General features: G+C 73.2%; 165 protein-coding genes, 5 pseudogenes and 1 riboswitch. Of the genes and pseudogenes, 87 read left to right on the top strand and 83 right to left on the bottom strand.

The features are described 5' to 3' along the window. Positions 1 to 315: 315 nt before the first annotated feature. The gene (locus ACFYT4_RS14275; RefSeq protein WP_389268065.1) at positions 316 to 765 is read right to left on the bottom strand and encodes a nitroreductase family deazaflavin-dependent oxidoreductase; all 450 of its coding nucleotides are present in this window, start codon (positions 763 to 765) and stop codon (positions 316 to 318) included. A gap of 302 nt (positions 766 to 1,067) precedes the next feature. Between ACFYT4_RS14275 and ACFYT4_RS14280 the strand changes: the two genes are divergently transcribed. From ACFYT4_RS14280 to ACFYT4_RS14290, 3 genes are all read left to right on the top strand, one after another. After that, positions 1,068 to 1,766, top strand: coding sequence for a TetR/AcrR family transcriptional regulator (locus ACFYT4_RS14280; protein ID WP_389268067.1), 699 nt, complete (start codon positions 1,068 to 1,070; stop codon positions 1,764 to 1,766). 106 nt (positions 1,767 to 1,872) lie between these two features. Next, positions 1,873 to 3,105 carry a sensor histidine kinase gene (locus ACFYT4_RS14285; protein WP_389268069.1) on the top strand — a complete coding sequence of 411 codons (1,233 nt, stop codon included), beginning with the start codon at positions 1,873 to 1,875 and terminating at the stop codon, positions 3,103 to 3,105. A 188-nt stretch (positions 3,106 to 3,293) separates the two neighbouring features. Then, positions 3,294 to 3,959: a response regulator gene (locus ACFYT4_RS14290; RefSeq protein WP_389268071.1), complete on the top strand. Its 666-nt coding sequence runs from the start codon at positions 3,294 to 3,296 to the stop codon at positions 3,957 to 3,959. On the opposite strand, the gene ACFYT4_RS14295 is transcribed toward ACFYT4_RS14290, so the two are convergent. Continuing rightward, positions 3,920 to 4,213 (bottom strand): DUF6332 family protein, encoded by a 294-nt coding sequence (locus ACFYT4_RS14295; RefSeq protein ID WP_389268073.1) that lies wholly within the window; start codon positions 4,211 to 4,213, stop codon positions 3,920 to 3,922. The two genes, ACFYT4_RS14290 and ACFYT4_RS14295, sit on opposite strands and share 40 nt — an antisense overlap. Positions 4,214 to 4,385: 172 nt before the next feature. Beyond that, positions 4,386 to 5,756 carry an MFS transporter gene (locus ACFYT4_RS14300; protein WP_389268075.1) on the bottom strand — a complete coding sequence of 457 codons (1,371 nt, stop codon included), beginning with the start codon at positions 5,754 to 5,756 and terminating at the stop codon, positions 4,386 to 4,388. A 120-nt stretch (positions 5,757 to 5,876) separates the two neighbouring features. Between ACFYT4_RS14300 and ACFYT4_RS14305 the strand changes: the two genes are divergently transcribed. The 5 genes from ACFYT4_RS14305 to ACFYT4_RS14325 all read left to right on the top strand — a co-directional run bounded on the left by ACFYT4_RS14305 (position 5,877) and on the right by ACFYT4_RS14325 (position 11,947). Then, the gene (locus ACFYT4_RS14305) at positions 5,877 to 7,091 is read left to right on the top strand and encodes an ROK family protein (RefSeq protein ID WP_389268077.1); all 1,215 of its coding nucleotides are present in this window, start codon (positions 5,877 to 5,879) and stop codon (positions 7,089 to 7,091) included. An 80-nt stretch (positions 7,092 to 7,171) separates the two neighbouring features. Beyond that, positions 7,172 to 8,047: a YhjD/YihY/BrkB family envelope integrity protein gene (locus ACFYT4_RS14310; RefSeq protein ID WP_389268079.1), complete on the top strand. Its 876-nt coding sequence runs from the start codon at positions 7,172 to 7,174 to the stop codon at positions 8,045 to 8,047. Positions 8,048 to 8,181: 134 nt separating this feature from the next. Beyond that, the gene (locus tag ACFYT4_RS14315; protein ID WP_389268081.1) at positions 8,182 to 8,490 is read left to right on the top strand and encodes an SHOCT domain-containing protein; all 309 of its coding nucleotides are present in this window, start codon (positions 8,182 to 8,184) and stop codon (positions 8,488 to 8,490) included. Beyond that, positions 8,487 to 9,386: an ABC transporter ATP-binding protein gene (locus ACFYT4_RS14320; protein ID WP_389268083.1), complete on the top strand. Its 900-nt coding sequence runs from the start codon at positions 8,487 to 8,489 to the stop codon at positions 9,384 to 9,386. Before ACFYT4_RS14315 ends, ACFYT4_RS14320 begins: the two co-directional genes overlap by 4 nt. Beyond that, positions 9,383 to 11,947, top strand: a complete 2,565-nt coding sequence (locus ACFYT4_RS14325; RefSeq protein ID WP_389268085.1) for an ABC transporter permease — start codon at positions 9,383 to 9,385, stop codon at positions 11,945 to 11,947. The genes ACFYT4_RS14320 and ACFYT4_RS14325 overlap by 4 nt, the downstream gene beginning before the upstream one ends. Before the next feature lie 123 nt (positions 11,948 to 12,070). On the opposite strand, the gene ACFYT4_RS14330 is transcribed toward ACFYT4_RS14325, so the two are convergent. Continuing rightward, entirely contained in the window at positions 12,071 to 12,634 is a 564-nt protein-coding gene (locus ACFYT4_RS14330) for an ATP-binding protein (RefSeq protein WP_389268087.1), read from the bottom strand. A gap of 238 nt (positions 12,635 to 12,872) precedes the next feature. Beyond that, the gene (locus tag ACFYT4_RS14335) at positions 12,873 to 13,196 is read right to left on the bottom strand and encodes a hypothetical protein (RefSeq protein WP_389268089.1); all 324 of its coding nucleotides are present in this window, start codon (positions 13,194 to 13,196) and stop codon (positions 12,873 to 12,875) included. Positions 13,197 to 13,396: 200 nt separating this feature from the next. On the opposite strand from ACFYT4_RS14335, the gene ACFYT4_RS14340 reads away from it, so the two are divergent. Beyond that, complete coding sequence (locus ACFYT4_RS14340) at positions 13,397 to 14,530, top strand: PLP-dependent cysteine synthase family protein (protein WP_389268091.1); 1,134 nt, start codon at positions 13,397 to 13,399, stop codon at positions 14,528 to 14,530. Positions 14,531 to 14,608: 78 nt separating this feature from the next. On the opposite strand, the gene ACFYT4_RS14345 is transcribed toward ACFYT4_RS14340, so the two are convergent. After that, the gene (locus tag ACFYT4_RS14345; RefSeq protein WP_389268093.1) at positions 14,609 to 15,094 is read right to left on the bottom strand and encodes an SRPBCC family protein; all 486 of its coding nucleotides are present in this window, start codon (positions 15,092 to 15,094) and stop codon (positions 14,609 to 14,611) included. 435 nt (positions 15,095 to 15,529) lie between these two features. On the opposite strand from ACFYT4_RS14345, the pseudogene ACFYT4_RS14350 reads away from it, so the two are divergent. Both ACFYT4_RS14350 and ACFYT4_RS14355 read left to right on the top strand, forming a co-directional pair. Then, positions 15,530 to 16,213, top strand: a pseudogene (locus ACFYT4_RS14350) (NAD-dependent epimerase/dehydratase family protein); the annotation flags it as partial. A gap of 252 nt (positions 16,214 to 16,465) precedes the next feature. Beyond that, complete coding sequence (locus tag ACFYT4_RS14355; RefSeq protein WP_389268095.1) at positions 16,466 to 17,221, top strand: class I SAM-dependent methyltransferase; 756 nt, start codon at positions 16,466 to 16,468, stop codon at positions 17,219 to 17,221. A gap of 439 nt (positions 17,222 to 17,660) precedes the next feature. On the opposite strand, the gene ACFYT4_RS14360 is transcribed toward ACFYT4_RS14355, so the two are convergent. Beyond that, on the bottom strand, positions 17,661 to 17,795 hold the full coding sequence (locus tag ACFYT4_RS14360) for a hypothetical protein (protein ID WP_389268097.1): 135 nt from the start codon (positions 17,793 to 17,795) through the stop codon (positions 17,661 to 17,663). After that, positions 17,792 to 18,637 (bottom strand): DeoR/GlpR family DNA-binding transcription regulator, encoded by an 846-nt coding sequence (locus tag ACFYT4_RS14365; protein ID WP_389268381.1) that lies wholly within the window; start codon positions 18,635 to 18,637, stop codon positions 17,792 to 17,794. The genes ACFYT4_RS14360 and ACFYT4_RS14365 overlap by 4 nt, the downstream gene beginning before the upstream one ends. A gap of 196 nt (positions 18,638 to 18,833) precedes the next feature. Here ACFYT4_RS14365 and ACFYT4_RS14370 point away from each other — a divergent pair, with 196 nt between their 5' ends. After that, complete coding sequence (locus ACFYT4_RS14370; RefSeq protein ID WP_389268099.1) at positions 18,834 to 21,278, top strand: hypothetical protein; 2,445 nt, start codon at positions 18,834 to 18,836, stop codon at positions 21,276 to 21,278. Here ACFYT4_RS14370 and ACFYT4_RS14375 read toward each other — a convergent pair. The 3 genes from ACFYT4_RS14375 to ACFYT4_RS14385 all read right to left on the bottom strand — a co-directional run bounded on the left by ACFYT4_RS14375 (position 21,248) and on the right by ACFYT4_RS14385 (position 25,216). Beyond that, the gene (locus ACFYT4_RS14375; RefSeq protein WP_389268101.1) at positions 21,248 to 23,662 is read right to left on the bottom strand and encodes a right-handed parallel beta-helix repeat-containing protein; all 2,415 of its coding nucleotides are present in this window, start codon (positions 23,660 to 23,662) and stop codon (positions 21,248 to 21,250) included. The genes ACFYT4_RS14370 and ACFYT4_RS14375 overlap by 31 nt on opposite strands. A 231-nt stretch (positions 23,663 to 23,893) precedes the next feature. Further along, a complete protein-coding gene (locus tag ACFYT4_RS14380) occupies positions 23,894 to 24,499 on the bottom strand; it encodes a hypothetical protein (protein WP_389268103.1) in 606 nt (201 codons plus the stop codon). A 246-nt stretch (positions 24,500 to 24,745) separates the two neighbouring features. Then, positions 24,746 to 25,216, bottom strand: a complete 471-nt coding sequence (locus ACFYT4_RS14385) for a DUF6643 family protein (protein ID WP_389268105.1) — start codon at positions 25,214 to 25,216, stop codon at positions 24,746 to 24,748. 252 nt (positions 25,217 to 25,468) lie between these two features. Here ACFYT4_RS14385 and ACFYT4_RS14390 point away from each other — a divergent pair, with 252 nt between their 5' ends. Then, a complete protein-coding gene (locus tag ACFYT4_RS14390; protein WP_389268107.1) occupies positions 25,469 to 26,773 on the top strand; it encodes a TerD family protein in 1,305 nt (434 codons plus the stop codon). Positions 26,774 to 26,869: 96 nt separating this feature from the next. Here the strand turns inward: ACFYT4_RS14390 and ACFYT4_RS14395 are convergent, their stop codons facing one another. Continuing rightward, a complete protein-coding gene (locus ACFYT4_RS14395; RefSeq protein ID WP_389268109.1) occupies positions 26,870 to 28,057 on the bottom strand; it encodes a glycosyltransferase in 1,188 nt (395 codons plus the stop codon). Between ACFYT4_RS14395 and ACFYT4_RS14400 the strand changes: the two genes are divergently transcribed. Both ACFYT4_RS14400 and ACFYT4_RS14405 read left to right on the top strand, forming a co-directional pair. Next, positions 28,056 to 28,889: a glutamate racemase gene (locus tag ACFYT4_RS14400; protein WP_389268111.1), complete on the top strand. Its 834-nt coding sequence runs from the start codon at positions 28,056 to 28,058 to the stop codon at positions 28,887 to 28,889. The genes ACFYT4_RS14395 and ACFYT4_RS14400 overlap by 2 nt on opposite strands. 113 nt (positions 28,890 to 29,002) lie before the next feature. Further along, complete coding sequence (locus ACFYT4_RS14405; protein ID WP_389268113.1) at positions 29,003 to 29,566, top strand: hypothetical protein; 564 nt, start codon at positions 29,003 to 29,005, stop codon at positions 29,564 to 29,566. A gap of 44 nt (positions 29,567 to 29,610) precedes the next feature. On the opposite strand, the gene ACFYT4_RS14410 is transcribed toward ACFYT4_RS14405, so the two are convergent. After that, positions 29,611 to 30,684 (bottom strand): O-antigen ligase family protein, encoded by a 1,074-nt coding sequence (locus tag ACFYT4_RS14410; protein ID WP_389268115.1) that lies wholly within the window; start codon positions 30,682 to 30,684, stop codon positions 29,611 to 29,613. A 450-nt stretch (positions 30,685 to 31,134) separates the two neighbouring features. Between ACFYT4_RS14410 and lnt the strand changes: the two genes are divergently transcribed. Together lnt and ACFYT4_RS14420 are read left to right on the top strand one after the other, a co-directional pair. Next, on the top strand, positions 31,135 to 32,763 hold the full coding sequence (lnt, locus tag ACFYT4_RS14415) for an apolipoprotein N-acyltransferase (protein ID WP_389268117.1): 1,629 nt from the start codon (positions 31,135 to 31,137) through the stop codon (positions 32,761 to 32,763). Between the two features lie 52 nt (positions 32,764 to 32,815). Next, a complete protein-coding gene (locus tag ACFYT4_RS14420) occupies positions 32,816 to 33,298 on the top strand; it encodes an NUDIX domain-containing protein (protein ID WP_389268119.1) in 483 nt (160 codons plus the stop codon). Positions 33,299 to 34,023: 725 nt separating this feature from the next. Here the strand turns inward: ACFYT4_RS14420 and ACFYT4_RS14425 are convergent. The 3 genes from ACFYT4_RS14425 to ACFYT4_RS14435 form a co-directional block, all read right to left on the bottom strand. After that, positions 34,024 to 34,623, bottom strand: coding sequence for a dihydrofolate reductase family protein (locus tag ACFYT4_RS14425; protein ID WP_389268121.1), 600 nt, complete (start codon positions 34,621 to 34,623; stop codon positions 34,024 to 34,026). Next, entirely contained in the window at positions 34,620 to 35,495 is an 876-nt protein-coding gene (locus ACFYT4_RS14430) for a metalloregulator ArsR/SmtB family transcription factor (RefSeq protein ID WP_389268123.1), read from the bottom strand. Before ACFYT4_RS14430 ends, ACFYT4_RS14425 begins: the two co-directional genes overlap by 4 nt. 437 nt (positions 35,496 to 35,932) lie before the next feature. After that, entirely contained in the window at positions 35,933 to 36,547 is a 615-nt protein-coding gene (locus ACFYT4_RS14435) for a TetR/AcrR family transcriptional regulator (protein WP_389268125.1), read from the bottom strand. Between the two features lie 106 nt (positions 36,548 to 36,653). Here ACFYT4_RS14435 and ACFYT4_RS14440 point away from each other — a divergent pair, with 106 nt between their 5' ends. The 3 genes from ACFYT4_RS14440 to ACFYT4_RS14450 all read left to right on the top strand — a co-directional run bounded on the left by ACFYT4_RS14440 (position 36,654) and on the right by ACFYT4_RS14450 (position 39,586). Next, positions 36,654 to 37,226: a peroxiredoxin-like family protein gene (locus tag ACFYT4_RS14440; protein ID WP_389268127.1), complete on the top strand. Its 573-nt coding sequence runs from the start codon at positions 36,654 to 36,656 to the stop codon at positions 37,224 to 37,226. An 11-nt stretch (positions 37,227 to 37,237) separates the two neighbouring features. Beyond that, positions 37,238 to 38,044: a class I SAM-dependent methyltransferase gene (locus ACFYT4_RS14445; RefSeq protein WP_389268129.1), complete on the top strand. Its 807-nt coding sequence runs from the start codon at positions 37,238 to 37,240 to the stop codon at positions 38,042 to 38,044. A gap of 420 nt (positions 38,045 to 38,464) precedes the next feature. Then, entirely contained in the window at positions 38,465 to 39,586 is a 1,122-nt protein-coding gene (locus ACFYT4_RS14450) for a cation diffusion facilitator family transporter (RefSeq protein WP_389268131.1), read from the top strand. A gap of 210 nt (positions 39,587 to 39,796) precedes the next feature. On the opposite strand, the gene ACFYT4_RS14455 is transcribed toward ACFYT4_RS14450, so the two are convergent. After that, positions 39,797 to 40,600 carry a hypothetical protein gene (locus ACFYT4_RS14455; RefSeq protein ID WP_389268133.1) on the bottom strand — a complete coding sequence of 268 codons (804 nt, stop codon included), beginning with the start codon at positions 40,598 to 40,600 and terminating at the stop codon, positions 39,797 to 39,799. 309 nt (positions 40,601 to 40,909) lie between these two features. Between ACFYT4_RS14455 and ACFYT4_RS14460 the strand changes: the two genes are divergently transcribed. Together ACFYT4_RS14460 and ACFYT4_RS14465 are read left to right on the top strand one after the other, a co-directional pair. Beyond that, complete coding sequence (locus ACFYT4_RS14460) at positions 40,910 to 41,212, top strand: hypothetical protein (protein ID WP_389268135.1); 303 nt, start codon at positions 40,910 to 40,912, stop codon at positions 41,210 to 41,212. Positions 41,213 to 41,562: 350 nt separating this feature from the next. After that, positions 41,563 to 41,811: pseudogene (locus ACFYT4_RS14465) on the top strand (hypothetical protein); the annotation flags it as partial. Between the two features lie 364 nt (positions 41,812 to 42,175). Here the strand turns inward: ACFYT4_RS14465 and ACFYT4_RS14470 are convergent. The 3 genes and pseudogenes from ACFYT4_RS14470 to ACFYT4_RS14480 all read right to left on the bottom strand — a co-directional run. Further along, positions 42,176 to 43,039 carry a DUF3592 domain-containing protein gene (locus tag ACFYT4_RS14470; RefSeq protein WP_389268137.1) on the bottom strand — a complete coding sequence of 288 codons (864 nt, stop codon included), beginning with the start codon at positions 43,037 to 43,039 and terminating at the stop codon, positions 42,176 to 42,178. Between the two features lie 78 nt (positions 43,040 to 43,117). Continuing rightward, on the bottom strand, positions 43,118 to 44,212 hold the full coding sequence (locus ACFYT4_RS14475; protein WP_389268139.1) for a hypothetical protein: 1,095 nt from the start codon (positions 44,210 to 44,212) through the stop codon (positions 43,118 to 43,120). A gap of 277 nt (positions 44,213 to 44,489) precedes the next feature. Further along, positions 44,490 to 44,975 (bottom strand): annotated as a pseudogene (locus ACFYT4_RS14480) (site-specific integrase); the annotation flags it as partial. 71 nt (positions 44,976 to 45,046) lie between these two features. On the opposite strand from ACFYT4_RS14480, the gene ACFYT4_RS14485 reads away from it, so the two are divergent. Further along, positions 45,047 to 45,790, top strand: a complete 744-nt coding sequence (locus tag ACFYT4_RS14485; protein ID WP_389268141.1) for a Clp protease N-terminal domain-containing protein — start codon at positions 45,047 to 45,049, stop codon at positions 45,788 to 45,790. A gap of 141 nt (positions 45,791 to 45,931) precedes the next feature. On the opposite strand, the gene ACFYT4_RS14490 is transcribed toward ACFYT4_RS14485, so the two are convergent. Both ACFYT4_RS14490 and ACFYT4_RS14495 read right to left on the bottom strand, forming a co-directional pair. Continuing rightward, positions 45,932 to 46,327, bottom strand: a complete 396-nt coding sequence (locus tag ACFYT4_RS14490) for a hypothetical protein (protein ID WP_389268143.1) — start codon at positions 46,325 to 46,327, stop codon at positions 45,932 to 45,934. A gap of 485 nt (positions 46,328 to 46,812) precedes the next feature. Continuing rightward, positions 46,813 to 47,736 carry a MurR/RpiR family transcriptional regulator gene (locus tag ACFYT4_RS14495; RefSeq protein WP_389268145.1) on the bottom strand — a complete coding sequence of 308 codons (924 nt, stop codon included), beginning with the start codon at positions 47,734 to 47,736 and terminating at the stop codon, positions 46,813 to 46,815. Positions 47,737 to 48,063: 327 nt separating this feature from the next. Between ACFYT4_RS14495 and ACFYT4_RS14500 the strand changes: the two genes are divergently transcribed. From ACFYT4_RS14500 to ACFYT4_RS14515, 4 genes are all read left to right on the top strand, one after another. Further along, positions 48,064 to 50,589 carry a SpoIIE family protein phosphatase gene (locus ACFYT4_RS14500; protein ID WP_389268147.1) on the top strand — a complete coding sequence of 842 codons (2,526 nt, stop codon included), beginning with the start codon at positions 48,064 to 48,066 and terminating at the stop codon, positions 50,587 to 50,589. A gap of 647 nt (positions 50,590 to 51,236) precedes the next feature. Then, positions 51,237 to 52,190 carry a hypothetical protein gene (locus ACFYT4_RS14505; RefSeq protein ID WP_389268149.1) on the top strand — a complete coding sequence of 318 codons (954 nt, stop codon included), beginning with the start codon at positions 51,237 to 51,239 and terminating at the stop codon, positions 52,188 to 52,190. Between the two features lie 234 nt (positions 52,191 to 52,424). After that, positions 52,425 to 53,882, top strand: coding sequence for an amino acid permease (locus tag ACFYT4_RS14510; RefSeq protein WP_389268383.1), 1,458 nt, complete (start codon positions 52,425 to 52,427; stop codon positions 53,880 to 53,882). 29 nt (positions 53,883 to 53,911) lie between these two features. Further along, positions 53,912 to 54,784, top strand: coding sequence for a GNAT family N-acetyltransferase (locus ACFYT4_RS14515; RefSeq protein WP_389268150.1), 873 nt, complete (start codon positions 53,912 to 53,914; stop codon positions 54,782 to 54,784). Positions 54,785 to 54,880: 96 nt separating this feature from the next. On the opposite strand, the gene ACFYT4_RS14520 is transcribed toward ACFYT4_RS14515, so the two are convergent. From ACFYT4_RS14520 to ACFYT4_RS14545, 6 genes are all read right to left on the bottom strand, one after another. Beyond that, positions 54,881 to 56,224, bottom strand: a complete 1,344-nt coding sequence (locus ACFYT4_RS14520; protein ID WP_389268152.1) for a 6-phospho-beta-glucosidase — start codon at positions 56,222 to 56,224, stop codon at positions 54,881 to 54,883. Between the two features lie 41 nt (positions 56,225 to 56,265). Further along, positions 56,266 to 56,862 carry a putative glycolipid-binding domain-containing protein gene (locus ACFYT4_RS14525; protein WP_389268154.1) on the bottom strand — a complete coding sequence of 199 codons (597 nt, stop codon included), beginning with the start codon at positions 56,860 to 56,862 and terminating at the stop codon, positions 56,266 to 56,268. A gap of 105 nt (positions 56,863 to 56,967) precedes the next feature. Next, positions 56,968 to 57,957 (bottom strand): methylmalonyl Co-A mutase-associated GTPase MeaB, encoded by a 990-nt coding sequence (gene meaB / locus ACFYT4_RS14530; protein WP_389268156.1) that lies wholly within the window; start codon positions 57,955 to 57,957, stop codon positions 56,968 to 56,970. 13 nt (positions 57,958 to 57,970) lie between these two features. After that, on the bottom strand, positions 57,971 to 60,169 hold the full coding sequence (gene scpA / locus ACFYT4_RS14535) for a methylmalonyl-CoA mutase (RefSeq protein WP_389268157.1): 2,199 nt from the start codon (positions 60,167 to 60,169) through the stop codon (positions 57,971 to 57,973). Next, on the bottom strand, positions 60,169 to 62,043 hold the full coding sequence (locus ACFYT4_RS14540) for a methylmalonyl-CoA mutase family protein (RefSeq protein WP_389268159.1): 1,875 nt from the start codon (positions 62,041 to 62,043) through the stop codon (positions 60,169 to 60,171). Before ACFYT4_RS14540 ends, scpA begins: the two co-directional genes overlap by 1 nt. A gap of 158 nt (positions 62,044 to 62,201) precedes the next feature. Then, the gene (locus ACFYT4_RS14545) at positions 62,202 to 62,603 is read right to left on the bottom strand and encodes a hypothetical protein (RefSeq protein ID WP_389268161.1); all 402 of its coding nucleotides are present in this window, start codon (positions 62,601 to 62,603) and stop codon (positions 62,202 to 62,204) included. Positions 62,604 to 62,794: 191 nt separating this feature from the next. Between ACFYT4_RS14545 and ACFYT4_RS14550 the strand changes: the two genes are divergently transcribed. The 4 genes from ACFYT4_RS14550 (at position 62,795) to ACFYT4_RS14565 (ending at position 65,298) form a co-directional block, all read left to right on the top strand. Further along, positions 62,795 to 63,199: a MerR family transcriptional regulator gene (locus ACFYT4_RS14550; RefSeq protein ID WP_389268163.1), complete on the top strand. Its 405-nt coding sequence runs from the start codon at positions 62,795 to 62,797 to the stop codon at positions 63,197 to 63,199. A 74-nt stretch (positions 63,200 to 63,273) separates the two neighbouring features. Then, positions 63,274 to 63,639: a VOC family protein gene (locus ACFYT4_RS14555; RefSeq protein WP_389268165.1), complete on the top strand. Its 366-nt coding sequence runs from the start codon at positions 63,274 to 63,276 to the stop codon at positions 63,637 to 63,639. A 201-nt stretch (positions 63,640 to 63,840) separates the two neighbouring features. Next, a complete protein-coding gene (locus ACFYT4_RS14560) occupies positions 63,841 to 64,641 on the top strand; it encodes a carbon-nitrogen hydrolase family protein (protein WP_389268167.1) in 801 nt (266 codons plus the stop codon). Positions 64,642 to 64,662: 21 nt separating this feature from the next. Beyond that, on the top strand, positions 64,663 to 65,298 hold the full coding sequence (locus ACFYT4_RS14565) for a DUF6629 family protein (protein WP_389268169.1): 636 nt from the start codon (positions 64,663 to 64,665) through the stop codon (positions 65,296 to 65,298). Here the strand turns inward: ACFYT4_RS14565 and ACFYT4_RS14570 are convergent. Next, positions 65,265 to 66,887, bottom strand: coding sequence for an MFS transporter (locus tag ACFYT4_RS14570; protein WP_389268171.1), 1,623 nt, complete (start codon positions 66,885 to 66,887; stop codon positions 65,265 to 65,267). The two genes, ACFYT4_RS14565 and ACFYT4_RS14570, sit on opposite strands and share 34 nt — an antisense overlap. Positions 66,888 to 67,671: 784 nt before the next feature. Between ACFYT4_RS14570 and ACFYT4_RS14575 the strand changes: the two genes are divergently transcribed. The 3 genes from ACFYT4_RS14575 to ACFYT4_RS14585 all read left to right on the top strand — a co-directional run bounded on the left by ACFYT4_RS14575 (position 67,672) and on the right by ACFYT4_RS14585 (position 72,341). Then, a complete protein-coding gene (locus tag ACFYT4_RS14575; protein WP_389268173.1) occupies positions 67,672 to 68,067 on the top strand; it encodes a hypothetical protein in 396 nt (131 codons plus the stop codon). A gap of 436 nt (positions 68,068 to 68,503) precedes the next feature. After that, positions 68,504 to 69,919, top strand: coding sequence for an NADP-dependent succinic semialdehyde dehydrogenase (locus tag ACFYT4_RS14580; protein WP_389268175.1), 1,416 nt, complete (start codon positions 68,504 to 68,506; stop codon positions 69,917 to 69,919). Positions 69,920 to 69,947: 28 nt separating this feature from the next. Next, the gene (locus ACFYT4_RS14585; RefSeq protein WP_389268177.1) at positions 69,948 to 72,341 is read left to right on the top strand and encodes a phosphoketolase; all 2,394 of its coding nucleotides are present in this window, start codon (positions 69,948 to 69,950) and stop codon (positions 72,339 to 72,341) included. A gap of 44 nt (positions 72,342 to 72,385) precedes the next feature. Here ACFYT4_RS14585 and ssuE read toward each other — a convergent pair whose 3' ends face one another. Then, the gene (gene ssuE / locus ACFYT4_RS14590) at positions 72,386 to 72,958 is read right to left on the bottom strand and encodes an NADPH-dependent FMN reductase (protein WP_389268179.1); all 573 of its coding nucleotides are present in this window, start codon (positions 72,956 to 72,958) and stop codon (positions 72,386 to 72,388) included. 164 nt (positions 72,959 to 73,122) lie between these two features. Next, positions 73,123 to 73,212 carry a putative leader peptide gene (locus ACFYT4_RS14595; protein WP_389268181.1) on the bottom strand — a complete coding sequence of 30 codons (90 nt, stop codon included), beginning with the start codon at positions 73,210 to 73,212 and terminating at the stop codon, positions 73,123 to 73,125. Positions 73,213 to 73,984: 772 nt separating this feature from the next. Here ACFYT4_RS14595 and ACFYT4_RS14600 point away from each other — a divergent pair. Further along, complete coding sequence (locus ACFYT4_RS14600) at positions 73,985 to 75,085, top strand: XdhC family protein (protein WP_389268183.1); 1,101 nt, start codon at positions 73,985 to 73,987, stop codon at positions 75,083 to 75,085. A gap of 245 nt (positions 75,086 to 75,330) precedes the next feature. On the opposite strand, the gene ACFYT4_RS14605 is transcribed toward ACFYT4_RS14600, so the two are convergent. From ACFYT4_RS14605 to ACFYT4_RS14615, 3 genes are all read right to left on the bottom strand, one after another. Continuing rightward, on the bottom strand, positions 75,331 to 76,689 hold the full coding sequence (locus ACFYT4_RS14605) for a globin domain-containing protein (protein WP_389268185.1): 1,359 nt from the start codon (positions 76,687 to 76,689) through the stop codon (positions 75,331 to 75,333). Positions 76,690 to 76,888: 199 nt separating this feature from the next. After that, positions 76,889 to 77,671, bottom strand: coding sequence for a glucosamine-6-phosphate deaminase (gene nagB / locus ACFYT4_RS14610; protein WP_389268187.1), 783 nt, complete (start codon positions 77,669 to 77,671; stop codon positions 76,889 to 76,891). 295 nt (positions 77,672 to 77,966) lie between these two features. Beyond that, positions 77,967 to 78,470, bottom strand: a complete 504-nt coding sequence (locus ACFYT4_RS14615) for an SRPBCC family protein (RefSeq protein ID WP_389268189.1) — start codon at positions 78,468 to 78,470, stop codon at positions 77,967 to 77,969. 433 nt (positions 78,471 to 78,903) lie between these two features. Between ACFYT4_RS14615 and ACFYT4_RS14620 the strand changes: the two genes are divergently transcribed. Next, positions 78,904 to 80,127, top strand: coding sequence for an acyltransferase family protein (locus ACFYT4_RS14620; protein ID WP_389268191.1), 1,224 nt, complete (start codon positions 78,904 to 78,906; stop codon positions 80,125 to 80,127). 42 nt (positions 80,128 to 80,169) lie between these two features. Here ACFYT4_RS14620 and ACFYT4_RS14625 read toward each other — a convergent pair whose 3' ends face one another. From ACFYT4_RS14625 to dhaK, 7 genes are all read right to left on the bottom strand, one after another. Next, positions 80,170 to 80,934: an SDR family NAD(P)-dependent oxidoreductase gene (locus ACFYT4_RS14625; RefSeq protein WP_389268193.1), complete on the bottom strand. Its 765-nt coding sequence runs from the start codon at positions 80,932 to 80,934 to the stop codon at positions 80,170 to 80,172. Positions 80,935 to 81,019: 85 nt separating this feature from the next. Beyond that, positions 81,020 to 81,598, bottom strand: a complete 579-nt coding sequence (locus ACFYT4_RS14630) for a TetR/AcrR family transcriptional regulator (protein ID WP_389268195.1) — start codon at positions 81,596 to 81,598, stop codon at positions 81,020 to 81,022. 347 nt (positions 81,599 to 81,945) lie between these two features. Beyond that, positions 81,946 to 82,572, bottom strand: coding sequence for a class F sortase (locus ACFYT4_RS14635; protein ID WP_389268197.1), 627 nt, complete (start codon positions 82,570 to 82,572; stop codon positions 81,946 to 81,948). Between the two features lie 19 nt (positions 82,573 to 82,591). Next, positions 82,592 to 83,383, bottom strand: coding sequence for a hypothetical protein (locus tag ACFYT4_RS14640; protein ID WP_389268199.1), 792 nt, complete (start codon positions 83,381 to 83,383; stop codon positions 82,592 to 82,594). 304 nt (positions 83,384 to 83,687) lie between these two features. After that, positions 83,688 to 84,098, bottom strand: coding sequence for a PTS-dependent dihydroxyacetone kinase phosphotransferase subunit DhaM (locus tag ACFYT4_RS14645; RefSeq protein WP_389268201.1), 411 nt, complete (start codon positions 84,096 to 84,098; stop codon positions 83,688 to 83,690). Further along, entirely contained in the window at positions 84,095 to 84,703 is a 609-nt protein-coding gene (gene dhaL, locus ACFYT4_RS14650; protein ID WP_389268203.1) for a dihydroxyacetone kinase subunit DhaL, read from the bottom strand. The genes ACFYT4_RS14645 and dhaL overlap by 4 nt, the downstream gene beginning before the upstream one ends. Before the next feature lie 35 nt (positions 84,704 to 84,738). Further along, complete coding sequence (dhaK, locus tag ACFYT4_RS14655; protein ID WP_389268205.1) at positions 84,739 to 85,731, bottom strand: dihydroxyacetone kinase subunit DhaK; 993 nt, start codon at positions 85,729 to 85,731, stop codon at positions 84,739 to 84,741. Between the two features lie 743 nt (positions 85,732 to 86,474). Here dhaK and ACFYT4_RS14660 point away from each other — a divergent pair. Together ACFYT4_RS14660 and ACFYT4_RS14665 are read left to right on the top strand one after the other, a co-directional pair. Further along, entirely contained in the window at positions 86,475 to 86,858 is a 384-nt protein-coding gene (locus tag ACFYT4_RS14660; protein ID WP_389268206.1) for a hypothetical protein, read from the top strand. 404 nt (positions 86,859 to 87,262) lie between these two features. Beyond that, complete coding sequence (locus ACFYT4_RS14665) at positions 87,263 to 88,993, top strand: hypothetical protein (protein WP_389268208.1); 1,731 nt, start codon at positions 87,263 to 87,265, stop codon at positions 88,991 to 88,993. A 104-nt stretch (positions 88,994 to 89,097) separates the two neighbouring features. Here the strand turns inward: ACFYT4_RS14665 and ACFYT4_RS14670 are convergent, their stop codons facing one another. Together ACFYT4_RS14670 and ACFYT4_RS14675 are read right to left on the bottom strand one after the other, a co-directional pair. Continuing rightward, on the bottom strand, positions 89,098 to 89,652 hold the full coding sequence (locus ACFYT4_RS14670) for an SUKH-4 family immunity protein (RefSeq protein ID WP_389268210.1): 555 nt from the start codon (positions 89,650 to 89,652) through the stop codon (positions 89,098 to 89,100). 10 nt (positions 89,653 to 89,662) lie between these two features. Next, positions 89,663 to 91,210, bottom strand: a complete 1,548-nt coding sequence (locus tag ACFYT4_RS14675; protein WP_389268212.1) for a nucleic acid/nucleotide deaminase domain-containing protein — start codon at positions 91,208 to 91,210, stop codon at positions 89,663 to 89,665. A 453-nt stretch (positions 91,211 to 91,663) separates the two neighbouring features. Between ACFYT4_RS14675 and ACFYT4_RS14680 the strand changes: the two genes are divergently transcribed. The 3 genes from ACFYT4_RS14680 to ACFYT4_RS14690 all read left to right on the top strand — a co-directional run bounded on the left by ACFYT4_RS14680 (position 91,664) and on the right by ACFYT4_RS14690 (position 94,325). Continuing rightward, positions 91,664 to 92,554, top strand: coding sequence for an SUKH-4 family immunity protein (locus ACFYT4_RS14680; protein ID WP_389268214.1), 891 nt, complete (start codon positions 91,664 to 91,666; stop codon positions 92,552 to 92,554). A gap of 357 nt (positions 92,555 to 92,911) precedes the next feature. Then, a complete protein-coding gene (locus tag ACFYT4_RS14685; protein ID WP_389268216.1) occupies positions 92,912 to 93,709 on the top strand; it encodes a matrixin family metalloprotease in 798 nt (265 codons plus the stop codon). A gap of 136 nt (positions 93,710 to 93,845) precedes the next feature. Further along, positions 93,846 to 94,325 (top strand): MarR family transcriptional regulator, encoded by a 480-nt coding sequence (locus tag ACFYT4_RS14690; RefSeq protein WP_389268218.1) that lies wholly within the window; start codon positions 93,846 to 93,848, stop codon positions 94,323 to 94,325. Between the two features lie 154 nt (positions 94,326 to 94,479). On the opposite strand, the gene ACFYT4_RS14695 is transcribed toward ACFYT4_RS14690, so the two are convergent. Further along, positions 94,480 to 96,069 (bottom strand): N,N-dimethylformamidase beta subunit family domain-containing protein, encoded by a 1,590-nt coding sequence (locus ACFYT4_RS14695; protein WP_389268220.1) that lies wholly within the window; start codon positions 96,067 to 96,069, stop codon positions 94,480 to 94,482. 490 nt (positions 96,070 to 96,559) lie between these two features. Next, a complete protein-coding gene (locus ACFYT4_RS14700; RefSeq protein WP_389268222.1) occupies positions 96,560 to 97,747 on the bottom strand; it encodes a cytochrome P450 in 1,188 nt (395 codons plus the stop codon). 498 nt (positions 97,748 to 98,245) lie between these two features. Between ACFYT4_RS14700 and ACFYT4_RS14705 the strand changes: the two genes are divergently transcribed. The 3 genes from ACFYT4_RS14705 (at position 98,246) to ACFYT4_RS14715 (ending at position 99,732) form a co-directional block, all read left to right on the top strand. Further along, a complete protein-coding gene (locus ACFYT4_RS14705; protein ID WP_389268224.1) occupies positions 98,246 to 98,728 on the top strand; it encodes a VOC family protein in 483 nt (160 codons plus the stop codon). Between the two features lie 243 nt (positions 98,729 to 98,971). Continuing rightward, a riboswitch (guanidine-III (ykkC-III) riboswitch) is annotated at positions 98,972 to 99,035 on the top strand. Between the two features lie 17 nt (positions 99,036 to 99,052). After that, positions 99,053 to 99,367 (top strand): DMT family transporter, encoded by a 315-nt coding sequence (locus tag ACFYT4_RS14710; RefSeq protein ID WP_389268226.1) that lies wholly within the window; start codon positions 99,053 to 99,055, stop codon positions 99,365 to 99,367. Then, positions 99,367 to 99,732, top strand: coding sequence for a DMT family transporter (locus ACFYT4_RS14715; RefSeq protein WP_389268228.1), 366 nt, complete (start codon positions 99,367 to 99,369; stop codon positions 99,730 to 99,732). The genes ACFYT4_RS14710 and ACFYT4_RS14715 overlap by 1 nt, the downstream gene beginning before the upstream one ends. 148 nt (positions 99,733 to 99,880) lie before the next feature. On the opposite strand, the gene ACFYT4_RS14720 is transcribed toward ACFYT4_RS14715, so the two are convergent. The 12 genes from ACFYT4_RS14720 to ACFYT4_RS14775 all read right to left on the bottom strand — a co-directional run bounded on the left by ACFYT4_RS14720 (position 99,881) and on the right by ACFYT4_RS14775 (position 110,762). After that, on the bottom strand, positions 99,881 to 100,417 hold the full coding sequence (locus ACFYT4_RS14720; RefSeq protein ID WP_389268230.1) for a flavin reductase family protein: 537 nt from the start codon (positions 100,415 to 100,417) through the stop codon (positions 99,881 to 99,883). 207 nt (positions 100,418 to 100,624) lie between these two features. Then, the gene (locus tag ACFYT4_RS14725; RefSeq protein ID WP_389268232.1) at positions 100,625 to 101,641 is read right to left on the bottom strand and encodes an NAD-dependent epimerase/dehydratase family protein; all 1,017 of its coding nucleotides are present in this window, start codon (positions 101,639 to 101,641) and stop codon (positions 100,625 to 100,627) included. Next, positions 101,638 to 102,078, bottom strand: coding sequence for a type II toxin-antitoxin system RatA family toxin (locus ACFYT4_RS14730; protein WP_389268234.1), 441 nt, complete (start codon positions 102,076 to 102,078; stop codon positions 101,638 to 101,640). The genes ACFYT4_RS14725 and ACFYT4_RS14730 overlap by 4 nt, the downstream gene beginning before the upstream one ends. 56 nt (positions 102,079 to 102,134) lie before the next feature. After that, positions 102,135 to 103,313, bottom strand: a complete 1,179-nt coding sequence (locus ACFYT4_RS14735; RefSeq protein WP_389268236.1) for an acyl-CoA dehydrogenase family protein — start codon at positions 103,311 to 103,313, stop codon at positions 102,135 to 102,137. Next, positions 103,310 to 104,008 (bottom strand): hypothetical protein, encoded by a 699-nt coding sequence (locus tag ACFYT4_RS14740; protein ID WP_389268238.1) that lies wholly within the window; start codon positions 104,006 to 104,008, stop codon positions 103,310 to 103,312. Before ACFYT4_RS14740 ends, ACFYT4_RS14735 begins: the two co-directional genes overlap by 4 nt. Continuing rightward, complete coding sequence (locus ACFYT4_RS14745) at positions 104,005 to 105,129, bottom strand: aminotransferase class I/II-fold pyridoxal phosphate-dependent enzyme (RefSeq protein WP_389268240.1); 1,125 nt, start codon at positions 105,127 to 105,129, stop codon at positions 104,005 to 104,007. Before ACFYT4_RS14745 ends, ACFYT4_RS14740 begins: the two co-directional genes overlap by 4 nt. Next, positions 105,126 to 106,454, bottom strand: coding sequence for a B12-binding domain-containing radical SAM protein (locus tag ACFYT4_RS14750; RefSeq protein ID WP_389268242.1), 1,329 nt, complete (start codon positions 106,452 to 106,454; stop codon positions 105,126 to 105,128). The genes ACFYT4_RS14745 and ACFYT4_RS14750 overlap by 4 nt, the downstream gene beginning before the upstream one ends. Positions 106,455 to 106,622: 168 nt before the next feature. Continuing rightward, positions 106,623 to 107,375, bottom strand: coding sequence for an HAD family hydrolase (locus ACFYT4_RS14755; RefSeq protein WP_389268244.1), 753 nt, complete (start codon positions 107,373 to 107,375; stop codon positions 106,623 to 106,625). After that, on the bottom strand, positions 107,375 to 108,157 hold the full coding sequence (locus ACFYT4_RS14760) for an ABC transporter permease (protein ID WP_389268246.1): 783 nt from the start codon (positions 108,155 to 108,157) through the stop codon (positions 107,375 to 107,377). Before ACFYT4_RS14760 ends, ACFYT4_RS14755 begins: the two co-directional genes overlap by 1 nt. Continuing rightward, a complete protein-coding gene (locus tag ACFYT4_RS14765) occupies positions 108,150 to 109,190 on the bottom strand; it encodes an ATP-binding cassette domain-containing protein (RefSeq protein ID WP_389268248.1) in 1,041 nt (346 codons plus the stop codon). Before ACFYT4_RS14765 ends, ACFYT4_RS14760 begins: the two co-directional genes overlap by 8 nt. Continuing rightward, positions 109,180 to 109,725: a hypothetical protein gene (locus ACFYT4_RS14770; RefSeq protein ID WP_389268249.1), complete on the bottom strand. Its 546-nt coding sequence runs from the start codon at positions 109,723 to 109,725 to the stop codon at positions 109,180 to 109,182. Before ACFYT4_RS14770 ends, ACFYT4_RS14765 begins: the two co-directional genes overlap by 11 nt. Beyond that, a complete protein-coding gene (locus ACFYT4_RS14775; RefSeq protein WP_389268250.1) occupies positions 109,722 to 110,762 on the bottom strand; it encodes a hypothetical protein in 1,041 nt (346 codons plus the stop codon). Before ACFYT4_RS14775 ends, ACFYT4_RS14770 begins: the two co-directional genes overlap by 4 nt. A gap of 519 nt (positions 110,763 to 111,281) precedes the next feature. Between ACFYT4_RS14775 and truD the strand changes: the two genes are divergently transcribed. From truD to ACFYT4_RS14845, 14 genes are all read left to right on the top strand, one after another. Next, complete coding sequence (gene truD, locus ACFYT4_RS14780; protein ID WP_389268252.1) at positions 111,282 to 112,442, top strand: tRNA pseudouridine(13) synthase TruD; 1,161 nt, start codon at positions 111,282 to 111,284, stop codon at positions 112,440 to 112,442. Further along, complete coding sequence (locus ACFYT4_RS14785) at positions 112,439 to 113,809, top strand: aspartate aminotransferase family protein (protein WP_389268254.1); 1,371 nt, start codon at positions 112,439 to 112,441, stop codon at positions 113,807 to 113,809. Before truD ends, ACFYT4_RS14785 begins: the two co-directional genes overlap by 4 nt. An 83-nt stretch (positions 113,810 to 113,892) precedes the next feature. Then, a complete protein-coding gene (locus ACFYT4_RS14790; RefSeq protein ID WP_389268256.1) occupies positions 113,893 to 114,636 on the top strand; it encodes a class I SAM-dependent methyltransferase in 744 nt (247 codons plus the stop codon). Between the two features lie 39 nt (positions 114,637 to 114,675). Further along, positions 114,676 to 116,181 (top strand): hypothetical protein, encoded by a 1,506-nt coding sequence (locus ACFYT4_RS14795; RefSeq protein ID WP_389268258.1) that lies wholly within the window; start codon positions 114,676 to 114,678, stop codon positions 116,179 to 116,181. Continuing rightward, a complete protein-coding gene (locus tag ACFYT4_RS14800; RefSeq protein ID WP_389268260.1) occupies positions 116,178 to 116,843 on the top strand; it encodes a 2OG-Fe(II) oxygenase in 666 nt (221 codons plus the stop codon). Before ACFYT4_RS14795 ends, ACFYT4_RS14800 begins: the two co-directional genes overlap by 4 nt. Further along, positions 116,837 to 117,754 (top strand): class I SAM-dependent methyltransferase, encoded by a 918-nt coding sequence (locus ACFYT4_RS14805; protein ID WP_389268262.1) that lies wholly within the window; start codon positions 116,837 to 116,839, stop codon positions 117,752 to 117,754. The genes ACFYT4_RS14800 and ACFYT4_RS14805 overlap by 7 nt, the downstream gene beginning before the upstream one ends. Before the next feature lies 1 nt (position 117,755). Continuing rightward, positions 117,756 to 119,138, top strand: a complete 1,383-nt coding sequence (locus ACFYT4_RS14810) for a hypothetical protein (protein ID WP_389268264.1) — start codon at positions 117,756 to 117,758, stop codon at positions 119,136 to 119,138. Next, a complete protein-coding gene (locus ACFYT4_RS14815; RefSeq protein ID WP_389268266.1) occupies positions 119,135 to 120,457 on the top strand; it encodes a hypothetical protein in 1,323 nt (440 codons plus the stop codon). Before ACFYT4_RS14810 ends, ACFYT4_RS14815 begins: the two co-directional genes overlap by 4 nt. Beyond that, positions 120,454 to 121,161 carry a hypothetical protein gene (locus ACFYT4_RS14820; RefSeq protein WP_389268268.1) on the top strand — a complete coding sequence of 236 codons (708 nt, stop codon included), beginning with the start codon at positions 120,454 to 120,456 and terminating at the stop codon, positions 121,159 to 121,161. The genes ACFYT4_RS14815 and ACFYT4_RS14820 overlap by 4 nt, the downstream gene beginning before the upstream one ends. 322 nt (positions 121,162 to 121,483) lie before the next feature. After that, positions 121,484 to 122,686 carry a hypothetical protein gene (locus tag ACFYT4_RS14825; RefSeq protein WP_389268270.1) on the top strand — a complete coding sequence of 401 codons (1,203 nt, stop codon included), beginning with the start codon at positions 121,484 to 121,486 and terminating at the stop codon, positions 122,684 to 122,686. A 35-nt stretch (positions 122,687 to 122,721) separates the two neighbouring features. Beyond that, positions 122,722 to 123,585 carry a tyrosine-protein phosphatase gene (locus tag ACFYT4_RS14830; RefSeq protein WP_389268272.1) on the top strand — a complete coding sequence of 288 codons (864 nt, stop codon included), beginning with the start codon at positions 122,722 to 122,724 and terminating at the stop codon, positions 123,583 to 123,585. After that, on the top strand, positions 123,582 to 124,634 hold the full coding sequence (locus tag ACFYT4_RS14835) for a GNAT family N-acetyltransferase (protein ID WP_389268274.1): 1,053 nt from the start codon (positions 123,582 to 123,584) through the stop codon (positions 124,632 to 124,634). Before ACFYT4_RS14830 ends, ACFYT4_RS14835 begins: the two co-directional genes overlap by 4 nt. Beyond that, positions 124,631 to 125,122, top strand: coding sequence for a hypothetical protein (locus ACFYT4_RS14840; protein WP_389268276.1), 492 nt, complete (start codon positions 124,631 to 124,633; stop codon positions 125,120 to 125,122). The genes ACFYT4_RS14835 and ACFYT4_RS14840 overlap by 4 nt, the downstream gene beginning before the upstream one ends. After that, the gene (locus ACFYT4_RS14845) at positions 125,119 to 125,760 is read left to right on the top strand and encodes a 2OG-Fe(II) oxygenase family protein (protein WP_389268278.1); all 642 of its coding nucleotides are present in this window, start codon (positions 125,119 to 125,121) and stop codon (positions 125,758 to 125,760) included. Before ACFYT4_RS14840 ends, ACFYT4_RS14845 begins: the two co-directional genes overlap by 4 nt. Positions 125,761 to 125,972: 212 nt before the next feature. On the opposite strand, the gene ACFYT4_RS14850 is transcribed toward ACFYT4_RS14845, so the two are convergent. Both ACFYT4_RS14850 and ACFYT4_RS14855 read right to left on the bottom strand, forming a co-directional pair. Beyond that, positions 125,973 to 126,455 (bottom strand): nucleoside-diphosphate kinase, encoded by a 483-nt coding sequence (locus ACFYT4_RS14850; protein WP_389268280.1) that lies wholly within the window; start codon positions 126,453 to 126,455, stop codon positions 125,973 to 125,975. After that, complete coding sequence (locus ACFYT4_RS14855; RefSeq protein WP_389268282.1) at positions 126,452 to 127,207, bottom strand: IclR family transcriptional regulator; 756 nt, start codon at positions 127,205 to 127,207, stop codon at positions 126,452 to 126,454. Before ACFYT4_RS14855 ends, ACFYT4_RS14850 begins: the two co-directional genes overlap by 4 nt. Before the next feature lie 659 nt (positions 127,208 to 127,866). Between ACFYT4_RS14855 and ACFYT4_RS14860 the strand changes: the two genes are divergently transcribed. Next, complete coding sequence (locus tag ACFYT4_RS14860) at positions 127,867 to 128,655, top strand: IclR family transcriptional regulator (protein WP_389268284.1); 789 nt, start codon at positions 127,867 to 127,869, stop codon at positions 128,653 to 128,655. 123 nt (positions 128,656 to 128,778) lie between these two features. On the opposite strand, the gene ACFYT4_RS14865 is transcribed toward ACFYT4_RS14860, so the two are convergent. Together ACFYT4_RS14865 and ACFYT4_RS14870 are read right to left on the bottom strand one after the other, a co-directional pair. Then, positions 128,779 to 129,324: a GrpB family protein gene (locus tag ACFYT4_RS14865; protein ID WP_389268286.1), complete on the bottom strand. Its 546-nt coding sequence runs from the start codon at positions 129,322 to 129,324 to the stop codon at positions 128,779 to 128,781. A 175-nt stretch (positions 129,325 to 129,499) separates the two neighbouring features. After that, a complete protein-coding gene (locus ACFYT4_RS14870) occupies positions 129,500 to 130,939 on the bottom strand; it encodes an aminobutyraldehyde dehydrogenase (protein WP_389268288.1) in 1,440 nt (479 codons plus the stop codon). A 579-nt stretch (positions 130,940 to 131,518) separates the two neighbouring features. Here ACFYT4_RS14870 and ACFYT4_RS14875 point away from each other — a divergent pair. The 4 genes from ACFYT4_RS14875 (at position 131,519) to ACFYT4_RS14890 (ending at position 136,060) form a co-directional block, all read left to right on the top strand. Beyond that, a complete protein-coding gene (locus tag ACFYT4_RS14875; RefSeq protein WP_389268290.1) occupies positions 131,519 to 132,943 on the top strand; it encodes a hypothetical protein in 1,425 nt (474 codons plus the stop codon). Between the two features lie 107 nt (positions 132,944 to 133,050). Beyond that, a complete protein-coding gene (locus ACFYT4_RS14880) occupies positions 133,051 to 134,208 on the top strand; it encodes a cysteine desulfurase-like protein (RefSeq protein WP_389268292.1) in 1,158 nt (385 codons plus the stop codon). Between the two features lie 81 nt (positions 134,209 to 134,289). Next, positions 134,290 to 135,330, top strand: coding sequence for a guanitoxin biosynthesis L-enduracididine beta-hydroxylase GntD (gene gntD, locus ACFYT4_RS14885; RefSeq protein WP_389268385.1), 1,041 nt, complete (start codon positions 134,290 to 134,292; stop codon positions 135,328 to 135,330). A 226-nt stretch (positions 135,331 to 135,556) separates the two neighbouring features. Beyond that, entirely contained in the window at positions 135,557 to 136,060 is a 504-nt protein-coding gene (locus ACFYT4_RS14890; protein ID WP_389268294.1) for a helix-turn-helix domain-containing protein, read from the top strand. Between the two features lie 49 nt (positions 136,061 to 136,109). On the opposite strand, the gene ACFYT4_RS14895 is transcribed toward ACFYT4_RS14890, so the two are convergent. From ACFYT4_RS14895 to ACFYT4_RS14910, 4 genes are all read right to left on the bottom strand, one after another. Beyond that, on the bottom strand, positions 136,110 to 136,706 hold the full coding sequence (locus ACFYT4_RS14895) for a ClpP family protease (protein WP_389268295.1): 597 nt from the start codon (positions 136,704 to 136,706) through the stop codon (positions 136,110 to 136,112). Between the two features lies 1 nt (position 136,707). Next, complete coding sequence (locus ACFYT4_RS14900; RefSeq protein WP_389268297.1) at positions 136,708 to 137,394, bottom strand: ClpP family protease; 687 nt, start codon at positions 137,392 to 137,394, stop codon at positions 136,708 to 136,710. Positions 137,395 to 138,058: 664 nt separating this feature from the next. Next, the gene (locus ACFYT4_RS14905) at positions 138,059 to 138,322 is read right to left on the bottom strand and encodes a UBP-type zinc finger domain-containing protein (protein ID WP_389268299.1); all 264 of its coding nucleotides are present in this window, start codon (positions 138,320 to 138,322) and stop codon (positions 138,059 to 138,061) included. After that, positions 138,319 to 138,549, bottom strand: a complete 231-nt coding sequence (locus ACFYT4_RS14910) for a hypothetical protein (protein WP_389268301.1) — start codon at positions 138,547 to 138,549, stop codon at positions 138,319 to 138,321. The genes ACFYT4_RS14905 and ACFYT4_RS14910 overlap by 4 nt, the downstream gene beginning before the upstream one ends. Positions 138,550 to 139,022: 473 nt before the next feature. Between ACFYT4_RS14910 and ACFYT4_RS14915 the strand changes: the two genes are divergently transcribed. Both ACFYT4_RS14915 and ACFYT4_RS14920 read left to right on the top strand, forming a co-directional pair. Next, positions 139,023 to 139,226 (top strand): helix-turn-helix domain-containing protein, encoded by a 204-nt coding sequence (locus ACFYT4_RS14915; protein WP_389268303.1) that lies wholly within the window; start codon positions 139,023 to 139,025, stop codon positions 139,224 to 139,226. 949 nt (positions 139,227 to 140,175) lie between these two features. Then, complete coding sequence (locus tag ACFYT4_RS14920) at positions 140,176 to 142,986, top strand: hypothetical protein (protein ID WP_389268305.1); 2,811 nt, start codon at positions 140,176 to 140,178, stop codon at positions 142,984 to 142,986. A 346-nt stretch (positions 142,987 to 143,332) separates the two neighbouring features. Here ACFYT4_RS14920 and ACFYT4_RS14925 read toward each other — a convergent pair whose 3' ends face one another. The 3 genes from ACFYT4_RS14925 to ACFYT4_RS14935 all read right to left on the bottom strand — a co-directional run bounded on the left by ACFYT4_RS14925 (position 143,333) and on the right by ACFYT4_RS14935 (position 146,392). Beyond that, positions 143,333 to 144,466 carry a class II histone deacetylase gene (locus ACFYT4_RS14925; RefSeq protein ID WP_389268307.1) on the bottom strand — a complete coding sequence of 378 codons (1,134 nt, stop codon included), beginning with the start codon at positions 144,464 to 144,466 and terminating at the stop codon, positions 143,333 to 143,335. Positions 144,467 to 144,575: 109 nt separating this feature from the next. Continuing rightward, entirely contained in the window at positions 144,576 to 146,111 is a 1,536-nt protein-coding gene (locus ACFYT4_RS14930) for a sodium:solute symporter (protein WP_389268387.1), read from the bottom strand. Positions 146,112 to 146,113: 2 nt separating this feature from the next. After that, positions 146,114 to 146,392, bottom strand: coding sequence for a hypothetical protein (locus ACFYT4_RS14935; RefSeq protein WP_389268309.1), 279 nt, complete (start codon positions 146,390 to 146,392; stop codon positions 146,114 to 146,116). A 504-nt stretch (positions 146,393 to 146,896) separates the two neighbouring features. Here ACFYT4_RS14935 and ACFYT4_RS14940 point away from each other — a divergent pair. Next, complete coding sequence (locus ACFYT4_RS14940) at positions 146,897 to 147,892, top strand: LacI family DNA-binding transcriptional regulator (protein WP_389268311.1); 996 nt, start codon at positions 146,897 to 146,899, stop codon at positions 147,890 to 147,892. Between the two features lie 540 nt (positions 147,893 to 148,432). Here the strand turns inward: ACFYT4_RS14940 and ACFYT4_RS14945 are convergent. Further along, complete coding sequence (locus ACFYT4_RS14945; protein ID WP_389268313.1) at positions 148,433 to 149,194, bottom strand: FadR/GntR family transcriptional regulator; 762 nt, start codon at positions 149,192 to 149,194, stop codon at positions 148,433 to 148,435. Between the two features lie 369 nt (positions 149,195 to 149,563). On the opposite strand from ACFYT4_RS14945, the gene ACFYT4_RS14950 reads away from it, so the two are divergent. Then, positions 149,564 to 150,448: a carbon-nitrogen hydrolase family protein gene (locus tag ACFYT4_RS14950; protein WP_389268315.1), complete on the top strand. Its 885-nt coding sequence runs from the start codon at positions 149,564 to 149,566 to the stop codon at positions 150,446 to 150,448. A gap of 93 nt (positions 150,449 to 150,541) precedes the next feature. Then, on the top strand, positions 150,542 to 151,003 hold the full coding sequence (locus ACFYT4_RS14955; protein WP_389268317.1) for an SMI1/KNR4 family protein: 462 nt from the start codon (positions 150,542 to 150,544) through the stop codon (positions 151,001 to 151,003). A gap of 304 nt (positions 151,004 to 151,307) precedes the next feature. Here the strand turns inward: ACFYT4_RS14955 and ACFYT4_RS14960 are convergent, their stop codons facing one another. Both ACFYT4_RS14960 and ACFYT4_RS14965 read right to left on the bottom strand, forming a co-directional pair. Beyond that, positions 151,308 to 153,599, bottom strand: a complete 2,292-nt coding sequence (locus ACFYT4_RS14960; RefSeq protein ID WP_389268319.1) for a hypothetical protein — start codon at positions 153,597 to 153,599, stop codon at positions 151,308 to 151,310. Between the two features lie 422 nt (positions 153,600 to 154,021). Continuing rightward, entirely contained in the window at positions 154,022 to 154,984 is a 963-nt protein-coding gene (locus ACFYT4_RS14965; protein ID WP_389268321.1) for an N-acetyltransferase, read from the bottom strand. Between the two features lie 177 nt (positions 154,985 to 155,161). On the opposite strand from ACFYT4_RS14965, the gene ACFYT4_RS14970 reads away from it, so the two are divergent. Further along, entirely contained in the window at positions 155,162 to 155,611 is a 450-nt protein-coding gene (locus ACFYT4_RS14970) for a TIGR03618 family F420-dependent PPOX class oxidoreductase (protein ID WP_389268323.1), read from the top strand. 466 nt (positions 155,612 to 156,077) lie between these two features. Here ACFYT4_RS14970 and ACFYT4_RS14975 read toward each other — a convergent pair. After that, positions 156,078 to 156,321: pseudogene (locus tag ACFYT4_RS14975) on the bottom strand (DUF4158 domain-containing protein); the annotation flags it as partial. 410 nt (positions 156,322 to 156,731) lie between these two features. Between ACFYT4_RS14975 and ACFYT4_RS14980 the strand changes: the two are divergent. The 8 genes from ACFYT4_RS14980 (at position 156,732) to ACFYT4_RS15015 (ending at position 166,072) form a co-directional block, all read left to right on the top strand. Continuing rightward, a complete protein-coding gene (locus ACFYT4_RS14980) occupies positions 156,732 to 157,631 on the top strand; it encodes a helix-turn-helix domain-containing protein (protein ID WP_389268325.1) in 900 nt (299 codons plus the stop codon). A 259-nt stretch (positions 157,632 to 157,890) separates the two neighbouring features. Beyond that, complete coding sequence (locus ACFYT4_RS14985; protein ID WP_389268327.1) at positions 157,891 to 158,265, top strand: hypothetical protein; 375 nt, start codon at positions 157,891 to 157,893, stop codon at positions 158,263 to 158,265. A 444-nt stretch (positions 158,266 to 158,709) separates the two neighbouring features. After that, entirely contained in the window at positions 158,710 to 158,961 is a 252-nt protein-coding gene (locus tag ACFYT4_RS14990) for a DUF397 domain-containing protein (RefSeq protein WP_389268329.1), read from the top strand. A 555-nt stretch (positions 158,962 to 159,516) separates the two neighbouring features. Next, positions 159,517 to 160,290 carry a DeoR/GlpR family DNA-binding transcription regulator gene (locus ACFYT4_RS14995; protein ID WP_389268331.1) on the top strand — a complete coding sequence of 258 codons (774 nt, stop codon included), beginning with the start codon at positions 159,517 to 159,519 and terminating at the stop codon, positions 160,288 to 160,290. An 82-nt stretch (positions 160,291 to 160,372) separates the two neighbouring features. After that, positions 160,373 to 161,935 carry an APC family permease gene (locus ACFYT4_RS15000; RefSeq protein WP_389268333.1) on the top strand — a complete coding sequence of 521 codons (1,563 nt, stop codon included), beginning with the start codon at positions 160,373 to 160,375 and terminating at the stop codon, positions 161,933 to 161,935. Further along, positions 161,932 to 163,365, top strand: a complete 1,434-nt coding sequence (locus ACFYT4_RS15005) for an FGGY family carbohydrate kinase (protein WP_389268335.1) — start codon at positions 161,932 to 161,934, stop codon at positions 163,363 to 163,365. The genes ACFYT4_RS15000 and ACFYT4_RS15005 overlap by 4 nt, the downstream gene beginning before the upstream one ends. Beyond that, the gene (locus ACFYT4_RS15010; RefSeq protein ID WP_389268337.1) at positions 163,362 to 164,807 is read left to right on the top strand and encodes an NAD(P)/FAD-dependent oxidoreductase; all 1,446 of its coding nucleotides are present in this window, start codon (positions 163,362 to 163,364) and stop codon (positions 164,805 to 164,807) included. The genes ACFYT4_RS15005 and ACFYT4_RS15010 overlap by 4 nt, the downstream gene beginning before the upstream one ends. Then, a complete protein-coding gene (locus ACFYT4_RS15015) occupies positions 164,804 to 166,072 on the top strand; it encodes an NAD(P)/FAD-dependent oxidoreductase (RefSeq protein WP_389268339.1) in 1,269 nt (422 codons plus the stop codon). The genes ACFYT4_RS15010 and ACFYT4_RS15015 overlap by 4 nt, the downstream gene beginning before the upstream one ends. 147 nt (positions 166,073 to 166,219) lie before the next feature. Here ACFYT4_RS15015 and ACFYT4_RS15020 read toward each other — a convergent pair whose 3' ends face one another. From ACFYT4_RS15020 to ACFYT4_RS15050, 7 genes are all read right to left on the bottom strand, one after another. Continuing rightward, the gene (locus ACFYT4_RS15020; protein WP_389268341.1) at positions 166,220 to 166,873 is read right to left on the bottom strand and encodes a pentapeptide repeat-containing protein; all 654 of its coding nucleotides are present in this window, start codon (positions 166,871 to 166,873) and stop codon (positions 166,220 to 166,222) included. A 358-nt stretch (positions 166,874 to 167,231) separates the two neighbouring features. Beyond that, positions 167,232 to 167,906 (bottom strand): type 1 glutamine amidotransferase domain-containing protein, encoded by a 675-nt coding sequence (locus tag ACFYT4_RS15025; RefSeq protein ID WP_389268343.1) that lies wholly within the window; start codon positions 167,904 to 167,906, stop codon positions 167,232 to 167,234. A gap of 139 nt (positions 167,907 to 168,045) precedes the next feature. Next, positions 168,046 to 169,635 (bottom strand): GMC family oxidoreductase, encoded by a 1,590-nt coding sequence (locus tag ACFYT4_RS15030; protein ID WP_389268345.1) that lies wholly within the window; start codon positions 169,633 to 169,635, stop codon positions 168,046 to 168,048. Continuing rightward, entirely contained in the window at positions 169,632 to 170,609 is a 978-nt protein-coding gene (locus tag ACFYT4_RS15035; protein ID WP_389268347.1) for a carbohydrate ABC transporter permease, read from the bottom strand. The genes ACFYT4_RS15030 and ACFYT4_RS15035 overlap by 4 nt, the downstream gene beginning before the upstream one ends. A 45-nt stretch (positions 170,610 to 170,654) precedes the next feature. Then, positions 170,655 to 171,680 (bottom strand): carbohydrate ABC transporter permease, encoded by a 1,026-nt coding sequence (locus ACFYT4_RS15040; protein ID WP_389268349.1) that lies wholly within the window; start codon positions 171,678 to 171,680, stop codon positions 170,655 to 170,657. After that, a complete protein-coding gene (locus ACFYT4_RS15045) occupies positions 171,658 to 172,953 on the bottom strand; it encodes an ABC transporter substrate-binding protein (protein ID WP_389268351.1) in 1,296 nt (431 codons plus the stop codon). Before ACFYT4_RS15045 ends, ACFYT4_RS15040 begins: the two co-directional genes overlap by 23 nt. 148 nt (positions 172,954 to 173,101) lie before the next feature. Further along, positions 173,102 to 174,373, bottom strand: a complete 1,272-nt coding sequence (locus ACFYT4_RS15050) for a 6-phospho-beta-glucosidase (protein ID WP_389268353.1) — start codon at positions 174,371 to 174,373, stop codon at positions 173,102 to 173,104. 66 nt (positions 174,374 to 174,439) lie between these two features. Here ACFYT4_RS15050 and ACFYT4_RS15055 point away from each other — a divergent pair, with 66 nt between their 5' ends. After that, on the top strand, positions 174,440 to 175,639 hold the full coding sequence (locus ACFYT4_RS15055; RefSeq protein WP_389268355.1) for an N-acetylglucosamine kinase: 1,200 nt from the start codon (positions 174,440 to 174,442) through the stop codon (positions 175,637 to 175,639). A 718-nt stretch (positions 175,640 to 176,357) separates the two neighbouring features. Here the strand turns inward: ACFYT4_RS15055 and ACFYT4_RS15060 are convergent. After that, positions 176,358 to 177,587, bottom strand: a complete 1,230-nt coding sequence (locus ACFYT4_RS15060; protein WP_389268357.1) for an ROK family transcriptional regulator — start codon at positions 177,585 to 177,587, stop codon at positions 176,358 to 176,360. A gap of 66 nt (positions 177,588 to 177,653) precedes the next feature. On the opposite strand from ACFYT4_RS15060, the gene ACFYT4_RS15065 reads away from it, so the two are divergent. The 4 genes from ACFYT4_RS15065 to ACFYT4_RS15080 all read left to right on the top strand — a co-directional run bounded on the left by ACFYT4_RS15065 (position 177,654) and on the right by ACFYT4_RS15080 (position 182,156). Next, positions 177,654 to 178,352 (top strand): flavin reductase family protein, encoded by a 699-nt coding sequence (locus tag ACFYT4_RS15065; RefSeq protein ID WP_389268359.1) that lies wholly within the window; start codon positions 177,654 to 177,656, stop codon positions 178,350 to 178,352. Further along, positions 178,352 to 179,401, top strand: coding sequence for an ROK family protein (locus ACFYT4_RS15070; RefSeq protein ID WP_389268361.1), 1,050 nt, complete (start codon positions 178,352 to 178,354; stop codon positions 179,399 to 179,401). The genes ACFYT4_RS15065 and ACFYT4_RS15070 overlap by 1 nt, the downstream gene beginning before the upstream one ends. A gap of 142 nt (positions 179,402 to 179,543) precedes the next feature. Then, positions 179,544 to 181,007 (top strand): aldehyde dehydrogenase family protein, encoded by a 1,464-nt coding sequence (locus ACFYT4_RS15075; RefSeq protein WP_389268363.1) that lies wholly within the window; start codon positions 179,544 to 179,546, stop codon positions 181,005 to 181,007. Between the two features lie 273 nt (positions 181,008 to 181,280). Continuing rightward, complete coding sequence (locus tag ACFYT4_RS15080; RefSeq protein ID WP_389268365.1) at positions 181,281 to 182,156, top strand: universal stress protein; 876 nt, start codon at positions 181,281 to 181,283, stop codon at positions 182,154 to 182,156. Positions 182,157 to 182,259: 103 nt separating this feature from the next. Here ACFYT4_RS15080 and ppk2 read toward each other — a convergent pair whose 3' ends face one another. Beyond that, positions 182,260 to 183,078: a polyphosphate kinase 2 gene (gene ppk2, locus ACFYT4_RS15085; protein ID WP_389268367.1), complete on the bottom strand. Its 819-nt coding sequence runs from the start codon at positions 183,076 to 183,078 to the stop codon at positions 182,260 to 182,262. 186 nt (positions 183,079 to 183,264) lie between these two features. Here ppk2 and ACFYT4_RS15090 point away from each other — a divergent pair, with 186 nt between their 5' ends. After that, positions 183,265 to 183,984 carry a class E sortase gene (locus ACFYT4_RS15090; protein ID WP_389268369.1) on the top strand — a complete coding sequence of 240 codons (720 nt, stop codon included), beginning with the start codon at positions 183,265 to 183,267 and terminating at the stop codon, positions 183,982 to 183,984. Positions 183,985 to 184,264: 280 nt separating this feature from the next. Here the strand turns inward: ACFYT4_RS15090 and ACFYT4_RS15095 are convergent, their stop codons facing one another. Further along, positions 184,265 to 185,323: a PHP domain-containing protein gene (locus ACFYT4_RS15095; protein ID WP_389268371.1), complete on the bottom strand. Its 1,059-nt coding sequence runs from the start codon at positions 185,321 to 185,323 to the stop codon at positions 184,265 to 184,267. A gap of 384 nt (positions 185,324 to 185,707) precedes the next feature. Here ACFYT4_RS15095 and ACFYT4_RS15100 point away from each other — a divergent pair, with 384 nt between their 5' ends. Continuing rightward, positions 185,708 to 186,946 (top strand): aromatic acid exporter family protein, encoded by a 1,239-nt coding sequence (locus ACFYT4_RS15100; protein WP_389268373.1) that lies wholly within the window; start codon positions 185,708 to 185,710, stop codon positions 186,944 to 186,946. Between the two features lie 370 nt (positions 186,947 to 187,316). Here ACFYT4_RS15100 and ACFYT4_RS15105 read toward each other — a convergent pair whose 3' ends face one another. Next, entirely contained in the window at positions 187,317 to 188,126 is an 810-nt protein-coding gene (locus tag ACFYT4_RS15105; RefSeq protein ID WP_389268375.1) for a VOC family protein, read from the bottom strand. A gap of 296 nt (positions 188,127 to 188,422) precedes the next feature. On the opposite strand from ACFYT4_RS15105, the gene ACFYT4_RS15110 reads away from it, so the two are divergent. The 3 genes and pseudogenes from ACFYT4_RS15110 to ACFYT4_RS15120 all read left to right on the top strand — a co-directional run bounded on the left by ACFYT4_RS15110 (position 188,423) and on the right by ACFYT4_RS15120 (position 191,330). Next, the gene (locus tag ACFYT4_RS15110) at positions 188,423 to 188,674 is read left to right on the top strand and encodes a DUF6158 family protein (RefSeq protein ID WP_389268377.1); all 252 of its coding nucleotides are present in this window, start codon (positions 188,423 to 188,425) and stop codon (positions 188,672 to 188,674) included. Positions 188,675 to 188,923: 249 nt separating this feature from the next. After that, positions 188,924 to 189,152: pseudogene (locus tag ACFYT4_RS15115) on the top strand (DUF6458 family protein). Between the two features lie 333 nt (positions 189,153 to 189,485). After that, on the top strand, positions 189,486 to 191,330 hold the full coding sequence (locus ACFYT4_RS15120) for a transketolase (protein ID WP_389268379.1): 1,845 nt from the start codon (positions 189,486 to 189,488) through the stop codon (positions 191,328 to 191,330). Positions 191,331 to 191,620 lie beyond the last annotated feature (290 nt).

A 191,620-nucleotide genomic window follows, 5' to 3' on the forward strand; every position in this document is an offset into this window, starting at 1 on the left:
CCGCCCGCTGGGCATCAGTGACCGACAACGGCGGAATCTTCGGACCCGGACGACTCATGCCCAACTAACGATGAATCTCCGACTCAGGTCACTAGGGGTATCCGGGCGGACCGGAGAGGTGGGCGGCCGGGACCGTGGGGTCCGGCGTGCGGGTCAGGGCGGGCCGGGTCCGCGCGTGGTCCGGTCCGCTCGGGGGGCCGGGGGCGGCGGGCGCGCCGCCCGCGCCCGGAGTACGCACGGCACCCGCCCCGCGCCGAGGCCGCCTGTCTGCTCCCGCGTCCGGCGGGGTCCGCGGACCTGTGGCGGGCCCGGGGCTCACCGGGAGACCGTGATCCGGAAGACGGGGTGCCTGTGGGCGGCGGCGAGCAGCTCCTCGTCGGTGGACTTGGCGTTCACGTCGCCGAAGAACCGGCCGACCTCCCAGCCCCACCGCTCCAGATAGGTGCGCAGCAGCGCGGGCTTCTCCTCGTCCCGCAGCTCGACCGCGGTGAACTCCTGTGTCCTGCGCCCGAGCTTCAGCCGTCCGCCACCGGCGGCGCGCAGATTGCGGACCCACTGGGAGTGGCCGCGTGCGGAGACGAGGTACGGGCCGCCCTCGTAGGGGAGCGGGTTGACCGGGATGCTCCGCCACTCACCGCTGGTACGGCCGCGGACGGAGAGCTCGGCGGTACCCATGAGGCTGACGCCGCGCCGGGCGAGCCAGCCGACCGCGCCGTTGAAGACGCTGTCGAACCGGCCGGGCTTGATGTAGTGGGTCTGGGACATGAGGACTCCTGGGCCTTCCGGTGCGGGTGTGGTGCGCGGTGGCGTGGTGGTCGGTGTGTGAGTGTGCGTTGGTGATGCGACTAGTGCGGTGATCTATTTCGAGAGCACTGCTCTCGCTTGAGATCAGTGTGCACGAATCGGTGCTCCGAAGCAAGAGCACTGCTCTCGAAACGGTGCGATGCTCCTGTTTCAGTTCGTCGATCACCTTCCGGATCGCCGCCCCCGCTCCATATCGCCGATCCGTCCACAGAGCGGTGCTCTCGAAATTGATCAGTGCTCCGAAGCGTGGAACACTGGCGCGTATGACCACGATCCGTGGGGCCAGGGACCGGGCCCGTATCGAAGTCACCGCCGCCATCAAGGACGAGGCCCGCAAGCAGCTCGCGGCCGAGGGCGCGGTGAAGCTGTCCCTCCGCGCGGTCGCCCGTGAGCTGGGCATGGTCTCCTCCGCCCTCTACCGTTACTTTCCCAGCCGCGACGACCTCCTCACCGCCCTCATCGTCGACGCCTACGACGCGGTCGGCAACACCGCCGAATCCGCCCTCGCCGCCGCCCCCGACCCCCGGAACCACCCCGCCCGCTGGGCCGCCGTCTGCACCGCCGTCCGCGCGTGGGCCCTCGCCCACCCCCACGAGTACGCGCTGATCTACGGCTCACCCGTGCCCGGCTACACCGCACCCATGGACACCGTGGGCCCGGCCGCGCGCGTCGGCGGCGCCCTGATCTCCGTCGTCCGTGACGCCTACGCCTCCCAGGGCCTCGCGCTCCCCCCGCTCGACGAGGAACTGCGCCCCGAGGCGCACCGGCTCGCGGCGAACGTCGCCCCCGGTCTGCCGCCCGCCGTCGTCGTCGCGATGGTGGCCGCCTGGGCGCAGCTCTTCGGGCTGATCTCCTTCGAGCTGTTCGGCCAGTTCAACCGGGTCGTCGAGGAGCGCGACGTCTTCTTCGCCCAGGCCGTCTCCCGGCTCGCCCAGGAGATCGGCATCCGCCCCGCCCTGTAGCGGCGCACCACCGCGCGGCGTCCGCCCCCGTGTACTGCCCGGGGAGTACGGCCGATCGCCACGCGGGGCGGACGCCCGGGCGTCCGCCCCGGTCTAGCGTGACCGTATGGAAGAGCCGCGCACCCGCACCTGCGGTGGTCCCCCCTGGGTACGGCCCGGGGGACCGCCGCTGCGCCTGTGGGAGGAGCGGCGGGCCGCCGCCCGGGTGCCCTGGCCGTCGACCCTGCTGGTGGCGGTGTTCGTCCTGGTGGGAACCGGTTTCGCGGCCCGGGGCCAGGCAGGGGCCCGTGAATCGCTCGACACCCTCGGGCGGGTGCTGCTGCTCCTGGGTCCCGCCCTGCTCCTGCTGCGCAACCGGTGGCCCGGTGCCGTCGTCGTCGGCACCGCCGTCTCCACGACGGTCTACCTCGCCGCCGGGTATCCCTACGGCCCGGTCTTCCTCGTCCTCGTCGTCGCGACGTTCTCCGCCGTCGCCGCCGGGCACCGGCGGGCGGCCTGGTGGGCCGTCGGCGGATTCTGGGCGGCGCACGTGCTGGTCGCGCACTGGTTGTACGCCCGTCTCCCGCCGAAGGGCGACGCCGCCGCCCCCTGGGGGCAGGACCTGGCCGCCGCGGCCTGCTTCGTGGCCGTGCTCGCCCTCGCCGAACTGGCGCGCGTACGCCGCCAGGAGTGGGCCAGGGCCCAGGCCGAACGGGCCGCCGCCGCCGAGCGCCGCGCCGCCGAGGAGCGTCTGCGCATCGCCCGCGAACTGCACGATGTGCTGGCGCACTCCATCTCCGTCATCAACGTCCAGGCCGGCGTCGGCCTCGCGCTCCTCGACGACGACCCCGAGCAGGCCCGCACCGCGCTCACCACCATCAAGGCGGCCAGCAAGGAGGCCCTCGGCGAGGTGCGCCAGGTCCTGGCCGGCCTCCGGGCACCCGGTGACGCCCCCCGCGCCCCCGCCCCCGGGCTCGACCGGGTGCCGGACCTGGTCGAGCAGGCCGCGAGCGCCGGACTGGACGTCACCGTCACGACGGCGGGCACCCCCTTCGCGCTGCCGCCGGGCACGGATCTCGCGGCGTTCCGGATCGTGCAGGAGGCCCTGACCAACGTCGTACGCCACTCGGGTTCGCGCACCGCGCGGGTACGGATCTCCTACGCGCCCGGCCGGCTCGCCCTGCGGATCGACGACGACGGGTCGGCCACCGGCTCCGAGGCGGGAGGCAGCGGCAACGGGCTGGCCGGGATGCGGGAGCGGGCGGCCGCGCTGGGCGGAACGATCGAGGCCGGCCCCCTGGAGGGCGGCGGCTTCGCGGTCCGCGCCGATCTCCCCGTACAGCCGAGAGAAACACCGTGACCGAGAGAAACACCGTGGCCGGGGGAAACCGCATGGCCGGGGGAGGCGCCGCGCCGCCCGGGGGAGACCACGGGCAGGGGGGAGGCGTCACTTCGGGGAGCACCGTACCCGGGGGAGGCCCCGCCCCTCGGTCGGCGTCCGTGACCGCCGGCAGCACCACACGACGACACGCCACCGAAGGAGACGCCGTGATCCGCGTACTGCTCGCCGACGACCAGCTGCTGGTGAGGGCGGGCTTCCGGGCCCTGCTGGACGCCCAGCGGGACATCGAGGTCACGGGCGAGGCCGCCGACGGCGACGAAGCGGTGCGGCTGGTGCGCGAACTGCGCCCGGACGTCGTGCTGATGGACATCCGGATGCCGGTGCTGGACGGGCTCGCCGCCACCCGCGCGATCACCGGGGACGAGCGCCTCGCCGGGGTGAAGGTCGTCATGCTGACGACGTTCGAACTCGACGAGTACGTCTTCGAGGCGATCCGCTCCGGCGCCTCCGGGTTCCTGGTGAAGGACACCGAGCCCGATGAACTCCTGCGCGCGGTGCGGGCGGTGGTGGGCGGGGACGCGCTGCTGTCGCCGGGGGTGACGCGCCGGCTGATCGCGGAGTTCGCGGCCCGTTCCAAGGCGCCCACGGAGGCCGGCGTTCTCGCGGACCTCACCGAACGGGAGCGTGAGGTGATGGCGCTCGTCGGTATCGGGCTGTCGAACGAGGAGATCGCCCGCAGACTCGTCGTGAGCCCGCTGACGGCCAAGACCCATGTGAGCCGCACCATGGTGAAGCTCGGCGCCCGCGACCGGGCCCAACTCGTCGTCCTGGCCTACGAGTCGGGGCTCGTCCGCCCCGGCTGGCTCGGCTGAGGGGGCTCCCCGCCTGGGCGGTTGCCGCGGGAGAACCGGCACAGCACGGTCACCACCCGCACCGTGAAGACCAGCACGGCGGCCGTACAGCCCGCGAGCAGCAGCCCGCGCTCCACGGCGTACGGCATGGCGAACATCAGCTTCGGCCCGGCGATCACCCCGAAGGCGACCGCGGCGACGAAGACGGCGCTCACCAGCGCGTAGCCGATCTCGACGGTCACCGCGTCCCGGTCCGCCTGCGTACGCCGCCCCATGGCCCGCCTCCCGCGCCCAGTGTCCCAGGGGCCGCGGACGGCCGACAAGGGGTCACGGCTCCCGTCGGGCGCCCGCCCCTTGCGCCCGGCGGCCCCGTCTCCGGCTCCCGCCCCACCCCTCGCGCCTGCCGCCGTGCCCGGACAGCGGGGGTCCGCCGTCGCGCGTACGGGCTCAGACGGCCGGGCGCCGTTCTCCGGGCGAGGCGTTCCGGGACGCGTACCCGATGAGCGCCGCGCCCGCCGCGAGCGCGGCGACCGTGGTCAGGGCGACGGGCAGCGAGAACCAGTCGGCGAGGAAGCCGATGGCGGGTGGGCCGAGGAGCATTCCGCCGTAGCCGAGGGTCGAGGTGGCGGCGACTCCGCCGGGGCCCGCGATCTCGCCCGCCCTCGCGACGGCCAGCGGGAAGATGTTCGCGAGCCCGAGGCCCGCCACCGCGAAGCCGAGCAGCGTGGGCCAGACCGACGGCGCGAGGGCGCCCAGCAGCATGCCGGCGGCGGCCGTCGTGCCGCCCGCGACCAGGGTACGGGTGTGGCCGAGCCGCTCCACCAGGAACGTTCCCGAGAGCCTGCCCGCGGTCATGGCGAGCGCGAAGACCGAGTAGCCGAGCGCGGCGACCCCGGGGCCGGTGTGGAGGTCCTGCTCCAGATGGAGCGCGCCCCAGTCGGCCATCGCGCCCTCCCCGTACGCCGTACAGAGCGCGATCACACCGCACAGGAGGACGAAGACGCGGATGCGGCCGTCCGGGGAGAGCCCGCTCCGCCCGCCGGCCGCTCGCCCGGCGCGCGGCTCGGCCCCCTCCACGGCCTCGGCGCGCGGACCGGCCCCGGCGCCCGGCCCGGCTCCCTCCACGGCCCCGGCCCGCCGCTCGGCTCCGTCGGCGGTTGCGGCGCCCGGTTCGCCGCCGTCCGCGCGCCCCGGGATCGCCGCGCGGTGGCGCAGCAGGGCACGCCCGGTGATCGCCGTGGCCAGCAGCCCCAGGGCGGTGAGCCACAGCAGATGCGCGGTGGCGGAGAGCCCGCCCGCCACCAGTGCGCCGAGTCCCGCGCCGAGCATTCCGCCGAGGCTGTACACGGCGTGGAAGGCGGGCATCAGGGGCCTGCCCAGGACGGCGATCAGCTCGACCGCGGCGCTGTTGAGGGAGACGCTCATCGCGCCGAACGCCGCTCCGAAGACGAGCAGCACCAGCCCCAGGGCGAGGGCGTCCCGGGTCAGCGGCGGCAGCGCGATGCTCAGTGACATCAGGGCGGCGGACCCGACGGTCACCGGGAGGCTGCCGAAGCGCCGGCAGAGGCGGCCGGTGAGCATCATCGTGACCACTCCGCCCGCCGAGACGCCCAGCAGCGCGAGTCCGAGGGCACTCGCCGAGGCGCCGGTCTGCTCCTTGACGGCGGGGATACGGACGACCCATCCCGCGAACAGGAAGCCGTCCAGGGCGAAGAAGAGGGTGAGGGCGATCCGGAGGCGGGAGACGGAGGGCGGCGGCGCGGCGCCGCGGCCGGGGCCCCGTGATCGGGGAGGGCGTATTTTGTTCAGTTTCGGCACAAAGTGAGGATAGGGGCGGGGCCGGGATCTGGACAAGACGGCCGGATATCCCCGCCGGGCGCCCTCGCCTTCCGCGCCGACACGGCCTCACGGCGTCCGGATCATGGGAGACTCGCCTCCATGAACGGCAAGGGGACGAGCACCAGATCGAGGCTGGACAGGGGCCGCAGCGCGCTCGGGCCCGCCCTGGAACTGGTCCACACGGGCCGGGCGCCCACCCGGGCCGTCCTCACCGCCGAACTGGGCGTCACCCGCGCCACCGCCGGCGCCGTCGCCGCCGAACTGGAAGCCCTCGGCCTGATCCGCGTCGACTCCAGGCCCGCCGCGGGCACCGGCTCCCAGGGCAGGCCCTCCCACCGGCTCTCCGTCGACGACGCCGGCCCCGTCGTCCTCGCCGCCCAGGTCCACGCCGACGGCTTCCGCGCCGCCCTCGTCGGCCTCGGCGGGCGGACTCTCGCCACCACACCCGGCTCCCTCACGGTCTCCGCCGACCCGGGCCAGGTCATCGGCGCGGTCGTCGACGCCGGAGCGGCCTTGCTGCGCGAGAGCGGACGCCGGTGCGCCGGCGCCGGCCTCGCCGTGCCGTCCGCCGTCGCCGAACCCGACGGCACCGCCCTCAACCCGCTCCATCTGGCCTGGCCGGCCGGGTCGCCCGTACGCGACATCTTCGCCGGGCGCGTCCGGGCCGCCGGGATCACCGGCCCCGCCTTCACCGGCAACGACGTCAATCTCGCCGCGCTCGCCGAGCACCGGCACGGCGCGGGGCGCGGAGCGCAGCACCTGCTCTGCGTCGCCACCGGACACCGGGGCGTCGGCGGCGCGCTCGTCGTGGACGGCCGCCTCCACACCGGGAGTTCCGGACTCGCCCTGGAAGTCGGCCATGTCACGGTCAACCCCGAGGGCCGCCCCTGCCACTGCGGAAGCCGCGGCTGCCTCGACGTCGAGACCGACCCGCTGGCCTTCCTCACCGCCGCCGGGCGCGACCCGGGACCCGAGGTCTCCCTGCTCCAGCAGTCCAGGGACCTCCTGCGCACGGAGTACGACGACCCCGCCGTCCGGGCCGCGGGCCGGGAACTCGTCGACCGCCTCGGCCTCGGGCTCGCCGGACTGGTGAACATCCTCAACCCCGACCGCATCATCCTCGGCGGGCTCCACCGCGAACTCCTCGCCGCCGACCCCGAACGGCTGCGCGCCGTGGTCGCCGACCGCAGCCTGTGGGGGAGGAGCGGCGGCGTCCCCATCCTCGCCTGCACGCTCGACCACAACAGCCTGGTGGGCGCGGCCGAGCTGGCGTGGCAGCCCGTACTCGACGATCCGCTGAGCGCCCTCGGCTGAGACTCCCGTCGCCGGGCCGACCCACCCGAGTGGGGGCACCCCGGACACCTCGCCGCCCCCGAGCGGGTAGACGACGAGCTATGACCCACGAGCGCCCCGGCGCCCCGCATCGCGCGCACCGGTTCCAGCGGTGGTACCTCCGGTTCGTCTCCTCGCCCGTCGGCCTGGGCTGGAACCGCGCCCGTGAGATGGAACTGATGCACCGGGCCATGGGCTTCGCCGCGCTCGGCTTTCTCACCCTCGTGCCGCTGCTGGTGGTCGTCGCCGCGGCCGACCCGGCCAGCAGCCAGGGCTTCGCCCGCTGGCTGGGCCAGGCCCTCGGCGTCTCCCAGGTGTCCCAGGACCAGGTCGGTCAGCTCTTCGCCCCGCCGGGCACGGCGCTCCAGCGCACCACCGCCTTCGGTCTCGCCGCGCTCGCCGTCTTCGGACTGACCTTCGGCTCCGCCGTGCAGACCGGATACGAGAAGGTGTGGGACCTGCCCACCGCCCGCTGGCACACCATGTGGCGCCATGTCGTCTTTCTCGCCCTGCTCGTCTTCTCCCTGCTGGTCTTCGTCAACACGCCGGTACCGTCCGGATCCGCCCTCGGCGCGGCCGGCGGGGCGCTGGCGGATCTGATCGGCACGTTCCTGTTCTTCTGGATCTCCCAGCGACTGCTGCTCGGCGGCCGGGTCCGCTGGCGCGCCCTCGTGCCCGGGGCGGTGGCGACCGCGCTCTTCATGCTCGGTCTGCGGGTCTTCTCCCAGCTGGTGTTCTCCCCGCTGATCGCGTCGAACGCGGTCACCTACGGCCCGTTCGGAACCGTCCTCGTCATCCAGTCCTGGCTCGTCGGCGTCGGTGTGGTCGTCTATGGCGGCGCGCTGGTGGGACGGCTCGTGCACGAGGAGCGCGTACGCAGCCGACTGGAGCGCGAGTTCGGGGCCCGGCCCCCGGGCGGGCGGCGGAAGCAGCGGTGACGCCCCCGGGTACTCCCCGGGCCGTACGCACGGTGCCGCCGGCCGTACGACGACACGGGCCGCCCGCGGCGGGAGCCTCGGAAGCGACCAGGCAGGCACATCGTGCACGGCCACCACCGAGGAGCTGAACCGAGATGAACACCCTGGCGTTCGCCGGCGGGCACGGGCCCGGCCCGTGGATCCTGTTGTTTCCGTTGATCTGGGCGGCCGTCGCCATCGGCGCCGTCACCGTCCTGCGCCGCACCGGGGTGTGGCGCGGACACCGTGGTCCGCGGCCGTCGCACACCGGCCACACCCCGCCCGCCGTTCATGGCGAGAACTCGCCCATCGCCCTGCTGGGCCGCCGGTTCGCGGCGGGTGAGATCGACGAGGACGAGTACTGGCGCAGGCTCTCCGTCCTGGACGAGCAGTTCGGCCGCGCGGGCGGGGAGGGCCGGGCATGACCCGCGACCAAGGCCCCGCACCCCGCCACGGCGGGCCGGCCGGCTCCCCCCGGGCCGCCGCCCCCGCCGGGCCCACGGGAGCCGCCGGGCCCACGGGCCCGGGGACCGTCACCGCCCGCGGAGCGGACGGTGGTTCCGGCTCCGGGCCGGCCGCCGCCCGGGTCGTCGACGCCGTGAAGGTCTACGGCCGCGGCGACACCGAGGTGCGCGCCCTGGACGGGGTGAGCCTCGGCTTCCCGGCCGGCCGCTTCACCGCGATCATGGGCCCCTCCGGCTCCGGCAAGTCCACCCTGATGCAGTGCGCCGCCGGACTCGACACCCTGACCTCGGGCTCCGCGCTCATCGGCGACACCGATCTCGGCGGGCTCGACGACCGCGGACTCACCGTGCTGCGGCGCGAGCGCATCGGATTCGTCTTCCAGAGCTTCCATCTGATTCCCACGCTCACCGTCGCCGAGAACATCACCCTCCCCGTGGACCTCGCCGGACGACGGCCCGACCCCGCGTGGCTGGACACGCTGATCGACACCGTCGGGCTGCGCGACCGGCTGCACCACCGGCCGGGCGAGCTGTCGGGCGGCCAGCAGCAGCGCGTCGCCGTGGCCCGGGCGTTCGCCTCACTGCCCGACGTCGTCTTCGCCGACGAACCCACCGGGAACCTCGACTCCCGCGCGGGCGGCGAGGTGCTGCGCCTGCTGGGCCGTACGGTCCGCAGCACCGGGCGTACGGTCGTCATGGTCACCCATGACCCGGTGGCCGCCTCCCACGCCGACGAGGTCGTCTTCCTCGCCGACGGACGGCTCGTCGACCGGATGCCCGCCCCCACCGCCGAGCGCGTACTCGACCGGCTGAAGGCGTTCGACGTCCGCGCGGGCGCCGCGGAGGCGGCGGGATGAGCGGCGCCCGTACCTCCCTGCGGATCAGCCTCAGCTCCCTGCGGGCCCGCCGACGGCGCTTCGCGGGGACCTTCACCGCCGTACTCCTCGGTGTGGCCTTCCTGGCGGGCACCCTCGTCATGGGCGACACCCTGCGCGGCAGCTTCGACTCCCTGTTCGCCACCGCCAACCGGGGCACCGACGCCGTCGTCCGCGGCACCGGGGTGACGACCGTCTCCGGCGCGGTCGTCCGCAGGCCGGTGGCCACGGACCTCGCCGGCCGTATCGAGAAGGTCCCCGGGGTCGCCGCGGCCGCGCCCAGCGTCCAGGGCCCGGGCGTGCTCGTCGGCGCCGACGGCGAACCGATCGGCGGCCAGGGTCCGCCGACACTCGCCGGGAACTGGATCGAGGACCCCCGGCTCAATCCGTACGAGCTCGCCGAGGGCCGCGCCCCCGCCGCGAGCGGCGAGGTCGTCGTCAACCGGGGCGCCGCGAGCGCGGGCGGGCTGGAGATCGGCGACACCACCGTCCTGCGCACCCCCGAACCCGTGCAGGTCACCGTCGTCGGACTGGCCACGTTCGGCGGTGAGGACGGCATGGCCCGGACGACCTTCACCGGTATGACCCTCGCCGACGCCGGGAAGCACCTCACGGCGAAGCCCGGTGAGGCGGCCTCCGTCCAGGTGCGGGCCGGACCCGGAACGAGCCCGCGCGAACTGGTACGGGCCCTGGCTCCCGTACTCCCCGGCGGCGTCGAGGCCATCACCGGCCAGGAGGCCACCGAGGAGAACCGGGACGAGATCTCCGGCCAGTTCCTGGACCTGTTCACCACACTGCTGCTCGTGTTCTCCGGCATCGTCCTGCTGGTCGCGACGTTCTCCATCCACAACACCTTCGCGATCGTCATCGCCCAGCGCACCCGTGAGAACGCCCTGCTGCGGGCCCTCGGCGCCTCCCGCCGCCAGATCGTCGGAGCGACCCTCGCGGAGGCCGCCGTCGTCGCGGTGGCCGCGTCCGCCGCCGGGCTGCTCGGCGGCATCGGGATCGCGCTCGGCCTCCGGGCCCTCTTCCCGGCGCTCGGCTTCCCCTTCCCCGGCGGCGGACTCGTCGTGAGCGCCCCCTCGATGCTGCTGCCCCTGGCCGTCGGCGTGATCGTCTGCCTCGGCTCGGCGCTGCTGCCCGCAGTCCGCGCCGGGCGGACCGCACCGCTGGCCGCGCTGCGCGAGACGGCCGTGGACCGGTCGGCGGCCTCCCGTACCCGGGCGTACGCGGGAGGGGCCGTCGCCCTGGCCGGAACCGGCACCGTGCTGCTGGGCACGGTCGTCACACCCTCCGTCACCCTGGCCGCGACCGGCGCGGTACTCGCCCTGGCCGCCTTCGTGGTCCTCGGCCCGGTGGTGTCCTCCGCGGTCGTCGGAGTCCTCGCCGCTCCGCTCGATCGGCTGCGCGGCGCCCCCGGCCGCCTGGCCGGGCGCAATGCCCTGCGCAACCCCAAGCGCACCGCCGCCACCGCCACCGCGCTGATGACCGGGGTCGCGGTCGTGTCCCTCTTCACGGTCTTCGCGGCCTCACTGAAGGCGACCATGGACCGGACGGTCTCGCGTTCCTTCGCGGGCGATGTCGCCGTGAGCGCCCCGGCGTTCGGCGCCGGCGGCAGCGGGCTCAGCCCCCGGCTCGCCCCGGCACTCGCCCGGCAGCCCGAGGTGGCGACCGCCGTCGGACTGGGCACGGGAGTCGCCGAGGTGGACGGCGCGGGACGGCAGTTGACCGTCGCCGACCCCGAAGCGCTCGCCGCCTCGTTCGACCTCGGGACCGTACGCGGATCGCTCCGCGGACTCGGCACCGACGGCCTGGCCGTGGCCGGGACGGAGGCCGCCGAACACGGCTGGCGGCCCGGCTCCACCGTCGAACTCTCCTTCACCGACGGAGCGAAGCGGACGTTCACCGTCCGTGCGGTGTACGGGCAGTCGCAGCTCGTCGGCGACTATGTGATCACCCGCGACGCCTGGGCACCGCACCGCGGCCGGGACTCCGACACACTGATCGCCGTCACCTTCGAGGACGGTGTGTCCACCGCCGACGGCACGGCGGCCGTGGAGAAGACCGCGCGGGCGTACGGCAACCCCGAGGTCCAGACCCGTGACGCGTACGCGCGGTCGGCCGCGGAAGGCATCGACATGATGCTCAGCCTGGTCTACGCCCTGCTGGCGCTCGCCGTGGTGATCGCTCTGCTGGGCATCGCCAACACTCTCAGCCTCGCCGTCCACGAGCGCACCAGGGAGCTCGGCCTGCTGCGCGCCGTGGGCCAGACCAGGAGTCAGCTGCGCGCGATGGTGCGTTACGAGTCGCTCCTGGTGGCCGCGTTCGGCACGGCCGGCGGGCTGGCGCTCGGCGCGCTGCTCGGCTGGGTCCTCGTCAGGGCGTCGGCGAACGCCGGTGACACGGCGTTCGCCTTCGCCGTACCGCCCCTGCGGCTGGCACTGGTCGCGCTGGTCGGGCTGACCGCCGGAGCGGTCGCGGCCCGGGGGCCCGCGCGCCGGGCCGCACGGCTGGACGTCCTGCGCGCCATCGCCGTGGAGTGACGCGCCCGCACCCGCTGCCCGTGCCCGGGCCGGACGTGCGGTGGTCCGCGGCCTCCCGCCCGAGGCCCGCGGCCCACGGGCGGGGTACGAGCACACGCCGGAGGCGTACGAGTGCCCGCCCGGTCAGCTCCCAACGGCCGACCGGGCGCCCGCGTGCTCGCGCACCGCGTCCAGCGCGTGGGCGTCCAGCACGTGTGTGTCGAGCGTGTGCGGGCGCAGGGCGCGGGCGTGCGGCCCGTCCCCCGCCCCGGCGTACGCGGTCGAACGCGACGGAGGCGCCGCCGCGGGCGGGGCCGCGGCGAGCGAGAACCAGACGACCTTTCCCGTGTCGCCCTGGGGCCGCACACCCCAGTTCTCGCTGACGGCCGCAATCAGGGCGAGCCCCCGGCCGGAGGTGGCGAAGAGATCGCCGCCGTCGCGGAGCGTCGGCAGTCGTGGGTCGTGGTCCTGGACGGAGACCGTGAGCCGGTCGAGCAGCAGCTCGATGTCCACGGTGCACACCTTGTCGGGTTCCGCGTGTTGATGAACATTGGTCAGCAACTCGGTGACGCCGAGCGCGGCCTGGTCGATCAGAGGATCGAGGTGCCAGTAGCGCAGCTGCGCCGAGACGATTCTGCGGACCTGTCCGATGCGCGACGGCAGGGCTTGGAGCTCCACCGTGCAGTGCCTGCTTGGCTGGCTGATCACGGCTGCGACTCCCCGAAGTAGGTCCGGAAGAAGGCGGAGGATCGGATCCAGCAGGTGGCTGTCTGCTGATCGTTCCGGCGGAGGCTGGATCACAGCGTTACCGCCGGCGCACCCTGGGTGATGGTGTGAGACAAGCGTGAACCCGCGGAAGCGGTCCCGCAACTCAGACGCCCCGGGGTGCTCCGGCACCCGGGCTCCCGGGCCCGCCGGTGACCCCTGCCCGGTGCCGCGCGGCGGCTCAGTCCTCGGCGGCGCCCGCGCCGTGCACGGCCTTGAGGAATCGCCCGGCCAGGGTCTCGGCGTCGGAGTCGCGGTCGCGTTGACCCATGGTCAGCCGATACCGCTTGCCGTTGACCTTCAGGGCGGCGCTCGCCTCGTCCGTGAAGCGTGCCCGGCCCGCCCTGACCGCCCGGACGGGCGCGCTGTCGATCACCCGGCCGTAGCTGGTGAGCAGCTGGAGCCGGCCGTCCTTGATGAGGACCTGTCCGGCTTTGGTGAGCGAGCGCGGCCACCGCTCGATCCGTACGCCTGTGGCCCGGAATTCGGGCTCCGCCATGGCCATCGGCCCCTCCTCCCCTTCGTCGCGACATCTGCTGGCAGTCTGCACAACTCCGGGGCTGTGCACCAGTGGATGCGGACCGTGCTGTGTGAATCCTGCCCACAAGTGTCCCTCATGGATCCTCAAAGCGAGGGTTTTCGCAGGTGAGGGCCGTACTGTGACACTCGGGAAACGGAGTCGAGAGCGGCACAGGGACGGCGGGCATGGGCACCAGCGAGAAGCGGGCGACGGGCGGGGCGACGGCGACGGGCGATGTCGACCGCACCGATCCGGACTACCGGGCATGGCTGAAGGACGCCGTCCGCAAGGTGCAGGCGGACGCCAACCGCTCGGCCGACACCCATCTGCTGAGGTTCCCGCTGCCCGAGGACTGGGGCATCGACCTCTATCTGAAGGACGAGTCCACCCACCCGACCGGCAGCCTCAAGCACCGGCTGGCCCGCTCCCTCTTCCTCTACGGCCTCTGCAACGGCTGGATCCGCCCCGGAAAGCCCGTCATCGAGGCGTCCAGCGGCTCGACCGCCGTCTCGGAGGCGTACTTCGCCAAACTGATCGGCGTCCCCTTCGTGGCGGTCATGCCCCTCACCACCAGCGCCGAGAAGATCCGGCTGATCGAATTCCACGGCGGGCAGTGCCACTTCGTGGACGACTCGCGCAGGATGTACGAGGAGTCCTCGGCGCTCGCGGAGCGGACCGGCGGCCACTACATGGACCAGTTCACGTACGCGGAGCGGGCCACCGACTGGCGCGGCAACAACAACATCGCCGAGTCCATTTACCAGCAGCTGCGGCTGGAGCGCTATCCCGAGCCCGCGTGGATCGTCGCGACGGCCGGGACCGGTGGCACCTCGGCGACCATCGCGCGCTATGTGCACTACATGCAGTACGACACGCTGATCTGTGTGCCGGACCCGGACAACTCCTGCTTCTTCGACGGCTGGACCCGGGGCGACCCCGGGGCCACCAGCGACCGCGGCTCCCGTATCGAGGGCATCGGACGCCCCCGTATGGAGCCCAGTTTTGTACCCGGCGCCATCGACCGGATGATGAAGGTCCCCGACGCGGCGAGCGTCGCCGCCGTACGGGCGCTGGACACCGTCGTCGGACGCAAGGCGGGCGGCTCCACCGGCACGGGCCTGTGGAGCGCGCTGAAGATCGTCGGGGAGATGCTCGCCGAGGGACGGCGGGGGAGCGTGGTCACTCTGCTGTGCGACCCCGGCGACCGCTATCTCGACAAGTACTACTCCGACGCGTGGCTCGCCGAACAGGGCCTGGACATCGCGCCGTACACCGCGGCGATCGAGCGGTTCCTCGCCACGGGGGAGTGGACCGGCTGACCCCGGGCCCGGTGCCGCCGCCGTCCCGCCCGGTGACCGGGGCCCGCGCGCACGGGCCGGGGCCGGGGCGCCGCGCGGTCAGCGGGCGGCGGAATCACCGATCCTGCGGTCCAGTTCGCGCATCGCGCCCCGGAAGGACACCCCGAGCCCCGGCCCGGCGAACCGGACCACGGCCCGGGTCACCGGGGAGCCGTCCGCCGCGAAGGTCCACCGCACCCGGCTGCCGCCGTCCGGCGCCGGGGTGATCCGCCAGTCCTCCAACAGCGCCCGCAGACCGGGCACATTGGTGGTGTCGACGCGATAGGCGTACCGCTCGCCGGGGTCCGTCGCCAGGATCGTCTCCGAGAAGAAGGCACCGATCCGGAGCCTGATGTCCCGTCCGGCGCCGCCGCGGGTGGGTACCGCCGTCGAGACGGCGTCGAACCACTCGGTCCAGCCCGGCACATCCTCGGCCAGCGCCCGGTACACCACCGCCGGGGCGGCCGAGAGCCCGGCCGAGTGCACCAGCCGGACGGGCGCGGTGTCGATGAAGCCGAGTTCCACGTGCCGAAGCCGACGAGCCATGGACCGTACCTCCCGGGCAGGGTGACAGGGCTCGAACACGATAGCCGCCGCGCTGCCGGCCGCCCCCACCCGGTCCCGGTGGCGGCGGAGTCCTGCCCGGGGCGGTCCGGGCTCCTGTCGCCCCGGCACGCCCGCCGGGCGGAACGGCCGCGCCCAACAGCCGGGTCACAAGGCGCCGGTGAGGGCCCGTCAGATGGTTTCGGTCGCGGGTACGGAGCCGCGGCCCCCGGACCCGTACGGGAGCGGCCCCGCCCCCCTCGCTCCGGTCCGGCCGCGGTGGCGCGCCCGGACCGCCGGACCGCCCGGCGCCCGGACGAAGGCGGTCCGCACCGAACCCGCCCGGTGCGGGCGGTGCGTCCGGCCGGTGCCGCGGGTACCGGCCTCCGGGCTGCGGACACCCGGCACGGAGCAACCCCTTCGCGCTAGTGTGCGTACGTGAACCCTCATGTCGTTGTGGGATTCGGACCCGCCGGCGCGGCCACCGCCCGGCTGCTGGCCGAGAAGGGGCACTCGGTCCGCGTCGTCACCAGGTCGGGCGGGAGCCCGGAGCCCGGCATCGAGCACGTCGCGGCGGACGCGGCGGACGGCAGGCGGCTGACCGAGGTGTCGCGGGGCGCGGCCGCGATCCACAGCTGTGCCGCGCCGCCCTACCACCGCTGGGCGAGTGAATGGCCCCCGCTGGCCTCGTCGGTCTGCGCGGCGGCCGAGGCGACCGGGGCCGTCCTGGTGATGCTCGGCAATCTCTACGGCTACGGTCCGGTGGACGGCCCCCTGACCGAGCGGCTGCCGCTCGCGGCGACCGGCCCCAAGGGCAGGGTGCGCGCAGCCGTGTGGGAGCAGGCGCGGAAGCTGCACGAGCAGGGCCGTATCAAGGCGGTCGAGGTGCGGGCATCGGACTTCTTCGGGCCCGGAGTGACCGATGGCGGACACCTGGCCGCGCGGGTCGTGCCGCGGGTGCTGCGGGGCAGGCCGGTCTCCGTGCTCGGGGATCCGGACGCACCGCACAGCTGGAGCTATCTCCCCGATGTGGCCAGGGCCCTGCACGAGGTCGCGGGCGAGGAACGGGCCTGGGGACGGGCCTGGCACGTCCCGACGCGGCCCGCGCTGTCCACCCGGGAGAGGGAGTGTCTAATCAACGGCTCTGTCGCAGATTCGGTGGTGACGGAAAGTCATGGACAGAGTGCCTGATTGAGCCGTGCGGATGTCCACCCGGAACTCCCGCCCTACTTGGTGGCGGTCCCAGAACCCAGGTGTCGTATGGCAGCCTGAGCTGGGCGAATCACTGCATGTAACGATCGTCACCGTTCGTTACCATCGAATGTGAGACAGGGCCGTTAAATTGACACACCCGCCGCGACGGAGGTAGTGGTTGTGACAGGTTATGACGTGCTTGCCGAGGTGTACGAATGGCTCATCTCGGATGCAAAGTTGCCTCCAGCCGAGTTCGCTGCGTCGTTCGACGACATCCTCAATCTCCTGCCGTCGAATGCTCACGTCCTCGACTGTTCGTGCGGAACCGGACAGTTGGCGGTTGGCCTCGCCGGTCGTGGCATGCAGGTTGTCGCAACTGACGCCAGCGAGGCGATGGTTCGTCGGACTGCAGAGTTGTCTGAGGAGTTCGGGGCATCCGTCCGGGCCGTACGGGCGAACTGGGAAGAGTTGCCCGACCATTTCCAGGACAACACATTCGACATGGTGTTCTGCGTTGGCAACTCGCTTCACCATGCCACGGGCGCGACAGGCAGGGGTGCTGCTCTGGAGTCGATGTCACGGCTTCTGCGCCCCGGCGGGCGCTTGGTACTCACATCCCGCACTTGGGAACTCGTGAGGGCCAGAGGTTCCCGGCTGGAGATCAGTGACCGACTCGTCCGCCGGAACGGTCGCGATGCCGTCGTGGTCTACCGCTGGGAGATTGCGCCGCATTGGGAGGAGGAGCACCACATCGAGATTGCGATCGCGCAAGTTGATGCGACCGGGTTGGTTCTTGTCCGCTCGGAACTGCTGTCCTGCTGGCCCTACCGGTACGAGGAACTCGAAGTCGATCTGCACCGAGTCGGACTCCAGACGGAACTGAGCACGTTCGATCTTGAGGCCGAGAACTACATGGTGGTCGCGAGCAAGGTATAAACACCGGACTCTCAAGGCGACGTGATCCGGCACACGGGGATCTTCGCCCCGCTACGGGCCTTGGACCTGCCCGTCGGCCACGTCGTCACGGTCGGCAGCGCCGACCGGGCGCGTCCGGCTGGAGGACCGTGTCCCGGTCGGCGAGATCCTGAACCGATACCGGGAAGGCGAACTCGCCCCCGGCCTGGCGGCCGAGTAAGGGGTAAACGAGCGGTTCGTCTACCGGATGCTCGCCAAGCACGGAGTGCCCCGACACCGCGACGCGAGGAAGGTGAACCGGTGATCCCCGGACCGCACCGGCACAAGGGTGGCGCCACCCAGCTCGGCGCCGCACCCGGGACCTCCGGCCCCTTCGGCACCTGCACAGATCAAGACGACCCTGAGCCGCAGGAAACCGACGACCCCGGCGGCGAGCCGCACTTTGCGGCTGGTGTCTGAGCTAGGACTCCGGGGCCGTCACCGAGGTGAGCGCGGTGCACGGCACCTGAGCCGCGTGCGCGCCCCAGTCGGTGACCCGCCGCCACGCCTCCCCGGCGGGCAGCGCCACCTCCCGCGTCAGCCGGAAGGCGGTCATTCGTCGGGGACGGTCTCGCCCGCCACCACCAGACCGCCCGGCAGATACTCCTCGATCTCCTCGCGCGCGGCGGCGGACAGCCCCGCGTCCGTCACCAGCGCGTCCACCTCCGTCAGCCGGGCGAACGAACTCAGGCCCACCGTCCCCCACTTGGTGTGGTCCGCCACCACGACCACCCGCCTCGCCGACCGTACGAAGTGCCGGTTGGTCTCCGCCTCGGCGAGATTGGGCGTGGAGAGCCCGGCCTCCACCGAGATGCCGTGCACGCCGATGAACAGCACATCGAAGTGGAGCGTGCGGATCGCGGTGTCCGCCACCGGCCCCACCAGGGTGTCGGAGGGGGTGCGCACCCCACCGGTCAGCACCACCGTCGCCCCGCGCGGCCGGGCGGAGCCCGGAGCGGCACCGGGCGCGGGCCGGTGGGCCGTGTGCAGCACATCGGCCACCCGCACCGAGTTGGTGACCACCGTCAGATCGGTGACGTCCACCAGCTGCTGGGCCAGCGCGTACACCGTCGTGCCCCCGGCCAGCGCGATCGCCGTCCCCGGGGTGACCATGGCCGCCGCCGCCCGTGCGATGTCCTCCTTGGCCGGCAGCTCCAGACCCGACTTCGCCTCGAACCCCGGCTCGTGGGTGCTCGCCTCGGCCACCGGGACCGCACCGCCGTGGACCTTCTCGACGACACCCTGCCGGGCCAGCGCGTCCAGATCCCGGCGCACGGTCATGTCGGAGACATTGAGCCTGCGGGTCAGTTCGTTGACCCGCACGCCACCGCGCCTGCGCACCTCGTCGAGGATGAGTGAGCGCCGCTGTTCCGCGAGCAGGTTCTGGTTGTCGGTCACCGCCGTGGCCGGTCCTTCCGTCTCGTCGTACGCGATGGCACCAAGGGCGCTCATCCTCCCACGGTCGCCTCCAAGGGGGCTCGCGGAGATTCGGCGAGCGCCCTGCCGCGAACCGCCCGAATCCGGGATTCTGAGGTACGAACGCCGCACGGCCGCCCATCGGGTGGTCTGCCCACCCAGAGAGCGAGCCGCAGAAGTGTCCGCTGAAACCCCGGCCCCGCGCAGTGGAGGGCCCGCGCTCGAACTGCTGGTCCACGGCGTCGGGGGAGCCGGCCCGCAGGAGATGCTCGGCGACCCGCGTACGGTACGGATCTCCGGGGACGAGAAGGCCGCCGTGTTCCGGCGCACCGACGACGAGCACGCGGACGAGAGCCACGAACACCACGAGCCGGCCGGCCCACACGACCCCGCCGCGCCCTGGGACAGACCCGTCCCCGAGGCGTACTGCTGGTCCAACCTCACCTCCGGCAACAGCGCCCGCGCCCTGTGGCTGCTCCTCCTGCCCTTCATGGTCGTCAACCTCGCGCACTGGATGCGCCCCCGGGCCGGCGGCCTCGCCCGCACGACCCGGCTGTACGGAGCACTGGTGCGGCTGGTGGCGCTGAGCCTCACCGTGCTGCTGACGGCCGCCGCCTGCGAGGTGGCGCTCGATCTGCTGGCGTGGCAGTGCGCCGCGCTCGCGGAGTGCGCGGACGGGAGGTCGTGGCTCGGCTTCCTCTCCGCCGCCCGCGGCGGCTGGTGGTCGCAGCCCGGCCGACGGCTCGCGCTCGCCTCGCTCGTCCCGGCGGCCCTGGTGGGACTGCTCTGGTACCTCTCCCACCGCACCTGGAGCGCGTACGAGTCCCAGCGTCCGCCGACGGGCGAGGGGGTGGGCGAGGGCGGACGGGGACCCGCCCCCGACCCCGCGGCCGAGGACGGCACGGCGGCCGGGCGGCCCGCTCTGGGCCGCCCCGGATTCTGGTACGGCAGGCGGCTCGTCGCCCGGCTGCGCGCCGCCCACACGGCCGCCGGACTCCTCACGGTCTCCGCCGCCGTCGCCGGGGCCGCCGCCCGCCACGACCGGTCCGGTGAACACACCCTTCTGACGGTCTGCGGGGTACTGCTGGAGGCCGTTCTCGTGCTGGGCATGGCCGCCGTGGTGCTGGTCGTCTTCCGCAGGGGGCGCAGCGAGCGGCGGTTCGACGCCCGCGCCGACCGCGCGGCCGTCCGGATCCTGCCCGCCGGATCGCTCACGGTGTTCGCGCTGTCCCTGCTGTACGCCTCCTGGTCCCGGCCGCTGTGGCAGTCCCGGGGCACCCTGCCGGGAGACACGACGTTCCGGGTCATCGTCCTCGTGCAGGGCGCCCTGGTCGTCGCGCTCGCGGTCACCGCGCTCGTCCTGCACCGCCGCGCGCGCCACCCGCGTACCGTGCTGGCCGGACTGGGCGGGCCGGCCGTCGCCATGCTCGCCTGCGCGCTCGGCGGGGTGATGACCGGAGGGGTCGCCCAGCGGGTCGCCGACTGGCTGGACGGGCCCGGCACGCCCGGCATGGACGGCGACGGCTCGATCCCCGGCCCGCCCGTACTGCTCAGCTGGCAGGCATCCGTCATCCCCGTTCTGCTGGTCCTGCTGCTGATCCCGGCCGTCGCCCTCGGCGGGCGGACCTGGCTGGCGGCCCGCCGGCTGCGGGAGACCGTCGAGCGGGACTACGCGAGAACGGTGCCCGCGCCCGGCCGGTGGCGGCCCGACCCGGCCAGGACCCGCCGGATCGCCCGCGCCAGGGCCCGGGCCTCGGTCACCGACGGCACACCCCGGATCGTCGGCGTCGTCGCGGGCTCCGCCCTGTTCCTGGGCGCCGGCGCCGTCATCGGGGCCTGGATCAGCGACGAGGTCCCCGGCAAGGCGTTCGGCGACGGCGGCGGCCTCGCCGAGGCCGCCGCCGAGACCGCGCAGTCGCTGGGCTCCTGGCTGGTCGGCCTCGGCTTCATACTGTTCGTCACCTGGGGCCGCCGCGCCTACCGCGACGCCTCCGCCCGGCGCACCATCGGCATCCTCTGGGACGTCGGCACCTTCTGGCCGCGCGCCGCGCACCCGTTCGCACCGCCGTGCTACGCGGAGCGCGCCGTCCCCGATCTCACCTGGCGCATGTGCACCTGGACCGAGCGGACCGGCGGACGGCTCGTGATCTCCGGTCACTCCCAGGGCAGTGTGCTGGCCGCGTCGGCGGTCTGGCAGCTGCCCGCCGCCACCCGGGGCCGGGTCGCCCTGCTGACGTACGGCTCACCCCTGGAACGGCTGTACGGCCGCTGGTTCCCCGCCTACTTCGGGCCCGACGCCCTGGCCGACCTCCGTGACGAGGTGCACTGCTGGAGCAATCTGTGGCGGCACACCGACCCGATCGGCGGGCCCGTCCTCGTACCGGCCGCACGGAAGCCGGCACCCGACCGGGAGGTCCTCCTGGACCCGGTGGCGTACGGCCGGTCACGCCGGCACCCGCTGCCCGAACCGATCCTCGGGCACTCCCAGTACCAGGCCGACCCGGTCTTCGACACGGCCCGCGCTGAACTGCTCGGGCTGCTGCCCGGCGTCCCCCGCCAGCCGGGGCGACCGGCCGGCGCGGACCGGCGGGCTCAGGGCAGTTCGGGCAGATCGTCGGGGTAGAGCAGGGTCAGGGCGTCCGTGTCGGTCTCGGCCAGCTCGGCGACCCGGCCCGCGTGCCGCTCGACCATCGACTCGAAGGTCTGGCGCGCGGTACGGCCGTTGCCGAACGCGGGCCCCTTGGGCAGCTCGGCGAAGTACTTCAGCAGTGCCTCGCCGGTGCCGTCGGCCAGGCGGTACTCGTGCTCGTCGGCCTGCTGTTCCACGATCCTCAGCAGCTCACCGGCCCCGTAGTCCTGGAAGGTGATGGTCCGGGAGAAACGGGAGGCCACACCGGGGTTGACCGAGAGGAACCGCTCCATCTCCGCGGTGTACCCGGCGACGATCACCACGACCGCGTCCCGGTGGTCCTCCATCAGCTTCACCAGGGTGTCGATGGCCTCCTTGCCGAAGTCCCGCCCGGAGTCCTCGGGGGAGAGGGCGTACGCCTCGTCGATGAACAGCACCCCACCGCGCGCCCGGTCGAACGCCTCCTGGGTGCGGATCGCGGTGGAGCCGATGTGCTCACCGACGAGATCGACCCGGGAGACCTCGACCAGATGCCCGCGCTCCAGCACCCCGAGCGACGCCAGGATCTCGCCGTACAGCCGCGCGACCGTCGTCTTGCCGGTGCCGGGGGAGCCGGTGAACACCAGATGCCGCCGCACGGACGCGGCTTTGAGCCCCGCCTCCTGGCGGCGCCTGCCCACCTCGATCATGTTCGTGAGGGAGCGGACCTCGCGCTTGACGCTCTCCAGGCCCACCAGCGCGTCCAGTTCACCGAGAACGGCGTCCGAGCCGCGCGCCGGCTTTTCCGGGGCGGACTCGGCGGCCGGGGCGGACTGCGCGGTGGCCGCCGCGGGACCGGGGGTCCGCACCGAGGTCAGTACGGCCGTCACCGGCTCGGAGGCGCCGCCGCGGCCCGCCGGGGGCAGGACGGCGGACTCGTCGCTGGTGCAGTCCTCGACCAGCGGCAGCCCGGGCTCCGCGAACTCATAACCCCCGCGGGCGCACCGCTCGGTGCGGCACTTGTGCAGGGCCGTGCGGCAGCCGTCCATCACATGGAAGCCGTAACCACCGCTGCCCGTCACCCGGCAGCCGCGGAAGGTGCCGCGGCCCTCCGCCGACACATAGAAGCCCGCCTCGGCGGGCGAGGTGACCGTACAGCGCTCGATCACCGGGTCCGCGCCCTTGGTGACGATCACCCCGGTCTGCGCCGCGTCGACGGTGCAACCGCTGAGCGTGCCCCCGCTGCCGTGGTCGCGGAACCACGCTCCCGTGGACGCCTCCCTGATCCGGCAGTCGTCGAGCTGCGCGGTGGCGCCGTCGCTCACCGACACCGCCGTATTGCGGATCTGGGACAGATCGCTGTCGACGACATCGACCCGCGACCCGCGGTCCAGCACGAACAGCGCGTCCGGGACGTCGTGGACGCGGCAGGAGTCGAGGACGGCGGTCGCGCCGTCGCTGATCCAGACGGCGGGGTAGTCGCCCGTGCTGTCGTGTATCTCGCACTGGTTGGCGTCCACCCGGGTGCCCGGGTCCCAGACCGACAGGCCGTTGCGCCCGAAGCGGCGCACCGTGGAGCGGGTGAGCGTCAGCACCGACCGGGAGCGCAGGTCGATCGCGTTCTCCGGGATGTCGTGGATGTCGCAGTCGGAGAGCGTGAGCACGGCGTCGGTGTCGAGGGTGACGCCGTCGGCCGACGTGCGGTGCACACGGGAGTCGGTGAGGTGCGCCGAGGCGCGTGAGGCGATCTGCACGCCGGCGCCCTTGATCTCGTACACCTCGCAGCCGATGGCCTCCAGCCCGCTGCCCTCCCCGGTCACCGTCAGGCCCGCGCCCGAGGCGTGGTGCACCCGGCAGCGCTCCAGCCGGGGATGGCCGCCGTCGCGCACCGAGACCCCGGACTGGCCCGCCGCGACGACCTCGCACTCCTCGAACACCCCGCCCGCGCCCTCCAGCACGGCGATGCCGACACCGGCCGGATTGTCGACGACGACCCGACGCACGGTGGGCCGCGCCGCGCCGCGCACCTCCAGACCGGCGGCCGAGCGGGTGGAGATCCGCAGATCGACCAGCTCGGGGGTGCCGTCCTCCACCAGCAGCGCGGGCGCCGTCGTGTCCTGCCCCTCCACATGGAGGTCCTGGACGGTGGCCGAGGCGCGCACGGTCAGCGGCACTCCGTCGGCGGGCGCGATCCGCACCGAACCGACCGCGCCCTCGGGTCCGCGCAGGGTGACCGCCCGCTGCACCACGAGGTTCTCGCGGTACGTCCCCGGCGCGACGGTGAGGACGTCGCCGTCCCCGGCGGCCTCCAGGGCGGCCGCGAGCGAGGCGTACTCACCTGTGCGGCGCCGCCACCGCGATGTGCCGGTGTGGGTCACCTGAACCGTGCCCTGTGCCATCGTGCTGCTCTGCCCCCACCTCGGGAATGTCGCTCCGCCGCGCCCCGTTGCGGGGACGCCCTTGGTGATCTGTCTCCCGGCCGGTGTCCGGTCGGTGCCGGCCGGCCGACGCCGTGTCCGTCCGACACCGCGGCCGACTCCGCCGTGCACGGGGAGAAGATCCCGATCCCCGCGAGCGGGGGTCGCTCCACCGTAGCGTGAGTGACGGGCGGGAGTTGACGAATCGGGAGGTCAGCTGCCCGCGCCCGCCCGTCCCCAGTCGGGGCCCGCCGCCGCCCAGGCCCGGTCGAGACGTGCGTGTCTGCGGCGCACCAGCTGCCGCACGAGCAGTCTTCTGGCGCCTTCGGTCAGCCCCGCCGAGGCCAGGGCCGCGCCCACGCCCGCCAGGACGCCCTGCGTCCTGACCGATGACGCGTCCAGGGGCCGGCCGGTGATCCGGCCCGAGCGGTCGGCCCAGACGGTGAAGGTGTCGCCCGCGCGCGGACGCGCCAGTGGGGAGGCGAGTCTGCCGGTGTGTCTGCTGCCGTCCGCGGCCGTCCACGCGGCGATCACGGAGCGCCGCTCCTGGGAGGCCGGCACGCCGGGGAGATACATCCGGGTCGACGACTCGGGGGCCGGTCCGAGGACCGTGGCGGTGATCTGGAGGCGCTGCTGCCGCTGTGCGCGCGCCTGCTGGCGCATGGACTCCTCGGTGAGGCCGCCGGTGATCCAGCCGATGACCGGGGCGGCACTGACGATCAGTAACGCGGCGACGAGCGCCACCCATGCCTCGACGAGATCGGTCGCGCGGCGTACCGGATTGCCGCGCCAGCGCCAGAGTCCCGCTGCTGCCCGCACTGCCGCACCTCCTTCCCTCCGTGATAGCCCGGCACGGCACGGCGCACGGACGAGTCGCGGGAAAGAGAGAGGTACGTCACCCCTCGCCTTCACCCTGCCGTAGGCCCAACGTCCGCGGTACGGCGCGGGGTTCCCACAGACCTCTTCGGGTGCGAACCCCGCGGCCCTCGCGGGCGGGCGGTTTCAGGGTGACGGTGATACGGATCCTGTCCGGGGCCCGGGCCGCCGGAACGTGCCGGCCCCCGGTCAGTACCCCTGGCCCGGATGCGGGCGGGTGTACTGGCTGTTGTACGCGGTGGGCCCCTGCGCGGGCGGCGGAGCGGGCCGGGCGGCGGCCGGGCGCATCGCCTCGTAGCCGCCGGCCGCCGGGCGCTGGGGCTGCTGCTGGCCCTGGGGGCCCGGGTATCCGCGCTGCGGTGACGGCTGCTGCGGAATGTAGGGCGCGGCGGCCTGCTGCAGCGGCACGGGCTGCGGCATCTGCTGCGGATAGCCGTACGGGGGCGTCGGCTGGTGCATCGAGGGAGCGGCCGGCAGGGCCGGCAGAGCCGCGGGGAGTGCCGGCAGGTAGCTGTTGCCGGTGTCGTACGCGGAGGGCACTCGGATCGGGGCGATCTGAGGCGTGCCCCGCTCTGCGACCAGGGAGTCGTAGATCGGGGTGTCGGCGAACGACGGAGCGGAGTAGTAGCCGCCGCCGTAGGTGACGCGGGGGGAGGTCATGGCACATAAGTTAAGCCCTGAGTTGTGGGTTAGGGGAGTCCGATAAGAAGGTTGTTTCGGGAGAGGCGAGTGACCGTCGATCCCCAATGTGAGCGAATCTGGGAAAAACGGTCGCCGATTCGAGCAAGAATCGTGTAAAGAGCGAGCTGAGCGCCGGTTACTCGTGCGTCGGCACGGGCGCTCGGGGGGCCCGGGGGAATAGGTTGGCGCCCAGCGAATTGTCCGGACACTCCGACTCGCGAGGGGGCGAGCATGTCTATGCTTAAGGGAGCCAACACTCCGGTGGCGGCGCAGCGGGTGCGTGTCGAACTGGGCTGGCGGCAGGGCCCGTCGGTACCGGATGTCGACGCGTCCGCGCTGCTCGTCGACGCAGGCTCCGGCAAGGTCCGGTCGGACGCGGACTTCATCTTCTACAACCAGCCGGCGCACGCCTCCGGGGCCGTGCGCCACGAGGGGAAGCAGAACGCGGCGGGCGGTGTCACCGACGTCATCGGCGTCGACCTCACCGGTGTGGAGCCCTCGATCGGGAAGATCGTCCTCGCCGCGTCCGCCGACGGCGGCTCCTTCGGACAGGTGCCGGGGCTCTACATCAGGGTCGTCGACGCGGTGTCCGGAGCCGAGGTCGCCCGCTACGAAAGCCAGGACGCGAGCGTCGAGACGGCGTTCGTCCTCGGCGAGCTCTACCGGCGCCAGGGCGCCTGGAAGTTCCGCGCGGTGGGCCAGGGGTACAGCACCGGCCTGGCCGGTCTGGCCACGGACTTCGGCATCACGGTCGACGAACCGCAGCAGCCCGCCCCGCAGCCTGCTCCCGCCCCGGCGCCGCGGGTCAGCGCCCCGCCCGTGGCGCCCCCGCCGGTCGCGCGGCCCCCCGCCCCGCCCGCCCCCGCGCCCGTGGCACCGGCCCCCGCGCCCACGGCTCCCGTACGCCTGAGCAAGGTGACGCTGACGAAGGAGACCCCCACCGTCTCCCTCACCAAGCAGGGCGGCACCTCCGGGACCATGCGCGTCAATCTCAACTGGCAGGTCCGCAAGCAGTTCAAGGGCTGGGGCGCCAAACTCGGCCGGGCCATCGCCGTGCACGGCGACCTGGACCTCGACCTGTGCGCCCTCTACGAACTCGTCGACGGCAGCAAGGGCGTGGTCCAGGCGCTCGGCAACGCCTTCGGCGCCCTCCACCAGCCCCCTTTCATCCACCTCGACGGCGACGACCGCACCGGCGGCACGTCCGGCGAGAACCTCACCATCAACCTCGACCACCAGCAGTACTTCCGGCGGATCGTCATCTTCGTCACCATCTACGAGGGCGCGCGCAGCTTCGCCGATCTCGACGCCCACGTCACCCTCCAGCCGCAGCACGGAGCGCCCATCGAGTTCTCGCTGGGCGAGTGCACCGTGCCCTCCACGGTCTGCTCCCTCGCACTGATCACGAACACCGGCTCGGACCTCGTCGTCCAGCGCGAGGCGCGCTTCCTGGTCCCGGAGCGCGGAGTCAGCCCGCAGCGCACCGTCGACTACACCTACGGCTGGGGAATGAACTGGACACCCGGCCGCAAGTGAGCCGCGGGCGGGGCGAGTCGCGCCGCGGGTGACCCCGCGGCGCGGCCGTCGCCGGCCGTCGGGGCGCCCGCTCGCCGACGTCCTCCGCCCGCCCGGTCAGGTCTCCTCGGGCGCGACCCCGGGACGGGCGTACGTACGCCCCTTCCAGGCCGCGCCACGGCCCCGGTAGTGCTGCACCGCCGAGTCGACCGTCATCAGCAGATAGAGCAGGGCGGTGAACGGCAGCACCAGGGCGAGGAGCGGCGACCGCCGGTAGTAGCGCAGCATCGGCAGATACGTCGCCGCCATCACCGCCTGCGCCACCCCTCCGGCCCACGCGGCGGGCGCGTCGCCCCCGATGACGCCCACGGCCAGCGCGACCGGCGGCACGAGATACACCAGCGTCAGCCCCATCACGGTCCCCACCAGCAGCAGGGGGCTGTACAACAGTTGGGCGTACGCGCTGCGCGACACCATCCCCCACAGATCCGCCAGCCGCGGATACGGCCGTACGCTGTCCACCCGCTCCGCGAGCCCCAGCCAGATCCGGCCGCCGGACCGCTTCACCGCCCGCGCCAGCGACACGTCGTCGATCACCGCCTGGCGGATCGAGTCCGGGAGCCCCGCGCGGTCGGCCGCCTCCATACTCAGCAGCACACAGCCGCCCGCCGCCGCGGCCGTGCGGGCCCCGGGCCGGTTCACCCACCGGAACGGGTAGAGCTGGGAGAAGAAGTAGACGAACGCGGGCACCACCAGGCGCTCCCAGCCGCCGGCGACCCGCAGCCGCGCCATCTGCGACACCAGGTCGAGCCGGTGGTCGCGGGCCGCGGCGACCAGGGTGCGCAGACTGTCCGGGTCATGGGCGATATCGGCGTCCGTCAGCAGCAGATACGCGGGGCCGCGCGACCTGGCCAGCGCCATGCCGTGCCGCAGCGCCCACAGTTTGCCCGTCCAGCCCGGCCCGGGCTCGCCGGGGGAGACCACCGTCAGCGGCAGCCCTCCGTACCGCTCGGACAGCGCGCGGGCCACGTCCGCCGTCCCGTCCGTACTGCCGTCGTCGACGAGCACGATCCCGGCGTGCCCGGGGTAGTCCTGGGCCAGCAGCGAGGGCAGGCTGTCCGGCAGGACGGCGGCCTCGTCCCGCGCGGGCACCACCACGACGACATCCGGCCACGAGTCCGGCGCGCCGGGAGCCGTGACACGGGGCGGCAGCCGCTGGTCCGTGCGCCAGAAGAAGCCCTGACCCAGCAGCAGCCACCCCCAGGCGAGCAGCGATCCGACGGCGGTCCAGGCAAGGGGGCTCATGCGCCGCAGTCTGCCGCACCGCACCGGTTCCACGAGGCCGGTCGACTATGGTGACCGGGTGAAGATCGCGCTCATGGACTCCGGAATCGGCCTCCTCGCGGCGGCCGCCGCGGTACGCAGGCTGAGGCCGGACGCGGATCTCGTGCTCTCCTCCGACCCCGACGGGATGCCCTGGGGTCCGCGTACGCCCCGGGACGTCACCGAACGGGCCATCGCCGTCGCCCGCGCCGCCGCCGCCCACGCGCCCGACGCCCTGATCGTCGCCTGCAACACCGCCTCCGTGCACGCGCTGCCCGCGCTCCGCGCCGAACTGGAGCCCGCGATCCCGGTGATCGGCACGGTGCCCGCGATCAAACCGGCGTCGGCGGGGGGTCGTCCCTTCGCGATCTGGGCGACGCCGGCCACCACCGGCAGCCCCTACCAGAGCGCCCTCATCCGGGACTTCGCCGGGCCCGCCGCCGTGACCGAGGTGCCCTGTCCGGGTCTCGCCGACGGCGTCCAGCTCGCCGACGAGGCCGGCATCGAACGCGCGATCGCCGCCGCCGCCGCGCTGACCCCCGAGGACGTCGGCGACGTCGTCCTCGGGTGCACCCACTACGAACTGGTCGCCGCACGCATCCGCGCCGCCATCGGGCGCCCCGTCGTCCTGCACGGCTCGGCCGACGCGGTCGCCGCCCAGGCGCTGCGCCGGATCGGCGCCCCGGCCGCCGACCGGCCGGGGCCGCCCGGCGGGCTCACCGTGATCCTCAGCGGCCGGGAGTCCGTCCTGTCCGACCAGGCGCTGGGATACGCCGAGGCGCGGCTGCTCCGGGCGGTGACGTCCGCGCGCTGAAGGTGACGGTCCCCGGGCCACCGGTGCGCCCGTCCCCCGTGGCCTCCCGTGCCGGATGTGATCCTCATGACGGACCCCATGCCGGTGCGCCGGAAGCTGGGTACTCTGCTCGCATGAGGGAGCCTTCCCACGACTCGACGCCCCCCGCGCCCGCCGAGCCCGTCCCCGCGATCTGGACCGGCCGTGCGACCAACCGCGTGCAGTGGCTGCTGGCCGTCGCCGGCGCCGCCTGCATCGCGCTCGGCATCGAGCTGGCGGTCGTGTCCAACTGGACCTCGGGCGTCGCCCCGCTGGTGATGTCCGTGGTCGGCTGTGTCGCGGCCGGTCTGCTGATGCTCTACGGAACCCTCGCCTTCGTCCATGTGGCGGTCAAGGTGGACAGCGACGCCGTCGAGGTGCGCTGCGGCCATATGGGTCTGCCGCGCCGCCGGATCCCGCTCTCCCACGTGGTCGGCGCGGAGTTCGAGCCCAAGGTCACCCCGAGGCACTGGGGCGGCTGGGGCTACCGCTGGCGCCCGGAGCGCGGTACGGCGGTCGTCGTACGCCGTGGTGAAGGTGTGGTCGTCACCCTGGGTGACGGCAGGACCTTCACGGTCACGGTGGACGACGCGGAATCCGCGGTCCGGGCCATCCGCGACCGGCTCGGCGCGGGGCCCGGCAAGCCTGCGCAGATCTGAGCGTCCCCGCCACCACCCCGCGACCCCCGGCCGGGCCTTGCCCCTCAGCGGGCACCCTCGGCCGCCGGAGGCGTACGGCCGGCCGGGCCGGACACGCCCCCGCCCGCCCCACGCGCCGTCGCGAGGCCCGCGAGCAGTCCCGCACCCGCCGTGACCGGGGCAAAACTCAGCGCGTTCCCCAGATTCGCGAGCACCGCGAGCGCCGTCAGGGCCGCGCCCGCGCTCAGCACCACCGGAGTGGACCGGGGCGAGCGCCACAGCGCGAACAGCATCCACCCGAATGCCGTAGCGAGCAGCACCACACCCACCAGTCCCTGCTCCGCGGCCTGCTGGAACAGGGCCGAGTGCGGTTTTCCGTCCGAGCCCGCCGACTGCAGGGCGGTGGCGCTCAGCTTGCCGAAACGGCCGGGCCCGACGCCCCGTACCGGATCGTCCTCGGCGAGCGCGACCGCGTCCTGCCACAGGGCCATCCTGTTGGGGGTCAGCTGGCCTTCCAGGGACACCTTGAGCCCGCTCGGCAGCGCGTTCTCCGCCACGCCCCACGCGATCACCACGGCCAGCCCCGTCACCGCGGCGAGACCGGTGAGCGCGGCCGTACGCCGCCGCATCCGGGCGGTGGCCACCGAACAGAGCAGGACCCCCGCACAGGCGGCGAAACCGGCGACCGATCCGACGGCCAGGCCGGTCACGACGGCCGCGAGCGCGATCAGCCGCAGCGCGAGACGCAGCGCCGGCGGGCGGGCGGCGGAGGCGGCGCAGCAGGCGGCGCCCGCGCTCAGCACCAGCAGCGCCGCCGCGGCGCCGGTGTGACCCGGCTGGACCGGGGCGCCCGCGTTCGCGCCCGGGACGCCCTCCGGTGAGGTGAGCGCGAGGCCGAGCGCGGCGAGCGACAGGGCCGTGGCACTGGTGACCGGGAGCAGCGTGCCGGAGATCCGGCCGCAGGCGTACCCCGCGGCGACGGCGGACACGGCGAGCAGCACGCCCTCGGGTCTGGCCTCGCGTCCCGCGGCGCTGACCAGTGACCACACCGCGCACACACCGAGGACGACCGCCCCGGCGATATCGGTGGCACTCCCGCGTTCGCGCGCCGCTGCCCGGCTATCCGGCGCAGCCATCATCCTGCCGACCCCCCGACATACACCCGTCCCCGTGCGCCGACGCGACCGCCGACCTGACCGGCTCCGCGAAGGCTGCGCTTACGGTAACGGCCGGGACACGCGTTTGTGGATGGGTGGGCGGAGGCGGCTGCGTCGGCTGGGTGCGGATGCCCGGTGTGCGCGCCCCTCGCGGGTACGGGGGACGTGCGGGGCGCCGCCCCTCGCGCCGGTCCTCGAACGCCGGACGGGCCGGGGATTCCCGCGGGTTCCGGCGCCGGGCGCCGGGTGGTCCGGGCCGACGGGCGGCGGACCGGCGTTCGGCGGGCCTGTGTTCCCCGGGTCCCGGGGCGGGCCGGATCGGACGGGCCGGTCCCGGCGCGGGGCCGCCCGGGGTCGGCCCGATACCGGCGCGGGGCCGCCCGGTTACGGCTGGATGCGGGGGAGATACCCCCCTCCCGTAGACTCCGGCAGGTGAGCGCCACCATGACCTCCGTCGACGCCCCCTCACCCGCCCCGGCCGGCCGCAGGCCGTGGGGGCGGCGGCTGGTGCGGCCGGGTGCCGCGGCGCTCTCGGGGGTGCTGCTGTTCCTGAGCTTTCCGCCCCGGCCCCTGTGGTGGCTGGCCGTACCGGCGTTCGCGCTGCTCGGCTGGACGCTGTACGGGCTCAGGCTGCGCGCGGGCCTGGGGCTCGGCTATCTCGCGGGGCTCGGGTTTCTGCTGCCGCTGCTGATCTGGACCGGTGAGGACGTCGGGCCTGTTCCCTGGCTCGCGCTGGCCGCCGCGGAGGCGCTGTTCGTCGCGTGCGCGTGCATGGGCATCGCCGCCGTCTCCCGGCTTCCGGTCTGGCCGCTGTGGGGCGCGGCGGTCTGGATCCTCGGTGAGGCGGCCCGCGCCAGGGTGCCGTTCGGCGGCTTCCCCTGGGGCAAGATCGCCTTCGGCCAGGCGGACGGCGTCTTTCTGCCCCTGGCCGCGCTGGGCGGGACTCCGGTCCTCGGCTTCGCCGTCGTGCTGTGCGGCTTCGGGCTGTACGAGACCGTGCGGCGCCTCGTCGAGTACCGCCGTGCCGGGACCCTGCCCCGCGGTCCGATGGCCGTCGCCCTGCTCGCGGTGTTCGTCCCGGTCACCGCGGCGTTCGCCGCGCTGCCGCTCGTCGACGACTCCGCCGAGGACGGCACCGCGACCGTGGCCGCGATCCAGGGGAACGTGCCGCGGCTCGGGCTCGACTTCAACTCCCAGCGCCGCGCGGTCCTCGACAACCACGCGCGCCGTACGGAGGAGCTGGCGGCGGAGGTGAAGGCCGGCAAGGTGCCGCGGCCCGACTTCGTGCTGTGGCCGGAGAACTCCTCCGACATCGACCCGTACGCCAACGCCGACGCGAGGTTCGTCATCGACCGGGCCGTGAAGGCGATCGGCGTTCCCACCGTCGTCGGCGCGGTCATCACGCCCGACACGGGCAAGCTCCGCAACACGCTCATCGAGTGGGACCCGGCGCGCGGCCCGGTCGACACCTACGACAAGCGCCATGTGCAGCCGTTCGGCGAGTACATCCCGATGCGTTCGTTCGTACGGCTCTTCAGCTCGGACGTGGACCGGGTGCGCCGTGACTTCGGGCCCGGCGACGAGGTCGGCGTCTTCGATCTGGCGGGCACCGAGGTCGGCCTGGTCACCTGTTACGAGGCCGCCTTCGACGACATGGTGCGTGACACCGTCACCCACGGCGCCCAGCTCATCTCCGTGCCCAGCAACAACGCGACCTTCGGACGCAGCGAGATGACGTACCAGCAGCTGGCGATGTCGCGGGTGCGGGCGGTGGAGCACGGACGGTCGGTGGTCGTCCCCGTGACCAGCGGAGTCAGCGCGGTGATCATGCCGGACGGGGACGTCGTACGGAAGTCGGAGATGTTCACCCCCGACGCCCTGGTCGCCGAGGTGCCGCTGCGCTCCTCGCTGACCCCGGCCACCCGGCTCGGCGCCTGGCCTGAGGCCGTGCTCGTCCTGGTCGCGGTGGGCGGTCTGGGCTGGGTGGCCGCCGGAGCCGTACGGGCCGGGCGCGGGCGGCGGGCCCAGGACGGCACCGGGGGCACGACCGCGGCGGAGTAGCCCGCGGTGGGAACCCCGGGGCCACCGGGGCGGGAGAGGTTAGGGTCGGGCCATGGGGACCCCCGACTTCATCCGTGAGATCCGGGCCAAGGCCGGCCATCAGCTGCTTCTGCTGCCGGGCATCAGCGCGGTCGTCTTCGACGACGGCGGCCGGGTGCTGCTCGGCAGACGGGCCGACAACGGCCGCTGGTCGACGGTCGGCGGCATCCCCGAGCCTGGTGAGGAACCGGCCGAGACCGCCGTGCGCGAGGTGTACGAGGAGACCGGGGTGCACTGTGCGGCCGAGCGGGTCGTCATCGTCCAGGCCCTGCCGGAGCCGGTGACGTATCCCAACGGTGACCGGTGCCACTTCCTCGACATCACCTTCCGCTGCCGTGCGACCGGCGGTGAGGCGCGGGTCAACGACGACGAGTCGCTGGAGGTGGGGTGGTTCGCCCTGGACGCGCTCCCGGAGCTGAGCGAGTTCGCCCTCTTCCGGATCAAGCAGGCGCTGGTCGACGGGCCAGCGTGGTTCCGGCCCACCGCTGAGGGCTGAAAACGGAACGCCACCGCGTGTGTCCGCCGACCTCGGTTTGAACCGAACGCGTTGCCGTACGGTTCCGGCGGCGCACCGGGTGCCCGCGTTCGGCACCCCGCCGTGGAGGGCGTACGGACGGCGCGACCCCGCTCGAACGGCGGGGCGTCCGCCGGTTCCGGGTCCGAACGGCTGATGGTCCGTCGCTCGGCGCGCGGGCCGGCCGCCCGCAGGACAGGCCGTCGCGGCGCGCCCCGCTCATCGGTGCCCCGGGGGCGGTGTCCGCAGACTCTCGATCGGATCACCGAGCCATGAGTGGCCGGGCAGCGGCCGGTCGGTCGGTGTCGGAGACGTCATACGGCGATCGTGGCAGCGATCGCGACGGGGGTGAACCGAGTTTCGCCCGCGCGGGCGCACCCGAACCCACCGGCAACGCGGGCGGCCGTACACGCTGACATTCCGCCCGCGTGGACGCATCCGAACCCCGGCACTCGGGGCGTTCAGCCGCGAGTGAGTCCGGCGGTCGTTCGACGAGAGCGCGCGGGCGAACGACGGATCGGTGCCCGGCCGCGTCCGTCCGGGGTCCCTTGGGCGCCCGTCTCAGGGTCTGGGGGGCCCCGCCCGCCGGGGGGGGGGGGGGGGGGGGGGGGGGGGGGGGGGGGCGGCCGCCGGGGGGGGGGGGCGGCGCGCCCCGCCCCCCCCCCCCCCGCGCGGCCGCCCCCCCCCCCCCCCCCCCCCCGGCCGGTTCAGCGCACCCGGTCGTAGACCAGGGCGATCTCGCCCAGGTCGCCGGTCTCCTGGTGTGCGAGCTTCCACGTCGAGCCGGGCAGGCCGTCGTCGAACAGCCGCTGTCCGCCCCCGGCGATCTCGGGGAAGATCATGAGGTACAGCCGGTCGATCAGGTCTGCCGAGAGGAGCGCCTTGATGACGCTGGGGCTGCTGTTGACGAGGATGTCGCCCTCGCCGGTGGTCTTGAGGTCGGCGACGACGTCGGCGGCGGGGGCGTTCACCACCCGGGTGCGTTCCCACGGTGCCTCGGTCAAGGTGGCGGAGAAGACCACCTTTTCCGTGTCGACCAGCCACTTCGCGTAGCCGCGATCACGCGGATCGGCGCTCTCGTCCGTGGCGACCGACGGCCAGTACCCCAGGAATCCCTCGGCGTTGATCCGGCCGAGCAGCGCCGTCGTCGCGCCCTCCCAGATGCGGGTGAGGTGGTCTCGCGCGACCTCGGTGGTCACATACGGGGCGAACATCCCGAAGTCGCTGGGTCCGCCGGGACCGTGGTAACGCCCGTCGAGGCTGAGGCTCAGGTTCGCGGTCACCCTGCGGCCGGTCGAGTCGGTCATGGTGCGCTCCTCGTGTCGGTGCTGTCGGTGCTGTCGGTGGTGTTGCCGGTCCCGTGCGGGTCCGCGGCAAGGGTCGCCGCGAGCTTGTCGAGGCTCTGGCCGAAGCCGATCTCGATGCCTGCGATGAAGTCCGCGGAGTCGACGGTGCTGTCGGTGATCCGCCAGTGGGCGTCGAGGTCGGTGCCGGTCCCGGTGGGTCTCAGGCCCAGGTCGACATGGGCGGTGAAGGCGAGGCTGCCGTCGGGAAGCAGCGGGGAGAGCCGGTAGGCGAGGCGCTCTCCGGGGCGTACGGCGACAATGGCTCCCTCGGCGCGCCCGGCGGTCGGGTCGGAGCCGTCGGCATCCTCGGTGTCTCGGTACTCCAGGACGATCCGCCCGCCCGGGCGCGCCTCGAAGACGAGCTCGGAGACGCGGAGGTCGTCGGGCGTCCACCAGCGCGTGAGCAGGGAGACGTCCGTCAGGTGGCGCCAGACCGAGTCGGGGCTGCCCGCCAGCGACCTGCGGAAGGTGAACGAGCGGCCGTCGGCCCACCCCGACTCCTCCGCGGCGAGCCGCTCCGTGTGGAGGCTCAGCCCGTAGCGGTCGTAGGTCTCGCGGGGGCCGCCGTCCTGTTCCGCGGTGTCGGCGAGCCGGCTGAGCGCGGCCGCCAGGTCCCGCAGGGGACCGGACCGGAGCGCGTAGATGCGGCGCTGTCCGGTGCGCTGGGACGTGACGACGCCGGCGCGCTCAAGGGTCTGCAGATGCTTGGTCGTCTGCGGCTGGCGCGCCCCGGCGAGCCGGGCGAGGACGCCGACCGGGCGGGGCCGCTCGGCCAGCAGATTCACGAGCCGCCAGCGGGCCGGGTCGGCCAGTGCGGTGAGGAGTGCGTCCATGGAGGCTAGTATTCTCCGTGGAGAATATTCGTGTCAAGGAATGCTTTCTGCGGTCCGCGTCGGGATGGGTCAGGACGGGCCGGGGTCAATGAGGTGCCGAGCCGGGCGGTAGGAAACACCCGGGGCCGAGCGCGGTGACCGACGGGGATGGGACGCGGTGGCACCGGCGATGAAGGAACCGGCGGCCAGCCTGCCGGTCGGCGGTGCCCGTATCCCCTGGTCGGCGGCCCGTGGGAGACCGAGATCGTCACCATCAAGATCCAGTTTCGATACACGCCCTGGCCCTTCGCAGTCCAGCGGCCGTCGGGCCGCGGCGAGTGACCGGCGGTCTCACCGCGTCCGGGTGTACGGTCCCGGATCGTGCGTCGTGACCCCGTGCGTCGTGGCCCCCTGCGTCGTGACCCCGTAGGGCCGCGGTCCGTTCGCTGGCCCGCGCATCATGCGCCCAGGCCGCGCAGGAGTACGGCGAGCCCGCCGAGGAACTCCTCGTCGGCACTCACGTCCCGGGCGTCCCGCGCGGTCTCGGTCAGGTACGGGAAGTCCGCCGGCGGCAGGGCGGTGATGGCGGCCGTGCCCCGGCCCGACAGGGGGCCGAGGTGTTCGAGCTGGACGGCCCCGATCACATAAGAGAGGAGGCTGCGCAGCGCGACGACCCGCCGGCGGTCCTCGATACCCGCCCGGGTGAGGATGCCGAGCACCGTCTCCGACCAGCGCAGCACACCGGGGGACCGGTGCCGGTGGACGAGTGTGAGCGGGACGGTCGCGGGATGGGCGGCGACGGTGTCCCGGAGGCGCCGCACCATGGTTTCGATCCGCTCGCCCCATGGCGCGTCCGCGGGGGGCGGTTCGGTGTCGACGGCTTCGAGCACGTGGTCGACGACGAGCCGTTCGAGCTCCTCGCGGTCCTTCACGTACCGGTAGAGCCCCATGGTGCTCATCCCGAGCTCCGTGGCGACCGCGCGCATCGACAGCCCGGCGAGTCCGTCGCGGTCGATGACGGCGAGGGCGGCCGAGGCCGGCTGATCGTGTGTGAGCGAACGGGGGCGAGGCATGGCGATTGACAGCGTACGGCATACGCCTATCCTCGTAAGCGTATCTCGTACGCCTACGAAGGGGACGTCCATGCGTATGTCCGGAAGGCCCCGGTCCCGAGGACCGGTGGAGCCGGGAACCATCGTCAGCGCCCGCGACCTGCTGTCCGTCTCCGGTTCCCCGGTCGGTGTCCCGGCACCCGACCGGCTGGTCCATCTGCAGTTCCGGCGCTTCGCGGGCTGCCCCGTCTGCAATCTGCATCTGCGGTCGGTGGTCCTGCGGCACGAGGAGATCGAGGCGGCCGGGGTGCGCGAGGTCGTGGTGTTCCACTCGCCCGCCGAGGAGCTGCTGAAGCACACGGCCGACCTCCCGTTCGCCGTCGTCGCCGATCCCGCCAAGCGGCTGTACGCGGAGTTCGGCGTGGAGTCGGCACCCAGGGCGCTGCTGAGTCCCCGCGCCTGGTGGCCGATCGTCCGGTCGGTCCTGCGCAGCACCGGGGCGATCCTCCGCGGGCGGGAACGCCCGCCGGCGGGCCGGCCGCACGGCGGCAGGCTCGGCCTGCCCGCCGACTTCCTGATCGCCGCCGACGGCCGTGTCGTCGCCGTCAAGTACGGCGAGCACATCTACGACCAGTGGTCGGTCGACGAACTGCTGGAACTGGCGGGCCGCGCACCCCGGCCGGTTCCCCCGAACCGATGAGTGAGGCTTCGATGGATTCCCCCGCGATCGACCGTACGACGGACGCCGAACGCTACGAGGTGATCAGCTCCGGCTTCGACCCGGAACTGTTCGCCGCCGCCGCGATCGGCACACACGACCGGGTGCTCGACATCGGGTGCGGCTACGGCGCCACGACACGGTCGGCCGCCCGCCGGGCTCCCGACGGGCATGTCGGCGGGAACGACGTGGTGGAACCGATGCTGGAGCGGGCACGGGAGTTCGCCGACTCCGAGGGCATCGCCAACGTGACGTTCGAGGCGGGCGACGCACAGGTGCATCCGTTCCCGGCGGGTGGCTTCGACGTCGCGATCAGCCGGTTCGGGGTCATGTTCTTCGCCGGTCCCCTCGCCGCGTTCGCCAACATCGGCCGCGCCCTGCGGCCGGGCGGACGCCTCGTCTTCACCACCGTCGGGCCTCCGGAGCACAACGACCTGCCCACGGTGCTCGCCGCCGCGCCGAAGAAGCCGGTACACAACCGGCCCGCCGCGCCTGCCGCGTCCGCCGTGCATTCGCTCGCCGACCCCGAGCACATCGGCGACGTGCTCACCCGGGCCGGCTTCCGTGAGGTCACCGCGACCTCGGTGGAGACGACGATCGCCCTGGGGCAGGACGCGGCCGCCGCAGCCGCGTTCGTCCTCGCGTGGGGAGCCTTTCGCGGCATCGTCGACCACACCGACCCGGACGCCGTGGCCACCGCGCGCGCCGCGCTCACATCGGCGGCCCGGCGCTTCGAGACCCCCGGAGGCGTCCGCCTGCGCAGTACCGCCTGGCTGGTGCACGCGGTGCGCCCGGCATAGGGGCGCGGGATCGCGTCCACCCGCAGGCGGGCCCGGTCGGTGGTGTTCCGCGTGGCCGGGAGCGCCTGCGCCGGTCCCGTCTTCCCCGGGGCCGGTGCGGGCCAGTCGTCGGAGCCCGGTCGGGGCACCCGCGCGCGGGGAAGCGGGTGCCCGGACAGCGGCTCGGCCCGTCGGAGCCCGCACGGACCGGAAGGCCCGGGCCCGTCGGCCACGTGCGCCGGCGTACGCGCGTCCGGACGAGCCGCGCCACCTGATCCGTACGCCCTCCGACGGGCATACCGCCGTACGCGTGCGACAGCGGGCCGGTTTCCCCCCGGTGTACCCGGTTGCCCACCGGGCGCAGCTGCGAGTGCATCGCACCTGGTCACAGGGTGTATGACGGTGGTGGCTGCAGGGGAATCCCTGTGCCACCGTGGGGGCATGGACGCGCAACGGCACGACCGTACGCACGACCACCACCACGATCCGGGCCTCGGGCACGGCGTCCCGGAGCACGGGCACGGCGAGTCCCGCCGGGCCGCTCCGCGCCACTGGCCCGCACACCTGGCCACGCCGCACGCCCATCACAGCGGTGACAAGGTCGACACGGCGATGGAGACCTCCCGCGAGGGGATGCGGACCCTGTGGATCTCCCTGGCGGTCCTGGGGACGACCACCGTGGTGCAGGCGGTGATCGCCGCCCTGTCGGGGTCGGTGGCGCTGCTCGGCGACACGATTCACAATGCCGCCGACGCCCTCACCGCCGTCCCCCTGGGGATCGCGTTCCTGCTGGGACGGCGGGCGGCGAACCGCCGCTACACCTACGGCTACGGCCGCGCCGAGGACCTGGCCGGCATCGTCGTCGTGGCGACGATCGCCGCCTCCGCGGTCCTGGCCGCCTTCGTCGCCGTCGACCGGCTGCTCCACCCCCGTGAACTCACGCATCTGTGGGCGCTCTCCGCGGCGGCACTGGCCGGATTCGCCGGCAACGAGTGGGTCGCCCGCTACCGGATCCGCACGGGGCGGCGGATCGGCTCCGCCGCCCTGGTCGCCGACGGCCTCCACGCCCGTACCGACGGCTTCACCTCCCTGGCCGTCCTGCTGGGCGCCGCCGGGTCCGCGCTCGGTCTGCGCGCGGCCGACCCCGTCGTCGGCCTGCTGATCACGGTCGCCATCCTGTACGTCCTCAAGGACGCCGCCCGCGAGGTCTGCCGGCGGCTGATGGACTCGGTCGATCCGGCCCTCGTCGACACCGCCCGGGCCGCGCTGCGGGAGGTGGAGGGAGTACGGGACACCGGGCAGCTGCGGATGCGGTGGATCGGCCACACCCTGCGCGCCGAGGCCGACATCGTCGTCGACCCCCGCCTGACCGTGGTCCAGGCGCACGAGCTGGCCGTGGCCGCCGAGCACGCCCTCATCCACGCCGTACCCCGGCTGACCGCCGCGACCGTCCACACCGACCACCCGCCCACGGACGGTGACCCGCACCGGGCCCTCGCCCACCACCGCGGCGGGACCGTCCCCGCGGACCCGGCGTCCGGGGGCATGGTCGGTGCCGGCTGAGATGATCACCGGATGACGGACTCCGCCGCCGTCACGGCGTACGGGGAGGCAGCCGCCGCGCACTTCGACGACGAGCCGGACCACGGCCCGCGGGCCGCGCGGACCCGCGACGCGTAGCCGGACCTCCTCGCCTCCTGGTACCTCCGGCCTCCGGACCGACCACGGCTTCCGGACGTACCCCGGCCTTCCCGGACGGCGCGGCTCCCGCCGCTACTGCACGCCGGGTGTCAGTTCGACGCGCATGCCGTCGTTCTCCCGCAGGACGTAGACGGAATCCGTCGTCGCGTTCCAGCCGATGGGTACGGCGTAGTAGCGCCCGTCGCGTTCCGCGATGAGCCGCAGGCCGGTGTACCGGTAGCGGAGGTGGACACCCGCGCCGAGGTCCTCGAAGTGGAGGTCCGGCGACCGGGAGGTCAGGCCGAGCCGTTCGGCGCTGAAGACGACGAGCCCGGTGCGCTGGACCACGTCGTGTGCGGCGTTCCTGGCGTGCCGCTCCCCGAGCTGCGCGGCGGCCAGGGTGACGGTCCAGAACAGGAACACACCGGCGGCGAAGACCGGTAAGGCCGTGTCCCGCAAACCCCTCGGAGCGTCGTCCCGGTCGATCCGGCGCGCCTCTCCCAGCAGCAGGCCGAGGCCGATGAGGAGAGGACCGAGCCAGCGGTACGGGAGAAACAGCTGCCACACCCACCACAGGACGATCAGGATCAGACCGGCCGCCACGAGGACCGGGTAGCAGCGTGCCAGAGCCGGCATGCCGGACGACGCGGAGCGCACCACGCCGGCGGGCAGCGCCTGCCGGGGCCGCCGTCCGCCGACGGTAACGGCGACGACCAGCACGACGGCACCGACGAAGACCGGGAAGGTCATCAGACTGAGGCTCTGCAGGACGAATTCGGCGAAGCCGAAGCCGAGGGAGAAGGGAGAGAGATGGAAGTAGCCGTAGTAGGCGCTTGTATAGATCACGCCCAGATAGAACATCAGCGCGGCGATCAGAGACGCCTGTGCGGCCACCATCCTGATCAGGGCCGTGGGGGACGGATCGTCCGGGCCTGCCGACCGGGCCCGCCCTGCCGCGCGCGGCTCCGGTTCGCTCACGTTTCGCCCGGCGCCGGGGGCGTTCCGGGGGGCGGCGGGCAGCCGGGTGAGCCGGGGCAGGCGGGTGCGAAGGATTCCGAAGGTGTGACGCCGGGCCCCTTCTTCTTCGACGGCCCGGTGTTCGTCGGAGGCGGCGGAGGGGGAGGCACCGACTCACCGCCGTAGGAAGGGGAACGGCCGCCGGCCGAGGGACGTGCCGACGGCGAGGGCGGCGTGGAGCCCGGAGCCGTGGAGGCCGGTGACATCGAACCGGAGGACGCCGAACCGGAGGACGCCGAACCGGAGGACGCCGAACCGGGCGAGGTCGAGCCGGGGGACCGGTCGCCCTTGTCCGGGTCCCCGTTCGATCCACACGCGGCGATCACGCCGACGCAGGCCACGGCCAGGGCGGCCGAGGCCGCGAACACGCCGGTGCGGGCCACCCGGCCGGGGCCGTTGCTCATGCGTGTTCTCCAGATCTTCCGCGTATGTGGGGCGTTTCAGGTACTTCGGGTATTTCCCGATATCGGGGTAGGTCAGCGGGGAGCGTAGCGCCGTCCTCGCCGGTCGCACGAGGAACCGGCGGGGGCCCGGGCCCGTACCGCTCCATCGGAGCAGCCTGATGCGGGCGTCGGTTCCCACACGGAGGTACGAACGGTGCGGCGACGCTCCGACGGCGTTCGGTACGGGGCAGGCGCCCGACCCGTCCCGCCGAGGAACACCGCCACCGTGTTTCTCGGCCCGCCGGTGTCCGCGGCCCGCCGTCGTGGCCGTCCGGGAGGCGGCACCTTCCGGCCGCCGGGGGCGGCCTCCGCCCCCTCCAGTCGCACCCGGACGGTCCGCCGGCCCCGCGGGTCGGGGGAGGAGGGCCCGGCCCGGGCGGTGGCGCACCCCACGGAGGCCGAACGGTCCGTCACCCGGCGCGGCGGGACACCACCTTCCCGGTCGTGTTCGACGCCACCGGCGAGCAGGTCGACACCGACACCGGGGAGATCAGCCCGCCGGAGGTGGTGACCCTGACGGCGATGGGGGAGCGGATCGAGGAGGCGGTGCCGCGCGCGGAGTCGGCCGCCGCGATCGCCGCGCTGTTCGAGCCGGCGCTGCCGCTGGGCGCGGACGCGGCATGGCGGGCGATGCCGGTCACCCGCTTCCCGCCACCGGATCCCTGTCGGACCACCCTCCGGTCGGCGAGCGCGGCCACCTCGGTGAAGGACGCGCGGAACAACGGCTCGTCACCGGACGGCACCCGGAACACGGGTGAGGTGGTGTACCGCGGGCCGGTCGGTCCTGTAGATCGCGGCGTTCGGACCGCGTACGACACCGAAGAACAACTCGCCTGGTTGTCGGGCTTCTTGTCGTGCACCAGCGCCCCGAGCCACCGCAGCGGCACCCGGAAGGTGCTCTCGGGACTGCCCGGGCCGAACAGTTCGAACGCGCCCCGGTCCACCCGTAGACGCAGGTCCTCGTAGTCGAACGCGAGGGGATCCACGGCGGGAAGACAGCCCGGCTCCCGTGTCACAGCGCGACCACCCCCACCACGGCCGCCGCCGCCACGACCAGAAGGCCCACGACGTTGACGACCATGTCCCGCTTCCAGGACCGGCGTTCGGCCTCGACGTCCAGGACGAAGACGGCCGGGTCGTCGGGGGCGTAGTGGATCGTGACGTCCAGGCCCCGCGATCCGGCGGGGTCCCGCAGCCCCGACTCGCAGTAGGCCGTGACGGCCCTGCCGTCGAGGGTGGTGAAGGTGATGACCGGCACCAGGCGGGTGGAGGTGTGGCCGTCGTCGGCGTCGACGCTGACGTTCTTGAGCACGGCGACGACACGGCCGGGTACGGCGGCCATGGCGGCCAGCTCGTCGAGACGGCGTTTCCTGTCGCGTACGTTCCCAGGCAGGTGGTACACGCCGGAGAGGGCCCATGGCCCGCAGAAGCCGAGCAGAGCCCACGGCCAGCCCCAGTCGATCGCGGCGGCGACGACCAGACCGGCGTAGACGAGGAAGACCGCGAAGGCCGGCCAGCCGAGACCGCGCCCGCCTTCGGAGAGGTCGCTGGTGAACCGGAAGGCGTGGGGTCTTCCGCGCGGGTAGTGGACGCCGATCTCCCGGCCCGTCCAGGCCACGCTGATCCTCTCGCCCCGCTCACCGTCGTTGGTGACGGTGAACTCCTGCCCGGTGGAAGGGTCCTGGAAGGAGACGACCACGGCTATCCCGTCGTTCGGGGAGCTTCCGTGCCGGGGCTCCCCCACCCGCTCGATCCGCCCCTTCGCCCGGACCGTCCGCTGCGCCCGGGTCACCCCGGCCAGCGACCTCCCGTACCCGACCAGCGCGAGCGCGCCGAACACGACACACCACAGCACCAGATATCCGTGCCGGCCCATCCGTCTTCCCTCCTGCCACTTCGGGGACGGCCACCGAGCACACCCGGGCCGTCCGGAACAGTGCGGTCCCAGGGCACCTCACCGTGCGGGCGCGCGCCGCACCACCTTGCCCTGTCCGTTCGCCTCCAGTGACGCCGTGCCTTCGGGCCCGGTGACGGCGACCCTGATGACGAGGGGGCCGGTGAGACGGTCAGCGGTGATCTGCCAGGTCCGTGGGGAGGGGACGCCGAGGGTGGTCGTGGCCTCCTCGACCAGGGCGGGGAAACGGTCGTAGGGCAGCGCACGGGGGTCGAACCCCGGGGTCTGCGTGCCGGTCGGCGAGAACACGACCGACAGCAGGCGCTCCTGCACGACGACGGTGAGCGCCTGGCGTGTGCCCCCGCCCTTGGTGAGCGAGCCGAGGGCCCGGTCCAGCTCGCCCTTGTCGAGAATCGACTGGCCCGGGCCCAGGGCGACCGTTCCGGTCGCCGACGACACCACCGTGGTCGACGACGTGGAGGAGACGGACGGCCGCGCGTCCGAAGGCGGCTTCGCGGTGTCGTCCCGGTCGAAGAGGTCCGCACGGAAAGGCAGGACCACGACGACCGCACCGAGCAGCAGGCCGAGGAGCACGACGAAGCCGGAGGCACAGCCTTCCGGGGACTCGGCCACCCTGGCCGTCCCAGGCACCGAGTCGAGGCGGGCCGAGGCCGCCCGGTCCTCCCACTCCGGTGTCGGCCGCTTGACGATGCGCACCCGCCACGGCCGGTCCGGCGGGTACTGGACCACCAGGACGCCGCGCGGCCGGTAGTCGGGCAGCTCCACGAGGTTGATGTCCTGCGTGATGTCCACCCGGTACGCCGGCCCGTCGTCCGGTACGACGGAGAGCTCGAACCGCACCGGTACGTCGCTCGACTCGCCCCCGACGGCCTCCAGGCTCTCGATCATCGCGAGCGCCGTGCGGGGCACGACCGCCGCCTCCCGGGCACGCCGCGGCCTACCGGCGAGGAAGAACAGCAGTCCGCAGACCGCGGGCAGAACCAACCCCGTGGCGAACAGCGGCACGTTCTCGACGATCCCGCCCACGACGAGCGCGGCGAGCGACGTCCCGGCCACGCCACCGGTCAGGAATCCCCGGGCGAGCGCGACGGGCGTGTTGTGCGTGGGCGGCGGCGCACCCGTGGTGATCGTCATACGGGCGATTGTGCTGGGCTCAGGTGACGGGCGGTAGACCTCAGTATGATCTCCCGGCAGGTCACGGCGGAATCACCTCGATCGCTTCTCCGAGGCGGTGGAGCACGGCGCCGAGTTCGCCCGGTGCCGGCCGGAGCGCTCGCGGACGATACGGGCCGGTGGCGAAGGCGTCCGCCCCAAGTCCCTCTTTTCGGCCCGCGCGTGGGAGTGCGGGCGGTTCATCCCCCGGGGCGGGAGGACGGATCCGCGACGGTCCCGCCCCGGTCCGCGGTCGGTGTCGGCTGTCGCCGGGCGCAAGCAGGCCGGTGACCTCGGCGATCGCCTCTGCCGAGGGAGGGAAGCAACGCCGCACGTTCCCCGGCTTCCTGGGCCGCGACTTCGCCATGGGCATCGGCAGGCTTGCCCCCGCCTCGCCGAGGTGGGTGAGCGCGGAGCGCAGGTATTCGTGCAGGTCCCCGCCTGTTCCCGGTACCCCGCCGACGGCTGTGTGCGCGTCCAGCAGGGCGCGGGCCTGCCCGTACGACAGCCGGGTCGGCCCGGTGTCGGGGCAGACGTCGCGGGATCCGAGGACCTTTCCGGGGCCGGGCCTGCGGTGGGTGACGAACACCGGGCCGCGGGTCCGCCCCTTGATCAGCCGGGGCAGCGGGCGGGCGGTGCCGGCGTCCCGGTACACGGGCTCCAGCACAGACTCCTCGCGCGGGCCGCCCCGGCGTCGGGCGCGCGGCCGGGCGCCCTTGGCCTTCACCGGGGCCCGGCATCCGGCCGGGTACTGACAGAGACCATGGCTGTCAACTATAGGTTGACAGTCGCGGGGTGGCAACCTAGGGTTGACGCATGGAGAATTCCGAACCCATCACCGCCACCGTGCGCCTCGACGATCTGATCGCGGCCATCAAGATGTCCCACACCGACGCCCTCGACCAGTTGTCCGACGCGGTCATCGCGGCGGATCACCTGGGCGATGTGGCCGACCACCTCATCGGCCACTTCGTGGACCAGGCGCGCCGCTCCGGCGCGTCCTGGACGGACATCGGCCGCAGTATGGGCGTGACGCGCCAGGCCGCTCAGAAGCGCTTCGTCTCCAAGGAGGGCGACGGAGCCCAGATGCTGGATCCCAGCCAGGGGTTCAGCCGGTTCACCCCGCGCGCCCGCAACGTCGTCATGGCCGCGCAGCGGGAGGCCCAGGCGGCCCGCAGCGCGAAGATCTCTCCCGCCCATCTGGTGCTCGGGCTGCTGGCCGAGCGCGAAGGGATCGGCGCGCGGGCGATCGTCGCGCAGGACGTGCTGCTGGACACCGTCCGGCAGGCCGCGACGGCGGTCCTGCCTCCGGGTGTCGACGAGGCCCCCGAACTGGTGCCGTACGACGCCGGCTCGCGCAAGACGCTGGAGCTGACCTTCCGGGAGGCCCTGCGCCTGGGCCACAACTACATCGGCACCGAGCACATCCTGCTCGCGCTGCTGGAGTGGGAGGACGGCGACGGCGTGCTGACCGGGGCGGGCATCGGCAAGGCGGCCGTCGAGGAGTACATCGCCGAGGCACTGGCCGCGGTCGTCGCCGAGGGGGAGGGGAAGGACTGACCCGCGCGGGTCCCGGTGCTCCGAGAGCCGGGCCCGGCCTGGTGGTAACGCGCCGTCCGGATCCGGGCGGGGCCGCGCGCGCCCTGGCGCCCCGGTCCCGCTCGGATCCGACACGAAGGGCCCAGCACCGGGGCCCGTCCCCTACACCGGCGTCCGTCCCCGGCCGCGGTGGCGGGTCTCGTCGACGAGCGCGTCCGTGATCAGCCGTACGCCACGGGCCAGCCGGTTCAGCTGCTCCAGCTCCACGGCGTACAGCCTGACGGTGTTCTCGACGACCTGGTCGGACACCCCGAGCCTCGGCAGCTCCGCGCGGCAGGTCTGGAAGGCGGTGCGCACGGCCCGTATCTCATGCTGCACCTGGAGCTGGGCGTGCCGCGCCAGGACCATGTGGTGGCGGGTGAGCGTCGAGTAGCCGGCGTACCGGGCCGGGAGCAGATCGCGCAGCCAGCGGGCGGCGGTGCGCTCCCAGTCCGGGGTTCCCGGGGACTTGACCTGGCACGGCCAGTCGGACGCGATCTCGGGGTGGAACGGGTGCATCGTCGCTCCAGGAGGGGCTCGGAAGCTGGTCCGGGTCGCAGCCGGACCGGAAGATTTTGGCGGCCCCGGCCCAGGGGTTGGCCGAGGCCGCCGAGTTGGGCATCCGCAGGGGGCGGAGCCCTGACGGAACACCTTGGTGCAGACGCGAGGAGGAGGCGTCGTTCCCCGGTGTCCGGTTCTAAACTGCCCGCGAGGGCTCGTCGTGACCGATCGCAGCGGTGCCGCCCTGCGGGGGCACCGGCTCCGGCAGCCGGCCGCGCCGTGAGTCGCCTAAGGCTGGGCGATGGGTCATGTGCATGGTCGCGGGCTGCGGCCTTCCTGAAGGGCATGGGTGACTCCGAGCACCCGTTGATCTCGGTGCCACTCCACGAAGTAAATATATATACCGTCGAGTAAGCAAGGGTATGAAAAAATTCATGCATACCCGGGTCTGAAAAGTCTTGTTCTTCCCGAGGCGGAAGGGGCGGGGTCGCGGGTGTGCGGAGTCAGTCCTCGATGAAAAAATTGTGCTGCTCAGCGGCCTGTTCGTAGTCTTCGAGCCGGGCCTGGGTACGCTGCGGGTCGGCGTCCGCCATGGCCTGCAGGAGCGCCGCGGAAAGCACCCCGGGCGCCGCGTACGAATCGAAGACGAGCCGCGATCCGGTGGAGGCCAGCAGCACCTCGTCGGCCTCTTCCACGAGCCGGCCGAGCGCGAGCTCGGTGATCAGCGCGACTCTCAGACCCGCTCTTCTGGCCGCCCGGATGGCCGCCAGGGTCTCGTGCGCGTGGCGCGGCATCGCGAACGCCAGGACCCAGGTCCCGCCCGCCGCCCGCGACTGGAGCAGGGTGTCGTACGCGACGCTGCCCCCGCGTGTCACCGTGCGCACATCCGGGTGGATCCGGCGCGCGGCGTAGGCGAAGTACTCCGCGAGGGAGACGGAGATCCGCAGGCCGAGGATGGTCAGCGGGACCGAGCGGGCCAGCTCGCGGCCGACGTCGAGCACCTGGTTGGTGTCGGCGAGTACGCGGCGCAGGTTCTCCAGGTTCTCGATCTCGGCGTCGACGGCCGCCTGGAGCTCATTGCGCCGGATCTCCTCCCGGGTGTCGGGCAGGCCCGCGACCGCGCTCAGCGCGATCGGCTGGAGAGCCTCCCTGAGCGCGGGATAGCCGCTGAAGCCCAGCGACGCGGCGAACCGGGTCACCGACGGCTGGCTGACCCCGACCCGCTCGGCGAGATCGGTGATCGACAGGAACGCGGCCTCGGTGAGGTGGTCGGTGATGTACTGCGCGATGCGCCGCTGACCGGGCGAGAGCCGGTGGCCGCCGAACAGGGCGAGCACCCGGTCCGTGGGGGCGGGTGCGGCGGCGGGCTCCAGTCTTCCCGGCGTGATCGCAGACGCCTGAGCGCGTGACTGCTGATCTGATGGCACCGGTGTCACTCCTTCTCGTCCCACTCCCGCTCAACATAGCCCAGTCGCCGCGGCGCTCCGAGGGCGCAGTCTTCCCCCGCGGCCCTGCGTCTCGTATACCGGACGGCCCGCGGACGGGTGATCCCCGGCTGAACTCCTCTGAGAACAACCGGGGTTGGGATATCGCGCTCCGATCGGCGGGAGTGTACGACAGCAGGGAGAACGATCGTTCTCCACGCCGTGGTAACCCGGGGAACATCTCTGTGAAGGCTTCCGGAGGCGCCCCTCGGGCCCCCCGGCGGCGCCCTCCCGGACCGAGGGATTCCGCGTCCCGGGCGGACGAAGGAGATGCGCACCGGCGCGGCCGGGGAGCATGCTGACTGTGTGACCTGGTACGGCGCGACCGGGAGCACCCCGCCGAGGCAGCCGGGGGTGACGCCCGGAACACCGAAGGGCGGCAGAGTGCCGGACGAACTGGAGCTGCGGCTCGCCCAGGCGGTCGTGGGTGCCGTGGAGGCGGTCGGCGGTTATGCCGGCGGGGTCTATCTGCGCTCGGAGACACAGGGGCTGCTGCGGCTGGCCGTGCTCGCCGGAATGCCCGGCGAGCTGTTCCGCCCGTGGTGGCGGATGCATGTGAACCGCCCCTTCCCCGTGGCCGAGGTCCACCGCTCGGGGTGCGCGATCCATCTCGCGGACGCCGAGGAGGCCATGCGCCGCTTTCCGCAGCTCATGGCGGGCCTCCCGTTCCCCTTCGGCTCGATGTACGCACCGGTGGCCGGCGGCGGTGAGAAGTTCGGGGTCCTGGTGGTGCTGCGGCGGGCCACGCCCGGACACCCGGTCGGCACCGGCGACCGGCACCGGATGCACAACGCCGCACGGCGGCTCGGGGTCTCGCTGGGGGTACTCAGCGGGGGCGGCTCGCCCGTCGTGTGGGACGGAGAACCCGTCCCGGTCCAGCTGCCCGCCCTCGGCGCACCGCTCGTGCGGGCCGGCCGCTTCACCTGGGACACCGGCACCGGTGCCGTGGCGGCCGACGACGAGACGTGCGCCATTCTCGGCACCGAGCCCGCACTCTTCGAGGGGACCATCGACGCGCTCACCGAGCGGCTGCCGCCCCAGGACACGTTCGGGCTGTGGACGATCGCCCGCCAGGCCGCCGGGTCGGGGCGCCCGGCGTCCCGCACGATCAGGCTGCACGGACCGGACGGCCGGGCCCATCTGCTGGAACTCACCGGCGGCCCGGCCCCTGCGCCGGGCGGCGGCCCGGGGAGCGTACTGACCGGGCTGCTGGTGGACCTCGGCGGTGCGCCGGTCGTTGACGAGGCGGCCGACCGGCTTCCGCACGGGGTGCTCTCGCTCGACCGCCTCGGGCGGATCACCTACCTCAACCGGAGCGCGGAGACCCTGCTCGGCCGGGGGAAGCCGGAGCTGACGGGCCGCGTCCTGTGGGACGAACTGCCCCGGCTCGCCGATCCGTCGTACGGGGACCACTTCCGGGCCGCCCTGATGTCCCAGACACCGGTCCACTTCGTGGCCCGCCTCACCGGGGACGCATGGCTGGAGGTCTCGCTCTACCCGGGCCACGACGGGCTGACCGTCACGATCGCGGCGGCCGACCGGCCCTCCCGCAGACCGAGGACGCCGGCGCCCCCCGGCACGGTGCCCGCCCGTTCGCCGGACCTCTACCGCCCGGTCGCCCTCGCCATCGCCCTGACCGAGGCCGTCACGGCCCGCCAGGTGTCGGCGGTGGTCACCGACGAACTGCTGCCCGCGTTCGGCGGCCGGCAGCTGGCGATCTATCTGCTGCAGGAGCGGCATCTCTTCCTCGCCTGGGAGACCGGCTTCCCGCAGGGCTTCCTCGACCGGTTCGACGGTGTCGGGCTCGACGCCCGGCTGCCCGGCGTCGAGACCCTCACCTCGGGCCGCCCGATCTTCTTCGAGTCGATGGAGCACCTGGCGGCGGCCTACCCGGGAATTCCCCTGGACGCCCATGTCGGCGCCCGGGCCTTTCTGCCGCTGATCGCCTCGGGCCGCCCGGTGGGCTCCTGCATCCTCGGCTTCGACCGGCCCCGGGACTTCCTCCCCGAGGAGCGTACGGTTCTCACCGCGCTCGCCGGACTGATCGCCCAGGCGCTCGAACGGGCCCGGCGCTACGACACCGAGGCGGCCCTCGCCCGGGGACTCCAGGACGCCCTGCTGCCGCACCGGCTGCCCGTCCTGGAGAACGCCACCACCGTCGGCCGCTATCTTCCCGGCACCCAGGGCATGGAGGTGGGCGGCGACTGGTACGACGTCGTCGAGGCGGGCGACCGGATGATCGCCCTCGTCATCGGCGACGTCCAGGGCCACGGGGTGTCGGCGGCGGCCACGATGGGCCAGCTCCGCAGCGCCGTACGCGCCTTCGCGCTCAGCGGGCACGATCCCCGGGAGGTGATGAGCGGTACGAACCGGCTGCTCATCGATCTCGACCCGGGGCAGTTCGCCAGCTGCTGCTACATCGTCGTCGATCCGGCGACCGGCCGGACCCAGGCGGCGCGGGCCGGACATCCGCAGCCGCTCCTGCGGCATCCCGGCGGCCGGACGGAGGTCCTGGATCTCGCGGGCGGGGTCGTCCTCGGAGTCGACCCCGCCGCGGTCTATCCCGTCACCGAACTGCGTCTGGACGCCGGGGCGGTGCTCGCCCTCTACACCGACGGGCTGGTGGAACAGCCGGGGACCGACATCGACTCCGGCGTCGAACTGCTGCGCGGAACCCTCGCCGACTGCGGGGACGGCCCCCTCGCCGAGACGGCCGACCGCCTGATGCGGGAGGCCGGACAGGCGGCCGACCGCCCCGACGACATCGCCCTGCTGCTGGCGTCCCGCTGGGACTGACCGCCCTCAGGGCGCTTCTGATGGGTCTTGCTGGGCTCGCGTGCCCTGGTGCCGCGCTCCCCCTGGGCCTGGCGGCCCGGGAGGTACCCCCACGCCGCGTTGTCGTCGGTCGCCCATGGCCCCCTGTGCCCTGCGGGCACGGGGGTACCCCCACCGCAGTGGCTCTCCCCCGGAGCTTCGCCCGGGAGGTACCCCCATCCTCCGCCTTGCGATCCACGCCACCAGACCCCGCTCCCTGACCCAGCCTGACCCATCAGAAACGCCCTCAGCCGCGGCGCAGGGTCACCTCACCCACCCCGGGGCCGATCGGGTGAACGGGCGGTCGCCCCGGGAACCGGGATCGGGGCCGCATACCGTCCGGCGATCTCTTTCGGGTGAGGAAGCACCGGAAGGCGGCGGGAATCGTCGTCGATCCGTGGTAGAGGGAGTGTCTGGAGCAAATGCCGGTTACCCGTGAGTTCATCGCACCCTGTGCGGTGAACTCATCCGATACCCGGATGAGTGTTTTCTCCTTCACTTGATGATGAGTAGGGTGTGATCCCACCACCGCTGATCCGGGGGGAACCGGCCGCATTCGGCCGGGCCGGAATGCGGGGCCGGTACATCGCGGGGAACCGCTGTCGTCCGGGGGAACGGGGGAGGGGTACGTGCCGACTGGCTCATTCGACGGGCAGTACGTCTGGCATCCGGCGGCTGACGACCATCAGCTCGCCCGTGCGTGCATCGATGTGAAGGCGGGCCGCTATCTCAGTTCCCAGCAGATCCTGGGCGAGGTGCGCCACGATTTCGGCATCAGGGCCCACCGCTCACTGGTGCTGGCGTCCGAGGCGGCCGACTCCGATCTCGCCGAACGCTGGCTCGGGGAGGAACCGGGGCCCGACGCCGCGCTGCTGTGGGCCCGGGTGGCGATGCTGCGCACCCTGCGCGCCGCCGACGCGGGGGACCCGCACACCGGCACCCTCCTGGGCATCGCCAACGCCGCCTGCGAGCGGGCCGCGCGGATGCTGCCCGACGACCCGACACCCTGGGTGGCCCAGCTCGCGCTCGCGCACGTGCGGCGCACCGGCGACCCCGCTCCGTACGGTCTGGTGACCGCACCTCCCGGGCCCTGGCAGCTCTTCGCCCGCATCCTCAGGCTCGACCCCTGGAACCGGGAGGCCCACCACCGGTTCCTCGCCTTCTTCTTCACCCGCAACGGCGGCACCGCGAGCGCCCGCTGGGACGTCGCCGCCTTCCTCGGACACCGCGCCCCCGCGTCGTCCCCGCTGCGGCTGCTGCCGCTCGTGGTCCTCGCCGAGGAGTACGACCCCGGCTCGCTGCTGGCGTCGCGCGCCTGGCGGCAGCCGCAATGGGTCGCCACGGCGATGGGCGGCTACAAGAGCTGGTTCCCCGAGGCGTCGGGCCACCGCTTCACCCCGGTCCTCGATCTGTCCTATCTGGCCCACGCCCTCTATATGGGCAGAAGGGAATTCGAGGCACGCGAAGTCCTGGTCGCCATGGGGCCGTACGCGTCGCGAATGCCATGGAGTGTCTTCGGCGATCCCGCCGAGCAATTGACCAAGGCGAGGCGCGCCTGTGGACTTCCCGTCCCCGCGCGCTGAACGGCACGGTCCGTGGCCCACCCACGGTCCGTGTCACCCACATGATGAGCCATTCATCGACCGAAGAGAACACGTACTGAATCGTCCATGGGCCGAACCCCCCACCGCCCCGGCTGTCCAGTCATTCATGGAAGGGACACACTCGTGTCCGAACGCACAGCTTCCTCCGGTGCGCGGAACCGGGAACGGGACGACGGAGCCGTCACCCTCGACGACGACGCCACCCTGCACACCATGGGGTATCCGCGACGGCTCACCCGGCGTTTCGGGGCCTTCGACAACTTCGCGATCTCCTTCACCGTCATCAACGTCATCGCCGGGATCTTCTCGGCGTTCGGTTACGGAATGGCCGCCGGCGGGCCGTCGGTGCTGGTCCTTGGCTGGATCCTGGTGTCGGTGATGGCGCTGTTCGTCGGGGCGGCGATGGGGGAGATCGCGTCCGCCTACCCGACGAGCGGGGCCCTGTACTTCGCCTCCGGCAAGCTCGCGAAGCGACACCCGGGCGCCTGGTCCTGGTACACGGGCTGGCTGAACTTCGTCGGACAGGTGGGCCGCACGGCCGCCACCGGCTATGCCGCGGCCACCTTCATCCAGGCGTACATCACGATGCACTGGCCGCAGCACTACGAGGTGACCGGGCGGCGCACGGTGATCATTACCGCGGCGATTCTGCTGATACAGGCGCTGGCCAATACCTACACCGTGCGACTGGTCGCGATCTTCAACAGGATCTCGGTGTGGTGGCTGCTGATCGGTGCGACAGTGATCGTCGGATCTCTCACCCTGATCCCGGCACACCATCAGAAACCCTCGTTCGCGACCCATTTCGTGAACGGCACCGGCTTCACCAGCGGGGTGTACGCGGCCATGCTCGGGCTGCTGGTGGCCAGTTGGACGTTCACCGGCTTCGACGGCGGTTTCCACATGTCGGAGGAGACCGTGAAGCCGACGGTCAACACACCGAAGGGCATCATGCGAGCCATTGCCTGCTCGGCTGTCGTCGGACTGGTGCTGATCCTCGCTCTCGTGTACGCCATCCGTGATTATCCGGCCACCGCCGGTGCCTCCGCGCCACCGGTACGGATTCTCGTCGACGCGCTCGGCACGGGCATCGCCCAACTGCTCCTGCTGATCGTGATCGGAGCCATGCTGTTCTGCGGTCTCGCCAGTATGACCAGCAACACCCGCCAGATCTTCGCCTTCTCGCGCGACGGCGCGATGCCGGGCTCCCGGCTGTGGCACTCGGTCTCCCCGCGCACCCGCACCCCGGTCAAGGCGGTCTGGCTGGCCGCGGCCTGCTCCCTCGCCCTCATCACACCCGCGTGGTGGTCCCACACCGCCTTCGCCGCGGTCGTCAGCGTCAACGTCGTCGGGCTCTACCTCGCGTACGGCATGCCCATCTTCCTGCGGCTGCGCCTCGGTGACGGGTTCGAGCCCGGCCCCTGGAACCTCGGGCGCTGGGGTGTGCCCGTCGCCCGCACGGCCGTCGCCTGGATCGCGTTCACCAGTGTGCTGTTCGTACTGCCGCACGTCTCCCCGATCACCGCCACCACGTTCAACTACGCGCCGATCGCGCTGGGTGTGGTTCTTCTGATAGCCACGGTGTGGTGGTTCGCCACCGCCCGCAGACGCTTCCAGGGGCCGGTCAGCTACGGCAGCCCCGACGAAGTGGCCGCGATGGACCTGATCTGACCGTCATCCGAGGGAAACGGACAACCCCCATGACCCGACCCGTCCCCCGCACCGGGGATGCGCCCGGACTCACCGTCGCCGGCGCCTCCCTGGAGGACTGGCACCTGATCGCCGAGTGGGCCGCCGCCGAGGGCTGGAACCCGGGCCGCGGCGACGCCGCCTGCTTCCACCCCACCGACCCCGCGGGGTTCTTCATCGGCCGCGTCGACGGCAGCCCGGTATCCGCTCTGTCGATCGTCACCTACTCGCCGCGGTACGCCTTCCTCGGCCACTACCTGGTCCGCCCCGACCTCCGCGGCCGGGGCATCGGGCTCGCGACCTGGCGGGCCGCCTTCCCGCACGCCGGAGACCGGCTGGTCGGCCTCGACGCCGTCCCGGCGCAGCAGGACAACTACCGGCGCTCCGGATTCCGCCCCGCCCACGGCACCGTCCGCTGGGGCGGCCGCCCCGCGCGGACCGGCACCGCCGGCGGGGCTCGTCCCGTCACCCCCGAGCTGCTCCCCGCGATCGGCGCGTACGACCGGGAGTGCTTCCCGGCCGACCGCGCCGCCTTCGTCACCCGCTGGCTCACCGCCCCGGGGCACACGGCCCGCGTCCGGCTGGTCGACGGCCGCGTCAGCGGCTACGGCGTGATCCGGCCCGGCCACGACGGACACCGCGTCGGACCCCTGTTCGCCGACACCGCCGGGGACGCGGCGGCGCTCCTCGACAGCCTCACCGCCCACCTCGGCCCCGAGGACGAGGTGGCGGTCGACATGCCCGAGACCCAGGGCGAGGCCGCGGCGCTCGCCCGGGACCTGGGGCTGACGCCGCGGTTCCCGACCCTGCGCATGTACACCGGGCCCGCCCCCGAGATCCGCGCGGAACGGGTCTTCGGCACCACCACCCTCGAACTGGGCTGAGGCGGCCTGCCTCCTGACCGGCACCGGGGCCGGCCCCGGTGCCGGGGAAGCCGGAAGGCGTCCCCGCGCACCGGCCGGGCCCGTCCCCGGCGCCGGTCAGGGCCGCAGATACGCGAGGCCGGGATGGGCCGCGGTGTACGCGTCGACCAGACGGCGGGCGACGGTCACCGAGTCGACCAGCGGATGCAGGGCGAACGCCTTCACGGCCCGGGCGCGCGAACCGGACTCGGCCGCCGCCAGCACCTCCCGTTCGACGGCCTTCACCGCGCACACCAGAGCGGTCGCGTGGTCCGGCAGCGGGGCCACCGGGACGGGGTGCGCGCCGTTCGCGTCGACGAGGCACGGGACCTCCACGACCGCGTCCGCGTCCAGCGCGGAGAGCGCGCCGCGGTTGCGCACATCGAGGATCAGGGTGGTGCGCCGGTGCCGGGCGATGGCCCGCATCAGGGCGAGGGCGACCTTCTCGTAGCCCCCGGACTCCAGATCGGCGGCGTCGCGCCCGCCCGCCCCGGCCGCCTCCCGGTTGTGGGCCATATAGGTGGCCTCACGCTCCGCTCGGGTGGCGTCCCAGGTCTTCAGCGCCGGGGTGCCGGGCCGCTCCATCGCCGCGTAGAAACGGGCCTGCTGCTCGTACAGGAAGGCGCCCCGGGTCTGGCGGGCCTCGCGGTAGGCGCGGACGGTCTCACGGTTGAAGTAGTAGTAGTGCAGATACTCGTTGGGGATCGCGCCCAGCGACCGGATCCACTCCGGGCCGAAGAGCCTGCCCTCCTCGAAGGAGCCCAGCAGCTCCCGGTCGGCCAGCAGCCGGGGAAGCTCGTCGTGCCCCTTGACGCGCAGACCGCGCAGCCAGCCGAGATGGTTGAGGCCCGCGTAGTCGAACCAGGCGGTGTCGGGGTCGGCGCCCAGCACGCGGGCCACCCGCCGCCCGAGGCCGACCGGGGAGTCGCAGATCCCGATGACCCGGTCGCCCAGGTGACGGGCCATCGCCTCGGTCACCAGACCGGCCGGGTTGGTGAAGTTGATCACCCAGGCGCCGGGCGCGAGCCGGGCGACCCGGCGCGCGATGTCGACGGCCACGGGCACGGTACGCAGCCCGTACGCGATCCCGCCCGCGCCCACGGTCTCCTGCCCGAGCACGCCCTCCGCCAGCGCGATGCGCTCGTCGGCGGCCCGCCCTTCGAGTCCGCCGACCCGGATCGCGGAGAAGACGAAGTCGGCGCCGCGCAGCGCCTCGTCGAGATCGGTCGTCACCACGACCTCCGGGGCGTCCGGCACCCCGGCGGCCTGGTCGGCGAGGACCCGGGCGACGGCGGTCAGCCGCCCGGCGTCGAGATCGTGCAGGACCAGCCGCGTGACACGCCCCTCGGCGCGATCGGAGAGCAGGGCGCCGTGGACGAGCGGCAGCCGGAACCCGCCGCCGCCGAGGACCGTGAGCCTCATGACACTGAACCACCTTCACTTCCGCCACCTGGGGACAGAACCTACCCGTGGTCCCGGGCGGGGGATTCGCCGCGGCCGACGAGACGGGCCAGCCCCGGGTAGTCGACGACGAACCCGTCCGCGTCGAACTCCACCTCGCGGCGGAAGTCGCCGGAGACGAACCGGATGAGCGCGCCGCCGTCCCCGGTCCCCTCCAGACGCGTGTACGTCTGCGTCGACGCGTACACGGTGAGATCGGGCACCGAGACCCACGCCATGCGGAACTCCCGCTCGCCGCCGGACCGGTGGAGCCCGTGCCGGAGCACCGGCATGGTGTTGGTGAGCGGGCACAGTCCGAGATCGCAGTCGAGCGCGCCGTCGAGGTCGGGGCGCGGTTCGCCGCCGACGGTCCACCGCCCGGTGCCGTCGTGCCGCAGCACCAGCTCCCGTACCCCGTCCGCGGACTCGGCCGTCACCCGCAGCTCACGCGTCACAAAGCCGTCACCGGTCCGCAGGGAGTACGAGATCCAGTACGGCTCCGGGGTCATCCCGACCGCGCGGCCCCGGGCGTGAAGGCTGGTCTCCGTACGCCGGGCCCAGGCGGTCTCGTACCCTCGGTTCTCCAGGATCTCCCAGGTCAGAACAGGCGAGGTGGTCATGGGACCAGACTAGCCAGTGCCCCGCCGCCGGGCCCGCCACGGGGCGGCGCGGCTCCCGGACCGGGCCGCGACGACCGGCGCCGTCCCGGACCGGCCCGCGACAGGTCAGCGCGGCTCCCCGAAGGCGCCCAGGATCCGCTCCGCCGCCAGGGTCGCGGTCAGCTCCCCGTCCCGGACCCGCCGCTCCAGGCCGGGAACCAGGGCCCGTACCGACGGATGGGCGCGCAGCCGCTCCCGCAGTTCCTCGTGGACCATCGACCAGGCCCAGTCGATCTGCTGGTCACGGCGTTTGCCGTCGAGCCGTCCCGTCGACTCCAGGAGCGCCCGGTGCCGCTCGACCCGCTCCCACACGGCGTCGAGCCCCGTGGACTCGCGAGCGCTGCACGACAGCACCGGGGGAGTCCACGCCGCGTCGGCCGGATGCATCAGCCGCAGCGCGCCCGCGAGTTCGCGCGCCGCGCCCCGGGCGTCCCGCTCGTGGGGACCGTCGGCCTTGTTCACCGCGATCACGTCGGCGAGTTCGAGCACGCCCTTCTTGATGCCCTGGAGCTGGTCCCCGGTCCGCGCGAGGGTCAGCAGCAGAAAGGTGTCGACCATCTGGGCGACCGTGGTCTCCGACTGGCCCACGCCGACCGTCTCCACGAGCACCACGTCGTACCCCGCGGCCTCCATCACGATGACCGTCTCGCGGGTCGCCTTCGCCACCCCGCCGAGCGTGCCCGCCGTCGGAGAGGGCCGTACGAACGCGGCGGGGTCCGTCGCGAGCCGCTCCATCCGGGTCTTGTCGCCGAGGATGGAACCCCCCGTGCGGCTGGACGACGGATCGACCGCGAGCACCGCGACCCGGTGGCCCCGGCCCGTGAGCAGGGTCCCGAGCGCGTCGATGAACGTCGACTTCCCGACGCCCGGGACCCCGCTGATCCCCACCCGCCGGGCCGCGCCCGCGTACGGGAGCAGCTCGGTCAGCAACTCCTGCGCGAGCGCCCGGTGATCGGCGCGGGTGGACTCGACGAGGGTCACGGCGCGGGCGATGTGCGCCCGCGACCCCTCCCTGACACCCTTGACGTAGGCGGCGACGTCGATCGTGCGTGGCATGGAGGGCACGGTCTCACAACTCGTGGCCGAGCGAGCCGGCCAGGGTCTGCACCAGGTCGTGCGCCGCGTCCGGGATCACCGTGCCGGGCGGGAACACCGCCGCCGCCCCCTCGCCCAGCAGGGTCTCCACGTCCTGCGGCGGAATCACCCCGCCCACCACGATCATGATGTCCTCCCGGCCCTCGGCCGCCAGCTCCCGGCGCAGCGCGGGCACCAGCGTGAGATGTCCGGCCGCGAGCGAGGAGACGCCGACGATGTGCACATCGGCCTCCACCGCCTGCCGGGCCACCTCGGCCGGGGTCTGGAACAGCGGGCCGACGTCCACGTCGAAGCCGAGGTCGGCGAAGGCGGTGGCGATCACCTTCTGCCCGCGGTCGTGTCCGTCCTGGCCCATCTTGGCCACCAGGATGCGCGGCCGGCGGCCCTCGGCCTCGCCGAACGCGTCGACCAGCGCCCGGGTGCGTTCCACGGAAGGGGACCCGCCTGCTTCGTTCCGGTACACACCGGAGATCGTACGGATCTGGCCCGAGTGGCGCCCGTACACCGCCTCCAGGGCGTCCGAGATCTCTCCGACGGTCGCCATCGCGCGCGCCGCGTCCACGGCGAGCGCCAGCAGATTGCCGTCGGGGCCGGGACCCGGACCCCGCTCGGCGGCCCGGGTCAGCGCCCGCAGCGCGTCCCGGCACACCGTCTCGTCGCGCTCCTCGCGCAGCCTGCGCAGCTTGGCGATCTGCTGTGCGCGCACGGAGGAGTTGTCGACCTTCAGCACATCGATCTGCTCGTCCGTCTCGACGCGGTACTTGTTGACGCCGATGACGGGCTGCCGTCCGGAGTCGATACGCGCCTGCGTGCGCGCCGCGGCCTCCTCCACGCGCAGCTTCGGGATGCCCGCGTCGATCGCCCGCGCCATGCCCCCGGCCGCCTCGACCTCCTCGATGTGCTGCCAGGCCCGGCGCGCGAGATCGTGCGTGAGCTTCTCGACGTACGCGCTGCCGCCCCACGGGTCGATGACCCGGCAGGTACCCGACTCCTGCTGGAGCAGCAGCTGGGTGTTGCGGGCGATCCGCGCGGAGAAGTCCGTCGGCAGGGCCAGCGCCTCGTCCAGCGCGTTGGTGTGCAGCGACTGGGTGTGCCCCTGGGTCGCCGCCATCGCCTCCACGCAGGTGCGGGTCACATTGTTGAAGACGTCCTGCGCGGTCAGTGACCAGCCCGAGGTCTGCGAATGGGTGCGCAGCGACAGCGACTTGGCGTTCTTCGGCTCGAACGTGCGCACCAGCTTCGCCCACAGCAGGCGGGCGGCCCGCAGCTTGGCGATCTCCATGAAGAAGTTCATGCCGATCGCCCAGAAGAACGACAGCCGGGGCGCGAACGCGTCCACGTCGAGCCCCGCGCCGATGCCCGCCCGCAGATACTCCATGCCGTCGGCGAGGGTGTACGCCAGCTCCAGATCGGCCGTGGCCCCGGCCTCCTGGATGTGATAGCCCGAGATCGAGATGGAGTTGTAGCGGGGCATCCGCTGCGAGGTGTACGCGAAGATGTCCGAGATGATCCGCATCGAGGGCACCGGCGGATAGATGTAGGTGTTGCGGACCATGAACTCCTTGAGGATGTCGTTCTGAATGGTCCCGGCCAGCTTCTCGGGCGGCACGCCCTGCTCCTCGGCGGCCACGATGTAGAGCGCGAGAACGGGCAGGACCGCGCCGTTCATCGTCATCGACACGCTCATCCGGTCCAGCGGGATCCCGTCGAAGAGCTGCCGCATGTCGTAGATCGAGTCGATCGCGACACCCGCCATGCCGACATCGCCCGTCACCCGCGGATGGTCGCTGTCGTAACCGCGGTGGGTCGGCAGATCGAAGGCGACCGACAGACCCTTCTGGCCGGCGGCCAGATTGCGCCGGTAGAAGGCGTTGGACTCCTCGGCGGTGGAGAACCCGGCGTACTGGCGGATCGTCCACGGCTGGTTGACGTACATCGTCGGGTAGGGGCCGCGCAGGAACGGCGCGACGCCGGGGAAGGTGTGGAGGAAGTCCAGCCCGGCCAGGTCCTCGGCCGTATAGAGGGGCTTGACCGCGATGCCCTCCGGTGTCTCCCACACCAGATCGCCGGCGCCCGTGCCCGTGGACTCCTTGACGGCCGTACGCCACTGGTCCGGTGAGCCGGCGGGCGCGCCGGTCCCGAGCGCGATCTCCGTGAAGTCGGGGATACCCATCACGCCACTCCGATCCGGTCGAGTGCCAGGGTGAGAACGGCGACCGCGTCGCCGCCCGCGAAGACGAACTCGTCCACCCCGGCCCGTTCACAGCTCTCGCGCCACTCGCCCGGGCGCCCCGCGAGGTACACGCGGCGCGCGCCCGCGGCCTTCAGCGCCTCGGCCACCGGGGCCGCCTGCTCGGCGTACAGGGCGTCGCTGGAGCAGATGCACGCGATCTCGGCCCCACTGGCGGTGAACGCCCGCGCGGCCGAGGACGCGTCGACGGTGACCGGGTCGTGGACCGGCTCGATGCCGCCCGCCTGGAAGAGGTTGGCGGTGAACGACGCCCGCGCGGTGTGCGCGGACGGCGGGCCGAGGGCCGCGACGAAGACCCGCGGCCGGGCTCCGGTCGCCGCCAGATGTGCGTCCGAACGGCTCCGCAGCGCCTCGAACGCCTCGTCGCGGCGGACCCGCGGCAGCCCCCCGGACGGCCCGGCGGGCGCGGGGTCGCGCTCCACGGGCGCCTGGGAGAGCAGCGGGAACTCGCTGACTCCGGTGACCGGCTCGCGCCGGCGGGCCAGAGCGGTTCCGCGGGCCTGCCAGGCGGCCGCGATCCGCTCGGACACCAGGCCCGCGCGCAGCGCGGCGAGCTGGCCGCCCGCGCGCTCGATCTCCTGGAACCACTCCCAGGCCGCGTGGGCCAGTTCGTCCGTCAGCCGCTCCACGTACCAGGAGCCGCCGGCCGGATCGACGACACGGCCGACATGCGACTCCTCCACGAGGATCGTCGAGGTGTTGCGGGCGATCCTGCGGGCGAAGGCGTCCGGCAGGCCGAGCGCGTGGTCGAACGGGAGGACGGTCACGGCGTCCGCCCCGCCGACGCCGGCGGCGAGGGAGGCGACGGTGGTGCGCAGCATGTTCACCCAGGGATCGCGCCGGGTCATCATCACCGACGAGGTCACCGCGTGCTGGCGCTGGGCGCCCGCGGCGGGCGCGCCGCTCGCCTCGGCGACCCTGGCCCACACCCGCCGCGCGGCCCGGAACTTGGCGATCGTCAGAAACTGGTCGGCGGTGGCCGCGTAGCGGAACTCCAGCTGGGCGCAGGCGTCCTCGACCGAGAACCCGGCCTCGGTGAGACCGCGCAGCAGCGCGACACCGGTGGCGAGGGAGCAGCCCAGTTCCTGCGCGGGGGAGGCCCCCGCCTCGTGGTAGGGCAGCGCGTCCACGGTCAGCGTCCGCAGTCCCGGGTGGCTGTCCCGCACGCGCCGGGCGAGCGCGACGGCCTCGGCGGTGCGCTCCGGTACGGAGCCGTACGCACCCGTGCGCGCGGCGTGTCCCAGCGGGTCCGCGCCCAGGTTGCCGGACGCGGCCTCGACGCCGCGCTTCTCGTACAGCCGCAGCAACCGGTCCGCGGCGGCCCCGAACGCGTCACCCGCGTCCAGGACGACGGGCGCCAGGTCGAGCAGGACGCCGTCGAGGGCCGTGGCGATCTCCGGGACGGGGACACCGGACTCGCCGACGGAGAGCCACAGGGAGGTGACCCCGTTCTCCAGGTCCGCGAGCACGGCCTCGTTGGTACGTACCGGGTCGGGGCGGTCGTGCCGCTGGCGCACGTCCCAGCCGGAGACCACGCCGCCCTCGGGCCTGCCGCCCCGGGTGAAGGGGGCGAAGCCCGGATAGCCCGCACCGGCCGCGCCGTTGTCCGATGTGTACAGGGGACGGGCGGTGAGCCCGTCCTCCAGGGCCGTGGAGAGCGCCTCCTCGGCCGCCGCGTCCGGAACGTCCCTGCCCGACTTGCGCAGTACGCCGGCGACAAGGCGCTGCCACTGCTCATGGGAGGTGTCCGGGAAGTCCGCGGCCAGGGAGAACCCGTCGTCGGGAAGGACCGTCATGCTCGGATGCTAGGTCATGCACACAATCGTTCAGGAGGGGCACACGCTGTGACCTTGCACTCGCCCCGATGGTCGTGATTCTTCGCTGTGAGTGGGCTATCCACCGATTTGCCCGCGGGGTGTCCGGAGCGCGCCCGCCGCGTGGTGTGCCCGGTGGTTCACCCGGTCGGGCGGCGGCCGGGAAAGGCGCGCCGGGCCACGGCCACCACCGCCAGCGCCCCGGCGGCCGTCGGCAGCGCGGCGAACGGCAGGAGACCGGCGCCCGCGGACTCCAGGACGATGCCGCCCGTGAGGGAACCCGCCGCGATCCCCGCGTTGTAGACGGTCGCCTGCAGGGACGTCGCCACATCCGCGTTCCGCGGGCCCGAAGCGTCGACCAGCGCGGTCTGCAACAGCGTCGGCGCCCCGCCGAACGCCACGCCCCACCCGGCCACCGCGGCCACTACGACGGCGGGCCGCCCGCCCGCGAGCCCCAGGGCGCTGAGCAGGGTCGCCCGCGGATGCCGGTCGACCAGCACTCCCACGAGCCAGATCCCGGCGACCGTCGCGGTACCGAACACGAAGAGCACCAGCCCGGTCCGGCCGAACCGCCGTGAACAGGGCGGTCAGCCCCCACCACGGCAGCCGGGAATCACCGGGGACGGGCAGGGGAGGGCGGCACTCCCTCGATGTGCTGGACATGCGACCATGGTGAAACCTTCACATCAATGTGAAGGCAAGTGAGGCAGGTCCGGCCGCCGTGAGGAGAGTCGTGAAGATCGGCGAACTGTCCCGGCGCACCGGCGTACCCACCAGGATGCTGCGCTACTACGAGGAACAGGATCTGCTCCACCCCGGGCGCTCCGACAACGGCTACCGCTGGTACGAGCCCTCCGCCGTCCACCTGGTCCAGCAGATCCGGGGGCTGCTCGACTCCGGCCTGACCACGGAGATCATCCGCAGAATCCTGCCGTTCCCGACCGACCCGGACGTGATCCATGTCCATCCGCGGTGCCTCACCGAGGAGACGGCGGGGCTGCTGCACGCAGAGGCCGAGCGCATCCGGCAGCGGATCGACTGCCTGGCCCGCAACCGGGATGCGATCCTCGCCTATCTCGCGGCGGTCCGGTCCGGTGACGGGGGTTCCGGTGACGGGGGTCCGCCCGGGCGGCCGTGACCGGACGGGTGCGGACCCCGGGGGTGCAACCGTACGGTGGAACCACGGGAACCTCAGGGAAGGCGGGCTCCGCCATGGCCGGTGAGATCTCCTTCTTCGAACTCGGCGTGGGCGACGCCGAACGGGCCCGTGCCTTCTACGGCTCACTGTTCGACTGGTCCTTCGGCCAGGGCGTGTCCGAGGGCGGCGGCTACGAGATCCGCACGCCCGGTGCCCCCGGCGGGGTGCACGGCAGCGACCCCGGCGCCGGTCCGTATCTCTTCTTCCGGGTCGACGACCTGAAGGCCGCGATCGACCGGGTCGTCGAACTCGGCGGCACGGTCGACGACTTCGCCCTCGGGGAGGACGACGAGACGGTCGCACGCTACGGCCGCTTCACGTTCTGCCACGACGACCAGGGCTCGCCCTTCGGACTGCACGAACCGCCGAAGGGCGGCTGACGGGAAGGGCACCGGCGTTCACTAATCCGGCGTCCATGGATCCGTGAACGCCGGATCCGGCGCCCTCTGGTGCGGGGACGGCACCCCGGCCGGGGCATCCCTGCGGCAGGCCCCGGAACGGGTGGCGCGCGGGGCGATGACGCATTCTGTGGGTGACACCCGGTCCACCCCGGACCGTTTCCTCCACCCCTGGGGACATCCATGCGCATCGCCCTGAGCCAGATCACCACCGGCCCCGATCCCGCGCGGAACCTCACCCTCGTACGGGAGCAGGCGCGGCGCGCGGCCGGTTCCGGCGCGCGGGTCATCGCCTTCCCCGAGGCCACCATGGCCTGCTTCGGCACCCGGCTCCCCCCCCTCGCCGAACCCCTGGACGGTCCCTGGGCCACCGAGGTGCGGCAGATCGCGAAGGAGGCCGGTCTGGTCGTGGTCGCCGGGATGTTCACCCCGGCGGCGGACGGCAAGGTGACCAACACCCTGCTCGCCACCGGCCCCGGCGTCGAGGCCGCCTACGACAAGATCCATCTCTACGACGCCTTCGGCTTCACCGAGTCCGCCACCGTCGCCGCCGGCTCCGATGTCGTCACCGTCGATGTCGACGGTGTCCGGATCGGCCTCGCGACCTGCTACGACGTCCGTTTCCCCGAGCTCTTCCGGGCCCACGCCGACGCCGGGGCCGTCCTCACCCTGCTGCCCGCCTCGTGGGGCGACGGCCCCGGCAAGCGCGACCAGTGGGAACTGCTCGTCCGCGCCCGCGCGCTCGACGCCACCCTCTGGGTCGCCGCAGTGGACCAGGCCGACCCGGCCGCCTCGGGGCGGCCCGCCGTCACCAAGGCCCCGGCCGGCATCGGGTACAGCGCGGTCGTCGGACCCGACGGGACCGTACGGTCACGGCTGGAGGCGGCCCCCGGGCTGCTGGTCGCCGAGGTGGACCCCGCCGAGGTGGAGTCCGTACGGCGCGCCGTACCGGTGCTGGCGAACCGCCGGCTGGGACACGGCTGACGGCGCGGCCGGACCACCCGTATGTGCTGGAGCGCGACGGCCGACCTGGTGGCCGGCACCGCCGTCGCCTCCGCCGGGATCCTGTGCGTCTCCCGGGTGCGCCGGGCCCGTGATCTGCCGATCGCCGCGCTGCCCCTGCTGCTCGGCGCCCACCAGATCGTCGAGTCGGTGCTGTGGCGGGCGGGCGGCGGCACCGGACCGGCGACCGACGCCTGGGCCGCGATCGCCCTGCCGGTGCTGCCGCTCTGGGTGCCGCTGGGCGTGCTGCTCGCCGTACCCGGGCGCCGGCGGCTGCTCGCGATCCCGCTCGCGGCGGGGCTCGCCACGGCGGCCGTCCTCGCGTACTGCCTGGCCACCCGAACGGTGACGGCCGACATCCGGGACCGTACCGTCGGCTACCTGCTGGACCTGCCCCACCCGGCCGCCGTCGTCGCCGGGTATCTCCTCGCGACCGTCGGCGCGCTCCTGCTGAGCGGTGACCGGGTGCTGCGGCTGCTGGGGACCGTGGCCGCGGTGGGGGCGGCGCTGTGCGCACTGCTGTGGCGCACCGAGTTCGTGTCCACCTGGTGCGCGGTCGCGGCCGTCGCCTCCGTCCTGGTGTTCTTCTGGGTGCGCGGGCCCCGTCAGCCCCCGGGCGGGGTGCGGGCGGTGGCCTGAGAGCCCGGGGCCCGCCCGGATTCCGGGCCCCGGCCGGAGTCCTCGGTGCGCCGGGCGCCCGCCGCCGTATGGGCGTCCGCGCCGGTGTGGGCGCTCCGCGCGGCCGGATCCGCCGCGGGGCCGCTCTCCGCACCGGGACCGGCGCCGCGCGCGTGCGGCCTCGGAACGCCTCGCGACGGCAGGAGCACCGCGAGAACGAGACCGGCGAGCACCGCGCCGAGAGCGACAAGGAACGAGATCCGGAAGCCCCGCATGCTCGGCACGAGCACCCCGCCCATCGACACCGAGGTGTTCGCCAGGATCATGCCGATCACGGCGCTCGCCGTGGAGGTGCCGATGGAGCGCATCAGGGTGTTCAGCCCGTTGGCCGCCCCCGTCTCCGAGGGATCGACCGCCCCGACGATGAGCGCGGGCAGCGAGGCGTACGCGAGCCCCATGCCCGCTCCCAGCACCACCGAGAGGGCGACCGTCTGCCAGGCGGCGCTCATCATGCCGAGCCCCGCGCCGTAGCCCACGGCCATGATCAGCATGCCGGTGAGCAGGGCGGCCCTCGGGCCGTAACGGGCGGACATCCGCCCGAAGACCGGCGCGGTGAACATCATGGTCACCCCGAGCGGTGCGACACACAGCCCGGCCACCAGCATCGACTGCCCCAGGCCGTAACCGGTCGAGACGGGGAGCTGCAGCAGCTGGGGAAGGATCAGCGACACGATGTAGAAGGCGGCGCCGAGCATGATCGAGGCGAGATTGGTCAGCAGCACCTCCCGCCGCGCGGTCGTCCGCAGATCGACCAGCGGGCCGGTGGTCCGCAGCTCCCAGAGCCCCCACAGCGCGAGCACCGCCGCCGAGGCTCCGAACATGCCCAGCGTGACGGGGGAGTTCCACCCCCAGTCGCCGCCCTTGGTGACCGGCAGCAGAAGCAGCACCAGGCCCGCGCTCAGGCCCAGCGCCCCCGGCAGATCGAAGCCGCCGCCCGCCCGCAGTGACGGCTCGGGCACCACCAGCACGGTGGCCAGCATCGACACCAGGCCGAGGCCCGCCGAGGTGAAGAACAGCGCGTGCCAGTCGGCGTGGGAGGCGATCAGCGCGGCACCCGGCAGGGCCAGACCGCCGCCCACCCCGATCGACGAACTCATCAGCGCCATCGCCGGGCCGAGCCGCTCGCGCGGTACGACGTCGCGCATGATCCCGATCCCGAGCGGTATCGCGCCCATCGCGAAGCCCTGGAGAGCCCGGCCGACGATCATCGTCACCAGTTCGTCGGTGAATCCGCAGACCAGCGAGCCGACGACCATGATGCCGAGGCTGGTGAGCAGCATGCGCCGCTTGCCGTACAGGTCACCGAGCCGTCCCATGATCGGGGTCGCCACCGCCCCCGCGAGCAGTGTGGCGGTGATGACCCACGTGGCATTGGCCGGGCTGGTGCTCAGCAGCACCGGCAGATCCTTGATCACCGGGATGAGCAGGGTCTGCATCACGGCCACGGTGATCCCCGCGAACGCCAGGACGGGGACGGCTCCCCGGGCTGCGCGGGCCTCACCGACGCGCCCGCCCGCGGCGCTGTCCTCCTGTGCTGTCCTGCGCGGCATGCGTACGGCCTCCCGGGCGGGCGATGTCGGATGCTCCGTCCGGCCGGGGGAGCCGCCACCAAGTGCTTGTGCACTCAACATATCGAGAACCCCGTCAGCCCCGGGCCGAATGGGTACCCGAAGCAGCGGCGAAGTGCCGAAGGCGAAGGAGGAGTTGTCCATGGCGTCGGGGAATTCGGGGTATCCGGGGACTTCAGGGACTCCGGAGGCGCCCGGGACGGCCGGGACAGCCGGCGGACCGGTGACGGGCCGTCCGGCCGGGGCGACACGGACCGCCTGCTGCCCCGGGACCCGGCCGACCAGCGGGCCCACGAGGGCGAGGACCCCCTGGACGTCCCCGGCGGCGATGCCCTGAGCCGGGACCTTCCCTGGACGGACCAGTCGGGCACCGGCCGCCGCGGTGAACCCCGCAGCGGGTCCGTCCACCCCGAGCAGCCGGTTCCGGACGAGCCCTCCGGCGGACCCGGTCCGGCGCGCCTGTGGCGGCCCGATTCGCATCCCGCACCGGACCGGGTCAGCCTGGAGGGGGCGTTCCTCCCGGGAAGCCGTACCCCTGACCGGAGGAAGGCGACGGGCCGGGCCGGTTCACGGCCACGGCCCCGGCGCCGTGCCGCCCGACGGGAGCCGGCCGGCGTCGCCGCGCACGCGCTGTTCGCGGGCCGCGCACGCCTCGGGGGCCTCGCCAAGGGCACCCGTCCTCGGCCGACGCCCGCGGCACACGACGCGGCCCCCGGAAGGCCCCCGGGAAACAGCGCACAGACCGTGCGGAGAGCGAGGGATCACCGTGAACAGGACCGATCAGCACGCCGAACCCGTGACGGTCACCATCACCGGGTGCACCAAGGAGGACGCCCATGCCGTCTTCCAGGTGCTGAGGAGGTCGTACGCCTCCGACCGCGCCGCCTCCGACCGCCCGGAGTACGTCTCCGAGGGCCACGCGACCGTGTGGACGGCGACCTTCGACGTGAGCGACACGGCCCCCGCCGGCGGGGGTGCCGGGCCACCGGCCGGACCCGTGTCGCTCACCGACGCCGTCGAGGCGGAGATGCAGGGCGGCTACTGGGCCGTCGACCGGATGACGGAAACGCTCGCCGCGGCGTTCGACGTCAGGAAGGAGGGCACAGCGGCCGGTGACCAGGAGAAGGACGTCCAGCTCCGGCTGGAGAGCCGGGCCGCGTGACCGTACGCCGCGTTGCGGGACCGCCCCGGGCGCGCGACTGTCGAAGGGCCCACCCGCAGACGCCGGCCGCCCACCCGCAACACCCCGCGACCGAAACCGACCGAGAACCCGAACCCGAACCCGACCGAGAACCCCGGACCCCGTCCCCGGCCCGGCCGTGAACCGACCCTGGCGCCGAGAGCCCGCCGCAGGACGGACGGCGGGCACGGGCCCGCGCCCCACCTCCGTGCGTCCGGGGCGGCGCGGGTGGGCCGTACGCCCGTACCGCCGCCGTAGGCACCCGCGGTCGTACGCGCACCTGCCGGCCGTCCATCCGGCAGGCCGTGCGCGTGGCCGTCCGCCGTCCGTGAGGTCATGGGCGCCCGGATGCGTTCCGCGACCGGGCGGCGAGGTCCCGAACGCTGTGCCGTACCACGTCCCGAGGAAGGACATGCCCATGCCCATCGCCACGGTGAATCCGGCCACCGGTGAGACGCTCCACACCTTCGACCCCCTCGGGGCGGAGGAGATCGAACGGCGTATCGCGCTCGCCCGGACCGCCTTCGAGCAGCACCGTGCGACCGACCCCGCCACCCGCTCCCGGCTCCTCAACCGCGCCGCCGATCTGCTGAACGCCGACGAGGACCGCATCGCCCGCGTCATGACCACCGAGATGGGCAAACCGGTCGCGGCGGCCCGCGCCGAGGCCGCGAAGTGCGCCAAGGCGATGCGCTGGTACGCCCAGCACGCGGCGGAGCTCCTCGCCGACGAGCACCCCTCGGGCGCCGACATCCGGGACTCGGGGGCCGCCCGGGTGGCCGTACGCTACCGGCCGCTCGGTGTGGTGCTGGCGGTCATGCCGTGGAACTTCCCCCTCTGGCAGGTCGTGCGCTTCGCCGCACCGGCCCTGATGGCGGGCAACACCGGACTGCTCAAGCACGCCTCCAACGTGCCGCAGACCGCCCTGTACCTGGAGGACCTGTTCCGGCGCGCGGGCTTCCCCGAGGGCTGCTTCCAGACCCTGCTGGTGGGGTCGGGAGCGGTGGAGGGCATCCTGCGCGACGGCCGGGTGGCGGCCGCGACCCTCACGGGCAGTGAGCCCGCCGGCCGGTCCGTCGCCGCCGTCGCGGGCGACGAGGTCAAGCACACGGTCCTGGAACTGGGCGGCAGCGATCCGTTCCTCGTGATGCCGTCGGCCGATCTGGACCGGGCCGCCGCCACCGCCGTCACGGCCCGGGTGCAGAACAACGGCCAGTCCTGTATCGCCGCCAAACGGTTCATCGTCCACACCGACGTCCACGACGCTTTCTGCGAACGCTTCACCGCGGGCATGCGGGCACTCGTCCTCGGCGACCCCATGGACGAGTCCGTCCAGGTCGGCCCGCTCGCCACCGAGCAGGGCCGCGCCGATCTGGAGGAACTCGTGAACGACGCCCTGGAGCACGGCGCCAGGGCCCTGTGCGGCGGCGGCCGGCCCACGTCCACGGACAGGTCCGCGAACCTGGACAAGGGCTGGTACTACGAGCCCACCGTCCTCACCGGAGTCGATGACCGCATGCGCATCCACCGCGAGGAGGCGTTCGGACCGGTGGCCACCGTCTACCGCGTCCCCGACCTCCCCGCGGCGATCGCCGTCGCCAACGACAGCCCCTTCGGCCTCAGCTCCAACGTCTGGACCCGGGACGAGGACGAGATGGCCCTGTGCGCCCGGGACATCGAGGCCGGGGGCGTCTTCTTCAACGGGATGACCGCCTCCCACCCCGCGCTGCCTTTCGGCGGCGTCAAGCGGTCCGGCTACGGCAGGGAGCTGTCCGCCCACGGCATCCGGGAGTTCTGCAACATCACGACGCTCTGGTACGGCCCCGGGCACTGACCCCCGACGGACCCACAAGGACTCCTCCATGAACGACGTCACCACCACCGCCGGCACCAGGCTCACCGGCACCGAACTGGCGGCCCTCGACGCCCACTGGCGCGCCGCCAACTATCTGTCCGTGGGCCAGATCTATCTGATGGCCAATCCGCTGCTCACCGAGCCTCTGCGGCCCGAGCACATCAAACCCCGGCTGCTGGGACACTGGGGCACCTCACCCGGCCTCAACCTCGTCTACACCCACCTCAACCGGGTCGTCTCCGGGCGCGGTCTGGACGCCCTGTGCGTCTGGGGGCCCGGCCACGGCGGGCCCGCCGTGCTCGCGGGCTCCTGGCTGGAGGGCACGTACTCCGAGACCTATCCGGACGTGAGCCGTGACGCCGGCGGCATGGAGCGGCTGTTCCGGCAGTTCTCCTTCCCCGGCGGTGTGCCCAGCCATGTGGCACCCGAGACCCCGGGCTCGATCCACGAGGGCGGTGAGCTGGGCTACTCCCTGGGCCACGCCTACGGAGCCGCGTTCGACAATCCGCATCTCCTCGTGGCCTGTGTCATCGGCGACGGCGAGGCGGAGACCGGGCCGCTCGCCGCCTCCTGGCACTCCAACAAGTTCCTCGACCCCGTCCACGACGGAGCCGTGCTCCCGATCCTCCACCTCAACGGCTACAAGATCGCCAACCCGGCCGTCCTCGCCCGCCTCCCGGAGGCCGAACTCGACGCACTGCTGCACGGCTACGGCCATGAACCCCTCCATGTCACCGGCGACGAGCCCGAGGCCGTCCACCGCGCCATGGCCGCCGCGATGGACCGGGCCCTGGACCGGATCGAGGAGATCCAGCGCGCGGCCCGCAGGGACGGCATACGGAGACGGGCGCACTGGCCCGTGATCGTCCTGCGCACGCCGAAGGGCTGGACCGGACCCGCCACCGTCGACGGCCACCCCGTGGAGAACACCTGGCGCTCCCACCAGGTGCCGCTGGCCGGGGTGCGCGACCACCCGGAGCACCTGCGGCAACTGGAGGCCTGGCTGCGGTCCTACCGTCCCGGGGAACTGTTCGACGCGGCCGGCCGGCCCCTGCCCCAGGTGCTCGCCTGCGTTCCCACCGGCGCCCGCCGGCTCGGCGCCACGCCCCACGCCAACGGCGGAGTCCTGCTGCGGGAACTGCCCCTGCCCGGCCTGGACCGGTACGCCGTCGAGGTCGACAAGCGGGGCGCGGGCAGCCACGAGCCCACCCGGGTGCTCGGCTCCCTGCTCGCCTCCGTGATGGCGGCGACCGCCGAGCGGCGTGACTTCCGGGTCGTCGGCCCCGACGAGACCGCGTCCAACCGGCTCGACGCGCTCTACGAGGTGACCGGCAAGGCGTGGCAGGCGGGGATCGTGCCTACCGACGAGCATCTGGCCCACGACGGACGGGTGATGGAGATCCTGTCCGAGCATCTGTGCCAGGGCTGGCTGGAGGGCTATCTCCTCACCGGCAGGCACGGACTGTTCTCGTGCTACGAGGCGTTCGCCCATATCGTCGACTCGATGGTCAACCAGCACATCAAGTGGCTGAGGACCTCCCGCCGTCTCCCGTGGCGCCGCCCCATCGCCTCCCTGACCTATCTGCTGACCTCCCACGTCTGGCGGCAGGACCACAACGGCTTCTCCCACCAGGACCCCGGCTTCGTCGACCACGTCCTCGACAAGAGCCCCGAGGTGGTCCGCGTCTACTTCCCCCCGGACGCCAACACCCTGCTGTCCGTCGCCGACCACGCGCTGCGCAGCCGCGACTACGTCAATGTGATCGTCGCGGGCAAGCAGCCCTGCCCCGACTGGCTCACCATGGACGAAGCCCGCGCCCACTGCGCCCGGGGCGCCGGGGTGTGGGAGTGGGCCGGGACCGAGGACAACAGGCCGGGAGTCCGGGGACCCGATGTGGTGCTCGCCTGCGCCGGGGACGTACCCACCCAGGAGACCCTGGCCGCCGCCGAACTGCTCCGCCGCCACGCGCCCGGGCTGGCGGTGCGGGTGGTCAACGTCGTCGACATCGCCCGGCTGCTGCCGCACGGGGAACACCCGCACGGCATGACGGACTTCGAGTACGACGCCCTGTTCACCCGCGACAAGCCGGTGATCTTCGCCTACCACGGCTATCCCTGGCTGATCCACCGGCTCGCCTACCGCCGGGCGGGACACCCCCACCTGCATGTCCGCGGCTACAAGGAGGAGGGGACGACGACCACACCGTTCGACATGGTCGTCCGCAACGATCTGGACCGGTACCGGCTGGTGATGGACGTCGTCGACCGTGTCCCGGGCCTCGGGGTGCGCGCCGCCGCCCTGCGCCAGGCGATGGCCGACGCGCGCTCCCGCCACCACACCTGGATCCGGGAGTACGGCACGGATCTGCCCGAGGTCGCCGACTGGACCTGGAGCGGCTGACCCCCGGGCCGGGCGCGCCGGGCGCACCCGGCGGGCGGCGGCCCTCAGCCCGCCGCCGCGAGCACCGCCCGGCCGCCGGGCCCCGCGGGGCTGCCGAGGGCACCGGAGAACTGGTCCACCACCTGCTCCAGGGCCTCGGCCGCCCCGGGGGCTAGTGCCAGCGAGGTGTCGTCGCCCACGGTGATGTCCTTGTCGAGGGTGAACCAGCCCTGGACGACATGCGCCGCGCCCATCGAGCTGAGGACCGGCCGCAGCGCGTAGTCGATCGCCAGCACATGCGCCGTGGTGCCGCCGGTGGCCAGCGGCAGCACGGTCTTCCCCGCGAGGGCGTGCTGCGGCAGCAGGTCGAGGAGTGCCTTGAGGACCCCCGAGTACGAGGCCTTGTAGACGGGGGTGCCGATGACGACACCGTCGGCGCGCGCGAACAGCGCGGCGGCCTCGACGATCGCCGGATGCCCGAAGTCGGCGCCGAGCAGGGCGTCGGCGGGAACGGTGCGGATGTCGAGGGGGAGCACCTCATGGCCCTGGAGGACGAGCCGCTGGTCCAGGTGGCGCAGCAGCCGGTTCGTACGGGAGGAGGCGGAGGGGCTGCCGGAGACGGACAGGACGATGGCCATGGAGAGTCCTTCGGGAGAAGAGGGGATGACGGTCGGTCGGCGACCGTGCGCGCACACCGCCGGGCAGGACGGGACGCGGGCCGGAGGAGTTCGTACGCCCGCAACACGCGGGCGCCGGGCGCCCGTTGCCGTTCGGCGGGGTCACGAGAGAGGGGAAGCGCCCTTCACCGGGGCGGGAAGCGGTGACAGGAGGCGCTGGAGACACGGGCGAGGTCGACATGCCGCCGCCGTGTGAGGTCCAGTCGTGTCCGCATGCCGCTGATTGCAGCAAGGCCACGTCCGCCCAGTCAAGGAATTCCCGGCCGGTCTCGTATACCGGACCCCGGTGCCCAGCGCCATCGCTACCCGTCAAGAGCAGGCGCAACTGGGAGAAATCGGGCGGCCTTAGGTTCGCGGGTCGCGGGGGCGCCGCCTAGAGTTGCCCGTATCGGAGCAGAACGGTGGTTTTCCCCGCAGTCTGTCCCCCTGGGAGGTCCGATGACCCGCCTATCGCCGGTCGTGGGCCCGGAGCACGGGCACCGTCAGGGCCGCGCCCGTGCTCCGGGCCCACCGGGATGCCGCACACCCTCCGCGACCGCAGGAGTCGGCGGGGCATCGGCCGAGGCGACGTCGTGGTGCTCTCCGGTGGCGGGGACCCGGCTCCCTTCACCGCGCGGGCGCCTGGCCCCCACCGGTCGGCCCACCGGGTGGTACGGGTCGGCTCGCGCCCGCACCGGAGGGTGCGGACCGGCTCCCGCGCGGCACGCCCCGGTGTCGGGGCGGCCGTTGGCGGAACGGCGTGCGCCGGGCGGGCCGCTCTCGCCGAACAGCCCGGACGGGCCGCCCCGGAACACCCGGCGGCGGCCGCCCGTCGTGCGGCGGAACCGGGTTCCGGGGTACGGCCGGTGGCTGCGGGACGCCCGGGGACGCGGCGCGCGGTGACGCCGGGGCGCGGGACACGGTCCGTGGCGGCGCCGACAGCGGGTACACCTCTCGCGGTGGCGTCCCCGGCCGTGGTGCGGGACGCTCCCGGCGGCGGTGAGCCCGATGCGTGAGATCCTTCCGGCGCTCGGCCGCTGGTACGGCTCCGGCAGCCCCTTCGGGCTCGCCACGGTGGTCGCCGTCAGCCGCAGCGCCCCGCGCGGCCCCGGGGCGGCCATGGCCGTCGGCCCCGGTGACGCCGCCCTCGGCAGCGTCTCCGGGGGCTGTGTGGAGGGAGCGGTCTTCGAGCTGGCCAAGGAGGTCGTGGCGAGTGGGGAGGCCCGGCTGGAGACCTTCGGCTACAGCGACGAGGACGCCTTCGCCGCCGGTCTCACCTGCGGCGGTGAGATCACCGTGCTCGTCCGTCCCGTCTCGGCGGCGGCCGACCCGTCGTTCGGTGAGGTCGTGGCGTCCGTCGCGGGGCACCGGCCGGTCGTGGCCGCCACCGTCGTCGACGGCCCCGCCCCGCGCGGCGCCACCCTCGCCGTGTGGCCCGGCGCCGTCTCCGGCACCCTGGGAACGGCCGGACTCGACGCGGCCGTCGTCGCCGACGCGCGCGGGGAACTCGCCCTCGGCGCGACCGGCCTCCGCCACTACGGCCCCCACGGAGAGCGCCGTGAGGACGCCGTCACCGTCTTTCTGCACTCGTTCGCCCCGCCGCCCCGGATGCTGGTCTTCGGGGCGATCGACTTCGCCGCCGCGGTGGCGAGGATCGGCGCGTTCCTCGGCTACCGGGTGACCGTGTGCGACGCCCGTCCCGTCTTCGCCGACCCGAGGCGCTTCCCCGAGGACGCGGAGGTGGTCGTCGCCTGGCCACACCGCTATCTGGGCGCCACCGAGACCGACGGGCGGACCGTGATCTGCGTCCTCACCCACGACCCCCGGTTCGACGTTCCGGTGCTGGAGGCGGCGCTGCGCTCCGAAGCCGCCTACATCGGGGTGATGGGCAGCCGGAGGACACACGACGACCGGATGGCACAGCTGCGGGGGCGAGGGCTGACCGAGGCGCAACTGGAGCGGCTGCGCTCACCGATCGGCCTCGACCTCGGGGCCCGTACACCCGAGGAGGTGGCCGTGTCGATCGCGGCGGAGATCGTCGCCCTGCGCTGGGGCGGCAGCGGCGCGCCGCTCGCACGGACGCGGGGGCCGATCCATCACCGTCCCTGACGGGCGTCCGGGCGCGGCCGTCGCGCGGGCCCCGCGTGCAGCGTGGTGCTCGCCGTCCGGATCCGGGGCCGGATCCGCACCGGGGTGCTCCAGGAGGCGCCGACCGCGGTCACCGGCCCTCCCGTATGCCACTTCCGTGAGTTCCTCCGAGCCCGTACGTCCCTTTGAGCCCGTTGCGCTCCGCGCGGGCCGGGGGAGGGGCCACCGGGGGAGGCGCGGCGGTGCCCCCGGCGCGCCGGATGAGATCACCGTCCGCCGTGCCCGCCGCGGAAGGCACTGATCGCGGCCGCCGCGCTCTCCCGGCCGGGCGCGTCCTCGTCGGGGGTCCGGTGCGCGACCGTGCCGGGCGGCGCGGCGGCCGGGGCGTCCAGCGGCCGGATTCGGGCGTCCGGGTCGATCCAGTTCACCGGGACGGGATCGACGAACGCCTCGGCGTGGGAGACGTGCCCCCGCGGTTTGACCGACGACGGCAGCGGATCGCGGATCAGGGAGTCCTCCGGCAGCCCGCACGCGTACAGCAGCGCCGCCGTCTCCTCGACGAACATCACCGGTCCGCAGAGGTAGACGCGCTCGTCCGCCCAGTCCCGGCGCCCCCGCAGATGGGTGTGCAGCCGTTCCGCCGCGCGTATATGGCCCTCGCCGCGCTCCTGGTACCACCAGTACGCGCTCAGACAGGGGTGGTCGCGCAGAAGGTCGTCGAGGGACGCGCCGTCGTAGAAGTGCGCCTCGCCGCGGGCCACGGCGTCGATCCGGATCCGGGGCGCGGGCCGGCGGCGCAGCAGCTCGTCGAGGACCGACTTGACGGGGGCCCAGCCCGTACCGGCGGCGATGAGGGTGACGGCGGGGGTGCCGGGCGGCGGGGTGAGCGCGGATCCCGAGGCCGCCCCGAGCCGCAGGGTCTGGCCGGGTTCGGTGCGGTCGCACAGCACATTGCTGAGCAGCCCGTCCGGCACCCGGCCGACATGGAATTCGAGCACCCGCTCCCGGTCGGGGCCGACCGCCCCGCCCGCCAGCGAGTAGGGCCGCCACACCCCCGGCAGCTCCGGGTGCTCGATGGTCGCGTACTGACCGGGCAGCCAGGGGTACGGGGTCCGGACGGCCGCCCGCACGACCGCCGTGTGGTCCCCGTGCAGCCGGTGGGAGAGGACCGTGGCGCTCCAGAACGCGGGCTCGTGCGCCGCCGCCGCGCGGCGCGCACCGGCCGCCATGAGCGCGGCGGTGTGCCCGTACACCCGCAGCCAGGCCGACTCCGTCCGCTCGTCCCACAGATTCGGGCTGTGGTGGCGCACGGCGGCGACCAGGCTCGCACCGACCGCCGCGTAGTCCTCCTCCACGATCCCGAACTTGCGGTGGTCCCGGCCGAGCCGCTCCAGATGGGCGGGAAGCCCGGGATGGTCCAGGTGCTCCACCACATGGACCAGCGTGGTGAACAGCCGTTCGTACTGATCGTCCATCAGGGCCGGGAACAGCGGCCTGAGATGCGGATGGTTGGCGAAGAGGTGCGCGTAGAAGTACCGGACCACATGTCCGGCCCGCCTTCTGACCCGCTCCAGACTCGCGCCGACCAGGGCGATGTCGTGGCGGGCGGTGCTGTCGTCGTCCATGTGGTTCCCCCGGGGCCGCACGTCCGCGCGCCGACTGAACGCACGAGTAGTGCCGAGCGAGCGCACCGTATCAACTCAGGGGAGAAGATGAGCCGTTGAATGCTAAATCTGTTCCGGATATGTTCCGGCCGGGCCAAAAACGCCGTCCCGGCCGGAACATCCGCACCGCTTCCGGGGCCCGCGCCCGGTGGCGGATTTGTCAGATGCCCTGCCAGTCGGGCTTGGACGCGTAGGTCGCGCGGAAGTAGTCGGCGAGTTTCAGCCGGGAGGCCGCGGCCTCGTCGACCACCACGGTGGCGTGCGGATGGAGTTGCAGTGCCGAGGCGGGGACGAGCGCCGAGAGCGGGCCCTCGACGGCGAGTGCCACGGCGTCGGCCTTGGCCCCGCCGGTGGCCAGCAGCACCACATGGCGGGCGTCCAGGATGGTGCCGATCCCCTGCGTGATCACATGGTGCGGGACCTCTTCGAGGCTGTCGAAGAACCGCGCGTTGTCCCGGCGGGTCCGCTCGGTGAGGGTCTTGATCCGGGTGCGGGACGCGAGCGAGGAGGACGGCTCGTTGAACCCGATGTGCCCGTCGCCGCCGATGCCCAGCAACTGGAGGTCGACACCGCCGGCCTCCGCGAGCGCGCGGTCGTACGCGGCGCAGGCCGCCGCCACGTCCTCGGCGGTGCCGTCGGGGCCCATGAACGAGGACTCGGGCAGGCCGAGCGGTGCGACGAACTCCCGCAGGACCACCGAGCGGTACGACTCCGGGTGGCCGTGCGGCAGGCCCACGTACTCGTCGAGCTGGCATATCCGGGCCGCGGACACCGACACCTCGCCGGCGCGGACCTTGGCGGTGAGGGCTTCGTAGACGGGCAGCGGTGTCGAGCCGGTGGCCACCCCCAGCAGGGCGTCCGGCTTGTGTCGCAGCAGCTCGGCCATGGCTTCGGCGATGAGTTCCCCACCGGAGGCGGCATCCGGAACGATGACAACTTCCACGAACGTCCCTGTCTCTTCGTGCGCTCTGTGCGTGACCTCGGGTCCGCACAATGGTGTAGACCAATCTACCCCAGCTGGGGACTCCTATGCGTGTAGAAGCCAAGTAGCCCGAACGGTGCGAAGGGCCCGCCAGTCGAATCGTCGGCCCAGGTCCGCCGGTGGTCCGCCCGGCATACGAGTGGACCACCGGGCGGGGAGCCGCCCGCCGCCCGCCCGCGACCGCTTACCAGGCCGGCCCGGAGCAGCGCGGTCCGCGGTGGCAACCGGCTGAGCCCCCGGCCCACCGGCGCCCGGGTCAGCCGCCGAGGCGGTCGTAGAACTCCTTCTGCGCCGGGTAGTACGTCTCGAACGCCGGCAGCCCGGCGCCCCGGTACGAGGCGGTGAACATGTCCAGGTAGTACTCCCAGCCGGGGCCGATCTCGCCGAGCCCCGCCTCGTTCTCCCGTGACAGATGCTGGATCAGCTCCACCGTCGTCAGGCCGTCCACCTCCGACAGCAGGGCCTCCAGATGCCAGGCCCCGGCCTCGTCCGCCGTCCTGACCGCGAGCCGGCGCGGTGGCTCGCACGCCTCGATGTCCACCTCGGACCACGGTGCGCCCTCCTCGAACCCCATCCGCACCTCGATGGTCCGGCCGGGTCCCGCCTCCCCCTTCCAGGCGCCGAACCAGCGCGCGGTCCGCTCGGACTCGGTCAGATGCGCCCAGACATCCGTCATGGAGCCGGAGATCGTACGGCTGAGCACCAGATCGCGGCCGTCCTCGGTGTCCAGCAGCCTGCCGGTGGGGTGGGGGGACGTCATGGCTCTCTCTCCTCCAGGATCGATGCGCCGTCACGCGAAGGCGCCGACGATCCCACACTAGGGTCCGCCACTGACAACGGCCCCGAGCGTGCCCGCGCGCTCCGTCCCCCGCCCGCTCCACCCGCGCCTTGCCCGTGTTTCGGTCACGCGCCGTGCCCACGGGCTCCGTTCGCGCGTCCGCGCCGCGCCGGCCCGCACCCCCGCGGTCGGCGGGCCCGTCCGTACCCCGCTCCCGGCCGTCCGGTCCGCCTCCGCGTCCGTACCGGTGGCCGCCTCCCTCCACGGTCGTCCGGAACGGCGGCGGCTCCGCCGCCGACCGTCCGGATCCGATGCCGCCGGGCGGCCGGTGCCGCACTGGCGCCCCGCCCCCGCAGCCCCGACACTGGTCGCTCCCGAGCGCGAGCGGCGGCACGGACAGGAGGGGCACCCGGAGATGTCACAGGCCCGCACCGAGACCCCCGGGGCCACGCCCCCGGACCGGCGGCCGGAGCTGGACGCCATCCGGCTCCTCGTGGTCGTCGGACTGGTCTTCTTCCACGCGGCACTGGTGTTCGACGAGCGGGACGACTTCTACGTCAAGAACGACGAGACCACCGGACTCACCATGATCGGCGCCGGGCTCGGTGTGGTCTGGGCCATGCCCGCCCTCTTCCTCATCGCCGGGCTCGGCACGTGGTACTCGCTGCGCCGGCGCGGTACGGGCGGCTTTCTGAAGGAGCGCCTGCTGCGGCTGGGCGTCCCGCTCGTCTTCACCACGCTCACGATGATGCCCGTGCCGCAGTGGCTCCGGCTGCGCGCCGCCGACCCCTCGTACGACGAGTCCTACCTCCGGTTCCTGCCGCGTTTCTACGACGTGCGCTTCGATCCGGCGTCCTTCCCCTTCGTGGTGCAGGGCGAGCACTTCGAGACCGGTCATCTGTGGTTCGTGGTGCTGCTGCTGGCGTTCTCCGTGCTGCTCGCGCTGCCCGTGTACGCGTTCCGCGGCGGCGGCGCCGCCCGGCTGCGCGCACGGGCGGCGGAGGCGGTGACCCGGCGCGGTGTCGTACTGCTGCCCGCCCTGCCGATCGCGCTGATCAGCGCGGTGCTGGGGCTGGAGGAGTCGTACGGCGGCTGGAGCCGGTGGGCGTATCTGCTCTTCTTCGTCTGCGGGTTCGCCCTCGCCGCCGACGACCGGTTCCGGGCCGCCATGCGCCGGGAGGCGCCCCTGGCGGCCGGGATCGGCGGTGTGCTGTTCCTGGCGGCGCTGCCCGGGTTCCTCACCCAGGACGACCCGTTCACCGCGATGACCCCGCTGGCCGTCACGGCCCGTACGCTCTTCGGGCTCACCGGCTGGCTCTGGCTGGTCGCGATCCTGGGTCTGCTCGACCGCCGCCTCCTGGCCCGTCGTTCGTCCCCTGCTCCCGCGTCCCCGCCCGCCGGGGAGCGGAGCGGGAGACGGCGTGTGTACGCGTATCTGGCCGCCGCGGTTCTGCCCTTCTACGTCCTGCACCAGCCGGTCGTCGTCGCCGTCGCGTACGGGGTCGTCGGCTGGGACTGGCCGATGCTGCCCAAGTACCTGGTGATCGTCGCCTTCTCACTGATCCTCACGACGGCCGCGTACGAACTCCTGGTACGGCGCACCCGGGTGACCCGCTTCCTGTTCGGAATGCGCGGCTGAGCGCACGGACCGGACGCGGGGCGGGCAGGCCCGCGTCCGGTCTCAGGCGCTGGCTCCGCCGTCGACGACCAGATCGTGGCCCACGGCGAAGCCCGCCTCGTCGGACGCGAGCCAGAGCACGGCGCCGACGACCTCGTCGAGCGTGCCGACCCGCCCGAGCGGGATGGAGGGCGCGAGCCGCTCATGACGCTGCTCGGGGCTCTCGCCGGGCAGGAGGGACATCGGCGCGTCACTCGCCCCCGGGCTCACCGCGTTGACGCGGATGCCGTCCCCGATGTGGTCGAGGGCGGCGGCCCGCGTCAGCGCGCTCACCCCGGCCTTCGACGTGCCGTACGCGGCCAGCATGGGCCTGCGCAGATGCGGACCGATAGTGGAGGACGTGTTGACGATCGCTCCGCCGCCCCGGGCGCGCATCTGCCGGATCTCGTGCTTCATCGAGAGGAAGACCCCCGTCAGGTTGACGTCCAGCACCCGGCGCCAGGTGTCGGAGTCGAGGTCGGCGAGGGGGCCGGGGCGGCCGAGAATCCCCGCGTTGTTGTGGGCGACGTCGAGGCCGCCGTGGCGCTCGACGACGGTCTCCACCACGCGGGCCACGTCGTCCTCCACGGTCACGTCGGCCGTCACCAGACTCGCCCGGCCGCCTTCCTTCTCGATCAGTTCGACCGTCCCGGACAGTGCTTCGGTGCCACGCCCGGCCACCACGACGGTCGCGCCCTCACGGGCGAAAGCGCGCGCCGTCGCCCGCCCGATGCCCGTGCCGCCGCCGGTGACGAGGGCGACCTTGCCGTGGAATCGGCTGCTGTTCATGGGATCTCCTTAGAGGAAAAGTCATAATTGAACGATCGGTCCAATATGCGGGCAGGGAGAAGCGCCGCAGGGGCGGGGGCGGGGTTCAGTCGAGTACGGACAGGGCGACCGCGGCCGTGTCGCGCAGCCGGGCCGGGTCCTCCGAGCTCATGCCCATGACGCGCATCCCCTGCAGCAGCGTGAGCAGGAACCGGGCCAGCGCGCGCGGGTCCTTGCCGGCGGACAGCTCGCCCTGGGCGCGGGCTCTGGCCAGCGCGGAGGTCAGGGTGCCCTCGACGAAGTCCCAGTTCGCCTCGACCCGCCGGGCCACCGCCCGGTCGTGCGGCGCCAGTTCGACGGCCGTGTTCACCACCAGGCAGCCCCGGTGCAGCGTGTCCGCCGCGGCCTCGTCCGCGTAACGCTCGACGAGGGCCCGTACCGCCGGCAGGACGGGACCCGGCCGGGAGAGCAGTCCGACGAAGTCGACGCCGTTCTCCAGATAGCGGTCGTACGCCCTGAGGTACAGCTCCCGCTTGCTGCCGAACGTCGCGTAGACGCTCGCGCGGCCGATCCCCAGGTGCTCGACGAGGTCGGCCATCGAGGTCGCCTCGTACCCCTTCAGCCAGAACAGCTCCATGGCCCGCTGAAGCGCCGCGTCAGGATCGAACTCCTTGGTCCTTGCCATACCATCGACGATAGTAGTAACTGGAATGACCAGTCAAATAAGAGTGGGGGGTCGGCCCCTGCACCGGCCTTCTGCTCGCGCTGCGGGACCATCTCCCCGCCGGGCCGGACGGCACCGGGCCCTGGCGGAACTGCTCCGTCCGAGCCGCGTGCGTCCGTCTGCTCACCGGCCGTCTCCGGCACCTCGATGCACGCCCCGGCCGGGCTCTGCCGGGCAGCGCTCCGGCCGGGCGGGCGGTGGCATCGTGGGCTGCCGGGCCGGGAGTGCGGACCGCCGACGGGCGGTGGTGCCGGGCGACAGGCCCCCGGCGGCCGGGTGATGGCGGCCGGGTGATGGCGGTCCGGCGGTCAGCGGACTTCGACGAGCCGCGCGAAGACCACCACATTGCCGTCGTAGCCCGCCTTCTTCGAGTACGTGCCCCCGCAGGTGATCAGGCGCAGTTCCGGCCGGGGCCCGTCGCGGTACACCCGGTCGGCCGGGAAGTCCGTCCGGGGGTACATCTCGACGCCGTAGACGGAGAACACGGCCGTACTGCCGTCCTCGCGCAGGACCTCGATACGGCTGTCCCGCTTCAGCGTGCCGAGAGGGTAGAAGACGGCCGGTCCCCGGTCGTTGTCGACATGGCCGACGACGACGGAGGTACCGCGCCCGCCCGGGGCGGCGGCGCCCGTGTACCAGCCGGCCAGATTGTCGTCCGCGAGCGGCGGTGCCTCGATCGAACCGTCCTGCTCCAGGCCGACCCCCGTCAGCGGGGCGTCCACCCCGATGGACGGGACGGCGAGCCGGCGCGGCGGGGAGTGGGGGAGCGGACCGGGCGCGGCCGGGAGCGCGGCGGCGGCTTCCGGGCGCGCCGAGGCGGCCGCCTCCGGGCGGGGCGGTCCGCCGTCGCCGGTCTCGGCGCGCAGCAGGAAGACACCGAGCAGCAGTACGCACAGCAGTGTGCACCAGGTGGCGCGTCGCGAGGCCGGCTGCATGGCGGTCCGGCGCGCCGCGTCAGACGCCGTCCCCGGCACGGCGGCGGCGCGCCAGGAGGACACCTGCGCCGCCGACCGCCCCCGCCACCAGGGCGGATCCGACGGCGATCTGAGCCGGGCTCAGCCCGGAGAGGCTGCCGCCGGCGCCCGCTTTCACCCCACCGCCGGGCTTGACGGGAGTGGACGGCCTGTGCGTAACGGTTCCGGTGTGGGTTCCGCTGCCCGTGTGGGAGGCAGAGGCGATCACGACGACCGCCGTTCCCTTCTCGCCCTTGCAGTCGAAGGTGATCTCGTACTCGGCTCCGGGTTTGGCGTCTTCGAAGATCTTCGCCGTCACCGGGAGTCCTTCGGTGAGCGTCACGGTCTCGAACACGCCCGAGGACGCGGTCACGGCCGGGGACTCGCACTCGGTCGCGTTGAGCGTCACGGTCTCACCCGGCGCGACCCGCTCGGGTGTGACAGTGAATCCGAAGGACGTGATGTCGTTCCCCGTCCCCGCTCCCGTTCCCGTCCCCGCTCCCGTTCCCGTCCCCGTTCCGGAACCGCGATCGGATCCCGGGCGGGTCTCGGCCCCGGCGTCGGCACCGGTGGAGACCTCGTCCTCGCCGCGTGCCTCGTCCGCGGTCCCGAGCGTGCGTTCGTCTCCGGCCCCGGACTCGTCCCCGGTCCCGAGTCCGTCTCCAGCCCCGCCGCCGACGACTGGGGCCGGGACCGGTACGGGCTCCGCCGCCGCGGTGGGAACGCCCACCGCCAGGGCCATGGTGCCGACGAGGGCGAGGGAGGCGAGGGAAGCACACCGTCTGGCTGGCATGATCAGGCCTCCGATGGTAGGAAACGCACCTATCGGGACCGACGCTAGGAGGGCCGCGGCGGTACTGCCACCGGTGGTGGGCCGAACGGTCGTCGGGACGTTCCGAGATGCTCCGGGCGGGTGCCCCGGCGTACCCCGACGTCCCCGGGACGAGCCGGGGCACCCGGGACGGCTGCCGCCGTGCGCGTCCCGGCCCGTTCGCTTCCGGGCGGCCGTCGGGGCCACCAGCGGAAGCGGTACGGGTGCCCGCCCCGGCGGCGGGACCGTGACGACTGCTCCCCGGCCCCGCGGGCAGCCGGGTGCCTCAGACCTTCCGATAGGCGTACGCTTCCGCTGCCGCCGCCTCCACCGCGTCCAGATCGCCGCCCGCCGAGGCCGTCACCACCGCCGCGACGGCCCCCTCCACAAAGGGTGCGTCCACCAGGCGTGCACCGTCGGGCAGTTCGTCGCCCTCCGCGAGCAGCGCCTTCACGGTCAGCACCGCACTCCCGAGATCGGCCAGCAAGGCCACCCCGGCTCCCTGGTCGACCGCCGCCGCCGCTCCGGCGATCAGCTCGGAGCTGGTGCCGAGGCCGCCGTCCGTGGTGCCCCCGGCCGCGGCGACCGGCGCGGTCGAGTCGCCGCCCGCGAGACCCGCGGCGAGGACGGCGACGGACTCGGCCACCTCCTTGCTGTGGGAGACCAGCACGATCCCGACCGGCCCGTCCGCGCTCATGCCGACACCGCCTGCGCGAGCGCCGCGACGATCAGGGCGGACGAGGTGGCCCCCGGGTCCTGGTGCCCGATGCTGCGTTCGCCCAGATAGCTCGCCCGGCCCTTGCGCGCCTGCATCGGCACGGTCGCCAGCGCACCCCGCTCGGCCGCCTCACCGGCCCCGGCGAAGGACTCGGTGGCGTCGCCGAGCGCCTCGACCGCGGGTTCCAGCGCGTCCAGCATGGTCTTGTCCCCGGCCGTGGCCCCACCGAGCTGTGCCACCGCGGCGACACCGGCCCGCAGGGCGTCGGCCAACTGCGCGGGCGTCACCACGGCCGCTTCGCCGAGCGCCTTGCCCGTACGCCGCAGCAGCGTCCCGTACAGCGGACCGGACGCCCCGCCGACGGTGGCGATCAGCTGCCGGCCCGCCAGCATCAGCACCGCGCCGGGGGTCCCCGGCGACTCCTTCTCCAGGGCCGCCGTGACCGCCGCGAACCCGCGCTGCATATTGCTGCCGTGGTCGGCGTCCCCGATGGCCGAGTCCAGCTCGGTGAGACGGTCCGCCTCCCGGTCCACGAGGTCGCCCGCGGCTGTCAGCCAGCGGCGGAAGAAGTCGGCGTCGAGCACATGAGCTCCCTGTGATCAGTGGTTCCCGGCCGGTTTCAGCGGCCCCAGCGCAGCGCCGGTGTCCGTACCGGAGCGTCCCACAGCCGCAGCAGCTCCTCATCGGCCTGGCAGACCGTCACCGAGCAGCCCGCCATGTCGAGCGAGGTCACATAGTTCCCGACGAGGGTACGTGCCACCGCCACCCCGCGCTCGGCGAGCACCCGGTGCACCTCCGCGCTGAATCCGTACAGCTCCAGCAGCGGAGTGGCGCCCATTCCGTTCACGAGCAGCAGCACCGGGCCCGTCGGCGGCCGGTCCTCCAGGACCGCGTCCACGGCGAAGTCGGCGATCTCCCGCGAGGTCATCATCGGCCGCCGCTCGCGGCCCGGCTCACCGTGAATACCGATCCCCAACTCCAGCTCCCCGGGCGGGAGGTCGAAGGTCGGGGTCCCCTTGGCGGGTGTGGTGACCGCGCTGAGCGCCACCCCGAAGCTCCGCGAGCTGTCGTTCACCTGCCGCGCCACGGCCTCGACGCGTTCCAGCGGTGCGCCCGCCTCGGCCGCGGCGCCCGCGATCTTCTCCACGAACAGTGTCGCGCCCGTGCCGCGCCGGCCCGCGGTGAAGAGGCTGTCGGTCACCGCCACATCATCGTCGACCAGCACCTTCGCGAGCCGTACCCCTTCGTCCTCGGCCAGTTCGGCGGCCATGTCGAAGTTCAGGACGTCGCCGGTGTAGTTCTTGACGATGAACAGCACTCCCTCGCCGCTGTCCACGGCAGCGGCGGCGCGCACCATCTGATCGGGGACGGGGCTGGTGAACACCTCCCCGGGGCAGGCCGCGGAGAGCATCCCGGGCCCGACGAACCCGCCGTGCAGAGGCTCGTGCCCCGACCCGCCCCCCGACACCAGCCCCACCTGCCCGGCGACCGGCGCGTCCCGCCGCACGATCACCCGGTTCTCCACGTCCACGCTGAGTTCGGGGTGAGCGGCGGCCATCCCCCGAAGGGCGTCGGCGACGACGGTCTCGGGGACATTGATGAGCATCCTCAACGGTTCCTCCTGTGAACGGTGCCGGTCGCCCCCGAGGGGGTGTGACCGGCAACGGGCGTGTACCGGGGTCGGGGTCCCGGGCGGCCGGCGGCGCCGGGCGGTCTCCGGCGGGACCGACGCCGGCTCTCCCGACTGTCCACTCAGATCGCCCCGCCCGGCGCCGGCCGGCTCGGCCACCCCACCAGTATCGGAGAGGCCCGCCCGATCGGGGAACGACGCGTCGGCCCGGAGAGTGCCCGGCCGGGGCGGAGCCGGCGGTCCGCGGTTCGGCTCGAACGCTGCTTCGAACTATTCGGTCGGGTGACGGTCCGCACGAGCGGGACGGCTCCGCGAGGGCGGGGCGCCACCGTGCCGCTGTGGTCCGGGCCGGCCGGGTCTTCGGATGCGGGCACCTCGCCGTCACGGTCGAGGGGGAATCCCACCGAGTCCGTCCGCGTGGGCCCGGCTGCCACCGGCGATGTCTGTGGGGCCGACGCGTTCCCGGGCGGGCGTTCCCGGCCTTCGGCGCCGTGAACCGCCGATCCGCGGGTGAGAGCACTGCTGTTCAGGTGAAAAGAGCCGTGACCAGGGTGAAGAGACAGCTCATGGTGCGAGGGCGGGACAGAGCTCGGTCAAGAACACGGTTGTGGAAGGCCGGCAGTCCCGCCTCGCCGCACCCCCCGCCGTGCCCGTTCCCTCAGCACGGGCTGGTCCCTCTGCCTTCCCCCCGGTTGGCACAGCACCCAGAAAGAAGAACCATGACCATGAGCAAGCGCTTTTGCCTGGCCGTCGCGGCCGGTGTTCTGACCTCGCTGCCCCTGACGGCCGCGGCCGCGGTAGCCGTCGACCTGGACGCCCCCTACGCGCGCGCGGCGGCGAAGGTGAGCGCGGCCGGCCTTCTCACGTCGGGCAAGAACGTCGAGTCGGCACAGCGTGTCGGCACCGGGCGCTACTGCGTCAGGGTCAACTCCGGCGTCCCCCTGAGGAACTCGGTCATCATGGGGACCCCCAACAGCGGAACGCAGAGCACCCTCGACGTCCGCCGGGCACCGACTCCCGTGTGCAACAACGACGCCAGATCCATCACGGTCTTCACGTACAACGCGGGCGTGCTCACCGACACCTGGTTCACCGTCGCCGTGCTCTGACCCCCGTGGGGGGTGTCCTCCGGTCCGGGTGGTGCACGGAGGGCACCCGCGCACCGCCTTCGCCGGGTCCGGCACCGGTCCCCGGCCGTCCGCCGGGCATCGGATGATCCTGCTTCAGGCCGGAGCACCAACGGTCCCGTTGAGACGCACGTGACCAGGGAGCGACGCGTCGGGACACCTCGCGCGGAGGCGGGCCCGGCGCGGATGCGCGCCGGGCCCGGCCCTGCGTTCCGGCGGCCCGCTCGGCGCGGCCCTGCCTACCGGTCCTTCGGCGAGAACCCCGGCCGCCGGTACGGTGGGCGCCGCTTGGCAGGCGCCGACGGGCTTCGTAGTGTCGGGGCAGCCGTTGCCCGTGTGCTGCCCGGCCGGGGAGCGGCGCCGGGTCGGCCGTCGGAGGGGGCGTCATGTCGGGTGAGGCGGAAGGGGCGTCGTCGTTCGGCGCCGGCGGGGGGATTCCGGAGCCGGTGTGGGGGCGGCCGGCGTACGGGAGGGAGCCCGCGGCCGCGGCGGTGCTGGCCTGGCTGGCCGATGCGGACGCGCCCCGGCTGTGTGTGGTGACGGGGAGGGCGGGGTCCGGCAAGTCGGGGCTGCTGGCGTGGCTGGCGGTCCACGGTTCCCGCCCGGGCACCCCACCGCACCGCCGGGTCCACGCCGTGGTTCCGCTGCGGGGAATGGGGATCCGGGGAGCGGTGTGGGAGTTGGCCGGCCAGTTGGAGATGGCCGCGCGCGCTCCGGGCGAACTGGTGGAAGCCCTCGCCGCCGACGGGCGGGCGACGGTGATCGTGCTGCCGGACCTGGACGAGTCGGCGGACCCCGTGGCGCTGACCGGGCTGGTGGAGGCGCTGCTGCCCCTTCGGCACGTCCGGTTGCTGGTCGAAGCCGCGCACGCCGGCCCCGCCTGTACGAGACTGCGGGCGCACGCGCCGGCGGTCATGGACCTCGATCACGACCAGTGGACGGACCCCCGGCGTCTTTTGGCCTGGCGGACCGGGAACACCGCCGCCCCGGCACCGCCGCGGACGAAGGCCGCGGTTCCGCCGGATCCCGACGACCCGGCCCAGGTCATCGGCGCCGATCCGCTGGTGGTCACCCGCCACTACGAGACGTCCCGCGCGGATCACGGGGGACTGCGCGCCGCCTGGCTGCGCGCGGGACCTTCGTTGGGTAACGAGCCCGACCCGGCCGCCCGGGCACTGGTGCTCCAGGCCGCTCTCGGCGACGGCGCCGCCCCGCGTCTGGCCGGTGAACTGGGCGCGCTCGCCGCCGGTGCTTCCTGGCGGCTGGTGTGGAGCAGGGTCTCCGGCGACGTCAGCCCGCCCTGGCCGGGCCCCGCGCTCGCCCTGGCCGCCGGATACGGCGCACTCTCCGGTCAGCTCCTGACGGCCGACGCGCACGGCACCGTACGCAGTGTGGACCCCGCAGACGCGACCCCGCTGGGGCGCCTGCCCGAGCCGGTTCCGGGCACGGGCTCCCTGGGCATCCTGGACGACGGGACGGTGCTCGCCCTGAACGATCAGGGCCGTCTGGAGACACAGCGGAGCCCCTCCGCTCCCGTGACCTCCTCTCTCGCCGGGCTTCTCGGCGGTGACAGAGGCCCACTCGCGGAGTTCGTCGACTCCGTCCGCGACCGGCTGTCCCACCGCCCGGCGCGCGTGCTCACCGCGTCACCCGGTCTGATCGCGGCGGGCGACGCGGCGGGGGCCGTCCGCTGCTTCGCCCCGGACACCGACGCGGCCGGCCCCCGCACCGCACACCTGCACCGGGGACCGGTGACCGCGGTGAGCGCCGTGGATCTCGGCGACGGCACCGGTGCCGGGCCGATGCCGTTGGTGTACAGCGGCGGAGCCGACGGCCGGGTGCGGATCTGGTCCCCGGGCAGGGACCCGCTGGCGACACCGGTCGCCCACCGCCGGGTGCCGGTCGCCGCCCTGGCCGCCGCGCCGACGGGCGACGACGGCTCCGGGCCGGCACTGGCCATCGCCTGGGCGGACGGTCTGGTCGAACTCCGCACCCCCGGCTCCGGCGGGATCCGTTCCTTCCGCCCCGGCCCGCCCGTCCGCGCCGTGGCGCTGACGCCCGAGGGCCTCGTGATCGCCGGCATGGACGAGATGACCGTATGCCTGCAGCCCTGCTGAACCCGCCCGGCCCCGGGGCCGCGCGGCGGGTGTGCTCGACGGCAGCCGTTGTCGGGGAGCCCGATTCCGTCCGGGGCTCCGGCGGCACACGGGTGGGGCGACCGTCAGTAGTTCTGTGCCAGTACGTCGTCGAGGATGAGGTTCCACACCGAGTCCTCGTCGCCGAGCGGGGTGGGATCGACGGCTTCCACCTCTGCGCGGAAGGCTTCGACCAGGGGCTCGATTGCCTCGGGTCCGTCAGTCGCCTTGTAGGCGTCCATGAGTTCACGGAACGCCACGAGGCAGTGGACGAACGACGGGACGTCGCGGTGCAGCGACTCGTAGCCGTCCTCGCCCTCGGGGAATCCGTAGACCCTGCCGGACGACGGGTCGACCGCGAACACGGCGGTGGACATGACGCCGAGGATCAGCCAGTCACGGCTCTCCGGCGGGCAGTCCCACCCCCTGGAGTCGTACCAGGAGCCGACCCCGACCGGGAGCGGCTCGGGATCGCCGACGTCCGCACGGGAGAAGAAGAGGTCGTCGTGGGGAAGGCCCACGGACGCCAGACTCCGGGATCCCGGCCAGTCCTGTCCCGCGTACCGGGGGAAGAGCACGACTCCTTGCAGGCCGTAGAGGCGGACGAGACGGTCGAGATCGACCGGGTGGCTCGGCGGCATGTCGCTGGCGCTACCTTCTGGGGCTGGCCTTCAAGGCGTTGACGTATTCGGTGTGTTCTTTGTTCTGTGTGGCTTTGTCGCTCTGATCATACCGAACGGCGTGTGTCACATTCGTTTCGGGGAAATAGCTGTCCAGCCATCGATTGCATCGGGGAGATTTCTGGCACGGTTCACGTTCCGTGAAGAGTTCCTGAAGTCCCGACTCCTTCCCTTTCTGGAGTATCGGATGGCCGATGATCTTCTCGGAGTGATAGCTGCCGTCGCTCCGGCCCACCAGAATGGACGTGCGGCCCGTGTCCGGGTCCACATAACGGCCCGCGGCGTAATTCGCGCCCTGGTAGTAGTCGTGGGCCTTCCTCGCGTTCTGGGTGGCGCGGCCGAGTTCATCCGTGGCGGGATCCACCTTCGTCGACCTGACCGTGCCGCTGTGCCCTTTCGGCGTGTTCCACTTCTGCTGGTCCTTGCGCCCCGGAGGGCGCCAGACCTTGCCGTTCTCCATGATCCCCGACAGGTTCGCCCTGTCGTCCGCGTTCAAACCCGCCCGGTCGATCGTCCCGTTGGGAAGGAGTTTGTCGACGCTGCCGTCAAGATTGAGGATGTAGACGGGGGTGTCGTCCCCGTCGTCCTTCTTCTTGCCCGGCTGGCAGCCGTCGATGTCGTCCTTGGCCTTCTTGTCGTCCCGGTCGTTGTCCCGCTTGGTCCTGTCGAGACCGTCGGCGTTCTTCTCGATCTCCTTGGTCATCTTGACGGCCGTCTCGTCGATCTTGTCCTCGGCCTTGTCGACGGCCTCGCCGAATTTCGCGAAACGGCTGTCCTTCTTCGCCACCAGGCTGCGCTTGGTCCTTCTGCCGTCGAAGCCGTTCTTCTGCTCCTGGAGCCGGCCCTGCTCCCGGCGGAGCTCGGCCATCGCGTCCTCGAACTCGACGAACTCGGTCCACAGCACCTGGCCCACGCCGTCCGGCCCCTGCGGCAGATCCTTGCCCTGCGCGTCCTTGCCGCCCGAGGTGACGGCATCGTCGAACAGGCCCTCCAGCATCTTCAGGAGCCGTCCCTCGATCTCCTTCACCGCGAGGTCGATCAGCTGCTGTACCAGGAGATCCAGCGCCTCCCGCACGAGCACCTTCAGCGCGGCCACCGCGGCCGCGCTGAGCACCGTGCTCGCGCCGAAGGTGAAGAACGCGCCGACGATCCCGGCGCCGATCGCGACCGCCGAAGCGGTCACGTCCGCGATGATCGCGTACTTGCAGACCTCGACGAAGCCCGCGCCGGAATCCAGGGCGCCCGCGAGCACATCGACCGCGTCGGCCAGGTTCTTCATGTCCTGGCCGGACACCTTGCCCCAACGGGTCCTGAACGCGTCGACGGCATGACCACGGCTCTTGCCGTCGGTCACCGTCGCGCACGCCTTGTTGGCCCGCTCGATGGTGGTCCGCAGCTCCCCGGCGAACTCCCGGTACTCCCGGGCGGTGTCCCTGAGCTGGTCCTCGTCGATGTCCGGCCAGTCGTATCCGATGAACTCCAGGATCTCCCGGACTTCCTCCGGAAGCTGAACACCCATCGCCACCCCCGTCGCGATCCGGCCACCGCATGCGGTGTGATTCTCGGCCTGGTTGACTCTCAGCCTAGAAGACCGAGGAGCAAACTCGGCCATCAGCAGGGGTGGTTGGCGAAAAAACAGTCCTGAACCGTGCGCTCGGGCCCGCGTGGGGAATCGGTCGGCCTGCCATGATGACGGACAGTGTGCGGACGGCCGACCGCGCCCACGGCCGCTCCGGTCGCCCCGCCCCCGCTGCATCGCACGGTCGGGCGCCGGGCCGTCGCCGGACAACACCGACCGCAGGGGTCCCTCCGGCAGGTCCGGCCGGGAGCGTGCGATCCTGGGCGACGCCGTTGACGGGGAACGACCGCGCCCGTTCGGTCATGTGCCGTCCTGGGTTCGCCCGCCGTCCCAGGTCCGCCGTGCCCGGGGCGCCGGAACCCCATCCGCTGAGATCCAGGAGCGTACGTGGACGTGAACCAGCCGACCGACCCGGCGGAGCCCATGGCCGGGCACTTCGGTGCCGGCGGACTGCGCCGCTTCTCGGAGGCCGCGCTGGCGGAGGCCGCCCTGCCGCACGCCGCCGCCCGCGCGGAACTCGCCGAGACGGGAGTCCCCGTGGCCGTCGCCCCCTACTTCGGGGCGGTACCGCGGGGCGAGCCGGCGACCTTGCACATGTACGCCTCCCGCCATGGGATGCCCCCGCCACCGCCCCAGATGGGAGCCTGGCTGCGGCTCGGGGACGACAAGGGCGCACAGTTGTGCGTACGTCCCGACGGCGCCGTCCAGGCGGTCGTCCTGGACCAGGTCGTCCCCGATCTGTACGTCAGCTCCTCGGTCACGCGGCTCAACCAGTCCCTGCTCGCACTCGACCGGGCGCTGCCCCGGATCGCCGCCGCGGACGGCCTGGAACAGGCAGCGGCCGTGTTCGCCGAGCTGAACGGGCAGCTGCGGTCACTGGACGAGGCGGCCTTCGCCGATCGCGAGAGCTGGTGGCCGCGTGTTCTCGACGATGTGCGGCACACGCTCAACTTCCCTTTCTCCGCCGCGTTCGAGTTCAGGACGGACAGCGGCGGCACCGAGATCGTCACGGACACCGCAGGCCCGGCCCGGCCGCACCCCGAGGAACAGGTCTGGCGGCGGTTGTCGTCGTCCGGTGTGAGCGCCGGGCAGGTGACCCGTGTGTACTGCGAGCTGGAGCCCTGCCTGATGCCGGGACACTACTGCGCCGTGTGGATGCGTGACACCTTCCCGAACGCGCAGTTCACCCACAGCCACGACTACGGCGTCACGGCGGGATCCAGGGAGGACGGCTTCAGGGAACTCGTCATCGCCGCCGCGCGCCGGGCTCGGGGAGAACACTGAGCCGCCGTTACGGTCCGGGCATCCGCTGATCGACACCGGCACCACCGGAAGCCGCCTCGCGCCCGTCAGCCGGAGCGTCGCCGTGAGCGGATCCCCTCGCGGCCGCGCCGACGGGATTCCTCGTCGGACGTACGGGACTTTGCGACCGCCGGCGCGGATTTCCCCCTCATGGGTCAAATGGTGTGACAGGGCGGCGCGCAGTATCGTGAAAAGGAGGTTCGTGCAGCCAGGATGCCGCGTGACCGGCCCGACGCCGACGCCTCATCGCGCACGAACGATTGGTTTCTGAGCGGCGCCCACCGGATGCCGCTCAGGTCCCGAGACCACCATGAAAAAACTCATCCGGAGGTCAGGGCCATGCATGGAGAATCCCGAAAAGAGTTCTTTGACATCTCGGCTGTCCGCACACTGCAAAAAGGGCTGAGCGACCCGGACTTCGAGCAGGTCGAGGGCTTCCTTCAGCGCTTCGGCTACCTCGGCGGCGAGCACAGCGCCCGTGGTGAGCTCAGCGATCAGGTGTCGTCGGCTCTCAAGAGGTACCAGAAGCAGAACGCACTGCCGGTCACCGGCGACTTCGACGAACAGACGCGTGACCGTATGGCCGAGCCCCGCTGCGGCATGCCGGACCCGGAGTCGGGCGTCGCCTTCTCGACGGCCTGCGCGTGGGATCGCAGGGACTTGACCTACGCGTTCGACGAAGGTACCTCCGATATTCCCGGGGACGACGAGTTCGGAGCCGTCCGGAACGCCTTCCAGACCTGGGAGTTCCATACGCCGCTGACGTTCCTGGAAATCCTGCCCACCGACGACCCGGACATCCTGGTGGGCTGGCGCCCCACCGTGGAAGCGGACTTCGACATGACCGGCGCCGCGATCGCGCATGCCGACTTCCCGCCCGCCTGCGAAACACTCGTCCCGGGACTTCCGCAGCCGTTGCACTTCGACAACGGCGAGCACTTCTGGTCGATTGGGGCGGTGTCCAACGCTCACGATGTGGAGTCGGTCGCGCTTCATGAGATCGGTCACCTCATCGGGCTGCAGCACTCCAGCGTTTCCAACGCTGTGATGTTCCCGTCCATCGGCACGAACACGGTCCATCGGACCCTGGCCACGGACGACAAGGACGGCGCTCTCACGCTGTATCCCTTCCCGTAGCGGGCCCGGCGAAGGCACCACCTCGCCGTCGCTCTTCGGCGCCGCCGGCAGCAAAGGCCCTTCGGCGCTATAATCGCTCGCCTGTCGAGAATCTCGCTGGTCGAGATAAAACAAAAATGGAGAGTGTGGAGAGCGTATGGACGACCGGGACCCCGCGCTGCAACTCGTCCATGTGCTCCGGGCCGTCACGGTGGAACTCGACCTCTTCGCCGCGGAGTTCGCCGACGCCAACTCCTTGCATCCCACGGATGTGCGCGCCCTGATCCAGCTGCTGGACGCCGACCGGGCCGGGATCACCGCCACACCCGGGTGGCTCGGCGCGCAGCTGGGAGTGAACTCGGCGTCCACCACCGCGCTGATCGACAGGCTGGAGCGGCTGGGCCTCGTCCGCCGGGAACGGGACACCCGCGACCGCCGCCGCGTGTTGTTGGCCGTGGAGGAGCGGGCCGTCGCGCTGGGCTGGTCGTTCTTCGGGCCGCTGATCCACGAGATGGTGTCGGCGATGGGTTCCTTCGACGAGGCCGAGCTGGCCACGGTGCGGCGCTTCCTGCTGGCGATGCGCGATGTGGTCACGGCGGGGCGGCAGACCCAGCGGGACAGCGGCGACGGAGGATGACCGGCGCCGTGGCGCCGCCCGCCGCCGCCGGAATCGCCGCTGTCACGGTGACTCGGTGCGGGAACGCCGACCGCCGACCCGCTGGGGGCCGCCCTCCGCGGAGAAGCCGGCCGGCCGGAGCAGCGTGCCGGAGACCGCGGACCCCGATCGGCGGTCAGACCGCGTACACACTGCGCGCGTTCGGCCTCGGCGCCGGCCGGGTTCCCGCCGCCGGTCCCTCGGCGAAGGCCCGCAGCAGATTCTCGGTGGTACGGGTGACGAACGCACCCGTCCGGGCGTCCATGCCGTGGTTGCGGCCGTTCTCGCGGGTACCCGCCATGAGCGCCTCCACCCAGCGCATCGTCCCGCTGGAGAAGACGCCCGCACCGCTCGGCACGGTGTAGTACGCCGAGTCCGCGTGACTGGCCCGCCCGTTGCACACCAGGGGTGAGTGGGCGAGGATCTCCAGCGGCTCGGGGGTGGGCACACCCGGCGTGACCCGGTCGTACTCCACTCCGACCAGGTGCGCGAACGCGTTGCCCCGCCGCACCCCCGTACCGGCGTAGAGCCAGTGGTCATCACTGTGGACGACATAGGGCGCGTCCGTGGGGTAGCCCTCGTAGAGGACACCCGTCAGGGACGACTCGGGGGCGGCGGCCGGCGACTGGCGGAAGTCGTTGGTGGGCAGATCCCGGTGGGCGGCGAAGTACGGATCGTCCCGGTAGGCCGACCTGTAGCAGACGACCGTGCGGTACGCGCCGGGGCCGGTGCCCTCCGGACGGATCCGCCGGAAGCAGGCGTTCGCGCCCAGGAACGCCACATTGGTGCCCGCGTCCCGCGCCGCGGTGACGTGCAGCCGCTGCCGCGGCGTCCAGTACTCGTCGTGGCCGAGCGACAGCACCGCCGCGGCGCCGCGCAGCGCGGACGGGTCCTGGTGCACGTCCAGCCCCGTCGTATACGCCAGGGGGATGCCGAGCCGTTCCGCGAGGACCACCACCGCGCGTTCGTAGACCAGGAACTTCTCGGCGCCTTCCCGGTCGTAGGGCCGGTCGAACGACACGGCGAGCGACCGGGTCGCGTACGAGCCGTCCTCGCCCCGGTAGAGGTCGTGGCCGCCCCAGGTGTTGTACGCCTGCCAGGTCGCCACCGCGTGCATCAGCACCGTCCGGCCCCGGACGTCGGCGGAGCGGACGATCAGCGGGATGTACCGCTGATGGCCGTTCTCCGCGTCGAGGCGCAGCAGATACGCGCCCGGCGGCCAGCCGTCGGCGCGCACGGACGTGGTGCGTTCCCAGTCCGCCCGGACGGTCCGGGTGTCGGGGAGCAGCCGCGCGGGCGCCTGCCGCCGTCCCGGCAGCCGTTCCGAGCGCCAGACGAGCCGGGCCCCGGCACCGCCGTACCAGCCGATCCGGTAGGCGCTCACACGGAAGCCGGGCGCGGTGGTCGAGACGTGGAGGCCGAACTCCTCGCCGGGCAGGACTCCGGCCCTGTCGGTGTAGCCCTCGACCGCGTCGGGCGGACCGGTCGAGGCGATCCGCCAGTCGGGGTTTCCCGGCCTCTCCCGCTCGGGGGCCGTCGCCGCCGGCCCGGGGGAGGTCCGGCCGGACGGCGCGGGGCTTCGGCCCGGAGCGGAGTCACATCCGGCCGCGGCCGTGGCGACCCCCGCGACGGCCGCCCCGAGGAAACCCCGCCGGTCCAGGCGGGCGTGCTCACTCCCGCCGTACGCCTGCCGCCCGCCGTCCCCGTACTCCACGTCATCGCCCATCGCGCCGCTCCGTGTCCCGGCCACCGTGCCGTCGCAGCGATCATCCGACGGCGCGCGGGCGCGGGCGACCGCAGGGACCCGGATGCCGGTACGTCCGGCCGGGTCGGGGCGTCGCCGGCCCTCCAGGCGCACCGCCGTCGCCGACGGATTCCCGGTGATCCGGCGCCCGCGCGGCCCGAGTGACGACGGGCCGACGACCCGGGCGGGACCCGGGAAACACCACCGTGGTGGCGGCGCCGTCTCCGACACCGCCTGCGGGACGCCACGGAGGCCGGGCCCGGAACGGCACAGCGGCACCGGACGGCTCGGAGGACGAACCCTCCGGCGCGTCACCCGGGGGCCGCGGGCGTCGTCGGCTGCCGCCGGGGCGGTGGCGGACGCGATGGTCCGTCCAACTGCTCACCCCGGAGAAGGAGTTCCCCGGGCGCCGCCGCCCGCGGTCGCCGGGTGCCGCGCCGAGCGGTGGACCGGCCGGCCGCCGCGGAACACTTCACCAGGTGACGGACACCTCCGTGGGGCCGGCGTCGTTCTGGCCGCGGGCCCACACCAGCCGGTCGACGGGGACGCCGAGCCGGAGGCCGGGCAGCTGCCGGGCGACGGCCCGGAAGGCGGCGCGGAGTTCGATACGGGCCAGGGCCGCGCCGAGGCAGTGGTGCGGGCCCCGGCCGAAGCCCAGATGGGGGCTGGAGCCCTGCCGCCCGGGCAGGAACCGGTCGGGCTCGGGGAAGTGCCGGGGATCGCGGTTGGCCGCCTCCAGCCGCACCAGGACCGGGTCACCGGCCCTGATCGCGACCCCTGCCAGCTCCAGGTCCTCATGCGCCCACCGCGGGAACGGCTCCGCGGTCAGCCCGGACTGATGGCGCAGCAGCTCCTCCACCACGCCCTCCAGCTCCTCGGGGGCGTCGGCGAGGCGGGCCAGCCGTCCCTCGGCGATGAGCTGGATCGTGCCGACGCCGATCGCGTTACGGGTGGTCAGATAGCCCGCGGCGACGATGGTGGTGGACATGCCGACGAGTTCGTCGTCGCTCAGCCGTCCGTCGTCGCCGTCGCGCACCGTGATCAGGCCGCTGAGGAGGTCGTCCCCGGGGCTCCGGCGTTTGCCGGCGACCAGATCGGCGGCGTACAGCGTGAGGTCGTGCCAGGCACGTGTCGCCGCGGCCACCTCCGCCGAGTCGCCCGCCGCGGAGAAGTCCGCGGAACTCGCCGTGTCGGCCAGCTCACGGAAGCGCTCGCTCCCGTCGATCGTCACGCCCAGCAGCTCCCCGATCACCCGCAGCGGCAGCGGTGCGGCGAGCCCGGCGATCAGGTCGGCGGGCGGTCCGGCGGCGGCGAGCGCTGCCGTGTACTCGACCGCCAGCTCCTCGACGCGCGGTCGCAGTGTGGCGATCCGCCTCGGTGTGAACGCCTTGGAGACCAGCCGCCGGAGCCGCGCGTGCGCCTCGCCGTCCTGGAACAGCGTGTGGTTGCCCGCGGAGGTGGCCCCCGGCGGCGCCATCCCGAACCGCGCGTCGGACAGCACCGCCGCGACGGCGTCGTACGAGGTGACCAGCCACGCCCGCCGGCCGTCCGGGGTCATCACCGGAGCGACGGGGGTTCCGGTGCGCAGCTCCGCGTACTCCGGGCACGGTTCCAGGGGGCCGGGGTGGTCGAACGGCAGGGTTCGTACGGGAATGGACATGGCGGGCACCTCATCTTCACCGGGGCGGGGGACTTCCCCCGAGCCCCATGCCACACCGTGACGTCGCGGCGGGGTCAAGCGCCCGGGTCCGTGCGGCCCGGCGGCCCGCGCGCGACGCTTCCCCGCACGTGCTGTGTGCCGTCGCGGCCCCTGCGTGCCTCCCCGTCCGGAGCAGGCGGTTCTGTCGGGCACTGCCCCCGGGGAGGGGGTCCGGCCCGTACGCGTGACGGCATCGGCGCACGTCCCCGCGACCGCCACTCGGCCGCCCGCCTCACCCTGCGCGGTGCGAGCGTGGCCGCGTGTCTCCCGTAGCAGCACCCTGACGGCGGTGCGGCTCGCGGGCGGCGCCGGGCTGAACCGTGCCGGGAGATGGGTCCGGAAGGCCGCGTGACCGGCCACCGAAACCAGGGGGTACCTTCCGGGCGCGCGGGCGATGAGTTCTCGGGGGACGATCGGTCGTAGCTGTGACGACGTTCCCGTGCGGAGGAGGCATCACGCATGACCAGTGGCGGATTCACCACCTGTCTGTGGTTCGACGGCCAGGCCGAGGACGCTGCCGATCACTACGTATCGGTCTTCAAGGATTCGCAGATCGGCTCGGTCACCCGGGTCACCGACGCCGGCCCGGGGCCCGAGGGAACGGTCGTCACCGTCGACTTCACCCTCAACGGGCAGAAGTTCGTCGGACTGAACGGCGGCCCGCAGTTCACGTTCAACGAGGCCGTCTCGTTCCAGATCCACTGCGCCGACCAGGACGAGATCGACTACTACTGGAACCGGCTCCTCGAAGGCGGCGGTGAACCGGGCCAGTGCGGCTGGCTGAAGGACAGGTTCGGGGTGTCCTGGCAGGTCATCCCGGACGAACTGCCGTCGCTGATCGGTGACCCGGACCCCGAGAAGGCGGCCCGCGCGATGCGGGCCATGCTCGCCATGACCAAGTTCGACATCGCCGGACTCCGCAGGGCGCACACCGGGGAGTAGGTCCCGGCGGCGGCGTCCGCCGCCCGGGGAGACACCCGGGCGGCGGAGACGGGGAGGGCCGTACCTCAGGGGCCCGCCGCGCCGGGGAAGCCGAGCATGGTGGTCGGCCACTCCCCGGGGCACTCGGCGAAGGGCACATGGCCGCTCGCGAGTTCGGTGAGGCGCAGGTCACATCAGCGCTTCCCGGTGTTCTCCGGAGGCGAACGCCGCGTTGCCGGCCGATCTCAATGTGCTATACAGATAGTGAGGTCCCGGAGGGATCTGCGGACGACGGATCAGTACCCGCTCAGCGACAAGACTGGCCAATCGGAGGTCGGTTCTGTCATGGCTTGGGCCATTCTCATCGCGTCCGGAGTGCTGGAGGCCGTCTGGGCCACCGCTCTGTCGGCGTCCAAGAACTTCAAGCGTCCCGTCGCGTCCGTCGTGTTCGCCGTGGCACTGGCGGGAAGCATGGCGGGCCTCGCGTACGCCATGAAGTCCCTTCCCACGGGAACCGCGTACGCGGTGTGGGTGGGCATCGGCGCCGTGCTCACCGCCACCTGGGCGATCGTGACCGGACAGGAACGGGCCACCCTGGCCCGGGTGTTCCTGCTGGTCGGACTCATCGGATGTGTCGTCGGACTGAAGGCGGTCAGCTGATGCCCTGGGTGATTCTTCTGATCAGTTCCGTCTTCGAGGCGGTGTGGGCGACGGCCCTCGGCATGTCCGACGGGCTGAGCAAGCCCGTTCCCACCGTGGTCTTCTTCGTCGGTCTGGCCCTCAGCATGGCCGGGCTGGGCTGGGCGATGATCAAGATCCCGATCAGCGTGGCGTACTCGGTGTGGATCGGCATCGGCGCGGCGCTGACGGTGATGTACGCCATGATCACGGGCGGGGAATCCACCTCCGCCCTGAAGATCCTGTTCCTCGGCGGCATCATCGCGTGTGTCGTCGGTCTGAAGTTCGTCAAGACCAAGCCGGGCCCCAAGGCCGGCGCGGACCTGACCGAGGCGCAGAGCCGATAGGACCGGGCAGGACAACGGCCGCCCGCCCCCGTCCGGGGCGGGCGGCACCCGGTTTTCCCGGCAGGGGTACGACCGGGTGCGCCGGCCGGTCGACCGCCGGGTCCCCGCCGTACGAACGCCCCCGCCCGAGGGTCCGCTGTGACCGATCTCACCGTTTCTCACCGTTCAGGCGCCGCTGGGCGAATCCCTCCTCGGTCCGCTGATGGGTGCCGAACGTCCGCGCGTGATAGGTCAGCGGCGCGGCATCGGCCGACATCGCGTCGACCACGGAGCCGAGGACGATGATGTGGTCCCCTCCGCCGACCAGTTCCGCCACCTCACAGCGGACCCAGGCCGCGATGCCGGCGAGGCGCGCCGAGCCCGGCTCGGCGGACCACGCCGTGCCGGTGAATCTGTCCTCGCCCTTGCGGGCGAACCGCAGGGCGAGGTCGGACTGGCCGCTCGCCAGGACATTGAGCCCGAAGGAGCCCGTGCGCCGGACGAGCGACAGGAGCCCGGAGCCGCGGTCGAGGGCCACCAGCACCATCGGCGGGCTCATCGACAGCGACGCGACCGCGCTGACGGTGGTCCCGTGCGGCCGGCCCCGGTCGACGGTGGTCACCACACAGACGGGCGTGCACACACCGGCCATGGCCGCGCGGAACGCGCTCCGCAGTTCCGCCTGCGCGACGGTCACCCTGCTCACCACCCCTCACCGTGTCGCGGTCCTCTCCGGCGCGGCCTTCTCCCCGGCCCATGCCCGCTGTCCGCCCCGGCTCCCGCAGGCTCCGTTCCCGATCACACCGTTTCCCGTCAGACTGTCCCGGCCGGCCCCGCCGTCCCCGGCCCGCGCCGCACCCGCTTCCGCCCGGCGACGCCGCGGCTCCCGGCTCACGACTCCCGCCCGCCGTCGTCACGGCCGCCAGGGCTGGGGGACCTTCGTGGCGGTCTCCGGATGGAGGTCCGCCCAGCGCCGGACGGAGCGGTACAGGGTCGACGTGATGTCCTCCACCTGGTGGGTGACCTCGAAGGGCTCGGTCATGGACAGATACCGCTGGTACGCCTGGAAGGCCGTGACACGCAGCAGCTGGGCGCGGTCCAGATACTCCTGCGCGAACGGCAGATAAAACCGGTTCCACTGCTCGGTTCCCACGAACGGCAGCCGCTGGAGCGGCTCCACTTCGCGCTCGGCCCGCCAGGTGTTGAGGGAGTCCAGGGCGATGTCGAACGTCTCCCCGACCTGGAGGGCGCCCTCGCCCCCTCCCAGTACCGACAGCCTCGGCGCCGAGGGCGGTCCCCCCTCGGCCAGCCCGGCGACGTAACCTGCCACGTCGTCGGTGCTGACGAGATCCAGATACGCCTTCTCCTCGCCGACCAGCGCCGGAATGGCACCGGTGCACAGGGCCGACGCCAGCCAGAAGAATCCGCTGTAGCGCTCCAGAGCGCCGTCGGGCCGGGCCCCCATCACGATCGGGAAGCGGACGATGTCCACGTCCGGGCGCTCCGCCGTGAGCAGCCGCTCGGCGGTGGCCTTGGACCACTCGTAGGTGTTGCGGTACGCCTCCACCTCCGTGGGCTCCACACTCCCGGTCAGCCCGATGGCGTACGACGAGGACATATGGACGACGTGCGTCCGCGGGCCCGTCCGGTCCAGCAGGGACCGCAGCGGGCCGACGTTGTCCCGCTCCGCACGCGGGGCCGTCAGATTCCAGCGGGTGTTCGCGGCGCAGTGGACCAGCAGGTCCCACGGTCCCCGCAGCGCTTCCGGCGGCTCCTCGGCACCGATCCGCCAGGCGAACTGCCGGGGCCCGGGCCCGCCGCGGCTGCTCACCCCGTACACGTCGTGCCCCGCGTCCGCCAGTGTGCGCAGGACGGCACTGCCCACCGCTCCGGTGGCGCCGGTGACGAGGGTGCGAGCGCGCGGCCTCACGAGACCACGAGCCGCTTCTCGATCGCCCGGAGCATCTGCTCGGAGTTCTCCCGCAGCGCCTTCGTGGCGACCGGATTGAGCATGTCCGCCAGCAGCGGGATGCCGATCTCGAAGTCCACACAGAAGATGACGAGGGACGTCCCGTCGTCCTGCGGCTCCACCCGCCAGTACCCCGTGAACCGGTCCAGGTCCCCGGAGGTCTGGTCGAACCGCATGGTGCGGGTCTCCTCGTCCAGCTCGTCCTCCTCCACCCACTCCAGTACGGACCCCTTGAGCAGGACGGACCACTCGCTGACCCGCTTGCCGCCCGACTCCCCGTGCACGGTCACGGACTCGACGTTGTCCATGTAGTCCGCGTAGTCCTCCAGCCGCGTCACGGCCCGCCACGCCGCCTCGACCGGTGCCGCGATCGGCAGTTTCACCTCGACATAGGGCATTGCTGACTCTCTTTCCTCGGAAGGACGTTTCTCCCGGCCCGCGCGCGGCCCGACCCTCAGCCCACGGGATCGAAGCCGATCTCACGACCGGTGCAGTGGTCCGCGACCACCCGGTCGCAGACGAGCAGGCTCGGGGGGTGGTGATGTGCGGCCATGCTGTCCACGAGGAGGCCGGCCGCGGGATGGTCCCGGGTGTACAGACGGCTGCCCACCACCGGAGTCAGCGCCGAGACGACACGGTCCCGCACATCGCTGAGTGTGGCGCGCAGCGCGACCGCGGCGGCGAGGGCCGCGTGCCCCGAGATCCGGCCGCCCTCGAAGTCGTGGCCGAGCTGCCGGCACGCGCCGCCGAGCGCCAGCACCTCCCTGGTCGCCCGGCCCAGCAGGGTCGCGCGCGGCCCGTACTGCCCGGACGCGGTCACCTGACGGAAGGCCAGATCCAGCAGTGAGGTGAGGATCCCGTGGTACGTGGCGCTCAGCAGCACCGAGAACCACACCATCCCGGAGACCACGGTGTCGTCGACGACGTCCGCCGGTCCGCGGTGGAAGACGAGCCGTTCGTCGAGCTCCACCTCCCGCAGCACCAGCCGGGCCGTGTCCGAGGCGGTCATGCCGAGGGACGGCCAGTCGCCCTCCACCGTCAGCCCCGGGGAACGGGCGGGACACAGGGCGAGGATCGTCTCGTCGGTCGCCTCGATGTGCGCCGTCAGACACACCAGGGTCGCCGTGGACGCCAGGGAACAGGGGTACTTGGTCCCGGACACCAGATAGCCCTTGCCCGTCTCGGCCGCCGAGGAGCGGCTGCTCATGAAGTTCGGGCTGCCGCCCGGTTCGGCGAACGCCGAGGCGACCAGCGCCTGCGACCCCGCGATGCCCTCCAGCAGCATCCAGCTGGTGTCCCGGTGCCGGAGCCAGTAGTCGGTCATCAGCCCCACCGTGAACGAGTGCATGTTCAGGGCGATCGCGGCGGAGGGATCGACGGTGCCCAGCGCGCGCTGCGCCGACGCCACCTCCACCAGGCCGGCCCCCGAACCCCCGAACTCCCCGGGGATCGCCAGCGCGGCGAACCCGCTCGCGGCCACCGCCCGGATACGGTCGGCGCCGCCGGCCCCCTGTGCCGTCGCCGGCGACGGTGAGGGAGGCGGCGGTGGCGTCCAGGGGCTGTACCACCCGGCCCCGAGCAGCGCCGTATGCGGATCCTTCTGCTCCTGGTCCGCGCGGACTTCCATCGTCATGCGCTCCTCTCCTGTGCCGGGGTACGGGCGTGCCCCGCCCGGGCCGCCGGGAGCCCGGACGTCCCGGTCCCGTCGCGCCCCTCGGCGCAGGCGCACACGGCCCCCGGCTCCGGCGGGACGGAGCGGTCCGGGACCCGGCGGGCCTCGGCCGACAGCCGTCGCAGCAGCCGGGCCTGCTCCCGCCTGCTGCCGCACCGCAGGACCGGGGCGGACGTCCGCGCCAGCAGCGGGCCCATCGCGCGCAGTTCCCGGCCCCGGAAACCGAGCGCCTTGCGTACGAGCGCGGCGAGGCTGCGCACCGGCGGGTCATGGGCGGCGAGACCGCCGGGAACGTAGTCCCGGTGACCGCGCCCGAGCGCGGAGTCGCGCCGCAGCCGCAGGGACCGCCGTACGAGGGAGGCGGCGCACAGCCAGGGGTGCCGGTCGAACAGCACCACCGTGTCGGCGCGCTCGACGCGGTGGCGGACGGTGTCGGCGAAATTGCCGTCGATGATCCAGTACGGCCCGGCGGCGAGCCGCTCCACCAGCCGCTCCCACTCCTCGGCCGGGGTTCTGCGCCACTGCGGCCGCCAGTAGAGGTCGTCGAGGTGGATCAGCGGCAGTCCGGTGGCGGCCGCGAGGGCGTGGCAGAAGGTGGACTTGCCGCTCCCCGGGCTTCCGAGGACGACGATGCGGGACGGCGCCGCCCCGCTCACGGCGCCGCCACCGGTTCGTTCATCAGGGCGGCGACCCGGCGCATCGTGGGCCCGTCCGCCAGCGACACGCGCAGACAGCCCTCCAGACCGGGGACGCGGTGGAGGGACCGTATCCGGAAGCCGTGCCGGTCGAGATGGCGGGCCATCCGATCGGGAGTGCCGCCGTCGCCGGTGCTGAAGGTCACGTAGTTGCCGCCGGGGTCGAGGGCGCGCCACCCCGGGTGCCCGGCCAGCACCTCCCGTACGAAGGCGGAGCGGATCGCCCGCACGTCCCGCCACACCTCGGTGAACCGGTCCCGGTCCGCCAGCACCGCCCGCAGCAGCGCCAGCGCGGTGGCCGAGACGGTGCTGTCCGGGCGGAACCGGGAGAGATACGAGACCAGCGCGGGCGAGGCGAACACCGAGGCGACCCGGGCACCGGCGAGACCGAACGTCTTCGAGTACGAGCGGACCACCAGCAGATGCGGCGACGAGGCGACCAGCGGGACATGGGTGATGCCGGTGAAGGCGCCGTAGCACTCGTCGACGACCAGCAGATGACCGGCCCGGCGCGCCAGTTCGGCCGTCTCGTGGATCTGCGCCGGGGACAGGGCCAGACCGGACGGGCTCGCGGGATCGGTCAGCACCACCACCGCGGGCGGGTGGGCCGCCATCCGGGAGTGGAGGGCGGCCAACCGCAGGCGGGAGACGCCCGCGTCGAGCGCCGGACAGCCCACGACCGGCACGCCCCGCAGCGCGGCGTAGTACCGCCAGCTCTCGAACGCCGGCTCGTGCAGGATCAGCCCCGGCCCGGACGCCAGCGCGTCGACGATCAGACCGACCGCGCAGTCGGAGCCCGCGGTGAGCAGGATGCCCGCCGGGTCGGTGCCGTGGTAGTCGCCCAGCTCCGCCAGCAGAGCCTGCTGATAGGGGTAGTGCAGCAGATCGGCGGCCGTCAGCCGGCCCGCCGCCGCCAGGACCAGCTCCTCCGCCACCGGGTGGCGCAGCTCGCAGCTCTTGAGGTTCAGCACACCGGGACGCTGCCGCCGGGGCTCCCACGGCAGCTCCCACGCGGCCCGCCGGGTCGGGAACGGGACCGCCCCGGCTTCCGCCGGGTCCGGCAGGACGGTCCGCGCTCTCATTCCTCGCTCCGGGCGGAGGACGCGACGGGGATGCGCTCGTACACGGACGTGACCCGGGTCTCCTGGCCGAAGAGGAAGTCGTAGAGCCCCTCGTCCGGCGCACGGCCGGGGTCGGCGATGAGCTGGCGGTTGTACCGGCTGATCTCCAGGGGCGTCATCGCGGGCGTCATGTCGTGCAGCCGGGTGTACATCGTCGGCCGGAACCGCGCACCGACCTCGCCGACGAGCGCGCGGGTGCGCGCGGCCCCCTCCGCCCCGGTGCCCGGCAGCCCGACGATCACGAAAGCGTTCAGCTCGATACCGGCGCGGGCGCACTGCGCCGCGAGCTCCCGGAACCGCTCCTCGTGCACGCGTTTGGCCCGGGGCAGCGCGCCGTGCCCGTCGGGTTCGAGGGTCTCCAGCCCCACCGAGATACGGACGCAGCCCGCCCGGCCCATCAGCTCCACGAGATCCTTGTCGACGTGGTGGACCGTGGTGGCGCACTTCCAGCGCGGCGACACCGGGCCCTTGAGGAACCGTCCGCACAGGTCGCGCACCCAGCGCTTGTCCAGGGTGAAGGTGGGCGCGTAGAAGGCGACGTACTCGAACGTCAGCGCCCGCATGCTCGTTTCGATGTAGGCCACCGTGTCGTCCACCGACAGTCTGCGCTCGCGCAGGCCGAAGATCTCGTGGACCTCGCAGAACTCGCAGCCGATGGGGCAGCCGCGCGCCGCGGGCACCACCAGTTCACGGCGGAAGGGGATCCCGCAGAACTTGTCCTCGTCGCGCGCGTAGAGCCGGTCGTAGTGGTCGTACGGGATCTCCCGCACGTCGGGCAGCGTCCACTGATCGCTGGGCAGGCTGTCCCCCTCGCGCGAAGGGGGGATCCAGCGGTCGCCCTCGCGGACCGCGACCCCGGGCAGCGCGGTGCCGCTCGTCCCCGCGGCCAGGGACGCGACGTAGTGCGCGACACCGGGTTCGTAGTCACCGGACTGCACGATCGCGTCCAGGCCGTAGCGCTGGAAGAAGCCGGGGTTCATGCTGCTGAGCCGGCCGAAGGTGATCAGCCGGCTGTGCGGGGACAGTTCACGGGCGTACGCGGTGAAACGTTCGAAGCCGTCGACGGCGTCGAAGTCGTTCATCATCGCGATCACGTCGTACCGGCCCTGGTACAGAAGGTCGCCGACCGCCTTCCAGTGGGTGTTCAGTACACCGGTGTCCCGTACGTCGACCTGTTCCACGGCCGGTTGCCGCCGAAGATGTCCGGCTGTCATGTACAGCGGGGTGTGGTGACCGGCATTGAAATAACTGGGGATGTGCGGCGGCCAGATGACCAGGACTTTCATCCGAAGCTCCTTCGGAATGACGCGGGAAGACACGCGGAAGGACAAGCGGGAGGACAGACGGGACGGGCTGTGCGCTGCGCTGTTACGCCACTCGTCAGAGGTTAATCGTGTGAATACCCGGCAATCCCGGGGGATTTCTCTGGGTGGAACGCGAATTTCCCGGAAGGGTCACAGATCCAGCAGTGCGTAGAGTCCGGAGAAGTCGGGGCGGGCGGGATCGACCGGCACGGCGTCCCAGCCGAGCCGCCGGGCCGGGGTGATGTCGTTGTCCGCCGAGTCACCGACCATGATTCTGCGGCGGAAGGAACCGGAGCCGATGAGTTCGAAGGCGCGGGCATCGGGCTTCTTGGGGCCGCCGTCGGCGGTGAAGTGCGCACGGTCGAACACCTCGGGCACCCCGAGGTCCCCCAGGAGCCTGCGCATGAGGCCGCCGGGCAGATAGCAGTTCGACAGCAGCCGGACGGTGTGTCCGGCGCCCGCCACCCGGCGCAGGGCCCGCGCGGCCGGCTCGCACAGCTCGTACCGGTCGTCGTCCGCGCATCCCAGCGCGTACCACAGCGCCCGGTGGAGCTCGTCCGGCGAACGCACCTCGCCGCGCTCGCGCAGGGCCTCGTCCAGCAGGCCGAGGGTCGCGGGCTGGAGGGCCGACTTGTCGACGAGCGCGTCGTAGAGGGTGGTGAACACCGAGGTCACGATGTCGTCGGCCGTCCGCCGGTCCACGGCCAGCGTCTTGGTGACCCAGCCGACGAACTCGTCGGGCCCGGGCATCGGGCGCAGCTCGCCGACGATCGTCCCGAAGCAGTCGAAGACCACTACGGTGTCGCCGTCCGCCACCGCGGCCCTGTCCCGCAGCGGGGTCGCCTCACCCGCTGTGGCACCCGTGGCCCCGGCCGCCGGGTCTCCTGCGTGTCGCCGGGCCATCACGACCACGACACCTTTCGGTGCTCGAAGCGGAAGAAGACCATGGTCAGCACGGCGAACCCGAGCGAGAAGCCGGCGAGGACCGCCACCGGCAGTACCACCGCTCCCGGGCCGCCGCCGTCCAGGACGACCGTGGTGAAGCCGCGCATCGCCCAGTACGTGGGCACCCCGGGAGCGAACGGGCTCGCCCAGTCGGGCAGGGACGACAGGGGCGTGAGCGCCCCGCCCAGCCCGGCGAAGAGGAGCGCGGCCAGATTGGCGAACACGGCCAGCTGGGCGACCGTCCGGCACAGCGACACCAGCGCCATGCCGAACAGCACTACGCACAGCGCCAGTGCCGCGCCCACCGCGACGAGCCCCAGCCAGGAGCCGCGCACCCGCAGGTCGTACAGCAGCCCCCCGACCAGGAAGACCACCGCGAGCTGCAGCATGGCCACACCGAGCGGCACGACGATCCGGCCGACGACGATCTCGCCCGGGCGGGCGAGTCCCGCCCGCAGCCGGTCCCAGGTCTTCCAGCCGTGCTCCCGGAACACCCCGAAACCCACCAGGTTCACCAGGAAGAAGGTGAACATCACCGCCATGCCGGGGACCGCCTGCTCGGCGCCGGTCGCCCCCTCGACCTGCTCGGCCCGCAACGCCGTACGGAACAGCGGCTGCATGAAGCCCATGAGCAGCAGCGGCATCACCGTACGGACGACCAGCGGGGCCGGATCGCGCAGCTGGAGCCGCATGTCGTGCCGGACCAGCGCGGCGATCCGCCCCAGCGAACCCTCACCCATGTGTGTCCTCCCCGGCTCTCGCTTCCGCCGCCGATCCCTCTCGCCCCACGGGCCCCGGGTATGCCGCCGGTTCCGGCTGCGCGTCGTACCGCCGTCCCGTGACCTGGAGGAACACGCTCTCCAGACTCGGCTGGACGATCCGGAGGTTGACCAGCTCCCCGGCGGATCCGCCCAGCGCCTCCAGCACCCGGGGCGCGGCCAGATGCGGCTGGTCCACCGTCACCCGGAGCACACGGCCGTCCACCACCGAGGGCCAGGGCAGCGCCGTGTCCGGGGGGCTGCCCGAGAAGGTCAGTTCGACCGCGCTGTCGCCGTACTGCCGGATCAGCTTCTTGAGGGTGCCCCGGGCGGCCATCCGCCCCCGGTTCACGATGGCGACGGAGCCGTCGAGCGCCTCCACCTCCGGCAGATAGTGGGTCGAGTAGCAGATCGCGGTGCCCCGGGCCGCTATCGAACGCACCAGCTCCAGCAACTGCTCCCGGGTCTGTACGTCCACCCCGGCGGTCGGCTCGTCCAGCAGCAGCAGCTGCGGCCGGTGCAGCAGGGCCATCCCGGTGTGCACGCGCCGCTGCTCCCCGCCCGACAGCCGGGCCACCTGGCGGCCGAGCAGCTCCGTCAGTCCGAGGGGCCCGGCGATCTCCTCGATACGGCTGTGGGCCACCCGGCCGCGCAGACCGGCGAGTTCGGCGAAGAACAGCAGGTTCTGGCGGACCGTCAGGGGCGGGTACACACCCAGCTCCTGCGGTGCCAGCCCGAGCCGGCTGCGGGCGCCGTGCGGATCGGTGACCGGGTCCACGCCCATGACCCGCACGCGGCCCGCGTCCGGGTGCAGCAGTCCGGCCGCGATCGACATCAGCGTGGTCTTGCCCGCGCCGTTGTGCCCGAGCAGGCCCACGATCTCGCCCGGCGCGATCTCCAGATCCACCGCGCTGAGCGCGGTGAGCGCCCCGTACCGCTTGGTGACCCCGTGCAGCGCCAGCGCCGGGGGGCCGCCGCCGTCCGCGCCGGGCCCGGGGCGCGGCTCAGTCGTCACGCTGGGTCCAGTTGCCCGGCATGACGTCCGGGAGCCCCAGCCGCCGCATCTGCGGCGACCAGGTGCGGGCCAGCTTGAACCCCTTCATCAGACCGGTGCCGGAACGGACGTCGGGCAGCGGCCGGGAGTAGCCCAACTGGCTTTCGGTGACCGTCAGATGCTCACGGAGCTCATCCAGCCACGCCTCGCCCCGGCCCTCGGTGACGGCCTCCAGGCCCGCGGCGAGCCGCAGTCCGTCCTCGACCTCCCGGTCCGGCACCCCCGCGAACGGGTCGAAGCTCACCTGCTCCGCGGCGAACGACAGCTCGCCGTGGGTGCGCAGCCCCCGTACGGACAGGGACAGCTGCACGAGGTCGTACGCCATGAGGACGGCGACCTCGGGCTGCCCCGCCGCCACCGCGCCCTCGATGTCCTCCAGGGCCGCCCGGCACTTCAGCAGCAGCCGTACCGCGCCGTGAGCCCGGAACGCCATGTGCCGGCGCAGGTCCGGGAGCGGCTCCCGCGCGGGAGCCCCGGCACTCGCTGAGGTCGTCATCCGCTCGCCTCCTCGTCCGGCTCCGCCACGGCGAGCCACAGCATGTCGTGCACGAACAGCCGCTGGATGTCCGGGGGCGGATCGGCGTCCGGCGGACCCGACCACAGGATGTCCTCGCTCCCGGCCGGCGGCAGCCCGGTGCGGGCAACCTCCAGCGCGCGCAGCTGCCAGCGGTCCACGACCGTACGGTCCTCCAGCTCCGCCGATCCGACACCGGTCGCCCAGCGCAGCACGGAGTGCAGGGGCGCCACCGGGCCCGTCAGCTCCTCGACGAGTCCCCGACAGCGCGCCACCCGGTCCCGGGGCGCCAGCGGGGGCGTGAGCACCTCCCGCAGCGCCGCCAGGCCCTCCCGGTCGTCCGAGATCCGGAGCTTCTCGCCGGCCCACTTCTCGGTGAAGTACAGCTGTCCGGCGGCCGCCGCCCGGGCGTTGAGGGCCGCCACGACGGCCTCGCGCCCCCGGGCGGCGGCGACCATGGGCCGCTCCCCGGCGAGCAGCCGCGCGGCGCGGCTCAGCCGGCGGGCCTCCACGGTCCACCACTGCTCCACCACCCGCGCGAGCCAGGGCGCGCACAGGCCGGCGTGCCAGGTGTCCCACGGATCGGTGGCGATGAGCGGCAGCCCCAGGGCCAGCCGGGTCGTCGTCTTGATGGTGCGGCGCCGGTGATTCCAGGAGTCCTGGGTGACCGAGCCGAACCGGGGCCAGGCGCTGTCGCGCAGCCAGGCGGTGTGGGCGCGGACCGCGTCGGCCTTGCGGATGTTCACATCGATCAGGGTGCCGTGCCGGTGCGACTGGACGGGGAACCGGGTCAGCCGGTCGCTCTCGACGACCAGCAGCAGATCGAGATCGCTGCGGTGATTGCCGAAACCGGCCAGCACGGACCCGGAGGCCACCGCGAGCACCGGACTGCCGACGCCCTGATCGGTTTCGCCGAGCACATCGTCGATTTTCAGTCCGCGTTCATCCAGAAAGTCCGTCAGGCGTCTTTCGAGGACATGCCGTTCCGGAACGGGGACCTGGGCCAGAGAGTTCTCCATGGCAGGCAAGGGCCTTCCTGCGGCGGCTGGAAAAGGGAAAGGGCCGGAAGGGCGATCGCAACTCCCGACAGGGCCCGGACAGCTCGGCCACGATAGGCGGGGAGCCGACGGCGCAGCAAGGGAGACCAGGATGTGTTTCGGCACATGGAACACCCCATTTCCCGGGTGTCGTGTCCGGTTGAGACTTGCCCAGAACTGCCGCCACGGCTCGGCGCCATTGAGTCATCACCTGACAACCGATGAATGCATCCAAGTGATCCCACTTCAGTGGTCGTCGTGTCGGTCGTATCCGGCGGAGGCGCCCGTCCGGCCCGTGCGCCGGGCGGCCGGGCCCACCGTACGGACACGGAAACGCCGAAGGCAGCGGGCAGCAGACACCAGGAGAAGCTGCTCCCCCAGTGCGGGGCGCACCCACCGGACCCGTGCCGGTGGCTGCCGCACGGGGAGCAGCCCACCACCGCCGAGGTATCCACCAGCCCTCCCGGCCGCCCGAGACCCCGGAGTGACCCACTGATGCGCATGCCGCTGCTCAAAGTCCGGCCAGAGGACTTCCGCGTCACGGAGAGCCTCGGGCTCGACACCACACCCCCCGATGCCTCGACCCACACCTATCTGCGCCTGTGGAAGAACGGCCTGACCACGCACGAGGCCCTGGCCGGGCTCGCCGCCGCGCTCGGCGTCGGCCCGCAGGACGTGGCGGCGGCGGGGCTGAAGGACGAGGACGGCATCACCGAGCAGTACGTCTCGGTGGAGGGGGTGCTCTCCCCGCCGGACGTCGAACGCGCCAACGACCACGGGCGGTCCGCCGCCGGCGACGTGCTCTGGCGGGTGACGGCACAGGGGACCGGGACGACGGGACTGCGGACCGGGGTCCTCGACGGCAACCACTTCCGGCTGGTCGTCCGCGGACTCGACGAGACGTCCGCCAAGGCCCTCGCCGAAGGACCGCAGCGGCACAACCACTTCTTCGTCAACTACTACGACACCCAGCGCTTCGGGGTCCCGGGCGGCCCCAAGCAGACCCATCTGATCGGCGGGGCGCTGCTCGACGGCGACGAGGAGGCGGCCTTCGGGCTGCTGCGCCGGTCCGGCTCGCCGGAGGGCGCGCGGGCGCTGCTGCACGAGGGGCCGCCCGGGGAGTTCTGGCGGCTGCTCGACCCGCGTATCCCCGTCTTCTACCGCTGCGCGCACGCCTCGTACGAGTGGAACGGCCATGTGCGGGCGATCCTCGCCGACGCGGCCCGGGGCGAGGTGACCCGGGCCGACCGCGACGGCATCCCCTACACCTTCGCCACCACCCGGGACGCCGTCCTCGCCCTGCTGGGGCGCCGCCCCGACCTCGACTACGTGCGCTACCGCTGGACGGACGGCGCCTGCGTCCGCAGCACGGCCGCCCGGCCGACCGTGCTCCAGACGCACATCTCGGTGCACGGCGTCGGGCCCGACTCCCTGCACCCCGGCCGCTTCGCCGCCACGATCTCGTTCTTCCTGCCGTCCGGCGGCTATGCGACGGCGGCGGTGCACCAGTGGTTCGTCCAGACCCTCGGCCTCCGCGACGAGGCCGCGCCCCGGGAGCCGGACGCCGCGTCCGGCGAGCCCGCGGGAGCTGCGCCGGACCGGCCCGGGGGCCCACCGGCGGGGGCGACGCCTCCCGCCGCGGTGGGCGGCGGGCGGGCATGAGCGGGACGGACCGGGACGGGCGTACGGGCCCGGGAGGCACGGCACGAGCCGTCCTGCGTCAACTGCGTGACCACCAGTCGCCCCGGTTGGCCCTCCTCTACGGCATGAACGGCGCGGGCGCTCTTGAGGCGGGCGGCGAGGGAGCCCGGGTGGAGCTGTCGGACGGGCGCACGGCGCTGGACTTCGGCAGCTACGCGGTCACCCTGCTCGGACGGCGGCACCCGGCCGTGCTCCGGGCGGTCGGCGGCGAACTCGACGCCATGGCCGTCTCCACCCGCGTCCTGGCCAACGCCACCACGGTCCGCTTCGCGGCCCAGCTCGCCGCGTACACCGATCCCGGCCGGCTGACCAAGGTCTGGCTGGGCCTCAACGGCTGCGACGCCGTCGAGGCCGCCCTCAAGCTCGCCCGCCTGGCCACCGGCCGGGGCCGTGTGATCGCCGTGGAAGGCGCCTACCACGGCAAGTCGCTGGGCGCCCTCGCCGCCACCTGGCACCCTCGCTACCGCGGGTCGCTCGAACCCCTCCTCGGCGGGGTGACGCACGTGCCCCCCGATCCCGCGGCCGTGCCCGGGGCGTTCGCGGACGGTGACGTCGCCGCGGTCATCGTCGAGCCGGTGCAGGGCGAGGGCGGGGTCCGGCCCCTGGAACCGGCCTTCCTCGGCGCCCTCGCGACCGAGGCACGGCGGCACGGCGCCTTCCTGATCGCCGACGAGATCCAGACAGGTCTGCGCCGGTGCGGGGAGCGGGCGCTGAGCACCGCACTCGGACTCGCGCCCGACGCCGTGCTGTTCGGCAAGGCCCTCGGCGGGGGCGTCCAGCCCCTGTCGGCCCTGGTGGCGACCGAGGAGCTGTACGCGCCCCTGGCCGACGACCCGTTCGTGCACTCCACGACGTTCTCGGGCCATCCGCTCGGCGCCGCGGCCGGGAGCGCCGCCCTGCGGGCCGTGGAGGACCTCGCCCCCCGGGGCCGGCGTCTGGCCGCCCTCCTGGCCGACGGCCTGGACCGCGTCCGGCACCGCCACCCGGACCTGGTGACCGCCGTACGCGGCCGGGGCCTGCTGTGGGGCGTGGAGTTCGGCCCGGCGGGGGCGGGCGGCGACGTCCTCCTGGAGCTGAGCCGGCGGGGACTCGTGGTCTCCCCGTGCCTGGGACAGCCGCGGGTGATCCGCCTGCTGCCGCCCCTCGTGGCCACCGACGAGCAGGTGGAGGAGGCCCTGGACATCCTGGACGCGACCTGCGCCGCCGTTCCCGGCGAATTCCGTTCCGGCGCGCGAAACGCCTCCGCCGGCGACCGGAACGGCGCGATAGGTTCCCCCCGGGAGGCGACGCCCCCGCCCGTGACGGCATCGTTGGCGGACCGGGGCTGAGCGACCGCCCCGGCACGGCCACGGCGCCGGGACACCCGGCCGCGGCCCGGCCGTCCCGGTGCGCGATGAGGAGTGGAAACACCATGGCTCGTCCCATGAGCTACGAGGACTTCGCGGTCCAGTACGACCAGGGCAGTGCGGACAACGTCTACAACACACTGCTCGACCGTCCCGCCGTCCAGAGCAAGTGCCCGCCGCTGGACGGCCGGCGGGTGCTGGAGGCCGGATGCGCCGGCGGACGCCTCACCCGGTGGCTCGTGGACCAGGGCGCCCGGGTCGTCGCGCTGGACGCGAGCCCCACGCTGGTGGAACTGGCCCGCGGGCGGCTGGGGGAGAGCGCCGAGGTGCGCGTGCACGACCTCCGGGAGCCGCTCGCGTTCCTGCCCGACGCGTCGGTCGACGTCGTGGTGTCCTCCCTGACCCTGCACTACCTGGAGGACTGGGCCGGGCCGCTGTCCGAGTTCCGGCGCGTCCTGGCGCCGGGAGGAACCGCCGTCCTGTCCACCCACCACCCCCTCAACGACTTCGAGATCTCGCCCAGCGGCGACTACTTCAGCGTGGAGGAACTGCGCGACGAGTGGCCGAGCTTCGGGCCCCCCACTCCGGTCGTCCGGTTCTTCCGGCGCCCGCTCGGCCGGATGATCGACGATGTGCACCGCGCCGGATTCGTTCTCCGCGAACTGTACGAGCCCCGGGCCGACCCGGCCCATCGGGAGCAGTTCGGAAAACGGTTCGAGAAGCTGTCACGCAAGCCGTGGTTCCTCGTGCTGGTCCTCGGTCACCCGGGAGACCGCGCCGAGGACGGGTTTGCCCACCCGGCCGGGTGACGCCACCACCCGGCTGACCACACCCCGAGGAGCAGCCGCGTGCCGAACACTCCATCCGCCACCGCCGCACAGGGCTTACGCCCCGACAGCCGGACCTCGCCCGACGGGCGGGCACCCTACTGGGACGTCCAGGGTGCGGAGGCGGTCCCGCGCCCCACGCTGACGATGGGCGGCTTCAAGCACCTGCTCGTGCCGTGCCTGGCCGCCGCCTGTCTCGCCGACCGGCCGTGGCGGATCGACAACGCCCCGCGCATCGAGGACCGCAGGGTGCTCTCGGCGACCCTGCGGCACCTCGGCGCCTCCGTCGTCGACGACGGGTCACGCGTCACCGTCGACGCCTCCGGGCTCGGCGGGACCCGGATCCCCGGCCACTGGAGCGCGGGCATCCACGGCGGGGTGTATCTGCTGCCGGCCCTGCTCGCGGCACGGGGCGAGGTCTCCTCCGGGGCCCACGGCGGGTGTGCCATCGGCGGTGGTGCGAGCGGCGCCCGGCCGCTGTCCCACATGGCCTCCGTCCTGGAGCGGTTCGGCGCCGACTGCGAGGCGGGCGCGGAGGGATTCAGGGCCACCGCCCCGCCCGGGGGGCTCCGGGGCACCCGGATCGACCTCGCGGACTACGCGGAGACCGAGCCCGGCACCGGCACGCTCACCGGCCCCCACTACTCCGGCGCGACCAAGACGGCCCTGCTGGCGGCGGTGACCGCGCGCGGGACCACCGTGCTGCGCGATCCCTATCCCAAGCCCGACGCCCTGGAACTCGCGCGTCTGCTGGGCGAGGCCGGGGCACGCATCGAGATCTCGGCGCGGCAGATCACCGTGGAAGGTCTCGGCGGCCCGCTGGGCGGCGCCGAGATCACCCTCCCCTCGGACCTGATGGAGGTCGTCACCTTCATCGCCTGGGCGGTCCATCTGCGCCGCGAGGCCGATCTGCGGCTGGAACGCCCCGACCTGGTCCGGTCGGGTCTCGCCCCGGAACTGGAGTGCCTGTCCACGATGGGCGTACCGCTGGACTGGGACGGGCCCCTGCTGCGCGTACGCCCGCCCGAACACCTCGGCTCCGCCCGGGTCCTCGCCAGCTCGCACCGTCTGTACAGCGACGCGGGCCCCCTGTTCGCCCTGATGCTGCTCGGAGCCGACGGGCCGTCCCGGCTGACGGACGGAGTGTGGACGGACCGTTTCCGCTACGCCGAGGGCCTGCGCGGCATGGGCGCCCGGCTCAGCCGGAAGGACAACGAACTCCACATCACCCCCGGCCCGCTGCGCGCCGCCCCCGGACCCCTGGTGGCCACTGATCTCCGGGCCGCCGCCACACTGCTCCTCGCCGCGCTGGGCACGGGCGTGCCCCACCGGCTCTACGGCGTGGGACACCTGGCCCGCGGATACGAGGACCTGCCGGCGAAGCTGGCCGCCACCGGGGCACACATCGACGTGCCGTCCGGGACGGGCGAACCGGCCGGGACGGACGGCATCCGGCCGGACGGCACGGAGACGGACGGCACGGGGACGGAGCGCACCGGCGCGGACGGGACGGGAGAAGCCGCATGACGACCACCTCGGCACTCGACTGGGAGGCCATCGCCCGCACGACCATGGCCGACGACCCCTTCGCCTGGGGCCTGGTGGGCGACTCGGTGCCGGGGGCCGCCACCAGGCGCGCCCTCGCGGCGGAGTTCCCCTCCGAGGGATTCACGCTCACCGAACGGGCCCAGGGCACCGGCGCGGGCAAGGGCTACCGCACCTGGAACCTCTCCCTCGTCCAGGACGCCGTCCTCGTACCGGACGGCATGCGCCGGCTCACCCCCCTGTGGCACGCCCTCGTCGAATCCCTGCTCGACGAGCCCTATCGCTCGGCGGTCGCCGAGGCGACGGGCCAGGATCTCGCCGGCTGCGCCCTGGAGGTGCGGGCCGTGCGCTACGGCCCCGGATCGTGGATCGACCCCCACACCGACCGCGCCGACAAGGTCGTCACCCAGACCTGGTACTTCAACGACGGCTGGCGCCCGGACTGGAGCGGAGCCCTGCGCATCCTGCGCTCCCCGTCCGAGGACGACGTCGCCGCCGAGGTCCTGCCGGGGCTGACCGACTCGGTCCTGCTGGTCCCCTCGCCCCACTCCTGGCACACGGTGATGCCGGTGACCGACCGGGCGGAACAGCACCGGCACGTCCTGCTGGTGCACTTCGTCTCGAAGGAGCGCTCGGCATGGTGATTCCGGTACCGGGTCCGCCCGGCGGAGACCAGACGCAGGTGCAGTACCGCTACCACCGCGACCTCTTCCCGGCCCTGCACGACTGGGAGCGGACCGAACGCTCCATCGTCGAGTTCACCGGGGAGAGCGGACCGCGCGGCCTGCTGGGCCTCGACCAGATGGGCCACTTCGGCCCGCAGGGGTGCGACCTCGTCACCGGCGCGGTCCGCGAGGTCTTCGGCCGTGCGGGCGCCCCGCAGCCGACGCTGACCCTGTGCGAGCTGGGGAGCGGCTTCGGCGGCGCACTGCGCCACATGGCGCACGCACTGGCCGCCGACGGACCCGGCGTGGCCCGGATGTACGGCGTCGACCTGGTGCCGGAGCACTGCGCCGTCAGCCGGCGCATCAGCACCGCGCAGGGGCGCTCGGACGTGACCGAGATATGCGCCGACGCCACGGATGTGCCCCTGCCCGACGCCGCGCTCGACGCCGTGGTCGTGACCGGTTCCATGCCGCACTTCCCCCGGCCCGGCGCGGTGCTGCGCGAGGCCGCCCGGCTGTTGCGCCCCGGCGGCCTGCTCGTCGCCACCGAGGAGGTGAGCCTGGCGCCCCAGGGCGGCGGCCCGTCGGGCGCCTTCCACGAGGTGCACCCCCCGGACGTCTTCTTCGTCACCTCCCTCCCGGACCGGCTGCGCCAGCTCCGGGAGGCGGGCCTGACCGGCGTGGTGCGCCGGGATCTGCGCGACTGGGCCGTCGCCCTGCTGGCCGACCGGCTGAAGGTCGTACGCCTCTTCCGGGGCAGCGTCGTCGGCATCTACGGCGAGGAACCGGTGGACCTCATCGAGCGCACGCTCACCACGGCGCGGGACGAGTACCTGGCGGGGCGCCTGCTGCCGACGCTGCTCACCGCCCGGCGCGCGGAGGCGTCCTGAGATGGCACCCCCGCCGCCCGCCCCCCGTACCGTCATAGCCGACTGGGGGCCGGTCACCTGGTCCTACACCGCCGAGAGCGGCATCGGGAACACCACGCCGGACACCACCGCGAGCGACCCGCCCGGCGACCCGGCGGACAGTACCGCGTACGAGACCGCGGACGGGACCGGACGCGGCACCGGGCACGGCTTCGCGGACGGCACGGCGGCGGACGCCGGGGACGACACCGAGTCCGTGGCCGTCGCGGCCCATCTCGTGACCTCCCGGCCGTCCCCCTGGCCCCAGCCCGACCGGGTGCCGCTCGACATCCGCTCCACGGCGCACACCACCGCCCTGGAGCGGCTGGAGCGCATCGCGTCGGGCCCACCGGGGAGGCTGCGGGAGGAGTACTACCGCCCCGCGCCGGACGGTTCCTGGGTACGCGCCCCCCACCGCCCGCCCGACGCGGCGGAACCCGGGCTGCCACGGCACGCCCTGGTCCGGGGCGACGGACGGTGGTCGATCCTGCACGAGGACGGCACCGGGCCGGCGGAGCGCGCCAGGACCGGTCAGATCCTGCTGCGCGCCCTGGTGGCGGCCGAACTCGCGGCCCGGGGCGGGATGACCGTGCACGCGTCCGCCGCGACGGACCGCACCGGACGGGCCGTGCTGTTCCTGGGGGACTCCGGGGCCGGCAAGAGCACGCTCGCCCTGCAACTCGCCCGTACGGAAGGCCGCTTCCTCAGCGGCGACCGGACCGTACTCGTCCCCGGACCCGGCGGTTGGTGGGCCGTGGGCGCCGGACTGCTGCCGAGGTTCCGCTGGGGCACGCTGGAGGGCCTCGGCCTGGCCGGGCGGGTGCGCGGCGCGGCGCTGCTGCGGCACGGCGGCGCGTCCCGCCGGGTGGCCGATCTGCCCGAGATGCCGTCCAAGGTGGTCTTCACCCCCGGTGAGGCCGAACGCGTCCTGGGTGTGCGCACGGCCGACTGCGCCCCGCTGGGGCGCCTGGTACTGGTGTCCGGGACCGGGCGCGACGGGCCCTCGGCACACGGGATCACCCGGCGGCACGCGGTCGCGGCCGTGCGGAGGCAGATACTTCCGTCCGACGCGGGATGCCTGGAACGGCCGTCCCGTGACACACCCCTTCACGACCGGCCCGCGCACGACCGCGCGTCCCGCGAACACCCGGCGCGCGACCACCCCGTGGCCGGTCCGCGGGTGCCCGGCCACTCCTCCCGGGAGCGTGCCCTGCGTACGGTGGACATCGCCCGCCTGGTGCGCGAGGCGCCCTGTGCGGGCCTGGCGTGGGACCCCCTCAGGCATCCCGCCGACGAGGCCCTCGCCGTCTGCCTGCCGGCCCGGCCCGGCGCGACCGCCGCCGACCGCCCGGCCCGGGCGACATGACGGGGCTCGCGGGGCCGCCCGGACTGCTCCTCGGAGCGCTCCTCCAGAGCGCCTCGTGCGCGGCGGCCGTCCTGCTGCCGGTGCGCTCGGCCCTCCCGGTCCTGTGCTGGCTGGGCGGCTGCTGGCTGCTGTACCGGGCCGGGGCCGCGCTGCGCGGGGCCGCGGAAGCCCCCACGGCCGCCGCGTGGGACCGGGCGGCCCGCACCCGGCTGCTGCGGTCCGTGCACCGCCTGGCGGGCTCCGGACACCACCACGCGTGGACGCGGCTGCAACCGCATCTGTACGCGGCGGCCGGCGTCGCCATCCGCTGGGAACCCAAACCCGGTCTGGCCGCCGTCCGCCTCACCGACCTCGCCGCCCGCGCGCTGACCGTCGCCGGACTGTGCGCCGCCCTCGCCGTCACCGCCCCCGCGACGGCACCGGCCAGCGCCCTCGCTCCCGGTCTCTGCGCTCTCGGCGCGCTCGGTCTGGCGCTCCGGCCGCGGGGTCCGGGCACACGGGGCACCGGCCGCGCGGGCTGGTCGGCGCGCCGCCGCGAGAGCCGTGTGGTCGCCGTGCTCGCGGGTGCCCTGGCCGCGGGTGCCGCCCTCGCCCCCGCGCTCGCCGCGGCCGACCGGCCGGACGCGCCGGCGGGCCCGCTCCTCGCCGCGGTCGCGCTCGTCCCGTCCGTGTACCGGCTGGGGCGGGTGGATCTGTCGGCCGTACGGCACCGGCGACTGACACAACGTCACCTGTCGGCGGTCGAGCGCGCGGCGGCCCGGACCCCGGAACCGGCGGACACCCCGCACGGCGGTCCGGTGGCCGTGCCCGCGCGGCCCGGCCGGCTCGGCTTCACCGATCTGGCCGAGAACATCCACCTCGGCGCCCTGGCCGGGGACGATCCGCTGCCCGGAGCGCTCCCCCATACGGTGCGGCTGTGCGGGCTGGAGGAGCTGGCGCGCACCCTGCCCCACGGCTGGCGGACCGTGCTGTCCGCGGAGTTCTCCGGCGGGGTCGACCTGGACGAGGCGGACTGGCGGCGGATCGGCGCGGCCAGGGTCAGTGCCCGTATCGAGGCGGGGGCCACCACGGTACGGCTGACGGCGGAGCCCGACCCCCTGCTCGCCGCGGTCCTCGCCGACTGGAACTCCCGTACCGGCGTGCGGGTCCTGCCCCCTCCCCGCACGGAACAACTCGACGACACCACAGGCTCCGAGGACACCACCGCGGAGCCGGCCGGACCACCGCGGTTCGACGCACCGGCGGGACGGCACGGGGCGGCACACCTCACGGACACCCGGCCGACCGGGAACGAACGACTCGACGAGACCACACGGTGAGCCGGGAACACCTCACCGTCGTGGCGGCCGCCCTGCTGGGCGCCGCCGCGGCCCTGCTGGGGCCCGCCACCGGGGCGGTGGTGCGGGCCGCCGGGACGGGCGCGCCCACGGCCCTTCCGCTGCTCGGCCTCGCCGGGGCGCTGTGCTGCGCCGCCGGTGCGGACCGCTGGGCGGGCGGGGCGGACCGGCGGGCACGGGCACCCGGGCACCCGGGCGCCGCGCGGCTGTCGCCGACGGTCCGCCATGTCGCCGACCGCTGCGCGCGATCGGCCGTGCTCCTCGCGGTCCACCCCGTGCTGGCCCTCGCCGTGCTGCCCCTGTGCCGTACCGTCGCGGCCACCCCGGTACCGGCACTGAGCGGACCGGACGCCGACGCGGCCCGGGCGCTGCGCCGTATCGTCCGCACCGCGACCGAGCAGGACGCCCGGGACACCGGCTCCGCCGCGCCGCCGACCCGGCTTCTGCTGCGCCACCACACACGGTTCTCCGCGCGGGTCGCGCGCGCCACGGAGCACTCCGCCCGCCGGGCCGCGCTGGCGGGGCTGCGCGGCCGTCTGCCGCTGCTCTACGCCCTGGTGCTCGCGGCCCCGGGGACGGCTCTCGCCGGCGAGGGGACGGCCGGCCCCGCGGGTACCGCGACGGCCCTCTGCGTCTTCCTCACCGTCGTCACCACACCCCTGACCGGAGGCACCCGGCACGGGTGACACCGCCGTCGCCCCACCACACACCCGGGAGCACGAGGCCGTACGCCCCGAAGCCACCCCCTGTCCGCGGCGGCGCCGGGCCCGCTCCCGCCCCCCACACGGTGCGTACTCCACCGGCGGCCTGCCGTTCCACCCGGCGGCCTCACGTTCCGCCCCGCGGAACCACACGCGCCACGGACCAATCGCCGTTCCATTGTGAGGGAAAGCCACTACCCCAGCGCTTTCCGGCCGGTCAGGATCACAGCGTCCGGTCCGCGCCCCACCGGGCCACCACCACGGCGGCCGGTCCCGCGGGACCCACGCCCCTGGACGAAGGAGGCCCATGGCCGTCGCCCCCGTATCACCAGAGACCGGCCACCACCCGCCCCCGCCGTACGCGGCCGGGACGGAGACGTTCGGGCTCGCCCTTCCGCCCGCCGAGCTGACCGTCCACAGCGAGCTGCCCGGGCTCAGGGAAGCGGTCACCGCCCTGGTCCACCCGCTGTTCGAGGTGACCGGCACCGTGTCCCCCGCGGCATCGCTCCTGCGGGTCGTGCCACGCGCCGGCCGGACGCTTCCGGGGGAGCAGGAACTGCTCACGGCACCGCAGCTGCTGCTGCACCCGGACGGCCCCCGGCTGGCCGTCCTGGAGAGCTCCCACGACCGGACCGTGGTCGTGCGCCACGGCGAGGAGGACAGCGCGCCCCTCGTCATCACCGCCCGGCCCGGCGCCCGGGAACTGACCATCGAGGTGCCCGACAGCCGTGCGCCGTCCGTACGGGCCGTGGTCCGGCTGCTCGGCTCCCTCCTCGGCACCCAGCTCATCCGCCGCGGCGCCGTGTTCCTGCACGGATCGGCGGTCGCCGCCGACGGCGCCTCGGTCGTCATGCTCGGCCCCAAGCACCGGGGGAAGTCGTCGCTGGCCTTCCTCGCCGTGACCCTGTGCGGAGCGGACTTCGTGTCCGACGACACCCTCGTCGTCTGGGCGGCGCACACGGCGGCCCCACCCGTGCTCCGGGGCTGGCCCAAGCGGGTGGGCATCGGCACGGCCCTGCTCGTCGGCCACCCCGCCCGCGGCGCCTTCGAGCGCGCACGGCTGCGCCGCCGCAGGCAGGGAGACCTCCACGCCACGCGGGACGCGGCCTGGAGCACCGGGCCCGAGGGCAGAAAGCGGCTCTTCACGGACCTGGACGAGTTCACCGCGCTGACCGGGGCCGCGATAGCCACCGACACCCGGCCCGCGGGCATCGTCCTGCCCCGGGCGGACCGGGACCGGCGCGGATGGCGCATAGAGCCCGTCACCGACCGCGCGGCGGCCCTCCGCGACTCGGTCCTCGCCGGGGGCGACCTGCGGAACTACAGCGACTATCTGAGCCTGCTGCCGGGCCCCCGCCCCGAACCCGACGTCCGCGCGACCGTGTTCGACGCGCTGTACGACCTGCCGTGTGTGACGGTGGACTACGGGCCGGACGCCAACGCGGACTTCCCCCGGTTCTGGGGCGAGGTCACCGCCGCGCTCGCCCTGTCCGGCCCGGAAGGGCGGTGAACCCCGTGCCGCACACCCCGGGAGTCAACCACCGTATGCCGCGCGCGACCGGCCTGCGGCCCGGCATCGCGCACCGGAGCGGTGATGTCACGGCGTTCACGGCCGAGGAGGCCGGTGCGCTCGTCGAACGGCACGGTCTCGCGACGGTGGTGGACCTCCGATCCGCCCCGGAGGTGGAACGCTACGGACCGCCGAGCGGCCTCCTGGCGCACCGGGTGCGCTGGCTGCGCGTACCGCTGACGGGCTACCCGCGCGACACCATCGCGGCCCGCCGGCCCGATGCCGCGGACCGCGCGCGCTATCTGCACGGCATCCTGACCGACTCCGTCCCCGGCAGCTGGCCCCGGCTCTTCCGGGCGCTCGCGGCGGTGGCCGACCGCCCGTTCCTGATCACCTGTCATTTCGGGAAGGACCGCACGGGGGTGGTGACGGCGGCCCTGCTGTCGCTGGTCGGCGCGCCCGCGCACGAGATCGCCGCCGACTACGCCGCCGGTACCGCGGATCTGCTGGCCGCGGCCGACCGGTTCCGGGACAAGTGGCTGCGCCGCGGTCACACCCGTGAGGACTATCTGTCCCGGCTGCGCACCTCACCGGTGACGATGGAGCGCTGGCTCGCCGAGGTGGACGCCCGGCACGGCGGCATCGGGCCGGCGCTCGCGGGGGTGGGGGTGGCGCGCGACGACGTGGCACGCGTACGCGCCCTGCTGTCCGTCCCCGCCTCCCGCGGCCTGTCCGTCCCGCCGGCCCCGCCCGAGCACGTCCGGCGCGAGCCCGTCCCGCCCGAGCCCGTGATGCCCGAGCCCTCCGCCCGGTCCGCTCCGGGGGGCCGGGCGGCACCACCCGCGGGCCCCTCCGGCGATCGGGCGGCCCCCGGCGGCACCGCAGGGACCCTCCGGTGAGCGGGTACGCGAAGCCGGACGGAGTCCACGTCCGTACCCCCGTGCCCACCGGGCTGTGGGAGGAGGTGTGCGACGCGGCGGGACAGGACGTTCTGCCGAGCCAGACACCGGGGTGGCGGGACGCCTTGTGCGCGCACGGGTGGCAGGACGCGAGCCGTCTGCACACCTGGCGGGACGGCACCCGGATCCTGGTGCCGCTGGCGCGTACCGGCACCGGCGCGGGTACCGAATACGCCTCGTGGCCGGCGGGCTGGGGGATCGGCGGGGTGATCGTGCCACCGGACGGCCTCACACCCGAACGCGCGCGCACGGTGCTGCGCGATCTGATGTCGCTGCCCGCGCGGCGGATCTATCTGCGTCCGCACCCGGGGTCGACGGCCCTGTGGGAGGGACTCGTCCCCCCGGGAACCCACCGCAATCCCCGGCTCACCCAGATCCTGGACCTCGACGGGGGCCTCGACCACATCTGGCGCCACCGCTTCCACCGCAATGTGCGCAACGCGGTCCGGCGCGCCGAACGCGCGGGACTGACGGTCGAACAGGACGGTACGGGACGGCTGTGCCCGGAGTTCTACCGGCTCTACGAGCTGTCGATCGAGCGCTGGGCCGAGCAGTCGGACGAGCCGGACGCGCAGGTGCGGCGGCGGGTACGGGAGAAGAACCCGCCGAGCAAGTTCGCCGCCGTGGCCCGGCACCTGGGCCCGGACTGCCGTGTCTGGCTGGCGCGCCACGAGGGGGAGCCCGTCGCCGCGCTGCTCGCCCTGCACCGGGGGCCGCAGGTCGTCTACTGGCAGGCCGCCATGGACAAGGCGGTGGCGGCCCGGACCAAGGCCGCCACCTACCTGCTGTACCTGCTGATCGAGGACGCCTGCGCACGGGGCGCCCGGACGCTCCACATGGGAGACACCTACCCCGGCACATCGGTGACGGCGTTCAAGGCGGCCTTCGGCCCGGACGCGTACGACACGGCCGGTTACTGGCTCCCCGGTTCCGTCGGCAGCCCGGCCGACGCCGGTTCACAGCGGAAGGAAGGCATAGCCACGCCATGAAGGACCGCCACTGGAGGACCCGCTACCGGGTCGGTGACGCCGAGGTCTGGGGCACCTCGCTGGACAGCGCGGAGCGCCGTCTGCGCGCGCCCCACGCCGAACCGGCCGACTTCGGCCTCTATCTCGACGAACGCTGGCGCGGTGAAACGGACGCCCGCACCCCGTACTTCGTGTTCTGGCCCACGCTTGAGGCCCCGGTGGAGTCGTCACTGCTGATCACCCTCGTCAAGGAGCTGGCCGTCGAGCTGAGGAACGGCGCCACGGTCGAAGTGGCCTGCTTCGGCGGACACGGACGCACGGGGGCCGCCCTGGCCTGTCTGGACATCGTGCTGGGCGAGGTGACGGCCGAGGACGCGGTGGCCCGGATCCGCCGCGAGTACTGCCGGTTCGCGGTCGGGTCCGCCGAGCTGGAACGGTTCGTCCTCGACGCCGAGAAGTCCCTGCTGCCCGGCACCCGCGACCCGCTGCACGCGACGGAGGCCCCGTGAGCACCTCCATGGTGTCCCTCGACCGCACCACGGTCGAGGACGACCCGTTCCGCTGGTACCACGTCACCGACACCTTCCGCCCCGAGGAGGCCGCCGCGCTGCGGGAGACGTTCCCGAGCGAGGGCTTCCGCATGGTCACCCGTACGGGCATGGACAAGTCGTACGCGATGCACCACCGGCTGCTCCATCCCCTCGACGGCACCGACGGGGTCACCTCACTCCCCGGACCGTGGCGGGACTTCGTCGCGGAGGTGACCGCCCCCGGCTACCGGGAGGCGGTGGCCGCGCTGACCGGTCTGCCTCTGGACGAGGCGCACGTGGAGGTCAATCTCTGGCGCTACGGGCGCAGTTGCTGGCTCGACCCGCATGTGGACAAGCCGGAGAAGCTGGTCACCCATGTGCTCTACTTCAACGCGTCGTGGCCCGAGGACCGGGGCGGTGATCTGCTGCTCCTCGGCTCCTCGTCGGTGGACGACGTGGTCCGGCGTGTCGTCCCGGCGGCCAACACCGGGGTCCTCCTGGTGCGGGGCGACCAGAGCTGGCACGCCGTGGACCGCGTACGCGACTGCGAGTCCGGGCTGGAGCGGCTGTCCGCCCAGGTGGTCTTCCACCAGGGCGGTCTGACGACCGGCAACTGACGGCGCCCGCCGGCCGGGCGGTCCGCGGCCCGGACCGTCTGTGCCCGGTACGCGGATCCGGGGAGGCCGCGGCTCCGCCCGGGCGGCGGGCGGGGCCGGACGGGCCGGGGACCCGCGACTCCCCACAGGCCCCGGGCCACGCGCGCCGAGAGAGCCCCACAGACCCCGCGGGCGCCGGGGCCCGCGGGCCGTCCCACCGCTCGCGGATCCCCTCAGTCCTCCCGCCGTTCGCGCCCCACGAGCGGACCGAACACCGCCCGTTCGTGGTCCCGCTCACCGGTCGTCTCCGGACAGTGGGCGACATTGCGGCGGGCGTCGGTGCCGAACCGGCGGCGGATGTCCTTCTTGACCCGGCGCGCCCGGCGCAGCGCGTCGTCGCCCACGACGGCCAGGAGGAGCATGGGTCCCTCGCACAGATACGCCAGCGTCAGCCGCCCGTCCGGCTCGTTCAGCTTCTCCGGGTACCAGCGCTCCGCCTGACGGCGGGTCAGCCGGAGTCGGCCGACGATCTCGACCGCCAGCCCCTCCTGCCGCAGAGCGCGGATCACCTCGGACGCCAGCCCCCGGCTCACCCCGTCGGGTTTGACGAGCACATGGGTGTCCCGCGCCATGTCGCACGGCGCGGGACGGTCCTCCCGGACCGCCCGGCGCCGGACGACGGACAGCAGCCATCCGCGTACGTGCCGGGGCGTCACAGCGCGGGCACCATCCCGGGGGCACCCCTGAGATCGCGCGACAGCTCCGCGCCGGCCGCCCGCAGGGGCGAGGCCGTTCTGAGCAGGTGCAGCCGGTCCTGACTGCCGGCGACGGCCAGCGCGGCGACGGGGGAGTCGGTCGCGTCCAGTACGGGTACGGCGACGGCGACGGCCTCCAGCCCGCAGTGGGCGACGGCGAATCCCTGCTCCGCCACCCGGCCCAGTTCCTCGGGCGCCAGTCTGCGCACGGCCCGGTGCGCGCGGTATCTCCTGCCGCGGTCGGGGCCGACGGGGTCCGTCCTCGCCCGGTGCGCGCGGAACACCTGCGCCACCGCGGAGGCGGAGGCCTCGCTCTCGGCCGGCAGATACGCGGCCGCGCGGGGTCCGCGTCCGCTACGGCTGTCGGCCATCGCCCCGTCGAGGCCGTCCGAGAGATACAGGAACACCGTCTGCCGGGTGAGGTCGTGCATCCGGTTCAGATGCGGGAGTGCCAGTTCGCGCACGATCCGCTGGCGTGGCACCCGTGTCCCGAGGGCGAAGAGGTTGAGCCCGAGACGCAGACCCCGCTCGGCGCGCTCCAGCATGCCCGCGTCGACCAGTTCCGATATCAGCCGGTGGGCCGTCGCCTTGGGCAGAGCGGTCCTGCGCGCTATCTCGGAGAGGGTCAGTTCCGACTCGCCCGGGCGGAAGGAGTGCAGAATGGAGAGCCCTCGGGCGAGCATGGACCGTACCGGCTGAGTCGGGCTCGTCACGCGAGAGTCCTTCCGGCGGCACCGGTTCTGCCCGCCGGGTGTGATCCGGGAAATAAGGTCTTTGCGGTCTCCAGATGATTCGCCATTCCCGATCCCCTCGTCATGTGTCGAACTGAATCTCATATTCCGCACATCGCGGAGGATTCAGTGATCTTCGACATCCTGTCGGCAGTGGCCAAGAAGCTGTGCGTATCACAGTGTTGGCATCCTTCGAGATCCTACTCAACAAGCTTTCCAGTGAACGGAAAAGTGCAAGTTTGTTCTAGGGGTGCAAGGCGACTCGCCGACATGGCGGGATTTCGCCCGTCGGTTCTCGAATTCCGGCGGGGTCTTCACCGGCGATCGTGCATCCGCTTTCGGTCGGGGAGTCGGATCGTCCACGGGAATACATGATCGCGGCCGGGTCCCCGTGAGCTCCCATGAGCGCTGTGGTGCGCCCCTGTGATCCCCCGGGTGATTCTTTACTCCCCGCGGGTCGGAGTGTCATCGTTGGGCCCACTGACGCGAAAGAGCGCTAAGCGCGTATATTTGCAAAATATTGCCGAGTCGCTGTCTTTCCGGGGTGCGGGGGTTTGGTCATGGGGTGAGCCGGCATGAGGCGGTAGTCATCTGACCCCCGTGTGCACGTATATGTGTGCCAATGAAGGGAAAATGACGAAATGTCCATTCAGCCCGGCCGCCCCAAGCGCTCGGCGGTCGACCGTACGTTCAGCGTCCTCAGCGCCTTCGACCAGCGCAATCAGGTGCTGACGCTCAGCGACATCAGCCGACGGTCCGGCCTCCCGGTGGCGACGGTCCACCGCATCGTGGCCAAACTGCACAGCAGGGGAGCCCTGGAGCGCGCTGCCACGGGGGAGTACAGCATCGGGCTGCGGCTGTGGGAGATAGGCACCCTCGCTCCGCGGGGATCCGTGCTGAGGGAGGCCGCCCTGCCCCATCTGATGACCTTCCGCACCCAGGCCACCGCCACGGTGATCCTGGCGGTCCGCGACGGCACCGAGACCTTCTGCCTGGAGATGATCTCCGACGGCCGCGGGCACCGCCCGCCACTGGCGGCTCCGGGGGGTCGGGCGCCCCTGCACACCAACGCGCCCGGACTCGTCCTGCTCGCCCACGCCGGCCCCGCCGACCGGGAAGAGGTCTGCTCGCTGCTGCTGCGGCCCACCCGCCGACGGGACGGTGTCACGTACCCCGCGCTGCGGGGTGTGCTCGGCCAGGTCAGAAGACAGGGGTACGCGGTGACCGGACATCAGGAACCCGGGCGGACCGCCCTCCTGGCCGCACCGGTCAGGGCCGCGGGCGGCATGGTCGTCGCCGCTCTCGGCGCGGTGAGGGACAGCGGTCCGGAGGACCGCCCCGAGCTGCTGCCGCTGGTCCTGGCCACGGCCGACGCCATCTCCGAACAACTCGCCGCGTCCACCCGCGGATCCCTGGACACCGCCATCTGACGCTCCGGCGGCGGTCGCCGGGACTCCCGCCGCACCGCCGCGTGCCACCGCAGGAGTTCGCGGGGCCCGCGCCTGCCGTGGTCACGGCCCCGCGACTGCCCCGATCACCGGCCGGGTCCCGGCTCAGGCGTCACTGGACCCCGGTGTCCAGCCGGTGTCCCGGGCCCAGGCGTCGGCGCGCCGGACGACGTCCCACACGAAGGACTCCTTCGCCTCCGCGTAGCCGCGCCGGTCCGCCGCGAACACCGCCGCGTACCGCCGCTTGACCGCCGCGTACTCCTCGGCGGCGGCCGGATGACACCGGAGGAAGTCCCGGAACAGCAGGGGGAACTGCTGGGAGAAGCTGCCGAGTTCCCGTACGTGCACATGGGTACGGCTGTGGCCCGGGGCCTCCCGGAAGTAGCGCTTGGTCCGCTCGGGGTTGTCGGCGCGGTACACGTAGCCGATGTCCTCCAGGGGCTTCCGGAAGGCTTCCAGGGGGTCGAACGACCGCACCGAGACCTGTACGTCGATCACCGGCTTGGCGGCCAGTCCCGGAACCGACGTCGAGCCGATGTGGTCGATCCGCACCGCGGTGTCGCCGAGCGCCTCCCGCAGGGCCGCTCCCAGCCCGGCGAACGCCGTCGGCCAGGAGGGCCGGTAGTCCACGATCTCCACGGGTTCCGCCATGCCCTCATTGTTCCAGGCGCGGGCGGGGGCGCACGGCACGGCGCGTGCCCGCGGGAGCGCGCTCCACGGTGGTACGGGCACGGTGGCGGGAGCGCGGTGGCGGGCCGTGGTGCGGCCCGCCGCCGCGGACGGGATCAGGGGCGTCCCCTGCTCCCGGGGCGCATGAGCGTCCCCGTCAGTGGGCGGACATCACATGTTTGATCCGGGTGTAGTCCTCCAGCGCGTACGCCGAGAGATCCTTGCCGTATCCGGAGTGCTTGAAGCCGCCGTGCGGCATCTCCGCCACCACCGGGATATGGGCGTTGATCCACACGCAGCCCGTCTCCAGCCCCGAGGCGAACCGCAGGGCCCTGGAGTGGTCGCGGGTCCACACGCTGGCGGCCAGGCCCTGGCGTACGTCGTTGGCCAGGGCCAGGGCCTCGTCCTCCGAGGCGAACTCCTGCACGGTGACGACCGGGCCGAACACCTCCTCCTGGACGATCTCGTCCCGCTGGCGCACATCCGCGACGACGGTGGGCGGGTAGAAGAAGCCCTCCCTGCCCTCGACCCGCCGCCCGCCGGTGATCACCCGCGCCCACGGCGGGAGGCGGTCCACGAATCCGGCGACCCGGTCGAGGTGCCCGGCGCTGATGAGCGGGCCGAGATCGGCGTCCTCACCGGGTCCGCCGACCCGGAGCGACGCGGCCTTCGAGGCCAGCGCCTCGGTCAGCTCCGCGCGGATCCGGCGGTCGGCGAGCACCCTGGCCGCCGCGATGCAGTCCTGGCCCGCGTTGAAGTACCCGGCCGCCACGATGTCCGAGGCGGCCCGCTCCACATCCGCGTCATGGCAGACCACGACCGGCGCGTTGCCCCCCAGTTCCAGGTGCAGGCGCTTGAGATCGTCGCTCGCCGACCGCGCCACCTCCCGGCCGCCGCGCGTGCTGCCGGTGAAGGAGACCAGGGCGACGGCGGGGTGCCGGACCAGCTCCCGGCCGGTGTCACGGTCCCCGCAGACCACGTTGAGGGCCCCGGGGGGCAGGAAGGGGGCCGCGATCTCCGCCAGCAGCAGCGTGCTGAGCGGGGTCTGCTCGGCGGGCTTGAGAACCACCGTGTTGCCGGCCGCGAGCGCCGGCGCGATCTTCCAGACCGCCATCATGAACGGATAGTTCCACGGCGTGATCTGCGCGCACACCCCCACCGGCTCCCGGCGGATCACGGAGGTGTGGCCGGGCAGGTACTCACCGGCCGCGACGCCCGCCGGCACCCGGGCCGCGCCCGCGAAGAACCGCAGCTGGTCGATGGACGGAGCCAGTTCCTCCTCGGCCATCGCCCGGGGCGGCTTGCCCGTGTTCAGGCACTCCAGCGCCACGATTTCGCCGGCGCGCTCCTCCAGGGCGTCGGCGATGCGCAGCAGCGCGCGACCCCGGTCGCCCGGGGTGGTCAGGCGCCAGGTCTCCAGAGCGCGCCCGGCCGCCCGGCACGCCCGCTCGACGTCCTCGGCCCCCGACACCGGAGCCTCGCCGAAGCTCTTCCCGGTGCTCGGGTCGACGAGGTCCGCGACCCGGCCGTCGGCGGGCGGGACGCGGGTCCCCCCGATGAGGTTCTCCCGTCGCGCCGCGGCTTCCGCCTCACTCATCTCTCTCCCCTCCCGTGGTTGTCCTGGGTGGTGCCCCGTGCGGCCGGGGGCCGCACGGCCGCCTCGCCGGCCCTCCCCGGTGGAAGGAGCCGCCTCCGGTTTGCGGGAGCAAGCGGCCTCGCGGTTCTCGCGTACCGGCGGATTCCGGCCGGACGGCCCGGTGCGGCACATCCGGGAACCGCGTTTCCGTCATCCGTCGTGACGGAGGAATATCGTGGCTCTCGAAAGACATCTGCAGGCTTCCGCGTGTCATTTACCGCCGGACTCGGCGGGACCGCGGAGCGCTCCCGGGAATGCGGGCCGTACTGCTTCTCCCTTCAGGTCGATGCCACAGGCAACTTCCTTCCGGTGTACTCCTCCTCGCCACTCGCCCGGATATTCTCCGTCGTCCCGCCGCCGGGATAACGAGCAGTTTCACTGCATGGAACACCGACGTCGGCGCGGTTCTTCTGCTCCCCGCCCTGTTCCGCGCAACGAAACTCCTCGTGGACATCGCATCCGGGAGGAAATACGTTCGGCCGCGTTCCCCTCACACCGCTTGTTTCCGGTGTCACTCGGCCGGGAGAAGGGACAGGTGCCATGTCCGGTGCGAGCACGGTCGGCGGCACTCCGCCCCCCGGACGGCCCGGCGCCACGGAGCCGGCCGGGCGGCTGGAGGCGGCGATCAGGCGGCGCTTCGCGGGCCGCCGCTGTGTGGTGTTCAGCACCGCGGCCTCCCATATCGCCCCGGTGATCGCGGCCCTGACCGAGGCGGGGGCCGACGGCGTGTTCGCCGCCACCGCCGACCGGGCGGCCGACGGCGTGTTCGGCCCCGGAGTGACCCCGCACCGCGTACCGGTCACCGCCGCCACCCGGGACGGGCTGGCGGCGTCCTTCACCCGGGCGCTCGCCGAACCGTCCCCCGGGCTGCTCGCGGCACTCGACCGCTTCGACCCCGACCGGCGCGCACTCGTCCTCGACACCCGGGACCTGCCGGGGGAGCGGCTGGCCGGCCGGCCGCGCTACGGCCGCCGGCGCGCCACCTGGGCCGCCGCCGAGGACAAGACCCGGGTGGAACGGGTCTGGCGGGCGGCCGGGATCCCGTGCCCGCCCTCCCTGGTCCTGCCGCCCCGGGCGGATGTGCTGCTGCCCGCGGCCGCCCGGCTCGACGCGGGCGGGGGCACGGTGTGGGCGGCCGACACCCGGAGCGGAATCCATACGGCGGCCGAGGGCACACGGTGGGTCCGCGGCGAGGCCGACGGCCGGCGGAACCTGCCCTTCTTCGCCGAACGCTGCTCCCGGGTCCGGGTCATGCCCTTCGTCGAAGGGCTGCCGTGCTCGGTCCACGGCCTGGTGATGACGCGGGGAACCGTCGTCCTGCGCCCGCTGGAACTGGTCGTCCTGCGGGACGCGGACCACCGCTTCGTCTTCGCCGGCACCTCCACCCACTGGGACCCACCCCCCGGGGCGGCCCGGCACATCAGGGAGACGGCCCGCGCGGTGGGCGAGGGCCTGCGGCGCGTGTGCCGCTACCGCGGCGGCTTCACCCTCGACGGCGTACTGTCCCCCGAGGGGTTCGTACCGACCGAGGTCAACGCGCGCCTCGGCTCGGGGCTCAATCTCGGCACCAGCCGGCCCGATCTGCCGCTGGACCTGCTCAACCGCCTGATACGGGAGGGCGACGACGCCTCGCTCGCACCGCGGGAGCTGGAGTCCGAGATGCTGGACGCCCTCGACACCGTACGCGGCGCGAACGTGAAGATCCTCCTGGCGCAACACCCCCCGCACTACGGCTCCGTCGCCCTGCTGTGGAGCGACGGCCGATGGCGGCGGTGCGCCGGGGACCGGCCCGCCACGGCCGTGCTGTCCACCGAACGCTCCGGCATCGGGGACGTCATGCGCCTGCGCCTCGCCCCGGACGCCCTGCGCGGCCACCCCGTCTCGGACCGGGCCGTCGCCGCCTTCCGGCTCGGCCGGGACGCCCTGGGCGTACCCGTACCGGAACTCACGGCGCCGCACTGGTGACCGGGCCCTCGCGCCGAGCACACCCCCTCAGTCCACCCCAGCAGCGACGGGAGCCCGCCATGCACACGCGGTCGGATGCCGGGCCACTCACGCCGGAGCCCTCACCGGTGCCCGGACTGCGCCACCGGTTCCCGGGCGCGCGCGGCCCCTGGGCACGGCTGGACGGGGCCGCCGGCTCCCAGGCCCTCGACCAGGTGATCCGGGCCGTCTCCGACTATCTCTCCAGCGGGACGAACGCCAACACCGAGGGCTTCTTCGAGGCGAGCGTCTCGACCGACGCGCTCGTCGCCAGGACCCGGGGACTGCTCGGCGCCCTGCTGGGGGCCGATCCCTCGGGATTCGTCTTCGGCGCCAACATGACCTCGCTGGCCGCCGCCTTCGCCCGGTCCCTCGCCCGGCAGCTCGGGGAGGGAGCCGAGATCGTGTGCACCCGGCTCGACCACGACGCCAACGTGGCCCCGTGGCTGGCGATCGCGCGGGAGACCGGCGCCCGTGTGGTGTTCGCCGACTTCGACCCGGCCTCGGGACGCCTCCCGGCGGCGAACGTCACCGCCCTGCTGAACAGCCGTACGCGCCTGGTGGCGTTCACGGGAGCCTCCAACGCCCTGGGCACCATCCCCGACGTCGCCGCGATCACCGCCGCGGCACACCGGGCGGGTGCCCTGGCGCTGGTGGACGCCGTGCACCTGGTGCCCCACCGCCCCGTGGACATCGGTGCGCTGGGCTGCGACGTCGTGTTCACCTCGGCGCACAAGTGGTACGGGCCGCACGCGGGAATCCTCTGGGCGCGGCCCGAACTACTGGCCGAACTGTATCCGTACCAGGTCCGCCCGGCGTCCGACGAGGTTCCCCACCGATGGCAGACCGGAACACTGCCGCTGGAGTCGATCGCCGGGGTCGCGGCGGCGGCCGAGTTTCTGCTGGAGACCGGTATGCGGTGTCTGGAGGAGCGGGAGCAGGCCCTCTTCGCGCCTCTGCTGGAGGGGCTCACCGGGATGCCCCACATCACCGTGCACGGTCCGCGGGATCTCACCGACCGCACCCCGACCGTCTCCTTCAGCGTGGCGGGCCGCCATCCGGACACGGTCGCCAGGGAGCTGGCGGCCCGGCAGATCGCGGTGTGGAGCGGCAGCTTCTACGCCCATGAGGCCATGGCGGCCCTCGGACTCGACAGCACGGGAGGAGCCGTCCGGGCCGGCATCTCCTGCTACACGGAGCCCGACGACGTCCAACGCCTGCTGAGCGCCGTGTCCGCCCTGCGCTGAGCCGCCCGGCCCCCGCACCGCCCGCCCCGAACCCGGCGCCCGCCACCGCGCCCGCCCCAGAAGCCGGAAAAGGTGACCACGATGCTGATGACCCTGCGGCTGGAACCACAGGAAAGGGAGACGGTCACCGGCCTGCTGACCGACATCCAGGAGACCTACACCGCACCGGACGCCCCGGCGTTCCTCGGTGACGCCGCCCTGATCGCCCACGATCTCCCGCGCCGGCTGCGCGCCGCCCTGCACACCTTCCGGAGTCCGGAGCCGACCGCCCCGCGGGCCCCGCGAACCCGTGCCGCGGTCCTGCTCGTCGCCGGGAACGACGTCGACGAAGAGGGCATCGGCCCCACTCCGCCCCACTGGCGGGACACGAGCCCGACCGGCGCGGCACGGCGCGCCGAGTTCCTGCTCGTGCTGTACGGCTCGCTGCTCGGGGAGGTCTACGGCTGGGCCACCCAGCAGGACGGCCGGCTGGTGCACGACATCCTGCCCATCGCCGGCCAGGAGGACGCCCAGCTCGGCTCCGGCAGCCGGGCGCCGCTGATGTGGCACACCGAGGAGGCGTTCCATCCCCACCGCGCCGACTACGTGGGACTGCTCTGCATGCGCAACCCCGACCGGGTGGGCACCACCGTGGGCGCCGTCGACCCGGCCGAACTCACCGCGGGCGACATCGAATGCGGCTTCGAACCCCGCTTCTACATCAGGCCCGACACCTCCCATCTGCCCGAGCAGAACAGGCCCTCGGCGGGGGACCGGGCGCGGTCCTTCGACCGTATCCGGCGGATGGACAGCGCGCCGGAGCCGATCCCCATCCTGTTCGGCGACCCGGCGGACCCCTTCCTGCGCATCGACCCCGCGTACATGTACACCGCTCCGGGCGACGACCGGGCGGGGGACACCCTGGAACGCGTGATGTCCTCCATCGAGAAGAGCCTGCTGGACGTGCGGCTGGAGCCGGGCACCTGCTGCTTCATCGACAACTACCGGGCGGTGCACGGGCGTGCCCGCTTCCAGGCGCGCTACGACGGCACCGACCGCTGGCTGAAGCGGGTGAGCGTCACCCGTGATCTGCGCAGGTCGGCGGGTGAGCGCGCCGGCCCGGGCGGACGGCTGATCGCCTGACTCCCGAGCCGTCGGTCACCCGGCCCCCGAGCCGTCGGTCACCCGGCCCCCGATGCGCCGGGACGGGCCGACGGCGCGCCACCCCGCGCCGAAGCCGGTGAGGCACGGGCCCACGGCGTGCCCCGCCCCGGCCGCACCCCCACCTTCACCCGTTCGCGCGGCGGTTTCGCCGGTGGCGCAACGCGGGAGGGCTGCCCGCCGGGCCGATCCCTCCTACGCTGAGGCGGTGAGCAGCCATGTGCCGAACCGCCTCCGTGTCCTTCGCCCGCACCCGGCCGAGGCGGTGCGCGACGCGCCGCGGACCGGCGGCGGTCCACGGCCCGCCGCGCCGGAGGCGGGGTTCCCCGCGCCCGGGCCGCCGGCCGGCGAACCCCTGTGGAGACATGTCGTCGGCGGTGTACTGCGGCGCGAACGGCTCGCCCAGGAGCGGACACTCAAGGACGTCGCGGACGAGGCCCGGATCTCGATGCCCTATCTCTCCGAGATCGAGCGGGGCCTCAAGGAGGCGTCGTCCGAGGTCCTCGCGGCCGCCGCCCGCGCGCTCGGGCTGCGGCTGGCCGACCTCCTCACCCTCGCCCAGGACGATCTGTCCCGGGCCGCCGCGCGCCGGACCGTCCGGACCGGGGGCGAGCTGATCCGCGGAGGCCGGTCCGGGTTCCTCCCGCCGACCGCCGGCGCCAGGGAACCGGGATCCGGCCGGCACCGCGGAGAGGTCCTCCTCGCGGCGTGACCGGGCCGCCCCGGGGCCCGCGGGCCCCGGCAAGATCCATCAGAAGCGCCTAACGGCCCCGCTCGGTCAGCACCTCGTCCACGAGTCCGTACGCCACCGCCTCGCGCGCGGTGAACACCCTGTCCCGGTCCATGTCCGCCCGCAGCGTCCCGACGTCGTGGGAGGTGTGCCGGGACAGCACCTCCTCGACCTGGGAACGGATCCGGAGCATCTCCTTGGCCTCCAGACTGAGATCCGAGACCGTCCCCTGCCGGCCGCGGTTCGCGGGCTGCCCCAGCAGCACCCGTGAGTGCTCCAGGACGAACCGCCGTCCCGGGGCGCCGCCCGCCAGCAGTACGGCGGCGGTCGAGGCCGCCTGGCCCACGCAGAATGTCGAGACGGGCGCGCGGATGAAGCTCATCGTGTCGTAGATCGCCATCAGCGAGGTGAAGGAGCCGCCCGGGGAGTTGATGTAGATCGCCAGCTCCGTGTCCGGGCCGGCGGACTCCAGATGGAGCAGCTGCGCGATGACGACATTGGCGACGCCGTCGTCGATCTCGGTGCCGACGAAGATGATCCGCTCGGAGAGCAGACTGCTGTAGATGTCGAACGCCCGCTCGCCGCGCGGGCTGCGGTCGACGACCGTGGGAATCGTGTACTGGCTCATGTCACAGCCCCGCCCTGCGCCGGGTGCCCGACACCGGCCGGACGTCGTCGAACGAGGTCACGACATGGTCGACCATGCCGTACTCCCGTGCCTGCGCGGCCGTGAACCAGCGGTCGCGGTCGCTGTCCCGGGAGATCGTCTCCTCGCTGTGGCCGGTGTGTTCGGCGGTGATCCGCTCGACGGCCTTCTTGGTGAATTCGAGGTTTTCGGCCTGGATGGCGATATCGGCGGCGGTCCCGCCGATGCCCGCCGACGGCTGGTGCATCATGATCCGCGCGTTCGGCAGGGCGTAACGCTTTCCCGCCGTCCCGACGGTGAGCAGGAACTGCCCCATGCTGCCCGCGAATCCCATGGCGAGGGTCGACACGTCGTTGGGGATCAGCCGCATGGTGTCGTAGATCGCCAGCCCCGCCGTGACCGACCCGCCGGGGCTGTTGATGTAGAGGCTGATGTCGCTCTTCGGCTCCTCGGCGGAGAGCAGCAGGAGTTGGGCGCAGACCCGGTTCGCGGAGACCTCGTCCACCTGGGTGCCGAGGACGATGATCCGCTGGAGCAGCAGACGCGAGGCCAGGTGGTCGTCGAAAGGCGTCGGGGCCGTGTCGCCCTCGGCGGCCCGTGGCGCGAAGCCGGGCTCCGGACCGGCGGACGGCCCCCGCGCGGTGCTCGTGGTGATGGCGGTGACGGACATGGGCGCCTCCTGTCGGGACGCGGCGCCGGTCGCCGCGCTCCACCCCACCTTCGGCGCGCGCCGCGTGCCGCGTCAGCGTTCTCGGCCCGTGGCAGATCTGCTGAGGGCGAAGCCGTCGGTCGGCTTGCCGGAGCGCCCTCCCGCGCGTGTGCGCCTGCGCGGCGGGGGCGAGTTCCCGTGCGAGGCGGCCGGTGACGGTCGTGACCTGCTCGCCGTTGCCGAAGACGAGCCACCAGGTGTCCTCACGGGCCCGCCTTGGAGTGCCGCAGCGGATCCGTGCTCCGTCCGCTGTGCGGGGACGGCGGTGAGCCCGCCCGGGCCCGGCAGCGGGGTCCTGGACCGGGAGGCGGGGCTGCGGCCGGTGAGGAAGCAGCCTCCGCACTGGGTTCCGCCGAGGGCCTCCGCACCACCCCCCTGCCGGGACTGCGGTTGCCCCGAAGGGCGTCCCGCAGGTGTTCTACGAGCCGTCCGTGTTCCTCCGCCCGGCACCGGGATCCGGGAACCGACCCTGCGTGGCGCACCGCGCCCGGACGAGGGGCCGCTCGTCCGGCGGCCCCACCGTACGTGGCCGTCTCCTCGACCTGTCCGGGCGCCGGCCGGAGGAAGGCACCGTACCGGTGGGGCCCCGGGAAGCCTGTGCGGTGGTTCGCCGCGGAGTCGGTCGTCAGACGATGGCCTCGTGGACGTAACACCAGCGCCAGTCCTCTCCCGGCTCGAAGGACTGCGCGATGGGGTGTCCGGAGTCGCCGGCGTGGCCGCGGGCGTGCTTGAGCGGCGAGGAGTCGCAGCAGCCCACGTGGCCGCAGGTCAGGCACAGTCTCAGATGCACCCAGGGCGAGTTCAGCCGCAGGCACTCCTCGCAGCCGTCGGGGGTACGCGGTGTCACGGGCCGCACCATCGACAGATGCGGGTCGGGTTCCATGCTCATGGTGTCCTCTTCCGGTTGGCCGCGGGCGGGTCCCCGGCGGATCCCGGTGCCTCTCGTCGCCGGCCGGCGACGGCCCGCTCCGCCCAGGGGTGCGGTTCGGCCGCCGGGGCCGCGCCCGCGGTACGGGCGGTCTCCTCGCCGTGGTCCACCACGACGAGCGTCGGCACGGCCGTCCCCCGGAATCGCCGGACGAGCCCCGGGTGACCGGCCGACGTCGACCTTGACACGTTTCATTCTCCCCGCGATCTCACGGGCGCGCTGTTCCCGTACGCGGCCGACCCGGCGGCAGGGCCCGCACCGGATGGCCCACAGGCCGACCGCGGGTTCACCGCCCTCCCACGCGACGATCACCGAGTCGGTGGTGCCTCCATCGATTCCGACTGCCCTGCCCATGAGGAACTCCTTCGTCCGCTGCCGCCGACCGCGGCTCGCGGATACGCCTGCGCGGAATGCCGGCCCGGATCGGACGGGACGGCCGCACGCCCGCCGCCGCGCGCCCGTGCGGACCGGTGGCGGGGCCCGCCCTCGTACTCCCGTGGGACCGGGGTGGACTCACGGTCCCGTCACTGGACTGTGGTACGGGACGGAGCACCGGCGCCTGCCCCCGGCAGGCCCACCCGCGCGACCCCGCTTCGCCCTGCGGGCACGGAGGACCGGTGCCCGGTGCGATGGACTACGACGACGCCCAGGCACCGCGCTGGTGCTCACCCTCACCCGGTACGTCGACAACGGCGGCAAGCACGACGAGACGGCCCGCGCCCTCGCCGTCCACCGCAGCACCCTGCGCCACCGGCGGCAGCGCATCCGCAAGGCGGGCGACCGGGAGCCGGGCGACGTGGACAGCCGTCTCGATCTCCAGGCGGCGACCCGGACCTGGAGGGTCAGCGGTTTCGGTCACCACTGAACGGAACGTTTCCAGCCAAAGCCCTCCCGTGTGGCCGAATTGAGTGCCATGCTGAGCGGGCGGTGCTCCTCCGTCTCTCCCCCGTGGCGGGGGAGCACCCTTCCCGCCCCCTTGCCGCTCGCCGCCGCCGGGGGTGGGCCGTCGCCGACCCTCCCGGCTCCCCACGGGAGGGCCGACGCCCGTGCCGCGGACCGGCCGGTACGGCCATCGGAGCCGCGGGCGTTCACCATGAACCGCCGGCCCCGACCGGAGGGCACTGGCGTGCCGGGCACGGCGACCCGGCTCACCGGTGGCGAGGCCCATGTGCCCCCGGTGGGGCCGACGCTCCTGCCGGCGGTCGCACCCGGACCGGTAACCCTTCACCCTGCGGTGCCGTCACCGCCCGGAACGCCGACACGGTCGCCGGACCCGGCGACCGGCCTGTCAGCGGCGGCCGCCCGATCCGGGTAACGCCCGATCCGCATCCCCGCCGGGGCACACGCACCCTCGCCCTCGGCGGACGGCATCCGGTGATCGCGTTCCACGCGTCCGAGCCGTGGACGAGCGGCGCCCCCGTCCTGTCCCGGGCGGCGGACGGTGAGCCGGCCACGGAGTCGGCGCACCGGGCGGGAAGCCGTCGGCGGGCATCGCGTGACGGCCGTGACCGCGGCCCCGGGCACCCGGGCGGCCCGACGCCCGGCAGGCGCAGGGCGTGGTACCGCCACGTCGCGACCACCCGTGGGGCGTGGCCCCGTGCGCCAGGGTCCCGGCGTGCGGCACGCCCCGCCGCCCGGTCCGCCGAAGGGCTCCGCACGGCCGTCATCGGCACAACTCCTCCCGTATGCCGACGAGTTGACGATTCCTGTCCGTCCGGCGAGGCAACCGACGGACAGCGGACTCCGTCCTCCCGGGAGCGGGGCCGACGGGGTTCCCGGGGCGCCCGTGCACGAACGACGACAGGAGGACCACCTTGTTCCGTGTTTCGCGCATGGTGACCGCCGCCGCGGCGGTACTCGCGCTGGCCGTGGGGATGCCGGGGGCGGCGCACGCGCAGCCGTCGCCCGATCCCCGGCCGTCCCCACCGGACCACCGTTCGTCCACGGGGGTGACGGACCACGACGGCCGCCTCCCCGAGGGCTGGCGGCTCACCGGCACCGGCGCCGGGCGGCAACTCGTCTGGACCTCGGCCGACCGGGTGCCCGTCGGTGACGCCCGCGTCGAGTTCCACAGCGGGGACCGGCTCCTCGGGCGGCCGGTGCCCGGGCAGGACGGCCGTACCTTCCGGCTGACGCTCGACGGAGCCGGCATCGGTCCGGCGGACGAGCTCAAGGTGCTCGCCGCAGGCCGCCGTCTCGACGCAGCCGGGACCGCCCGGACCCCAGAAGCCCGGCGGCCCGCCGCGCCGGTACCGCCCGCGGCGGCGCTCCCGGCGAACCCGGTCGACCCCGGAGTCCCCGGCAGGCACCGTACGGTCAGCGGGGAGTACGACCTCGCGCCGGTACGGCTGCCCGGCTTCCCCGCCCCGGTGGAGATGCGGGCCGTGGTGGTGGCGCCGGCGGATGCCCGGGGGGCCCGGCCGGTGGCGCTCTTCCTGCACGGCCGCCACTCCACCTGCTTCAACGACCGGGGCGACACGACAGGGCGGTGGCCCTGCGGGGCCGGAATGCGTCCGGTGCCGAGCCATCGGGGCTATCTGCACGACCAGAAACTGCTGGCCTCCCAGGGCTATGTGACGGTGTCCGTCTCGGCCAACGGCATCAACGGGCAGGACTACAGGGCGGACGACGGCGGCGCCCAGGCCCGCTCGTCCCTGATACGCCGGCACCTCGCCCACTGGGCGAGGTGGGCCACCGACCGGGACAGCGCACCGGCCGCCGTACGCAAGGCTCCGCGGCCGGATCTGTCCCGGGTGCTCCTGGTCGGCCACTCCCGGGGCGGGGAGGGCGCCAACCGGGCCGTCCTCGACAGCCTCAGCAGACCGCCCGCCGCCGAGGACGGCTACCAGGGGCCGGTGCGCTGGAACATCCGCGGCACCGTTCTGACCGGCCCCACGATCTTCGGTCACAACCCGGCCCCCGATGTGCCGTCCATGACCATCCTGCCGGGCTGCGACGGTGATGTGTCCGACCTCCAGGGCCAGATCTACGCCGACGGCACCCGCGGCGTCAGCCGCGGCACCGCCCTGCACAGCTCGGTGTACATGGTCGGCGCCAACCACAACTTCTTCAACAGCGAGTGGACACCGGGTCAGGCCGAGGCACCGGCCGAAGACGACTTCTGGACGGACGAGTCGCCGGACCGGGTGTGCTCACCGGGTACGAGGACGCGGCTGACCGCCACTCAGCAGCAGGCCGCGGGCTCCACCTACATCGCCGCGGCCGCCCGTCTGTTCATCGCGGGCGACGACCGGGTGCGCCCGCTGCTGGACGGTTCGGACCGCCGCGCTCCGTCGGCCGGCCCCGCGCGGGTGCTGACCCACGCCGTGGGCGGCAACCGCACCGCCGCGTTCCTTCCGGACAGCCTCCCCGCCGTGACCGGCGGCAGGCTGTGCACACAGGTGGATCACCGGCCGGCCGCCGCCTGCCTGCCCACCGAGGCGTGGCGGACGCTGTCGCCGCACTTCGTCTCCTGGGGGGTGTCGCCGGAGCCGGGCCGCCACGCCGTCGCGATGAAGTGGTCCACGGCGGGTGCCGCCGCCCGGGTGAGCCCCGCGCGTCCGGTCTCGCTGGCGGGCGCCGAGGCGCTGGCCCTGCGGGTGATCGTGCCGCCCAACACCAGCGGCACCCGGCTGGACATCACCCTCACCGACACCTCGGGCCGCCGGGCGCGTCTCGGCCGCGCCCTTGTCGACGGTCTGCCGGGTACCGATCGGACCACCTCGCACTGGGCGCGCGAGATCCGCGTGCCCCTGTCCGCCGCCGTCCGCGCGGGGCTGGACCTGAAGAAGATCAAGACCCTGGAGCTGACCCCGCGTACCGCGTCCGGGCAGGCCTGGCTGATGGACGCGTGGGGGTGGCGCCCCGGCACCCCGGCCGCGCGCCCGGCCGCCCTGCCGCGCATCGACATCGGCGGCCTGACGGTGAAGGAAGGCGACTCGGGGGTCCGCACCTACCGGGTGCCGGTACGGATCTCCGGGAAGGGCGGCGCCCAGGTCCGGCTGTTCCTCTTCGACCCGAGGACGGGCGAGGCCAGGCCCCGCCTGGTGACGCTGCGTCCGGGGGCCCACACCGTCGACCTTCCGGTGACCGTGCGGGGCAACACCCGCTACGACCAGGACCTCGGGCACTACGTGCTCGTCAAATCGGTCCGGGGCGCGCTCGTCGGCTCGTATCAGGGCGGGGTGCTGGTGGAGAACGACGACCCGATGCCCACGGCCGTCGTGACGCCCGTCGCGGGGAACGTCACCGAGGGACACGCCCTGACCTGGCGGGTGACGCTGTCCGCGATCGCCGACTCCCCCGTCGCGCCCGTCGGGTTCTCCGTCCTTCCGGCCGCCGGCGGCGCCGAGCTGTCCACGCTGGACGTCGACGCGCGGTGGCTTGAGTACAACCTGGGGGCGTCGCCGACCCCGGAACGGCCGCTGTCACAGCTGGACGACCCGTATCTGTGGGCCGAGGTGCCCGCGGGCCGGCCGAGCGTCGATGTGACCGTGCCGACCGTCCGGGACACCGTGAGCGAGCCGGAGGAGTCGATACGGCTGCAAGTGATCGAGCACGGCGACGGTACCGGGGAGCCGCGGCCGGGAAAGGTGTTCACCGGCAGGGTGCGGGACGTGTCGTAGAACAGGGATGCGGTGGTGTCCCGGGGCCGCGGGCAAGCGGCCCCGGGACACCGGCGGTTCACGGCCGCGCGCACCGGACCGCCGGTGTACCCCGGTGGCGGGGCGGCCGTACGGATTCCGGCAGTGCCGCGGCTGCGGACCCGGCCACCGGCCCCGCACGGTGCGGGAGGCGCGTGCGCGCAGGGCGTACGCCCGCCGCCTCGATGGGCCGGTCGCACGTGCCCATGTCCGCCCGGACCCGTACGCCCGACCGCGTGTCCGGGGGCGCACCCGGGCCGTACGCACACAGGGAAGCACCGGGCCGCCGCCGGTGTCGGGGACCACGGCGGCGGCCCGGTCCCGTTCCTCAGGAGCGGCTGTCGGTCGGTGCCCGCTCCGGCAGCGCGAGCTGCAGACGCTCGGCGATGTCCTGCGCCTCGCGCAGGACCGTGTCCTGAGCCGGGGTGAGCGGGTGCTGCGGCGAGTTGGCCCAGGTCACGTCGAAGGGGTCCCCGACACCGGTGTCGTGACCCGACAGGGCCTCCAGGACGGCGAGGCCGCAGAACGGCGTGTACACGGGGGAGTAGCCGCCCTCGTGCGACATGACCAGCCGTCCGGAGCAGATCTCCCGGGCCGCCTGGACGAGTTGCTCGGTCATGGAGCGGTATCCGGCCGAGGTGACGGTCATCCGGCCGAGGGGGTCGGCCGCGCTGGCGTCGAAACCGCTGGCGACCATGATGAGTTCGGGGGCGAAGCGGTGGAGGGCGGGGACGACCACGCGCCGGACGGCTTCGGTGTAGGCGTCGTTGCCGCAGCCCGCGGGCAGGGGGATGTTGAGCGCGGTACCGGCCTTGCCGTGGTCGTCCATCGCGCCCGTGTCCTGGGGGAACAGCCGTTCCTGGTGGATCGAGACCGTCAGGACGTCGGCGTCGTCGTCGAAGACCGACTGGGTGCCGTTGCCGTGGTGCACGTCGTAGTCGACGACCGCCACCCGCCGGATCCCGTGGTGGGCGCGGGCCCATTCGACGGCGATGGAGATGTTCGAGAACAGGCAGTAGCCCATGCCGTGGTCACGGACGGCGTGGTGGCCCGGCGGGCGTACCAGGGCGTACGCGTTCTCGGCCCGGCCGGTGAGGACGGCCTCCGTCGCGGCGATGGTGCCGCCCGCGGACAGGAGCGCGATCTCGTACGCCCCCGCCCCGAACGGCGACATACCGTCGCCCGCGTCGCCCCCGCCGGAGGCGCTGGCGGTCTTGATCCGATCCAGGTACGCGGGGGTGTGGACCCGCAGGACGTCGGCCTCGGTCGCGGGGCGCGCGGGGACGCGGACCAGGTGGTCCAGCATTCCGGAGACCTCGACCAGACCCGCGAACCGGGTCTTGCTCTCCGGGCTCTCGAAGTTGGCGAAGGGCTGGAGAGGGCCGCCCGCGGGCAGCAGCCCGGCGCCGGTGCCGGTGTCGTGCCATGCGTACTGCTCGTGCCATACATAACCGGTGGACATGGTGTTTCTCCTGGTGGGGTGCGGGCCGGCGCGCGGGGGCGCCGAGCCGGGACCGGGTACGGGGGCGGGGAACGGCGCGCCGGGTTCGGCGGGGCCGCCCTCGCCGGTGTCAGGGCGCGGTCGGGACGGGCTTCGGGACGGACGTCTCCCCGGGGCCCTCCGCCCGGCCCAGGTCGGTGAAGAGCGCGTCGACGCGCGCCCGTTCGGCGGCGGAGTGCGGCAGCAGGACCGCGGCGACGGCGTACACGGCGGTGTTGACGATCAGCGCCGCCATGCCCGAGGTCATCCCTCCGAGCCAGGGCACGGACGTCGGGTACTGGAGCTGGAGCACGGCGGCCACGGCGATTCCGCTCACCATGCCCCCGAGCGCGCCGATCGCGTTGCCCTTGCGCCAGAAGATCCCGAAGAACAGGGTCGGCGCGAGCTGGACGACGCCCTGGAACGACAGGATCGCCAGATCGGCGACGCCCGTGGTGCTCTTGACCGAGGTGGCGGCCACGACCGCGGCGAGGATCGTCACCACCGCCACGGTCAGCTTGGCCGTACGGCTCTCCTTGGGCTCTCCGTCGTCCCCGGGACCGATCTCCCGGCCGGCCGCCGGAAGGATGTCGTGGGTCATCTGGATACCGGTCGCCTGGAGGTTCGCGTCGACGTTCCCCATCGTCGCCGCCAGCACCACGACTCCGGCGAGTGCGACCACCAGGGTGCCCCCGGCTCCCGCGACGACGAACCACACCGTCGCCGGGGCGGCGCCGACGCCCGGCACGGAGGCCCCGAGCAGGCCCAGCAGGGTCAGCGCGGACGCGAAGACGAACAGGATGGGGGCGGCCTGGACGGCCGACTTCTTGATCGTCCCGGCGCTCCTGGCGGTGAAGAGCCGTACGAACATGTCCGGCCAGCACCAGCCGCCGAGCGCTCCCGTGACCACCAGCGACATCAGATACAGCGGGCCCACGGCGCTACCCGGGCCGGGGATGAGGAAGTGCGCGTCCGGTACCGCGCCGAGACCGTGGCCGTTGGACACGAGCCAGACGAGCAGGCCGAGGATCAGGAACAGGCCGATGACGTACGCCACGATGGCCTGCACCATGTCGCTGATCACGATGCCGCGCATGCCCATCCGCACGGTCCAGATCTGCCGGGCGGCGAGTACGGCGATGCTGACGAGAATCGCGGCGGTGGCGGAGACCCGCCCGAAGGAGAGATACGAGAACACGAGCCCGAGGGACTGCATCCCCATGACGATCCACGGGAACGCCGATACGGCTCCGATCACGGCGGAGACGACCCGGACGGGGCGGGAGCCGTAGCGCATGCCGAGCAGGTCGGCCTGCGTCTGGAGGTTCCAGGCCCGGCCCCAGTCGTGGACCCGGGTGGCCATGAAGAACATCAGCACGATGATCAGCAGGCTGTAGAGCACCCAGTAGAAGCCCAGGACGCCCGTCTCGGCGGCGAGTCCCGCGAAGGAGACGAACACGGCGCCGGGCATCCAGGTGTTCATGAACGACATCGTCTGGTACCAGGGGCCGAAGGACCGCCCGGCGACCGCGTACTCGGTGAAGCCTCCGCCGACGCGGCGGGAGCGTTCCAGGACGATGATGACCACGGCCAGGAAGACGGCGACGGAGCCGTAACCGATGAGCATGTTCACGGCCGCACCCCCTCGGTCCCGGCGGGCTCACGGGTTCCGGCGCGGTCGACGGCGTACATCACCAGGATGCTCAGGACGACGAAGGCTCCGCCGCCGATCACATAGGTGAGTGCGGCGGCCCGGCTGCCGCCGTTCCCGGCCGCCCAGTACAGCGGCGGGAAACAGGTCACCACGGCGTCGAGGAACAGGAGAGCGCCGAACAGCGCTCTGACGCGCCCCGGCCGGGTGCCGCCGGACGGCGTGAACTGCGCACGGGGTGGGTCGAGTTGATTCATGGCGGGGAGTCCTTCGTTCTCGCACCCCTCGCAGGAGGGCACGGAAAGGCCGCACGGCCGGAGCGGGGCGCACCCGGCGCGGGTGATGCCGGAAGGTTCCGGCAGAGACAAAGTAAAGTTGCCGGAAGGTTCCGGCAAGGGTGTAGGCAGAAGAAATCGGAGGAATTTTGAGCGGAGTCCGGCGCTCGGCGTGTGGTCGGGCCGAGGGCGCGGTGACGACCCGGGGCTCCGTCCGGCCTCCGGTGGGGCGCGTGGCGCCGGTGGCCGGAGGCAGCCCGACCGCAGGTCCGGGCCCCTGGGTGCGGCCGTGGAGAGGGGCCGCGGAGTCTCCCCGGGCCGCCCGGTTGCCCGGCCGCCCGACCGGGGAGGGTGCCCGGATCCGCGCACACGATCGTGTTCCTCCGGGTTCACGCGGCGGCGACGCCCGGGCCTCGATCCGGCGGCCGGGAGTCCGGATCGACCGGCCCCGGACCCGCTGCCCACGGGGTCCCTAGACTCGTACCTGTGAGCCGACCCCCCGTAACCATCATCGACGTCGCCCGCCACGCCGGGGTCTCCAAGACCACGGCGTCGGACGCGCTTTCCGGCACCGGGCGGGTCTCACCGACGACCCGGGCGCGCATCGAGGCCGTCGCGGCCGAACTGGGCTACGTCCCCAACAGCGCGGCCCGTTTTCTGCGCGGCAGCAAGGTGGGATCCGTGGGGCTCCACATCCCGCGCCAGGTCATGGGGATGACGTTCTACATGGAGTTCGCCTTCGCCGCCGTCCGGCAGGCGCAGGAGTACGGAATCGATGTCACGCTGCTGGCTCCCCGGCCCGAGCGGACGCCACAGGTCCGGGCCGACGGTCTGATCATCATCGACCCCCTCCCGGACGACGCGGTCACGGCGAACCTGCTCAAGGCCGGCGTCCCCGTCGTCACCGTGGGCGGGCCCCCGGAGGGGATGCCCGCCCCGGCCGGGGTCGTGCGCGGTGACTACGGCGGCGGGATGCGGGAACTCCTCGACCACATGAAGGCGTCGGGCGCGGCCCGGCCGGCCCTGATCGCGCCGGACGCCGCCTTTCCCTCGGAGTGGGCGACGACGACGAGGACGTCGTACGAGGAGTGGTGCGGCGACCACGGCATCACACCGCTGGTGCGCGGGGTGGCCACCGACGCGACGTCCGTCACCGTCAAGCGGGTCGTACGGGATCTGCTGACCGACGCCCCCGGAATCGACGGCCTGGTCTGCGCTCCCGACGGCATCGCCATGTGCGCCATGACCGCCGCCCAGGCCATGGGGCGGCGCGTCGGGGACGACATACTGCTGGCCTCCTGTGTGGACAGCTCCGCCCTGCGGCTCTACGACCCGCCGGTCACGGCGATCGAACTCGACGCCGAGCACTACGGCGTGGCCTCCGTGAACCTCCTTGTCGGCATCCTGTCGGGCACCGCGAAGCCGCCGATGGCCCGTTCCCATCCGGTGCGTCTGCACATCCGCGCCTCCACCTCGCGGTAGGCGGACGGGGGCACGGAGCCGGCTCGCCGTCGGGCCCTCCGTGACGTCGGGCCGCCGGGGGAGGCCGTGTGACCGCGCTGGCCCCACGGTGTACCCGGGGGCGACGAAGCCGACTCCGGCGGCCGGAGTCGAGGGTGCCCGGATGCGCCCGGTCGGCACGGTGACGACCATCCCCAGCCCCCAGAGCCTCGGCCGACGGACCCGCCGCCCCGGCACACGGCCGAGAGCAGGGCGTGGAGCCCCACCGTGGCCCCGTGCCACGAACAGTGCGAATAGCCCCAGAGGGACGGTGATCACCGGCGAGCCGATCGTCCTCGGGTCTTCCTCCGGCCGCCTGCCGCCCTTCCCCGCCGGGGGATCGGGCGGGACGGCTCCGGGGTGGGCGTCCTGGCGTAACACCCGGCGCGGGACCGGCTTCCCCCGACCCGCCGCGCGGTGTGCGGGAGCTGGTGTGCGAGTCCGCCGCTCGTGGGTGCGGGAGCCGGTCCGGAGAGGGAGTCAGCCGCCCGTGGGTGTGCGGGAGCCGGTCCGGAGAGGGAGTCAGTCGCCCGCCGTCAGGCCGACGAACATCGTCCGGTGCAGGACCTCGACATGACGGCGTGTGATGTCGGCGGCGCCGGCGGGGTCGCCGCGGCGCAGGGCGGCGACCAGTTCCCGGTGCTCGCGGTTGGTGGCGTGCAGGGCCTCCAACGGGTAGGGCAGGTAGTAGCGGTGGAGTTCCCGGAGTACGGCGCCGTACGGCTCGGCGGCGGAGGCGAGGCCGGTCGCACCGGCGACGACCAGGTGGAAGCGCTCGTCACAGCCGTGGAACTCGGCCCAGTCCGGCGCCCGGTCCATCTCCTCCACCAGCCGGTCGAGGAGGGCCAGGGTCCTCTCGTCGGCGTGGGCAGCCGCCAGATGTGCGATACCGCATTCGAGGACGAGCCGGTGGTCGACGAGCCGGTGCACCTCGTCGGCCGCCGAGCGGTACGCGTCCGCCGCCGCGACCGTCCGCCGGGCGGGCCGTTCGGCCACCAGGGTGCCTCCGGTACGGCCCCGCCGGCGTTCCAGGAGGCCGTCCGCGTGCAGGGAGGCGAGCGCGCGCCGGACGGTGATCTCCCCGACGCCGAGCGCCGCGGCGATCCGGTCGTTGGGCGGGAGGCGTTCGCCCGGGGCCAGCAGCCCGAGCTCGACGGCGAGCGCGATACGGGCGCGCACCGTCTCCAGCGCGGAGAGCCGCCGGATGCCGGTGAGCGGCGGCGCGGTCAGCCCGTGGACGAGGGACCCGGCCCCGGCCGTGGGCTCGACGCCGGCCCGGGACATGGGCTCGACGTCGGGATCGGACCCGGATCCGTCGCCCGGCCGGTGCCCGGACTCGGCTCCGCTCCCGGGTGCGGCCCCCGCTTCCGTCTCCGCCCGCCGCCCGGCCCCGGCCGTGCCTTCTGCCGCGAACCCGGGTTCGGACGTCGGCCCGTCCCGCCGCGCAGACCGCCCGGGTTCGCCCCCGGGGAGGGCGCCGTCCGGTCTCTTTCCAGGGGTTCCAGGCATGGGATCACTCTAGCCGCCAAAACATCTCATAGTGAGCACTCTTGTTTATTAGCTCATCTTGCTCTAATTTCGGTGTCCGTCCTGACACATCCCGGCCCGACGGCAGCGCCGCCGCCCTCCGGCCAGTTAGAGCAGGTGACTCCCGTGTCCCGTCCGCTGCCCGTCGCGCTCGTCCAGGCCCCTCCGCGCCCGGCCACGGCACCGCTGTCCGGATTCGCCGAGGAGGTCGAGGAACTGCTCGCCCGGTTCCCGGGGACCGCGCTGGTGGTCTACCCCGAGTTGCATCTGTGCGGGGTCGACGGGCCCCGCGCCTCGGTGGAGGAGCAGCTGCGGGCCGCGGCCGAACCCCTGCACGGGCGCAGGACCGCGGAACTCGCCCGGCTCGCGGGCGACCTCGGCATCTGGCTGGTGCCCGGCAGCGTGTGCGAACGCGGCGAGGGCGGTGAGCTGTACAACACCGCGCTCGCGTTCTCCCCGGAGGGCCGGCTCGCCGCCTCGTACCGCAAGGTCTTCCCGTGGCGGCCCCACGAGCCCTATGTGCCGGGGGACCGGTTCGTCGTCGTCGATCTGCCGGGGACCGGCCGGGTCGGTTTCGCGATCTGCTACGACGCCTGGTTCCCGGAGGTCGCCCGCCATCTGGCCTGGATGGGAGCCGAGGTGATCGTCAATCCGGTCATGACCACCACCGCGGATCGCGCCCAGGAGCTGGTGCTCGCCCGCGCCAACGCCATCGTCAACCAGGTGTTCGTGGTCAGCGTGAACACCGCCGGACCGCTCGGCACCGGACGCAGCCTCGTCGTCGACCCGGAGGGCCGGATCCGCGCCGAGGCACCGGGCCAGGGGCCCGCCGTCCTCACCGACGTCCTGGACCTCGACGACGTCACCCGCGTACGCACCTTCGGCACCGCCGGACTCAACCGCATGTGGGACCAGTTCACCGACACCGACGCCCCGGTCGAACTCCCCCTGTACGGCGGCCGCATCGACCCCCGCCGCTGGCGTCCCGCAGGCCGGCCCGGTCCACGGTGAAGGACGGGGGCCTCTGGCACGAACCGGGTGGTGCGGGGCGGCCCTCAAGGCGCTGACCGTCCGCAGACGCGTATGAGCGTACGATCGGGCGTCATGAGCGACGGGACAGCGTGGGAGATCTCCGGCCCCCGGCATCCGGTGAGCGCGAACGAGATCTCGGCATTCGGGGAATCAGCCGGATTCCCCCTGCCCGAGGCGCTGCGCGCGCTGTACGCCGACGCCGGTCCGGGCACGTACGGCGGGTTCCTCCACATCCTTCCGCCATCGTGGATCCTCACCCATCGCGAACGGGTCGGGCCGCTGCTCGGGGCGGAGGACGAACCGGAGATCGCCGCGACGGCCGACGTCCTGGTCTTCGCGACCACGGACAACGGGGATCTGATCGGATGGCATGCGGAGCAGCGCCCTTTCGAGGACCGGGTCGTACGCCTCGTGGGGTTCGACGAGATCCCGCTGGGTCTTCGCACCGGCGAGTTCCTGCGGGCTCTGGGCAGGGAGGACCTGTTCGGTGTCGGCCGCCTCTCCGGTGGTTATGTTCCTTCGCCCGAAGGCTGAGCGGGCCGCCCGCGCGCGGACGCTCCTCGCCCCGCGAGTGCCTCGCGGCGGATTCCGGTCCCGGGCATGCCCGAACCGCGCGCCCCGAAGCCGTACGACGGGGTTCACAGGTTTCCGGACACCGGGCGGCCGCCGCGCCGTCCTCGGAACGGCCCGAAGGGACACGGCCCTCGCCCGGATGTGCTCATCGTGCCCGGAGGGCTGGTGCCGACTCCCGGAGCCCGCGCGCCGAGGTCCCGCGAGGGCGGTGGGACCTCGGCGGGCATACACCCCGGGGCCGCCGGCGACGGCCCCCCGCTTGCTCTCAGCCCGTGCCCGCGCCGGACGTGACGGCGTCCTCCGGCTCCTCGGCGTCGGCGTTCTCCGGCCAGAACTTCCAGGCGGGAGGTGTCAGGGTGAACGTCGCCCCCGCCTTGAACACCTCCCGCCAGAAGTCCGGGTCGCGCAGGAGCTCGAAGGTGCCGGACTCCCGGAACGTACGACTGGGCGGGACACCCTGGATCCGGGAGCCGACCCTGGTGGCGTAGCCGTCCCCGGCGGCGCTGAGGTCGCCCCGGAGAACGAAGGTGAACGGCCTGGAGGTACCGGCCAGGTTCAGTTCCAGATCGAACGAGACATCGCACTCGGTCTCGTGGTTGTCCAGATGCGCGGTGAACTCCCAGCTTCCGTCGCTGCCGCACACGACCTGCGCCTCCGTGCACACCAGCGGTTCCATCATCCCGCCGGTGGAGATCTGCTGGATCGGCCGGCCCAGGGTCAGGACACGGCGGGTGCCGAACACGATGTCGCCGTCGGGGACCGACACCAGCGCGACCGGCAGATCCGACCAGTCGTGCCAGGGCCCGTCGTACCACCAGGTGGTGGCGAGCCGTCCGTTCCCGTCGACGGCGAAGACCTCCATATGGTCCTCGTTGCGCGACAGCGCGGCCAGGGGCGTCCTTTTCGGGAACCTCCGGGTGCCGAGGTCGTACCAGTCGCTCCACACTCCGTCGTCCCACCAGGCACCCCGAGCCCGCTCGTCCTCGCCGACCGCGAAGATCTCCATGTAGTCCTCGGCCCGTGACAGGGCGGCGACCGGTGTGTTCCGCGGCAGGGTGTGGGTGCCGACGGTGAACGGCCCACGCCACTCGCCGTCCCACCACGCTCCCCACAGCCGGCCGTCGTCGCCGACTCCGTACACCTCCATGTGGTCGTCGTTGCGGGAGAGTGCGGCGAGGGGTGCCTTCTCCGGGAAGACCGTGTCGTTGACCTGGAACCAGTCGTGCCACTCGCCGTCGTACCACCAGGCCGACCAGAGGTGTCCGTCCTCCCAGACGGCCATGACCTCCATGTGGCTCTCGTTGCGCGACAGCGTCGCGAGTGGAGTGCCCTGCGGGAACACCCGGGTCCCCACGGTGAGATCGGCCCACTCGCCGGTCCACCAGGCACCCCGGACCAGCCCGTCGTCGCCGACCCCGTACACCTCCATGTGGTCGTCGTTGCGGGACAGTGTGGCGAGCGGCGCCCTCAGCGGGAACACCTGGCCGCTGACCTGGAACCAGTCGTGCCACTCGCCGTCGTACCACCAGGCCGACCAGAGGTGTCCGTCCTCCCAGACGGCCATGACCTCCATGTGGCTCTCGTTGCGCGACAGCGTCGCCAGCGGAGTGCCCGGCGGAAACCGCTTGGTGCCGACCCGGAACCGCTCGTGCCACTCGCCGTCCCACCACGCGCCCCACACGTATCCGTCCTCACCGACCGTGTAGACCTCCATGTGGTCGTCGGTGCGGGAGACCGTGGCGACCGGAGCCAGCGCCGGGGCCGGAGCCTCCCGTACGAACGGGGCGGGCACCGTGTCCTCGAAGGGCTGCCGGGAGCCCAGGGCGATGGCGATGCGCCGCAGATTCTGCCGGGCCCAGGCCAGCCCCGGCCGGTTGCGCAGCTCGCGGAAGACGGTGATCGACTCCCGGGCGTTGCCGATCGCCTCGTCGAGCCGGTCGGCGTTCTGCAGATACGCCGCGAGCACGACGAGCGCGGGGGCCAGCCCGCTCCGGTTCCCGGTCTCCCGGCTGATCTCCACTCGTTCCCGTGCCGCTTCGACCGCCTCGGGGAAGCGCCCGGCTGCCGCGTGTCGGGAGGCGAGATTCTCCAGTGCCCAGGAGAGGCCGGGTTGGTCGTTGAGTTCGCGGTAGGTCTGTGTGCCTTCTTGTGCGGTGGTGATGGCGTGGGCGAGTTGGTTGTTGTTCTGGAGGTAAGCGGAGAGGGTGATGAGTGCGGAGGCGAGTGTGGGGCGGTTGCCGGTGTCCCGGTTGATGTGGACGCGTTCTTGTGCCGCTTCGACGGCTTGGGGGAAGTGTCCGGCTGCCGCGTGTCGGGAGGCGAGATTCTCCAGTGCCCAGGAGAGACCCGGCCGGTTGTCCAGCTCGCGGTAGATGCCCACGCCCTCCTGCGCGGCGGCCGTCGCCTCGTCGAGCCGGGCCGCGTTCTGGAGGTGCGCCGACAGGATCACCAGCGCCGCGGCGAGCCCCGGCCGGTCACCCGCCTCCCGGCAGACCTGCACGCGCTCCTGCGCCTCTGCCAGAGGGTCCCCGGCCATGTCCGCATCGGAATTCGTCATCTGTCATCTCCTGGAGAGGGGTGGCGATGTCGAGAAGCATGGGAGCCAACGAGCGCGGTGGGCCGGAGGAAACGGATCCCGTGCCCCGCCCGGCCTTCGTGTGCGCTGCCCGGCCCGGTGACTGGGGCGTTGTCCGGTGGGCGCGCGTCTTCGAGGCGCGGGGGACAGCGCCCCGGGCTCACCCGGCACGGCCGCAAGGAAGCCCGGAGCCCCGCACCGGAACACGCCCGGGCCGGCCGTGTCGCCACCCGCCGGCGGGCGCCCCAGGCCCGCCGGGACCGCGGTACGAACCGGGAACGCCGGCGTTACGGCCCAGGGCCGGGGGTGACCCGAGACCGTGGTGTGAGGGAGGCCGCGGCCCGGGCAGCGGGGGAGACCCGCGACCGCTGCCGGGCCCGCACCGGGCCCGGCAGCGTACGGATTCATCCGGCCCGGTGTGTCCAGCCGCGTGCGGCCCGCGAGAGCTCACGGAAGCCGTAGGCGGTCAGCCCGGTGACCTCGTCCACCGTTCCGGTCTCGTCGTCGGCGTAGGCGAGGACGCGGTCGACTCCGCTCAGGGTCAGCCACTGGCGGATCTCGCCGAGCAGCCAGGGGAGCAGCCCGGGGTGCGGTTCCTCGGGCAGCCGGAGATCGGCGAGATCGGCGATGCCACCGGGGCGCGCATGGCGCTCGGGCCGTTCGAGCGTGCTGCCGGTCTCCACGTACGCGACGGGCCGGCCGTCGAGACGCGCGGTGAACCGGGTGCCGAGCTCACCCAGGGTGCGGTGGAGCGTCAGCCCCGGCAGGGGAGCCGGGCCGGGGGAGGGCAGATCGGAGACCGCGGCGATCAGCATGATCTCGGTGTGCCCCGTGTGGACGAAGCCCGCGCGCTCCAGCGCGACCCGCACATGCGGCCACTGCTCGGGGACGCCCGCCAGACCGGGAACGGGCAGCTGTCCGTCGGTCAGCCGGGCCCGTACGTGCCAGCGCGTGAGCTGGGCGAGGCACGCCGACATCAGCAGATCGGCGGCCTGCCCGGGGTGGGCCGCGCCGGGCTCGGGCACCTCGGGGGACGCGTCCTCGGATGTGTCCTCCGAGGGGAAGTGGAGGAACCACGCGATGTGGCCGGTGTCCCGGTAGCTGTCGTCGACGTCCGGGTCGTTGCGATAACGCAGCAGATGGGCCGCGGCCACGATACGCCGCTCGTGCTCGACCACGAAGGTGAGCCGCTCGGCCACCCAGGGGTCGGTCACATACTCCTCCGGGCAGCGCTCAAGGCTGCTGAGGACGGTGTTGACCGAGACACTCGCACCGGGGATGACGGCGGCGGCGTGTGTATTGACGAGGACGGTGAGCTGATCGCGGTCCTCGCGGTGGAAGGGGCGCACCAGAGGAGAAGCAGACATGACAGGGCCTCCGTGAAGGAACGGTGGGAGAGGCCGCCATGCGATGCGGTACGCCGGTCACCCTAGCAGCCGAAAACAGCCGGTGGCGGTCCCTCCGTCGCTAGTGTGTGGCGTCACACGCTCTCGGCCGGTGCCGTCGCCCGGCGGGAGCCCGGGAGTCGTTCCGAGGGGTGGCGTATGAGCGTGCTGAGTCCGGAGGTTCTCGCGCGGGTGGAGGGGGCCAACTTCTGGTTCGTCGGGACCGTGTGCCCCGACGGCGCGCCGCATGTGAGTCCGATGTGGCTCGGCACCGAGGGCGGACTGCTGCTGTTCAACACGGCCGTGGGCCGGGTCAAGGAGCACAATCTGCGCCGGGATTCCCGGCTGTATCTCTCCCACACGGCCGCGGAGGATCCCTATGACCGGGTGCAGATCCGCGGACGTGCCGTGCGTTTCGTGGAGGGGGAGCGGGCGGACCGGGACATCGATCTGCTGGCCCGGAAGTATCTGGGGACCGAGCGCTTCGAGCTGCGGGTTCCCGGAGAGCGCCGGGTGAGTGTGCTGATCGAGCCACTCGCTGCCCGCAGGATCGTGGGGGTCGAGAAGTTCCCGGCCGGCGTACTGCCGCCGGATCCCGGGACAGGCTGAGGCAGCCGGGCCCGGAGGGCCGCTGAGTTGGCGCCGTCCGCCGGTCCGCCCGGCGCCCGGTTCTCGCCGAGGGGGAGCAGGCATCCCGCGGGAGCCGTGACCTGCTTGTCATGAGGGCGCGTGACCACCGGGGCACGCGGGAAACCGTCGTCTCCCACGGCCACCCCACAGGTCCCGCACCACGGACACGGAACCGGGGTTACGGCTGGGTCCGCGCCGCCCCCGGCCGCGCGGCCGGACCCGTGCCTCGGAGGGCTCCCCGTACTCCGCCGCACGGGCGAGGCTTCGGCGGCAAGGGTCCTCGCCGCCGCTCCCTGCGCCCCCGCTCCCTGCGCCCCCGCGCCCGACGCTTCCGGCTCCGGCGGCTGGCGGGCGCCGTTCCCGTCGGCCGGTGCGGGCCCGTGGCGTGGGCCAGGCGAGCCGTACTGCGGCTGAGGGATCTGTCGCGCCGTGGCTCCCGGGCCGCGGCGGCCAGGGGCTCGACCACCGGCCTCGGCACCGTGGGCGGGTCATCCGGAAGCAGGCCCACATACCGGACCGTGCACATCTGGCGCGCGAACCCGGGCTGGTGGTGCTCGGTCCGCCGCAGGGCGATCAGGTCCCGGTCGACGTCGTCCAGGGGGAGAGGCACTCCAGCTCGAGTCTCGTCGGCTCCCCGGCGAACCCCCATACGCAGGCGCCTGCTCATCGCTCGGGGACTCCACCGGCACCGCCGGACCGTGGCCGGCCCCCGGACCGGTCAGGCGCCGGTTCGGCGAAGGCCGGCGGCGGAGTGGACCAGCGTGCCGACCGACCGTGATCGATCCCGGCGCCAACGGCCGTACCGAGGTTCCCCGAGTCCGGGGTCATGGTCGCCACCCCCGTTTGGGTGTTGCCGTAATGGGATCTTCCGCGGTGCGAGATCCGCTACGGTGTCTCGCGGCACGCCGCCAGGTGCTTGGCGAGGTGCCTTTCTGCGAGCTCGCACATGGAACCTCGCCCCTTGCGCTGACGCCCTCTCAAGGCCCCGCGATGACCTGGCATTTTTCTGTGCGAGACCCATCAACTAGGGAGGTCTGTTCGGTAATATGACTATCTGCTATCTTGCGCATGGAACCATCGAAGTAGGGAGGTGGCGATCGTGAGCACGCCGAGCGCCGCCGTGCAGCGCCTGCGTCTTCGGACCGAACTGAGGAGGGCCCGCAGTCAGGCCGGACTGACGCAGCGTCAGGTCGCCACCACGATGGAGTGGAGCCCCTCGAAGCTGATCAGGATCGAAGCCGGCGAGGTCGCGGTCACGGTCAACGATCTGAAGGCACTGCTGGCCGAGTACGGTGTGACGGACCGCCGCAGGACCGAGAGCCTGCTCGAACTGGCCCGCGGCAGCCGGAAGATGCCGTTCAGCGAGTACCGGGACGTGTTCAGCAAGGAGTTCCTGTCCTTTCTCGCCCTGGAGTCCTCGGCCTCGATCATCAGGGGCTTCCACTTCTTTGTGATCCCCGGCCTCTTCCAGACCGAGGAGTACATCCGCGCCCTGATCGCCAGGACGGGGCAAGGCGGCTCGCCCGAGCGTCTCGACCGGCTGGTCGAGGCCCGGCTGGCCCGTCAGGAAGTGCTGGAGGGCGACGACGGGCCGGAGCTCTTCATGGTCCTCGACGAGTCCGTCGTCCGCCGTCAGGTGGGTGGGCCGGGAGTGATGCGGCCCCAGCTGGAGCGGCTGGCCGAGCTGGCGTCCCACCCCCGGGTCACCATCCGGATCCTGCCGTTCAGCGTGGGCGCCCACCAGGGCCTCCGCGGCCCCTTCACCCTGTTCGAGTTCTCCGAGGACGGCATGCCCGACTCCGTGTATCTGGAGAATCCGCGCGGCGAGTCGTACGCGAGCAACGCCCCGGAGGTGACGGGAAAGTACCTTGAGGCCTACTGGGAGCTGGAGGACCTCGCCGTCGGGGACGACATGGAACCGGTGCTGCGGCGGATCGCCGCGGGCCTGAGCGAAGGGAGCGGCGATCTGGCGCCGGTGACGGCGGAGCCGGACGACTAGCGGGCCGGTCCGAGGCACGATCGGACCGGCCCGCACGGTGGACGCGACGGCCTGAACCCCCGGACCCGGCACGGGTCACCCGGCCGGTGGCGAGCCCACCTCGAAGGCAAGGCGCTGCCCGCAGTCGCGCCGATGGCTGCGGTTTCTGACGATTGATCACCGAGGTGACCGATGGACAGGTCGGGGGCTCTCACCGGCGGCGACACCCGCTCCGGCCGGTGCCGGCGGAGGATCCGGTGCCGGGTGCGGGGGCGCGGGCATGCCGGGGCGTAGGCGTCCCGGTGCCGGCACCCGCGTCCGCGACCGGATCCTCCGCCGTGCGGGGCGGTCCCGGACGTCCCCGCTGCTGTGGGCCGTCACGGTGCCGCCGACCGTGCTGGCCGTGTTCGTCCTCGTGCTGTTCTCGGTGCTGATCCCGAATCCGTACGGCTGGTTCGGCCTCGGCGGCTGCAGCGTCGGCGTCCTGCTCGTCGCGCGGTTGCGTCTGTGGCTCGGTCCGCCCGCCGGCGCGGGGCGGGAGATCAGTCCGACGGAAGCAGAGCCCGATCCCGCTCCCGGCGCCGGGCGTCCCCCGGTAACGTCCGCCGGACCCACCGGAGAAGAGGAGGCCCCCACCAGCCCGCTGCCGCCGTGACGGCCACGGCGGTGAGCCACCCGGCGGCGGTACCGGTGATACGCGCCGTTCCGTAGCCGGCGCCGAACGCGAGGGTTCCCGCGGCGAACGCGTACACGGACCACAGCGCGCTTGTCGTGCGAGGCGAGTGCGAGAGCTTCGAACGGGTCATCGATCGTCCTCCCTTGAGGCTCGTCTCCACGATCAGCCTAGCGCGGCCCGCAGCACAACACCCGGCTCCTGCACGCCTCTTCGGCCCGGAATTCCGCGATCATGGCGGAATTCTTTGTGTTCGTTTTCAGGGAAGCGATTGATATTCTGAGGAAACGTGCCGGCATGCCCTGCACGTGATCGCTCTCATCAGGGTGGAGGGTCGGGGTGCCGGAACTGGTCCTGACAGGTCGCGTGCTGCCGTGACAAGGCGCCTCAACCAAGGCTTCCACATACGGGGCAGAGGAGGCGTGGGTGACCGAGCCGCGGGCATGGCACAAGAGCAGTTTCAGCGCGGGTGAGAACCTCGAATGTGTCGAAGTCGCCCGGAACGGTGACGGGGTCATGGTCCGGGACTCCAAACGGCCTCAGAGTTCCGTGCTGTGCTTTTCTCTGGTGAAGTGGAGTGCGTTCGTCGATCACGCGCGGCAGGGGAGCTCCGCGCGGACCGGCCGCGACGAGGCCGGCCGCTCCCTGTCCGGGGCGGGCCGACCGTTTCACCGGTGATGCCTCGGGTGGCGTGGGTACCCCTGTGAGCCCGCTGCCCCCGCGCCGCGGCCCGAGCCGGGCGCACGGCACCGGACCGCGCGGACGGCCGGCGCCCACGGTCCGGTCGGCCGCGGCGGGACGGTGAGTGCGCGGCCGCCCGGTCGCGGTACCGGCCGTACCGTCGCGGGGCGGGCCCGCACGTCCGCGGGCCCGGGCCGCCTCCGCGCCCCCTGCCCGGCGTACGGCCCCCGGCGTGGAGCGGCGTCCGGACCCGGGCCGAAGAGCCGTCCACCGCTCCCGCGCCACACCCGCCCCGGGCGCTACGGCCCCGGGCCTTCCGTGCGGCCTCCTGAGGCAACCGAGCGCCCACCGTCCGGCCGTTGTGCCCCCGGCCCCCGCGCGCCCGCGCTCGCCCTCCCCCTGGCCGCCCCGACCCCGGCACGTTCGCTTCGCCCGGAGTTTCCGTGTTGTGACCATATGAATTTCCCGTCAGCACTTGACGAACTTTCGGTCATCAATCCACACTTCCAGTCATGCCCGGTCATCTACGGGCGATCGCAGTCAGGAGTCGTCATGCTTCCCGCAGAACGCCACCGCCGCATCTCCGCCGTGGTGGACCGCGTGGGCACCATCAGCACCGAGGACCTCGCCGATCAGCTGAACGTGTCGGCCGAGACCGTCCGCCGTGACCTCGGGCAGATGGAGAAGCAGGGCGCGCTGCGCCGGGTGCGCGGCGGGGCCGCGTCACTCGCGGTGGTCCGGGGCGTCGGCGGGGAGGAAGCCCCGTACGCCGACCGCTCCGCCTCGCAGACCGCCGCGAAGGCCGCGATCGGCGTTGCCGCGGCGAGCCTGGTGCGCCCGGGCATGACCCTGGCCATCGACGTGGGCACCACCGCCGTCGAGATCGCCCGCGCGCTGCCGCTGGACTTCCGCGGCACCGTGGCCACCCCGTCACTGATCGTGGCCGGAATCGTCTCCGCGCTGCCCCATGCCACCGTGCTGCTGCCCGGCGGACGGCTGCGGGGCGGGGACCTCGTCTGCTCCGGCCCCCAGACCGTGGGGTTCTTCTCCGAGGTCTACCCGGACCTGGCCTTCCTCGGCTCCGGCGGGATCGACACCTCCGCCGGGGTGACCGATTTCCACTTCGAGGAGATCGCCACCAAGAAGCAGATCCTCGCCAACAGCGCCCGCACCCATGTCGTCGCCGACGGCAGCAAATGGGGGCGCGTCGCCGCACACCGCGTCTGCGCGGTCGACGACTGCACGGGGGTGATCACCGACACGTCCGCGGGCAGCGATCTGATCGCGGCCGTGCGGGAAACGGGATGCGAAGTGCTGGTGGCCTGAGCGGCCACCATCCCTTTCGCACGGTTCAACCTCTTGAGTTCCTGTTCTCTATATTGAGCAGGGTTTTGAAAGGAACGCTCCCATGGCCACCCATGAGTCAGTGAACACCGGCGGCGCCAGACCGCAGGAACAGGGCACCGGCACCCCGAAGGAAATGAAGCGCGAACTCACGCGGTACGCGTCTTTCGCGATGGCTTTCGGTTTTGTCTCGATCGCCACCGGAATCTTCACCACCTACGGATCGGTGCTCAACAGCTCCGGGCCCCGCGGAATCTTCGCCTGGCCGATCGCCGTCGTAGGCCAGCTCTCCATCGCGCTCGTCTTCGGCGCCCTCGCCGCCCGCATCCCCATCAGCGGATACGCCTACCAGTGGGTGTCCCGCCTGGTGAACCCGGTGTGGGGCTGGATCATGGGCTGGATCTCCTTCTCCTTCCTCGGCGTGGTCGTGGTGGCCGTCGACTACACCATCGCCTCGACGATCCTGCCGGAGCTCCTCCAGTACCAGGGCACCCAGGAAAACGCCTGGGCCATCACCGCGGTCGTGATCCTCGCGCAGGCCGTACTCGTGGCGATGTCCACCCAGCTGACGCACTCGGTCAACAAGACCGCCGTGACCATTCAGCTCGTCGGCATGATCACCCTGACCGTGCTGCTGTTCGGAGTCGGCGCCGCCACCGGAAAGCTCGACTTCTCCACGCTGTTCGAGACCGCCCCCGTCGCGGACAGCGGCTACTACAGCCTGGGCTCCGCCGCCGAGGTCGGCCCCTTCGCCATGGCCTTCCTGCTCGGCGCGTTCACGATCGTCGGATTCGAATCCGCGGCCAACCTCGCGGAGGAGACCCGCGACCCCGCCCGGGTCATTCCCAAGGCCATGGTCCAGGCCGTGCTGTCCCTCGGTGTCCTCGGATTCCTCTTCCTGATCGCCATCACCGCGCTGATCGAGAACCCCGCCGAACTGGCCGCGTCCAGCACCCCCGTCGCCACCGTGATCACCGCCGTCCTCGGCTCGGGAGTCGGCAAGGCCCTGCTCGTCCTGGTCGTCGTCTCGATCTTCTCGTGCGGTCTGGTCATCACCATGAGCGGCACGCGACTGGTGTGGGCGATGTCCCGCGACGAGCGCTTCCCCGGCTGGCGGGCCCTGCGCAAGATCCACCCCGGCCGCGGCACCCCCCTGAACGCGACGCTCTTCATCTTCCTCGTCGCCCAGGTGGTCCTGGCGAGCTTCGCCATGTCGACCGACGCGCTGTTCTCCCTCTTCTCCGCGGCCACGCTGCTGCCCGCCATCATCTACGCGGGCACGGTCCTGATGTACATCGTCAAGCGCAAGTCGCTGCCGCCGACCCAGGGCTTCTCGCTGGGCCGCTGGGAGATCCCGGTGATCGTCGTCGCCTCGGTGTGGCTCGTGTACGAGCTCCTCATCTTCCGCGACGCGTCGTTCCGCGACCCGTGGATGTACGTCCTGGTGCTCTTCGCCATCGGCGGCGTGTACTTCGCCTTCCTCCTCGCACGGCGCGGGGTCTCGGGACTGACCATGCCCGACATGGCCGACGTCGACCGCGCGCTGGACGCCGACGGGCCCCAGGCCGCCGCGGTGCCCGCACAGCAGGCCGCGCTGCCCGCCCCGGGCGAGGTGAGCGACCGATGACCGTCGTCCTCGCCATCGACCAGGGGACATCCGGCACCAAGGCGATCGTGGTGGACGGCTCCGGCGAGGCCCTCACCATCGCCGAGGCCGAACTGCGGCCCCGGTACGGCGACGGCGGCGTCGTCGAGCAGGACCCCCGGCAGCTGCTGGAGTCCGTGCTCGACACCGGCCGCCGGGCCGTCGCCGCGGCCGGCCGCCCGATCGACGTCGTCGCCCTGGCCAACCAGGGCGAGACGGTCCTCGCCTGGGACCCCGCCACCGGGACCCCCCTGTCCGAGGCCATCGTCTGGCAGGACCGGCGCGCCGAATCCGTCTGCGCCGGCCTCGCCGAGCACGCCGACTGGGTCGCCGCCCGCACCGGCCTCGTACTGGACTCGTACTTCTCCGCGCCCAAAATGGCCTGGCTCCGCCGGAACGTGACCACCGAGGGCGTGGTCACCACCGTGGACACCTGGCTGCTGCACCACCTCACCGGAGAGTTCGTCACCGACGCCTCCACGGCCAGCCGCTCCCTGCTCACCGACATCGACACCGCCGACTGGGCCCCCGAGCTCGTCGACCTGTTCGGACTCGGTGACGAGCGGCTGCCCCGGATCGTGGCGAGCGACGAGATCATCGGCACCACCCGCGCCTTCGGCGGCGAGATCCCCGTCGCGGGACTCGTCGTCGACCAGCAGGCCGCGCTCCTCGCCGAGGGGTGCATCGACGCCGGAGCCGCCAAGTGCACCTTCGGCACGGGCGCCTTCCTGCTCGCCAACACCGGCACCACCGCGGTCCGCTCCACCGCCGGGCTGACGTCCTCCGTCGCCTGGCGGGCCGGGGGCAGTACGCCCTACTGCGTCGACGGACAGGTCTACACGGCCGCCTCCGCGGTCCGCTGGATCCGCGACCTGGGCTTCATCCGCTCCGCCGGCGATCTGGACACCGTGGCGGCCAAGGAGTCCGACGGGACCCTGTGCGTACCCGCGCTGGCGGGCCTCGCGGCCCCCTGGTGGCGGCCCGACGCGACCGCCACCTTCACCGGGATGACCCTCTCCACCGGCCCCGGGCACCTGGTGCTCGCCGTCCTCCAGGGCATCGCCGCCCAGGTCGCCACCCTGTGCGAGCTGGTCGAGAGGGACCTCGGGGCACCGCTCACCCGGCTGCGGGCCGACGGCGGCCTCACCCGCAGCCGCACCCTGATGCAGGCCCAGGCCGATCTGGCGCAGATACCGGTGGACATCTATCCGTCCGCGCACGCCACCCCGCTGGGCGCCGCCGCGCTGGCCCGCCTGGCGATGAACCCGGGGATGACACTGCGCGAAGCGGTCGGCGAGTGGAAGCCCGCCGCCGTGTACGAGCCCCGGTGGCCGGCGGACCGGGCGGAGCAGTTCCGCAGTACATGGACGGCGGTCGCCGAGGCCACCGTCCGCAAGGGAGATCTGACATGAGCAACACCCCGGGGCACGACCCCGCCCCCGTGCACGACGTCGTCGTGATCGGAGGCGGGATCGTCGGCGCGGCGATCGCCCGCGAACTCGCGGGAAACGCGGTGTCCGTCGCACTGGTGGAAGCCCGCAGTGACATCGGGGACGGCACGAGCAAGGCCAACACCGCCATCCTCCACACCGGCTTCGACGCCAAGCCGGGCACCCTCGAATCCCGCATGGTCGCCCGCGGCTACGAACTGCTCTCCCGGTACGCGACCGACACCGGCATCCCCGTCGAGCACACCGGAGCCATCCTCGTCGCCTGGAACGAGGAGGAGCTCCAGGCACTGCCCGGCCTCAAGGAGAAGGCCGAGCGGAACGGCTACCGCTCGTGCGCCCTCATCGGCGCGGACGAGGTCTACCGTCTCGTCCCCGCCCTCGGAGAGGGCGTCCTGGGCGGCCTGACCGTGCCCGGCGAGTCCATCATCTGCACCTGGACGACCAACCTCGCCCTCGCGACCGACGCCCGGCAGCGCGGCGTCACCGTCCTGCTCGACCACCCGGTCACTGGCGTCACCACCGACGCCGGCGTCACCACCCTGCACACCGGGGGCGGACCCGTCCGCGGACGCTGGATCGTCAACGCCGCCGGACTCGGCGCGGACCGCGTCGACGCCCTCTTCGGCCACGAGCGCTTCACCGTCACCCCCCGGCGCGGCGAACTCTTCGTCTTCGACAAGCTGACCCGCCCCCTCGTCGACAAGATCGTGCTCCCCGTCCCCACCTCCCGCGGCAAGGGCGTCCTCGTCTCCCCGACGGTGTACGGCAATGTGATGCTCGGGCCCACCTCGGAGGACCTCACCGACCGCAACGCGACCGGCACCTCCGAGGACGGCTTCGCGTTCCTCCTCAGCAAGGGCGCCCGGCTCATGCCGAGGCTCCTCGAAGAGGAGGTCACCGCGACCTACGCCGGACTGCGGGCCGCGATCGACCACCCCGACTACCTCATCGAGGCTGACACCGACCAGCGCTACCTGCTGGTCGGCGGCATCCGCTCCACCGGCCTCACCGCGGGCATGGCCATCGCCGAGCACGTACGCGACCTCCTCGCGGACGCGGGACTCGTCCTCGAACAGCGCGACGACCTGCCCGCTCCGCCGCGCATGCCCAACATCGGGGAAGCGGGCGTACGCCCCTACGAGGACGCGGCCCGGATCGCCGACGACCCCGCGTACGGCGAGATCGTCTGCTTCTGCGAGCGGGTCACGGCGGGCGAGATCCGCGACGCCTGCCACTCCGCTCTGCCCGCCCGTACGCTGGAAGGACTCCGCCGCCGCACGCGCGCCATGAACGGCCGCTGCCAGGGCTTCTTCTGCGGCTCCGCCGTCCAGCAGCTCATGAACGACCACAGCGCGCCCGGCGACGACTGCGCCCGGACGTGCCACGAGGTGACCAGCCGATGAGTACGCCCAGCACACCCCCCACCACCCTCACCCCGGACGTACTCGTCATCGGCGGCGGTCCCGCCGGGCTCACCGCGGCCGCGAACCTGGCCCCCCGCGTCACCGGCGAGGTCCTCGTCCTGGAGCGCGAGAAGGAAGCCGGAGGCATCCCCCGCCACAGCGACCACACCGGATACGGCCTGCGCGATCTGCGCCGGGTCATGACCGGGCCCGCCTACGCCAGGCGGCTCGCGGCCGACGCCGCTCGCGCCGGAGCCGTCATCAGGACCGGGGCGATGGTCACCCACTGGGCCTCCGACCACGCCGTGGACGTCACCAGCCCCCAGGGCCGGTTCCGCGTCGAGCCCAAGGCGATCGTCCTCGCCACCGGCGCGCGGGAACGGCCCCGTACCGCCCGGCGCATCCCCGGCGACCGCCCGGCCGGCGTCTACACGACGGGCCAGCTCCAGAACGCCGTCCATCTGCACCACCAGCGCGTCGGCACCCGTGCCGTCGTCGTCGGCGGTGAACTCGTCAGCTGGTCCGCGGCCGTCACCCTGCGCGAGGCGGGCTGCTCCGTCGCCCTGATGGTCAGCGAGTACGAGCGGACCGAGGCGTACGCGGCCTTCAACCTCGGCGGCAAGGCCCTGCTGCGCGTCCCGGTCGCCAACCGCACCCGGGTGGTCCGTGTCATCGGCAGGCCGCGCGTGGAGGCCGTCGAGATCGAGAACCTGGACACGGGCGCGCGCCGCACCGTCGAGTGCGACACCGTGATCTTCACCGGTGACTGGATTCCCGACCACGAACTGGTCCGCAGCGGTGGACTCGCCCTCGATCCCGGCACCCTCGGCCCGCTCGTCGACACCGCCCTGCGGACCAGCAGGCCGGGCGTCTTCGCCGCCGGAAACCTGCTCCACCCGGTCGACACCGCGGACATCGCGGCCCTGGACGGAAAGCACGTCGCCGACCAGGTGATGTCCTGGCTCGGCACCGGCGGCCCGAAGGAGCCCGTACCGGGAGTCCGGCTGCTCGCCGAAGGCCCGCTGCGCTGGGTGTCCCCGGGACTGCTGCGTCCCGGGGACCCGGCCCCGCCGCGCCGCCGGCTGCTGCTGTGGACCGACGAGTTCGTCCGCGTCCCCCGCGTCAGCGTCAGCCAGGGAGGCCGGGTCGTGTCCGAGAAGACCCTGGCCTGGCCCGCGGCGCCCGGCCGTGTCTTCCGTGTGCCGTGGTCCGTCGTCCGCGGCATCAGCCCGACCGGGGGCCCGGTCACCATCGCGGTCCGCTGAGCCCGCCCGCCGGATCCCCCCGGGACACCGCTCCGGGATCCGGCGGACTCCCCGCGCGGCCCCTCTCCGCCGCCCCGTGCCGCCGCACGGGGCGGCGGAGCGGGTTCCGGGGAGCCCGGTGCGCCTTCGACGGCGCGCGCGAGTGCCTCAGCGGTCCTTCACCGTGATGCCGAGCGACTGCGCGAACACCGGCGCGAAGTCCATCATCTGCAGGGTGCTGATCGTGGCACCCCGCAGCGACTCGGCGCCGTCGACGATCCCCAGCCGCGCTGCCGCGCGCAGATCCACCCCGGTCATCCGCGCCTTGGCGAACCGCACCTCCTCCAGGGTCGAGCCGGGAAAGGTGACACGGTCGAGCCGCGCCCCGGCGAAGTCGGCGTCGCGCAGCAGACAGTCCGTGAAGGAGACGTTCCGCAGTGTGGCGGCGCGCAGATTGACCGAGTCCAGCTTGCAGTTGTGGAACGCCACCCGGTTCAGCTCCGAGCCGAACAGCTCCAGTCCGGCCAGCGAGCCCGCGATGATCTCCGTGTCCATCCACGTCGTCTCCACCAGATCGGTGGCGACGAAGCGGACCGTGTGCATCCACACCTCGTTGAAGCGCGCGCGCCGCATCCGGCCCCCGGTGAAGGTGACCGACGAGACCGCCGACTCGGTGAAGCGGACACTGCCCGCGTCGATGCCGTCGAAGCTCTCGCCGTCCAGATGCACTCCGTCGAGATCGCTCTCGCGCCCCAGCGAGCCCTGAAAGGGGGTCAGATGGCCGGCGTAGGGGAGTTCGGACAGGGTGCGCGGTACGGGCATGACGGCCTCACGGATGCTGGACGGCACGGGATGGGGGCGGCACGGCGGCGCGGGACATGGCCCGGCCGGCCCGGTCACCGATCAGGCGGCCGGCGGCGCCGCCCTCACATTACCCCAGGTGGGAGGCGCCGCAAGGCTCGCTGTGGACTTCCGCGGAAGGGCCCCGAGAAGGCCCTTGAGTGGCCCCTGGAGGGCCTTTTCGAAACCGGAATGCCGCGCCGTGCATCGAGGGGCGCACGAGGCGCTCAGGCGGCCGTCCGTGGATTCGGGCCGGCCGGAGTCGACCGTGCGCCCGGCGCCCCGGCGGCGCCGTCTCCTCCGGCCCCGCGGGACGGCCGGGGCGGCGGGTGGGACGGGGTCATCGGTCCAGCAGCTCCAGTACCGCCCGGGCCACGCCGGCGGCCGACGCCGGGTTCTGGCCGGTGACGACCCGCTCGTCGACGACCACGTGCGCCCGGTAGACGCCTCCGTCGCTGTGATGTGCCCCGCGCTTCGCCAGCGCGTCCTGGAGAAAGAACGGCACGAGGCCGTCGACACCGCTCTCCCTCTCCTCCGCGTTGGTGAACGAGGTGACGTTCCTGCCGTCGAGCAGATACCGCCCGTCGGCCCGCGTGAGGTCCAGCAGCCCCGCCGGACCGTGGCAGACGGCGGCCACCACGCCGCCCGCCGCGTGGATCAGTGAGCCGATCCGGGCCAGCGCCGGGTTGCCCGGGAAGTCCCACATGGCGCCGTGGCCCCCGACGTACAGCACCGCGTCGTAGTCCCCGGGGTCCACGTCGTCGAGCCGGGCGATCACATCGAGGTCGATCTCCTCCAGGAACGCGCGCTGCACGGGGTCGGAGAGATCGCCGCCGTCGACCGGGGGACGGCCGCCCCGGACGGAGACGAACTCGACCCGGCAGCCGGCGTCCGTGAACACCTGCCAGGGATGCGCGGCCTCGGAGAGCCAGAATCCGGTCTTCCGGCCGGACTCGCCCAGTTCGCCGTGGCTGGTGAGCACGAACAGGATCGCGGGGGTGCGGGGCAGGGACATCGTTCATCTCTCCTTGCGGTGGATCATCGGGCGGCGGGCGGCCATGGCCGCCGGGCGGGATACGGACGTTCGGGAGACCGGCCGAAGGCCGGCGGCGCGGGCGTGCGGTGCCGGGCGCCGTCCGCCGGTGGCCGGGCGGTCATTCGTCCCCGGGTACGGCGGGGGGCGCGGGCAGGGCGCCCCGGGCACCGGCCCCCCGGATGAGATCGGCGGCCCGCTCGGCGAGCGCGAGCGTCGGGGCGTTGGTGTTCCCCCTCGGTACGGCGGGCATGACCGAGGCGTCGGCGACCCGGAGCCCGGCGATCCCGCGCACCCTCAGCTCGGGGTCGCAGACGGCCGTGTCCGCGCCGCCCATCGCGCAACTGCTCGTCGGATGGTGCATGGTGACGACGTTGTGCCGGATCCACTCCCGTATCTCCCAGTCGGCGCTGCTCACCCGGGGTCCGGGCAGCAGCTCCCCGGACGTCAGCCCGGAGAACGGCTCCCGTGCGGCGATCTCCCGCGCGATCCGCACCCCCGAGGCGAGAGTGTCCAGATCGGCCCCGTCGCTGAGATAGGCCGGATCGATCGCGGGCGCGTCGGCCGGGTCGCCGGAGGCGAGCCTGATCCGGCCGCGGCTGCGGACGTCGGAGCAGGTGACCAGCACCAGTACCCGCTCCGCCTCGGCCCCGGCCCCCGGACCGGCGAGTGCCGGGGGGACGATGTGGTACTGGAGATCCGGCGCGGGCAGACCGTCCCTCGTGCGCAGAAAACCGCCGCTCTCGCCGCCGTTGGACGTCAGCGGCCCCCGGCCCAGCGTCCGCCACAGCAGTTCGCTTCCCCGGCCGCCGGCGGACCGGGCCGTACGCCACGCCAGGTCGACCCGCGGATGGTCCTGGAGGCCCGCCCCGACCGCGGGCGACGGCACAACGGTCTCGATGCCGTGCTCGGCGAGATGCTCCGCGTCGCCCACTCCCGACAGCATGAGCAGCTGCGGCGAACGGATCGCGCCCGCGCAGAGGATGACCTCACCGCCGGTACGGGCCTCGTGCTCGACGCCGTCCCGGCGGTAGCGCACCCCGGTCGCCCGCCCCGCCTCGATGAGGATCCGGGTCGCCAGCGCCCCGGTCGTCACGGTGAGATTGGCGCGTCCGGCGGCCGGCCGCAGATAGGCGTCGGCCGCCGACCGGCGCCGTCCGCGCCGTTGGGTGAGCCGGTAGAAGCCCACACCGTCCAGTGCGCCCGACCCGTCGGGACGGTCCGCGCCGAATCCGTCGTTGGGGGGCAGCCCGTACGACTCGGCGGAGGCCACCCAGGCCCGGGTCAGCCGGTTGCGGTGGCGGTGGGTGCCGATACCGAGCATGCCCTCCGCCCTGGTGAAGTAGGGCAGCAGCTCGTCGTGACCCCAGCCCGCGCACCCGTGGGTGTCGCGCCAGGAGTCGAAGTCCGCGCGGCTCCCCCGGACGTAGATCATGGCGTTCGTCGACGAGGTGCCGCCCAGGGTCCGGCCGCTGGGCCAGTAGACGCTGCGGCCGGCGGCGGCACGCTGGGCGACGGTGGAGTAGGCCCAGTCGTAGGGGCTGTGGAACAGCTTCGGCATGGCGGCGGGGACCCGGATGTCCCGGGCGTCGTCCGGCGGCCCGGCCTCCAGGAGGAGGACGCTTCGCGCGGGGTCCTCGCTCAGCCGGGCCGCGAGAACACAGCCCGCGCTGCCCGCGCCGACGACGATGTAGTCGTAGTGAGTCGTCATCCCTTGACCGCCCCTGCCATGATCCCGCCGATGATCTGGCGCCCCAGCAGGGCGAAGACCAGCAGCACGGGAAGTGTCGCGAGTGCCGTCCCCGCGAGGATCAGCGAATAGTCCTGGAAGTAGCCGGCCGACAGGGTGGAGAGGGCCACCTGCACGGTGGGGTCCTCCGGGGTGAGCACCACGAGCGGCCAGAAGAAGTCGTTCCACGCCTGCATGAAGGTGAAGACGCCGAGCACGGCGGCGGCCGGGCGGATCGCCGGCAGGATCACGTGCCAGTAGACGCGGAGGGTGTGACAGCCGTCCATCCTGGCCGCGGCGATCAGCTCGTCCGGGACGCCCTCGCTGATGAACTGCCGCATCCAGAAGACTCCGAAGGCCGTGACCATGCCCGGCACGATCACGGCGGGCAGGGTCCCGGCCCAGCCGAGGCGCCCCATCAGGATGTAGAGCGGGATGATGCCCAGCTGGGTGGGGACCATCATGGTGCCGATCACCGTCATCAGCAGCGCCTGGCGGCCGCGGAACCGCAGCTTGGCGAAGGCGAAGCCGGCGAGCGAGCAGAAGACCAGCACCGAGACGGTGATCGCGCTCGCCACGAGGAAGGAGTTGACGAGCGCGAGCGTGAAGTCGGTGGTGGTGAAGACCCGGCGGATGTTCTCCAGCAGGTTGCCGCCGGGGACCAGGGGCGGGGGAGTGCGGGCGACGGCCTCGTTGTCGTGGGAGGCGACGACGGCGGTCCAGTAGAGGGGAAACGCGGACGCGAGCACCACGGCGGTCAGCATCGCGTACGTGAACGGTCCGGCCTCGTGCAGCCGCTGCAACCGTGAACGGCGGCGCGGCCGGCGGCCCCTGAAACCCCTGAGTCTCCCGGGGCCGGGGCCCGCGCCGCTGCCGCCGCTTTCGGCGCCGTCGGGTGCCGGCGGGCCCGCGGGAGTCCGGCCCGCCGGGGGATTGCGTACGCTCTTGCCGGTCATCGCTCTCCGTTCCTTCGCTCCCGGGTTCACCGGACACCGCCGTCGTCAGTCGCCGGAGCGGATCCGCCGGGTGATCAGGTAGTTGAAGGCCGCCGCCACGACGATGATCAGGAACATGACCCAGGCGATGGTGGCCGCGTAGCCGAAGTCGAACTCGCGGAAGCCCTGTTCGTACAGGTAGATCGTGAGTGTCTGGAACTGCCGGTCCGAGCCGCCGGTGACACCGCCGGGCGTCGGGTCGAACAGCAGCGGCTCGGCGAAGAGCTGGAGCCCCTGGATCGTCGAGACGATCACGGTGAAGATGATCACGGGCCGCAGCGACGGAACGGTGATGTGACGGAACATCTGGAAGCTGCTCGCGCCCTCGGTGAGTGCCGCCTCGTATCGCTCCCGCGGTACGGTCTGCATCGCCGCGAGGTAGATCAGCGCGTTGTACCCGGTCCAGCGCCAGATCACCATGACCGAGATCGCGACATGGGAGCCCGCCCGGTCGCCCTGCCAGTCGACCGGGGACACGCCGATCAGGTCCAGCGCCCAGTTGACGAGGCCGAAGTCCCTTCCGAACAGCTGGGTGAAGATGATCGCCACGGCGGCGACGGAGGCGACGTTGGGCAGGATCACCCCCATCCGGAACGCGGTCCTGGCACGCAGCCGGATGTTCAGCAGATGCGCGAGGCCGAGCGCGAGCAGCAGCTGCGGGACCGTGGAGAGGACCCAGATGGAGACGGTGTTGAACAGCGCGTTCCAGAAGTACTCGTCGGAGAACAGGCGCGTGTAGTTCCCGAGGCCGACCCATTCGTCAGGGCTCTGGCTGATGAGCTGCCACTCGTGGAGCGAGACGTAGAGGGTGTAGCCGATGGGGAACAGGCCGAATCCGAAGAAGAGCAGGAAGAACGGGGAGATGTAGAGATACGGCGAGAGCTTCTCGTCCAGCCGCCGGCGCAGCGATCCCCGGTCGGGCCCCTTGGCGCCCGCCGGGAGGTCACCGGCCGGGGCCGGGCCCGGGGTCCCCGCCCCGGTCCCGGCTCCGGCCTCGGCCGCGGTGACGCTAGTCAGCAGCCTTTTTCGCATCGCTCACAGCCTTCTTCCATGCCTCCTCCGGGGTCTCGCTGCCCTGCTCGACCCGGCGGATGCCGTTCTGGATCGCCAGCCGTACGGCGGCGGCCTTGGGGCCCTGGTACTGCGGCTTGAGCGCCTTCGCCGAGTCGGTGAAGATCTTCCCGATCGGCGCGTCGCCGAAGAACGGCTTGGTGAAGCCGGTCATGGCCGGGTCCTCGTACAGCTTCGGTGTGGAGGGGAGATTGCCGATCGTCTTGAAGACCTTCATCGCCTGCTCCGGGGCGGTCAGCCACTGCGCCAGCTTGTAGGCCTCCTCGGCGTTCTTGGACTGCTTCGGTACGGTCAGCCATGAGCCGCCCCAGTTGCCCGCGCCGCCGCCGGGCACCGACGCGATGTCCCACCGGCCGGACGTCTTGGGCGCCTGGCTCTGGATGAAGGCCGTCACCCAGGCGGGACAGGTGACCGTGGCGAACGTGCCCTGCTGGAACGCGGTGCCCCAGGCGGGGCTGAAGGCGGCGATGTTCGCCGACAGGCCGGCCTCCGTCGCCCTCGTCGCCAGGTCGAAGGACTGCTTGACGGCCGGGTTGCTCTCGACGATGAGCGAGTCGTCCTCGTCGTAGAACGCCTTCGGCGCCTGTCCGAGCACCGCGTTGAACATCAGCGCGCCGCTGTCGAAGAACTTCGCCCCGGTCTTCGCCTGCATGAAGCGCTCACCGGTCCTGATGTAGCTCTCCCAGTCGGGCCAGAGCTGGGAGACCGACTCGCGGTCGCTGGGCAGACCGGCCTTCTCGAAGAGGTCCTTGCGGTAGCAGATGGCGAGCCCGCCGACATCCGTGCCGAGCCCGATCTGGGTCTTGGCGTCGGCCTTGGACTGCTCCCACTTCCACGGCAGCCACTGGCTCTCCAGCTTGTCGGCGCCGAAGTCATGGAGATTGTTGAAGTTCTGCGGCTGGGCGGTGAACTGGCCGAGGAAGTCGCCCTCGATGGCCACCACGTCCGGAGCGCCGCGGCCGGCGGCCAGCCGGGTCGCGAGCTGTGTGTGATGCGTCTGGTAGTCGCTCACCCTCTCCACGATGGTGACATCGGGGTTCTCGGCCATGTATTCCTTGTACAGGTCCTTGAAGCCGAAGTCGTTGAACGTGCCGATCGTGAGGCGGACCTTCCCGCTGCCGCCGCCACCGTCTCCGCTGCCGCATCCCGCGGTGAGCGCCGCGACCAGCGTGCCCACGGCCACGAGGACGACCGGCACGCGTCGGCGGCCTCCGGTCCGTCGCGATCCCTCCATCTGAACGCCTCCTTCGCCTGGCGCGAGGGTTCGGGCTGAATGTCCCCGATGTGATGGCCCTCCCGGGTGGAGTGAATCTAGCCCCGCACCCACCTCATAGCAATAGATAGGTAGGGGTGCTTACAAAGCTGTGTCCTTCCCGCGCCTCTTACGCACTCCAGACCGGGGGCAGGTCGCCGCGGTGCTCCGTCAGGAGGGCGTCGAGCAGGGCGACGGCCGCCGCCCGCTCCCCGACCAGGGGGTTGGTCATCAGCGCGAGGCGCGCGGTGCGCCGGTCGCCGGTCAGGGCGGCGGCCACGGTGAGCCGCTCGTACGCCTTGACCTGCTGGACGAGCCCCAGCAGCTCGGGCGGCAGCGGCCGGGTGCCGATCGGGGTTGCGCCGTTCGCCCCGATGCGCGCCGACACCTCCACCACCGCGTCGTCCGGCAGTCCGGGGACGGCGCCCTCGTTGCGGATGTTGACCGCCTGTACATCGCCGCGGTCGTCGTGCAGCGAGGCGATGAGCTGCACCGCCGCCTCGCTGTAGTGGCTGCCTCCGCGGCGGGTGAGCAGGCCGGGCTTGGTGTCGAGGGACGGGTCCCGGTAGAGCTCCAGGAGTTCCCGTTCGATGCGCATCACCTCGCGCGCGCGGACGGCGCCCGCCCGCTGCGCGGCCAGCACATCCGCGGTGCGGTAGTAGAACCGCAGATAGCGGGACGGCACCGCGCCGAGGTCGTCGAGCAGGTCGCGCGGCAGCTCCAGGTGCGCGGCGAGCGTGTCGCCGTGCGCGCCGAGCAGCTCCGGCAGGACGTCCCGGCCGTCCACGCGGACCGCGCGCTCCCAGGTGAGGTGGTTGAGGCCGACGTGCTCCAGCTCCACCCGGCCGGGGTCGACGCCGAGCAGCCCGGCGAACCGGCGCTGGAGCCCGATCGCCACATTGCACAGCCCGATCGCCCGGTGCCCGGCGTCCAGCAGCGCCTGGGTCACGATGCCGACGGGGTTGGTGAAGTCCACGATCCAGGCGCCGGGGGCGGCGTGCCGGGCCACCTGCCGGGCCAGGTCCAGCACGACGGGGACGGTCCGCAGCGCCTTGGCGAACCCGCCCGCGCCGGTGGTCTCCTGGCCGATCCGGCCCTCGGAGAGAGGGATGGTCTCGTCGAGCAGCCGGGCGTCCTGGCCGCCGACCCGCAGCTGTACGACGACGAAGTCCGCGCCCTCGACCGCCTCCGGGACGCTCGTGGTCGTGGTGAGCCGGCCCTCCCAGCCGTGCCGCCGCAGGATCCGGCCCGCGACCCCGGCGACGGTCTCCAGCCGGTCGGCGGCGATGTCGTGCAGGGCCACCTCGCCGACCCGGATCCGGTCCCCGAACCGGGCGAGGCCGTCGACGAGCTCGGGTGTGTAGGTGCTGGCCCCGCCGATCACGGCGATCTTGACCGTCATGCAGATCACTCCTCTTTGCTGGCTGCAAACACTGTAGATAGTTATGATCCCTTACTATAGTCGTCGATGACAGGGATCGGCGGGACTCGGGACGACGGGGCACAGGTGACACGGGACACGATCACGAAGGCGGCCGTCCTCGCGGTGGACGGCGGAAACTCCAAGACCGACCTGGCGCTGGTGGCGGCCGACGGCACACTCATCGCCGCGGTGCGCGGGCCGGGCTCCTCCCACCAGCGGCTCGGGCTGCAGGGGGCCATGCGCGCCCTCAGGGAAGGCGTGGCGATGCTGCGGGCGCACGCCGCCGCCGGTGCCGCCGGCGGGCCGAAGAACCCCGAGGCCCCGTGCGGACCGCACATCGGGCCGCCGGATCCGCCGGGTCCCGCCCCCGATTCCGGTGTGCCGCTCGCGCGCGTCGGCGTCTTCTGCCTCGCCGGGATCGACCTGCCGGTCGACGACCGCCGGGTCGGTGCCGCCCTGCGCGCGGAGGGGCTCACCGACTCGTTCGTGCTCGACAACGACGCCTTCTCGGTGCTGTGGGCCGGATGCCCGGAGAAGTGGGGCGTCGCCGTCGGCGCGGGCACCGGCCTCAACTGCGTGGGAGTCGCCCCGGACGGGCGGCGGCTGAGGTTTCCGGCCCTCGGCCGGATATCCGGCGACTGGGTCGCGGGCGGACGGTGGCTGGGGGTACGCGCCCTCGGCCAGGCCGTGCGCGCGGCGGACGGACGCGGCCGGGGCACGGTCCTCGAACAGACCGTGCCCGCCTACTACGGGCTGCCGACCCCGATGGCCGTCGCCGAGGCCGTCTACACCTCCCGGATCGAGGAACGCCAGCTCTTCGCCCTCGCGCCGACCGTCTTCCGGGCGGCGGCCGACGGTGACGCGGTCGCGCGTGAACTGCTCGACCAGATCGTCGACGAGATCGTCACCTACGTGGCCACGGCCGTACGCCGCCTGCGGCTCGACGACGTGGAGGTGCCGGTCGTCCTCGGCGGCGGACTCTTCAATTCCGGCGACCCCGGGTTTCTCGGCGGCGTACGGGAGGGCGTGGCCTCCGTCGCGCCGCGCGCGCTCATCCGCGTACTGACGTCGCCGCCGGTCCTGGGCGCGGCGCTGTGGGGACTGGCGACGCTGGAGGAGGCGGAACCGGGCGCGGAGGCACGCGTCGCCGCGGCCTTCGCGGCGGCCCGGCCCGCCGCCGGGGCAGCCACGGCGGGGCGCACCGCCCCGCTGAACGGCACCGCGGTCGAGGAAGGCCAGGCGTGAGCGCCGACGGGCCCGCGGCGGACGCCCGCGCGGCCGGGGGCGGCCCCGGGCCCGCCGGGACCCGGACACGAACACCGACAGGGACGCGGACAGGGACCCGGATCCGGATCCGGATCCGGATCTCGACGTCCACCGGAGTGATGCCGAGCGGCACCGGCCGCCGCGGTCTCACCCTCTGCCGGAGGGTGAGATCCCGTGCGGACACGCGCCCCGCCCGGGCGCCGAGCCGCACCCCGGGCGTGCCGTCCCGCCGGAACGCCCCGGGGCTCCCCGCCGGCGGACCACCCGGCCCCGCCCGCAGGGGGTTCCTCCGTCCGCCGGGCCGCGTACCGGGGCCGCGGCCGTCCGCGCGCCCGCCCCAGTGGTTCGGCCCCGGGCCGTCGGGGCACGCGGGCCCGGTCCGGCCGGGGGAGTGTCCGGGCGGCAGGGCGCCCGTGGACCCGGACACCGGCCTTCGAACGGCGCCGGGTGCGGGCGGCGGCCCGGCCGCACCAGCCCCGGCGCGCGCGGACGGGCCACGAGGCGGCCCGGGCCGGTCGCCCGGCGCTCCGTCACCCGTACCGCCGCGCGCGGACGGGCCGCGCTGGACCCCGGAGGGGACACCCGGCCCCTCGGGCCGGTCGTCCGGCACCCGGTCACCCGGCACCCGGTCGTCCGGCACCCGGTCACCCGGCACCCCGGGCCGGACCGCGGTCGGCCGGGGGACGAAGGGCGCGGTTCAGGCGCTCGGTGCCGCCGTGCCGGGAGACGGTGCCGAGACGGCCGGGGGCTCGGCGAGCAGCCGGTCCCAGGCCGCGGACACCGCGCTGCCCACCGCGCCGTGGAGCACCGCGTCCGTGCCCAGCATCGAGTTCACGACCTGGATCGACAGCGGTGTCAGCGACCGCAGCGCCGTTTCGATCGGATGCATCAGCAGATCCCCGTTGTGGCCCACACCGCCGCCGAGGACGACGACCTCCGGGTCGACCACGGCCGCGACGGTGGACACCGCACGCGCCAGCAGCCGCGCCTCCGTCTCGACGACCTCACGGGCCAGCGGATCGCCCTTGCGCGCCAGCGAGAAGACCGCGCGCAGCGTCATCGGGCGCTCCACCCCGCGCGCCGTGCCCAGGCGGGCGATCGCGTCGGCCACGGCGGGGCTCGCGAACCAGCCGCGCCACGGTGGACCGCTCTCCGCCGCGCCGTCCAGGGCGATCGGCAGATACCCGATCTCCCCGGCGAGCCCGCGGGCGCCCCGGTGCAGCCTGCCGTCGATCACCAGGCCGAGGCCCACCCCCGTACCGACCGACAAGTACGCGAAGTTGTCGCACTGGCGGCCGTACCCCTTCCACAACTCGCCCAGTGCCGCGAGATTGACGTCGTTCTCGATGTCGACGTTGGTCTCGAACTGCGCCCGGATCTCCTCGACGATGCCCTGGCGCTCCCAGCCGGGCAGATTCGCGGCCAGCATCACCAGCCCGCGCGCGGGGTCGACGACGCCGGGACTGCCCACGGTCACCTGGTTGACCTGCCCCCAGCCGACGCCCTTCTCCCGCATCACGGTCCGTGTGATCGCCCCTATCTGGTCGAGCAGCGTCTGGTTGCTGCGCAGCCGGACCCGCTCGTCGTGGCGGGCGACGATGGTGCCCGACAGATCGGCGAGCGCCGCGCGCACCCAGCGGCGTCCCACGTCGATTCCGACGACCCAGGCGGCCTCGTTGTTGACCTCGTACAGAACGGCCTTCGGACCCTGGTTCCCCTGGGTGGAACCCGCTTCGCGGATCAGTCCCGCGGAGACGAGATCCGTGAACACCTGCGAGACGGTCGGCTTGGACAGCCCGACCACCCGCGAGACCTGCGACCGCGACAGCACACCGTGGTGCTGGATCGCGTCGATGACGGAACGCTGGTTGATGGCGCGGACCATCGACGGGTCGGCCTTGGCGAAGGTACGGCGCTCGACCAACATGGTCCCCACCTCCTCACGCGCGACAGATGAGCGCGCCAATGGTACTCACAGATCGGGTGGCCGATCATGAAGGATTCCACCGGCGGCCCCGTACCCCGGCGGCTGGACGCGCCGCTCGAACTCGATCCGGGCTCCTGGCCGCACCGCGAGACCTACCGGCTGCTGACCGGTCTGGTCGTGCCGCGCCCCATCGCCTGGGTCTCCACGCGGGGCCCGGACGGCGTCCCGAACGTCGCCCCGCACTCGTTCTTCAACCTCGTCGCCCACGATCCGCCGCACGTTCTCTTCAGCGCCACCGATGTGCGGGACACCCTGCGCAACATCCGCGCGTCCGGGGACTTCGTGGTCAACACCGTTTCCGAGGATCTTGCCGAGGCCATGAACCTCACCTCGGCCGACTTCCCGCCGGCCGAGGACGAGTTCCGCTGGGCGGGGCTGACGGCACGGCCGTCGGTACGGGTGACCGCGCCGCGCGTGGCCGAGGCGAAGGCCCACCTGGAGTGCCGCCTGGCCCGCGAGATCGAGATCGGCGGCGCGACGCTCGTCATCGGGGAGGTCGTGCACATCCATGTCGACCCCTCCGTCTGGCACGAGGGCCGTGTCTCCCCCCGGCTCCTCGCGCCCGTCTGCCGGCTGGCCGGTTCGTCGTACGCGCGGCTCGGCGAGGTCTTCTCGCTGGCGCGCCCGCACTGGGACCCCGATGCCGGGGCGCCCGTCACACCCGCCACGGCTTCCGAGAAGCCCGAGAAGCCCGAGGAGCGCTGATGTACGCAGGGATGGCGATCGGACGCACCCAGGTCCGGTGTGCGATCGGCACGGGACCGGAGGACGTCCGCCACAGCGCGGAGTTCCCGGTCACCTCACCGGACGAGACCCTGGACCGGGTGACCCGGCATCTGGCCGCGCAGCAGGAGCGGTTCGGCGCGATCACCGCGCTCGGCCTGTCCTGCTTCGGGCCGCTGGGCCTTCGCCCCGGGGGCGCGGACCACGGCCGGGTGACCTCGACGCTGATGACCGACTGGCAGGGGTACGACCTGGTCGGCGCGGTACGGCGGACGCTCGCGGTACCCGTCGTGCTCGACACGGACGTCAACAGCGCCGCCGTGGCCGAGTGGTCGGTGGGCGCGGGCCGGGGGCGCGGGAGCGTCACGTATCTCACGGTCGGCACCGGACTCGGGGCGGGCGCGGTCGTGGGCGGGCGTCCGGTGCACGGCCGCGCGCACCCCGAGATGGGCCATCTCCCCGTGGCCCGCCATCCGTCCGACGAGGTGGTCAGCCGCTGCCGGCACCACCACGACTGCCTGGAGGGCCTGGCGAAGTCCGGGGCGATCGCGGCACGCCTCGGGCTGCCTCCGTCCCCGCCGGGTGCGGACCCCGTCCGGCTGCCGGAGGAGGCGGTCCGGCTGGAGGCCTGGTACCTGGCGCAGCTCACCACCGCGCTGACCTATCTTCTGTCCCCGGAACGGATCGTCGTCGCGGGAGCCGTCATGGCGGTGGCCGGCATGCTCCCCGCCCTGCGGGAGGCCACCGCTCTACGGCTGGGCGACGATCCCGGTGTCGCCGCGGTGGTGGCGTCCCTCGACGACTACCTCGTGCCCTCGCCGCTCGGTGGCCGGGCCGAACTCCTCGGCACCCTCGTGCTGGCGGCGTACGCCCCGCGCACCGCGGCCGGTACGGCACCCGCGGCGGACGCAGCACCCGCCGACACGGCATCCGGAGATCCGGCACCCGCCGAAGGGACCCCCGCCGCGTCCGCCTCCGCCGGCCCGGCACCCACCGGCCGGCCCTCGGCGGGTCCGCCCCTCAATGGTTAATCACACTCCCTAATACCGGACCCCGTCGAAGGGCCATGACCGCGACCGAGCTCTTGAATGCGGCATATGGCTGGTGAACAGTTAGGGCTCCTTCGTATGAAAGACATCGACATCACACGCGCAGACAGGGAAGGCTGACGTCATGGGAACCGCTACCGAAGGCATCCGGCATGTACAGAATCTGATCGGCGGCTCCTGGCGGCCCGCCGGGTCCGGGCTCACGATCGCCCGTGAGAACCCGGCGGACACCGGCCGTACGGTCGCCACCTGCCCGGCCTCCTCGGCCGAGGACGTCGCCGACGCGATCGCCGCGGCGACGGCGGCCGCGCCCGGCTGGGCGGCCACCGACGTACGCGAGCGGATCGAGATCATCGGCCGCGCGCTCGATCTCCTCCGGGAGCGCGCCGCCGAACTCGCCACGGCCGATGTGCTGGAGTCGGGGAAGACGCTCACCGAGTGCGAGGGCGAGATCGCCCGGGCCCTCGCGGCGACCGCGTACCAGCTGGAGATCGCACCCGGACTCCTCCACGGCGAGATGTCGCTCCCCTCCGGCCTCGACGTCGAGATGACCCGCTCCCCGGTCGGCGTCGCCGCGCTCATCACCCCCTGGAACTACCCCTTCAGCGCGGTCGTCCGCAAAACCGTTCCGGCCCTGGTGGCCGGCAACGCGGTGGTGATCAAGCCGTCCGAACTCACCCCGGTGACCGCCGAGATGACGGCGGCCGCCCTGATGGAGGCCGGCCTGCCGCCCGGCGTCCTCAACCTGGTGTACGGCACCGGCGAGGAAGCGGGCCGCCCGCTGGTGGACGCCCCGGAGGTGGGCGCCGTCTCGTTCACGGGCTCCACCCGCGTCGGCCTCGCCGTCTCCCGCGACACCGGTGGCCGGGACGTGAAGGTACAGGTCGAGATGGGCGGCAAGAACCCCCTCGTGATCCTCGCCGACGCCGATCTGGACCGCGCGCTCGACGCCGCCGTGGCGGCGTCCTACACGGCCGCGGGGCAGTGGTGCATCGCGACCAGCCGGATCATCGTCGAGGAGCCGGTCTTCGACGAGTTCCGGGACCGCTTCGTCGCCCGGACCAAGCAGGTCCGGGTGGGGGACGGACTCTCGGCCGCCACCGACATGGGACCGGTCAGCTCGAAGGCCCAGTACGACAAGGTGCTCTCCTATCTGACCGACGACGCCCTCACCGGAACCGTCCTCGTGGGCGGCGGCGCCTGGACGGGCGACGGCGGGGCGAACGGCTACTACATCGAGCCCACCGTCGTCGAACGCCCCGACCCGGACTCGCCGCTCGTCCAGCAGGAGGTCTTCGGACCCGTCGTCTCGCTTCTCTCCGCGACCGGTCTCGACGACGCGATCCGCCTCGCCAACGCCACCTCGTACGGCCTGTGCGCGGCGGTCTTCACCGAGGACACCGACCGGGCCCGGCGCTTCGCCGCCGCGGTCGACGCGGGCCGCGTCGGCATCAACTTGCCGACCTCCGTCGGGGACCACCACGTACCGGGCGGCGGACGCAAGAACAGCGGACGCGGGGAGTACGAGGGCGCGGGCGACGGCATCGTGTTCTTCACCCACCTCAAGCCGGTCTTCATCCCGCGCTGACACCGCCGTTTCGGCACCGCCGGCCCGGCCCCCTTCCCCGGAGGGCCGGGCCGGCGCACGCCCCGCGGACCGTCCCGGACCGGCCGGGGAATCACCCGGTCGGCGGACTCCCGCGCTCGCCGCCGGGGCCTTGGGCCAGGGCCGGTCGGTCCCCGGGCGGGGGACCTGTGGCCGGGGGCCGGGGACCTGTGGCCCTGCGCACCCGCGCCACCGGGCGCCCATCCTGGAAGAGGGATCACCGACGATCCCGCCCGCGTCCAGGAGGAGTGCACCATGCCCAGCACCGTGACTGTCGGCCTCGACGGCTCCCGCGAGAGCCTGGCCGCCGCCGAGTGGGCGGCCCGTGAAGCCACGTTGCGCGGTCTGCCGCTGAAACTGGTCAACGTCTGGGAGCCCGTGCCGATGGCCGCCCGGGCGACCCTCCTCGGCGTCGAGACCCAGCAGCACTGGTCCGAGAAGATCCCCCGTGAGGCGGCCCGTGACCTGCGGAACCGCCACCCCGAACTGGATGTCGGCATCGACCAGCTCACCGGCCGCCCCGGCGACGTCCTGCCGTCGGTCGCCGAGGAGTCCGCGCTGCTCGTCCTCGGCTCCCGCGGTCTCAGCGGTCTGAGCGGCTTCCTCGTCGGCTCCGTCGGACAGGCCGTCCTCGCGGGCGCCAAGAGCCCCGTCGTGTTCGTCCGGGCTCCCGGGTCGCAGTCGGACACCGAGCCCGTGACCACGGACGGGCCGGTCGTCCTCGGGCTCGACGCCAATGAACCCGACGACGCGCAGATCGCGTTCGCCTTCGAGGCGGCCGTCCGCCGGGGCACCACCCTGCGGGTCGTCCACGCCTGGAGCCTGCCGCCGTACTTCGCCTACGGACTGCCGCCCGACCCCGTGCTCGACGCCGAACTCGCCAAGCAGGAGACCGCCACCCTCAAGCAGGTGCTCGCGCCCTGGCGGGAGAAGCACCCGGACCTCCCCGTCGTCGAGGAGGCGTCGATCGGCAAGGCGGTCGACCTCCTCGTGGAGGCCGCGAAGGACGCGTCCCTGCTGGTCGTGGGCCGCCGTATCCGGCGCGCGCCCTTCGGCGGCCGGATCGGGTCCGTGGCCCACGCCCTACTGCACCACGCCACCTCACCCGTGGCGGTCGTCCCCCACGCATGACGGACATGACGGCCCGTCCGGTGACGAGCGCCCTCATCACCGGACGGCACACGCCGGGCCCGCCGCATTCCCGCGGCGGGCCCGGCCGTGTGCTGTCACCCCGTCACTTCACGAACCCGGCCGCATGGTCGGGAACATAGGTCTGGAGGTCCTTGGGCGGCCGGACGTACCCCGTGGACGGCGGTCGCTCCGGGAACTCGATCACCGGCGGCGGCACCTCGTAGTACGGGACCGACCCGAGCAGATGAGCGATCATATTGAGCCGCGCCCGCCGCTTGTTGTCGCTCTCCACGACGTACCAGGGCGCCTCGGCGATGTCCGTATGCACCAGCATCTCGTCCTTCGCCCGTGAGTACGCCTCCCAGCGGGTGATGGACTGCAGATCCATCGGCGACAGCTTCCACCGGCGCGTCGGATCCCCCACCCGCCGCCGGAACCGCTCCTCCTGCACGGCGTCGCTCACCGAGAACCAGTACTTGCGCAGCAGGATCCCGTCCTCCACGAGCATCCGCTCGAAGATGGGGCACTGGTGCAGGAACCTCCGGTGCTCCTCCTGGGTGCAGAAGCCCATCACATGCTCGACACCGGCCCGGTTGTACCAGCTGCGGTCGAACAGGACGATCTCCCCGGCCGCCGGCAGATGCTCCACGTACCGCTGGAAGTACCACTGACTGCGCTCGCGCTCCGTGGGCTTGGGCAGTGCGGTGATCCGTGCGACACGCGGATTGAGATACTCCGCCACGCGCTTGATGGTGCCGCCCTTGCCCGCGGCGTCCCGTCCCTCGAACACGACGACGAGCCGGGCGCCTTCCGCGCGCACCCACTCCTGGAGCTTCACCAGCTCCGTCTGGAGCCTGAAAAGCTCCTTCTCGTAGACGGACTTGGACAATGTCGCCGCCGATCGCTCTTTTCTCCCGGCCATGCAGCCTCCACGCCTCCCGGCTCCCGTGCGTACCGCGTACCCGGACGACCCTACGGAGTCCCGGCGCCGCGGGCGCGGGGAACGCCTGTTCCGCCGGGCTTTCCCGACAAGGGAGGCGCCGGCCGCGCGGCTGTGCTTCCCTGGTGTCACGTCCGATGCTCACCCGGCCGACGATGCGGACCGCTCATGGACCTGTCCCGAGCAGTTCCCCTCGCGCTCGCCGGAGCGCTGACCGCCCTCCTCACCGCCTGCACCGGCAGCGGGGGAGGCGATGCCGTGGACGCCAGGCCCCCCTCGGCGGTTTCCTCCGGGGTACCCGGACCGGCGCGTCCCCCGCTCTCCGCCGCCCCGGAGGCGCGCGCCGGTCCCGATGTGTCACGCGGAACCGATCCCCGCACCGAGAGCGCGACGATGTCCATCCCGGCCATCGGGGTGGAGAACCTGCGCGTGGTCCCGTACGAGGGCACCACCGACGACCGCGCCGGCACCCGGATCCAGGACCGCGGCGTCGCCGCCAGCCCCTACGGGGCCAGGGGCGGCACGGGGCCCGGCGAGATCGGGAACTACCTGGTCACCGCCCACCGGCTCTCCGCGGGCGGGCCCCTGCGCGATCTGCCCGCCCTGCGCGAGGGCGACCGCGTGACCGTCGTCCTCGGCGGCCGGTTCCACGAGTACGAGATCACCGGGACGCGCTGGACCTCCTTCCGCTCCGCACGCTCGCTCGCCGAACAGCGCGCGGCGGTCCCCGGGCATCCCGGAGAGCCGGCCACGCGGGCGATGATCACGATCTCGACCTGTGCGACGCCCGAGGACGACGCGGCGGGGAACTTCTGGCGGGACGGGAACAACAACCCGGAGCACAGGATCGACAAGATCGGTGTCCTGAAGCGGTCGGGCGAGGCGTGAGCGGCCGCGCGGCGGCCCCGTCCTCCCGGGACGCGGCCCGGCCCCCCCGCCGGTCACCGGCGGGGCCGGACGCGCGCCGCAGGACGGGCCGCCCCGGCACCGCGGACGAGCCGTCCCGCAGGGCCCGGTGCCGGTCCTGTCTGCGTCGGCGGGGCCCGGTGGAGCGCGAGGGAGGAGCTGTGGCCCGCCCGCGAGGTCGGAGCGGACGCGGACGCCGCGCGAGCCGTTGTGACGGCGGGTGCCGGCCGGCCGCGCGCCCGGCGGGCCGGCCGCCTCGCGCTCACGGTGTGGCCGGTGCCGTCTTTGTCCAGGCGAGCAGCTCGTCCGCGCTCCAGGTGTTGACGACCCGCTCGGGCGGCACCCCGGCGCGCTCCGCGCGGGCGCAGCCGATGATCTGCCAGTCGAGCTGGCCCGGTGCGTGCGCGTCCGTGTCGATGGAGAAACGGACCCCGGCCTCCACGGCGAGGGAGAGCAGCCGCATCGGCGGGTCGAGCCGCTCGGGTCTGCTGTTGATCTCCACGGCCGTACCGGAGGCGGCGCACGCCGCGAAGACCTCCGCCGCGTCGAACCGCGACTCCGGCCGGGTCCCGCTGGAGCCCGGGCGGCCCCGGCCCGAGGTCTGCCGGGCGACGACCAGCCGTCCCGTGCAGTGCCCGAGGATGTCGACCAGCGGATTCTCGACCGCCTTGACCATACGGCGGGTCATCCGCGCCGGTTCCATGCGCAGTTCGGAGTGGACCGAGGCGACCACGACGTCGAGTTCGTCCAGCAGCTCCGGTTCCTGGTCGAGCGACCCGTCGGGGAGGATGTCGCACTCGATTCCGGTCAGCAGCCGGAAGGGGGCCCATCGCAGGTTCAGTTCCGCCACGACCGCCAACTGCTCGCGCAGCCGCTCGGCGGTCAGCCCACGGGCGACCGTCAGCCGGGGGGAGTGGTCGGTGAGCACGGCGTACGCGTGGCCGAGGGCGATCGCCGTGCGCCCCATCTCCTCGATGGGGCTGCCGCCGTCGGACCACTCCGAGTGCAGATGGCAGTCCCCGCGCAACAGCGCCCGCAGTTCCCCGCCGCCCTCCGCGAGCGGCGCGGACGCCTCCTCCTCCAGTCGGCGCAGATACTCCGGTACGTCTCCGCCGAGCGCTTCCCGCACCACCTTCGCCGTCTTGGGGCCGACGCCCTTGACCGACTCCAGCGCCCGCGTCCCCGCCAGCCCGGCGATCTCCTGCGCGGACCTTCCCGCCAGCGCCGCCGCGGCCCCACGGAAGGCCCGGACCCGGTAGGTCTCCGCACGCGAGCGCTCCAGCAGGAACGCCACCCGGTTCAGCGCCTCCACAGGGTCCATTCCCGGCTCCTTCACCCATGCCTGCACCACCCCCCGCGTCGCCCGACCGGGCCCGCGGTCGTCCCCCACTCTCGCGCCCCGGCCGCCCGGCGGCACATCGGGAGCCGCCACCCCACGGACCCGCACGGTGCCGTCCCGGGACCCGGCCCGCCCGTGGAGGAGGCCGCACGGCGCTGCGGGCCCCGCACGGTGCCGTCCCGGGGCCCGGGGCCGCCCGCGATGCGCGCGGGCCTTCGCCGCCCGCTGACCGGGGCACGACCGGGCCGGTTCGGCCGGTGGAGTCATGAACTTGTGCGTTCGTCCGAACATCCCGCGATCCCGGTGGCCGCGGACGGCTCGGTGGGCAGTCGTGAGTCATGAGTCCACTGCGCCCCGCCGCGGGCAGTGCCTGAGACGCGCCGGCCGGCCCCCGCGTCGGTGATCGAGTTCATCGGCGGGCACTACCGCGACCCCGTCGTCGTCCAGACGCTGCGTTCGACCGCTGCGGCGACCATCGCGTACGCCGCGGCCCTCTGGCTGAGCAACGAGCCCGCCCCGCTGACCGCGCCGCTCACCGCCCTGCTCGTGGTCCAGGTGACCCTCTACTCCACCCTCACCACCGGCATCCGGCGGGTCAACTCGGTCGTCGTGGGCGTGCTGATCGCCAGTGGCTTCAGCCTGCTCGTGGGGCTCAGCTGGTGGAGCCTCGGGCTGATCATCCTGGCGTCGCTGATCGTCGGTCACATGGTCCGGGTGAGCGAGTTCGTGCCGGAGGTCGCGATCAGCGCGATGCTCGTCCTCGGTGTCACCCGGGTGGCCGACACCGCGTGGGACCGCGTCCTCGAAACCCTGATCGGCGCGGTGGTGGGACTGCTGTTCAACGTGCTGTTCGTGCCGCCCGTCTGGGTGGGCACGGCGGGGGAGTCCATCGAGGACCTCTCGCGCCGGATGCGCCGCCTGCTGCTGTCCATCGGCGAGGAACTCCACACCCCCACCTCCGTGGAGACGGCCGCCGCCCGGCTCCACGAGGCGCGGCGGCTCGACAACGACGTCGCCGACGTGGACGCCGCGCTGCGGCAGGCGGAGGACAGTCTCAGGTTCAACCCCAGGGTGAGGGAAGGGCTGCTGAACCGGGTGGTGCTCAGGACCGGCCTGGACACCCTGGAGATCTGCGCGGTCGTGCTGCGGGTACTGGCCCGCACCATGACCGACCTCGCCAAGGAGCGCGGTGACGCGGATCTCTTCCCCCGGGAGGCGGGGCGCGCGGTCGAGGAACTGCTGTCCCATGTCGCCGACGCGCTGGTCAGCTTCGCCGTACTGGTCACCACCCAGGTCAGCGCGAGCGCCGAGGCGGCTGAGCGGCGGCTGGCGGGGGAGCTGGAGGCGGCGGAGGCCCGGCGCGAGCACGCGGCCTCGCTGCTCCTCGCCGGCGTACAGGCGCATCCGCGCCACTGGCAGCTGCACGGCGCGCTGCTCGCGGAGATCGACCGCATCCTCGCCGAACTCGACCCGGAACACCGTTCCCTGCGGCTGATGGAGGAGCTGGACCGCAGCGCCCGCGAGGAACGGGAGAGGTACCCCCGCCTGGCCGCCGTCCGCCACCGGGTGACCGGCAGGCGGCGCGAACGGGCGGTTTCCCGCTGACGAGCGGCCGTGTGTCCGTTCCCGTGCGGGCCACCGGGGGCCGGGGGCGGGTCACGGGCGGCTGTGCGACCGGGCGGGCCGGTCCGCCCGGTCGGCGGCGGCCCGGCCGGGCACGCCCGGCACCCTCGCGAGGTGATCGCCGCCCGGTCCCGCCGTCGCCCGTCCCCGTTCTCCCCGCCGCGCGTTTCGGACCGCGGGATCGCGGTACAGGAGGGGGCACGCTCCCGTCACGTGAGGGAGCGCAGGCGCCGGAACGGTCGGGCCCATCAGCGTCCGGCGCCGCTCCCGCCCGGGCGCGTCCGCCGCGTGACCCGGGCGGGCGCCCGACCCCGGCACCGTAGTCGTTAGTGCCGGGCTGCCCTCCCGCGCCTCAGAGCCGGCCGGTGATGGTGAACAGGGCGCCGTCGGGATCCCGCAGCGCGGCCTCCTCACGCCCCTCGGCCGTCGTACGCCGGTCCAGGACCGCCCCGCCGTGCTCCAGCGCCGCTCGGGCCACCGCGTCCACGTCGTCTACGGGGAAGTGCACGTCCCAGCGGGGCCGCAGCAGGGGATCGGGCGCCTCTCCCAGGGCCCCGGAGCTGAGCCGCGCCAGCACATGGCCGTTGCTGACGAGCACCACCTCGTCGTTCTCGTAGCGCACATCGCAGCAGCCGGGGCGCCCGCTGGCCCACTCCAGCACCTCCCCGTAGAAGATCGCCGCGTCGAAGGCGTTACGGGTCCGCAGCAGCAGCCACGCGGGCGCGTCCTTGTGCCCGGACTGCCAGTCGGGGATCAGCGCACCCTCCCAGATGCCGAACACCGCGCCGTCGCGGTCCGAGGCCAGGGCGCCGCGCCCCAGGGCGAAGGCGAGCGGACCCACCGCGACCGTGCCGCTGCGCTCCCTGATCCGGGCGGCGGCCTCGTCCGCGTCCGTGATCGCGAAGTACGGGGTCCAGGCCACCGCGACCTGCAGCGTCGGGGCGAGGGCCCCGATTCCGGCGACCGGGGCACCGTCGAGCATGGCGACGCTGAACTCGTCCCCGAGCCTGTCCTTGCGGAAGCCCCACCCCAGTACGGCGCCGTAGAAGTCCTGTGACGCCTTGAGATCACGGGCCATGAGGCTGACCCAGCACGGTGCGCCGAACACGTCCGCGCTCGATGTCGTCGCCGGCGCGTCGGCCGGTCCTGTCTCTTTGTCCATCACACTCGTGTCCTGAGATCTACGCGGTGTGCGCGATGTCCTCGGCGATGTCCTCGGCGGTGCCCGGTGCGGGGCGGCGGGCCGGGAGCGGGAACGCGGCCGGGACCGGATTCCCTCATCCTCCACTCAAGGCCGCGTCCCCGCGAGTCGCACGGCCGCCGGGCGCGCCGCCCGGCGGCCGGGAAGCCGGGTTGCGGATGTCTCCCGGGAAGGGCCGGATGGTGCGCACCCCCCCGGGTACCCGCGGGACGTGAGCGACACCCGGGCACCACCGGACGGAAGGGAGCACGGCTGCCATGACGCAGGCCGAGAAACAGCCCAGGGGCATCGAGGCCGCCCGCCTCGGCGAGCACGAGCTGATCCGGGAACTGGAGACGATCCACCGCAGCCGCCACGACACACTGCTCCACGGGTCGGCGGCCGCCCTCGCTGCCCACACCACCCGGATGGCCGAACTGGAGGCGGAGTATCTGCGCCGCCACCCGGACCGGCGGGTCTCGGCGGGCCGGACCCGGGCGGGCGCCCGCGCCCGCACCCAGCCGAAATGACCCGCCGGTCACGCGCCCGCGCACCGGAGTGATTCCCCCCGCCCGGATCCGGGCGGCCCGGAGGTCCCCCTACCGGCCGGTCCCCTCGCCCGGCGCCCGTCCGCCCCGCCCCTGTGCCGCCCGTCCGCATGACCCGTCCTTCGCCGGGTACCCGCGGGAGGCCGGTGGTCCCTGCCGGAAGCAGGGAACCGTCCGTCCGTACCGGGAACCACGGGAAGTCGGTACCGGAACCACAGGAAGGTGGAACCGATGGGCCTGGGAGGGGTGCATCATCCTGATCGCCGTGGGAGCGATCCTCACATTCGCCACCGACTGGGAGATGAAGGGCGCCAACCTCGACGTGATCGGCCTGATCCTGACGGCCGTGGGATTCATCGGAGTCGTCACCTTCACGAGCATCGCCCGGCGCAGGCGTGTCGTCGTCCCGCCCTCGGCCCCCGTGGTCGACGAGGGACGGAGCCGCCCGCCGTACGAGTGAGACGCGCTCCCGGGGGCCACGCGCCGTATCCGTACACACCGCCGCCACCACCGCGCCGCCGGTGGCCCCGGCAACCGGCCCGGGTGTCGCCACCGACCGGCCGCCGGAGACCGTGCCCCCGCGCCGGGCCGTCCGGCTCGGGTTGGCCGGCCCCGCCGGACAGCGCGTCGCCCGGGCCTTCACGGGTACCCGGTGGCGCGGACGGCGCGTCCGCCGTCCGTCCGGACCGCGCACGAGGCAGCCCGGACGGTGCGAACGGCGGCGGCCCGGAGCGGGAGCGCTCCGGGCCCCCCGGACCCCGGGGCGCCGACGATCCGGGCAAGGAGCGATGAGATGCGATACGAACAGCTGGCAGAACTGGGACAGCAACTGCGGGTGGACGCCGTGCGCGCCGCCGACGCGGCCGGATCCGGTCATCCGACCTCGTCCATGTCCGCCGCCGACATCGCCGCCGTGCTGGTGGCCAACCATCTGCGCTACGACTTCGAACGGCCCGAGAACCCCGGCAACGACCGGCTGATCCTCTCCAAGGGCCACGCCTCACCGCTGCTGTACGCGCTCTACCGCGCGGTCGGGGTCGTCGACGACGGGGAACTGCTCACGTTCCGCCGGCGCGGCAGCCGGCTCGAAGGCCATCCGACACCCCGTCTGCCGTGGGTGGACGTGGCCACCGGCTCGCTCGGGCAGGGGCTTCCCGTCGGCGTCGGCATGGCGCTGGCGGGCAAGCGGCTGGACCGGGTGCCGTACCGCGTCTGGGTGCTGTGCGGCGACAGCGAGATGGCCGAGGGCTCGGTCTGGGAGGCCGTCGAGCACGCGGCGTACGAGCGTCTCGACCGCCTCACGCTGATCGTCGACGTCAACCGGCTCGGCCAGCACGGCCCCACCCGGCAGGGATGGGACCTCGACGCGTACGCCCGCAGGCTCCACTCCTTCGGCTGGCACACCGCCGAGACCGACGGACACGATGTGAGCGCCGTCGACGCGGCCCTGAACGAGGCGGAGGCGACGACCGGGCGGCCCACCGCGGTCCTCGCCCGCACCCACAAGGGACGCGGAGTCGCGGCCGTCGACGACCGCGAGGGAGCCCACGGCAAACCACTGCCCGACGCCGGGGCGGCGATAGCGGAACTGGGCGGACCCCGCTTCCTCACCGTGGACGTGGCCGCGCCCCCGCGGGCCCGCGTCGAACGGGAGAAGGCGGCCGACCGGCCGGAGACACCGCGGTACGCCGTCGGCGACACGGTCGCCACCCGCGACGCGTTCGGCGACGCCCTCGCCGCGCTCGCCTCCCGCCGTACGGATGTCGTCGCCCTCGACGGCGAGGTCGGCGACTCGACCCGCACCGCGGCCTTCGAAAAGGCACACCCCGAGCGGTTCTTCGAGTGCTACATCGCCGAACAGCAGCTCGTGGCCGCCGCGGTGGGCCTGCGGGCCCGCGGATACACCCCGTACGCCGCCACCTTCGCCGCCTTCCTGACGCGCGCTCATGACTTCGTGAGGATGGCCGCGGTGAGCGGTACGGCGATCAACCTCGTCGGCTCGCACGCCGGGGTGGCCATCGGCCAGGACGGGCCGTCCCAGATGGGCCTGGAGGACCTGGCGATGTTCCGCGCGGTCCACGGCAGCACCGTGCTGTACCCGTGCGACGCCAACCAGACCGTACGACTCGTCTCCGCCATGGCGGAGCTGCCCGGCATCGGCTATCTGCGCACCACCCGGGGCGCGACCCCGGTGCTGTACGGCCCCGGGGAGGAGTTCCCCGTCGGCGGCTCCAAGGTGCTGCGGTCGGGGGAGCGGGACCGGGTGACCGTCGTCGCCGCCGGAGTGACCGTGCACGAGGCGCTGCGGGCCGCTGACCTCGCGGAGGCCGAGGGCATCGGGGTACGCGTCGTCGACCTCTACTCGGTCGAGCCGGTCGACGTGGAGACGCTCCAGGAGGCGGCGGACGCCACGGGCTGTCTGATGACGGTCGAGGACCACCGGCCCGAGGGCGGCCTCGGCGACGCGGTCGCCTCGGCCTTCGCCGACGGCCGGCCCGTGCCGAGGCTGGTCCGGCTGGCGGTGCGGAACATGCCGGGCTCGGCCACGCCCGAGGAGCAGCTCCACATCGCGGGGATCGACGCGGAGTCGATCGCGGCGGCCGTGCGCCTGCTGATGGGGCAGTCCGTGGTCCGCTGACCAGGGGCAGGGGCAGGCCCGGCGCACTCTTGTCCGCCGCAGCCGGCGGACAACGGGTGCGCACGGACGGGTAACGGGCGGTACGGAGGGGGACACGGGCGCCGGACGGCCACACACCGCCGGTGACGCACCGGTCCCGCATGCGCCGCCGGGCCGGGTCCCCGGCGAGGGCCCGGCGCCACGGCGTGAGACGGCGGTGAGGGCGGCCCCCGCGGGGCCGCCCCCACCCCCCCCCACCGTTAACAGCGGTAACACCCCGCCTATGTGGCGCCCCCCCATTTTCTACACAA

Source organism: Streptomyces sp. NPDC004609, assembly GCF_042873655.1.
Taxonomy (GTDB): Bacteria; Actinomycetota; Actinomycetes; order Streptomycetales; family Streptomycetaceae; genus Streptomyces.

Excerpts from the sequence above, each read along its gene's own strand:
- scpA (WP_389268157.1), bottom strand. The coding sequence starts at position 60,169 with ATGGGTATCCCCGACTTCACGGAGATCGCGCTCGGGACCGGCGCGCCC.
- ACFYT4_RS14605 (WP_389268185.1), bottom strand. The coding sequence starts at position 76,689 with ATGGACGACGACAGCACCGCCCGCCACGACATCGCCCTGGTCGGCGCG.
- ACFYT4_RS15120 (WP_389268379.1), top strand. The coding sequence starts at position 189,486 with ATGCGATACGAACAGCTGGCAGAACTGGGACAGCAACTGCGGGTGGAC.
- ACFYT4_RS14660 (WP_389268206.1), top strand. The coding sequence starts at position 86,475 with ATGAGCAAGCGCTTTTGCCTGGCCGTCGCGGCCGGTGTTCTGACCTCG.
- ACFYT4_RS14565 (WP_389268169.1), top strand. The coding sequence starts at position 64,663 with ATGTGCTGGAGCGCGACGGCCGACCTGGTGGCCGGCACCGCCGTCGCC.
- ACFYT4_RS14375 (WP_389268101.1), bottom strand. The coding sequence starts at position 23,662 with ATGGCACAGGGCACGGTTCAGGTGACCCACACCGGCACATCGCGGTGG.
- ACFYT4_RS14785 (WP_389268254.1), top strand. The coding sequence starts at position 112,439 with ATGAGCGGGACGGACCGGGACGGGCGTACGGGCCCGGGAGGCACGGCA.
- ACFYT4_RS14595 (WP_389268181.1), bottom strand. The coding sequence starts at position 73,212 with ATGCGGACACGACTGGACCTCACACGGCGGCGGCATGTCGACCTCGCC.
- ACFYT4_RS15020 (WP_389268341.1), bottom strand. The coding sequence starts at position 166,873 with ATGCCCGTACCGCGCACCCTGTCCGAACTCCCCTACGCCGGCCATCTG.
- ACFYT4_RS14840 (WP_389268276.1), top strand. The coding sequence starts at position 124,631 with ATGAAGGACCGCCACTGGAGGACCCGCTACCGGGTCGGTGACGCCGAG.
- ACFYT4_RS14525 (WP_389268154.1), bottom strand. The coding sequence starts at position 56,862 with ATGACCACCTCGCCTGTTCTGACCTGGGAGATCCTGGAGAACCGAGGG.
- ACFYT4_RS14630 (WP_389268195.1), bottom strand. The coding sequence starts at position 81,598 with ATGGCAAGGACCAAGGAGTTCGATCCTGACGCGGCGCTTCAGCGGGCC.
- ACFYT4_RS15110 (WP_389268377.1), top strand. The coding sequence starts at position 188,423 with ATGACGCAGGCCGAGAAACAGCCCAGGGGCATCGAGGCCGCCCGCCTC.
- ACFYT4_RS14280 (WP_389268067.1), top strand. The coding sequence starts at position 1,068 with ATGACCACGATCCGTGGGGCCAGGGACCGGGCCCGTATCGAAGTCACC.
- ACFYT4_RS14730 (WP_389268234.1), bottom strand. The coding sequence starts at position 102,078 with ATGCCCTATGTCGAGGTGAAACTGCCGATCGCGGCACCGGTCGAGGCG.
- ACFYT4_RS14810 (WP_389268264.1), top strand. The coding sequence starts at position 117,756 with ATGGCACCCCCGCCGCCCGCCCCCCGTACCGTCATAGCCGACTGGGGG.
- ACFYT4_RS14315 (WP_389268081.1), top strand. The coding sequence starts at position 8,182 with ATGAACACCCTGGCGTTCGCCGGCGGGCACGGGCCCGGCCCGTGGATC.
- ACFYT4_RS14455 (WP_389268133.1), bottom strand. The coding sequence starts at position 40,600 with ATGGTGGCCGCACAGGCGTCTCTGATCGCCGCGCTGATGTTCTATCTG.
- ACFYT4_RS15010 (WP_389268337.1), top strand. The coding sequence starts at position 163,362 with ATGAGCAACACCCCGGGGCACGACCCCGCCCCCGTGCACGACGTCGTC.
- ACFYT4_RS15070 (WP_389268361.1), top strand. The coding sequence starts at position 178,352 with ATGTACGCAGGGATGGCGATCGGACGCACCCAGGTCCGGTGTGCGATC.
- ACFYT4_RS14635 (WP_389268197.1), bottom strand. The coding sequence starts at position 82,572 with ATGCAGCCGGCCTCGCGACGCGCCACCTGGTGCACACTGCTGTGCGTA.
- ACFYT4_RS14945 (WP_389268313.1), bottom strand. The coding sequence starts at position 149,194 with ATGTCCCGGGCCGGCGTCGAGCCCACGGCCGGGGCCGGGTCCCTCGTC.
- ACFYT4_RS14295 (WP_389268073.1), bottom strand. The coding sequence starts at position 4,213 with ATGGGGCGGCGTACGCAGGCGGACCGGGACGCGGTGACCGTCGAGATC.
- ACFYT4_RS14310 (WP_389268079.1), top strand. The coding sequence starts at position 7,172 with ATGACCCACGAGCGCCCCGGCGCCCCGCATCGCGCGCACCGGTTCCAG.
- ACFYT4_RS14965 (WP_389268321.1), bottom strand. The coding sequence starts at position 154,984 with ATGTCTGCTTCTCCTCTGGTGCGCCCCTTCCACCGCGAGGACCGCGAT.
- ACFYT4_RS14430 (WP_389268123.1), bottom strand. The coding sequence starts at position 35,495 with ATGGACGCACTCCTCACCGCACTGGCCGACCCGGCCCGCTGGCGGCTC.
- ACFYT4_RS14390 (WP_389268107.1), top strand. The coding sequence starts at position 25,469 with ATGTCTATGCTTAAGGGAGCCAACACTCCGGTGGCGGCGCAGCGGGTG.
- ACFYT4_RS15065 (WP_389268359.1), top strand. The coding sequence starts at position 177,654 with ATGAAGGATTCCACCGGCGGCCCCGTACCCCGGCGGCTGGACGCGCCG.
- ssuE (WP_389268179.1), bottom strand. The coding sequence starts at position 72,958 with ATGGCCATCGTCCTGTCCGTCTCCGGCAGCCCCTCCGCCTCCTCCCGT.
- ACFYT4_RS14985 (WP_389268327.1), top strand. The coding sequence starts at position 157,891 with ATGCCGGGGCGTAGGCGTCCCGGTGCCGGCACCCGCGTCCGCGACCGG.
- ACFYT4_RS14790 (WP_389268256.1), top strand. The coding sequence starts at position 113,893 with ATGGCTCGTCCCATGAGCTACGAGGACTTCGCGGTCCAGTACGACCAG.
- ACFYT4_RS14665 (WP_389268208.1), top strand. The coding sequence starts at position 87,263 with ATGTCGGGTGAGGCGGAAGGGGCGTCGTCGTTCGGCGCCGGCGGGGGG.
- ACFYT4_RS14775 (WP_389268250.1), bottom strand. The coding sequence starts at position 110,762 with ATGGAGAACTCTCTGGCCCAGGTCCCCGTTCCGGAACGGCATGTCCTC.
- ACFYT4_RS14490 (WP_389268143.1), bottom strand. The coding sequence starts at position 46,327 with ATGCACCCGTTCCACCCCGAGATCGCGTCCGACTGGCCGTGCCAGGTC.
- ACFYT4_RS14450 (WP_389268131.1), top strand. The coding sequence starts at position 38,465 with ATGGACGCGCAACGGCACGACCGTACGCACGACCACCACCACGATCCG.
- ACFYT4_RS15090 (WP_389268369.1), top strand. The coding sequence starts at position 183,265 with ATGGACCTGTCCCGAGCAGTTCCCCTCGCGCTCGCCGGAGCGCTGACC.
- ACFYT4_RS14345 (WP_389268093.1), bottom strand. The coding sequence starts at position 15,094 with ATGGCTCGTCGGCTTCGGCACGTGGAACTCGGCTTCATCGACACCGCG.
- ACFYT4_RS14815 (WP_389268266.1), top strand. The coding sequence starts at position 119,135 with ATGACGGGGCTCGCGGGGCCGCCCGGACTGCTCCTCGGAGCGCTCCTC.
- ACFYT4_RS14735 (WP_389268236.1), bottom strand. The coding sequence starts at position 103,313 with ATGACGATGGAAGTCCGCGCGGACCAGGAGCAGAAGGATCCGCATACG.
- ACFYT4_RS14425 (WP_389268121.1), bottom strand. The coding sequence starts at position 34,623 with ATGACCGACTCGACCGGCCGCAGGGTGACCGCGAACCTGAGCCTCAGC.
- ACFYT4_RS15105 (WP_389268375.1), bottom strand. The coding sequence starts at position 188,126 with ATGGACAAAGAGACAGGACCGGCCGACGCGCCGGCGACGACATCGAGC.
- ACFYT4_RS14320 (WP_389268083.1), top strand. The coding sequence starts at position 8,487 with ATGACCCGCGACCAAGGCCCCGCACCCCGCCACGGCGGGCCGGCCGGC.
- ACFYT4_RS14335 (WP_389268089.1), bottom strand. The coding sequence starts at position 13,196 with ATGGCCATGGCGGAGCCCGAATTCCGGGCCACAGGCGTACGGATCGAG.
- ACFYT4_RS14805 (WP_389268262.1), top strand. The coding sequence starts at position 116,837 with ATGGTGATTCCGGTACCGGGTCCGCCCGGCGGAGACCAGACGCAGGTG.
- ACFYT4_RS15045 (WP_389268351.1), bottom strand. The coding sequence starts at position 172,953 with ATGGAGGGATCGCGACGGACCGGAGGCCGCCGACGCGTGCCGGTCGTC.
- ACFYT4_RS14970 (WP_389268323.1), top strand. The coding sequence starts at position 155,162 with ATGAGCGTGCTGAGTCCGGAGGTTCTCGCGCGGGTGGAGGGGGCCAAC.
- ACFYT4_RS14305 (WP_389268077.1), top strand. The coding sequence starts at position 5,877 with ATGAACGGCAAGGGGACGAGCACCAGATCGAGGCTGGACAGGGGCCGC.
- ACFYT4_RS15080 (WP_389268365.1), top strand. The coding sequence starts at position 181,281 with ATGCCCAGCACCGTGACTGTCGGCCTCGACGGCTCCCGCGAGAGCCTG.
- ACFYT4_RS15035 (WP_389268347.1), bottom strand. The coding sequence starts at position 170,609 with ATGACCGGCAAGAGCGTACGCAATCCCCCGGCGGGCCGGACTCCCGCG.
- ACFYT4_RS15050 (WP_389268353.1), bottom strand. The coding sequence starts at position 174,373 with ATGACGGTCAAGATCGCCGTGATCGGCGGGGCCAGCACCTACACACCC.
- truD (WP_389268252.1), top strand. The coding sequence starts at position 111,282 with ATGCCGCTGCTCAAAGTCCGGCCAGAGGACTTCCGCGTCACGGAGAGC.
- ACFYT4_RS14935 (WP_389268309.1), bottom strand. The coding sequence starts at position 146,392 with ATGAATCAACTCGACCCACCCCGTGCGCAGTTCACGCCGTCCGGCGGC.
- ACFYT4_RS14860 (WP_389268284.1), top strand. The coding sequence starts at position 127,867 with ATGTCCATTCAGCCCGGCCGCCCCAAGCGCTCGGCGGTCGACCGTACG.
- ACFYT4_RS14275 (WP_389268065.1), bottom strand. The coding sequence starts at position 765 with ATGTCCCAGACCCACTACATCAAGCCCGGCCGGTTCGACAGCGTCTTC.
- ACFYT4_RS14570 (WP_389268171.1), bottom strand. The coding sequence starts at position 66,887 with ATGCCGCGCAGGACAGCACAGGAGGACAGCGCCGCGGGCGGGCGCGTC.
- ACFYT4_RS14670 (WP_389268210.1), bottom strand. The coding sequence starts at position 89,652 with ATGCCGCCGAGCCACCCGGTCGATCTCGACCGTCTCGTCCGCCTCTAC.
- ACFYT4_RS14410 (WP_389268115.1), bottom strand. The coding sequence starts at position 30,684 with ATGATGGCTGCGCCGGATAGCCGGGCAGCGGCGCGCGAACGCGGGAGT.
- ACFYT4_RS15095 (WP_389268371.1), bottom strand. The coding sequence starts at position 185,323 with ATGGACCCTGTGGAGGCGCTGAACCGGGTGGCGTTCCTGCTGGAGCGC.
- ACFYT4_RS14585 (WP_389268177.1), top strand. The coding sequence starts at position 69,948 with ATGAACGACGTCACCACCACCGCCGGCACCAGGCTCACCGGCACCGAA.
- ACFYT4_RS15040 (WP_389268349.1), bottom strand. The coding sequence starts at position 171,680 with ATGCGAAAAAGGCTGCTGACTAGCGTCACCGCGGCCGAGGCCGGAGCC.
- ACFYT4_RS14625 (WP_389268193.1), bottom strand. The coding sequence starts at position 80,934 with ATGAACAGCAGCCGATTCCACGGCAAGGTCGCCCTCGTCACCGGCGGC.
- ACFYT4_RS14825 (WP_389268270.1), top strand. The coding sequence starts at position 121,484 with ATGGCCGTCGCCCCCGTATCACCAGAGACCGGCCACCACCCGCCCCCG.
- ACFYT4_RS14435 (WP_389268125.1), bottom strand. The coding sequence starts at position 36,547 with ATGCCTCGCCCCCGTTCGCTCACACACGATCAGCCGGCCTCGGCCGCC.
- ACFYT4_RS15030 (WP_389268345.1), bottom strand. The coding sequence starts at position 169,635 with ATGACGACTCACTACGACTACATCGTCGTCGGCGCGGGCAGCGCGGGC.
- gntD (WP_389268385.1), top strand. The coding sequence starts at position 134,290 with ATGCTGATGACCCTGCGGCTGGAACCACAGGAAAGGGAGACGGTCACC.
- ACFYT4_RS14865 (WP_389268286.1), bottom strand. The coding sequence starts at position 129,324 with ATGGCGGAACCCGTGGAGATCGTGGACTACCGGCCCTCCTGGCCGACG.
- ACFYT4_RS14800 (WP_389268260.1), top strand. The coding sequence starts at position 116,178 with ATGACGACCACCTCGGCACTCGACTGGGAGGCCATCGCCCGCACGACC.
- ACFYT4_RS14715 (WP_389268228.1), top strand. The coding sequence starts at position 99,367 with ATGCCCTGGGTGATTCTTCTGATCAGTTCCGTCTTCGAGGCGGTGTGG.
- ACFYT4_RS14955 (WP_389268317.1), top strand. The coding sequence starts at position 150,542 with ATGAGCGACGGGACAGCGTGGGAGATCTCCGGCCCCCGGCATCCGGTG.
- ACFYT4_RS14475 (WP_389268139.1), bottom strand. The coding sequence starts at position 44,212 with ATGACGATCACCACGGGTGCGCCGCCGCCCACGCACAACACGCCCGTC.
- ACFYT4_RS14510 (WP_389268383.1), top strand. The coding sequence starts at position 52,425 with ATGGGGTATCCGCGACGGCTCACCCGGCGTTTCGGGGCCTTCGACAAC.
- ACFYT4_RS15025 (WP_389268343.1), bottom strand. The coding sequence starts at position 167,906 with ATGTCCCTGCCCCGCACCCCCGCGATCCTGTTCGTGCTCACCAGCCAC.
- ACFYT4_RS14445 (WP_389268129.1), top strand. The coding sequence starts at position 37,238 with ATGGATTCCCCCGCGATCGACCGTACGACGGACGCCGAACGCTACGAG.
- ACFYT4_RS14960 (WP_389268319.1), bottom strand. The coding sequence starts at position 153,599 with ATGACGAATTCCGATGCGGACATGGCCGGGGACCCTCTGGCAGAGGCG.
- ACFYT4_RS14405 (WP_389268113.1), top strand. The coding sequence starts at position 29,003 with ATGAGGGAGCCTTCCCACGACTCGACGCCCCCCGCGCCCGCCGAGCCC.
- ACFYT4_RS14870 (WP_389268288.1), bottom strand. The coding sequence starts at position 130,939 with ATGAGTGAGGCGGAAGCCGCGGCGCGACGGGAGAACCTCATCGGGGGG.
- ACFYT4_RS14325 (WP_389268085.1), top strand. The coding sequence starts at position 9,383 with ATGAGCGGCGCCCGTACCTCCCTGCGGATCAGCCTCAGCTCCCTGCGG.
- ACFYT4_RS14555 (WP_389268165.1), top strand. The coding sequence starts at position 63,274 with ATGGCCGGTGAGATCTCCTTCTTCGAACTCGGCGTGGGCGACGCCGAA.
- ACFYT4_RS14395 (WP_389268109.1), bottom strand. The coding sequence starts at position 28,057 with ATGAGCCCCCTTGCCTGGACCGCCGTCGGATCGCTGCTCGCCTGGGGG.
- ACFYT4_RS14695 (WP_389268220.1), bottom strand. The coding sequence starts at position 96,069 with ATGGGCGATGACGTGGAGTACGGGGACGGCGGGCGGCAGGCGTACGGC.
- ACFYT4_RS14385 (WP_389268105.1), bottom strand. The coding sequence starts at position 25,216 with ATGACCTCCCCCCGCGTCACCTACGGCGGCGGCTACTACTCCGCTCCG.
- ACFYT4_RS14285 (WP_389268069.1), top strand. The coding sequence starts at position 1,873 with ATGGAAGAGCCGCGCACCCGCACCTGCGGTGGTCCCCCCTGGGTACGG.
- ACFYT4_RS14645 (WP_389268201.1), bottom strand. The coding sequence starts at position 84,098 with ATGAGCGCGGACGGGCCGGTCGGGATCGTGCTGGTCTCCCACAGCAAG.
- ACFYT4_RS14620 (WP_389268191.1), top strand. The coding sequence starts at position 78,904 with ATGTCACAGGCCCGCACCGAGACCCCCGGGGCCACGCCCCCGGACCGG.
- ACFYT4_RS15055 (WP_389268355.1), top strand. The coding sequence starts at position 174,440 with ATGACAGGGATCGGCGGGACTCGGGACGACGGGGCACAGGTGACACGG.
- ACFYT4_RS14995 (WP_389268331.1), top strand. The coding sequence starts at position 159,517 with ATGCTTCCCGCAGAACGCCACCGCCGCATCTCCGCCGTGGTGGACCGC.
- ACFYT4_RS14700 (WP_389268222.1), bottom strand. The coding sequence starts at position 97,747 with ATGTCCATTCCCGTACGAACCCTGCCGTTCGACCACCCCGGCCCCCTG.
- ACFYT4_RS15060 (WP_389268357.1), bottom strand. The coding sequence starts at position 177,587 with ATGTTGGTCGAGCGCCGTACCTTCGCCAAGGCCGACCCGTCGATGGTC.
- ACFYT4_RS14745 (WP_389268240.1), bottom strand. The coding sequence starts at position 105,129 with ATGAGAGCGCGGACCGTCCTGCCGGACCCGGCGGAAGCCGGGGCGGTC.
- ACFYT4_RS14750 (WP_389268242.1), bottom strand. The coding sequence starts at position 106,454 with ATGAAAGTCCTGGTCATCTGGCCGCCGCACATCCCCAGTTATTTCAAT.
- ppk2 (WP_389268367.1), bottom strand. The coding sequence starts at position 183,078 with ATGGCCGGGAGAAAAGAGCGATCGGCGGCGACATTGTCCAAGTCCGTC.
- ACFYT4_RS14830 (WP_389268272.1), top strand. The coding sequence starts at position 122,722 with ATGCCGCGCGCGACCGGCCTGCGGCCCGGCATCGCGCACCGGAGCGGT.
- ACFYT4_RS14540 (WP_389268159.1), bottom strand. The coding sequence starts at position 62,043 with ATGACGGTCCTTCCCGACGACGGGTTCTCCCTGGCCGCGGACTTCCCG.
- ACFYT4_RS14500 (WP_389268147.1), top strand. The coding sequence starts at position 48,064 with ATGCGCACCGGCGCGGCCGGGGAGCATGCTGACTGTGTGACCTGGTAC.
- ACFYT4_RS14760 (WP_389268246.1), bottom strand. The coding sequence starts at position 108,157 with ATGGGTGAGGGTTCGCTGGGGCGGATCGCCGCGCTGGTCCGGCACGAC.
- ACFYT4_RS14560 (WP_389268167.1), top strand. The coding sequence starts at position 63,841 with ATGCGCATCGCCCTGAGCCAGATCACCACCGGCCCCGATCCCGCGCGG.
- ACFYT4_RS14515 (WP_389268150.1), top strand. The coding sequence starts at position 53,912 with ATGACCCGACCCGTCCCCCGCACCGGGGATGCGCCCGGACTCACCGTC.
- ACFYT4_RS14580 (WP_389268175.1), top strand. The coding sequence starts at position 68,504 with ATGCCCATCGCCACGGTGAATCCGGCCACCGGTGAGACGCTCCACACC.
- ACFYT4_RS14400 (WP_389268111.1), top strand. The coding sequence starts at position 28,056 with ATGCGCCGCAGTCTGCCGCACCGCACCGGTTCCACGAGGCCGGTCGAC.
- ACFYT4_RS15075 (WP_389268363.1), top strand. The coding sequence starts at position 179,544 with ATGGGAACCGCTACCGAAGGCATCCGGCATGTACAGAATCTGATCGGC.
- ACFYT4_RS14900 (WP_389268297.1), bottom strand. The coding sequence starts at position 137,394 with ATGTCCGTCACCGCCATCACCACGAGCACCGCGCGGGGGCCGTCCGCC.
- ACFYT4_RS14360 (WP_389268097.1), bottom strand. The coding sequence starts at position 17,795 with ATGACCGCCTTCCGGCTGACGCGGGAGGTGGCGCTGCCCGCCGGGGAG.
- ACFYT4_RS15015 (WP_389268339.1), top strand. The coding sequence starts at position 164,804 with ATGAGTACGCCCAGCACACCCCCCACCACCCTCACCCCGGACGTACTC.
- ACFYT4_RS14615 (WP_389268189.1), bottom strand. The coding sequence starts at position 78,470 with ATGACGTCCCCCCACCCCACCGGCAGGCTGCTGGACACCGAGGACGGC.
- ACFYT4_RS14710 (WP_389268226.1), top strand. The coding sequence starts at position 99,053 with ATGGCTTGGGCCATTCTCATCGCGTCCGGAGTGCTGGAGGCCGTCTGG.
- ACFYT4_RS14925 (WP_389268307.1), bottom strand. The coding sequence starts at position 144,466 with ATGTCCACCGGTTATGTATGGCACGAGCAGTACGCATGGCACGACACC.
- ACFYT4_RS14895 (WP_389268295.1), bottom strand. The coding sequence starts at position 136,706 with ATGAGCCAGTACACGATTCCCACGGTCGTCGACCGCAGCCCGCGCGGC.
- ACFYT4_RS14675 (WP_389268212.1), bottom strand. The coding sequence starts at position 91,210 with ATGGGTGTTCAGCTTCCGGAGGAAGTCCGGGAGATCCTGGAGTTCATC.
- ACFYT4_RS14705 (WP_389268224.1), top strand. The coding sequence starts at position 98,246 with ATGACCAGTGGCGGATTCACCACCTGTCTGTGGTTCGACGGCCAGGCC.
- ACFYT4_RS15000 (WP_389268333.1), top strand. The coding sequence starts at position 160,373 with ATGGCCACCCATGAGTCAGTGAACACCGGCGGCGCCAGACCGCAGGAA.
- meaB (WP_389268156.1), bottom strand. The coding sequence starts at position 57,957 with ATGCCACGCACGATCGACGTCGCCGCCTACGTCAAGGGTGTCAGGGAG.
- ACFYT4_RS14520 (WP_389268152.1), bottom strand. The coding sequence starts at position 56,224 with ATGAGGCTCACGGTCCTCGGCGGCGGCGGGTTCCGGCTGCCGCTCGTC.
- ACFYT4_RS14875 (WP_389268290.1), top strand. The coding sequence starts at position 131,519 with ATGTCCGGTGCGAGCACGGTCGGCGGCACTCCGCCCCCCGGACGGCCC.
- ACFYT4_RS14755 (WP_389268244.1), bottom strand. The coding sequence starts at position 107,375 with ATGGCCCGGCGACACGCAGGAGACCCGGCGGCCGGGGCCACGGGTGCC.
- ACFYT4_RS14770 (WP_389268249.1), bottom strand. The coding sequence starts at position 109,725 with ATGACGACCTCAGCGAGTGCCGGGGCTCCCGCGCGGGAGCCGCTCCCG.
- ACFYT4_RS14340 (WP_389268091.1), top strand. The coding sequence starts at position 13,397 with ATGGGCACCAGCGAGAAGCGGGCGACGGGCGGGGCGACGGCGACGGGC.
- ACFYT4_RS14470 (WP_389268137.1), bottom strand. The coding sequence starts at position 43,039 with ATGGGCCGGCACGGATATCTGGTGCTGTGGTGTGTCGTGTTCGGCGCG.
- ACFYT4_RS14690 (WP_389268218.1), top strand. The coding sequence starts at position 93,846 with ATGGACGACCGGGACCCCGCGCTGCAACTCGTCCATGTGCTCCGGGCC.
- ACFYT4_RS14600 (WP_389268183.1), top strand. The coding sequence starts at position 73,985 with ATGCGTGAGATCCTTCCGGCGCTCGGCCGCTGGTACGGCTCCGGCAGC.
- ACFYT4_RS14905 (WP_389268299.1), bottom strand. The coding sequence starts at position 138,322 with ATGAGCATGGAACCCGACCCGCATCTGTCGATGGTGCGGCCCGTGACA.
- ACFYT4_RS14930 (WP_389268387.1), bottom strand. The coding sequence starts at position 146,111 with ATGCTCATCGGTTACGGCTCCGTCGCCGTCTTCCTGGCCGTGGTCATC.
- ACFYT4_RS15005 (WP_389268335.1), top strand. The coding sequence starts at position 161,932 with ATGACCGTCGTCCTCGCCATCGACCAGGGGACATCCGGCACCAAGGCG.
- ACFYT4_RS14485 (WP_389268141.1), top strand. The coding sequence starts at position 45,047 with ATGGAGAATTCCGAACCCATCACCGCCACCGTGCGCCTCGACGATCTG.
- ACFYT4_RS14685 (WP_389268216.1), top strand. The coding sequence starts at position 92,912 with ATGCATGGAGAATCCCGAAAAGAGTTCTTTGACATCTCGGCTGTCCGC.
- ACFYT4_RS14640 (WP_389268199.1), bottom strand. The coding sequence starts at position 83,383 with ATGCCAGCCAGACGGTGTGCTTCCCTCGCCTCCCTCGCCCTCGTCGGC.
- ACFYT4_RS14420 (WP_389268119.1), top strand. The coding sequence starts at position 32,816 with ATGGGGACCCCCGACTTCATCCGTGAGATCCGGGCCAAGGCCGGCCAT.